We start from the raw sequence: 224921 nt of genomic DNA, 5'->3' as shown, positions 1-224921 counted from the left end.
CTACCTAATTATCGGTTAGCGAACTATCCCAGGGTCCGGTGGGCTTGTGCCCACACAGCCAGCGCCACCAGCGGCCCACCGTTCGCGCCGGTCGACGCCGACCACCGCGGCGATGCGGCGCAGCGACATGCCGGACATCCACAGGGAGAGCATCAGCTGCTGCAATGCCCAGCCGTACCAGCGACGCGGGCAGAAGCACAGCGGCAGGCGCGAACAGGTACGGCAGCACGCCGTGCAGCGAAAGCGCGGCACCAGAACGGGATTCAGGGCACCGGCTGCGCTGCGATCAGCCTTGCGGTCGTAAGAGCCATGCCCCCAAAGGCTGGCGACGCCACAGTGCGGACAACGCGGCGGACGGTAGGATTCGAGCGTGGAGAGGATGGCGCGCTGGTGTTGCTCCAGCGCGCGATAGGCGTGTACGATACGATGCATAGGCCGGTCAGTTCTGGAAGCGTGCGGGGTCTGGACAACGTCGCACGATACCAGAGGTGCATCGGCCTTCTTTACGCCTGCAGCTCGCGCGCTATGCGCGGAAAAGTTTAGAACATCGTTCTCGCCATCCGCGCAACAAACATCCCCTGTTCTCTCTCACGTTGCGCGCGCCATAACACCTACGGTCGGACATAGACTTCCGCGACGCGCAGCGAGGCTGCCGACAAGGGCCCGCCTGAATTAGCCACCGACGAGCCTCTTGATCTTGCCTTCAAGATAGCTTTTCGCGGTCGCCACCAATAACTCAACCGTAAACCCGCCGGCAGCCGCCGCGAGCTGCTTGGTCTTATCCCACACATCCGGGCTGCGCACGGAATCGAGAAAGTCGTGGCCAGCCCATGTCAGACCGGCAAACTCGATCGACCCCATCCGGCCACTGCCCACCGAATGGATAAAGAACGCCTCCTTGAGTAAGGCCAAGTGATAAAAGACCTCTTCAGGGCTGTACCTCCCGATCTGGATGATGACATCATCCGCGCCCAGACGCACGATGCGGTTCGCGGGCAGGGCTTCCAGCTTGAGCAGCAGCTCGCGGATCAAGTCCATGTCGCGTTGCATGCGCTCAGCCCCGTCGTCCGCGCTTGATGATCTCGTCGCGATACCGCTTTTTGAGCTGCTCGACCATCGACTCCACCAGCTCATTGCCCCGATAGGGGCGGCGTTCTGATCGATGGTCGCTTCTAGCTGCACAATGGCCGCCTGCACACTCGACCGGTCGCCTGGAACAATGTTGGCGATTTCGCCATCCAGCGATTGGAAGGCCCGGCTGGCGTCCTCGAGTTGGCGCGTCAGTTGATCCAGCCCGTCGATCTTGAGCATCTCGGGGTTCCTTTTGGATAAGATAAAGGACATCATATATAACAACGATCATTCTGTTGCCACCGAAGCTTGCCGGAGGATGTACGGCCCCGCAAGGTGGTTACCTATGCGACGAATACGGCGTCCCCTCGCCGCAATGGTCTCTTTCATTTCGGGCGGTAGCGGCTTGTCGGTGAACAGCTTGTCGATCTGTTCAAGATGACCTTGCCGAACGAGCGCTCGGCCGTCCCATCTTCGTATGATCGGTGACGAGAAACACTGTGCGCGCATGCTCCATAATCGCCTGTGCGACGCGAATCTCGCGTGTGTCGAAATCGCGCAAGGTGCCGTCGGTTTCAATTCCCGACGTGCCAATCACTGCGAAATCGACGCGAAATTAGCGGATGAAGTCGATCGCCATCTCCCCGACGATGCCCTTGTCCCACGGCCGCACGCGACGAGCGACGCGATACGCCGCTTCTCGTCGTGGCAAATCTGTTTGGGCGCGCTGTACGCGACGTTTTCCGTGCTCGAAGGCATGGTCACGCCGCCGTGGAAGCGCCGCAGCAGGTCCATGTCCGCGAACCAGTTCACATCGCGGCGGATGGTCTGCGGCGTCACCTGAAACGCGGTCGCGAGTTCGTCCACGGTCAAGTACCCTTCTCGCCTCACGCGTTCGAGCAGTTCCTGTTGACGGGCGTTGAGTGCGACTGGGAGGGTTGTTCATGATCGATGAAGCCAGTTCGGCATAGAAGATTTGCCGTGAGCGGCCGCAAAACGAACTCGAACTTTCTGCACACTTCTCGGCACATTACCGGCCTTGCGTCGGATAACAAAGTCCGGATGCATGGCCGCAATCCTTACCTTCACTCCCGGGTAGCCGGCGGCATGCGTGTGCATTGCAATAATACCCGACTACCGAAACGGCAGCGGAGCGAAAGGTAAAAAGTCCGTCTAAACGATTAATCGACCTGCCTTGAATGATTTAAAGATTAAAACCATGTTTAACGTTTGCGCGCGTTTCCCGTTTTCTGATGCGAATGCATAATTGCTGGATAGTTCATAAAAATGACGAGAGAAAAAGGCATGATCGGGGAATGTCGCGACCTTTGGTATGTGGGCCAAGACGTGCCCGCAGACTTGCGCTCTGCACTAGAAAAGCGTCGATGGTCCATCGACTTGGTACAACCGAATAGGGGTTGCAAGACAGGCCGCCGAGACGGACGCGTCGGCGCTGGCATAGTGGATCTTTCAGGCGTTCGGATTCCGCAGGACTTGCGTGCTATCGAGCAGTTGCTCGGCAGTTCGCATGTGGGATGGGTAGCAACTGGCTACCCCGAACAGATCAATGACGCCGTGGTGCCCCAACTCATCCGCAACTACTGCTTCGATTATGTGACGCTGCCGACGTCAAACGAACGGATCGTCAATGCGGTCGGTCACGCGCACGGCATGATGAAGCTACACGATAAAGCGTCACACGGTGCGCGCCCGGCTGCTGAGGAGCACGGTATAGGCGGAATGATTGGCTCCTGCGAGGCGATGCTCGAGCTCTTCCGGTCGATCCGCAAGGTCGCGGTGACCGATGCACCAGTCTTCATCTCCGGCGAATCGGGGACCGGCAAGGAACTGACGGCCTCTGCAATTCACCAACGGTCGGCGCGGCGCGATCAGCCGTTCGTCGCGATCAACTGCGGCGCGATCCCGCCGCACCTGCTGCAGTCGGAACTGTTCGGCTACGAGCGCGGCGCATTCACGGGCGCCCACCAACGCAAGATCGGCCGGGTCGAAGCGGCCAACGGCGGCACGCTTTTTCTCGACGAAATCGGCGACCTGCCGCTCGAAAGCCAAGCGAGCCTGCTGCGCTTCCTTCAGGAGCGCAAGGTGGAACGTCTCGGCGGCCACGGCTCGACGCCCGTTGACGTGCGCATTATATCGGCGACTCACGTTGACATGCAGACGGCGATGATGGAAGGACGTTTCCGGGCCGACCTTTATCACCGTCTTTGCGTGCTGCGGGTCAACGAACCGCCGCTCAGGGAGCGCGGCAAGGACATCGAGCTAATCGCCCATCACATGCTCGAGCGCTTCAAAAAGGACGCGCGCCGGTGTGTGCGCGGCTTCTCCCCTTGCGCGATTGCGGTGCTCCACACATATAAGTGGCCGGGCAACGTGCGTGAACTCATCAACCGCGTGCGCCGAGCCATCGTGATGTCTGATGGGCGTCAGATCACCGCCCGGGATCTGGAACTCGGTGAACACGCCGAAGCTGAACCAATCTCACTCGAACAAGCACGCAGAGCAGCCGAACGGCGAGCGATCGAAATGGCTCTGCTGCGTCATCGGGGCCGGCTCGGAGAGGCCGCTAACGAGCTCGGTATCGCTCGCGTGACCCTCTACCGCTTGTTAAACGCACACGATCTGCGCCCCGAAGCGCTCGATGAACGGGATAGCCCTTCGTGTTCCAGGCAGTCGGCAGCTTGAGGCATGACGAGGAACTTCAAACACGTGAGTTAAAAGGCGCTGTCTTCGATTCGGCGTGGTCTGAGCCGACTGCGAGGACCGCGCGGGGTCGAAATAGAGTCAAGCAGACTGCGCCGCCTGCTATTTTCACGAGCGCTAACGTACAGTGAGGACACGGCGTCCGTTGGATCGGAGTGGGCATGGCAACCGTGTGGCGCCGGGCGCCTCGTACACGCAGCGCGCTCTCCCTGCTGTTTGTCGACAACATCGACCGGTTCAAGGCCTACAACGACACCTACGGCCACCAGGCCGGGGACAAATTCGTGGTGGTACTGAAGAAGGCGCCGTTTTCGGCGACAGTTTGCCGCTGAATTTCGGAATGCGGGATCAGTGACGCGCTTGGCTCGATTTTCGTATCCGTCAGCGCATCCCGTGTTGACAGGGCTTCAATCAAATATCGAGGATTTTCCGTAATAGACCGTACGAGACGCGCCAGTGTCCTTCGGAGTCTGTCACGGCGATCGACGCCGTTTTGGCGTTCAGCCTGACGACGGTGCCGACACGCTCGTTTAGATGCTTGTCGGTGAATCCCACGGTGTCGCCGATGAAGAACTCTTCGGGACGCGGGCGCGGTGGCGGCGCTTCCTTTTGAATTGGGGCTGCGGTGGCATCGAGGAGAATCGCCGCATACGACACTGCCCATCGGCGTCGAGTCACGTTGTCCTGTACGACCGCTTGCGTATGTCGCAGCTCGGTGATAGTGCCTTCCGAAGGGGGTCCCAACGGATTGTCACCGATGTATCTGACGGTCATGCCGATGTGCAGTCGTTGACGGACTTCGAGAATGCGTCGGGGGTCATCGAGCATTTTGCCGATGGTCAGATAGAGGCGATACAACTCGGCGCTGGGCGCCTGCCGAAGGGAATCCAGAATGTCCATAAATGTCGGGGTAGCTAGCGGGCAAGCGGCAGCAGTTCGTGCACGCGATTGACGGAATACGACGGCAACTTCTCCAGTGTTTCCTTCAGCCATGCATACGGTTCGAAACGTATCCGTCAGCGCAACCCGTCTTGAGTGTCCGAGTGCACGATGCGAAGGTTTCGGCATCGTGGTGATTGGAGTGGTGCGATGGACGACGACGTGATGGGGAGAACTGCCGTGCGAACGGGCGCTCGGCGCCCCCGCCAAGGCGAGGCGTTCTGGCGAGAGATGGTGGCAGCATGGAAGATGAGCGGCGTTGGCACTCGGCGCTTCTGCCGCGAACAAGGCCTGGCCGTCAGCACTTTCGGGTTGTGGCGCAAGAAGTTTACGGGCGAGACGCCTGCAACGATTCCGCTGGCTGTGACGGCCGACGCCGCGTTTGTCGTCGCTCGCCTCGAAGGTGAGCCTGCGGCGACACCATCAACTGCGTCGGCCGATACGTCATCGTTGTCAACGCGTGATCGCGTCACCTTATCGATCGCCGGCGTTCGCATCGAAATGAGCGGCGTGCATGCGGAGCGCATTGTGCGCTTCGTGCTCGGACAGCTTGGCGGTACACGGTGCTGATCGCCGCTGACGTTCGAGCTTACATATGCCGCGAGCCGGTCGACATGCGCAAGTCGATCGACACACTGTCGTATCTGGTCGAACCGCTGCTTGCGCAGAAGCCAAGTTCAGGCAACTTGTTCGTGTTCGTCGGCCGTGACCGCAAGAAGGTGAAGTGTCTCTATTGGGACCGTACCGGCTTCGCGCTTTGGTACAAGCGGCTCGAACTTGGGCATTTTCCATCGCCCGCGGCATTGGCACAGCGCGGTTTCACGCTCGCAGAGCTCAATGCATGGCTTGAAGGTATAGAGATTCCGGCGCGCGAACCTCATCGCGCCGTCGCCGTGACGCGCGTTGCGTAAGCGCCTGAATCGCGCGTAATTCAGGGCTGGCGACGCTTGTAAACGTCGCAAGAGTTGGGCATCATGGTTGACATGTTGCCCGCCGCCGTCACTGCCGGGGATCTGCCACTGGAGCTCGAGGCGCTGCAAGCCTTCGCACTCGAACAGAACCGGCTCGCATGCGTGTTGTGGGAGCAACTGGAGAGCCTTCAGCATCAGATCGCACAACTCAATCGCGCACGCTTCGGCGCGAGTTCTGAGCGCCTGGCGGGTCAGGCCGAGTTGTTTGACGCTGCCTTAGATATTCCCGTTCCTCCCGAGCCGGCGAAGGTTCAAGTCACGGGGCACACCCGGAAGGGACGCCCCGCGTTGCCAAAGGACTTGCCACGCACGCGCATCGAATATGACTTGAGCGACGAGCAGAAGGCCGCATTCGACGCGCTTGAGCGCATCGGCGAAGAGCGTAGCGAGACGCTGCACTACGAGCCATCAAGGCTCACGGTCATCGAACATATCCGTTTCAAGTATGCAGCGAAGAAGGATGGCGAGTCGACCATCGTGACGGCGAGCGCTCAACCTTCGCCGCTGCCCAAGAGTAACGCGAGCGCGAGTCTGCTCGCGAACATCCTGGTCAACACCTACGTCGATCATCTCCCGTTGAATCGGCAGGAGATGCGCTATGCGCGCCGTGGCATTCACCTGCCGCGGGCCACGCTGTGCGAATGGAAGCTGGCCGCAGCAGAATTGCTCGCTGCGCTTATGCCACCGCTGCGTGCGCATCAGTTGCAGGCGCCGCGCATGCACGTCGACGACACGACACTGCCTTTGCTTGAGAAGGGCCGCAAGACCACCCGCACTGCTCGATTATGGGGCTATCTGGGTGCGGGCCAACGCGAGGAGAACGGCGTTTGGGTAGATCACCCTCCGGCGGTCGTGTTCGAGTTCGCTGAATCACGCGCGGGCTCGCATCCGCAGGGTTACCTACGAACTTACAAGGGCTACTTGCAGGCCGACGCATACAGCGGGCACGAGGCCCTCTACGAAACCGGCGACATCATCGCGGTCGGTTGTTGGGCGCATTGCCGCCGTCGGTTCTTTGAAATCGCCAAGACCCAAAGCAAGCCGGGACTCGCGGCACAGGCGCTGCAATGGATCGCCCAGCTATACGCCATTGAGTCGCGAATCAACCATCAGACCCCTGACCGCAAATACGCGGCGCGGCAAGCGGAGGCATTGCCGGTACTGGCGAAGTTCCGTCAATGGCTGGAAGGCAACGCCATCGGTTTGCCGACTCAGGCACCGCTCGCCAAAGCGTTTGGCTACGCGCTACGTCATTGGCAAGCGCTGATTCGCTACACTGAGAGCGGTGTTCTGTTACCGGACAACAACGCGTTGGAACGGCAAATCCGGCCGATTGCTCTTGGAAGAGTCAACTGGACCTTCGCGGGCTCGCCGCGAGGCGCTCGTGCGACGGCCACCATGTATTCGTTGCTTGGCACGGCTCGCTTAAACGGTTTCGAACCGTATGCATGGCTGAAGGAAACACTGGAGAAGTTGCCGTCGTATTCCGTCAATCGCGTGCACGAACTGCTGCCGCTTGCCCGCTAGCTACCCCGACATTTATGGACATTCTGGATTCCCTTCGGCAGGCGCCCAGCGCCGAGTTGTATCGCCTCTATCTGACCATCGGCAAAATGCTCGATGACCCCCGACGCATTCTCGAAGTCCGTCAACGACTGCACATCGGCATGACCGTCAGATACATCGGTGACAATCCGTTGGGACCCCCTTCGGAAGGCACTATCACCGAGCTGCGACATACGCAAGCGGTCGTACAGGACAACGTGACTCGACGCCGATGGGCAGTGTCGTATGCGGCGATTCTCCTCGATGCCACCGCAGCCCCAATTCAAAAGGAAGCGCCGCCACCGCGCCCGCGTCCCGAAGAGTTCTTCATCGGCGACACCGTGGGATTCACCGACAAGCATCTAAACGAGCGTGTCGGCACCGTCGTCAGGCTGAACGCCAAAACGGCGTCGATCGCCGTGACAGACTCCGAAGGACACTGGCGCGTCTCGTACGGTCTATTACGGAAAATCCTCGATATTTGATTGAAGCCCTGTCAACACGGGATGCGCTGACGGATACTTCGAAACCGTTTAAGCGAGCCGTGCCAAGCAACGAATACATGGTGGCCGTCGCACGAGCGCCTCGCGGCGAGCCCGCGAAGGTCCAGTTGACTCTTCCAAGAGCAATCGGCCGGATTTGCCGTTCCAACGCGTTGTTGTCCGGTAACAGAACACCGCTCTCAGTGTAGCGAATCAGCGCTTGCCAATGACGTAGCGCGTAGCCAAACGCTTTGGCGAGCGGTGCCTGAGTCGGCAAACCGATGGCGTTGCCTTCCAGCCATTGACGGAACTTCGCCAGTACCGGCAATGCCTCCGCTTGCCGCGCCGCGTATTTGCGGTCAGGGGTCTGATGGTTGATTCGCGACTCAATGGCGTATAGCTGGGCGATCCATTGCAGCGCCTGTGCCGCGAGTCCCGGCTTGCTTTGGGTCTTGGCGATTTCAAAGAACCGACGGCGGCAATGCGCCCAACAACCGACCGCGATGATGTCGCCGGTTTCGTAGAGGGCCTCGTGCCCGCTGTATGCGTCGGCCTGCAAGTAGCCCTTGTAAGTTCGTAGGTAACCCTGCGGATGCGAGCCCGCGCGTGATTCAGCGAACTCGAACACGACCGCCGGAGGGTGATCTACCCAAACGCCGTTCTCCTCGCGTTGGCCCGCACCCAGATAGCCCCATAATCGAGCAGTGCGGGTGGTCTTGCGGCCCTTCTCAAGCAAAGGCAGTGTCGTGTCGTCGACGTGCATGCGCGGCGCCTGCAACTGATGCGCACGCAGCGGTGGCATAAGCGCAGCGAGCAATTCTGCTGCGGCCAGCTTCCATTCGCACAGCGTGGCCCGCGGCAGGTGAATGCCACGGCGCGCATAGCGCATCTCCTGCCGATTCAACGGGAGATGATCGACGTAGGTGTTGACCAGGATGTTCGCGAGCAGACTCGCGCTCGCGTTACTCTTGGGCAGCGGCGAAGGTTGAGCGCTCGCCGTCACGATGGTCGACTCGCCATCCTTCTTCGCTGCATACTTGAAACGGATATGTTCGATGACCGTGAGCCTTGATGGCTCGTAGTGCAGCGTCTCGCTACGCTCTTCGCCGATGCGCTCAAGCGCGTCGAATGCGGCCTTCTGCTCGTCGCTCAAGTCATATTCGATGCGCGTGCGTGGCAAGTCCTTTGGCAACGCGGGGCGTCCCTTCCGGGTGTGCCCCGTGACTTGAACCTTCGCCGGCTCGGGAGGAACGGGAATATCTAAGGCAGCGTCAAACAACTCGGCCTGACCCGCCAGGCGCTCAGAACTCGCGCCGAAGCGTGCGCGATTGAGTTGTGCGATCTGATGCTGAAGGCTCTCCAGTTGCTCCCACAACACGCATGCGAGCCGGTTCTGTTCGAGTGCGAAGGCTTGCAGCGCCTCGAGCTCCAGTGGCAGATCCCCGGCAGTGACGGCGGCGGGCAACATGTCAACCATGATGCCCAACTCTTGCGACGTTTACAAGCGTCGCCAGCCCTGAATTACGCGCGATTCAGGCGCTTACGCAACGCGCGTCACGGCGACGGCGCGATGAGGTTCGCGCGCCGGAATCTCTATACCTTCAAGCCATGCATTGAGCTCTGCGAGCGTGAAACCGCGCTGTGCCAATGCCGCGGGCGATGGAAAATGCCCAAGTTCGAGCCGCTTGTACCAAAGCGCGAAGCCGGTACGGTCCCAATAGAGACACTTCACCTTCTTGCGGTCACGGCCGACGAACACGAACAAGTTGCCTGAACTTGGCTTCTGCGCAAGCAGCGGTTCGACCAGATACGACAGTGTGTCGATCGACTTGCGCATGTCGACCGGCTCGCGGCATATGTAAGCTCGAACGTCAGCGGCGATCAGCACCGTGTACCGCCAAGCTGTCCGAGCACGAAGCGCACAATGCGCTCCGCATGCACGCCGCTCATTTCGATGCGAACGCCGGCGATCGATAAGGTGACGCGATCACGCGTTGACAACGATGACGTATCGGCCGACGCAGTTGATGGTGTCGCCGCAGGCTCACCTTCGAGGCGAGCGACGACAAACGCGGCGTCGGCCGTCACAGCCAGCGGAATCGTTGCAGGCGTCTCGCCCGTAAACTTCTTGCGCCACAACCCGAAAGTGCTGACGGCCAGGCCTTGTTCGCGGCAGAAGCGCCGAGTGCCAACGCCGCTCATCTTCCATGCTGCCACCATCTCTCGCCAGAACGCCTCGCCTTGGCGGGGGCGCCGAGCGCCCGTTCGCACGGCAGTTCTCCCCATCACGTCGTCGTCCATCGCACCACTCCAATCACCACGATGCCGAAACCTTCGCATCGTGCACTCGGACACTCAAGACGGGTTGCGCTGACGGATACCGATTTTCTTGCCCTGATGGGCCGTGCAAGTGGGTCTCTCGACCGACTTTGGGCCCTCGTTGACGCACCTGTCTCGCGGCTCATGTAGATGTGACTCAACGCCAGAGCGGTGAAGGCACGCGTGGCGTTCTTCGCCAGGCCGCGATAGCGCACTTTGACGAAACCCCACCGCCGCTTGACTGCCGCAGCCGCCCGCCGCCCGCCGCTCGCGGGCGTCGCTGCGTTAAAATTCCGATGCCAGCCATTCTCCGCTTCTCTGCCCAGCTTTCCATGCCTCGCAGCGCCGACCGAACAACACGAACGCCGGGCAAGCCGGCCGGTTCCCGCCGTCCGATGACTCGCTCAATGTTGTTGCCCCTACCCGCGGCAACAACAGAGAAGATGTCGCTGCAGTTTCATCTCGCGCTGGCGGCCTGCCGTAAAGCAGGTAATGGAAATTCATACCAGTTCAATGACCTGTTGCGCGCCCTGTACATCACGCACCACCTACAGGAAATGGGCTTTGGCTCCCTACCAATGCAGGTGTTCGCGTGCGCCGAGTTTGGGATGAATGCGGCATTGTCAAAGCGAAAGCAGAACCAAGCCTGGTTCGTCGACGCGCGGACGGCATCGCTGCTCGAACAAATCTTGGCGTTGCACGACTGCCAGTTAGGCGCAATCCGAATGAAGGACCTGACGGCGGCGATTGAACAGCTCGAACGCTTCATTCGCAGCCAAAGGGCGTCTCCGCTGTCCGACGAACTTCGCGCCGAGGCACGCAAACTCGCAGCCGAGTGGCCAAGTGAGGCGGAGTGACGGCGGCCGGCAAAGAGAATTGATCTATTGCATTCCTAACAAATAACGTTAAGACCGCGTTATGTCAAGCATCGCCCCGCAACGAGCGGGGCCAACAGGCCCGGCGCGTAGTGCGCGTACTGTCAAGAGTCTGTCATCAGCGTCGACGTGTTCTCGCCAGTGACTGGTTCGCCCAACATGCACCGGCAGGTGTTCGTGATCAGCGTTGCACGAAATCCCGCAGTGTGTCAGTGGGTCACACGTAAGCCTTCTTTTGGTCGAGATTGTTTGCAACATGACCACATGAAGCTGTCGCCCAGAACACATTTGCAAATGTAAATGCTCCACTCGTCTCTCAACACGTCACCCGATAGTGAAGCGCCACTTCAGGCTAGCCGCACGTGCAGCAGGATCAAACAAACGTTGGATCGAATCCTTATCGTCGCGACCGAGGCGCCCCCAAGTAGACCATTCGTTAGGCTTAGCGGTTACGTCAAAGCCCGCTGGCACGCTGATACCAATCACATCAGCAATGAGGTATCGCTCGTGAAAGTCATCCCAGAAGAAGACATCTGCCGCCAGATTTTGGGCTGCAAGAGAAATGCTCAGTGATGAGTAGGCTGCCTTCCAATCGGCCTCGGTAGGAAACGTTCGCGCCGGCCCGTCGCCTTTGCAAAAGCTGCGATGAATTTCAATTCGGGGCTTGACCGCCCGTCCAGCGAGCGGTGCGAGCAACTGAATAAATTTGCGATAGTTGTGGCTGCTGGGATCAAGATTCGGATCGGTGAACATCAGCGAGTTGGCTTGCAATAACACTCGACGGAGCACGCGCAGATATTCAGCTGTTTTGCGATCTACCGTCGCAGAAGGACTACGGCTTTGCCACCACGGGGTGCCGGTCAATTTTTCAATCGACGCGACTTCATTCTGCGCGAAGTTCTGCTTGGTAGTGTGGCCAGCGATGATGCCGGTCAGTGCGTCTACTGCTGACGTGCCCAGCCCCTCCAGGCACCAGTCGGATGCTGTTGCAGGGTCAGTGGCAATGTGGTGGGGAAAACGGCAAAGCCGGTTGCTCTGTGCGAGCTTCTTGACTATCTCCTTGCAAAGCCGATGCAGGCTCCCCGAATTCGCCATGCAAAAGCGACTCCAGCCGCCATCACACAGGTCTCGAACCAACGCTTCTTGCAGCAGGGGCTCTTTCAGGTGTGGCAGGCACATCTCGATGAACGCGGCGTTAGCGTATGCGGCCGGATCGAAAACGTCTGGAACAATGGCGTATTCCTCAAGCATCGCCGAATTGCTCCCTCAAACCTTCTTCGAAGAACCCCCCGGGCCATGACTTGACCAGCTCACCCAATTCGTTGAGGGGCATCTCACGAACGATGCTTCGCATAGACGACGCACTCGAGATGGCGGAGCAAACCGAAGTCTAATAAGTCTTGGCCGGCGAGCGGGCGCTTGCCGGCCAGCTTGAGTCATTCAGGGCTTCAGGAAAGCTGTCAATCAACCGCCTGCTGTCCAGCCGAAACCCGTCACCGCCATCCGATGCGGTGTCGGATACTCCGCGTCGCCGTGTCCGCTGATTCGCGAAGAGCGCGGTGAGTGTTCTGCCTCGACAAGATTAGCGGCCTCCGTTGCTTGTATGTGATTGCAGGCGCTGTGTGGGCTTGAGCGCCTTGGCGCCGCCACATCGCTTCTCACGGCTGTTCCGCTCCGGCAGTCATCTCAGCGCGGCCGCGAATGAATATACCGTTCGTTCGCGGCTTTACAAGACTCTCACGCGTCCCTATCGCAAGCAAACGTCAGAGGAAAGATCGGACTCCTCGCGCTTCCCGAACGGACAGCGCGCCGTGATCGACGTTGCCGGGTGCCTTGGCGAACAGTCGCGGCGCCTGTTTTCGTGCATGTTCGTTACTCTCACGCGAAAGCCGCCGGCCCTCGCGAATCTCATCGCATTGCGATTTCATCCGGACGTCGGGGCCACGCGACGAAAGGTTCCAACGCAGGAGGAGTACACGTGCTGAGCGCAGATGTGCAATCGGTAAGACGACGTCTCGGCGGCGTGCATCAGGATCACAAGCGAATCGCGAGAAGCGCGGCCGTCCTCCTGATATTCGTGATCGCCGGGAAATGCGTCGGCGCATCGAAGGAAATGGCGATCGCGTATCGCTACGGAATCAGCGGCACTGTCGACGCGTATCAGTTCGCGCTCACGCTCGTCACCTGGCTGCCCACGATGCTCACGAACGAGTTGGCGGTGCTGCTCGTTCCCGCGCTCGTCTCGCTTAAGGAGGACAGGTCCCAGCGCGATGGCTTTCTCGGCGAGCTCGAAGGCGTCGGGCTCGTCCTCGGCCTCGCCTCCTCGCTCCTGCTCTGGTTTTGCTGGCCTTATCTCGCCGGTGTGATCGCGGGCAGTCTCGCGGAATCGACCCGCGACATGTGCCGGGCGATGATCATCAGCATGACGCCGGTCGGCGTGCTGACGTTCACGATCTGCATCTCGTCGTCGCGCCTGCAGGCTTCGGGCAAGCACATCAATACGTTGCTGGAATGCGTGCCGGCCATCGGCCTGTTGGTCTTCGTGCTCGCCGCGCCCAATAACACGTCGATCATGCCGCTGGTCGCGGGAACGTCGCTCGGCTTCGTGGTCCAGGCCGCGTGGCTGCGCGTGCTGGCGAACCGCGCAGACACGATGCGCGCGCTGCCTCGCGTGTCGGCGCGCGCGAAGCAATGGCCGTCGACAATTCGCTCGATGGGCATGCTCGCGATCGGTTCGGTGGTGGCGAGTCTCTGGCTACCCATCGACCAGTATTTCATGGCGCAGCAAGGCGACGGCGCCATCGCGACGCTCGGCTACGCGAACCGGCTACTCTCGCTCGTGCTCAGCATGGGCGCGCTCGCGATCATGCGCGCGACCTTGCCGATTCTCGCGGAGATTCTCCAAGGTCAAAATAACTGGAACATACTGTTCACGATAGGTTTCATACCAAGTCTTAACAAAGTCCGGGGACTGATACACTGTTCCCCAGGAGCACGCTTCGTTTAGATCGAGCCATTGTTCTAGAAAGAAGGGATCAGAAACCAAATCGAATGCGCTTTTACCGCGCGAAAAGACGGTCGTTCTTTCATTTGATAACGTCTCCGATATCCGACTGAGCAGTCCTCGCAACAGTGGCGCTGTTGACCGTTACCGACGAAGGTTAGCCATTGTCGCCTGCATGATCGCAATCACCTTATGCTCGTCCCCGACTCCGGAAAACGCCCGCACTTTACCCGTGCACACGGTAAGGGTCTTGCCCGCGTTCTGTACTCGTCCGATAGCCAGAAAGCGCTCACCGACAGCTGGCCGCAAGAGATTAATCTTGAACTCTGCTGTGACCACATCAAAATCAGGCGCTAACTTCGTCAGCGCTGCATATCCGCATGCGCTGTCCAGAATGCTCGTCGTAGCGCCCGCATGGAGATAGCCATTTTGCTGAGATAGGTGACTTGAAAATGGCAGTCCGATCTGCACCTCCCCGTCTTTAACGAGGAGAAGCTGTGCACCGAGTGTCAGCATCAACCCCTGCGCGTTGAAGCTGTTGGCAGTTCGGGTGTGAAGATCGGCCATTGTCGTCAGTAAAAAAGTGGTTCGATGAACAGCGACTCCGCGACACTTATATGGTATCGAGTACTCAGACGACGGAGAACAGTCCTCGGATTCGACGGACGTCGATGTCGCCGAAACCATGAAGCTGCTGCAACCGCGAGCCGACCGTCTCAGCATATTGAAGCTGCCAGCAGCAACTCGCGACAAGCAGCGATCTTACGTGCCCAATCATCAATCATCGCAGCGAAGCGCTCGCCTTCGTAACCTTCGAGCGCCTGTTCGCCCGCAGCGTTCAGCGCTGTGAGCTCGTAGCTCACCCATACTTCGGTGCGCGCCTCGTCGAGTGCGACACAACGCACTTCGACACGACCGGTGCGCGAGGCCGGCGTGCAGCGCAAATAGCACGATCGGTGTGCCTTGCGGTCGAAGTCAGTCAGAGTCCAGATAGTCCGCTCATCACCCTGACCGGTGATGAACACCATACCGGCCTCTGTGCGGCCATCGCGGGGGTAGACGTAGACTGGCGCCCAGCCGTCGACCCACAGCTCCTCACCGGCCGGCGTGAAGAACATGAAGGCCTGATCGACCGCGGCGTCGACCACGATCCTGTGACTGACGTTCAGCCGGTGCGTCACGGGTTGATCCTCCGATGATCATACGATGAGCTGACCAAGCTGCCATAGCCCGAGTCCAGCCAGCAGTGCGGCAGAGCACAGGTTGACGGCGCGTTGCCAACGTTCGTCGAAACGGTCGCGCAACCGAGCCACACCGGCAGACAGGATCAACCACCATAGCGCCGAGCCCACCAGTACGCCGACCACCATCACCCAGGGCGACGCCGAAGGCGAGCGGCCTGCCAGTGCACCGAACACCGCCATGAACGAGAGGATGGTCGTCGGGTTCGACATCGTCAGTACGAAAGTGCCGGCCATATAGCGCAGCAGCGTGCTGGTCGGCGGTGAGGCATTCACGCTGCGCACCGCCGGCTTCGTGGCGATGCGCCAGGCAAGCCACAGCAGGAAGCCGCCACCGAACAGGCCCAGCCATAGCCTCAGGCTCAACAACCAGCCGATCAATCCGCTGACGCCAAACGCGCCGATGGCGCCGTACACCGCGTCGGCGAATGCCGCCCCCAATCCAGTGGCGAGCCCCGCAGGGCGGCAATGATCCAGCGTGCGCTGGATGGCCAGCAATCCTATCTGGCCGACCGGCGCAGCGATCGACAGCCCGATCAGTAGCGACTGGCCGAACAGCACGGGAATGGGTGACGACAAGATGAGATCCATGTCGGAGATTATCCGGCGGCATCGAAGGCTTGCACAGAATAAAACACCAATCGAAAATCTAGTTCATCTTCGATTTTTCAGGTGGAAGCCCGTCATGACCGAAGCACTGCAACTCGACGCCAAAGCCTGGGCGCTTCTGATGGCGCTACAGGACGATGGGCGCGCGCCCTTGAAGGCGCTGGCCCTTGCCGCGGGCTTGTCGGTGCCTGCAACGGTGGAACGACTCAAGCGCCTGAAGGACGCCGGCGTGGTGCGCTCCGTAGGCGCCGACCTGGATCCCGTGCAGCTCGGCTATGCCGTGCGCGCCATTGTCGGCATCACCGTGCAGCAGCCCGGCAAAAAGACGTTCCTCGACAAGCTGCGCCGCGCACCCGAGGTGCTGGAATGCCATCACGTCGCCGGTGCCGATTCCTACATCGTGACCGTGGTATCCCCCAGTCTCGAACAACTGGAGCGTTTTCTCGCCACCATCAACTCCTATGGCGAGACGCGGACCTCGATCGTCTTCTCTACCCCCATTCCGCGTCGCGGCCTGGTGGCGCCGGGTGCGTCGCGCTGAGTCTCCAACGTTCGCTTCGAGTACTCGCCGAGCATCGCCTGCGGGTTCAGCCGCACGGCGTCGAGACTAGGCGCGTTCGACGCTGTCGGCGAGCGCGCGCAACAAGGCCGCGCCATCGCCGTGCCAGGCGCTGCCGTGCATGCAGGCCAGCGTTGTCGGCTGCAATGCGGCAAGGCGTTCCAGCATGGAGCGGGCGTTTTTGGTGTGTGAGAAGTAATCCATCTCGTGACGGAACGCCTCGCTGGGTTCGAGGATATCGCCCTCGGTAAGCGGCGGGAGGTGCGAGCCGCCTTGGGTAAATAAATCGCCACAGAGAAGCGTCGCCGACGCGGTCTCCATGAGAAAGCCGCATTCCCACGCGTGCGGTAGATGCGGCGTATCGAGCCAGCGCACGCTGTGCTGGCCTAGCGAGATCGTCTCGTCATCATCCATCGCGCGTGGCGGTCGGTCGGCATAATCGCTGACCGAGACCATGGCCGCGACTTGGCCGCACAACGGCTCCGCATGCGGCGCGACCGCGAGAAACTCGTTGAGTGCGCCGCATTCGTCGGACTCGAAATGAGAGAAGCCGATATAGCGCAGACGATCGATCGATATGATGCGTTCGACTGCTTCACGGACGACCGGAAACAGCCTGCGCAGACCGGTATGAAATAGCAGGGGCTCGTCGTCGTCGATCAGATACTGGTTGAACGAAAAGCCACCCCCACCGGGAATCTCGACCGGCGTGGAGATCCGATAGATGCGTTCCGCAATCTCGTCGATCGTTGTGCCGCTCGAAAGGGACAGGCTCGGCATGATGCGCTCCTTTGCTGGACAACTTACGTAATCCGGGCTCGGTCAGATCGTCGATGCACGTGCGCCGATTTTCGGCCATCCGGGTATCGATGTCCATTGCCTCTAGGTCGATCACCGCATCATGCAAACGGAATGGCTTTTTGAATCTCCCCACGGGCGCGATCGATCGGAAGCACGCGATCCGAATCGGCCGTCGAGCCGAGCGGTTGCAGGGGGCAGTTGTGTAAGCGATGCAATCGCCTTGGCGAGGGGAATTGCGAGAGCCGTCACGCACGCAGCCCGAGCGTCGCGTTCAAAAGCGACGACGCCCGTTCGTTATGTATCCAGGGTGAAGGAGCCCAACTTCGATAAACGCAATCGACCGGCAGAGGCGACCCATGGATGTCACATGCAACCACCACGAGGCGTGTTCGGCTACATCCGACAACAATGCACCGCCGCAAAGCGGCGCTGCATCTGACCCGCTGCGCGCCCTGCTTGCAGCGCGGACGGCGCAACTTTGCAGCGAGCCATCGCCCGCCGTTGTCATTGGCGAACTGATTGCACTCGTGCAACAGGGCCGGGTGCCTCTCGTGTTCTACCCCGGCCAAAGTGACCATGCCGCGTTGCGTGCCGCTACGGTGGTCGATCTTCAGCGCGCTGATATCGGTCGCCGGGTCGTCCTCGTGTTCGACGAAGCGCGCGCGAGTCGTCCGATCGTTGTGGGCGTCCTGCGCGAGCACGACAGCGAAGGTTGGCCATCGACGCCCCCAGTCGGTAACGTGGAATTGGAAGCCGGCGGCATGCGGATGATCGTCAGCGCAAAACGCGAGCTCATCCTGCGCTGCGGCGAGGCCAGCATCAAGCTTCGTCACGACGGCCGCATCGAGATCAAGGGCGAAAACATTGTGACGGAGGCCATCGGCGCAAATCGGATTCGTGGCGGTTCGGTCGAAATGAACTGAACGGCGCGCACGGGCATGCAAATTCGTACATATCCGGCGACACGGCCGATTGGCTTCAGTCCACGGGAAATCTCGACGCGGGTCCTGCGTCACGTGGTCGACATGCACGCAAGCGAGGCAGCATTCCTGTGGAAACAGCGTGATCGCGCGGCACACGCTCCGCATTTTGCACTCAGGCACCTATCCAAACTCGATGCGCGTCTGCTCGCGCATCTGGAAGGACTCACCGTGGCAGGCGAGGCGGGATGGAGCGCGGTCCAGGCCGGACTGGGCGAAGCAGACGCGGGCGCGCTGTTTGCCGGGGCTTACGTGGCTTTTTCCACCCAACGGACCCAGTTGATGATGCAGATGTTGCGGATCGCTGCGTCCGAGCCGTCGTTCGATCGCCCTCTGCAAGCCGCGCTCGCCTGGCTCGACCTGGAGCGGCTTCGTCCTGCGCTCAACCGACTCGCTGCTTCGGACATTTCAGATTGCCGCCGGCTCGCGCTCGCCACCTGCACGGCGCATCGGTCACTTGCACGTTCGCTGCTGTCGCAATGCCTGCGGGACGATGATCCGGCGTTGCGCGCGCGCGCATTACGGGCAATCGGCGAGATGCGTCAGCATGAAGCGTTGCCGGCCGCCCGGGAAGCGCTCAGCGACCCCGTACCCCTCTGCCAGTTTTGGGCAGCATGGTCCGTTGCATTGCTCGGTGACACGACCGGCGCCTCTGTCGCGCTTGCCGCAAGCGAAGCGCTTCCCGACTTGCGCGTTGTCGCGATCGAGGTGGCGATGCGCTGCGGCGATCCTTCTTGGGCACGGGACATGGTTCGCTCGTGGGCGTCCGACCCCTCGCGAAGGCGCACGGCGCTCCGCGCGGCCGGGGCGCTGGGCGACTCCGCATCGGTTCCCTGGCTCATCGAGCACTTCGACGACCCCGTGCATGCGCGCATCGCGGGCGAATCGTTCTCCATGATTACCGGCGCCGATCTCAAGTTTCTCGATCTTAACCGCGACGCCCCCTCTTCCGCGACGGACGATGTTCCGGAGGACGAGAACTTGCCCTGGCCGGACGCTGCCGCCATCCGCGAATGGTGGAGCAAGACGTCGCCGCGTTTCACCAAAGGCCTTAGGTATCTGACGGGGCAGCAGGTGTCGCGCGCAGGCGCGATCCGAACCCTGCGCGACGGCTTCCAGCGGCAGCGGCGCGCGGCGGCAATGGAACTGGCGCGCGCGAGCGACGCGTCCGTCCTGTTTCCGGTCGATGCGCGCGCCGACTGGCAGCGCGGGAGGCTTGCATCGTGAATCTGGTGAATGCAACCGGCTTGCCTGCGGGCTGGACGATGGGGCTGCGGCGCGATGGCCGCGAAACGCTCATTGTCATCGTGAAGTCAACCTGGACGTTGCCTGCGTCGGGTCACGCGCCGGCGATCGCCGCCGAACAGGTTCCGCTCGTCGAAGCCGATTGTTTCACCGGCGAACCAGGCTGTTCCGCTCCACTGTACGAAACCGATTACGCCCACTTCAAACCGGCTTGCGACGTGTTGTTGATCGGCAGCGCATGTGCGCCCGCGGGCCGCCCGACGACGCGCGTGAACGTAGGCATCGGCGTGGGGACCGTGCTCAAGCAGTTCGCCGTGGTCGGGCCGCGTCGATGGCGCAAGCGTCTTACCGGCGTGCGACCAGATGATCCAACTCCGTTCGTCACGCTTCGGATCGGTTATGACGTGGCGTTCGGGGGCACCGATCGCACCGAAGAATCCCACGGCCGCACCGCGACCTACCTGACCAATCCTGTCGGCCGGGGCTACTGGCGGCACACGGCGAAAATCGACGGACAGCCACTGCCGAACACGGAGCAAATCGGTGTGCCCGTTACCGATCCCGGCGGAAGCTATGTGCCGATGGCGTTATCTCCGATCGGCCGCTCCTGGACGCCGCGCTGCAGGTTTGCCGGAACCTACGACGAGACGTGGCTCGAGAACACTGCACCGTTATGGCCGAACGATTTCGACGAGCGCTACTTCCAGGCCGCGCCCGCAGATCAGGTCCTTTCGTACCCTAAGGGAGGCGAGGAGATCACGCTCCTGAACCTCACCTCTGACGGCCGCCGCCACTTTCGCCTGCCCGAGAAACGCATGCCGGTGACTTTCATTCCGTACAAGGGGTGCGACGTCGTCCGCGAGGCCTTCCTCGACACAATCGTGCTCGAACCCGACGACCAACGCTTTACGCTGACCTGGCGCGCGACCCTGGCTCTAGGTCGCAGCATATTCGACGTGAAGGAAGTGGTAGCAGGTGAAATGTCGGCTGCGTGGCACCGCGCAAGGCGCTTTCCCCATAAAACCTACTATCGCAGTCTCGCGGACGCCGTCAAAGCGCATCGCGCGCGAAGGGAGTCGCAATGACGGCTCTTTCAGTGATCGCGAGCGGCTTGGTGACCGGCCTCGGCTTCAACGCGCCGGCAACGCTCGCCGCGCTGCGCGCCGGCATCAGCGCCGTGCGCGGGACGGGTTGGACAGACTACCAGACCGGCGAACCCTTGCAGGCGGCGAAAGTGGATTTGCCTCATTGGTGGGAGGGCGTCGGCAAGCTCGCAGAGCTGATCGCGCCGGCAATCGACGAATGCCTGCAGGCGATTCCCTCCGTAGCACCGGAAAGCGTTCCGATTCTGCTCGGCGTCGCCGCGCCCGAGCGACCAGGCCGCGTTCCGGGACTCGACGACGAGTTGCTGGACGAAGTGCATGCGCGGCTCGAACTGCGCCGTCATCCCGAGACGCAATCTTTCGCCATGGATCAAACCGGTTGCGCGCATGGCCTGATCGTCGCGCGCACGCTGATCGAGCGCGGTCTCGCGCAACGCGTGATCGTCGCGGGCGTCGATAGCTTTCTACATCAAGCGACACTTCAGGACTACATGGAACGCCGCCGTTTGATTTCCCCCGGCAACTCGAACGGCTTTTTCGCTGGCGAAGCGGGATGCGCCGTCGCCGTCGGTGCGACGGGCACGCATGAAGGCAGCGAACTTGTCATCCTTGGCATCGGGTTGGCGAACGAGAGCGCCATAATCGACGGCACCGAACCGCTGCGAGCCCGCGGTTTGACCAATGCGGTCAGGCGGGCGCTCGAGAATGCCGGGGTCAGGATGAGCGACGTCGCATACCGGCTCACCGACTTGTCGGGCGAACACTATAAGTTCAAGGAAGCCGCATTCGTAGCAGGACGCCTGAGCGGCGAGCCGCGGCCCACGCCCTTCGATCTGTGGCACCCGATCGAATATCTCGGCGAGATCGGGGCGGCGATCCTCCCCTGTCTGCTCGCGCAGGCGCTGCACGCGGCGCGGGAGGGCTATGCGCCGGGACCCCTCGCACTGTGTCATGTCGGCAGCGACGGCGGTGCGCGCGCGGCGCTGGTCGTCGGCATGGCCTCGAATTCAACCGGGAGATACAGATGAGCAAGAATGTTTTCGCCAACGGCCGCGAAGTTTCCGCGGGGAAGGACGGCAACCAGTCGCTCGCGGGTATGCCGGACGTTTGCCTGTCGCCGCCGTCGCCGCCAGCGGGGCCCCTGCCAATTCCCTATCCGAATTTTTCGAAAGCCACCGATACGGACAATGGAACCCGCACCGTCGAAATCGGGGGCGCCGAAGTCGGCATCAAGAATAGCTCCAACTATAAGACCAGCAAGGGCAACGAGGCGGCCACAAAGAGCCTCGGCATGGGCATAACGAGTCACCAGATTCAAGGAACGACGTACTTCGCCGCATGGTCGTTCAACGTGAAGTTCGAGGGCGAAAATGCAACACGCCATCTGGATCTGACTACTCATAACGACATGAATTGAGAGCGTCACATGGGAAATTCAGCTTCGGTTCAAAATAGTCAGGCCAGTCAGAAGCCTCCGCCCCCTGATCCGACTTGCGAGGATCTCAAGAAGAAGAACATTGAACAGCGCGACAAGGTCGTACGTAACCTAAGCGCGCGGGAAGACGAACTCAACAAGGAGGAGCGGTTGACGTTGGAAAAAGCTGAGGGCACCAGGATGACGTTCTCGTCGATATTCAGCACGGTTCCCGGTGCGGGGGGGGTCATGACTGCATGCAGCAGCGGATGTGCTCAGGCGTGCAGTCCGAATTCGTTGCAGTCCGGCGGACCGCCGGAGGTGAAGAAGGGATTGAGGAAGAAGATACGCCAGAGCAAGGCCAAAAGGCATGACAAAGCCAAGAAGGAAGCCGGTGTACTTTGCGGCAAGTCATACGTGCATCCGGGAGGAGGCAAGGGTGCGCACGCGGAACCGAAACTCATCAACAAGATGTCTCAAAAATCTCCGATGCAAGGCGGAAAAATACTGCTCAGTATCGACTGGAGGTTCAATAAAGATGGCAAAGCCGACAGCTCGGGCATGCCTTGCCCTAGTTGTTACGCGATGTTGTGCCACGCAGCCTCGAAGTGCGGTATCGAGGTCTTCATCTGCGACAAGTACGGAGTTGAGCAACCCTTCCCGAAGGACTGCGAGAACCCTACGAGCTACGGAAAGCTGTCCAGGCGGATCGACGGCAATCCACAGCCTGGGCGCAATGCACCATAGGGCCCGCCGCCACTTGGCGGCGCAACTCTTCCCCGATGTGCAACGTGAGATATGACCATGGACCTGCCTGCCTACCTCGTTTCATACAACCTCGCCTCGCTACCAAAGGACTACCCGTGGGATTCGGTCCTGTTCAATACGTTCTGGGCCGTCAACGATGAAAGCAATCCACGGCTGGCCTCGCAAATCAGCGCTATCTCGACGAAGGCCGCATACGCGCTAAGCATCGCGTGCTCGGAGTGGGTGATCGCGCGCGTCGAAGGACATGTCGACACGGCGGATTCCATGCTGCGCACCGAAGCGGCATGGGCCGCGGCGCTCGACCGGCGCTATGCGATTCTTGCCTTTCCCGAGGAGATTCCTCCGTCCGAACCCGAGGAATACGCTTACCCGCTGCTGCTGGCAATGCAACTGGTCGCCTACGCTCATGAGACTTTGGGCGGATCAGGAACCGGCGTCAGGACATGCACGCATGGCCTTGCGGCGCTCGTCGAACACATTGCCGGCCGCCATCCTGCTTTCGCGCCTTGGCTCTCCGATTCATTGCGTCGTTGCGTCACGCATTTCCCTCGCACCGATGTTCCTCTTGATCAGCAGGACGCCGTGCCCAAGGACTACTTCGACCCAGGTTTCGTGTGGCGCGACGGAATTGCAGTACCGTCGCTCGAACGTTTCGTGGCGACGCTCGATCCGGCGCATAACCCCTATCTTCAGTCTGCGGGTGGAATGCGCGCCGCCGGCTTCACAGGGGTCCCGTACGGCTCCGCGCCCTGAGGCCCGGAATCATGCTCATCCGTCCGACCTGGGTTTGCTTCAACGAACGGGACCGGCGCCGCCTCCGCTACATATGGGACGACACGCGTGCGTTACTGGATTTCAACGGCGACGCGTCGTGGGTCGTGGGCGCATCGATGAAGATGTCGCTGCGCGCCCGCATGGCGCTTTGCATGGGACTTTACGAGTGGGTCCTGTGGCGCTTCGATGGAATGATCTCCCGGCCCGAACCGCTTGAGATCGCACAAGCCGGGTGGTGCGCGACGGTCGACCCGCGCTATCTGTTGTTTTACGAACTGGAGCGCGAGGAGTGGCAAGGCCCAGTCGACGGCCCGATATGGTGCGCCACCGCTTGGCTTCAGCCAGCGATGTCCGAGGCTCATCGATTCCCGCGACACGTGTACGAGGCCATTTCGTTTCTCACGCGCCTCGCGCTGCATGTGGTGCCCAACGCGGTTCCGTTCGAGCGCTGGCTCGCGCTCACGCTCGAACGTCTTGCGCGCGACTGGCCGGAAGTGCCCGACGATCCTTTCAGCGATCTGTTCAGCCGGGAACCTCAAGCAAGGCTCGGGTCGCTGATTGGTCGCTCAGCGCTCGATCCAACCCTGCCAGTCGACCGACAGCGAATGCGGCGGTCTCTGGCCGACCTCCTGAGCGAAACTAGCGCGTCCGACAACCCCTTTTTCGCCACTCCAGAAGATCTCGAGGACCTGGGTTTCGTCGGCACGCCCTATGTGCTGCCGCGTATCTAGTCCCTTCGCTTCGGTGGACGTGCCGCCACCGCCATGACGCGTATGGTGTGCGAAACGAAAGGATGCTCGGAAAGGTAGCTCGCCTAACCAAATGGCAATTCGTCCGGATACGTCCCTCCCCCAGCGCCTTTTCTGCGGCTCGGTCGCGACCTTATCCGATTCTCGGGTTCACCACCGAGACGTTCGGGCCTGACGGCATCCAGTCGCCCAGATACCAGTTCTCCTTCCACACCGGATTCGTGCTCGTGATCGCTCCCGTCACGATGTAGCCGCTCGGTTCCAGACCGCCGACACTGAACGGACCATCGGTCTCGCTGTTGTCGATATGGTTCGTGATCTGAATATCGACGATCTTGGCGACCGGTCCCGCGAGCGATCCCAGATCGATCTGGATGCCCGGGCCCGCGCAGCCCAGCGTCTTCGGGCTGACGATCCTGATCGCCCGGAACACCGCCGTGTTGTCATTCGGCTCGATATCGAGCCCTGCCTGCGGCGCCGTTCCGCCTATGTTCTGCCAGACAGGATGGTCGAAGGTGATGGTATCGCCGGAAATGATCGTCACACCCTGCCGACGACAGCCGTCCGCGAGATGATTGGTGATCGTCACGGCCTTGCTCGTCACGCCGTCCTCGACATAGCTGTTGGTGATGTAGATGCCGTCACCCCAGCAGTTGATGGTCGTCGGCGACGTAATCGTGACGTTCGAGCTGCCGGCGATCGAGATGCCCATGCCCCACTCCCCCGACGTAGCCGCATTGAGCGCCTTGCTGCCGTCGAGGTACGGCGACTCGATGTTCACGTTGCTCGCATCCCAAATGCGCATCATCTGATACGAGTCGGTATTGTGAGCCAGCAGCTTGATCGAAGCGCCCTGAGCGAAGCGTATGTGGGTGTTCGAGCGCAGCGTGAGTCCCGTGGTGTCGATCCGGCTTTGCCCGGTGATCAGGAGAATCTGCCCCACCGATCCGTCGATCGCGGCCTGGAGTGCAACGCGATCGTTCGTGGTTCCGTCGCCCTTCACGCCGAAGGATACGTCGAGCAGGACGCCGTTCGGGCTGGTGTCGCTCGCGCTTTGAACGCCGTTGGATGTGCCTGAACTGGTTTCGCTCGCGCCCTGCGGACTGGTGGCCGTACCTTGACCGGGTTCGCTCGTGTCCTGCGAGCCGGTGGCCGTGGTTGTGCTCGTGCTCGGGCTCGCGCTCGGGCTCGTCTTGCTCGACGATCCGGCCGCATTCGACGAACTCGCGCCGCCGCCTCCACAAGCGGACAGCACGAGGGAGCCAGCGCCGAAGACCAGCGTCGAAAGCACTTTGCGACGCATCGTGCTGGAAATATCGGAGCGTGTCGAGGCCATGAACGATTCCCTCGAATGACAAGTGCGCGACCGGGCGGAGTCGGATTGATTTGCGCCTCAGGGAGATGAAGCGTCAGGCGACGAGCGAATCGTTTCGGCGCTTGTTTGGTTTACGGCGCGAAAAGCAAAGTCCTTAGTGAAAAGGTCGTGGGGGCGTCGTCTTTGCCCGTCGCGGTTCACGATGGATCGGCGACAGAAGGTACGTTGTGGTGTTGGATGAGCCACTGCGACCGTTGTTATCAACGATTCCCATCGATCGAGCGTTCGAAAGCCCGTCGTATCCTTCGAGGCAGTCGCGACGATTTCGCTGAACTCGACACAGTCGCCAAGGTCCAGTGCTTGAACGGCAACCGGCAACCCCTACGCCAATCGCAGATCCCACAACACATCGAGTACGTGTTGAGTGGCACGCTCGACGTGCCCTGCACGGTGTGCAATGCCTAGTCGACGCCACAGCGCCGGGCGCAGCGGACGCATGACGACGCGGCTGTCGGGTAAAGGCGTCGTGGCCTCATGGGGCAAGAGCGCCGCGCCGTAACCTGCCGCCACAAGACTCTCGATCGCGTCGTTGTAGTTGAGCTGAATGCGCGGCGCAGGATGATGCCCCGCGGTCGCAAACCACTCCGTCGTCAGGCGCGAGAGACGCGTAGTCGCGTCATTGAGAATGAGAGGCTGAGCCGCGAGCCATTGAGGCGTTACACGAGCCGGGCATCGCCAATGCGCCGGCACGAAAGCCATTACGGGGTCGCGGCGCCAGGGCTTTATCACGAGTCCGGCCACTGGCGGCTGTGGCAGCGCGACCAGCCCGATATCCAGCGTCCCATCCGCCAGTCGGGACAGCGTTTCTTGCGACGTGAGCACCGCAAGCTGAATATCGATTGCGGGATTGCGCTGGCGCAGCACCTCGAGCGCTTGCGGCAACAAGTACGCGATCACACCGGTCGACGCACCGAGCCGCACGCGCCCTTCGAGCCCTTGCACCTGGCGTTGGATATCGTCCAGCGCCTGCCCCGCATCGGCCAGCAGTCGACGCGCGCGCTCCACCAGCACCTCTCCTATCGCCGACGGCTTCACCTGCCCGCGCTTCCTTGACAGAAGCGGCGCCCCAATGCGGTCTTCGAGTTCAGCGATATGGAGGCTGACCGTCGGAGGCGCGAGATTCAGTGCGCGCGCTGCATCGGCAAAAGAGCCACGCTCTGTAATCGCGATCAGAGTGCGCAAGCGGTCCAGGCTGATCTCTCGCATGTCGTCGTCCAGGTTCAGAAAAACTGAATGTTCAGGTCATGAAATTCAACTTTCCCCATTTTTACCGATTCGGTGAACATGGGGACTCCTTCAACCCGGTACAACCACTCGGAGAATTGGCGCATGAGCGCTCCCGTTGTTTTCATCGATGGCGATCAGGGCACCACCGGACTGCAAATCCACGAACGGCTGCGCAATCGGACCGACATCACGGTACTCACGCTTCCCGCCGCAGAACGCAAGGACGCGCGCCGTCGTGCAGAAGCCATCAACGCCTGCGACATCGCCATTCTCTGTTTGCCCGATGCCGCCGCACGCGAGGCAGTAGACGCTATCGTCAATCCTGCCGTCAGAGTCATCGACGCAAGTTCGGCCCACCGCACACAGCCGGGCTGGACATACGGCTTTCCGGAAATGACGCCGGGACAGGCTGAGCGCATCGCGAGCGCGCGTCGGGTCACGAATCCCGGCTGCTATCCGACGGGGGCGATCGGCTTGCTACGTCCCCTGTTGCAGGCCGGGCTCATACCGGGCAACTATCCCGTCAGCATTCATGCGGTGTCCGGCTATTCCGGACGCGGTCGTGCCGGCATGGAGGAACACGAAGGGCAAGATGCCGTCAACGCACCTTCATTTCAGGTATATGGTCTGGAACTCGCGCACAAGCACGCCCCGGAAATTCAGGCGCACGCAGGGCTCGCGCAGCGGCCCATTTTCGTCCCTGCGTATGGTGCGTTTCGTCAGGGCATCGTGCTGACGGTGCCGCTGGCGTTGCGGCTGCTCGCTCCCGACGTGGACGGCGCCACGTTGTACGCATGTCTTGCACGCCACTATGCGGACGCAGCGCACGTGCGTGTCTTGCCGATGCGTGAAGCGGATGTGTTGAAGCACCTCGATCCGCAAGCGCTGAACGGTACGAACGACATGCGCTTGAGCGTATTTTCTAACATCGAACACGGGCATGTTCTGCTGTCCGCGGTTTTCGACAATCTCGGCAAAGGGGCATCCGGCGCTGCAGTTCAGAATCTGAACCTGATGCTCACGCGCGAATAGCGGCCGCGGCGAAGCCGCAATGCCGGGTTCACTTCGAAGTGAAATGAACCGCGCAGCCGCTATCCGGGACTGCGCGCACAGTCCCGGATCTATCGGTTTGCGATGCGAAGGGGCTAAGCGAGAGACGCCAGGCCGGTCAGATCGATTCAGGAATGAGCAATACCTTGCTGGACTTCGCCAATCCGGCGTGGAGATCGGCAAAGGCTTGCGCGCCTTCCGAAAGCGGCCGTTGCTCAAGCCACGTCAACGTACCGAACGCGCCTTCGTGCAGCGCGCTGACCGTCGCTCGAAGGTCGGCCATCGTGTAGGTGTAAGTGCCCAGCAACGTGATTTCAGCGAGCGTGAGCTTTCGCATATCGATCTCGTTCGCCCAGTCTTGCAGGCCGATATGCATCATGACGCCGCCCGTCTTGACCGCGACGAGCGCGCTGTTCCGTGTCGCTTTCGCCCCCACCGCGTCGATCACGCAATCGAAGCGGTTCGGCTCCGCCTCATGCTCCAGCGGATTGTAGGTTCTGCACTTCGCTTCGTGCTCCGCCGATGCACGTCGGGCGGCGTTCGTCTCGGCGACGGTCAGGTCGCGACATCCATACGATCGTAGCAGTAGCGCACAGAACAGTCCGATGGCCCCTCCTCCGATGATCAGAACGCTGCACTCCGGAATCGGCCGGCTCAACGCACGCATGGTCAGATTCACGGCATGCAGTGCAGTAGCCGCAGGCTCCGTTGCAGCAGCGATGTGCGCCCGCATTTCCGGCGGAATGGCGACGAGGCTGGCGGCCGGAATCGACATGTATTCGGCGAAGGCTCCCGGCCTCGTCATGCCCACCATCGTGCGATTGGCGCACAGGTTATCCCGCCCTTGCACGCAATACTCGCAAGTGCCGCACGTAATCAGCGGATTACCCGTCACGCGTGTGCCTTCCTTCCATTTCGCGTCGCGGCTTTGCGCGATGGTGCCTGCAAATTCATGGCCGAGAACCAGGCCTGGCTTACGGCGAGGATCATGGCCGTGATAGGCATGCATGTCGGACCCGCAGATACCGACGGCATCGATCTTCAATACGACCTCGCCGTCTTCTGCCACTGGTACCGGGCGTTCGAGCAATTGCATCTCGTTAGGCTGTGTATAGACGAGCGCTTGCATCACAAAGTCTCCAGACGTTGAGTGGCATTCGATGTGCGCGCGCGAATGCGCTCGCATCGTGGGGATTTGCGGTGGCGCGCGAGCCAGGCGCAACACAGCGCGCTCAACGTCCCGGCACCTAGCACATAAGCGCACAGATACCACGGCTTGCCCGACTGGAGGCCAGTGAGATAAGTCGCCGCTACAGGCGTCAAGCCTCCCGCGAATACACCGGCAAACTGATAGACGAAGGAAATACCGCTATAGCGAACATCGGGTTCGAAAGCCTCGGAGAACAGCGACGACATGGTGCCGAACACCGCCGCATGAAACACGCCGAACGGGATGATGATCGCGATCCACACGGGCAACGCGGAATGGCTGGCGTTCTGCATCAGCATGAACGCCGGATAAGCCGAAAGACCCGCGAGCAATGCACCCATGCCGTAGACGAGCGGCTGTCCGACCTTATCCGACACACGGCCCCAGAAAGGGATGAAGAACGTCATCACCGCCGCGCCGAACACGACGCCGAGCAGCGCGGTCATGCGCGGGAAGTGCAGCGTTTCGGTGAGATAGTGGATCGAGAAGACGCCGAATACATTGAAGAACACACCATCGATGACACGCGCGCCCATACAGGCGAGTACTGTGCGCGGATACTTGCGGAACACATCGATGATGGGTAGCGCATCGTGCTTCGTTTTCCTGGCCTTGTTGAAATCGTCAGTCTCCGCCACGTGCTTTCGCATGTAGAAAGTGAGGATCACGAGCACGCCGCTTGCGACGAACGCCGAGCGCCAGCCCCATGCGAGGAATTGAGCATCGTCGAGCGTGTAGGACAGGATGGCGACCACGCCCGATGCCAGCACGAGTCCGAGCGACATCCCGATCTGCGGCAGGCTCGCATAGAAGCCGCGCTTCTCAACGGGCGCTGATTCGTACGTCATCAGCACTGCGCCGCCCCACTCTCCCCCCAGCCCGATGCCTTGCACGATGCGGCATACCAACAGAAGCAGCGGCGCTGCGATACCGATGGACGAGTAGGTCGGAATCAGGCCGATCATGACTGTTGCGCCGCCCATCAAAAGCAGCGTGAGCATGAGCATTTTCTTTCGGCCGAGCCGGTCGCCGAAATGGCCGAAAATCACACCGCCTATTGGTCTTGCGACGAAGCCGAGCGCAAACGTGGAATACGCGAGCATGGTCGAGACGACAGCGTCCGCCTGCGGAAAATACAGCCGATTCAAAACGAGTCCTGCGACGACACCGTAGAGGAAGAAGTCGTACCACTCGATGACGGCACCGAGCACGCTGGAGATCGTGACCGCTCTCAGATTGTCGGAACCTGCGGCGGCGCGGCTTTGCATTGCTTCCTGTGCGGAAGGGGGCGCTCCGGGAAGGCCCCGCCCCTGACTTTGCCTGTCCTGTATCAACATGGTTGTCTCCACCATTGTTAATCAACGTGCGGTATATCCGCCGTCGATCATGATTGTTTGACCACTGATATAGCTGGATGCATCGCTTGCAAGAAACACGGCGAGGCCGTCGATGTCCTCCAGTTTGCCGTTACGGCCGATGCACGTCTGTTCGGCATGCTTGCTCGCGAGCGTTTCATCGGCGAACACGGACGCGGTGAGCGCTGTAGGGAAAAAGCCAGGACCGATGGCATTGCACGTGATCCCGTGCCGGCCCCACTCCTGCGCGATCGCGCGGGTGAGCTGGACGACGCCGCCTTTGCCTGCGCCATAGGGCGCGCTGTTCGCGAACGCCCGATACGACTGCAAGGACGCGATATTGATGATTCGTCCCCAGCCCTGCGCTCGCATGAGCGGCGCGAGTTTCTGCGTGAGGAAGAACGGCGCGCCCAGATGAAGCGCCAGTTGCGTCTGCCAGGTCTCGGGCGTGACCTCGGCGAACGGCTGACGCAAGTTGACGCCGGCGGCATTGACGAGAATATCGATGCGCCCGTTTTGCGCGAGCGCTTCTTCGGCGCAACTGATCGCGGCCTGAGGCGAGCTTATGTCGGTGGCGATGAAACCCGCTTCTATGCCCTTGGTCGCGAGGGTTTCCGTCGCGTCGCGCAATGCGCCTTCGCGTCGGGCCGCGAGCACCACGCGCGCACCGGCACGTCCCAACGCGCTCGCAATCGCGAGGCCAATGCCGGCATTTCCTCCGGTCACGAGCGCGACGCGTCCTTTAAGGCTGAACATACTGGCAAGTTCCATCGTCACTCCATCGTAAGTGCGTTTCGGGACTCAAACCTGCACGGCGTCGCCCTTTTCGAACTGCTCGTTCGGAAAGTACTTCTTCAGACGATCGTCCGCCGTACGCGCATGCGCTTCCATGCCTTCGAGCCGGGAGATGCGCGCGGTCACTTCGCCGATACGACGCGCTGCGTCGCGCGTCATGCGCTGCCAGGTGAGCGTCTTGACGAACTTGTGCACGGACAGGCCGCCCGAGTAGCGCGCCGCGCCCTTGGTCGGCAGGACGTGATTCGGGCCGCTGGTCTTGTCGCCGAACGCGACAGTCGTTTCCTCGCCGAGGAACAGCGAGCCGTAACACGTCAGGTTATCGAGCCACCATTCGAGATCCGCCGTATGGACTTCGAGATGCTCCGACGCATAACGGTCCGACACTTCGACCACTTCCTCACGCGTGTCACAGACGATCACTTCGCCGTAGTCGCGCCATGCACTCGCGGCTGCGTCGCGTGCGGTCGGCGGCAAATCGTCGATCAGGCGCGGCACGAGCGCCATGACTTCGGCAGCCAGCGCTTTCGATGTCGTGAACAGCCATGCAGGCGATTCATGTCCGTGTTCGGCTTGCCCCACGAGATCGCTTGCGACGATTGCCGGATCGGCGGTGTCGTCGGCAATGACCGCGACTTCCGACGGACCCGCGAATACATCGATGCCCACCTTGCCGAACAGAGTGCGCTTCGCTTCCGCGACGAACTTGTTGCCAGGCCCGACGACCACATCGGCAGGCTTGCCCGTGAACAGCCCGTATGCCATCGAAGCGATCGCCTGCACGCCGCCGAGTGTCATCACCACATCGGCACCCGCCGCCTTGAAGCCATAGAGCACGTAAGGATGAATGCCGCCGCCACGGAACGGGCTCGAGCACGCAATCACGGTCTTCACGCCCGCTGCCTTGGCGGTCGCGACGCCCATATAAGCCGAAGCGATATGCGCATAACGACCCGCCGGCGCGTAGCAGCCGACCACATTGACCGGGATGACACGCTGGCCGGCCGTCACGCCCGGATGCAGTTCCACGGAGAAATCTTCGATCGAGCGGCGCTGCGCGACGGCGAAGTCGTGAACCTGCTTCACGGCGAAATCGATGTCATCGCGGATATGCTGCGGCACTTCGCGCGCGCGCCGCTCGATCTCCTCGCGCGGCACGACGATGTCGCCGTCCCAGTGATCGAGCTTCTTCGCGTACGCACGCACGGCCGCTTCGCCGTTGGCTTCGATTTCAGCAAGCATCTCCGTGACGACGCGCTGCGCCGTAGCAGTTTCGGTCTCCGGGGTTTTGGTGGCCTTCTTCAGATAAAAAACCGTCATGGTCCGCTCCTGATGTGGAAGATTTTCGGTTGCGCCTGAATGCAAGCGCTTGCATTTCGAGGGTAAAAATAAGCCGGCAACGGTTGCGGCGATCTGATCGCTCGCAGGTAAATGCAAGCGCTTGCATCTATAATAAAAGAAGCGGTTTCACTTTGAATCAGTATTGATACCTATAAGCCTCGCGTCACGTCGGTGGGATGCTGATGCAGAGCCTGACCAAGCAGAATGACGATGAACGACGCAATTGAAACGAGTACCGTAGACCGACCGCGACTGTCCGATGTGGCAGCACTGGCGGGCGTATCGACAGCAACGGTGTCGCGCGCGCTTTCGAATCCGGACATGGTGAAAAGCAACACGCGCGAGCGCATTTTGCAAGCGATTGCGCGTCTGGGCTATGTTCCGGACGGTGCCGCGCGGGCGCTGGCGTCTGGCCGCGCCCGCATGGTCGGCGCCATCGTCCCGACGCTCGACAACGCCATCTTTGCGCGCGCCGTTCAGGGCCTTCAGAGCACGCTTTCGAACGCGGGCTACCAGTTGCTGATCTCCGCGCACGAATACAGCCTTGCGGCCGAGACAGAAGCGGCGCGCGCGCTGCTCGAACGGGCAGTGGATGCGCTCGTGCTCGTTGGCGCGGAGCACGCGCATGAAACATGGGAAATGATGCGAGCCAGCCGGATTCCAGTGCTCATCACATGGACCAATGCCGCCGCCGCAAGCGAGATTTTGACGACGACGGCGCCGCTCATCGGTTTCGACAACAGGTTGATCGGGAAGCTCGCGGCCGAGCATCTGCTCTCTCTTGGTCACCGGACCTTCGGCATGATCTCGGGGATGATGCGCCAGAACGATCGCGCGCGTCATCGGGTCGATGGCTTTCGCAGCGCACTCGCCGAGGCGGGCATACGACTGCCCGAAGCGAACGTGATCGAGCAGCCTTTCGGCTTCGACGGCGGCCGTACCGGCCTCAAGCATCTGATGCAACTGCGCCCTCGCCCCACGGCCGTGTTCTGCGGCAACGACGTTCTCGCGCTTGGTGCGCTGTTCGAAGCGCAATCGCTGAACATAAAGATTCCGGACGAACTGTCGATCGTCGGTTGCGACAACCTGCCCATCTCGTCGCAAATCACGCCCGGGCTCACGACCGTATTGCTGCCGACCTATGAACTCGGGCAGCGGGCCGCGCTTACGTTGCTCGACTGGCTGACCACGCAGCGCCCTCCCGCGGATGTGTGTCTGCCGATCGAACTCGTCGTGCGCGGAACCAGCGGCCCCGCGCCCGTTTGAGCTTTCGTTCAGCGGGTCACAGCCTTGGGAGGCATCCCGAGCGTTTCCCGCATGCACACGTCGTCACGCTGACGCTCCCAGTGCGCGACGGCCACGGTGGCAACAGCATTGCCGATCATGTTCGTCGTTGCGCGGATTTCGGCGATGAAGCGATCGACGCCCAGCACGATGGCCGCGCCCTCGATGGGAATATGCTTGAACGCGGCGAGCGTCGCGAGCAGGCAGATGAAGCTCGCGCCGGCGACACCCGCCATGCCTCGCGAGGTCAGCATCGAAATGCCGACGAGCACCGCCTGTTCCGCGACCGACAACTGAATGCCGAACGCCTGCGCGATGAACACCGCGCAAATGACCTGCGCCACGCACGTCCCCGCGAGATTGAACGTGTAGCCCATCGGCATGACGATACCGACCACGCCGGTCGGGCATCCGAGCGCTTCGAGTTTCTTCACGAGTTGCGGAAATGCGGCTTCGGACGACACGGTGGCGATCACCAGCAGGATCTCGCCACGAATGTATTTGAGCAGACGCCACAGGCTCACGTCACACATCAGGCAGATGCCGCCGAGTATCAGCACGATATACGCGAGCGTCGCCGCATACACCGTGACGAGCAGCATGAACAGCGAGTTCATCGTGCCGAAGCCAAACTTGCCGACCGCATACGCCATCGCACCGAATGCACCGATGGGCGCGAGCCGCATCACGATACGCACGATGCCGAACAGCGCATTGCCTACGCCTTCGAAGAACTTGTAGGCCGTCTCCCCAGTCTTGCCCGAATGCGACAGGCCGATCGCGAAGAGCGTCGAGAACAGCACGACCTGAAGCATGTCCGCGTTCGCGAAGGCCGACACCGCGCTATCGGGAATGATGCCGAGCAGAAATCCCATCACGCCGCCGGAAGAAGCATGCAGCGATCGCTCGTAGCCGTTCAGCACGCTCGCATCGATCGAACTGGGCGTGAGGTTCATCCCCACGCCGGGCTGGATGGTGTTGACCGCCCATAGTCCGATCAGCAAGGCGATGGTCGTCGTCAGTTCGAACAGGATGATCGACTTGCCGCCGATACGCCCGAGCGCGCCCGCCCCGCCCATCTCTTTCGCGCCGAGCACGATCGTCACGAAGATGAGCGGCGCGGTCACCATCTTCACGAGCTTGATGAACGCCGTGCTGAGCGGCGCGACGCTTTGCCCGGCGTTGGGAAAGTAATGGCCGAGCAACGCGCCGGCTACGATTGCGATGAGAACCTGCACGTAAATCTGACGAAAGATCTTTCGCATGCTTGTCTCCGGGCGTCCTGCCGACGCCTGCATTTGTATCGCTGTGGGATGAAGCGGGATGCGGGGTTCTGTTCCTGTCGGTGTCGTCGTGATGAATGCGCGTGCCGGCTCGCGTCAATGCGCGTCGGCGCTGTCGTTCGCGAGCGCGCGAAGCTGCTCGAACAGCTTGCGATTCAGCACGATGCCCGCGCTCTCGCTCGCCGCCGCGATCTCGTGGCGTCGATAGCCGGGCAGGCGCACGTCGTCATCCACGAGCATCAGTTCGATGAGCGTCTCGATGCGTTGCTGATAGACGCGCGAGCCCGCGAGCGCATCGGGGTCGAGCAGCCAGAACAGATGCCCGACGCGCGAACGCGGACCCTCTTCGGTCAGAAACGAACCGGCTTCCGAGCCGAATTGCGCGCCGGAAAGCGCCGCCGCGAGCAGTTCGACCATGAGCGCCAGCACCGCCCCCTTCGCACCGCCGAAGGGCAGCATCATGCCGCCGAGCGCGGCGTGGGCATCGGTGGTCGGCTCGCCGTCGATGGTCGTCGCCCAGCCTTCCGGAATGGGCTTGCCGTCGCGCGCCGCGACCATGATCTTGCCGCGCGCCACCTGCGACAGCGAAAGGTCGATCATCAACGGCTCGGCCTTTGCGCGCGGAAACACGGCGGCAATCGGATTGGTGCCGAGCAGAGGATGCTTGCCGCCCCACACGGGCATCGAACCCGGCGCGTTGCTGAATGCAAGGCCGACGAGACCCGCGCGGCCGACCGCTTCGAGATGATACGCACCCGCGCCGAAGTGATGACTGCGCGTTACGCTCGCCGCAGCGGTGCCGAACGTGCGCGCCCGTTCGATGCCGGTCGAGATCGCGAGCGCGCAGGCGTCGAACGCGAGGCCATCGGCGGCATCGACGAGAAACGCCGCGCCCTTGTCGCGCACAATGCCGGGCACCGCCGCCGCATCGACGCGGCCGTTGCGCAATTGCGCGAGATACATCGGCAGGCGCGCGACGCCGTGCGACGAGAGGCCGCGCGCATCGGCATAGACGAGCGCCTTCGCGGTGGCTTCGGCAGTGGCTTCGGTGGCGCCCGCTTCGAGCAGGGCGAGGCGCGCCAGCGCGTGCAGCGCGGCGGGCGTGATGGAGACGTTTTCGGATGCGGTCATTTCTGCATGTCCTGCGCGGGTTCGATCAACATGCGCGCGTCCTCTTCGAGGGCGGCACGCGGATCGGCGAGTATGGCACGCGCTGCCTCGACATCGAACACGCCCTCCCAGCGCGCGACCACCAGCGTCGCCACCGCATTGCCGATCATGTTGACGAGCGCGCGGATCTCGTTGAGCACGCGGTCGATACCGATGATCAACGTGATGCCCGCCACCGGAATGATGTTGTGCGACGACAGCGTGGCCGTCAGCGCGACCAGCGCCGCGCCCGCCACGCCGGCGCCGCCCTTCGACGTGAGCAGCAGGATCGCGAGCAGGCCGAGTTGCTGCATCAGCGTGAGATGCGTGTTGGTCGCCTGCGCGATGAAGAGCGAGGTCATCGTCAGATAGATGGCCGCGCCGTCGAGATTGAACGAGTACCCGGTCGGCAGTACGAGACCCACGACCGACTTCGGGCAGCCGAGCCGTTCGAGCTTCTCCATCAGACGCGGCAGCACGGACTCCGTCGTCGATGTGCCGAGCACGATCAGCAATTCCTCGCGCAGATAACGCAGCAGAGACCACAGACTCACGCCCGCCCATCGGCATGCGGTGCCCAGCACGAGCACGACGAACAGAATGCTGGTCACATAGAAGCAGAGAATCAGCAGGCCGAGTTGCTGCAAGGTGCCGATGCCGTATTTTCCGACCGTGAACGCGATCGCGCCGAACGCGCCGAGCGGCGCGAGCCGCATGATCATTTCGACGATGCGCATCAACGCGTCGCCGAGTTGTTCGATGCATTGCGAGAGGAACTTGCTGCGCTCGGACATCAGCGACAACGCGACGCCGAACAGAACCGAAAAGAGCAGCACCTGCAGCAGATCGCCCCGCGCGAACGCGCCGACCACAGAGTTCGGCACGAGTTCTTCGAGCAGGCTCTTGTGTTCCGCCGAATGCACCTCGGTGACGAAATGCGAGACCGCCCCGGGATCGAGCGTCTTCGGATCGATGTCGAGGCCCGCGCCCGGATGCACGACATTTGCGACGACGAGTCCGATGACGAGCGCGATCGTCGTGACGACTTCGAAGTACAGGATCGTCTTGAAGCCGACGCGCCCTACCTGCTTGAGGCTTTCCATGCGCGCGATGCCCACGGACACCGTGCAGAAGATCAGGAGCGTGATCAGCATCTTGATCAGACGGATGAAGGTATCGCCGAGAGGCTTGAATTGCACGCCGAGGCTGGGCGCGAAATAGCCGACGAGAATGCCGGCTGCCAGTCCGATCAGGACCTGGACATAGAGATGCTTGAGCACGCGCAAGATGGTGTCTCCTCCACTCGCTGCTGCAAGATGTGACGACGGGCGCGCGAACCCGGTTCGCGCCGCCTCTGTGATGGCTGTCGAACCGGTGCGCGCACCGGGCGGGGACTGCTTGTTGTCTGCTTCTGCGTGGCGATGAAGCTGCGTCGTCGCGGGCTTACGCGCTTTCGAACAGACGCGTCAGCACGAACTCGCGATGGCCGAGCGTTTCGGCGGCGGTCCAGCGACCGTTGGCCGTCGCGAGCATGCATTCGAGCAGTTTGTCGCCGCTTTGATCGAGGTTCTGTTCGCGTTGCAGGATGCCGGACACATCCACGTCGATGTGCTCGCCCATCGTGCGAACCGTGCGCGGATTCGCGCAAATCTTGATGACCGGCACGATCGCGTTGCCGATCACATTGCCTTGCCCCGTCGGGAAGAAGTGCACCGCGAAGCCCGATGCCGCGCACAGCGTCACCATTTCCGCCGCCGCCGACGACGAGTCCATGAACCACAGACCCGAATGCGTCGGCTCCTCGGCCTTGTCGAGCACGCCATCGACCATGCACTTCTTGCCGATCTTCTGAATGTTGCCCAGCGCCTTTTCTTCGATGGTCGTCAGGCCGCCCGCAATGTTGCCCTTGGTCGGCTGCGACTCGGAAAGGTCGTCGGTCTTCCAGCGGTTGATCATGTCCTGATAGCGGTCGAACATGAACTGGAAGCGCTCGCGCACGCCGTCGTTCGCGCAGCGCGCCGCGACGATCTGCTCGCCGCCCGTCAACTCCGACGTCTCGCCGAACACGAGCGTGTTGCCGAGGCCGTAGAGCTTGTCGAACGCATTGCCGACGGTCGGATTCGCGCCGCAGCCCGAGGTCGTATCCGACTCGCCGCATTTGGTCGACACCCACAGCTCGCTGATGGGGCATTCCTCGCGTTCGAGCGCGGTCGCGTACTGCACCATTTCCTTCGCGGCCTTCGATGCACGCATGATCGTGTCATGGTCGCCGTGCAGTTCGATGCCGAAGCCCATCACCGGCTTGCCCGATTTGGCGATGCCGTCGACCACGCGCTTGGTCCAGCCTTCCTCGATGCCGATCACGATCACCGCCGCGACGTTCGGATTGCTGCCCGCGCCGATCAGCGTGCGGAAGTGCAGGTCCAGGTCGGCGCCGAACTGCAGGCGGCCATACGGATGCGGAACGGCCGTCGTGCCTTTGATCGCCGACTCCACGGCCAGTGCCGCGGCATTGGACAGATCGTCCACCGGCAGGATGATGACGTGGTTGCGCACGCCGACGCGGCCGTTTTCACGGCGATAGCCGCGGAAGGTAGTGTCCAGTTGAATCACGCTCATGATGTCTCTCTCGATATGGGGTGGAAAAGCCTGGCTGCGTGTCGGCCGATTACCAGCGCTTCGTCTTGATGTTGTGCACGTGCGCGTGCTCGCCCGCCGTGATGGGCGCGACCACCTTGCCGATATCCACGCCGTACTTGAACACCGTATCGCCCACATTCATGTCCTTCAGCGCCACCTTGTGGCCGATGGGAATGTCCTGCTTCGCGTTGACCGTGACGATCTCGTCCTCGTCCATGATCCACGCGTTCAACTGCGAACCCGCCTTGATGCCCTCGATCACAGCGACGCCCACCGTGTCCTTCGCCTCGTGCAGCACGATATGAATCGTCTTGCGCTCGCCCGCTTCTCCCTTCGCCGCACTGCTTGCTCCCGCTGCTGCTTGATTCATTTGCTCCTCCTGGTTGATGAATCGGAGGCCAGTTCCTTCGCTTGGCGCCGTCCGTTGAGTGCATAGTAGGCCCACATCTCATACATGTCAACTAACTCATCTATATGTCTTGAATGTCTCGCGGCGAACGGTACAATCGGCGTCATGGAACAATCAAGCCAGGGAGACGTGATGAGCACAGTCACGGCCATGCCAACCAGTCCCGGTGGCACGCGGTACAAGGAAGTGAAGGAAGCGATGCTGGCCGCCCTGACGGCGCGGGAATGGAAAGGCGGCGAGGTGATTCCGTCAGAGAAGCGTCTGGCCGAACGTTTCGGCGTGTCGATAGGCACGTTGCGCAAGGCGATCGACGAGCTGTGCGCGGAAAAGATTCTGATCCGTCACCAGGGGCTCGGCACCTTCGTTGCTCAGCATCGGCGGGATCGCCACTTCTTCCGATTTTTTCGCGTTGTGCGGCGCGACGGCGAGCGCACCTATCCCGCCGTCACACTCGTCAACTTCAAAAAGGCGAAGGCGTCGGCGCTCATTGCGGCGAAACTTGGCATCGAGAGCGGCGCCCGTCTCTTCGTATTTACGAATGCGCTGTCTTTGCACGGCAAAGCCGTGCTCATCGACACGGTCATGCTCCCTGAGGCGAAATTCCCCGATCTGACCGAGACCATGCTACGCGACCGGACCGATACGCTGTACAACTTCTATCAGGACGCTTTCGGCATTAACGTGACGGGCACGGATGAGCGCCTACGCATTGCCCGCGCGAGCGAGCTCGAAAGCGAGTTACTGAAGATAGATGTTGCCGGTCCGGTCTTGGAGGTTGAACGCGTCGCATATTCGTTCAATCAGTTGCCGGTGGAATACCGCTTGACTCATATCAACACTGAAGACTACGAGTACGTCGCGAGCACGATAAATAGCGGCGAGAGCTAGGCTCCGCGAAGTTTGACGAAGCCGTCCGCACTGATGGAGGCGCGCTTGCGCGCGCCGTCTCAAGTTCGCGTTGGCCAGCGGACACTTTTTAGGCCGAACCGGCCATTCGAATGACAGCTCGATGCCGTGGTTGAGTGGCCGCAATTGGCCGGTTTCTGCCTGACGGTGAACGCTGGCGCCTCGGCCTCTGCTCTTGTTCGAGGTTGGAGCGTCGACAGGCAAGAGTGCTTCGCCTTCCGTTCGCAGTTCGCCAGCGTCATCTAAACACTGTGCCAGCTCTTAACCTACGCGGTGTCTGCGCTTCCACAGAGATAGAAACCGCCGACAGCGATGCATGACAAGGATTGCCTACATGACGTCCGTCGGCATGCCCGCCCGATGTCGTGCGAGCCGGGGGGCTCGCTGATATGTCCCTAGACCAATGGCGCACCTTCATCAAACGCCTGTCGGCCCTCGACGCTTTGAAATGAAGGGCTGTTGTAACATGGCGAGCCAATCAACTCGCGGGTTCGCATCTGCACGTGCCCTCCTTCGATGCCTCATTCCGTTGAAGTCGCTGCCGCTGTTATCTTCGCCCTTGCACTGATCCATACGTTTGCTGTTGCGCGGATCGATACGCTTGGCCACCGCTTTCCTCGACACTCAGGCGTGTTTCATTTTCTTGCCGAGGTTGAGGTCGTCTTCGGATTTTGGGCACTAGCCCTGTGTCTTGTCATGTGGATGCTTGTCGGCTCCGAGGCAACGATCGACTATCTTGAAAATCGTGAGTTCACGGAAGCGCTGTTCGTCTTCGTCGTCATGGTCATTGCGGCAAGTCGCCCCATCCTGGTGCTGATGACGAACGCCGTGATGGCGTTGTCCCGGTTCTTGCCGGTGCGCACGGAAGTGGCCGTTGTCTGGTTCGCACCGTGCGCAATTCCGCTTCTTGGTTCCTTCGTCACGGAACCTGCCGCCATGACGCTCGCTGCGCTCTTGCTGCGTGACAGATTGTTTGTCGCGCAGGTGCCCGAGCGAGTCAGATACTTCGGCCTCGCCTTGCTGTTCGTCAATGTATCAATTGGGGGCGTCATGACCGCGTACGCGGCTCCGCCAGTGTTGATGGTTGCAAGTGCGTGGGGATGGAACACGGGTTTTATGGCAGCGACTTTCGGTTGGAAAGCAGCGCTCGCCGTCGCTTTCAATGCGACACTCTTCGTCGCACTCGCGGCTAAGAGCGTGCCTACGCTGGCGTCAAACGATCGCGCGGACACGTCGCCATTAGAGCGTGTGCCGGTGGGCGTTACCCTTGTGCACCTCGCATTCCTCGCACTGGTCGTGATCAATTCGCATCATGCCGTCGTCTTCATCGGGGCGTTCCTCTTCTTCCTCGGATACACACACGCCTACGAGCGCCATCAATCTGCGCTCATGCTCCGCGAAAGTCTTCTGGTCGCATTCTTCCTCGGCGGCTTGGCGGTGCTAGTACAACATCCCTCAAATAGCTTAATAATTATCGGGCTGCAAATAAGGCTGCAGGAGCGTGACGACGATCTCGGCCATCTCGTCGAGCGAACCTGTGCCCGGCAGCGGCTCCCATCGTCCGGTGTGGCTGCGAAAGGCGGCACTATAACGATTGCGGGCGAGCTCGGTAAGGCGCGCCACAACAGTCGGTTCGTCATCATCGAGGCGTTTGATCAGCAGGTGCCGCCCGTAGGCTTGTGTGACGATCTGCTCATGGCCGAGCAAGCTGCGCAGCTTACGCTGAAGTTCAGTCGCGTAATGTTTGGTGGGTATGGCTGGCATGTCTGTCTCTCGATTACGATGTGCCCGTTTGCAACGGATAGCCCCGGAAAGTCCATTTGAAGGGGCGTGCTGCCTGATTATGCTCGTGCGTAAACTGCGCGGTGCGCTCGCGCAGGTGCGCGGTGCTGGTATGACTGGCATGGCGTAGCACCCGACGCGTATAGCGGGCAAACCACAGTTCGATCTGATTGACCCAACTCGCGTGCAGCGGGGTGAAGTGGAAGTGAAACCGCTGATCATGCCGCTCGTTGAACGCCTGCCAGACGGCCTGAGCGCGATGCGTATTGAGATTGTCCCAAATCACGTGCACCTGTTTGCCCGGGTGCGCAGCCGCTACGCGCTCCATGAAGGCGACCAGGTCGTCTTGGGTGCGCCGCTCGCGGCAGTCTGCCAGCACCTGACCGGAATGCACATCAAGCGCGGCAATCAGCGCCTGAGTGCCGTGCCGGATATATTCAAACTCCCGACGACGCAGCCGTCCCGGTGCCGGCGCGCGTCCCGGGTGCTTGCGCTCGATGGCTTGAATGCCCGTCTTCTCGTCGATGCTGAGCACCACCGCGTTTTGGGCGCCTTGCGGTACAGCTTGCAAATCACATTCACCTTCTCGCGAAAGGCCGGGTCAGGACTGTGTAGCCATTGCCGGACCCGGTGCGGTCGAACGTCGCCAGCCTGCAAAATGCGCTGCACATGGCTGCGGCTGATCTGTTCGACAATGCCACGCTCAATCGCGCGCGCCACTATCTCGTCCAATGTCGGCGTAACCCGTCCCTCGGGTTCGTGTGCTTCACATGCCAACGCAATCAACTGCAGTCGCGTTTCTTGTGTGATGCGTGGCGGACGGCCGCTACGCTCACCCTCGCGCAGGCCCTGTGCACCGTGCTGTGCGATGCGCTTGCGCCACCTGCAGACCGTCTGCACCGATACGCGCAGCTCTCGAGCAATCACTGTATTCGGATGTCCCTCGTGCGCCCACAGCGCGATGCGTGCCCGCATCACATCTCGCTGAGTCGCGGTCTTCCACTCGATCAGCGACAGGAGTTCTTCTCGTTCTTTCTTCGCCAACTTCACTGGCGTTGCATGACGGCCTTGGCTCATCCCGAAATGATAGCCAAGACAATTATTTAATCAAGCTATTTAGGGGATGTTGTACTAGGTGGACTGCAACAATGGTGGCTACAGCCTCTCGTGGGTTCGATGGACGCGCTAACCCTTTACTTCGGCCCCATGGAGACAGACGTCTTCGCAAAACCCACGAAAGGCGAAGGTTGCACGCCGGCGTAAAGTTGGGATTACGTATAAATATGAGCTACGGCGGGCGATTCTATACGCCCTCCCCCGGCGTCAGGATAGATGTCGCCTCTGATTTTTCTTGATTTGAAGAACTCAGAGGTGCAGGTTGAAGGCGAAACAGACGTATTCTGTTGAATTCAAAGAGCAGGCGCTGGCAAAGGTGCTGCAACGAGGCAACCGGTCCGTAGGAACGGTTGCCTCGGAACTGAACATGAACGTATTAACCTTGAGGAAGTGGATCCGCGTGTCTAACGCCGCAAACCGCAATCCGGGGCCGATCAATGCACGGCGCCCGGAAGACTGGTCTTTGGAAGAGCGCCTGCTGGCCTTGCAGCAGAGCCATGGACTGGGCGACGAGGCGCTGAACGCGTGGTGCCGCGAACGGGGCCTGTTTGCCCATCATCTGGACCAGTGGCGCGCTCAGTTCTGCTCGGCTGGCACGGCGAGCAGCGCACGTGCAAACGCTCCAGAGATGCGCGAGCTCAAACAGGCCAACGCGCAACTGCAGCGCGAACTGAAACGCAAGGAAAAGGCTTTAGCGGAGGCAGCCGCGTTGCTGGTACTTTCAAAAAAGTATCAGGCGCTGTTCGGGGACGAGGACGAATGACTTCCCCTGAAGAGCGCGCGACATTGCAAGAGCTGATCGGTGAGGCGACGACAGCCGGGGCTCGTCAGGCACGCGCATGTGCCATGGTGGGATTAAGCGCGCGCACCGTGCAGCGCTGGCAAGGCGGCGGTCCTGAAGCGGTGGACGGGCGCACCTTATGCCATCATGATCCTGTTCACAAGCTGTCGGCCGACGAGCGCGCTGACCTATTGGCTGTGGCCAACTCTGTCGAATTCGGTCATCTGCCACCGAGCCAGATCGTGCCTCGCCTGGCTGACCAGGGCCGCTACATCGCCTCGGAATCGACGTTTTACCGGGTACTGCGCGAAGAGAAACAGCTTGCTCATCGGCGCAGTGAACGACCGGCCCGCACCCGCAGCAAGCCCCGCGCGGTATGTGCCGACGGGCCCAATCAGCTGTTCAGTTGGGATATTACTTACCTGCCGACGACGGTTCGCGGGCAGTATTTCTATCTCTATCTGTTCATGGACGTGTTCAGCAGGATGGTCGTCGGCTGGCAGGTCTACGCCGAAGAGAGCAGCGCCCAGGCCAGCGAGCTTCTGAAGGATCTATGTGCGCGTGAAGCGATCAAGCCGGGCCAAGTGATTTTGCATTCGGATAACGGCGGCCCGATGAAGGGGGCCACGATGCTCGCCACTCTGCAGGCTCTGGGTGTCATGCCGTCATTGAGTCGACCGGGCGTGAGCAACGACAACCCGTATTCCGAGTCGCTGTTCAAGACACTGAAGTATCGGCCGGCCTATCCTCTGCGGGCGTTCGACACTCTGTTTGCCGCGCGCGCCTGGGTCACCGGGTTGGTGCGCTGGTATAACCACGAACATCGTCATAGCGCGATCCGTTTCGTCACGCCTGCCCAACGGCACGCCAAGCTCGACCAGCAGATCCTCGATCGCCGCGCGACGCTCTACGAGGCGGCAAAGCAGCGCAACCCGCTACGATGGAAAGGCCCTACGCGAAACTGGAAGCGCGTGCACACGGTCCATCTGAATCCCGATCAGACAGACAACTTCGAACCCATCCAACGCGACCACCGACAGGAGCAAAAAGCCGCCTGAATTTAATCGTTGAGGCGACATCTAGCTTGAAAATTTCCGCCCTTGCAGGTCGAACCGCGTCTGCATGAGCGCACGCTGACGGGCAACGACGTATCGCAGGTGTATTCGATGACGGGCTGGCGCATCGGCTAGGCGGGCGGTCCAGCGTGGCTAATCCGCGCGATGCAGACGCTGCAATCGCAGAGCACGTCGAATCCGAGCACGATCTCGCAAGTGGCGACGCTCGCGGCGCTGGAAGGCGGTACGGATTTCCTGATCGAATGGATCGATGAGTTGCGCATCTGCCGCGATCTCGTGCTCGACACCGTGGCGGGCTGTCCCGGCCTGCACTGCGATGCCCGCGATGGCGCGTTCTACGCCTTCGTCGACTATTCGGGTGCGATCGGCGCAACCACGCCTTCGGGCGATGTCATCGCTACCGACCTCGACTTCGCCAACTATATGCTGGCGGCGGCGCATGTCGGCGGGTAGCAGCAACGCATTGCTGCGTCGCCGCCCCCTAAGAACGCAGCGTGCGACTTTCACCGCACTGCGCTCAAGCACAGCGTTAAGGCAATGCTGATCAAGCCGTGTAAACGCGACCGATCACGATTGAGCATGCGTAAACTCTTCGAATAACCGATGAAGATGGTCATTCCGCTTCCTTTTATCGTGCCGCAGGCGTTCTGCACGGGCTTTTGGCCCGTGTTTCGCCCATTACGGGCGCACCTGTCCCGTAAATCGGCCTCGCGACAGGTAAAGGTTCGCCAGCGCGAGCGAAACGAAGGCGCGATTGGCATTCTTCGCCAGGCCGCGATAGCGCACCTTCGTGAAACCCCACAACCGTTTGACCACGGCGAACACATGTTCGACGCGGGCGCGAATCTTCGACTTGTTGCGGTTCTTGCGACGCGCCACTTCATCGACGCTGTCCTTGCGGCGCGTGCGCTGATTCGTGAAGTCGCGGGCACGTGGGGCCTTGCCATGGATCAGCGCTTTCTGGCTCGCATACGCGCTGTCGCCATAGACCCGCTGCTCCTGGCCATGCAGAAGCTGCGGCAGTGGGTGTTTGTCGTGCACGTTGGCCGCCGTGACGACGACGCTATGCGTCAGTCCGCTCTGGCTGTCCACGCCGACATGAATCTTCATGCCGAAATACCACTGCTGTCCTTTACGCGTCTGATGCATTTCAGGGTCCCGCGCTTTCTCCCTGTTCTTCGTCGAAGAGGGTGCGCCGATCAGCGTGGCGTCTACAATCGTGCCACTCTTGAGCTTTGCTCCGCGTGCCTGCAACACCCGACCCACCTCGGCGAAGATTCGCTCGCCCAGCTTGTGCTCTTCAAGCAGGTGCCGGAATTTGAGCAGCGTCGTGGCGTCTGGAACGGTTTCGCTGCCCAGGTCGATGCCCACAAAACGGCGCAGGCTGAGGCTGTCGTACAGCGCCTCTTCGCACGCCAGGTCTGCAAGGTTGAACCAGTGCTGTACAAAATGAATCCGCAGCATGCGCTCCAGCGCGATCGGCGGGCGACCGTTGCCGCGTTTCGGGTAATACGGCTCGACCACGACACACAGTTCGGCCCACGGCACGAGCCTGTTCATCTCATCGAGAAACGCTTCGCGTCGCGTAGGTTTGCGCTGTGCTCCGAATCCCGCGCATTGATCGACTGCCATCGCCAGTGTCAGTTGCTTCATCGTTTTTTGCTTTTACCGTCGCATGTCTACGCTATAACGCATGACACCCGTGAGTGGTGGACTTGATCAGCATTGCCTTAAGTGTCGTCCCGACACCGACCATGTCGACTACACATGGACTTCGCATACGTCTCATCGTTGATTCTCCGTATTGCCAAGGCGAAAGGCGCCGAACCGTAGTGATACCGGTCTCTTCCAGGCTTCCTCTCGTCGAATCTCAGACGATGGCATACGACAGCTGCACCATGCGGAAGTGGGCACCCTTTCAGGTCAGGGCAAATCTGGAACCCTTATGCGCCCCATTACAGGCCGCCGTTCGCTTTTTCCGCAATCCCATGCCCGCTCCCCCAACAGGATTCGAGCGGCAATTCACTTACGTTGTGCATTCGGAACTTGCCTCGCCTTCATACCGCCTTGCTGCTCGCAATGGCGGCGGAGTGTGACAAGACAGGGAAGAGCTTTGCCATCCAATACCTCAACCGGTTTACGTCCGGCAGACGGCGACACGTGTCGCAAGGCGTGGTACACGGTAGCGCGTTCGGCGTGGAGAACCATGTGCGGATGGCGTATGCTGTCCCGATGCCCAAGCCAAGCGACGCGTGCCGGCGCATCGAGACCGCGTGTGCGGCGTTGACACCCGCTGTCGCCGCGGTCTGAAGCGCCTAAGCACCAGACGCCATGCCCGCGACACGTGTGCCGTGCGCGGGTTTTTCTTTTCATCGGATGGCCTTCCATGCTCTATCTCATCGAAGACGCTACCCCCGAGCCGGCGCAATTCGGCGCCCTTCCTGCGCTGTTCGCCCGGACTTTGAATGCCGAACTCCGCTGCGCAGGCGTGCATTTCGACGAACAGCGGTTTCCCGATGCACACCAGCACGTCACAGCGGATGGACGGTTAGTCGCGAGCGGTCTGATCTGGCGCACGCGCACGGGCTTGCCCGATGCCGCCGAGCCATGCCATGAGATTTTCGCGCTGGCGCGCACGCGTGATATCGTCATTCTCGTGCGATCGTTCAAAGCGTTTCCCACGCATTGCACGGAAGACGTGGAGATGTTGCGCGTCGTTCATGAAGCCGATAGTGCACAGCTCGTCGAAGATGGTTCGGGCGTGGTTTTGCAAGCGCATCGGGATCACTATGGCAGATGGCGATCCGCGGAAAAAGCCGCATCGCGCGCGAGCGGGCCGTCCATGACGATTGCGCTGATAGGCCGTGAGTGCGACCAGCATCAGCAATACCCCGCGACGCTCGCCGCCCTCGGTGACGCCGCCGATGCGCTCGGCTTCGATCTCGACGTGCGCTTCATCGCAGCGCAGGACATCGACCGCGACAACGCAGAAGCTTTGCTCGCCGATGCACACGGCATTCTTTTGGCGGGCAGCGCGAACATGGCGCACGTGGCGGGACAGATCGAGGCCGCGCGTTTCGGCTGGCTGGCGTCGATTCCGGTCGTGGGTTTGGGTCTCGGCATGCAGTCGATGGCGACGGCCATCGCGCGGCTCGCGCTGAAGAGCGATGAGATTGGCATGAAGGAAGCGCAGCCCGATGCGCGCGTCGCCAGCTTCGAGCCGATTCATGTTGGCGAGGATGGCGTGTTGTTGCATCGCTCAGGCTTGCGGCCGATAAGCCTGGTGCCGGGATCGCGTATCGCGGCCATGCTCGGCGCGCAGGCGAGCATTCTCTGCAATCATCGCTACAGGCTCAATCCGGCGCTCGAAGCGCCGCTCTCGACGCTCGGCGTGACCGTCACCGCGCGCGACGAGAGCGGCTCGATCGCCGATGCCATCGAGGCCGATAAGCATCCGTTCTTCGCGGGCATGCAGGGGCGTCCCGAACTGTTGTCGCGTGATGGCGCGCCGCACCCGCTCCTGATTGCGTTTCTGGAAGCGGCGGCGCGCCGTTCATCAGCATAAGCGCCCGCTTCGAAAGCGGGCGCTTACGCAAAAGCTCAACCTTAGCTGATCGCCGACGCGAACAAGGTGGCATCGACATTCCCGCCCGATGCCACGATCAGCACACCGGGCGTTCTTGATTCCCGTGCAGATTTCGGGTTACAGTACCTTCACGTTCCTCGCGGTCAAGACCTGCCACAGGAGCTTTGTGCCGTGATAGACCGCGACGTCAGACTTAATTTCATCGATGAAGTTTGCGACGAGTTTGTCAGCATTGCCGCATCGATTCACTCCGGATAATGCACTGCAGTTGAAGCCCTCACCCGCTTCGGCTCAGCAGCGCGTGGGCAGCCGGTCTATGACGGAGGCGTCCACATCGGTCGGCTGTTCCGTCACATCTTCCTTATCGATTACTTCATGAACACTTGCTTGCGCACGGCGTTGCAGCACGCATGTGGCAAAGCATCCAGACTTCCGCTAACAGTCGAACAGGCTGCCTCCGCCTAGATGTGCAGGCCCGGCGCATCTTGGAATCGGACGTTGTTCGGGAGATCAATAGATTTAAGGCAATGCTGATCAAGCCGTGTAAACGCGACCGATCACGATTGAGCATGCGTAAACTCTTCGAATAACCGATGAAGATGGTCATTCCGCTTCCTTTTATCGTGCCGCAGGCGTTCTGCACGGGCTTTTGGCCCGTGTTTCGCCCATTACGGGCGCACCTGTCCCGTAAATCGGCCTCGCGACAGGTAAAGGTTCGCCAGCGCGAGCGAAACGAAGGCGCGATTGGCATTCTTCGCCAGGCCGCGATAGCGCACCTTCGTGAAACCCCACAACCGTTTGACCACGGCGAACACATGTTCGACGCGGGCGCGAATCTTCGACTTGTTGCGGTTCTTGCGACGCGCCACTTCATCGACGCTGTCCTTGCGGCGCGTGCGCTGATTCGTGAAGTCGCGGGCACGTGGGGCCTTGCCATGGATCAGCGCTTTCTGGCTCGCATACGCGCTGTCGCCATAGACCCGCTGCTCCTGGCCATGCAGAAGCTGCGGCAGTGGGTGTTTGTCGTGCACGTTGGCCGCCGTGACGACGACGCTATGCGTCAGTCCGCTCTGGCTGTCCACGCCGACATGAATCTTCATGCCGAAATACCACTGCTGTCCTTTACGCGTCTGATGCATTTCAGGGTCCCGCGCTTTCTCCCTGTTCTTCGTCGAAGAGGGTGCGCCGATCAGCGTGGCGTCTACAATCGTGCCACTCTTGAGCTTTGCTCCGCGTGCCTGCAACACCCGACCCACCTCGGCGAAGATTCGCTCGCCCAGCTTGTGCTCTTCAAGCAGGTGCCGGAATTTGAGCAGCGTCGTGGCGTCTGGAACGGTTTCGCTGCCCAGGTCGATGCCCACAAAACGGCGCAGGCTGAGGCTGTCGTACAGCGCCTCTTCGCACGCCAGGTCTGCAAGGTTGAACCAGTGCTGTACAAAATGAATCCGCAGCATGCGCTCCAGCGCGATCGGCGGGCGACCGTTGCCGCGTTTCGGGTAATACGGCTCGACCACGACACACAGTTCGGCCCACGGCACGAGCCTGTTCATCTCATCGAGAAACGCTTCGCGTCGCGTAGGTTTGCGCTGTGCTCCGAATCCCGCGCATTGATCGACTGCCATCGCCAGTGTCAGTTGCTTCATCGTTTTTTGCTTTTACCGTCGCATGTCTACGCTATAACGCATGACACCCGTGAGTGGTGGACTTGATCAGCATTGCCTTAAATAAAGTGACACGTCGACGAACCCAGCGATGCCCGAGGAGCGTTCGTGCGACATCTGACGGAATGATCTACGTGCCGGTTATGGGAAAAGAATCGAGAGATAATCGCGTCTGCTATTGAGAATCCGTAGCACGTCGATTCGGTCGTCGGCCTCAACGACACGGTAGAAAATCTGATAGTTGCCGTGAACCCGATGCCGAATTCCGCGTTCCTCGTAGCGCGGGATGAGCGGGAAAAGCAAAGGCGTGTCGGCCAGCGTCATGCAGGCTTGTTCCAGTTCTTCCACAAACGTCTCGGCGCGCTTCGGGCTACCGTTGCGCGCGATGAAGTCGCCGATTTCTTCGAGATCAAATTCAGCGTCCTCCGCGACATCGACGAACATCAATTCCCTTCCGACATTGCCCGATATTTGGTCCTGAGCCGACCGAACACTTCCGGCGCCGGCTTGCGGCGGCCCTCGTCAGCGTTCGCGATCGCGCGCTCGAGGCTGGCGTCGAGCGCGGCCAGTTGCGCTTCTCGATCCTGAATGAGCCGAACCCCTTCGCGCAGGACTTCACTTTTCGAGCCGTAGCGGCCTGTCTCAACCAAAGCGGCAACGTAGCTCTCGAGCTGTTGTCCGAGGTCAGCACTGATCATGTTTCTGCCTCCGTTTTGTACCTGGATCGATTTTACAGCAGTTATTAACTATTATCAAACTGCCCCCATCGATTTTCTCAGCGGCTTCCCAATCCTTCCTCCCAACTGCACTGCGCTGTCACCACTTTCACCGTTTTTCGTGATGACCTTCACGGTTCACCTAAGTCAAGGCCGTTTTCGACGCACCATTGCCTCAGCGCACTTTCGATAGAGTCCGCTTCAAAGGAGTACCAGCGCTCGAGAGCGCCCTCACGCGCCAGCAGATCCTTGAAACGGCCATACGCCCCTTGTCGTCGGAAAACCCCTTCGACCTGTTCATAACGCGCAGGCAATTGTTGCGCGACAAAGCGCAACGCGAGACTTTTTCCCAGCTCGAGCTCGTTCTTATGCGGTATCGCGAGGTAACGATCCGATGTTTCAAGGTCGCCAGGATGATCTTCGTCGAACGCGTCGTCGAAATCGGAGGTCCAATAAATCTTGCCCGTATCAAGCGAGACATACGCGTTATGCTCCATCGGCGACGCGTCGCTAACGAAGTCGAATGCCATAGAAAGATCGGTGTATTTGACCGCAATCATGCCTCTACCCTCATAGGCTGTAGCCTTCGAGCGGCCGGGTCGGTGTAACGGCGTAGAGGTGGTATTGCTCATACGCGATCAGTTCGTCGTCCGTCGGAGGCGATTATCCCCAGCCTCAACCCCTGACGCCGAAGTTCGCCTCGCCGCTGTCATCCAGGCCCGCAAGTCCGTGGACGTCGCCTTCCCGATCAACCAGCCGCAGCCATGTCGCCAGCTTTTCGCTGCTACCGTCCAGTAGCCGGTCAGTCAAGGTATGGTCGTTCGCCTTGCCCAGCATATTGTGAAGCCCGAGGTACGCGACCAGAAGGTGGTACATGGCGCCACGCAAATCATCGCGTCCGCCCTGGCAGCGTTGCGCGTGCCGATGCAAGTCTTCAATCGCGCGACCGAGTTTCTCGCCGACGTATGACAACGGCACGCCATGCCGGTCCTGCCACGACGTGTCGGCGCGACGCCATCTTCTCCTTCGAGAAGCACCGGTAGGTACACGTCCGGCTCGTCCAAGGTATGGCGCAACTCAGCCGCGATTGTGTTCCAGTGACGCATGAGCAGCCCCATGATCTCGGCAGCCTGCTCATCGCTCTCGAAGGCGAAGTCTTCGCCCCATATTCGGGGCAGATACTCGCTCGGCGGGACCATCTCGGGTCCACAGATCAACGCTGAAAAGTAGCCATCGAGCATTTCGATGTTTATCGCACTGAGACCGACAGCGTCCAGAAAATCAGAAAGACGAGTGAACTCGTCTTCGGTAAGCGGCTGATCGGTGGTCAGGTTCACAATGGTAATCGTGTCTTGAGTTCAAGATGGAGGCTGCTTCTCCGCTTGCTTGGGAAGCCGGTAATCAATAATCGGCGAGTTCCCACCCTACTCTCTTTGCCGATCGATTATATGACGTCGGGCTCGCTGGGTATCGCTCCGCGACCGATCGTGCCTGCTGCGCGACTGTGGAGGTAGGCTTCCAGCATCGGTCGCAGCGGCATGAACAACATCTGCCGAGAACGTCCTGCCGCAAATGACAGGCCAGGACGCCGTCCTCAACAGTCCCTCGCTCGCGAGATCGCACCGTCTCGACGCTCCACCCCCCTGATGCAGTTCGCCGCCTCGCACCAAGCGCTGCGCACATGGGCCTCCCGTTCGACCGATCGAATCGTTGATATTACTTCGCATTCCTATGTTGGATCGACAATGTTACTTACGTTAAATATGAGCTGCAACTGAAGCGCGTCTGGTTAGTCAACGTCGGTCGACGATATCGATTGTTGTTCGCAGTCTGCTCTTGCCAACGCGCGAGCCGAGCCTCCTCCTCACTTGTGCCGTATTCCGCTTCGGCAGCGGAGACAACCCCGAGATTGCGCCGGTAAGGATCCACGCGCGCATTGCCTTCGAGGAGGCAGGTCCAATAGCGCTGGCCACGACACCAGAGCTTGACGCCGTTACGAACGTAGGCGACGGGAAAAAACCCTCGATCAGCGTGCGCTTCATTCTCGGCAGCGCGTGACACTGTCCGTGGCATCCGTGCGTTTCCCCTACGCCCTTCTTCGCCGTGAGATCCTGAGCCGGTGAGTCTTCAACCCCGGAACGGCGACGCGTCGAACTTCGCCAGAAGCGCGGCGGGTCCGGGATAAATGGCTATACAGCCGGCATCTCTCAGCGACTCGTCGGAAAACCCTCCCGAAAGCAGACCGATCGGCTGCAAGCCCGCTCGCTTCGCCGCCTGCGCATCGTACGGCGAGTCGCCGACGACGATTGCCTCCGAAGGCTCGACGCATAGTTTGTGCAGCACCGTTCCAAACACGTCAGGGTCCGGTTTGGAGCGCTCGACATCTTCCGACGACACCGTAATGTCGAGCAGATCGGCAATGCCGGCGATATCGAGGTACATCTCCAGTTCGTCTTTTTTCGCCGACGATCCGACCGCGAGCCTCGTGCCCTGATCTCGCAGTTTCCGCAGCAGATAGGGGACCGCCGAGAACGGCCGCACCCGCGTCAGATAATTGGCCTTGAAGTGCTGGCCGCGCCACTTCTGCAGTTGCTCGCCTTGTTCTCGCAGCTCCGCTTCCGAGAGGAAGACTGGCAGCAATTTATCGCCGCCCTTTCCAATCTGACTACGCGCCTCGTCGAAACTGACGGTCCGAAGTGCGCGAACGCTTCGCACCACGCCAGCGCGTGCAGGTCGACGGAATCGACCAGCGTTCCATCAACATCGAAGATTGCGGCGCGTGGCATGAGACCTCCAATAAAAAGACGCTTCTGCAAGGGCGAAAACGCGCTAGCATTGTTCGTGCCACGGTGCGCGCGGAGCAACGCGCCGGTCGGCGCAAGCTCGTGCAAACGACGCTCGCAACGTGGTGCTGAGCGTCATGGACAGCATTGCCCGATCCTCCGCCAATTGGAGATCTTTCTCGGGATAGTCGTCGCGGGTTTTCCAGCGAAATTGAAGGAAGGCGGAGTGTGCGATCGCCATCGAACTCGCCGAAAGCAAAAAGCGCGTGATTCGCGAAGCGACCGCCCGCCACCAGCGAACGCTCGGTCATCGCCGCGCATCATGCGCTCGATTCCTCGCTCCCGGAGCGCGGCACGAAGCGCGGCGCAAAGCGGCCTGTTGCACGCTGAGTCGCGTCAGCGGGACGCGCGTCGCGCCAGCGCGGCAATCGCGAAGCCGGAAGAGAGTGCGACATAGGTCATGGCCAGCGAGCGCTTCGACAGATGGGTCTCAAATCCCGGCGTGAAGCGTTTCGGAACGACGTGATAGTCGAACACATAGGCGATGAGCGCGGTCGCCGCGGCAGCGCTTACAATTCTCGCGGGACGGCTCCGTCGTCCGCATAGCGCTTCGAACAGCACGCCCCAGAACACCGCGCTGCCCATGCGGATCGTCGCTCCTAGCGCCGTGTATCTGATGCTCGGCGTTTCCTGCGCTGATGCGTCCGGCGACAGGCAGCGCGTTACCGCATTCATCGCGGCGTAGGGCCCACGGCCCGAGCGCAGTGCACCGGTAGACGCCGCCGACGCCGATGCGAGTCCCGCAGCCGAAACCCGAGCAGAGAACGCGGACGATACGATCATTGAATTGCAGTTCCATACGCTGCTTTCCTCTTTCTGCGTAACCACCAACGCGTCCGACGCCGCTACCGTCCTCGAATCGCATACAGCCGCGTCGGCAGCGCGATGGAGCTCTGCGGATCGAACCAGCTCATTTCGTGAATGCGCGAATCGGTGATATATACCGTGCCGTCGGCGCTTTCCGAGAATGTGTCGGGCCAGACGAGCGCGCGATCCCGTAGCAGCGTATCGAAGCGTTCTCCGTCATGCACGCGAATCGCGTGATGCTCGGACCGACGAAACACAGAGGCGTCCACGCTCGTCGAAACTAAAGCCCGTCCGCCGGTCCATCAATGCCGACGACTTCCACGCGCTCGGAGACCTGTTGCGGACTCAACTGCGCGTTCTGCAGCGCGTCCGTTGCGATGCGATAGAGCGTCTTGCCCTTGACCGCCTGCCAGTAGAGACAGCGTCCGTCCGGCGTCAGCGCGATGCCGTCCGCGGAGAAGCTCACACGCCTGCCATCCGTCTGTTGCAGCGGCTTGCCATCGACTTTCACGGTGACGGCCAAAGGTGCTCAGGGTTCAGCATCAACGGGAAGAACACATGCCATCTCACGATCGCACCTCGTCATCCATTCATGCTCCGCTCTCGGAAGGGCCGAAAGACGAAGCATCGCCGCCGGCCGCCGGGCGACGCGCGTTTATTCAACAATCCAACAAAAAAGCCGCTCGGACTTAATGATGTGTTTGAAGGAGTAGATCTCTTCCGGGACTAGCGGCGCCCGCAATCGCCCAGCTCGGCTTTTGACAACAACTGGATCGACGCGACAGCGCGCGCCCTGCTCGCTTCGCTATCCGATCAGGAAACTGCCGAGCTCACGGAGCACGCGGCCGGAATGGGCAGACAGTCTGCAACCCTCCTCTCACGGCCCATTGGGCTGGAGCACGTGGACCGACGGCGGCCGCACCCGGGCGGCGAACAAACATCTCCGACGCGGGTCGCCGTTGCACCGAGGATTGCCCTACGCACGTGCCATCACGGTTAGGAACGCGGCGCCTTCTTCTTGGCAGAGGCCGCGGGCTTCTTGGCCACAGAAGCCTTCTTCGTTGCTACGGGCTTCTTCACTGCAGCAGCGGGCATCTTCGCAGCAACTGCGTTCTTGGGCTGTCCGGGCTTTTGCCGCATCAGCGACTCGATCACCTGCTGCATGCGGCGCCCGATCACCTGCTCGATGCGTTGGCCGATGGCATCCAGGTCATCCTTGAGGGCATGAATCTTCACCTTAGCCCTCAGCTTCTTCAGCACCGCGCTCGCACGTTTGGCGTCCGCCTCGGCGAACACCGCGTCTTCGTCGCTCGCGGAACGAGCCATCAGTTGGACCAGTTCACCCGCTGCCGCAAGAAGTTGGGCATCGCGTAGGGCTGAAGACAGCAACGCGAACTGCGCTCGCTCGAACAGGGCGATCCACTCGCGGCCGGCTGGTGTACTGGCCAGCAACTCGTCGCGCACCCTCCGCAGCGCGGCGACTTCGGTGCCGCCTTTGAACAGGCGGGTGCCGATCAGCTCGATCGCACAAACCGACTGCTGCATCAAGGTCAGCATCGCCGCCTTGGCGTCGCGCTTGATCAGCGTCGGGTCGGTCGGGTGGAAGGACTCGGGAACGTTTAAGGGAATCGACGGCCCGGTCTCGAACGTGAAGCCGTAGGTCTTATTCAGGCTCGGGTTGGCGATGTGCCGGGCGTAAGCATAGTCGCTTTGCGAGCCGGTGGTTGCATATAGGGCGTACGAGGTCTGCGGCGCGTAATGGCGGCCGCGCACGGCAGCGATGTCCGCAACGATGCGGCCGGCTACCGTCTGGAATCGTTGCACGTCGAGCGGTGGCATGTATTCAGAGTAGCTAGCGGGAATGCTGGCGGTGCAGGTACCAGTTGGCAAGCCGGTGAAGCGCAGGGTTGGGTCGGTGGACTGCGTAGGGGCGTGGCCCCACGGGTACAGCACCAGTTCCGAAAACGAGTGCACATCGGCGAACGAGACGACCCGCTCGGTGTCCAGCAAATGCTTGACGTTGCGCGTCTCAGGCTCACTGAATGCCGACGGACCGCAGTAAGTTTCGGCACAAGGCGAGCACGAGATCTGGCCCTGCGCGACACCCCAGACGACGTCAGCATTGCGGTTCAGGTCCACGCCATCGCAGGTCGTGCCGGGGTTGTCGCGCCGGTTTTTGCGCCACATATCATCGACCGTCATCACGTACTCGCGTCCGTCCGGGTTGACGCAAGGCAGCAGCCAGATGTCCATCGCTTCGAGGATCAGCTTCACGTCGTTTGCGGTGAACGTCTTGCCGCCGTAGCTGATGTCGGTTCCATTCGAATAGCTTAGCAACAGGTCGATAGCAAGCTCGACGATTGCGTCCGGGTTCATCAACTCACGCGCATGGGTGCCGCCGACGATCAGCACGGCACGCCTGGCGTTGCCGCCTCCGGCGCGCATGCGCAGCGCGAACACCGGCCGCCCTTCTGCCGAGGGTTCGGGCAGCTGGACACGGTCGAAGATTTGCGGGAACCACAATCCAAGGATGTGGGTCGCCGAATCGATTTGGGCTACGGTGCGGTACATCAACGGCCCCCTTGGCGGGGAAGGTCCTTGACCTGCTCTTCGAGCCAACGATCCGCCTGCGCGTCTGACATGACCACGCCCTTGGCGAGCGGCCGCACAGGGATAGCCGATTTCAGATGGACCTCGAAGCCCTGCTCCAGCAGGCGCCGAGCGTCATCCACCGTGAGCAGAAGCCTGACTTTGCCCTCGGCATCGGGCAACCGGTCCAGGTCTAGCGCCGAGGCCACGGTGACGGCTTTGGCGCGGGGCACGTCACCCAAGGTGGCCTCAAACCGCACCGTAGGGGCCGGCGCGGCCTGGGTTGGCGAAGTTTTTGAGCGGGTGGCCATAGCAATTCCTGACACGACGGGAGTTCGGCTAACCCAGCAGCTCCGACTATTGCTGCAGATTTTTCAATAATCGCGCGGTGACCCCGGAACGGCATACCGTGCCTGCACCAGAGTAGGATGCGTGGGTAAGGACCGCAAGAAGCGTGTAAACTTTGTATGTGCGCTGGCGCACATGGCCATACTACGACTAGTCGTTTGAAGATCTGTCTACGATTACCGGAATTGAATCCAGTCGAGTCGTCGCTTGCCGCATCGCTTGCGGCGTAAGCACAGGCGCAACGTCGAAATGATCTGGCTCACGGACCGCCTAACACCAAGTTTCAAGACGATCGCTGACTTCCGCTGGGATCGCGGCGTAGGTATTCGCAATGTCGGTCGCCGTTTCGCGGCTCCGTGCTATGACCTCCGGCTATTCTCGCAAGCGCTTGTTGCCAATCGATGGGAAAGTATGCGTGTCGCTTCGTTTTGGACATTGAGGGTGAGTGCAATGGTTAGTCACGAGATATGGCTCGGTTCCCTACAAATTATTATTTCGAGAATAACATTGCATGAGTCAACGTTGACATGTGAGAAATGGGATTAACTAAGCACCGCAGGAATCACTGCGCACAACCCGACGCTGCACTGGCAACGGAAATTACCCCTATCCTGTCGCGAACGTTGATATGTGGCTTGAGCCAGCACAGTCTGCTGCATTTCACGTCTGCCAATCGGCCTGTGACAAGGCGTCGAAGCGCGCCTGATCGGCGGTGGATAGCGTCGCACTAATTGCTCCCATCCTCGCGCCCAGCTACGTGCACATGGACGCGAGTGCAGTGTTGCGACCATGCAGTAACGAGCGCTTTCGCGCGGCGTCGTTGGCTGTTAGGTAAGGTCGCACGCTTATGTCCGTACATGGACTCCCGCCTATGAGCAAGATGGTGTGCATTTCGATGGTCTCGACTGCGTCCGTACTTCGACTTTCGATGTGCCGCCAGCGGCACTGCGCTCGGCATGCTCTTCGAACTAGCGAACAGCTCATACGAATGGAGCACGACTTTGGAATCCCGGTCCTCGGATGTTCTACAGCAAATCTGTGTTCAGAAAAATTCGGGCTGCGGCAAAGCTTCCGCCGGCAGATCATGCTCGCGTCAAGCATCGCTATCATCGGCGCGGTCGCTGTTGGAGGGGTTCTCGCAACCGCACCGCGCGACGAAAGTCGAATGCAGCGCAGAGCGAACGCGACTTCGGCAAGTGGCCGTGTGCTCCCGGCTGAGCAGGCAGAACGCCTGTCTTCGACGAGTGCACTAAAATGAAGTCGGACCACAACAACGCAGCCCTACGCCCAACGTAAACCAGAACAGATACGACGCCTGTTTTTAGCTCCCACTGCGACATTTGTATCTGGCCGTGACATTGTGAAGCGCATGGATCACTCAAGACCGAACAAAAGTCTATTTTTGCGTCTGATCGCTGTCCTCCGGACCTTCGGCGTGTTCCCGATCGTCGCGCAGTCGCGAGCGAGCCGCCGCAATCGACTGGTGAAGTTTTGCTTCGAGCGTCTCCCGTGGCGGCAACACGGTCAGGTATTCAGCGACGTGTCTTCCGCTTTTTCCCAGTTCCAGCAGCTCAATCAGCTCCTGCTTTTTGCCAGCACACAGGACAATGCCGATGGGAGGCTTTTCGTCGGGTTCCTGCTCGTACTTCGCGAGCCAGCGGAGATACAGTTCCATTTGACTCTTGTACTCAGCCTTGAACGCGCCCAGCTTGAGTTCGATCGCAACAAGCCGCCGAAGCTTCCGGTTGTAGAACAGCAGATCCAGATAAAAATCGTCGTCGTCGATCTGCAGGCGCTTCTGGCGCGCGACGAAGGTAAATCCCGCGCCGAGTTCGAGCAGAAACTGCTCCATCTCTCGCAGGATGGCGTCTTCCAGATCGCGCTCCAGATAGCGGTCGTTCAGTCCGAGAAAATCGAGCACGTACGGATCTTTGAGGACGACCTCGGGCGTAAGCTCCTGCGTTTCCTTCAACTGCGAAAGTTCGTGTCGGATCACATCGGCGGGCTTTCGGGAAAGCGCACTGCGCTCGAAGAGCATCGACTGGACGCGTTCATGCAATTGGCGCGACGACCCCACCGCTCCAGTCGGCAAAGCTCGATGTAGTAGTCACGCTTGAGAGGGTCATCGATATACATCAGCGTCTTGAGATGGGTCCAGCTCAATTCTCTCCGCAGCGCGGAGAGAATTCCCTCGTCGGGAAAGACCTCCGCCACCCTCACGCAATGCCGCAGCTGCTTTTCGCTCCAGCCACGGCCATACGCCGCCGTCAGTTGCCGGGCTAGCGCGGCGAGGACCTGCTGCCCATACTCGGCGCGAGCGCCACCGAGCACGCCTTCGCCGATGCGACGACCGATCTGCCAATACAGAAGCGTGAGTTCGGCGCGCTTCGTCGTGCACGGTTGGCCCGTTGATATGGCAGATGCCCGACTCGACGAGCTTCGCCCGCTCCAGCGCCCGCGCGATATCGCGGCTGAAGATGGCCGCGGACAAGCCGAACTCGCTGTCGTTGGCGACGCGGATCGCTTCTTCGTCGCGCGTCTTTACACGGTCGCGGGCATGAACCATTGTTCGGGCGGCCCGACTGCCGATCAGTTCGACATGCTCACCCCGATGATCGCGTGGGTCGAGCAAGGCAAGGTGCCGGACAGCGTGACGGCGACCGCGCGCGATGCGAGCAACGAGTTTCCTAACAGCGAAGTCCCGGCTGACTGGGGCGCGGGGCGTACGCGGCCGCTTTGTCCTTATCCGAAGGTGGTTCGGTACAAGGGAGGCGATGTCAATTCGGCGGCCAGCTTCACTTGCGGTTGAGCGAGCGTGACGATGCGGACGATTCGCGGGGACCGTAACGAAACGGGTGGCTGCGCGAGGCGTTCGATGAGCGATTTTTTTTGGAGTGTGCGGGCAGACGTGTCACGTCAATTTAAACTCGACCACGGTTCTCGACCGAAGCCGCGTCGCCTGCTTCGATAGTCGAAGCCAGTTGGGGAATTTGCCGTGATAGCGCCAGCCGGTATCACTGAACGAGTGTAAAAACGTTGATTCACCGGGCGGACTATTCGCCCGGCCTGGCCACAGAGAAGGACGTTCAATTAACGCCATGCCGCGGTGGTCTCTCGGTCCAGCGCGAGCGCCGCGAGGAAAAGGCTGACGGTGACATTAATTGCCTCCCAGACGACCATGGCGCTGCTGTAGACCGACATTGTCATTCCCGTCCCGATCGGCTAAGTCATCGCGCTCACGACTTTCTTCGACCGTGCCACGTACGTGATTGCCGGACGCGCTTTTGCCGAGATGATGTGCGATGGGGGGCTGGATAAGTCAGCGATACGATCGTCCGCGCCAGCATCGCCAGCGCCGAGTGTGCCGAGCGCTTGCGTCATGAATTCACGTCGCGATGCTTGTCGGCCATTGCGGACCCTCGGCTGTCGGCGGTGGTGAGGTGGTTTAGGCCACCTCATTACACATAAGTCGCGACGGTGGCACGCCGCGAAAAGTCGTTTACGGTCAATGACATAGCGGGTGGGGTTGTAAACTCTTTCGGACTGGCGTTAACTCTTGCATTTTGGGCGGCACATGACGCAAGAGAAATCGAGCTGGGCAGCGGCAGAACTCAAGGGCATCGATTTGGGCGACCAACGCCTGAACAAGCGTGCCGTGCTATTGGCTGAGCGGCTGGCGGAGAAGCCGACGGCAAGCATACCCAACGCATGCGGCGGCTGGGCGGAAACGGCAGCAGCGTACCGCTTCCTGTCGCAAGATGAGTTGGACTGGCGCGACATCATGGCGCCACATTGGCAGAGTTCGACCGAACGAATGCGGGCGTGCGAAGTAGTGCTATGCATCCAGGACACCACGCAGTTGGACTTTAACGGTCAGACCATCACAGGGTTGGGACCGCTGTCGTATGAGGCGCAACGCGGGCTGTATCTGCACCCGACTTACGCGGTGACGCCATCGCGCGAACCGCTGGGCGTGCTTGACGCGTACATGTGGGCGCGCGAGCCGAAGGGTGCGGACGGTGTGCGCCCCGGCATCAAGGAAAGCACCCGTTGGACCGAAGGATATGAGAGGGTTGCCGAACAAGCGGCCGCACTGCCTGCCACGCGACTGGTTTATGTGGCTGACCGGGAATCGGACATCATGGCGCTGATGGTCAAAGCAAAGGAGTTGGGCCACCCGGCGGATTGGTTACTGCGCTCGCAGCACAATCGCACCTTGCCTGACGGCGGCAAGCTGTGGGACCAAGTGACTGCGGGTGAGCCGGCGGGCAGGATTCACTTTACGCTGGCAGCCCGTCAGGCTCAGCCTGCGCGCGCGGTTCGGCAGCAGGTGTGGGCGCAGCGGGTTGCGTTGACTGATGCTGCAGGCGGCGTGGTGAGTGCTACTTGCATCGTCGCCCGCGAGGTCGACCCGCCGGCAGGCGTCAAGCCGATCGAATGGCGCCTGCTGAGTAACCGCGATGTGAACGACCTGGAGGCGGCAGCGCAGCTTATTGATTGGTACCGCGCGCGCTGGGAGGTGGAACTATTCTTTCATGTGCTCAAGAACGGCTGTCGGGTCGAGGCGTTGCAACTCGCATCGATGGCACGGCTTGAACGTGCCTTGGCGCTGTTCATGGTGGTGGCATGGCGCATTGCTCGGTTGATGCGACTCGGTCGAACTTGCCCGGACCTGGATGCAGCGCTCTTGTTCGAGCGAGATGAATGGCGCGCGGCATTCATTCTCAACAAGAAGAAACCGCCGAAGAACTCACCGCGTCTGAATGAGGTCGTGCGCTTGGTCGCCATGCTCGGCGGATTCCTGGCGCGCAAAGGCGACGGCGAACCCGGAGTCAAAACCATCTGGCAAGGCCTGCAGCGAGTGACGGATTTCGCCGCCGGCCTCAAGTACGCCCAAGAACTCGGCGAATGACTTATGTGTAATCAAATGGGTTTAGGCTACTTCTCTGCCGTCCGGAGAATGATCAGGCGACTGTACGTCATCGACCTGGTGTGGACCGATCGGCGTTTTCCGATCGGTCCCGGACCTCCACAAAAGAACTGTACCGGGCGAGACGCCGGTGTACTCGGCGCGCACGCTCGATGCGGTTGCCGCGCACACGCAAGCCGCCGGATGAGCACTGCGCGGTAGGCCGCGTGAGAAGTCAGCGGCATCAATCCGCCATGCGGGATCGAACGATCGTGTTTAGTCATGCGCCACGCGGCCCTTTTTTAAGGACAATCCCTACTATCCAGACGTGGAAGCGGCGCGCCGTAGGGGCTGAAAATGTGGCCCCGTTCCCGCGCTCTGCATGCGATGTTTCTGTCGCATAAAAAATGGTAAGGTCTTCTCACCGTCTGTCCGGCAACTAACCCGCGAATGGCCATCGAGCTTGCTCGCGCGGTGCCGACAGGCCAATCATCGCTTTGTGCGCCCCAATCTGTATCCAATGTGACGCGAACAACGATGATCCAGTTCAATCGGATTGCTATCGGCCTTGTCGAAACCGACGAGCACGCCCAAGTCTCTGATTATTTCGCGAGGCCGGCATCCCGTTCCATTTCATTAGGTAAACGTAACGCGTGGGCAGGCTTGAATCGCTCACGTGGCATCGTCACGGCAATCTGGGCCGCTTGCGCGCTGGTGTCCGGATTAGGTGCATGCAGCTCGCAAGCGCAGACATCGCCCGTTCCACCTTCTGTCCAGCCACCGGCAAGCGTCAGACTCTGGTGCGCCGAACCACCCGGCTATTACCCGTCCGTACAGACCTGTGCGAGCAGCTGGCAGCGACGCGCGCCCGATCTGCCCGCTTCCGCGGTTTCTCCACCCGTGCTGGTCATTCCGGTCCAGCCTCCCCCAGAAGGACGATCCCAATGAAAACGATCCGACCGGTTCGGTGCGCGCTCGCGCGTGCCACCTTTGTGACCGCAGCGCTCGCACCGCTACTGCTGACGGGATGCGGCGGCGGCAGTGACGACTCGACGGCGTCGAGCGGCGCGAGCTCCGCGAAGCTCGCCGACACCTCGTCAGGCACGAGTTCGGTTTCGTTGTCGCCGCTGTCGAGCACGGTGGCGAGCACGCTGATGAGGCCGGCGTTCTACACGGCCCCGGTGGTGTTGAACGCGCCTTCCGACATCGACAGCGCGGCGCCTTCCGCGTCGGCCAATCAGGCGCCTGCCGCGCAAGCCTCGATGTCGACAATAGCGGCGGTGTCGCTTGCGCAGTTGACGCCGCAAACGATTGCACGGTACGCCACGAGGACCGCGCGGGCGGCGTCGAATTCAACGCCGGTGACGACGTACACACCGGCACAGATTCGCGCGGCCTATCAGCTACCGCCGCTGCCGTCGTCGTGGAGCAATCCGAGTGTGAGCGAGGCCGCACAAATGGGCGCCGGCCAGACGATTTACGTGATCGACGCGATGAGCGATCCGAACGTCGTCAACGAACTCGCGGCGTTCAACCAGAAATTCGGCTTGCCGGGCTGCGCGACGACCGCCATCGCGCCGAACGCGTCGCTGCCGCTCGCGGCCCCTGCCAGCAACGCGTGCCAGTTCTCGGTCGTGTACTCGACGACCAGCGGCGCGATGACGTCGAACGCGCCGTCGTACGACTCCGGCTGGGCCACCGAAATCGCGCTCGACGTGCAGTGGGTCCACGCTACCGCGCCGCTCGCGCGCATCGTACTGATCCAGGCGCCGGATGCGTCGTCCAACAGCATGATCGCGGCGGTCAACCTCGCGAACGCGATGGGGCCCGGCGTCGTGTCGATGAGCTTCGGCGCCCCCGAAGGCTCGTGGACCGGTTCCGTCGATTCGGCGTTCAAGCACGCGAACATGACCTACGTGGCTGCTACCGGCGATAACGGCACCGGCGTCGAATGGCCGTCCGTGTCGCCGAACGTGCTGGCCGTCGGTGGCACCCATCTGAGTTACGACGGCACCACGAAGAACGAAACGGTGTGGTCGGGTACCGGCGGCGGCATGAGTCAGTACACGTCGGTACCGGCGTATCAGAACACGTCGGTGCCTGGCCTCGGCACGCTGACGAAGCGCTCGGTTGCCGACGTGTCGTTCAACGCGGATCCGTTTAGCGGTCAGTACGTCGCGGTCATCACGCCCGACGCGGCCGCGCCGAACTGGTACAGCGTCGGCGGCACCAGTCTGTCGACCCCGCAATGGGCCGGCATCGTCGCCGTCGCCAATGCACAGCGGGCGCGCAACAGTCTCGGCGCACTTGGCCTCGCGCAGGCGCAGTTGTACGGTACCGTCTCGACGGACGCGGGTCTGTACGCGACTGCGTTCTACGACGTCACCTCGGGCAACGACGGTTCCTGCTCGAGCTGCTCCTCCCATACCGGCTACGATCAGCCGTCGGGTCTCGGCACACCCGTGGTTGGCAGCCTGCTGCCGACGCTCGGCGTGTCCAACGCGCCGCCGCCGGTCGTATCGCCCGCGACGGTCAAGGGCACGGCGGGCAGCGCACTGTCGTTCACGGTGGCCGCCAGCTCGTCGGACCCGCTCAGCTGGTCGCTCGCGAATGCACCGCAGGGCATGAGCATAGATAGCTCCGCTCAGGTGACATGGGCGCAGCCGGTCGCCGGCACTTACGAGGTGACCGTGACCGCGAAGGATACGGTCACCGGCTCGACGGGCAGCGCGAGTGCGAACGTGACCATCGTCGCGGCATCGAAGCCGGTCGTGCAGGCAGCGACGATCGTGGGCCAGGTGAAACAGCCGCTCAGCTATCAGGTCGACGTCAGTGCGGCCGATCCGGTCAGGCTCTCGCTCAGCGGCGCGCCTTCGGGCATGTCGATCAGCAGTGCCGGCGTGATCAGCTGGAGAACGCCTGCGAAGGGCACGTATAGCGTCAGTGTCAAGGCGACCGACACCAGCAACGGCCAGTCCGGTTCGGCGACGATTAGCGTGCGGATCTCGTCCGCGGCAACGGGCCCCGCGATCTCGGCTGCGCCGATCAGCGGTGTCGAGGGCCGCGCGGTCAGCGGCGTGATCGGCATCGAGGACCCAGGCGCGGACAACGTGAAGGTCGACATCAAGGGCGCGCCGTCCGGCATGGTGTTCGTCGAAAGCGGGCCGGGCTTCGTTGCCAAATGGCCGCACCCGGTCGCTGGAACCTACACGCTGACGCTGACCGCGGTCGATTCGGCGGGGCTCAGCTCGCAGGCAATTCTGGTGGTGACGATCGGTACGCGCTGAGCCGACTCGTCGCACTGCCGCAACGTCGCTGCCCGCGCCGTTGCGGCGCGCTGTTGGTGAAAGGGCGGCTTGGGAGTGGAAAGGCAGCGAGTCTGTCGGTCAGCATCGCGGCCGTACAGCGGAAATTTCCTTCGTTAAACTCAGCAACAGTCGTTCGTCGATCGCCTTTGCGAACGACTGCTTCCCAGCAGTAAGCGGTCTTGTCAGCGCCGGCGCAAGAATGTCGGCAATGGCCGAATCAGGCGCTTTGCCCACGTTCCGGGCCTCGTCAAGGGGGCGGGACAACGGCGGTAGACTCGGAAACCGGACGAAAGGGAGGCCAAAGTCGGCAGAGCAAAGAAGCAGTAGAGGAAGAGCAAGGCATTGGTCGCCCCGGTCGCCCTGAGCGATTGCGCCTCAAAGGTCACTCCTCGAGTTACGTTCCGCTTACCTCGACGAGTAAGTTCAACTGTAGGTGAATCGCCGCGCAGGTCCCACGCGGCAATCGCAGAGCGACTTATAGGCTCAGGTTCTCTGCTTCCGTGGCGACGTTTTGAGCAGGGCTTTCAACGGGGGCGACACTCTCCGCCGGCGCTTGAGACTTGCGGGCAGGAGCCCTCCCGATCGAGCGAGCACTTTTTGTCGCGGCGCTTTTGGCACTCTTCTTCGATGCCGTTACTTTTTTCGCGGACGCTACCTTTTTGGCTGCTGCGCCTTTGCTAGCGGCTGCCCCTTTCTTGGCAGCCGCTTGCTTCTTCGCTGCTGGTCCCTTCTTCGCAGCCTTCGTCTTCGGCGATGCTGCTTTTTTCGTGGCCGGTTTTGCGGCCGCTTTTGATGCTGACTTCTTCGCAGCCGGACCCTTTTTGGCGACCGCTTGGGTGCCAGCGCCGCTCGTGCCCGCAACACTGCCCTTATCAATCAGGAACGCGCTACGATCCTTTGCGCTCGTAATCCAACCGGGTGCGCGGCCGAATCCGCTCCACGTCAATCCCGAGACCGGGTCACGATAGAGAGCAGGCTGAGGTCCTTTGCGCGCGGCCGTCCTCCGCTTCACTGACAGCTTCGTGCGAGAAGTAGCCTCACTGGTGCCTGCCGCGAGGAATGCGGTCCGATCGCTTGCATTCGCAATCCACGCCGGCGCCCTGCCGCGGCCGCTCCAGGTCGCACCGGTCTTCGGATCGACATACTTGGCTGAATCCGCTTGTCCCACTGCGTTTGCTTTAGTCTTACCTGATGCCTTGCCGAAGAATCCTGCGACGTCATCTATCGAAATCTCATGACGCGCCATCAAGTCATGAATCTGCTTGAGCACCCCGCTCGCCGCTTTGGTTTTTAAAGCTTGCGCCTGGGTTTCTAGTTTTTTGATTCGCGCCTGAATCGATTCTAGCGTCGTCATTTTATTCCCCTGTATGAGATTTATCCGCACTATGCCACGGATGCCAGCGCTTCAGCTAGCGACATGCTTTAAATCGCGTCTTAAGGGAACTGCAAACGCTGTTTTTTTCGTTTGCCCGAGAGAGAGATAACAAAGGTTTACTTTCATGCTGACTTTCTTGATAACGGGTGTTGGCGAAGCGCCAGCTTCGCGTTAGATTGGAGGCTAGCGCAATTCAGTATATCTATTTTATGCCTATCGACGAATGGCTCGCTGATCCCGAATCGGCCTATGCGCAGTGGCAGCGAGCGCAAGCAACCGGCGCCGATCGTCGCCCTTTTGCGGATCAGTCGATCGTGCAACATTGCTCGATGTTTTCTCGATTCAACGACTATCTGTTGGCGCGCCGCCAAAGCGTCGCGACCTTTGGTGCCGACCACATCGAGGGCTTCTTCGAGAAACTCGCGCACGATTGCCAGCCTGGCACGACGACCCGCTTTCGGTATCTGAAGCTGATCGATCGAGTTATCCGGCATCTCGTGACACTCGACCTACGAAAAGAGAACCCCGCCGCCGGATTGCTCGCCCGTGAGACGTGGCCGGAAGATGAACCGACACCGATCTGTCTGTCTGAAGAGGACGACAAGCGCCTGCAGGCGGTGTGTGAGCCGACGACATGTTCATCCGCAAAGGCATTGCGCAATACGGCCATCGTCGCGCTCTTGCTCGGGTGCGGCGTCACGGCGGCCGAATTGAGTCAGTTGCGCGTCTCGGATGCGGACATGAACGACAGACGGCCCAGCGTGCTTGTCGATAAACATGGTCCGCGTCTGGCCAGACGCGTTCCTCTCGACCGCTTCGCGATCGACGTAATGCGCGTATATCACGACCTGCGCATCGAGACCGCTTGCCCGACCGATTGGCTTTTCGTGGCGACAGCCGGCGGCAAGCCGATGAAGCCCGACACATTGGTCAAATGCGTTCGCACGGCGCTCAGGACTGCCGGACTGTCGGCCGCAGACGAAAGTCCTCGCCTCTTACGCAATACCTTCGGCAGGCGCCACCTCGCCGCCGGCAAAACCAACGAACAGGTCAGCAACCTGCTCGGCCTGTCGAGCCACCGAACCGTGACTCGCCTTCGACTGACGCTTGACTCAACGGACTGCGTCGCCGGCTAACCACGAACGAGATAAAAATTGACGAAGGATGAAAAGAAAGTGCTCGATGATCAGATCCGACGCTGGACGTCCGAGCTGAACGCGCTTGCCGAAAAAATCGCGGCATCCGAGGGTGGCTGACGGTACGCAGTGCGCGCTACTGTTGGTTATGCCCAAAGGCGACTACGAGGACGTCGCGCCGGAGCTGATTGCAGAGGACGCGCTGGGCGTGGTCAATCACGGCTGGCCCGAGGGTTTCGAGGTTGAGATCGTCAACCGATCGAAGTAATCGATCCCATTCGACGGGATTTGGTCGACCAGGGCCGGTTCGGGCTCGTCCGGATCGTCGTCACGGGGCGCAGGCTTCAACACGGCGAGGGCGCTCTGTCTTAGATCCTGCTCCATAAGAAGAAGGCGGACCTTCTCCATGACAACGAGCTGCGCCAGATGTTCGTCTTCCCACGCCTTGCGGATTGCGTCGAAGTAAGCGCCGATCTCGCGCATGGCCTGACGCGCCTGCGCGATCTCCAGCAGCATGCGCTCAACCTCCGCATTGCCGCGATACTTCCTCCACAGCACGCGGCCCTCTTTGACACCAACGGCCTCAAACGGGGGAAGCTTACGGGCCATCTTGCCGTGCCATCGCCGAGCTTACCTTCCGCGCCACCGGTAGCGCTATCTGTTGCGCGCGCGCGGGCGAGCATTCACACGACCTCGTCGATTGCATTCGTTCCCCTCGCGTGCCGTTCGAATTGCGATGGGTGGAGCACGACTTGACTGCACGCCGTCTCAGTTGTCGCAAGGTTTCCCCCCGGTTGGTATTTGCAATGGACGAGATCCTCCTGAACACCGGGACAGACACCGTCTCCTTACAGAGTGTCGAACAAATTTTCTGACGCGAGGGCCGTCGACGGTTCAACGCGACCGATCGCCTCCGCCGATCGTCGCCGCCGAATGTCATCGGCAGAGTTTCGCCACTCTCGAGCCGCCTTGACTTCCGGATCAGATGAATAGGCTGAGAGATAAGCCGACAAAACGGCCCCGTCGTTCAACCATTCATCTATGTAACCCTTAAAGCGAGCCTCTATGCCCTACTCCATCGATCCCGTCAGCATTCAGTTGAGCGAGACAAGCCACGGCGTCAACGCGACGGCCAGGATCCTGCTCGACGGACGCGCGGTCGGTACGATCCACGACCACGCCGAACGGATCGTGACCGACGTCGTGTTCGGAACGGAGGAAGACCGCGTCGCATTCGCGATCGAAGCGAGGCGCAGTCTTGTCACCGTTTTTGGGAAGGCTAACCACCACGACAGCGCGTTCATCTCCGAATACGCTCGCGCCTTGCTCCAACAAGCGGAACAATGGCTGCTGACGCAGTCACGAACCGGTCCCGAATCGGCCTCAGAATGACAAGTCGATATGCGGTGGGCGACTGGCCGTCGGTATGGGCCAGCGAGCCCCATTTGACTCACCGCCTCGTCCTTGATCTGCAGTCCAGGTGCCTCATCGCGGGTCAGGATCGGCGGGGTCCGGATCGGCGCAGGGGGCGGCGAACCCCAATGAGCGTCGCCGATCTCGCTTACGTGCAGCAGATTCTTGACGAGACCTTCGATGACATCTGGACATCGCCCCGCGAGTATCAGTTCGACGTCAAGCGCAACGTTCCCGCGTGGGCGCTCGAGGCATGGCCCTGGCCGCGCGCTGCAGACCTCGCGGACGACTTTGATGCCGACGAATCAGGCGACGACTGTCTGTCCGTCGATGAGCACGGTTGTCGTTTCAGTGTCAGCCCCGTACTCCTCTCGTACAACGGAGAGTTGGATTAGCTGATCAGCTAATCGACCGACCAATCGATCAATTCTGCGGGCGCACGGACGCGATCATTTGCTCCAGTCGCTGGGTCGCGGCGAGGACATGCGCGAACCGCACCTCCCTCAATTGGCGATCGTATTCGTTCACGATGGCGGTCAGCGAGTCGATGGTCGCCTCGCTGAATGTCCACTCGCCGGTTTTGTTTCCGACATCCAGGATCGCGAGCACCGCCTCTTCAACCTGACGAACGAACGACAGCTCAAGCAAGCCGTGCCCCGCCTCGGTGAGGAAACTTGTCAGCAGAACCGTGTGGGCAAGAACGGTGGTCTCGGGACCCGCGGCACGACCTCCGCGGACCGATTCGAGCGCAATGCGCGCCTGCAGACAAAACATTTCAGCTTCCTGCCGCGGCATGGGAAGCAAAAATCGTTTCGACTGAACACGCGTCGGGGTCTTGGAAGACCGCTTTTCTTGGAAACGGGCATCGCGTCAAGTGTTTGCAGGGGAAGCTGACCTTATTCGAGCGCCATCCGCGTATCGTCCGCGGCCGATCCGGAGATCGCAGCACGCCCCGCAGAGAAGCTCGATGTCTGACGACCTCGGTATGCATCGCGTTTTTTTTCTGCGGCCGAGATGAAAGCCAGCAGATCACGATTCAAGTCGGCATCCTTCGCCCCGGGGCGCCATGGCACGCAACTGTGTTTCCTGCGCGTCTCGCGCGCCAGCGCCAGCGCATCTCGTGCTGCTTTCGCGCTCTCAAGGCTCACGTCTTCACACAGCGCGACCAGGTCGCCATATTCGGCGAATGACGCGAGATCTTCACACCCCGCATGTATTCTGGCCGGAAAGTCGCGCAAGTCCGACACGACCCGGTGACTGAGTCTGCGCCACTGGATGTTTTCCGGGAACACAAAGGCAGGCAGCATCGCGCTTTTTGCTGCATCGCGGTGCTGAGTACGACTGAATTCGTCGCGCGCCCAGTCCGCCCGGTGCATCATGGCGCGACAGACACGTGCGTAACCCTCGAGCGAGACCGCAACGTCCAGGGCCGCGTCGCGTCGTTCCCATCGATGAACGACCCGATTCTTCAAGCCTTGCATCGATAGCACGACGATGGAACTGGTGGCACTCGATGTGCCGACGATCGCGAGCCAGTTCGGCCAGTTGATCTGCGTCAGAAAACCCGGTACCTGCTGCCACTGCACCTGCCACATAGCGTGTCCTCAGAGCTTTGGAGCCGAAAGTATAAGGAGTTCTGCCGGCTCTCCCGAGCGTCAGCAAAGTGTTTGCCTGAGTGATGTGTGGATTATGCGACGAGGATGTGGATTCACGGTCAGTCCGTATTGCTATTCATCGGCAGCCGTGCTGTTTCAGGCCACCGGATTTTAAGTAGCTAACCAAAAGCGGTAAATCTTCGCCGGTGAATTTTTTTCGCGCTATGCTGATTTCACTCGCACAAAGATGGAGGGGACGGACAGCATGATCTTCTATCACCACGGTGCAGCCATTCAGCCATCCGTCACGCGCATCGGTCGGACCTACGTCGCTCGCGCCTCCATCCTCGAAGAAGACGGCGATGCCACGTCCCTGGGCGATCTCGGTGCGTTCGCGAGCAAAGATTGTGCGTACCAATTCGCCATTCGATGCGCATTCGCCTTTGTCGATGGAGAATCGCTACCGCTTCCGCCCTTCAAAGTCGCAACGAAATAATGGCATGACAGAGGGATGAAACTAAAACGTCAACGGCGACAGGAAATCGCGTGAGTTTTGAAGGGCTCATTTCCGATTGACCGGTCCGCGTTTCATCCATGTCATCGCTCCCAGATCGAACGAGGGCTTCGGACGCACGCGTGTGAAACGACGTGCGTGGCGGCGCATGCCGCGCTTTTTTGCGGCGCGTCTCATTTAAGCAAAGCGAGCAAGAGGCCAGACGGCCGCCAGCCGGGCTACTCCGCAAGTCGATGCTCGTAGTACGGTCGATCCCGGTCGTCGAGAATGGCTTGAAGCGCATCGAGCTTGGACGCGTCGGGATTCAGCCACGCCTCGACGTTTTCCGGCTTGATCGGCACGATGCAACGGTCGAGGCCTGCCGCGGCGACTTCAGCCGGCGGTCGCCCGCGATCGCTGCAAATGACAGCAGGTCGGGCTGATCCTTGGACGTCCAGCGCGACCAAAAAGACGCAACCAGCATGTCACCGCCTGCGTCTGGCGTGAACTCGAGCACGACGTTCTCGTCCTTACCCCCTTCCGCGAGTGTCCGGCCTTCCATTCGGGCCCGGCTTACGTTCTCGTAAAAGCGGCTCAGATCATGAGGCCGTGCGAGTACCCAAAAAGCGGCTTTCAGAAGCCTTCGAGATTGTCGCGTCGCGTTGTAGGTTTTGGGGTACCTAACATCGTAGCTCGCCGGCTTGCTCGCGATGCGGCACTGGTACCGCATGGCTTCACGACATACTGGCCGTTCTCGACGACGAGCACGGGCGCGTAGTGGCCCAGAAAAATCCGCGAGTCGCGATCTTTCGGCGTCGTACGCCGCAGATCGTCGAGCCTACGGAGGGTTCGGGTCGATTTTGTCGGTCGCGATGCGTCGACTTTCGGTCGCGGCCTTCGTGACTTTCGTCTCCAGCGCGCGTTCAGCGTCCGCGAGGCGCTTGCGCTGCTTGAAGAGATCCTGTTCGAGCGTGGCCGCCTGCTCAGCGTTGAACCGATCGATGAATGCCTTGATTTGGCGTTCGTCATCCGTTTGAGGATCGAGAAACGCGTCTTCTACCGCCTTCGGAACTTTCGCCTTGCTGCCTTCGGCACGCTCCCAGAACAGGCACGCGAATTAGCGAATGTCCATCTGCGCGCCGAACATCTTCACGTATCGCCAGTCAGCCTGGGTTGCGCCGAACAGCACACCGTCGCCTCCTTTCGATCTCGATCAGTTTAGCTGGCGGTGCCCGTCACCGCACAGCGGCATGCTCATCATCTTCTGACCGCGGCGGCAAAGGACGCAACTTCGGCATCGGACGTATCAAAGCCAGTCGCGCCTGGTCAATCTTCTGATGAAAAATGGGGCGCGATTCGCTGCCTCAGCTTTTGCGCTAAGATACTGTATAAATATACAGTGGTTGAATCAACCTCCTTCTCATTTCACTATGGCCGCCCTGCCTCAACACGTCGAGTCGATTCACCCGGCCCTCTGGAAGGGCAGCCAACTGGCGCGTACGTATGGCAAGACGATCGAGACGGGTTATGCGGCTCTGTCGGCGGAGTTGCCCGGGGGTGGCTGGCCGATAGGCGCGTTGGTGGAACTTCTGGTCCAGCAGCCAGGAATCGGCGAGATGCGGCTACTGAAACCCGCATTGGTCGCCGTGAGCAAGCGGCCGGTCGTGCTACTGCAGGCGCCGCACGTGCCAAATAGCCTGGCGTTTTCGTATCTGGGCCTGCCGCTGGACAAGCTGATGATGTTGCGTGCGCCCAAGACGGCGGACGCGCTGTGGTGCGCCGAGCGCGTGCTGAACGCCCGAAGTTGCGGCGCGTTGCTCTTCTGGCAACAGCACGTTCGGTCCGAAGCGTTGCGGCGATTGCATCTGGCGGCGCAAGCGACGGAGACCCTGCTGATTCTCGTCCGACCGCTCGCCGCCGCTCAGGACGCGTCGCCAGCAACGCTACGGCTGGGTGTCCGACCCGCTGACGGCGGCATCATCGTCGATGTCATCAAGCGACGAGGGCCAACCCGAACCGACCCACTCTCCATCCACCTTCAACCCTCGCCGATTCTGCTCAGTCCTCATGGCCGTGTTCGTCGCCATCTTCCTGCCCCGGCTTTCGCTGGAGGTGTTCCGTCCGAAGTGGTCGTCTCCGACTGAACACGGGTGTGTCGTGCTTGAGCGTGACAAGGTGATTGTGCTCGATCAGGCAGCGAGAGAGGCAGGGGTCATGGTGGGGGTGAAGCGCGGTGGAGTCACGACGCTCGCGGAGAACGCGTTAATGGTTGACCGCAATCCGGAACGCGAACTCGATGTGCAGCGCGAAGTCGCTTTCGCGCTGCTGCGCTTCTCGCCTCAGGTCGCCGTGCGCGAGGAAGACACCATCATCGTTGACGTGACAGCGAGCCTGCGACTCTTCGGCGGCATCGTGCACGTGTGCCGGCAGATGCGGGAAGCGGTCAATGCGATCGGCGTGACCGCTCGCATGAGCGTCGCGCCTACCGGTCAGGGTGCTTGGCTGCTCGCTAAACGTGGTCGCCGGCGCGTGCTCAAGATGACTTCGCTCGAACGCTTTCTCGGCGAGCTGCCCTTTATGGTCGTCCCGGAGATTCGCGCCTTCGGCGACTGGTTCAACGGCCTCGGTTGCCGAGTGCTTGACGATATTCGACGCCTGCCACGTGCAGGTCTCAGGAAGAGGTGCGGCGTGGACTTACTGGATTCGCTTGACCGCGCCTACGGCCTGTCTCCCGAACTTTACGCGTGGCTGGAACTGCCGCCGTCTTTCAGCGCGCGCACCGAGTTGCCCGACCGCGTCGAACACGAAGAAGCGATCTTGTTTTCCGCTCGACGTCTGATCGTGCAATTGTGCGGCTGGTTGAGCGCGCAGCAGCTCGCCCTTACGCAAGCAACGATCACGCTCGAACACGAGCGCGGCCGCCAGGCAATCGAGCCGACCGTTATCGACATCGCGCTCGCGGAGCCCACATGGCACGAGGAACACCTCGTACGACTGCTCAAGGAACGGCTCGGGCGCATCGAGCTCGACGCGGCCGTCATCGCCGTGCGCCTGACGGCATCGAAAGTACAGCCCGCGGAGCCGCCTAGCGACTCGCTTTTCCCGGATCCGGGCGGTTCCGCGCAGGACCACAACCGGCTGCTTGAGCTGCTGGTGGCGCGCCTGGGCGCCGAGAACGTCTTGCGAGCCGCACCAACGTCGGATCACCGGCCCGAGCACGCCAATCAGTGGGTGCCGGTTCAAGCCATCGCCAAAGCCTGCCCCGCGCCTGCCGAACTTCCGCGTCCGACCTGGCTGCTCGAAACACCGGTGCGGCTGATGTTCAAGAACCACCGTCCCTTTTACGGTTCACCCCTTAAGCTCGTCTCAACGGGGGAGCGTATCGAAGCGGGCTGGCACGACGGTGAGTTGGTCACGCGCGACTATTACGTCGCGCAAGCCGCCGACAAGACCTGCTACTGGATATACCGCGAGCGACCAAGCGTCAAGACTGAGGAAGTCCGCTGGTATCTCCACGGGCTGTTCGGCTAGGTGATGGTGTCGCCGTGGATCTATTTTCGTCGGCCCTGCCCGACTACGCCGAGCTTTTCGCGTTCACCAACTTCTCGTTCCTGCACGGCGCGTCGCACGGCGAAGAGCTTGTGCTGCGCGCGTCGCAACTTGGCTACTCGGGACTGGCGATCACCGATGAGTGCTCGCTTGCGGGCGTCGTGCGTGCCCATGTCCAAGCGAAGGAAGAAAAGCTGCCGCTCGTCATCGGCTCCTACTTCCGCCTGGTGCATGCGGACAAGAGCCCGGCGTTCGGTCTCATTTTGCTCGCGCAAAACCGCAAGGGCTATGGCAACCTATCCGAGCTGATCACGCTCGGCCGCATGCGTGCAACGAAGGGCACGTATCTGCTGACGCCGCACGATCTCTCGAAACCCGAGAAAGAGTACGCCCATCTGCGCGGGATGCCGGATTGCCTGGCCATCCTCGTGCCCAACTTTCCGGCAAAAGAAGACGCGCTTTCGGCACAAGTCGAGTGGCTCAACGAGACGTTCCCCGCACGTGCGTGGGTGGGTCTGATCCTGCACCAGCGCGCGATGGATGACATTCATCGTGGCAGCGTCGAATACATCGCCGAACAGCACCGCACGCCCGTTGTCGCGCTCGGCAATGTCGTGATGCACGTGCGCTCGCGCAAACCGCTTCAAGACACGATGACTGCGATTCGCATCGGCAAGCCTGTGGCCGAGTGCGGATACGATCTCGCCCCCAATGCCGAGCAACACCTCCGGTCGCGCCTGCGCCTCGCCAATCTTTATCCCGCACACGCGCTCGCTCAGACGCTCAACATCCTGGAGCGTTGCACGTTCTCGCTGGATGAACTGCGCTATGAGTATCCCGATGAACTCGTGCCGGACGGATTTACGCACGAAGCGTATTTGCGGCAGGAGACTTACATCGGCGCGCATAAGCGTTTTCCTGCCGGCATTCCACTCGAAGTTCAGCAGCAGATCGAGCACGAGTTGCAACTTATCCGCGAGATGCGCTACGAAGCGTACTTTCTCACCGTCTATGACATCGTACGTTTCGCGCGCAGTCAGCACATCCTGTGTCAAGGTCGCGGGTCGGCCGCCAATAGTGCGGTCTGCTATTGCCTGGGCGTGACGGAAGTCGATCCGTCGCGCGGCAACATGCTCTTCGAGCGCTTCATTTCGAAAGAACGGGGCGAGCCACCGGACATCGATGTCGACTTCGAACATCAGCGGCGTGAAGAGGTTATCCAGTACATCTATCGCAAATATGGCCGCGACCGCGCCGCCATTGCCGCGGCGGTGTCGACCTATCGGCCGCGTGGCGCCTTGCGTGAAACCGGCAAGGCTCTCGGTATCGATCCGCAGATCGTCGACAAAGTTGCGAAGAGTCACCAATGGTTCGATCATTCGCAGGACCTGTTGCGACGCTTCGAAGAGTCCGGGCTGGATCCGGCCAACCCCCTCATCACCATGTGGGCGAAGCTGGCCGCGGAGATACTGAATTTTCCGCGGCACCTGTCGCAGCACTCGGGTGGCTTTGTCATCAGCCGCGGCAAGCTGACCAGACTCGTGCCCGTTGAAAATGCCGCAATGGCGGATCGCAGCGCGATTCAGTGGGATAAGGACGACCTCGAGGCACTTGGCCTTCTGAAGATCGACGTGCTCGCGCTGGGCATGTTGTCGGCCATTCGCCGCACGCTCGACATCGTCTCCGAGCAACGCGGCGAACGCTTCGAGATGCAGGACATCCCATCAGAGGATCCCGAAACCTACGAGATGATCTCGCAGGCGGACACGGTTGGCGTCTTCCAGATCGAGTCGCGCGCCCAGATGAGCATGCTCCCGCGCATGCAGCCGCGGACCTTTTACGATCTTGTGATTGAGGTTGCGATCGTGCGTCCCGGGCCGATTCAGGGCGGCGCCGTGCACCCTTACCTGCGACGGCGTCAGAAGATCGAGCCGGTGACCTATCCGAGCCCAGCGCTGGAAGTCGCACTGGGCCGCACCCTCGGCGTGCCGATCTTCCAGGAGCAGGTGATGCAGGTCGCGATCCTTGCTGCGGGTTTCACACCTGGCGAGGCGGATCAACTGCGTCGCGCGATGGCTGCGTGGAAGCGCAAGGGTGGACTGCAGCAATATTACGACCGCATCGTCAATGGCATGCAGGAGCGCGGCTATGAGAAAGAATTTGCGGAGGCCATTTTTGAGCAAATCAAGGGCTTCGGCGAGTACGGCTTCCCGGAAAGTCACGCAGCGAGCTTCGCCCTCCTCGTGTATGCAAGTAGCTGGCTCAAATGCCACGAGCCCGCTGCGTTTCTTGCTGCAATGCTCAATTCTCAACCGATGGGCTTCTATTCGCCCTCGCAGCTCGTGCAGGACGCGAAACGTCATGGCGTGGAGGTCGTACCCATCGACGTCGCGATCAGCGGTTGGGACTCGGTGCTCGAGCGTCGCATCGATCGCGCGAAGCCAGCCGTTCGTCTCGGCTTGTCGTTACTCAAAGGCATGCGAGATGGTGCCGCCGAGCGCATTGAGAACGCGCGCGCCGTCAAACCGTTTTCCAGCGTGAGTGACCTGGCGCGCCGCGCTCGGCTCGATCGACGCGACCTCCAGGTGCTCGCAGCGGCGAATGCCCTGCGGTCGCTTGCCGGCAATCGCCGTGAAGCGCTTTGGCAATCGGTCGCGGCCGTGCCCGACCGAGACATTCTCGCCGACAGCCGCATTGATGATGAAACGCCAGCGCTGGGCGCGCCGTCCGAAGCCGAAGACATCGTCAGCGATTACAACGCGTCGGGGCTGACCTTGGGCCGGCATCCGCTTTCACTCCTGCGCCCCGTCCTGCTGGAGCACCGGCTCATGCCCGCGGCGACGCTGCGCACGTATCGCAACGGACGACTGGCGCGAGGCTGCGGACTCGTTACCGTAAGGCAACGACCGGGCACGGCCAAGGGCGTCATGTTCGTGACCTTGGAAGACGAGACGGGCAATGTCAACGTGATCGTCTGGCCGTCGCTACTCGAGAAGCAGCGAAAAGAGGCCCTAGGCGCAGCACTGCTCGCCGTGTATGGCACCTGGCAGTGCGAAGGCGAGGTCCGGCACCTCGTTGCCCAGCGACTCGTTGACATGTCCCATCTGCTCGGCGGGCTCACGACCGTAAGTCGCAACTTCTGTTGAGGCCCACGCGGCCGGGGCTGAGCCTCGTTGCGCCGATTCAACTGTCGCGGCCGCTGTTCTCGCTGAGCTGTTTTGCTGAGCGGTTCTTGCTTAGCTTGCCTGCTCTCGCAGTCGCGTCTGCCTTCTGCTGCGTCTTCGACTTCGCCCCCGCCTTCGCCTGCGCTTTCACCTTCGCGTCGGCTTTCGAGTCGGACTTGGCTTCAGACTTCGTATCGGTCTTCGCCTGACGCTCTGCGGCCACCTTGGGAGTTTTCGCGGTTTTCTGTTTGCCGTTCGTCGCTGAGTTATTTTTTCCGACCTTTGCAGGCGCTTCTTGACCCACCTTCTTCGCCGCTACGCTCTTGCGCGCTTTGGGTTGGGAAGCATCTGGAGTAGCGACCGGGGTAGCGACCGGGCCGATGCCCGTACTGCCCGGCGCCCCAGCACGTTCGCGCCTGAGTTGCGCAATCGCTTCATGCCAATAATGCGCGTCACGTCCGTCCTGGCAGCCTTGCGCCTCCCACAGCAGATATGCGCGGACACGAATTTCGTCTGCAGATAGCGTGATATCCATCGAAGCTGTCTCTCGGAGAAGTTGAACTGCTGCAAACATAGCAGCTTGCCTCGCGGTGCTCAACGCGTCGTTGCCGTCGCGAAACACCGCGCCGAGGCTTTCAATGGAATGGTCCTTGCTCGCTCTGACCGGCACCATCCTTGGAGGACACCATGGCTACCATGCCCAAAGAGCAGAACCCGACCAGCGAGAAATCGGAGGACCAGGTCGACAAGTCGGTGGAGGATACATTTCCTGCGAGCGACCCGCCCTCGACCGGCGGCACCACGCGTATCGAGACGGACGAGGACGGCACAACGCCCGAGCACGCCGATAAGAAGCCGTCCTAGGCGTATGAAGTTGCGAATGGTGCTCGAGACTCGCCGGGCACCGCGCGCGCTGCGGTTGCTCATCCACGCTGTCCGCGCGTAATGTCGGGGACAATGATCATCGGGCACCGCCGCTCTTACCAACTATCACAGCATGGCCTCGCCCCGCGACACCACCGCGCCGCCCCTCGCCCGCTATCGGAAGAAGCGCGACTTCAGCATCACGCCCGAGCCGTCTGCGTCTACCGCCGAGACGTCCAACAGGGCACGCCAACTCGGCTTCGTCGTGCAAAAGCACTGGGCGAGCCGTTTGCACTACGATTTCCGCCTTGAACTCAACGGCGTCTTGCTCTCCTGGGCTGTGCCCAAAGGTCCCTGCTACGACCCAAGCAAAAAGCAGATGGCCGTGCACGTCGAGGACCATCCTCTGTCCTACGCGTCCTTCGAAGGTACGATCCCGCCTAAGCAGTATGGCGCCGGCACGGTCATTGTGTGGGACCACGGAACGTGGGAGCCGGTCGGCGATGCAGTCAAAGGCATGGAGATCGGGAAGCTGGTTTTTCGCCTGCACGGTCAGAAGCTTGCTGGTTTATGGGAACTGGTGCGCATCGCCAAGCCGGACGACAAGCAAGACCAGTGGATGCTGTTCAAGAAGCGAGACGAGTGGGCCCCCCGCTTCAAGAATACGACGTTATCAAGGCGCTTCCCGACAGCGTCGTTGCACGTCCTTTGGGGCCGATTGAAGAACGCGAGCCGAGAGCGGCGCGACGTGCTCGTGCTGGAGAATCGACGATCGACGCGATCGACCTGTCCGCCGCGGTGTCGGCACCGCTTCCAAAGAAACTCGAGCCGCAGCTGGCGACATTGGCGAGTTCGCTTCCCCGCACCGGCGACTGGATAACTGAGACGAAACTGGATGGTTACCGGCTGCTTGCGCGCATCGACGACGGGCGAGTCAAGCTCTTTACGCGAAACGGACACGACTGGACCGCCAAGTTTCCGGCGCTTTCCGTCGCAATCAAGGAGCTTCCGGTTGTGAGCGCATGGCTCGATGGCGAGATTGTGGTGCTTCAAGACGGCATTCCGAGTTTCTCTGCACTTCAGAACGCGATCGACGGGCGAGACAACAAGGCCATCATCTTCTTCCTCTTCGATCTGATGTATCTGGACGGTAACGACCTCAGGAAGGTACCGTTGTGGGCGCGGCGAGCTCAGCTGGCGAGCGTTCTTGAAGAGGCAGGCGAGCAGCTTCTGTTCAGTCAGGATTTCGACGCGCCGCCCGCCCAGGTGTTCGAAGCCGCTGCGGGGCTCGGGCTGGAAGGTCTGGTGCTCAAGCGACGCGATGCGCCGTATGAGTCGGGACGCACGGAATCGTGGTTAAAGGCGAAGGCCCGACTGAGGCAGGAACTGGTCGTCTGCGGAATGACCGGACGTGGCGGCAAATCGGGTGCGGTCGGCAGTCTGCTGCTTGGCTATTACGTCGGTAACAAGCTTCATGACGCGGGAAGCGTCGGCACCGGGTGGGACGCAAAGACCGCTCGGGAACTTTGGAATCGGCTCATCCCACTGGAGGTCGGTGCGGCGCCTTTCGATGGGCAGGTCATAAAGGCGCGGCGATGGTCCAGACGTGCAGCCGGCAGCGAACGGTGGCTGAAACCCACTACGGTCGCCGAAGTCGAGTTCGCCGAATGGACCGGCGACGGTGTGATCCGGCAGTCGTCGTTCAAAGGTTTGCGGCTCGACAAGCCCGCCCGCAGCGTCGTGCGCGAAGGAGGAAAGACACAGCTGCCAGAGCCGCCACCGCAGCTCAAAATCACTCACCCGGAAAGAGTCATTGATGCGTCGGCGACGATTACCAAGGCTGATCTCGTTCGCTACTACGCAAGCGTAGCTGACTGGATGTTGCCGCACCTCAAGGACCGGCCCGTGGCCCTGGTTCGCGCGCCCGACGGCGTGGCCGGCAATCTGTTTTTTCAAAAGCATGCCGAGCGGACGGCCATGCCGGGCCTGACTGCGCACAACCGCGAACTCTGGCCGAACCATCCGCCCTTGTTGACGGTTGATACGACAGACGCCTTGCTTTGCGCTGCACAACTGAACACGATCGAGTTCCACACGTGGAATTCGGTCGTCCCTCAGATCGACAAACCCGATCGGGTGGTGTTCGACCTCGATCCGGGCGAAGGTGTGAAATGGAATCACGTTCAAGAGGCCGCTCTGCTCGTTCGCACGCTGCTGTCCGAGCTCGATCTGAAGTCATGGCTCAAAACGAGCGGCGGCAAGGGCCTGCACGTCGTCGTGCCGCTCATTCCAGAATCAAGTTATGTGACGGTCAAGTCTTTCTCGCAGGCCTTCGTCCGGCATCTTGCCAAGACGATTCCTGAGCGCTTCTCCGCGATCTCCGGACCCGCAAATCGCCTCGGCAAAGTCTACGTCGACTACCTGCGCAACGGGAAGGGGCAGACGACCGCCGCGGCTTTTTCAGCGCGTGCCCGACCGGGAATGGGCGTTTCGATGCCGGTGGCATGGGAACAGCTCACCGATCTCAAGAGCGGCGCTCAGTGGAACGTCCAGACGGCACGCGAATATTTGAGTTTCCAGTCGCGCGACCCTTGGGCGGACTTCTGGTCGACCGGACACTCTTTGTCTTCGGCAACCGAGCGTCTCCCCTAACGCCTGCGATCTCGAGAAGTCGAGTCGCGTATTTTGCCGTTAAGGTCAATCGTCATGTCCTATGTCAATGGGTACCGATGTTTTGCCTGCAGGCGGCGGCATGACCTCGGCATAGCGTTGAAGAATTGGGAAGCCCGTCCGCTTCGCCTCCACCACGGCGCCCCGCGGCTCCGAGGTTCTGGATCACAGTCACGCCCTTTTTTGCCTGCCGTTGGAAGTTTGGCATATACACGAGCCGCCCCGGGACGCTAGTGACGGCTTTGACGCCGCGGCTGATCGACAGCATCAAAAGTTGGCATCGTCTATGCGTCACCCAAGCGGACGCGGTTGACAACCGCAACCGCAGCACCCCCGGGGAACACCATGCGGATTCTCGTTTTGGACGACGACCACGACTTTGCGGCGGGTCTGGCCGCGCTCATCGAACGGATGGGTCACGAGCCGTCTATCGCACACGACTGTAAAACCGCACGCGCACTGGCGAGCCGCCAGCTCTTCGACGTGATCCTCGCGGACGTCGAACTGCCCGATGGCGACGGGCGGCATATCTGCGACGGGCTTCGATTGAACGGAGCTTCGCAGACCGCTTACATGGTAGCGATGACGGGTAGGTCTGATTTGGGCGACAATGATTTTCCGTCGTTTGACGGATATCTGCGCAAGCCGGTCGCCTATGATCTGCTCGAGCGCGTGCTCGAAGAATGGCGGGTGGCCGCCGGGCTAAGTCGGCACTCGCGTATGGACGAAGCCGATGTCGCCAAGGCAACCTCAGGCGCATAGCCACGGTCCGATACGGGCCCGCTACCACAAGGAGGAGCGCGATGGCAGCTCGTTCGATCGCTTCAATGACTCTGAGCTTCGGGCTCGTCTCCGTGCCAGTCAAGGTCTACACCGCCACGGAGAGTAAGTCGGGCGTCGGCTTCAACCTCATGCACAAAGAGTGCGGCACTCGCCTCAGACAACAGTACGTCTGCCCGCACGATGGGAAAGTCGTCGAACGCGCCGATATGGTCAAAGGGTACGAGTTCGAGAAAGAGAAGTACGTGATCTTCGAGAAATCGGAATTAGAGGCGCTGGAAGCCAGCGCGAGCCACACGATCGACATTGTGTCGTTCGTGCCGACCGAAGCGATCGACCCGATATACCTCGACAAGCCCTACTACCTCGCGCCCGACACGCGCGGCGGCAAACCGTACCGGCTACTCCAGGAAGCCATGAAGGACAGCGGCACGTGCGCCGTAGCCCGTTGGACGTGGAAGGGCAAGCAGCACATGGTGCAGGTGCGGGCCGGCAACGATGGCCTAATTCTTCAGACTTTGCTCTACGCCGACGAGGTGCGTTCACAAGTCGACATCGGCATCGAAGAGACGGAAATCCAGCCGACCGAGCTCCAGCTCGCCGAGCAACTGATCGAGCAGTACCGCGTCGATGCATACGACGCGGCCGCGTACAAGGACGAGGAGAAAGAGCGCATCCTCGCCGAGATCGACAAGAAGATCGCGGGCAACAAAATCACCGCCGCGCCCGCCATCGAGCAGTCCGGCGCGCAGGTCATCGACCTGGTCGAAGCACTGCGGGCGAGCTTGAAGAAAAAGCCGTCGGCCGAGCAGCCAACGGCGCCGCGAGCGGCACGCAAGAGCGCGCGCACCGCCGGGCCAGCGGAAGAAGCCGCCGAAGCGGCTCCGGCGCCCAAGCGCCGTGCCGTGCGCCGCGCGGCCACTGAAGACCAACCGGCACCGGCCCGCAAGACTGGCACGAAGCGGTGATATGCAAGACGACGGGTACAGCCTTCGCGATGTGCAGCGCATGCTGGGAGTGTCGCGCACCGTCGTTGAGCGGTTGATCGCGGCGGGTTTTGTGTCACCGGCGAGCGGTGAGAGACGCGAGCGGCGCTTCACCTTCCAGGACATCGTGATGCTTCGAACCGCGCACGCGCTGCGCGTAGCGGGTGTTTCGCCCATGAAGATCGTCCGCGCGCTCGATCATCTTCGGAAGAGCTGGGGGCGCGAAGGATCGCTCACTGGCGTACGCATTGCTGCTGTCGGCGATCGCGTCGCGGTGCGGGACGAAGCAAGCCGCCAGTGGGATGCGGAGACTGGCCAATTGCTGCTGGACTTCGAGCAGGCCCAGGCATCAGGAAATGTTGCCTCCATGCAAGCGCCGCGCGAGCAGCGTGCGCGTGAAGAAGCCGTCGAACTGTTCCGACAAGCGCGCGGTCTGGAGGACGATGACCTCGACGCCGCCGAGGCGGCCTATCGGAAAGCGCTCAAACGCGCGCCCGACTACACCGACGCATCGCTGAACCTTGGCGGCATCCTCATGGATAGCGAGCGGTTCGACGAGGCGATAGCCGTGTATCAAGAGGCGCTGCAATACCGTGCGAACGACCCGGTGCTGCTTTTCAACAGCGGCGTCGCGCTTGAAGATGCGGGCCGCTTCCGGGAGGCACTGCAGTTCTATGAGCGTTGTATTGAACACGACCCCGACTTCGCGGATGCTCACTTCAACGCCGCCCGCATCCATGAAGAGCTCGGCGAGGCGATCATGGCGATTCGCCACTTCAACCAGTTCCGCAGACTGCAGAAGCTCTAACCAGGGAGATGCTGATGACGATCGAAGCCGTTTGGTTCCTGATCGTCGGGGCATTGATGGTGCTGATGGCGCTGGGCCGCAAACTGGTCGAGCGGCTGCCGATGACCGGCGCAATGGTGTACCTCATCGTCGGCTTTCTCCTCGGTCCGGCGGGCGTCGGACTGTTGACGATCGACCTCGAGCGCGACGTGCGCCTGCTTCGCACGCTTACCGAAGCGGGACTTATGGTGTCTCTGTTCGCCATCGGGATGTACCTGCGCGTCGAACTTTCCGACCCGCTTTGGCGACTGACGTTACGCCTCGCCGGTCCAGCCATGCTCATTACTATCGCGGTCATGTTCGTCGCCGCGCGTTGCGGTCTCGGGCTCGCCGCAGGCCCGGCATTACTGCTGGCATCTGCGCTTGCGCCAACCGATCCCGTTCTGGCCAACGAGTTGCGCGTCGAAGAAGCGGGCGACGACGAACCATTACGCTTTGCCCTGTCATCGGAGGGTGGACTCAACGACGGCGCAGCCTCTCCGATGGTCTACATCGCGCTGGCGCTCTGCGGAGTCGGCAGTCTGGGCAGCGGAAACCCGTGGACCTTTGCCCTTGCTATCGCGTGGGGGCTGGCGAGCGCACTCTTCTTCGGCTGGGCGTTGGGTACCGCCGTGGTCGTGCTGGTGACGAAACTGCGCACGAAATACGATCACGCGCTGGGGCTGGAAGGCTTTCTTGCGCTTGGGATCGTTGCCTTGGCCTACGGTGCCACGCTAATTGTCGACGGCTACGCCTTCATGGCGGTCTTTGCCGCCGGCGTCGCGCTGCGGCGGCAGGAAATGGAGGCAACCGGTGAGAAACCGCCAAGCGAGGTGTTGGAATCGGTCGAGCGGGGTCAGCGGGAGGAAGCCGCCAAGGATCCGGAACTGGCTCACGCGTATATCGCGGAGAACATGATGGGCTTCTCGGTCGAGATCGAACGCTTTGTCGAACTGGGCCTGATGGTCATCATCGGCAGCGTCGTATCTGGGCACTGGCGCGAGCTAATTCATTGGTCCGTTGTCTGGCCGGTGCTTTTCCTGTTCATTGTCGCCCGGCCGCTCGGCAGCACGCTATCTCTTGTCGGCTCGTCGATGGACCGCCATCAGCGGTTCCTGTCGGGATGGTTGGGTTTGCGCGGCGTGGGCGCGTTTTACTACCTGCTGTTCTCCCTCGAAGAGGCCGGGCACGATCGCGTTGGCCCACTGCTTCCGATCACTCTTGCGGCCATCGTACTTTCGGTGTTCCTGCACGGCGCCAGTGCCACCCCCCTTCTCGATCGATATCTCAAGCGGAAGTAATCGCGCCGGAACGATCTTTGCTGTTGGCAGGCTATAGCCGAAACCGAGGAGGAAGATATGGCAGAACAGCACCAGCCCGGTGAAAAGGTTCAGAGTTCGGGCATCTACAAGGTCGTGAAAGAAGGCGATGGCGGATTCGGCTTCGAGGTGACGTGCGTCGAGGGCGAGCATTTTCCGCCGACACGAAGCGGCAAGGGCGCGCATTATGAGCTGGTGCATGCGGCCACGCACTCGCACAAGCACAGCGAGCTTGGCAGCGGCGATTAATTCCGACAGGCCATCCATCGTGGGCGCAACATCCAAACGCTTGCTTTCCGCTATTGCGTCGGCAAGTTTGCTCGGCGCTTGTGTAGCCGTCGGCGAGATGCCGCCGCCAGGCAGGTATCTTACCGACCGCGAGTGCCACGATCTGACTGCGCTGAAGACAAATGCGAACCCCACGATGGCCGAGCACCAGTCGGAGTTAGCCGCGTTACGAAAGGCAGGATACGACCCATCGCCGTTTTGGGACGACCCGTACTATCCTGAGGACCTGCAGGCCGCGCAGCGCCTCGTCGACTACTGGTACCGGATGGAATGCGCGCCATCACGAACGCAGTGAACCGGTGACCGAGATTCACTCGATCGCAACGACGGACGCGCGGGAACTGTCGATCGCTATCAGCAAGGCCCGCGTCATTCCCGGCTCTCCAGCGCGTGCGACGTTCGTCCTGCAAAACCGTTGTGACTTCGATTTTGAGGTCGTCAGCAGCGCATTCGAGATCAAACGAGGTTTGCCATAGTGGATAGCGCCGAAGGGCGCGAGAAAGAAGAGAACGAGGAGCGCCCCTTGTGGGGGCGACTCCCCACAAGGGTTGATAAGAAATCAGGCGGCGAGCGCCTGAACGTCGATGACGGCGTCGGCCTCAGCGACAAGGTCGGGCGTCTGCGAGATGAAGAACTCCCGCTGATACCCGCCTTGGCGCAACACCTCCCGCTTCATTCGCATGAACTGCAATTTGCGCTCGGGATCGAGCGGGCCGTCTGACTCGTCGCTGAACAAGGTCTGATACGGCTGACCCGTGTTCTGCGCGAGATAGAGCGCGATGCCCCGCGTGAGGCACTCGTTAGTCCAGACCTTCTGACCGCCGGACATGACGGAGACCGACTTGCTGCTGTCGGACTCGGCGTCGTGAACGAGGATCTCGAAGCCTTCACGCAATTCACCGCTCGCGAGGGTGCGCTGCGTGCGGATCTCAACGGTGAAGCGCATGCCGTAGCACGCGAGCAATAGCTCGTTGACGGTGTGCGTCAGCGCCGGCCCCGCGTCATCGATGGTCAACGCGATCACGCCGTCGTTGCCCAAGCCCTTAGCCAGCAGCTTCCAATGCGCAATTTCATCGGAGAGGCGTTCGGCACGCGACTGCGTGGCCGTGAACTTCTCCAACTCCACAGCCAGGGCTTCCGCTTCGGCCTGCAACACGCTTTGTGAGCGAATGGATTGCTCGATCCGACCATCAAGTGCCGCGACAGTCTCGCGGTTCAGTGCGATGTCGCGATCCAGCTTTGCAATCACAGCGCTAACGTCGACAGCGGCGAGTCGCCCGACCTCCTCGGTAATACGAGCAAGCTCCGCTTCCATACGCGTCTTCTCAGACTGGTACTTGGCGGTGCGTGCCGTACTGTCCTCAGCGATCGAGCGCAACTCGGTTCGCGCCGCTTCGAGTCCCGCCACGGCGGCATCAAGCAATGGCTTCGTCGCAGCAAGCTCGGCGGCCGCCTGCAGTGCACGGCGAAGCTGCGCGGCGGCATCGGTGATGGCGAGCATTTCGACGCGCTTTGCCGCCAACTCGGCCGGCACGCGAGCCAAGGGTCCGGCCTGCGCTTTCTTCTCGCGATACTCCGCGCGAAGATTCGCCACCGAAACACGCTGCACTTCCGCTTGCTCTTTGGCCTGGAAAGCTTGCGCGAGCAGCGGACATTGCGCATGCATCGAATGACCGACGCACGGCACCTGCTCCGCCACCGCTGCCTGCTTGCTCAGCGTGTCAAAGTGCGCGGCTTTCGTCGTGCCCTGGCTCGTCAAGCTGGTAAGCGTTGCGTCAAGCGTCGTCAACGTCGCGCGCTTGACCTCCAAATCGGCAATGTCGCGCTGCAGGGGAGCAAACCTCGCTTCCTCGCGCGCAATCGCCAACTCGGCCTCCTCGCGCTTAGCCGCCGCACCGAGGATCGCCTCGCGGCGAGCCAGCGTTGCTTGGTGCGTGGCCACGGTTCGACTCAGCACGGAAACGCGCTGCTGGCAACGAACCGCTGCTGCTTGCTCGTCGTCGGCCGCGCTTTTCAGGGCACGCCCCAACTCGTCGCGGCGCACGCCCAGCTCTCGCAGGCGCGCCTCGGTCGTGGCCGATTCGCTCTGCTTAGCCGCAAGCGTCGCCCGCTCTTGAGTCAGCTTGCTCGCATGCTCAAGCGCGGCATCGCGTTGCTCCCGAGCGGCACGCAGAGCGTTGCCCTGCGCGACAATCGACTGCTCAGCGTCGGCTTTACGTTGCCGCTTTCCGGCGAGCGCACCAAGCTCAGACTGGATGCCTTCGAGCGACTTGCCGAGCACCTTCGCGACCTCGCCGGCTTTCGCCGACAATGCCTTCAGGTGGTCGATGCCAAGGAGTTCGGCCAGCAGCGTCTTGATCTCGCCCGCACCGTAGGACGCGAGCGGCCGCCGGTTCTGAGCCGAGAACACGCTCGTAAAGAACGTTTCCAACGAACCGTTGATCGCCTCGACACAGCGGTTATACGACTCCGCCTTGCCGTCCGATACCGTTCCGTCAGGCAGCGACACCGGGCGCCACGTACCGTCGACGCCGCGATAGGCAAGGTAGTACTCCGCCTTGCCTGTCTTGCCGGGCTTGCGAAACGTGAAGGACGAGCGATAGCGAATGCCGTCGTGCTCCCATTCGAGTTCCTTCAACGCACTGGTGCCGCAGACGTGATCCCAGTACGAGAAAGCGTCGACCGACAGCTTCGACGCACGCGACGGCATGATCGGATACGGATGCAGATTGTCCATAATCGTTGTCTTGCCAGCCCCATTAGGTCCGGTCAAGGCGATCAGGCCATCCGGCAACGTCTCCAGATCGAGCGTCACGCTGTCGCGTTTCATGCCATCGCGCACGCCAACGAAGCCTTCCAGTGTCAGTATCAGAGGCCGCATGACACGTCCTCCGATACGCTCATCGATGCAGACATCGCTGCCATCTGCGAATAGAAGGCGTCGTCATCCTCGTTGGGAAACGGCTCGTTCAGGTCAGCGGACGCAATAACACGGGGCGGCGCCTGAAGCGTCCCATCGAGCGCGGCAGCTACCTGATCGCAGACTCTACTGAACTCGCGACGCGCGTTCGTCAGAAGCTCGGACCAGCCGCTATGTCCGGTGAGGCTACGGATTTCGGCAGCAGACCACTGACTTGCATAGCCTTCCTGGTAGGACCAGAGAAGGTGCTGCATTTCAACGGTCGGCGTGACGGCGATTTCGCAGGCGCCGGGCGTCGTGGCAACCAGCAACAGCGTCTGACCGATCTGCGCCAGCACTGCGCCGCGGTGTTGGCCGAAGGGCTGATGCTGAATCGCCGGGGTGAACCCAGCGAAATCGACCAACGACTTTTGAAGGTCACGCGATGAGCAGCCGCCCAACGCAAAGGTGCGAACCCAGTTCGGGCCAGCGGGATAAAGACCAAACATGATGCACTCCGTTATGGTGGGCGGAATGCGGCCCCGGTAGGGATCGCTCCCCGCCAGGGTGAAAGAAAAGATGAACTGCTAGAGAAAGGTTTGCCACTACTAGTCGATGCGTCGAAGACGCGGTGAAACCTCTGTTTCGATAGCGACGACCAGAATCGGCTATCGGAACACGGCTCGCGTGTCCAGGCGGAGGAGCCATAATGGCCTCCTCTGCATGAGCGGCTACTTCGTTTGCTAATTAAGCCGCGAACAAATCATCGTTGAGCCACGAAAGCTGACTTGCCGAAGCCGACTCGACGATTTCCACGGTCGCATCGGGCATGGGCAGTGCATCGTCGCCAACATCGCCATCCAGAGCTACGTGGGCCGTCACCGGCGCAGGCGCTAATATGCTCGACGATGTGTCAGCGTCGCTCAGTCGCGCCAGCACGCCAGCGGCGATTGCCTCCGCATCCCCCGTTTCCAACAACTGAAGCCGGTCAAGCAAGGGCGCCGGATCAACATCGGTGTGCTCACACCAGCGCTCGAGCTTTCGGTCAATCGACGTTTCGAGGCTGATGCCTTGCGCGCGTGACCGGACGACGGGAAGAATGCGAGCTTCGACCTTCAGCTCCGCCGCATTGCCGAACAGCGCCGCGATCGCGTCGCGGTCCACTGACTGTTTGTGCTCTTCGTCGACCTGCCAACGAATTCGCACGAACTTGTCGGTCGCATCGATCGCGATTGCCGTCAGGCGTTGCATGTCGGGCGGTCCGTCAAAGTCGACGCAGATCGTCTGCCGGGACGGCGTCACGACCAGATCGGCTTGCGCGCTTCCCACCTCGACATTCCACATGAGAAAGCCCTTGTCGCCTTTCTCACCGTAGTGGAATCGCCCGATCGAACCGGGATACGCCACAACGCGCCCCGCTCGCTCCCACTGCTGTGCTTTATGAATGTGCCCGAGCATGAACGCATCGCATTCGGCCTCGAACAGACTGCCAAGCGAAAACTCATGATCGAACCCCGCCATCGTCACGCCGTGCTCGGTCGTACAACCGTTGACCGTGCCGTGTGAAACCCCGACAGTCCGGATGCCTGCGGCACGAAGCTGCTGGTTGACGCGCCCTGCTGCGCCGAGATAGTCGCCCAGCACTGCTTCAAGACCCGTCCCGGCTTCCTTGGCACCAACAGCGACCGCCAGCGCGCCCTTATTGACGGTGGGCAGACACGTGAACACAACATCAGCGCCGATAGTCAGAACCTCGCGCAGCTCGTCGTCCGAGAACACCGGGCCGTCCGAGGGGTAGAACCGCCCCTCGTGAAGGCTTACCTGCTGCACGCGTTCCGCGACATAAATCTGATGCGTGGTCGCCATCAACTCGAAGTTGCGCAGCGTGCCCGGAGGCTCATGGGAGAACGTGCCCTGCAGCATCAAGACCGGCATGCTGCCGCTCAGACCGTTGATCCGGCGTGCGAGGCGGTTCAACGACGGCGCGTGTGCGTCGAGACGATGGTCCGTCGCATCACCCGAGATGACTGCCACGTCGGCATGGGTCAGCACCGCATGGTCGATGCCAAAACCGAAGCATCGGTCCGACTCTTCGATGTTGCCCGGCGCGTAGTGCAGGTCAGAAAAATGTGCGATCTTCAAATCGCCTCCTATAAATGAAAAAGGCCACCCGAAGGTAGCCAGTATTTGCCGATGCCCCGCTAGGGCGCGCTAAAAGAGGGGTTACGTTGACAGCGTGTCGCGGACTTTCATCAGTGCCTTGCCCAGAAGGTTATGGCCGCGCCACTTCGATTTGTCCGTGATGTCTGGATGATGCTCACCGAGACCCACGCCCCATATCGTGTCGTAAGGACTTGCTTCGACTAGCTCGGTCGGCGCCGTCGCAAGCAACAGCGTTCGCAGACCCGGATGCTGCGCGAACTTCTCGCGGCATCCGACGTACACGATCGACTCGCGCTTGGCCTTCCATGTATCGAGGTCAAAGCCTTTGACCTTGCGGCCAAGGGCTTTTTGTTCCTTCGGCAGATGCGTGGCTAGCACAGCCTGAGCGATGTCCTCATCGCCAAACAGCTTGGCTTTGGAGAACATCATGAACTGCTCAACACTGACGAAAGCGACGTCGTGATACGAAAAGCGGCACGGATGCCAGTTGCTAAAAGCGTCCTCCGCGCCGAAGAACAGCGTGAAGTTGCCGACTCTACGCATCGGAATCTCCTTCGCGTGAACAAGTAGATGGGCCGCCGAGGCGGACGGATTCGATGCGCAGGTACAGCGCGGTCGAAAACATTTGAGCAAGCGGTTCTTGCTGAAATGCTCTCATGCGCGAGCAAGAAAGGCTGTGTGACACGAAGAAAGGATGCCAGCCCCCGAAGGGGGACTGGCCAAGGTTAGACGTAAGCGGCTTGTGCAATCGCGTCCTGAATTTCGACGTCAAGCGAGGCGGGATCATCGAGCGCGTTCTTGAGACGTGCATTCATCGCATCGACATCAGCGATGCGTTCGATCCAGCCGCGACCGTAGGTCTGGTGCGCGTATTTGCGAAAGCCGTTCTGTCGCTCCGGCTGACTAAGGCCCAGACGATGCAGCAGGTCGGACATACGGTGACGCTTGTCTTCCAGCGTCTCATCGGGGTCGGGCGAGCCGTCGTCATGACCAGATGCGCCGTCGATGCCCGATGGCTCTCCATCGCTTGCCCGTTCAGCCCCGGATTGCTCCTGCTGAGGCTGAAGGACCGGATCGCCAGTCGACTGTACCGTCCCGTCTGACTCCAACAGCGCCACCGCACGACTGGCAGCATCGAGCGCCGGTTGAGCCTCGTCCGCGCCGTCCAACAGCGCGCCCAGGTCGATATCGGCATCGAGCACCGTCAACATCTGCTTCTGACGCACGGCCTGGCCGTTGTCGTCAATCCGCGTGATGTCAAACTCTTTCTTCGAGAGCCAAAAGCGCGTGCCGGTGAGCCTGCCACGCGCCAACGCCACGGTCTGCATCGCCGAATACGCTTTCTGCAGCACGTAGATGGAGTTGGTCGGCAACTCGATCAGCCCAAGTCCCTTCACGTCCGGAACTGCAAACAAGAAGTTTGCGGTCAGGTTGCACTTGCGGTCCTGATACTGCGGACAGACGTGAGGATCACAGACGCCATCGGGAATGTCGTCGTCTTGCCGGTGAACGACCAGTCGCCCACCGAAGGATCGCCGCGCCCGCTGTGCGCGTGCGTTACGCTCGACCGGTGCATACGTCTTGCAATAGCGTTTGCCGTCGCGGTCGTACTCCGAGAAGTACTGTCGCCCGGTTGTGGTGTACGCGGCCATCTGATTCGGCACATTGCGCAGCCAGTCGTCGAACGCGAACATGATCGGGAAACGGTATAGCCTCAACCCGTGACCGCGATCTTCGCCATAGAGCCGCAGGATCTCATCGGCCGTGTCCGGATTCGAGAAATCCGAGCGTCTGCAGACAAAGTAGTCGACGTTGCGCGGAAAGAGCGCGTTGCGCAGCTTCAGCGACGTTTCGAGCACCTTGCCGATGGCTTCGAACGACTCGCCCGCGGCCACCATGTCGTTATAGAGCTTGACCGCTTTTTCGTTGGCTTGGTGCGCCCGCGTGAGTACCTTGATACCGGGTCGAATCTTGCCGATCGTGGGCGGGCGAATAGCTCGTTCTTCAACGAGACTGCGCGGCGCGTGATCGAACATCTGAACTACTGCATTCATGACGGTTTCCTCGCGAGAAAGAAGATGGCGTTGGTCCGCAGTGAATCGGCCTGAGATTGCATCTCTCGGGCTGCCGCACTGCCGCGACGTTCGCTGATATGGGAAATGAAGACAGAGCGCTCTGCGTCGCTGAACATCGCGACTCGAGCGACTTCGCACCGCTCACGCCAAACGGGGGACGTGGTGTCCGCCTGCTCGCGCTCGGTATTGATTTGGTGCGTGATGGCCTCGGCGATACGCTGATTGAGGCGGTCGGGCAACAGCATGGAACAGCACCTCCGTTGAGAAATGTCCGGCCGCAGGAAGCGACAGACGAAAAAAAAGCCCGCTCCGATGAGGGAGCGAGCTTCTTGAAATCGATAGAGACCTACGCGCCACGTCCCTTCCGGGGACGTGGCGTGCAGGGAGCGGCCGGCATACGCCGGTGTCGCTCGGTCAGAGAACGTAAAGTCGTTCTCGCGCAGCATGGTCACGCCGCGCAACAGCCCTTTTCGGAATTACTTCCGCCGCAGGAATCACGATCAGCCAACTTCGATCGTTCTACCCAGATCAGGCTCTGGAGAGAGAACACCCGAAAACCCGGGTTCGAACGATGTACCGGCGCAAATGAATGCAGCACAGGGTACGAGTATCACGGCTGAAATTGGGGAGTGTGTAGCGAGCACACTCAGCACAAGGAAGATTTCCACACCGGTAGCTATCCGGTCGGCGCATGCCAACGCACGAGGCGGGCACGACTTGGAGAGAAAAGATGGACTCCGGGCTTGGAGTCGAGGTCGATGCGTCGGTGACGCGGGGAATGGAGTTGAGTATCCGGGTTATCGACGCGAGCGTGCGGGTGAAAGCTCACGAATTTGACCTAGCTTTCGCCGCCTTGACTCTTGCCTAAACAATGAAAATCTTATGTGAGAGAGAACACAGACATACCGAAAACGATCATGGCTGGTACCGAGATGGAAGCACCTGAAGACGGATTAAGATCAAGCTCACCTCCGGTCGCGCCGACTGGCGAGAGCGGTCTTCGGCGGCTCGACCGCCTGACCAATGACAGTCGGCTCGCGCGAATCCATGGGGATACGCTGGCCAAGACAGAACTGCCGTACCACTCGGGATTCGCACGTGAGTTTTTGCGGGGCGACTTCAACTTTGCAGCAGCGAAGATGACCGTCGCTCGCGGCGGCAAGCTCATCGCTATCGAATCTGAATTTCGAGTGGCCGAAGGATGGTTCCGCAAAGCAATGGCTTGGGCCAATGAACTGCCCAAGAGGCAGACTGCGACGTATCCGGAGATTGTGACGCTCGAAATCAAGCACGCCATGTCTGGACGATTGGTACGCCTGCTCACTATCTATGACCAGCTCTTCTTACTGACGATGGGTGCACTGATCGCTCGATCGTTGGGCTCGGAAGCTCGCCAGAGCACCCTCGATGCCGCTCAGACGCGGATTCGCAAGATCGCCTATCTCTGCATCTTCGATAACGATCGCTTTGCGCCCGAAGGTGTGCTGCTTCCCGACCCTGGCCAAGCCCACTGATACCGTCTTGAGCGCGCCCATGCGCTCCTGTCTTGACTAGCGGGAGCGCTGGTTACGCTCGACCTAATGTAACGACGAGAGGACCTCACATGGACCTACGCGATATTCAGCGACTGCACGCACAGTTCGCACCTGACTCAATGACCATCGATCTGCCGCGGCAGATTGCTGCGCTTCCGGCGCCGGCGGACCTGGCGGCTCAGGACAAGGCGCCTTCTATGAAGGTGCGCCTGCCGAAGGCAGCGCCCACCGCCCGCCAAACCCTCGTTGCGGTGGCAATCGCCGCTGTGGTCGGTATGGCAGGAATGGGAGCCGCTTCCCTCTACAAGTCGTTCGGCGCACCGTCTGTCCACAGCGCCGCTCGCTCGGATTCGGGTGCAGGCAAGCTCGCGGGAACCGAGCAGCCAAGCGCACCATCGACGCGTCCGATCGACGCGGAACCGCCTCATCCGGTTGCCATGGCGCCGATGCTCACCGCGAAGGACCTCGCTCCTTTGGGGGTTGGCTTGACGGCTGACCAGTTCAGAAACTCGCTCGGAAGCAACGCTCCCGCCGTTGGCGCAACCCCAGCCAAGTCGGCCCCGGTTTCGACGGAGGAGCAGCGAGCGGCGGCGTCGCCGATTCATCAAGCCCGTCGTGACGCGGACGCGGCACAGCAGCCTGCAGCCAACTCTCCCGCGATGAAGGCCGCTGCACCGGCAGCGCAAAGCGCTGCGAAGCAACCGACGACGTCGGCCACGACGGCAACGCCCGCCGCGACGGCGCAAGCCACAGAGGGCGCGACGACAGAGACCTCCACGCCGTCGCACTCGCACAGCTACCGCCACCACGCAAAGCGCGCGCGCGACGAGCAGACCACGGAGTCCGACGGCGCAGCCGCATCGAATAAGAAAGCAGCACCCGCGACCCGAGGCGGGTCGAACGAAGTGCAAATGTTCTAGGAATCGACACCATGAAAACCGAACTCAATATCACGCTTATCGCGCGCGGCTGCGCCATCACCGGCGACATGGTCGTGGATCACGGCATTTCGTCTTTCGGCCTGCTCGACGGCGGCATCATCTCCACGCAGGGTCTGCTGCACATCGGCGAAGGCGGCCTCGTGAAGGGCAGCGCACAGGGCGAGCACGTTCGCATTGACGGGCGCGTCGACGGCGATGTGCACGCGCGTGGCTCGCTGGAAATCAACGGCCAGGTCTCGGGTGACATCTTCTACTGCGGCACGATCCGCCTCGGTCCGCGTGCGTCGCTCAACGGCACGCTCAAGCGCGTCGCCAGAATGCTGACGATTGATGCCGATTCGACGCGGGACGAAGGGCCTATCGCCGGTCCGCGCTTGGACGACACGAAGGGCCTGGAACGCACTGAATCGAACGTGACGGAGATCTCGCGCGCCATCGCCTGAGGCCCTGAACAAGTCTGGTGATTTGCCGATAACGGGTCAAAGTCTCTAAGAACCCTGATCATGAAACCCATCGAACCGATATTCGTTTCCTCACTAAGACGTGGGACGCGGCAGCGCAAGAAGCCGCGTTCGAGGGCCATTGCTTTTGCATGCTCGACACTGGGCGGCTTGTGAACAGTCAGGCGATGACGCTCGGCACGCCACACTGAAACCGCCCCGCGTACTAGTCCGTCTTGACGTACAAGTTGGCTATGCGTCAGAAACCATAGGGTTTATACTGACCACGTCTCCTCCATGTCTCGACTGATATGGATTGCTGCCCGCCATTGAGCGGGCTTTTTTTTGGGCCGAGCGACCAGATAGGGGCGCGTTCGATCCGACGGAATGCAGCCATCATCGTGGCACGCGCGAGCTAGCAAGTCCCGTCACGAGGCATTCCGGCCTATATGCGATCCCGAAGGTGCGTCCAATGCATCTCCCGAGTTCATCTGGCAAGTGACCTTGGTAGTCTTCGCCCTGACTGTTACCAAGAAGCTGCTTCGAGATGTCCGCTGCTCGTATGCCGAGACGCACGATGAACTGATGTGACCACTTCGCAATGCGGAAACCGTTGGCGATCTGGACGTGCGGCGTTCTTGGGCGACCCTCCACGCGCTCCAAAACAGGCGGCAAGCTCCGCCGCCCGTGCTGCTCATGTTCGTAGTAAGCGGTGACTTTGAAGCTGTCGCATTTCGCGCTTCCGGGCATGCGGCCGGTCATACGGTAATGGACAGTGACCTGGTCGATAGCATCGTTGGGGACGCGGACGGTAACGTTCTCGCCGCACTCGTTGAACGCCGCGATCGCGCCTGCGATGCTATCGGCGTCAACGGCGTCAAAGTCGACGTGCGGAGGCGCGAGTTCGCCCCTTTGCACGGCTGAGAAATCGGGTGCCAACTACAATCCGAGGACTTGGTGAAACGTCGACATGGCTGCTCCTCCTTCGGGCGGAAGTACAGTCCATGGTATAGGCGATATTCCCGGCTACCGGTGAGCCTTCCAAAAAATCAGGCAGCGGCGGCGACCTGCTGTAGCTGCGACTCAACGACGAAACGCGATTCGAAGTTCTTTGACGTGCCCGAGATCATCAGAGATTCACGCGCGCGCGTCATTGCGACGTAGAACAGTCGCCGCTCCTCCGGTTCCGTCGATTTGGCATCAGGGACGATCGTCTCTTCGCTGCGCGCGATCCACACGTGATCCCACTCCAGCCCTTTCGAGCTGTGCATCGTCGTGAGGATGAGCGCGCCGGGCGTCGGCTCGTTATTATCCTGACGCAAGAAAAGAAGCCGCTCAGCGAAGCTGCCTGACAAGCGGCAGAGGACTTCGTTTGTCGCTTCGATGGCGCGTATTGCCGAATCCTTTTTCGCGTACTTCAGCATCCACTCAGCGACGCCTGAGAGCGTCAGCGAATAAAACTTGCGATCGCGCAGACTTTGCCATTCCGCCAGCCGCTTCATGAACTCACGGTAGTTCGTCGCGACGTCCTCGGGCAATCCCAGTTCGACCAACTCGGCGCGGCCCTTCTGCGTCAGTTCCGCGCCCATGTCGGCATGCAATGCGCGCAACTGCTGCGCGGTCAGGCCCAGATGTGCGAGAACGGCGTCGAGACCGGTGTCTTTGATGCGCTCGACAATCTCCAGCAGGTTGCACATGAGCGCGCCCTCGGGGCGGCTCAGCACCGATGCGCCCGATGCGCGGTAATACTTGATACCGTGAGAGCGGCAGACGGATTCGAGCGGGTCAAGGATGCGGTTGGTGCGCGCAAGGATGGCGCACGATTGTCCTTTGGCGAGCCGTGGCCCCAGCACCTCGACTGCTGCGGTCGCCTCTTCGTACTCGTCCGGGTGCCGCGATGTCAGGACGCTACCGCCCGGCCCCTTCTCGGCGCGCAGCACCTTCGCAATCCGGTCGACGTTATTGCGGATCACTCGGTCTGCCGCGCCAAGAATTTCCGCGCGACAGCGATAGTTGCTGCCGAGTACAACCGGCTTCGCGTCGAACGCCTCGATAAACGATTCCATGCCGCGATAACCGAGCGCCTCACGGAAAGCGTAGATACTCTGGTCGTCGTCGCCTACGACGGTCACGATCGAACCCGCCTTCGCATGAAGCTCGATCCACCGGTACTGCAGCGGGTCGGTATCCTGAAACTCGTCAACGAGCAGATAGGTGAACGCGTATGGGGCAATGGTGCCTTGCTCCATCCCCTCGACGGACAGGCGCAGCATGTCCTGAAAGTCGATCTTGCCGTTACGCGCAAGCGCGTCCTGATAGGCGTGGTACAGCTCGCCGTCGGCAGTATCCGGATCGCACCGCCCGAAATTGGTTTTGATCTTCTCGATCGTTGGAATGACGTCTTCTGCCTTCCCGTCGCGCCCGAGTTCCTGCATGACGCGGATGAGCAAGCCGAGCCGGTCACCGTCGGAGGCGATATCGAGCGCCCGCGCACCGGGGCGTTTCAGTTGCTTGAAAGCGAGGGAGTGGAAGGTACCGGCGATCAGGCGCTTCTTCGCCGACTCGCCGGCGGCAGCCAGAATGCGCTCGCGCAATTCCAGCGCGGCGTCCTTAGAGAAAGTGACGGCGCCAACCGTCGCGGCGCTGTCTTGTAGCAGCAGGGCTGCTTTCGTGGCGATTGTCTTTGTCTTGCCCGCGCCGGGGCAGGCGATCGCCACGCAATGCTGGCGCAACTGGGCGACTTCCCGTTGCTGGGGATTGAGTTCGTCCAGCATCGCGCCTCCTTAGTTGCCGCGGACCGTCGTCATCAGCTTCAGGTGCGTCATGTACCCGCGAATGCCGAGCGGATTGAAGCGCTTGAGGAAGTTGACCGCTTCATCGTCCACGTCGGACTGGTCACGAATGCCGTTCCACACCATGAAGTCGAAGTGATCCATCGCGCGGTCAAACTTCATGATGGCGCTCAGCACGCGCATCGAGAAGCGCGAGTAGGCCTCGACCTCGATGTCCATCGCCGGCATCGGAATCGTCGGCTCGAACACGAATTCCTTGTTCGCGCGAAGCTCTGCTTCTTTCTGCTGGCGGAAGCCTTCTGCCACGCGCAGCTGCTCGTGCACGTAGCTCTCGATACCTGCGAGCAGCTTCTCCAGTGCGCTGTTGACGACTTCCTTGTCGTTTTCGCCGAACGTCGAGCGGCCGAAACGCTGCATGTTGATGCTCATGCGGTTGATGTACGGCCACCACTGTTCGAACAGCGGCTTCAGGCGCGTATGGTTCAAGCGCACACGCGCCGTCACGACTGCCGCGCCGGAAAGCTGGCGATCGAGCAACTGCCGGCCGATCTCGCGGCGGCGCTTGATGATCGAAATGCGCTCGGCGGCAGGCAGGTCGCGGAACAGCTTGCGCGTCTTGGCCACTTCCGCGCGCTTCATCTGCGCGTCGTCGGACGAGATCACGCCTTCCTTTTGAAGGCGATCCGCGTCCGCTTCCATCTGGGTCAGCTCGCGCTCAAGCTCGCCGTCGTCCGCACCATCGGTCGTGAGCGCAGGCTCGCCGGTAGCTTGTTCGAGCGCGCTGTGCACGACCTTTTCTTCATTGCCGGGTTCGACCACGGTGCTCATTCGCTCTCCTCTTTGGACCCATTGGCCCGTTTCATCGTTGGGAATCAGGCAAGCAGATCGCGCTGCCTATGGATCCATTGTTGCGGTCAGACGCAACAGCCAACATCGGAAACAGCGACTATTTCGCGCGCCTTTCCGACGAGGAAGCCTAACCAGCAGGGCCTTCGCCCCGCCGCCCGTGGCTTGGCACGCACGCGACGGTCATGCGCGCGCTGAGAGTCGAAGGTGGGGGAGAGCAACGAAGGGCCGGCTCGGGATGAGGTCGGCACTTGGGATGGAATGAAGCGACCAGGAGGGTGTGCTGGTAACCGGGGGACGTATCATGCTGAAGCCCGTTCCCCACAAAGACGCTGTTTTTTGCGAGCTTTCCGGGCTTCACCTTACTAACTACTTTCTAACGCGCAGATTGAAACGACTCTGCGGCTTTCCACAGTAGCGCGCCAAGCAGCGCGGCAGCCGCTACCCAGTATCCCGCTAGCACGGGCAACGGCGCGACGAGCACGGCCAATAGCGTGCCGAAAACGAGCAAGAGGCCGTGGCTCGCGAGGTGGAAAGACAGTGGGCTGACGAAGCCCGCCGCCGAGGCTTTGATCTTTCGCCTAGCGGTGCCATCGATGAACATTCCGATGGCAAACAGGATTGTGCCCACGATCCATAGCTTCATCACCATCGCGCGAAAGACGATTCGATAGACGAGCAGCCAGAAATTTTCGGTCCACGTATGAGCGAAGCTGGAAAAACCTCCGTCGTTCATTCCGCCGACGCTCCCCGACGCATTCAGTGTCCGGTGAAGCAGGCCCGTATCAACGAACGCATGGCGAAATATTCCGTTCGCCCGGCTCACTGCGGCATCAACGTTCTGCTGCCCAACGGTAGCCACCAACGACTGAGTCTCGACGTCCGGCACCTCGAATAACTTCCGGTCGGGCACCGCAGGCATCACGGCGATTGCCAACACCGGGACCAAGAGAAACCAGATCTTCAGGTGCGAACCGAAGCGGCTAGCCATGTAGCACCTTCACCGCCGCCAACACGGGTATCAGAGCTACCGCAAGCAACCCGCACCAAAAGAGCGCGGGGCGATACTCGGCGATGGTCGCCAGGGCGTAACAACGCGCGCCGGCGCCATGAGTGAACTCTTCGGGGACGGCGGCATTCGCATCGCCGTCGAATGCCATCGCGGTCTCGAGTGCTCGCTTGGCCGTGCGGAAATCAGTCTGCGACAACTTCGCTATTATCGTAACGGTGAGCGACATCGTATTCCTCGAAGTAGCGGCGGAACGTCTCGCCGTGCAGCACGCGGGATGCGAGCTGGAATGCTGCGGTACGCTGCGTGATATGGTCCGGGCAGCGCTCGTCGACCATCTCAAGCTCGTAGTCGGGATGGCGCTGCTCAAACGCGGTGATCGCCTCAACCATCGGACACCACACCTCCACCTTCTCACCACGGCGCGCAACGTAACGACGCGCGTAGAGTGCCTGGGCCGGCTCAAAAAGACCTTGCATGAACGCCACGTACGGTTCGCCGTTGCGCTTGGCCCGCCTGTAACTGTCGAGTGCCGATTCGATCATCTCAGCAGCCAACGGCCGCTTGTCTCCCATGAAACGTTCGCCGATGAAGTCGGCCACGCGGGAGCACGCGAGCTCGAGATCCGGCGACACGTTGAACACCGGCATGAGCCGGTGCGACAGCTTGTGATCGCGGATGATGTGTTTGTATGCAGCGGACATAGTTTTAGGTTTAGCCTTCGATGATGGGAATTCGACCCTGATACACGGCACCTCCCGAGATGCGCATGAAGTACTGCAAGTTCGGCAAGCTATGGAGAAGGCGCACCGGGATCAACGGCACCTTTTCGAGCTGAAGCGAACGCGATTGCGAGCCGCTGAATTCCAGTGCATGCGCCTCAGTCGTAGTATTCAAGCTATTTGAGACGTTCACCACGCGGATCGCGGTTTCACCGACCTTGTCGGAGAACCATTTAGCAGTATCTGAGTCCTCCAGTCTGAGGACTATCTGGTTGTTCAGGTTACCCAAAACCTGCAGCATTTTTGCTGCGTTTCCGAGTTTTGCTTCCAGGTCGGCGCGCGCCTGAAACGCGACAAACGCCTTGAACCCGGCGCCGCGTCCCTTGTTCAGGATCTGAATCACCTGCTCGTTGATGGCCTCGGCGATCTCGTCGATGATGAGCACGACGTCGGGCTTCTCCGCGTAGAAGTTATAGATCGCTCCGCACACCGCCGCGACGTCAGACAGCGCCATTGAGGCGATCGCCTTCTGAACGATGTTGTTCGACAGCGAATCCAGGCCCATGTAGAGGACCGCCTTCTGCTTGATGATCTTGTCGATGTCCCATATCTCACGCTCGTCCTCGAAGTCATCCGCCTTCGGCGCGAGCATCAAGCCGGTTTCGCCAGTCGCCAGCATCTGCAGCAGCGGCAGCGCCGAGGCGATGATCTTCATGTAGTGTTCGCGGTCGTGGGTGTGAGTCGCGATCAATCCGTCGATCGTCTCGTGCCCGCGATCGTGAGCAGCAAACCGGTCGAGATAGAGCTTGACCATCCCGTCGACCATTGACGCGTCGTTGCGGCGCTGCGCATCTTTGACCGTTGCCGTGACCGTCAACTCCTCCCAGTCCGCCAGCCCATTTTCGATGAAGAAGCGGCGCAGGCCTCGCTCCAGCAGGTTGGAAATCCCCGACTGCGCGTACTTTAGAATCGATCGCAGGTTGGGCTTGTCGCCGACGTACAGCTCGCCCTTCACGGCGCGGTCGATGAACAGAAACGCGAAATCCCGGAACTGGCCCTCCTCCATCAACTGTGCAATCCGCGACGGAATCTCCGACGGCTGCGACCAGTTTTCGAGCGGGTTCAGGCGAATCGACTCGTGCGGTTTGGCCTGATTGAAGTAGAGGAATTTGCGGCCGGTGCGGGCGCACTCCTTCTCAACGCGCTTTTTCCACTCGTCGTCGTTTTTGGGGTCGACAATAATCAGAACGTCTTTGGGGTTATGGATCACCTGCGTGGAGATGACTTCATACGTTCGGGTCTTGCCCGCGCCTGTTGTACCGGCCACGAGCGTGTGACCGCCCATTGCCTTGTAGTGAAACGGCACTTTCACCTTCTGCGGCTCCATGCCGTGGATCCACGATGATCCCTGCGGCATGAGGTCCCGGATGCTGTCGCTCGGTCCGAACAGCCGCTCGATGCGCGCCTCGACGGACCGACCGACTTCGGTTTTGGGCAGCCACTTGGGCAACGACGGAATATCCGTCACCGGCATCCGAAGTATCTCGTGCGCGATCTGCGTGTGCTTCTGCGTCCATTCGTAACCCGTGCCCAAGTACATCGAGTCCGCTTTTTGCCGCATCGTCTTCTGCGTGGCGAGGAGCTTGTCGATATGGATCTTGCTGAGCCACTTCGTGGAAATCGCCATGCGAAAGCTCAGCGCCTTCCAGATTTGCAGTGCGCGCATCGAAAGCAGCAGCACACCGGCCAAAGCGAATGCCCAGCCGTACGGCATCCCCGAGACTAGTATTCCAACGATGACCACCGGCCAGACGACGAATGGCCTGAACTCGTAGATGGGCCGGAAGTGGTTGACGTAGCTCATGCCGCTGACCGCTCCATGATTAGACGCCCTGCTCGCTCAACAATGCAGATATCGTTGCCATGAGCGCGCATGAGTAGCTGGCGCTTCTTAAGCTGCTCGACGAGCGTTTCGCTCGTCATGCCGTACGCGCCGACGAGGCGCTTTTGCACGGCAAGGCCTTTTTCTTCCCATGTGACCTTCGCTTTTCCCGATGCGACGTCGCCCGCCAGTGCCCTGAAGAATTCTTTCATCATCGCGGCACCCGGCCCCAACACCTCCGTCAGTTCCTCGTCTGACGGACCGGCTCGGCTGGCGCTGCCGCGGGCCGTATTGGTTGCCGCAGGGTCGACCGGCGCCGGGCGCTGCGGCGCGGGACCCGGGGCAGTAGAGGAGTCAGCCGACGCGGCGGTAGCGGCGGGTGCCTGGCTCCGCTCCAACGCGTCACGCAACGACTGCGACAAATTGGGCGGCGCTACGGGGACCTTCTGATCTGGCGAGTTGGATGCGGCGGCGCTCGGGGTCGCGGCCGCGCTGGTCGTTGCCGAAGCCGGGGCAGTCGAGGCCGGGGAAGTCGAGGGCGCCATGTTGCCGGTTGCCGACGCTGGCTGCGGACTTGGCCCGTTCGCGGACGTCTCACCGCCCGCCGGGGCCGCCGATTGAACAAACTGCGGCTCGAGTGCGAGGGCAACATGCACGGCGGACGGAACATCGTATTTGACCGGCGCAAACACCGCTTTCTGCGCTTTGCGCTCGAAGTCTACGGCAACGTCCATCGCCTGCCGTACCACTTTATGGACCAGCGGCTCGTACCCTTGCGGACTGCGCTCAGGATTGATCGCGTTGAAAAGGTCGTCCAACACCCCGGTGTCGAACCCGGAGAGCAGATCTGGCGCAATGACAGTCTGGGCGAACATCGCCGTGCGCATCCGCTCGTTCTTGAGCGGCGCTGCGCGCCGTTCCACCGTGTATTGGCCGCCGCCGAGCCACGCGCCAAACGCGCCGTGCGCCGCCGGATTCCACTTCGACCGGTCGGACAGGCGAATCATCTCGAAATGACGGAATGGCTCGTCAAGCAGAGAGCACGCAGCCGCCAAGAACACGGCATAGTTGTACTGCGGCTCCAGCCGCCGCCGCTTGTCGGACGTGAGGTCCGCGGCGAACTTCTGCGCACCGGCCAGCCGCATCGCATAAAACGTTGACTCAATTGTCGCGCGGAAAGCACCGCCCGGCTCACGGTGCAGCTCCGGCGTGAGCGGCATGGAGGAGAACCAGCTCGCGCAGCGGCGCAACACGGACACCCACTTCCGTGCGAATTCCGCTTCCGTGCTCTCATTGGCGCATTGGCGAACGAGTTCGATGCGCTTATGGTGCGTGGCGAACAGGTCTTCGATCGCGATAGCTTCGTGAGCGATTGTCATGGGATGAATTTGCTCGCCAGCTTAAGAGCGCCGGTACCGGTTGCCGTCGCACCGCCGCCGAAGATCGTTGCCAGCTTCGGAATTTCGAAGGACAGCAGCAGCACGAACACCGCCAGGTCGAAGACATACGCCCCGTTGACGGTGGTAGATCCGCCTACGTGCGTCGCCTTGCTTACCGCGTCTGAGATGGATGTCCCGACGAGCTTTATCAGGACGGCCACCACAACGGTGTACATCCCCGCGCTGATCATCCAATCCAGCCACTTCTTAAAATAGCTGCGCGTGTACGACGAGAAGCCGAGCGCAATCGCAATCGGGCCAAGGACGATACCGACGGCGGCCTGAATTTGGCCAATCGCGGTGTAATAAACGAAGATGATCGAGGCGAGAACCATGAGCATCCCCGCGAAGGCGAGAACGATGACATCGGTCAACAGCGCAGGAATGTCCCACAGCTTGACCGTCTTTAGCTTCGCCGTGAGCGCGTCGATGATGGTTCCCGCTAGGGAGGCCATCTGGGAGCCCACCGACCCGTTGTCGGAATTGCTGATATGTGCCGCCAACTGCTCAAACCAGGTCCAAAAGCCAGCCGCCGACGACGTGTAGCCAAGGTACAAGGCGACGAAGATGCCGAGGACCGCGACTTCCTCGAAAAAGTCGACCCATGCGGAAATCGGATGGTGCGTCCCGGCGAACCTCACTCCGACGAGAACTAACGAGATAACGCCCAGCCCCCAGGCGAACTTGTTAGCCTCGCTCATCACGTTGGAACTCGCATCCACTGCCGTCGTGACGACGTTGCCGAGCAGAACATGGATCTGCTGTGCGGCGCTGCTTGCCCCCTTGCTAAAGTCGCCGGCCTGGCTTGCCAGTAGTGCAGCCGAGCTAGTCGACGACGCAGGCACAGCGGGGGCCGCTTGCGCCATTGCGCGGCCAGAAGTAAAGCCGACGCAGCAGATCACCGCCAGAAAGACGAGGAGCGACCTCATGAGCGACATTGCTGATCGCATCATCATTGCCCCAGCACCTTCGACGATCCGATTTGAGCGTCGAATGCCGCGCGTTCTCTGTCCTGTTGCGCTTTCAGCGCCGCCTGACTCGCATTGTTCGCCTGCTGGTCCGCGACCGACGCCGAATCCTTGACTGCGTCGCTGCGCTGCTTTGCCGCCATCATCGTAAGAAGGTCGCTGTTCTGGCTGGAGATGATGTCGAGCATATGCGTGGTCAGCTGAGCCGTTGCCTGCATCGTCGGCGACATATTCAGTTGGTCCTGAATCTCCTGCCGGCGCTTCGCGAGCGTGCTCACATGCGAGATGACGTCGTTGCCCTGCTGGAAGAGTTGCTTGGCGGTCTTGTCGTTGTTTTGGAGCAGCGTGTTCTGGTCGGTGAACCACTGTTCCGGCGTCTTGCCCGACTGCGTGATAAGCGCCTGAACTTTGCTTGCGTATTCCGCGTTGTTTTGCAGCCCGCCGTACAGGTCCTTCAGCGCATCGGTGTATTTCGACAAGCTCGTGATGTCGCTGCTGATGCTGTTGAACTGCGCCAGCATCGCTGCAGGATTCAGGTTGGTCGCCTGCTTCAACTGGTTAAGCATCATCTGGTACTGATAGACGAGGTTCGAATCCTGATAAACCTCACCCTTCACGGCGGCCGCGGCGGTCATCGTGTTCTGAATGAAGTTGGACGCGTCGAACACCGGCATGTTTGCGTTGGCGTGTTGCACGAACCCCAGCGTCATAACGCTGGCGGCTGCGACGCAGCGGAGCAGTTTTTTCATCATGGCGATACCTTTAACTAATGCGTTCAAGCGTTGACGAGCACGTCGCGCACATAGTCCTCCCGCCAATGCGGGCTGCCTGACTTGACGTGCTTGTCGAGGAGCGCCTGCGCGCGACCGTCCGAGCGCAGGTAGGCAAGTGCCTCCTTCGGGAACTGCGCCTGCAGCATCCGGCTCTGCTTGGCCGTCACCCACAGGTAGTCGCGGTTGGGCACCGCGTCGGAAATCATCTTGATCTGGTGCTGCGTCAGACCGAATACGTCGCTGTACAGCCCTTGGTTGTTGATCGCGTCGCTGTTCGGCAGGTAGATGATGTTCGGGATGTTCTCTTTCAGAATCTCGAAGTTCGGCACGCGAGCCAGCTGGCCGAGCGACTGCGTGGCCATCAGCAGCGCCGCGTTGAGCTTTCGTATCGTCACCGCCCAGATTTCGAGGCGCGCGTAGAACTTCGGGTAGGTGAAGAAGAAGCCCGCCTCTTCAATCTCGATCACCGTGTAGCGCTTGCCGTCGAGAATCTGCGCGATCCGGTAGAACGCGTAATCCATGAACAAGGCGGCGGCGACCGGGAAGTTCTGGAACAGGTCGCCCATCTCGATCGACAGATCGTCCGAGATAGCAAACCCGTCTTCGGCGTGGTCGAAGAACTTGCCGTTCTTGTTGCCCTCGGTCCAGACCTGAAGGCGCTCACGCAGATCCGCTGGCAGCAGCGTGATCAGGCCGGAAAGACGCCACTTCTCGGGCGGAAAGCCGAGCGCCAACGTCCGGATGCGCTCGTAAATCTCCGTCTGCTGCTGCGGCGTGCAGGTGTAGTCCTCGCCCTCAATGGCGAGCTGCACCCAGTCCGCGACGTAGGACCAGTGCTTTTCATCGCCGATGAGCGAGAGCGGGTTGACGGAGGTTGCGGCCTCAAAACGTCCGGTTGCGTCAATGAACCGGCCACCCGCGAGCAACGTTGGGATGCGCGTCGAGCGGTCCTTGTCGAAACGGATGCGGCGCGCGCCGTGGCGCCCGGTCTGCGTCATCAGGTAGTTCAGGAACACCGACTTACCCGCACCGATTGGGCCGACGACCAGCGTGTGCGCCTTGCCGCCGGGATGATGCAGGTCGAAATACTGGAGCGTGCGATGGCGGGTGGGCAGGCAGGTGAGCGGCCCGGTTTTCGCACCGGACTGCTGCGTCAGCCATTCATTGACCTTCGAACCCTCGCCCACGCTGCAGAGCGGCGCAATGTCGGAGACGGCAGGTGTCTCAACGAACTGCAGGCGCTTCTGCTGGTCCCAGCGGCCCGGCAGCGTCGCGCTCCACGAGGCGAACAGGTTCGTCTTTTCCAGAATCACGCCAAAGCCCGCATTGCCGATGACGCCAACGACCTGACGCGTCGCGTCTTCGCATTCCTCGGGCGTGCTGCCGTAGACGACCACCGAAATATTGGCGAAGCCGTACTGCTGACCTTCGGCGTCAAGTTTCGCGAGTGCGTCGCCCGCCTCTTTCGCCAGAATCTCGCGACCCTCGTCGTTCTTCTGCTCTTCCTTCGTTGCCCACTGCTTAAGGATGGCAACCGGATTAAACGCCGCCACCTTGTAGAAGCCGCGGATTTTCTTGATGTAGGCACTTGCTCGCGAGGTGTCGAGGAAACGGAACATCACGCAGACGTCCAGTTCCGCGTCCACCTGCGAAAGGACGTCGAGCGCCGCCTCTTGGAAGCCCATCCATTCCTTGATGCCGATGATGCGGGCGTAGACTTTGCCGTGCGCCGATTCGAACATCAGCTCTGTCGCGCCGATCGTCACTTCCGTTTCAGTCAAGTGCGTATCCAGCATCGTGACCGGGTAACGGACGCGACGCTTGGGCGTCGACGGATTCGCTCGCTGATGCAGGAACGAGAGCACGTTCTGAAGTTGCAGCCGCTTCATCTTCAGGCGCGTTACACCCCCGACGAAGCCGTCGATCACCGACTCGAATCGCTTGATCTCATTTTGGATCTTGGTCAGGTCAAAGGCGAAGGCGCTGCGAGCGAGGATGGTGTCTTTCGCGGCTTCGAACATCGCGACGGCCAGATTCTTGCCGCCGACGGTCATGTGATAGCTGATCTTGTCGAAGATCCGCGAAATGCCGGTCTCGGGCGTGAAAGCGAGCGCCAGCGAATGCGAGTTCTTGAAGTATTTGCCGCTGCCGATGATCGCTTGATTGATCGCGTCGACGCGCGCGTCGGCTTCGGACGCGAAGTTGCCCTCGATGCCGCCGCGCACCCGCCGGTGTGACATTCGCCACCACGCAGTTACCCGGTGGTCAAAGTTCCGGCATGCATGGTCGAGGTTGTCACGCGCGGCCGTAATGTCGCCGGGATTCGGCGAATCCGCGTCGATACCTTCGAACTCGAACACAGTCAGGAGCGACCCGTCCTTGTTGAGCACCAGTTCGGGCGTGACCATCGTGGCCCACGGCGCGATCTCTTGCACCGCGCGCTTGGTGAACATCATCTTCAGCATGGAAGGTCCTGATCAAACCCATACGGGCGCTTGAAGCGCGCGCTAAAACGGCTGCTCGGCCCCGGCTCATAGACGTCCGGGTAGCGGTTGTACACCAACATCACGATTCGCCACCACGGGTCAGTCGAGCTTTTCCAGCGCAAGAACACATGCACCACCACGCCGACAAGGAGAAACCCCGGCGTCCAGCTCGTGTAGGTGAGCAGCGCCGTCATCGTCCCGTTGAAAATGGCGAGTCCCCGGTCTGCCCCGCCCATCTGGCGCGGCAGCGAAAGGCCCCGACTAACCTTGTGTTGACGCATATCAGCAGGCGTTGGCCATGTGGAAGTGGCTCTGCATGATCGGAACGGCCACCGACGCGATACCGAGGCCGACGAGCACCACCGAGAAGGTCTTCGCGATGTTGCTTTCCGAATTGGCCACCGCGACGCCGCCCAACGTGATGAGCACGATGCCGATGCCGTAGAGGTACGGGCCGCTGATCAGGTTGCTGATCGTGCAGATGATGTCGGTGAGGCCCGTCAGGTTCGAAAAATCGCCCCCAGCCATTGCCGCAACCGACACGACGCTCAAAAGTGCGCCGACCAGCATGGACTTGCCCGGACGCAGACGTTTTGCCACCGTCGCGGCTCTGTTGAGTACCTTCTTGCCCTTCATTTGATGCTCCCGTTAAAAAACGCGTTGTAGGTCGTAATCGTTGTTTTTGAATCCCCTAATTTCGAGGATTTCGGAGACGTGCCGCATCTCGCCGGTGCGCTTGAAATGCACGACGTAGTTGAAGCAGTCAGCGATGTTTTTGCGCATGTCTTCCAGCTCCCACCGCGATCCGGTCGGGATGCCTAGCATGGCGAGCGATTCGAGGCGGCTCAGCGCCGTGCGCCCGTTGTTTGCGTGGATAGATGCGAGGCCGCCATCGTGGCCAGTGTTCAGTGCCTGCAGCAGGTCATAGGCTTCGCCGCCCCGGACTTCACCAACGATGATGCGGTCGGGGCGAAAGCGCAGGGTATCCGTCAGCGCATCCCGTGTTGACAGGGCTTCAATCAAATATCGAGGATTTTCCGTAATAGACCGTACGAGACGCGCCAGTGTCCTTCGGAGTCTGTCACGGCGATCGACGCCGTTTTGGCGTTCAGCCTGACGACGGTGCCGACACGCTCGTTTAGATGCTTGTCGGTGAATCCCACGGTGTCGCCGATGAAGAACTCTTCGGGACGCGGGCGCGGTGGCGGCGCTTCCTTTTGAATTGGGGCTGCGGTGGCATCGAGGAGAATCGCCGCATACGACACTGCCCATCGGCGTCGAGTCACGTTGTCCTGTACGACCGCTTGCGTATGTCGCAGCTCGGTGATAGTGCCTTCCGAAGGGGGTCCCAACGGATTGTCACCGATGTATCTGACGGTCATGCCGATGTGCAGTCGTTGACGGACTTCGAGAATGCGTCGGGGGTCATCGAGCATTTTGCCGATGGTCAGATAGAGGCGATACAACTCGGCGCTGGGCGCCTGCCGAAGGGAATCCAGAATGTCCATAAATGTCGGGGTAGCTAGCGGGCAAGCGGCAGCAGTTCGTGCACGCGATTGACGGAATACGACGGCAACTTCTCCAGTGTTTCCTTCAGCCATGCATACGGTTCGAAACCGTTTAAGCGAGCCGTGCCAAGCAACGAATACATGGTGGCCGTCGCACGAGCGCCTCGCGGCGAGCCCGCGAAGGTCCAGTTGACTCTTCCAAGAGCAATCGGCCGGATTTGCCGTTCCAACGCGTTGTTGTCCGGTAACAGAACACCGCTCTCAGTGTAGCGAATCAGCGCTTGCCAATGACGTAGCGCGTAGCCAAACGCTTTGGCGAGCGGTGCCTGAGTCGGCAAACCGATGGCGTTGCCTTCCAGCCATTGACGGAACTTCGCCAGTACCGGCAATGCCTCCGCTTGCCGCGCCGCGTATTTGCGGTCAGGGGTCTGATGGTTGATTCGCGACTCAATGGCGTATAGCTGGGCGATCCATTGCAGCGCCTGTGCCGCGAGTCCCGGCTTGCTTTGGGTCTTGGCGATTTCAAAGAACCGACGGCGGCAATGCGCCCAACAACCGACCGCGATGATGTCGCCGGTTTCGTAGAGGGCCTCGTGCCCGCTGTATGCGTCGGCCTGCAAGTAGCCCTTGTAAGTTCGTAGGTAACCCTGCGGATGCGAGCCCGCGCGTGATTCAGCGAACTCGAACACGACCGCCGGAGGGTGATCTACCCAAACGCCGTTCTCCTCGCGTTGGCCCGCACCCAGATAGCCCCATAATCGAGCAGTGCGGGTGGTCTTGCGGCCCTTCTCAAGCAAAGGCAGTGTCGTGTCGTCGACGTGCATGCGCGGCGCCTGCAACTGATGCGCACGCAGCGGTGGCATAAGCGCAGCGAGCAATTCTGCTGCGGCCAGCTTCCATTCGCACAGCGTGGCCCGCGGCAGGTGAATGCCACGGCGCGCATAGCGCATCTCCTGCCGATTCAACGGGAGATGATCGACGTAGGTGTTGACCAGGATGTTCGCGAGCAGACTCGCGCTCGCGTTACTCTTGGGCAGCGGCGAAGGTTGAGCGCTCGCCGTCACGATGGTCGACTCGCCATCCTTCTTCGCTGCATACTTGAAACGGATATGTTCGATGACCGTGAGCCTTGATGGCTCGTAGTGCAGCGTCTCGCTACGCTCTTCGCCGATGCGCTCAAGCGCGTCGAATGCGGCCTTCTGCTCGTCGCTCAAGTCATATTCGATGCGCGTGCGTGGCAAGTCCTTTGGCAACGCGGGGCGTCCCTTCCGGGTGTGCCCCGTGACTTGAACCTTCGCCGGCTCGGGAGGAACGGGAATATCTAAGGCAGCGTCAAACAACTCGGCCTGACCCGCCAGGCGCTCAGAACTCGCGCCGAAGCGTGCGCGATTGAGTTGTGCGATCTGATGCTGAAGGCTCTCCAGTTGCTCCCACAACACGCATGCGAGCCGGTTCTGTTCGAGTGCGAAGGCTTGCAGCGCCTCGAGCTCCAGTGGCAGATCCCCGGCAGTGACGGCGGCGGGCAACATGTCAACCATGATGCCCAACTCTTGCGACGTTTACAAGCGTCGCCAGCCCAGAATTACGCGCGATTCAGGCGCTTACGCAACGCGCGTCACGGCGACGGCGCGATGAGGTTCGCGCGCCGGAATCTCTATACCTTCAAGCCATGCATTGAGCTCTGCGAGCGTGAAACCGCGCTGTGCCAATGCCGCGGGCGATGGAAAATGCCCAAGTTCGAGCCGCTTGTACCAAAGCGCGAAGCCGGTACGGTCCCAATAGAGACACTTCACCTTCTTGCGGTCACGGCCGACGAACACGAACAAGTTGCCTGAACTTGGCTTCTGCGCAAGCAGCGGTTCGACCAGATACGACAGTGTGTCGATCGACTTGCGCATGTCGACCGGCTCGCGGCATATGTAAGCTCGAACGTCAGCGGCGATCAGCACCGTGTACCGCCAAGCTGTCCGAGCACGAAGCGCACAATGCGCTCCGCATGCACGCCGCTCATTTCGATGCGAACGCCGGCGATCGATAAGGTGACGCGATCACGCGTTGACAACGATGACGTATCGGCCGACGCAGTTGATGGTGTCGCCGCAGGCTCACCTTCGAGGCGAGCGACGACAAACGCGGCGTCGGCCGTCACAGCCAGCGGAATCGTTGCAGGCGTCTCGCCCGTAAACTTCTTGCGCCACAACCCGAAAGTGCTGACGGCCAGGCCTTGTTCGCGGCAGAAGCGCCGAGTGCCAACGCCGCTCATCTTCCATGCTGCCACCATCTCTCGCCAGAACGCCTCGCCTTGGCGGGGGCGCCGAGCGCCCGTTCGCACGGCAGTTCTCCCCATCACGTCGTCGTCCATCGCACCACTCCAATCACCACGATGCCGAAACCTTCGCATCGTGCACTCGGACACTCAAGACGGGTTGCGCTGACGGATACAGCGCAGGCACAGCGCAACGAGCAGCTGCGTCGTCACGTTCGTGTCGGCATTGGAGAGCAGCCGCACGCGGTTGGGCACGTGCAGCTTCAATTCCATCGTGTCCTCGATGGAAATCACCCGCTGGTCGGACGGGATCTGTTCGATCAGCGCGTTGAGGAACGTGGTCTTACCTGCTGACGTGCCGCCGGCGACGAGGACGTTCTTGCGTGATTGGACGAGCGCGACGAGCGCGCGCATGAGCGCCTCGTCCTCGATGCCTTCCTCAAAGTGAATGGCTTCCGCGAACTCCGGCCGAGCATTCGCCGCAGAGAACGCCCCCATGCTCACGTAGTCCGAGAGCGTCAGCTTCGACTCCCGATGCTTCCGGATGCTCAGCGCGTGCCCGTCGATCGACGTCGGACTCATGACCGCTGCGATACGCAGGTTTTGATGGCCCGCGTTGATGATCCCCTTGTCGCTTCCCGCCTTCGCCGACTTTTCCACCGACGACGCGAGAGAATGAATTGCGCCCTCAAGCTGTTCCGGGCGCAGGTCGACGTTCTCGCGCGTCATCACGCCCCGACGCTCCACCCAGACGTTGCGGTAATCATTGATCATGATTTCCGCGAGGTCGGGCGCATCGAGCAGCTCGCGCAGCGGCGAAAGCGCATGGAAAAACATGCGCACGGCTTCCGCTTCGAGCGGGCGCAGCTTCAGCAGTGGGTTATCGGCAGACTCGGACACGCGATGCTCTGTGGGCGATCGAACATGTCGGGTATTGTTGGTGCTGCGGCGTGCACGCGGACGCGCAAAAGACGCCTCAAATTGACCGGCTTTTAGGGTATAGCCAGCTATCGCCCGCCGGTAATTAGCTCTGGCCTGCCAGAAGGGCCAAGTGAATTATCATGATGAAACGCATTTGCCAGAAAGACGTCAAAAATGACATAGCTTTCCGGCTACAGCCTGCGGCGAGTGGCTGTTAGGCCTTCCTATTTTGCCCGGCGGCCGTTTTCGTTGACTGCCACCGCTTCGTTCGTTTTTCCGCCCCTGAGTCATCGGCGATGCGCATCGGAAAACCAGTCAAGCCTCTTCCTCACCCCAATTGCGACTATTGCGGCGATCCAGCCGTCGTTGCGCGTGCAGGCGACCACGTCTACCCTTACCGGGACGACCACGGCCCGCTGTGGCTGTGCCAGAACTGTCAGGCGTGGATCGGCGTGTTCCCGCGCAGCACGCGCAATGTGCCGCTCGGGCGTCTCGCCGACGCTCGCCTTCGAGAACTGAAGGCGAAGCTACACGCAGCGCTCGAACCACTGGTGTCGGCGAAGGTTCGCCGCGACGGCTGCAACGTGTTTGAGGCTCGCGCCAAAGCAATGAAATGGCTGGCTGGCGAAATCGGCGCGGACGCGGAGAAGTGTTCGATCCATACGCTCGATGCGGACCGGTGCGAACGCGCGATCGCTGTTGTCGAGCGGTTCCAGCACGGCCGCACCGCCACCGCTTCTTCAGAACCGGCTTGGGAAGATCGTTAAGCCAGGCAGTCAAATCATGCATTTCCTATGTCCCGCAACCTTCCAGCGTTCGTCTCAAGCCGCCCGTGCGCGCCTGAAAGCACAATTGCTCCCGATCCCCCGCGCAGTCGTGGACGACCTGGCGCTCCGGGCTCATCTCTCGTTGGAAGCCCTCCGCCGCGACTGCGACGAGATCGCTCCCGCGCAGCACATCACCGAGGTGGTACTGCTGGCCAAGTTTCTTTCGGAGGCAGGCCACGGTGAGTTCTCGCACGAAACCCTGCTGGCCGCCGACCGCGCGATGGCCCAGGTTTTCGAAGGCGGTCGAGAGCGCGGGATTTGGCGCGTTTCCTCCGACGCGGCGTTCGCTTTGCTGACCGCAGTCGTCTGCGTGTACGACCAGCAACTGCAGTCTGTAAGCCTTGGCGCACTTACCACGGCGAGCGAGCGGCTTGAGCGGTTCAAGGGTGGCGAGGCATATCAGCCGCTGCAAAAGCAGCGCGCCTGACGCGACCGCAGACGAAAAAAAAGCCCGGCGCGCCGGGCTTGTTGTTAAAGGGATGCACGGCTTAGCCGGGTTCTAGCAGATCACCTCCATCGTCTCGCCAAACGGTGCCTTGCGGGCGCGCGTCAGAGGGGTGGTCGATGCCCACAGCACCGGGTAGTGCGGCGCGACGGTTGGAAAGCGCCCCACCATATCTGTCAGGTAGACCAGAAAGGCGGGGTTCATGCCGTCTTGCGCGACCCGGATGAACGGGTCGACGAACGCCGTCCCGCCCCCACCGCGCACAGGCTTGATCTCGGGCGAGTCGCCTCGCTCGAAGATCTGCACCTGCGTGACGCGCGTGTCGCAGTCCATCACGATCAGCCGCGCGGGCTTCAACGAGTGGAAAACTGCGAGGATCTCCGCGTCGAACTGCGCCTGCGTCTCGTCGAACACCGAACCGCTGGAGTCACGCACGAAAACCGCATCGCCGATCGCCGGTGTATGCAGCGCGGGCAGATAGAACCCGAGGTGCAGGTATCGGCGATTAGGCGTCGCGAAGCTGTAGTTCGACGGCGACGACTGCTGCGCGAAGCGATGCAGCACCGCGCGCCAGTCCACCACAGGCCGAACCGCTTCACCGGCCATCGCCTGCAGATCGCCGGGGAGCTTGCCGCGCATCGCGGCCGCTTTCGCGGCCTGCGTGACGGCAACCTTCCACTCCGCCTCCTTCACCGGCTTGTCAGGACCTTTGTAGGGCCGGACTTCGCCGAAGGAGCCGGGCTTCGCTGGCTGGTCGGCGGGCGACTGCCCCGGCGCGGTGCCGTTCTGGCCACCGGGCTTCGGAGCCTGCCCGGCTTTCGGCTGCTGCTGGTCTTGCGGACCCGGCTGCGGCTGCTGCGGCGGCTGTTGCGGCTGCTGGTTCTGCGGCTGCTGCTGATTCGGCTGCGGAGGCTGTTGCTGCTGTTGCTGCTTTTCCTTTGCCTCTTCCGTCAGCAAACCGTAGATCTCCTCGGCCGACTTGCCCGTGTAGCGCGGATCGATGAGCGCCCCTTTCGGCAGAACCATGCCCGACGACAACACGATCGGGTTGATCGCGTAGTCGCAGGCATCGTTCCATCGGTCGGGATCGCGCGCGCCCTGACGCCAGCAGTGGCCGTTGGCCACGTGCAGCACCTCGTGCGCGACGACGCCGCGCACTTCAAGGTCGCTGAGCGACTCCATATACGTCGGGTTGTAGCCCAGCGTCTCGCCGTCGACCCAGAACGTTTTGGTCGACGGGTCCTCACGAACATTTAATCGGAGCGCGAGCGCCCCGAAGAAAGGTTGCGAGAGAACGAGCTCAGTGCGCTGCCGGGCAATGCGCGGATGGACCGCGCTACTGCCCAGCACAACATCGGTGCGGTCCATGACGCCCCCTTATGCGACGAGGCGCAGTTGGCTTGCACCTGCCGATTCGACTTCCATCGGCTCCGGCTGCATGCCCATGAACGCGGCGATCAGCCCTTCAATCTCCTGTGCCTTGCTGGCCACCTGAGAACGAAGCACGCGCGAGTCCTTCAGTTCCGCGCCCGTGTGCACGGCCAGATGCGTCTTGGCTTGCTCGAGGATGTGCGTGAGCTGCGGGTCATTCGCGAAGTTGAGCTTCGACAACAAGGCGCACAGTTCGCGCACGTTGTTCGCCACGTCCAGTCGCACGTTGCCGGTCGCGTACAGGCGGTTAGCCATCTGCGAGACAGCTTCGTACAGACGCCGCACCAGATCCTCGTTCGCGGTCGCGATCGAGGCGAGAACGTGCTGGTCCAACTCGCTCTTGAGCGTGTTGAGCACGTTTGCCGGAAGCTCGACGCCGAACTGGCTCGCGTCGGGGAACGGCAGAACCGCCATCTTCACGCCGAACTTCGTGGACAGCTCCGCGAGGGTCGGATAGTCCGCCTCGTTGAAAAGTCCGTTCAGTTCTTCGCGAGCGGCCTCCTTGAGATTCAGATAGTCGGTGAGAAACACGGAAACCGCCAAGTCGAACTCGTCTTTCAACGAGCGCATCTTTTCGGCGAAATCCATGTAGACCATCGTCGGCAAGAGCCGCACCCCCAACTGGTCGTACTTCAGGGTGTGGTCGTAGAAGTACGAGCGGATGCGGCCGGCGAGCGTCACGACTTCTGCGAAGCTCGGCGCGTGCTCGGGCAACAGGCGTTTGTTGAATCTGCCGATGCCCTTCGCGTGGTGCTTGCTCTCGACTTCCTGCGTCACCTTGCCGTCGAAACGGCGGGCGACCCAGGTCGAAATCGTGACGGAGCAGAGCATGACTTTCGATTGGATGGAAGTGATGTCCATGAGAAAACCTCGTAGAAATGGAATGGATGAAGCAAAGAAGAAGGCCCTGCGCGTCCGAAGACACGGCAGGGCCAACATGGGTGAGGCTGAGAAAGGGGTATTGCGTGGTTACTCGCCGCGGATGATCTTGCCGATCTCTCCGCCTTGCGCGCCAATGAAGGCATACGAGTTCTGGATCTGCGGCGAGCGCTGGACAGCATCTCGCACGAGCAGCGCCGCGAACTCGCGGTGCCCCTCGCCGATCAGACGCTCGGTGTAGCGCACGACGCGATCGAAGTTGTTTTCGTTCGCGCGTGCCGCAAGCGCTGCCGCGATCGCGTACAACGCCGAAGGCGTCGTCGGGATCATGGCCGTGTCGGGCGCGAGAAGGATCGCGTCCGGATTCGGCAGTTCGCGGAAGATCTGGAGGAACGCAACCAGTTCCGTCGCGGCACCCTCTCCCACCGAACCAGCGTAGGAGATGTGCTCCAGATGCTTCGGCACGACGTCCATCGTCTTCGCGACAAACCCCCAGCTACGCGGGCTCGGTGCGTTTTCGATATCGCGCGACGTCTTCTGCACGGACAGCAAGTCCGGGCGGAAGCGCAGGAACGCGATGAGCGCGGGCGGGATGTTTTCGCGCACGGCCCACTGCGTCCAGTCGTCGATGGTCGGTTCGAGTTCAACCACGGTGGCGAAACGCGAAATCACCGGATCGAGAATCCCGGAGACACCGGCGTTGTCGGTACGGCGGTTCGTGGCCGCGAGGAACGTGACCTGCGGTGGCAGGACGTGCTCACCGACGCGCCGCGCGAGCAGCAACTGCATCTTCGCGGCTTGCACGGCGGGCGAGGCCTGCCCAAGGTCATCCAAGAACCAGATCAGCGGGCGTCTGGCCGTCATCGCGCGCTCCAGATCCCCGAACGGCAGGAACTTGGCGGTTGTGCCGTCGGGCGAAGGAAACGGCAACCCTTTCGAGTCGGTCGGATCCTCGACAACCGGGTGACTGATGAGCAGTTCGTGATCAGTCGCATGTGCGGTCTGCTCGACGATGTCGCTCTTGCCGATGCCGGGACGGCCAGTGATGAGCACCGGCAGACGCTTCGGCACGTACAGCGAGAGGAGTTCGGTGAGTTGAGCGGGCGTGACTTTCATGATGGCTTCCAAGGAGAAGCCCCATAAAGACTACGCCCGTAGGGACGTGGTCCCTTAGGGGCAAGATATGAAAAAGCCGGCTCGTAGCCGGCTGGGTCGATGCGTCAGTGACGCGGGTGATAGATGCAGTGTAGGGGTCGTGCGGTGGCGCAACCGGTGCAAAGATCACTAATTCATGGTGCCTTAAGCCATCGCGACGGCCGACGCGGCTAAAAAAACCCGGCACGATGGCCGGGTTGGTTCGAAAGTGAGTTAGCTTGCGCGCTGTTCAAGCGCCACGCGCGCATAGGCAAGCGTACCGTCGTTTGCGCGAAGCGATACCTGCAACTGCCGCACAGGATCTGCGAGCGCGTAGCGCACGCTCGTCCCCTGCCGCACGCTCACGATCTCCGAGAAGCCTTCGGCGATCGTCCGCTCCACCCACTGCGTACCTGTCACGGCCGCACCGTCTTGCATGCGAATCCGCGACATCTCAGCCGCTTCGCGAGCGCGAGCGACCTCGCGGGCGACGCGCCTCGCCTCACGTTGGGAAACCGACAACGCCTCCCACTCTGCTTGCTGCGCGGCGTCCATACCTGCCAGTTGAAAGATGCCCCGGCGCCGAGCCGCAGCTCGAACGCCGATGAGCTTGATGCCGAACACCTCGCGCACCGCTTGCTTGCTCGCGCGGTTCGCATCGTCGGGCCGGTCCAGGATACTGTGGAGATAGGACATGTCGGCCGTCTGCACTGCCTTCGCAAACTCGTTGGCAAAAGTGTGCGTGTGCCTGCCGTGATCGAGAATGGCCAGTTGCGAGTCCAGCTGGAAGCGGCGGGCGCTGATGCTGCCCGACTTCCGCGCCTTCTCGAGTTCCGCTAGCCGGTTGTCACGCGCGCTGTCGGCGAGCGTACGCCGCAGTACCTCCGCAAACTGGCAGGTCGGTAGGCCGACATCGACGGGCTTCAGGTACGCCTCAGGCAAAGGATGCGCTCCGAGAATGCCCTTCGCGTACAGCAGGTCGTCGACTTCGACCGTCGTTGGCGAGTTCGGCACGAGACCCATCAGCATCGCGAGCAGCGCGGCATTGTCAGAGGTGATCGCCTGCTTCGAATGGCGCATCACCGTTGCGAGCGGCTCGAGCTTCGCAAGCGGCAGCGCCCCGCGCAACTCCGGCACCGCGAGAAGCGGCTTGGCCCATTGCAAATCGGAGTCGAACTTCGACAACGAAGCGTAGTCATCGATCACCGCCTGCGGAACAGGCTTGCCCGCAGCAAGCGCGTAGGCGACGTGAACTTCATGCCGACCGTTGCTCTGTCGATCGTCCAGCATCGGGCCGGCGTAGCGGAAGCCGAACCGACGCTCGGACTCGTCCTGCAGCAGCTCGAACAAATCCAGCCCGCGACGGCCGCTCTTAGCCGCCTCTTCGTTGGCTTGCGCCAGTTGATCCGAGGAGAACAAATACAGCGGCTCGCGCGCCAGATCAAAAGCCAGATAGAGCAGTTGCCAGTGCTCGCGCCGGATTTGCCACGCTTCGAGCGCGGCGAACGACGGTCTGAAGTAGGCCGCGTCGATCTCGTCGATGAGCGACAGGAAGAGGCCTGTCGCCGTTCCGAGCCGACGAACGGTAAGCTTGCCGTTATAGCGAGTCACGGATACGGAGTGGCTGACGAACGTAAGCGCGATCTCTGTCGCGTCGACTGCTGCGACGCTCGCGTCGTCTCGCAGGAAACGGAGCACTTCGAGCATCGTACGGAAGGAATGGGCCGCGCCCGAGAAGGAAAGCTGATACATGGTCGATTGCCTCGGAAAAATTGCGGGCAATCGCTCCCTGTCGGGTCGATGCCCGGCAAGGGTTAAATGCGCCGAATGGGCGCTTGACGAAGTTGAGCTATTAAGCCGCGTCGATTAAACGGGCGATTAGACGAGCGAGCGACCACGCGTGGTCAGTCGAAAAGACCTTCGCGCGGAGCAACGGGATGATCGCGTAGGTGCGGTCGAGCGAGTCGCTAAGCTGCGGTCGGCTGATGAAGTCGACATGAATAAGCCAGCCCTCGCTGTTTCCGATGCACACGGAAACGGAGATTCGTTCGTATGACGACGGCTCGGGCCACGGTCTGCTGTGGCGCGCTCCGTACATGGCTTCGTTAGCGTCGTCCTGCAGGTTCGCGTGACAAAGCCACTCGGGTTCGAGCTCCGTTCCGCGCACGAAGCGGCACAGATCCTGGAAGACCTGATCGACTGTCTTGCCGTCGGTATCCAGCCGGGCGACCGACTTAATATCGACCGCACCATCGGCGGAAACACCTCCCCGCAGCGCATCCGTGTTTGCTAAAGACATAACCAACTCCTGAAAATGAAAAGCGCGCCCGAAGGCGCGCCAGAAAACGAAAACGGTAAAAAAAACCGCACCTCGAAAGGTGCGGTTTCGTCTTTGGACTTAGCTTGCGCTGCGTCGAATCATTTGCCCCACTCGCGCTCGCGATCGCGCTTCTGTCCATTGTGGTTGGTCCACATGAAGAAGCCCGCGATGGAGAGGCCAAGTACTACCGTGAAGATGGTCGCGCCCACGTCATTCTCCTTTCATATGTAAGAAGCCGGCATACCACAATACTACTCCAAGCCCGACAAGAGCGGCGGTCCCGACAACGGTCGGCCCATCCCAAGCAGCGGACGAATGTGCATAGCCAACTGCGCCGCCGATGGATGCCGCCGACAACGTGTGCAGGTAGCGGCCGTTCTGCTGCCGTTGATCCTTCGACGGATTAGCAATTGCGTAAAGCCTATCGCCCAGTCCGGGGCCCAGATCACGCGGAACGGACACGACGTAAGTTCCGTCCGGATGGGCAGTCACCGGCAAGACATGGCCCTTGTATTCCAAAGTGAACGACGGAGAACACTCAGACTCCTCCATCTTGCCGAGTAGCCCGAGTACACGCGGTGCCAGATGAACCTGCCCTGTTGTTGGATCGAGCGTAACCCGGTCCACGATCTTGGTGCCGGCGCTGTACTCGATTTTCACCTTCGCCAGCTTCATCGACGACCTCCGCACTTCGGATCGATGCCGCCGGCCAAACGCAGGCCGTCCAACATTGCTCGATAGCCCGAGGGCGTCTCGAGTTGCGTCAGGGCGACGTGGTTTTCGCCACCGCCCGTCAGGTCGGAGCGGCCGCGCCCGGTTCTGAAGCTCAGCGCGACACCTGAACCTCCTTGACGCTCGAGCACGTCGACAAACAACGTCTCGGTGCGCAACGACACCCGTACTTCGGAATTGCCGCGGCGCGTATCGGTGACGATTTCGTGCGCATGCGCCGGAAGACGCAAGTCCTGCGCGACGCGTCGCAGAACGCGCGTCGCATGGCGTTGCAGAGCCGCTTTCGCGCCGGCATTGGCACTACTGCGGTCCGCATAAAACACTCGGGGAAATTTCATGATTGCCTCATTGCAGACGAGGCAGGTCCCTTGCGGGGAGCCTGCCCCGCAAGGGTTGGCGCGGTTTTCACCGCGCATTCAGAAGATGCGTACTGCGATGCCCGATTAGAGGAATCGCGCCTTGTAACCGTCGAGCGCAGGCTTCAAGCGTTTGAAGCTCGCGTCGCCGTAACCGTCGCTGATCCGCCCAACCTCGGCGAACATATGCGGCCGCGCGCCCGATGGGCAGAACTCCGGGTGAGACACAATCGCCGTGAACTCGTCAACGTCGCCTGCTTGCGCAGCGACTTCCACCGGAAGCATCCCGTAGAAGTTCTTGCCGTTGACATCGTTGGTCGAAGCGTCCCAGCCGCTGGTCTGGCCGTGGGTGATCAACTGATAGTGGTTCATTGATGGTTAATCCAGTTGGTCGAGGCGTTGCCGCCAGTTAGTGGGTGATCCGGTAGCCGGACCCATTCGAGACGAGAAACACCTGCTGACCAACAGCGAACTGCTGATCGTCGACCTGTGTAACGACCCCGGTCTGACCGTTGGCGCGACGAAGGAAAACTTCGACACCGCTGTGACGAGACATAGCGGCGCTCACGCGCTGAGCGACCAAGCCGGAGCGGAGCCGGAAAGCGCGCCGGCAATATAGCGGCCGCTACCGTTGCCGATGACTTGCGAGCCCAGGAAGGCACCTGCCGCTGCGCTGACGATCGATGCAATGCCCGACGAGCCAGAATTGCTCTCGATGGTGATCGGACGCACGCGCAGGATGGTTGCCTGCTCGAACTGGCCGATGCGTTGAACGTCGTAGCGCTGGTAGGTATCCGGCGAGCCGAAGTCCGCCGTGGCGCAGCCAGTCAGAACCGAAAGAAGCATCACGGAACAGAAAAACTTGATCATGGATCACCTCGATTGAATGTGAGGCAATCCATTCCCGAAGGGGCTGGTTTGCCCCAAAGGGAAGAGAAACGGGAAATACGCAGCGAAAAGCTACGTGAGTCAGTGGATGACCGAGGCGATTGCCGTCGAGACGTACACAACGACAACGAGAAACGACAGCATCTTCCAGGCTTCGGCGTCCTGCTTGGCGTACCAGGCGAGGCTGCTGATAGCGTGTTTGAGCATCGGGAACATGGGCAACTCCTGAGAAAGGTAGGAGCCGCCCTCGATGGGAGGCTCCCATCAAGGAAAGATTTGGACCTGAAGAAACGGCGTCCAGCGAACTGCACTGGACGCGTCATTTACGAAGACCTACGAGGCGGCATGGCTGAGGTGATGCAGTCTGACACGACCGCTTTGCACCAGATGCCGTTCGGCTTGATGGTTGAGCGAATAGTCCCAATCCACCATCGCCGTGCCGTCGCTCCACACCGAATGAATGCGTCCGGTGTAAAGCTGCGGCGGGCTGGCCTCGACGTCCTGACCGACCACACGCTGATTCGCCATGAAACCGTTCTTGCTGGAAACTTTGACGACAGGTGCGAGATTGCGAGACATAGACAACTCCAAAAAATAAAGGGAGCTGTCTCCCGAAGGGATAGGCTCCCAACGGGACGAAAAAAGGCGACCAACGAAGGTCGCCAGAAGATTGCCGTCATAGACGGCTGGAGAGAAGCTGGTCCTCCAGCACGCTGGAGGGGTAGGTCGATGCGCTAAAGCGCGGGGAATGGAGCCAGTCTACGGAGTCAGCCGCGAGGTCGGCATTGGAAAGCTCAAGGATTCGCTATGCCTTTCGCTCGAAACGGAGACGAACAGCTTTCGGACGGTGACTAACCTCGCGACGAATCGCCCCGAGCGGCACCGCACGCACGGAGCCGGGACGAAAAAAAGCGCCTGCTCCATTGCTGGAGCGGCGCTTGAAAGTCCGTCGCAAAATCCGAGGGCCGTCGACGAACCTGAGAGAGTCGCCATTCTAGCCATCGACGCCATAGCCAATGCGTTGAAAAGACCGCTAAAAACACTTCGGTTCGAAATAAACAGCGTTTCCAACGACGGGAAGCGAAGAAAGATGCGGTTCGAAGGAGCGCCCCGACGAAGCGCCAGAGGCGGGTGTGGGTCATGGCGCTGGTGGCCGCCCTCACCAGGGCGAAGAAAAGGCCACCCAAGGATGTGCCTTGGGTGGCCTTAGTTTTTTAGTTTTTGTATTGTCTGGTCTCTCAGCACCCTTATTAGCGGGTAGCGTCAATATAGACTGACAAATCGAAACGATCTGTTAGGAACATCACGTTTCGGGCTCGCTCAGGACCGCCCCCGACCGGTCTTAGTCGTAGGCCGCCTTTCCTTGCTCATCTGAAATTTGCAACTAAGCTATTACTGCGCGTCCTCGTGGCTGTGGGCGCGCGCTGTTGTAGATCACATCCATTAGCCCGCTGTCGTTCGCCGCGACGCGGGCTTTCTTTTGGTCACTCCTCTGCAAGCCCCGCATAGCTTGACTTTGCGCTGTAGCTGCGAAGATGAATCATCTGCCCCGATTCTTCTTCGACCATGCTCCAGACCATCGACCTGTCCTCGCTTCGCACCAGTTCAAACGCCTACGCTCCCGCGCGTGCCCGCGACGTCGCACTTACCCCGGAGGTGGCGGCGCTGCTCGCAGCGGACGCTGTCGTCGCTATCGGCGTGAGCGGCGGCAAGGACAGCGTCGCCTGCGCGCTCGCGGTTGCCCGCCATCTGGACGCCATCGGCCACAGCGGTCCGCGCGTCCTCGTTCATTCCGACCTCGGCCGTGTTGAATGGAAGGACAGCGGTCCGGCGTGCGAGCGGCTTGCGGCCCATCTCGGCTGGGAACTGCTTACGTTGCAACGGCAAGCCGGTGACATGCTCGCCAGATGGGAGAAGCGCTGGTCGAACAACGTCGAGCGCTATCGCGATCTCTCCTGCGTGCGGCTGATCCTGCCGTGGAGCACGCCGTCCATGCGCTTCTGCACCTCAGAATTGCAAGGAGACCTAATTAAATCCGCGCTGAACAAGCGTTTTCCGACGCACAACATCGTTAGTGTCACCGGCGTGCGCCGCCAAGAAAGCAGTTCTCGAAGCAAGATGGCTGTTGCGGCCCCGCTCGCTCCCCTGTCGACCAAGGGGCGCACCGGCGTGACGTGGAATGCCATCATCGAATGGACTGTCGACGAGGTCTTCACCGAGATCGCTGCGGCCGGACTGGCGCTGCATGAGGCGTACACGGTGTACGGTGCGTCGCGCGTCTCATGCGCGTACTGCATCATGAGTTCGCTCGACGACCTGCGAGCCGCGGCAAGCTGCGCCGACAACCACGACGTCTACCGTGAGATGGTGCGCCTGGAAGCCGAATCGACGTTCGCCTTCCAAGGGCAACGGTGGCTGGCCGACGTCGCGCCCCATCTTCTGCCGCCTGAACTGGCCGCGAACGTTGCGCGTGCGAAGGCTGCCGCGATCGAGCGCCAAGCCATCGAGGCGGAGATCCCTGCGCACCTGCTCTTCTCGTCGGGCTGGCCGACCACGCGCCCGACGCCCGACGAAGCGGAATTGCTCGCGAGCGTACGCCGCCGCGTCGCCCAGACAGTCGGCATCGAGGTCGGCTACACCAGCGCGGCCGACGTTATGCGCCGGTACGACGAACTGCTGGCACAGCGGCAAGGCGCGCCTTCGTCTGCCGACGCAAATGCCACCGAGCCCTCAGCCGCGTCAGTCCCGGCGCAAGCGAGCTTCGGGTTCTAGCGGGCGAAAAAAAAACCACGCCCCGAAAATTCGGGGCGTGGCGTTGATCAAAACAGCACTAGGCGAGACACAGCGAGAGCTGAACGTCCGACGCAAAAAACGCGGGATCCGGCGCGGCGCCTTCACGCGCCACGGGGACTTCCCACTGGAGTTGCGCATCGCTGAAGGAACCGAGGCCGTACAGCAGCCGGTCCGTGTCTTCGCGATTGAGCAAGTCGCCGAACGCAAAGCTGAATACAGCCGGCGCACATGCGTCCTCACCCACAACGCCGAGCGTTCTCGCAAGCTCGTCGGCGCGGCGAACCTTCCACTCCTCGGTGCCATCGGGCGAACGCGTCACGGTGATGCGCGTCGCCGACGGCACCTGCGGGGCGTTGCTCACCGCGTCGCGGAACGCTGGAATCGCCTTTTTGGCGAATCCCGGCGTTTCCATTTCCACCGGATAAGCGACTTCAGTGATGAAGGAGCCGACCGCGCTGTATTGCCAGCCAGCGTGACGCCACGGTGCGGCGCCCATTGCAACCAACACATTGTGCTGGTCGATGGAACGACACCGCACCTCCGGCATCCGCTCCATCGCCGTCTTCGTTGTGGACGGCACCGGCACCTCGATCTGCGCGGTCCCACAGTCGTACTCCTTGAGCACTCGCCAAACGCTGAGCGGGCCGCTGTTCCCATAGATCGAGAGCAGCAGGTCGATGTCCGCGTGCAGCGAAACGGTCAAGCTGCCGCTGACCAACTCATCGATACGAGACTCGAAGCCTGCCCGAATCAACGACAGCCGGACATCGTTCAACTGCGACTCAGGCACCGCCGAGTAGCACGAGGAGCCGACTGACAAATCGATTGCCCGATCCCGAAGCAGCGTGGGCTTGGCAAGCTCACTTCTCCAGCTCGCGATGTAGTTTTCAGGCCGGATCGATCCATTGCGGCTACGGAGCATCCCGCCTTCGCAACTGGTCGCGTGCGAGAAGATGCGGCGCATGACCTGCGCATAGTTGCCCAGTGCCACGGCCGACCAGTGGTCGGTATGCGGGTAGACGTTCGACTCATAGCCACGCTCGAACAACGCGTAGATCCACTCGCCGTCGGATTTCTGCATTGCGCCTGCGCGCTTGCCCGTCAAAATTGAAGAACCCATGTCTTGCTCCATTGATAGGCGGAGCAGCCCCAACGGGCTGCGTACCCGCTGAGGTAAAAGAGAACCGCTCCACGAGGGAGCGGCTAATGCTGTTAGCGCAGACGCGGCATAACCGAGAAGGCGGTCAGGCACTGCACGCAGCACATGACAAGGCCGAGCCAGACGCCGAACGCCGCGGCGAACACAACGCCATGTGCGCCGCACGCGGCGCTTGCGCCAATAACCACCGCGACGCCGCGCGCAAGATGCAACATCAGGACGCGGTTGACGACCCAGTCGCACACACGGGGGAAGAGTCCTGGGCGGGCGCGGTCTCGCTGACAGGCGACCTGCCATGCGAGCGAGGCCGCGAGAACGCCGAGCAGCCCGGCCATGATTCGGCCAACGCCCGATGCGTCGTGCAACAAATGCTCGTAGGCGAACCTGACGGCCATGCCGAGGTAGCCCGCCGGCGGGAGCGAATTTGCGGCCGTTGCGACAACAAAGGCCGCACAGCACCACCAGCGCTCTTGCCACAACGCCGCCGCCACTTTGAGCGGTGCCGAAACTACGATTTCAATGTCTTCCGACATTCGGATACTCCTGTTGGGGTTGTCGTGCCCGTTGAGCACGAGAAAAGAAAATGCCGACCCCTTGCGGAGGTCGGCAGTGATGGAACAGCGACTACTTACGCAGCGAGCTTGGCCTTGCGGCTCTTCCTCGCTTTCTTTACGGCCGGCTTCGGGACTTCGTACCCAAAGCGCGCCCACGCGGCCGGATCCAACGGAATCGGATTTGTGCGCCCCGTTGCGAGGTTCACAAACACGCCCGAGAACGGCACCGCGCCGGTCCGAAACATGGTCCAGAGCATGTTGAACGCTTGGACCGCAATGGCCTGATTGATGACCAGCGACTGCTTGCGCAGCGCCTCGGCCATCGAACAGGACGGGGTCTCGTCTTTTGCATCGAGCTTCGCGTCAATCAGTTCCGGAAACAACTCGCCCACATGCGGCAGCCGTTCAGGATGCTTCAGCGCGTAGCTCTTGCCACAGACTTGACCGATGACAACTTGGCCGCGATCCGTGTCGTTGCCGCAGTCGAGGTAATACGCCTCGGTGTACTGCGCTGCGCCGACAATCGCGGCCCGCGCGGCACGCGTGTCTACGCAGCCGATTACGAGATCGACGTTGTAGAGCGGCTCGCCCGGACCGAATCGCCGGGTTTCCGCCCGCCAGTTCGTGCCCATCAGCGCGTTTAGCCGATTGACGATGAGCGAGGCTTTGTACTCGCCCACGTCGTTCGGATAGAAGCCCTGACGGCCGACGTTGGTCGGACTGACCGTGTCGTCATCGAACACGGTGCAGTCGATGCCGCCCGGGTGGCCCAGTTCCAGCATCGCGTGGTGCAGTCGCGCCAAGCTCGGGAGCACCGCACTTCCGGTGCCGCCCGCGCCCAATACGACCACATTCCAGCTCCGCTCGAGCATCCGCGAAGGAAGTTGATGTCGGATGGTCCCGGTCATGCAACCTCCTGCGCGCGAGCCGCCGCGTACCAACTGCTCGGCACGCGCTCGACGTTCTCGAAGATGCCTTTGGCACACAGTCGCATCGCCATACTCGGCACCGACGACGCGCAGTTGCCGACGACGAAGGCGAACTTCGTCTCGTGTCGGTCATCTTCGTAGTCTGTCGGCGAGAAGTAGGCGGGATGCGCGCCGTGCGAATGGCAGTCGATCACCCGCAGTTCACTTGGCAGAAGGTCCGGCCGCTCGTACTTCAAAGAGCCGGTTCCCTGCGACAGCACCTTCACGGGCGCGAGGCGAAACTGCTTCGTCTCCACGTTCCAGACGATCCAGGCGCCGGTTTCCAGCGGATGCGAGGCGCGCGCCATCGCGACGAATTCGCCGATCAACTCGGGCGGCACCGCACCGCACCGCAATGCAACTCGGTCGATTCGGCCACTTTCCCGTACGGGATCGCGGTCGGGACCGTGTAGTGCGCAATGCGGCGAACGACCGAGAGCCACGGCAGATCGATTTCTAGAAAAACACCGTTCTCGCCGATGAGCAGCCGCTCACCGGCCGCCTGCATTGGCGCGACCGGCTCACGCCGGGGCACCATGACAGTCGGAAATGAGCGTTGAAGCGCGGCATCGGCAGGATTCAAAGCACCAGCATCCATCATCGAACTCCTTGTTTGTCGGCGATCAGCTCAGCGAGACTAAGGTCCATGGGGACGAGCGCGTCTTTCGGGAATTGCTCGCCGTACTTGCCGTCGAGCATCTCCTTCCAGAACGCAAATTCGCCATTCGGATGCGAAACACGTTTGTTGCCGTGGTTCGGGTGCGTGAAGGCCGATTCGAAGAATCCGCCCTCCCATCCGCCGATCGATTCGATATCGATCCGCTTAGGAACGTGCGCCGAGCCGATGCAGATCCGCCCCCAGTCCCAGGTGTTAAAGTAAGGCGGTTCATGCAGCTTCGACTCAGGTGTTGGCCGGCTGTCCTCATGCAGCGCGAACACGGCGAACCCGCTCGAAGCTGCATGGAACACCAACCCCGGATGCGGGACGACAGCACTGCGCCGCCCGATCTCCTGACAGTCGAAGAAGACTCTTCGCATCGCCGGTCTGCACCACCACATCACCGCGTCTTGCGACACCGCGAGCACCGTCTCAGGCAAAAATTCCGCCTTCGGTGCCGCGTTCTGAGCCAACTCACGCAGGCAATCAACAAGCGCCATACGGTCGATCGGCCTTCCGGCTCCAATCGTTGCCCGGCCACTCTTGCCCTGCGTCACCGGATGAACGGTGCCGTAGACCGCGCTGCGGTCCTGACGGCCGTATAGCAAGATGGCACTGATCGCCGCCAGTTCATCGACGCGGTCTGAGCCGATATCAAGCCCTTTCATATAAAGCTCCTCGTTATGCCGCGAGACACGCGATGACGCGGTCCAGTTGGCCAAGAATGGATAAGCCCTGCGACCAGTCCGCGTACTGCTTGCGGATGGCGTCAGGCGTAGAGGCAAGCGGCGTGAAGCCAAGGTAAGTCGTGCCGTCGCCGGCGCTGGCGAGGTACTCGTAGTGCGAATCGAGTACTTCCCCCACGCGGGTGTCGTTTTCCACGGTGAGGGTGGCCGACGCATAAGCGCAGCGCGGCCGATATTCACAGCCGAAGAGGTCGCGATTGCCGACCCGCTGCAACATCAGCGACAGCTTCTCCAGCTCCGCACAGATCCGACGCGTGCGACCGGCGGTGAACCGCTGAAGCCGTCTGAGCGCCGCAACGCCAAGTGCCCGTTGAGGCAGATAGCGCCGGGTTTTCGCGTGCCACCGGTAGACGTCCATGTCGTCGGGACAGAGCTGCGGACGGACAACGGAAGGGAGGTAGTACTCCATGTCCGCCTCGTCCTCGCCGAGTCGGTCCGTCAGCATCTCGCGCGCTTCCTCGTCGGTCGCGTTCGAATCGCCGTCCCAGAACCAAGAGGCGAATTCCCCAAGGAACTCGTCCGGCGTCCGAATCCACATCGTGCGTCCCGCTGCACGATTGATAAGCACCATCGCCGTCGATACCAACCGCGGATGAACATTGCGAAGCTCGGCGGCACGCCTGCCGATCTCGAAGATGCTCTCCTCCGTTATCTCGATGCCGAGATAAACGGGCGAGGTCGGATTGAACTCGCTGCTGTCCTCCTGATACTGGACAACGTCTTGCACCGCCTGTACATCGCACAGTACGAAGTCAAAGCCGAGGCAGTCCAGACGCGGCGTATGACGCTTGGCCCACGCGAAAAAGCCGTGGGCAAGCGCGTCACCCGCGCCTTTGAACTCCGGTACGTCGCGCGGCCTCAGCACGCCCGAGTTGAACTGGGCGGAGATAAGACCCGCGACATCCTTTTCGGCTTGCCAACGCATCACTGCGCGCGTTTTGACGTCCGAGCCGATGGCCGGCAGGCTTAGAAAATCATTGGGAGTTCGACGTCCGGCAGAGGGAGCGCGTCGCGGTTGCCAAGGCTCTCCCGCGACAGCGACTTCTGCACCAGACGGGCGAGGATCGAAGAGCATTGCTCGATCTCCTTGTCATGAAAAACAACCGCCCTTCCGGGCGGTTGCTGATGAGAAAGAGCCAAGTCCGGATCGGACAGGGCTTTGAGGAGGTCGCGCTTACGCATGGACGCGGCAGGCCATGACGGCACCCTTCGCACCCGCCGCACGCACGAACGTGAAGCGCATGACTTCGCCCTCCGTCGTGGGTCCGTCGATCGCCGCGGTCGTCAACTCCGGGTACTGCGCGGAATAGAGATCGCGAACATCGTCGGGTGAGAAGGTCGGCCCCGGATCAGGGAACGTCACGCCGTTGTAGACGAACTCGCGCGTGAGCTTCGCAACTTGGATAGCCATGTCTGCTCCTTAGTCGAAAAGCGATGCGAGGTTGGTCCCGGTGTTAGCCGGTTCCGCCGGTGCTTCCGCTGCGAACGATGCGTTCGGGGCGGTGCTCTGCCCTTCGGCGTCGTCACTTGCGTCGTCATCATCGTTGTCTGCATCGGTGGTCGATCTGCCGGGCGCAGGCAAAGCAGGCTTGCTTCCGCCCTTAGCCAGCGTCTTGGTCGCTTTGGAGACTTGCGTCGTCTTGGCGGCCTCGAGGATGGCGGTGGTGGCAGCTACCTGCTCGGCGAGCGACGCGTGCGCGCCGGTATAGGCTGCGAGCGCGTCGACGAAGCCCGCGTCGAGTTCGGCCGCCATCGCGGTGAGCGCGAGCGGCTGAAGCATGGCGGCGTCTTTTGCCGTGCCTTGCGGCATGACACAGACAACCATCTCTTCGCCCTTCATCTGCAAAGACAACGTGAGCTTCGTGCAGTGACGCAGAAGCGGTTCAATAGCTGCAAACATGGAAAACTCCTGAGAAAGAAAAAAGACCGCCATCCAAAGGATGGGCAGTCTATGAAGGATGGAAACTACGGTCGATGCACGGGCGAGCCGCGCGTTAGAACTTGAGCACCTTCGGGATCTTGCCCGCGTAGTCGAAGCCTTCGACCGCCAGAAGCGCGTCGATGACCTCGGACTTGGACTTGCCGAAGGCCTTCTTGAAGTTGTCGCCGAGCGCGGCACGAATGCGCAACTCGTCGGCAACCACCATCATTTCGGACTTCGTGATCAACTCCATAAACTCTTTGCAGAGCTTCCAGTGCTTCGCGAGATCGAGGTGATGGTGCTTGCACAGACGCGTGAGGTGCTGGACATCGAGGCCCTGGATCGCGGCAACCGTCACACCGGTGACGGCATGCGCGAGCTTCGCGTCGTCTGCGGCAGCCGTCGAGGCTGCAGCTTTCGACACGTCACCGGACGCGACCTGCTCCTCGGTGAGCTTTTCCCAGATGCCCGAGAGCGTCTTTTGATCGACGCAGCGCATCTGGTCGGACAGTGCGATCGCAACGAGATATCGCTGAGCCAGCGCGGGATCGGCTCCCACCTCGCGGCGCAGGGCTTTACGCCACAACGCCACGCGATACGCTTTGATCCGGTCCGACTCAGCCACCACCGTCGCCGGCGGATTGCTTGTCGTCGATGCCGCGGACGAACCAGCCGCTCCCTTCGCTGCTGCAGGCGACGCTTTCGCGCCCGCCTTGGCTGCTTCGGGCTTCGGCTGCGTCGCGGCTTTGACCGCTTGCAGTTGCGCCGCCACCTTCTTCATGTTGCAGACGGTGTCGAAGCACTGGCCGCGATAGACCTTGCCGATCGAATCAGGCAGACCGCTCACCGCCGCGCCATAGTTCTGGCACGCGTGACACGCCTTGGCCTGTTCTTCGCCGACGCCTTTGGGGCCATCGACTGCGAGTTGCACGCGCGTGTGGTTGTCGCCAGCACGCACGATGCGCACGACCGGATATTCGTCGCGAAGACCAGTGGCCGTCGCTTCAAGCATCTTTTCGGTCTTCTCGTTGTAGCAGGTGCGGTTCGTACAGTTTCCCGTACCGATGGACTCGCCGAACATTTCGCCTTGCGTGGACGAGTTGTGCGGGCATCCGGCGCAGTCGGCCTTGTCGAAGATCGCGGCTGCCAACGAACAGGCGACCTGTTCGATGGTTTTCTTAACCTCCGCCACCGCCTTACCCTCCTTGATGATCACCGGCAGCAGCTTGTCCTGCGTCTCTTTGGGGAGCGCGGCCAGCAGCTCGGCGTGACCGAGAAGGATCTGACGCGTGCTGAGTGCATCGAGCACAGGCGTGCTGCAGTTCATCAGCGCGAGACGCTTGTCGAGCGTCGCGCGTGACCAGCCGAAGACGCGTGCCACTTCGTCTCGATCGCCTTTGCACAGCCCGACTTGCTCGGCTGCCGCAATGGCTTCTTCGGCGGGTGACATGTCGGCTCGCTGGATATTCTCGATGATGGCCAGTTGCTTCGCTTCGACCTCATCGATGTCTCGAACGACGACCGGAATTTCATAATCCTCGCCGTGCGCCGCAAGCGCCGCCTTGTATCTGCGGCCGCCGGCGACGAGGCTGAAGCCACCGTCGGCGAGCGTGCGCACGATGACGGGCTGGATGACGCCCTTTTCGCGCACAGACGCGGTCAGTTCTTCCATCTCCGCCGCATCGAAATACTTGCGGGGATTGATGGTGACCTGAATGTTCTTGAGAGCGAGAGTAGGTTGTTGCTGCATGGCAGGGCTCCTGAAAGGGAACCTGCCCCCTTTGGGAGTGGTTCCCAAAGGGTTGAACAACGTGGGCTGACGAAGTCAGCGCGGGGTCGATGCGTCTATGACGCGGGTGATGGAGCAACAATAGCGGTTTACTTCGCGCGCACGCCGCGCAAAAGCTCACGAATTCATGCCGTCTTTCAGAGCCAGGCGGGTCGCGGCTCATTCTCGTCCGCATCCAACGGCTTGCCTCGTGTCCACGCAAGTCGGTGAAGCGAGACGAGATCCGCCGCTAACCGCTCCGAATCGGCCGCCGAGAGAGCAAGGCTGATCGACCGAACCTCATTGATCCCGACTGCCACTTTGACGACCAAGGTCACGTCGCGATAACCCGGCGCATCGAGCTTGTTTTCGTACTGGCACGAATGCACCACGTCGTCGTCCGGCAGCGCCGTGTCCGCCGGCTCGTGAGCCAGCCCCCATCGTCTAATCATTGCCAGCCAGCGGGCCTCCCCCTTGGGAAAGTAACGATGCACTTCCGTCGCGTGTCGAGTGTCCAGCCGCAGCACCTGGATGCAGTGCTCTAGCAGATCATCGTCGAGCCGTCGAAAGTCAGTGAGACTGAAGGGGAAGTCCTCGCCGTTGTAGAGGCCAGCCAGAAACTGAGCAGCGACGCGTGCCTGCCCAGAACTGCCCTCGGCCACGTCAAGGAGATAGGCAAGCGAATCAAGGCTCGCGTCGCGATCCTGAGCGCGTATCTCGGCCGCTCGCTGCGCGGGTGTCGTTCCGCCCGCCGCTTTTGCAAGGAAGTCGTCAACGGTCTCTTTGAGTGCTTCGGCTAAATGCGTTGGGACGGTAAAGGAGAGGGATCGGGTGCTGGTTGTTGGCGAATTGCTCATTGCATTGTCGTGGCGTTACGGACGCTCGAAGTCGCGCCTGTTCGAATGATGCCATGAGCGAAAAAGTGCGCCGGCGGAACGCCGGCGCCCAAGACAGTCGGCGCATAACCGGGGGACACCAGACCGCGAACGAAGCGTATTGGCATTAAGGGCCACATGATGCGGTGCAACGAACACTCGGGCTCGCGATGGCGAAAACACCCCGACGCGTGGCCGAACGGTCATCAGGTCTCGGGGGCAATGTCGAAAAAAACCCGGCTCGAAAGCCGGGTTGGGATAAAGGGTATGACAGCGGCACCGAGGATGCCGCTGTGTCTCATGCTTCCGCGCCAGTCGGGGGCGGCATCGACCGAGACAGCAGAGTCGTGACCGCGCCCGCCAACGTCCAATCGCCAAACTGCTGCTCATGGCTTTCATGAACGAGGCGGTCAAGGCACAACACCTCTACGCCATCGACTTGTACCTTGCCGAGGACGTTCGCCAGCACCGCGCGATTGGAGCCTTCACGTTTAACCGTGACGACGCCCTCCCCGACCACCACATACACGTTCGAGTCTTTCGGCATTTATGCAGCCTCCTTCAAAAGTTTGCGCATGTCACCGGACGTTTCCGCCGACAGCAATGCGAGGTCATCGACAAAACGATCTAGCAGGGAGTCCATATGAAGGAAGGTCTCGTCGTCCAGTTCCGGCGTCGCCCAGTCCAGCCCCGCCTGCGTCGCGTCACGTTTGTGCGCGACCATTTGGTCCTGATACTCGTCGATGCTTCCCGGTAGGTGAAAATAGACTACTTTCAACACGCCCTTCCGATTCCATCGCAGCGCGCGCCGCATCGCCTGATACTCGATGCGCCACGTCCACGAACGGTCGTAGAAGAGGATGTAGTCGGCGTTCGGCAGGTTATAGCCCGCGCGGCCCGATGCCTTGGTTGCCATCAGACCGGTTGCCAGTCCGCCCAAGAATCGCTTGTCCTTATCGGCCACGCGACGCTTGATCGGGATCTCGCCATGACACGGCACCGTCTGCACACCATGCGCGTCCAGCTCGCGCGCCAGAAGATCGAGCACGCCCGGGTTCTCGGCGAACACGATCGCTTGCTTGCCTTCCGCCGCGATCGCTCTCATACGGGCCGCGATCGCGCGTTGCTTGCTCGTCAGCCCGCCGATGTACTCCACGCCCTCCATCCCGAACTGCGGGTAGTTGGCGGAGAAGTGAACAGCACGGATACGAGCGAGGATCGTCACCAGGTTGCACGCCTTCTTGTCATCGCGCGATGAGCGATACCAATCGGCGAACTCGTCAGCAGCGCGCAGGTACGCGGCCAGATGCCCGCGATCCCAGTCGACCGTCTCCACCTCAAACTGCGGCGGCTCGATCTGGATATAACGCGAGACCTCAGGCTCGGCGACCAGCCGCCGCTTGATGTGCGGCGCGAGCATCGCCCGGTACAGGTGCAGGTTGCCGATCTTCGGCACCTCGCGCTTTGCCCCGTCCTGCAGGCTCTCCGCGAACTGCCACGTGACCCACTCCAGCACCACGAAGTCATCCCTGAATCGATCGACGCCGCGCATCGCGTACTCCACCGAATTGATCCAGTTCTGCTCGAGATAACCGACGCGGTAGCCATACGGCTGAGCTGCCGTTCCATCACCACCGGAGAACGCAATCAACCCGAACGCGTCTCTGGGGTAGTTCGGGATGGGACTTCCCGTCAAAACGAACCGTCGCCGCGCCGACAGCTGCCAAAGCGCGCGGCTCTGATCACTTGTCGGATTGGCGAGGCGTTCGCCTTCGTCGGCCACCAGCAGGCCGATACGGCGGCGAAGCCGATGGGCATACGTCACGCGCGCGGAAGCTGCCTTGTCGACCGGCATGCGCAGCCGCTCATACGAGATCAGGTTGATTCGCCGGAGGTCACCAAGGTCCGCCGCCGATTCGATTACCTTCACCTGATCGGCCGCGATCGGCAACTGGCCGATCTCCTTCAGCATCTCCTCGATGAGCCGGGACTCAACGACGATGAGGCCGTGCTTCACACCGGAGACGAGGATCAGCGCCAACGCGAGCCGGGACTTGCCGCAGCCCTGCTCCCACGCAACGACGCAACCGGTCGGTTTCAACAGCGTTTCGACCAGATCATCGACCTGAAACTCCCAATCGAGCCACTGATCGACGCCGAGCGCCTTCACGCGTGAGCGCAGCGCCGCTGCTTGGTCGGGAAAGCGCGCGCACAGACCTTCGTGCACGACTTCCCATCCCTCGCTGACGTTATCGACCGCGAACCGCGCATTGAGCTCGTCGACAGACAGGTGATACCAAACGCCATGCAGCGCGTATCGGTATCGCCCGTCGGCTTCGCGATCAAAGTGGACTTCGTCGCCCGCCTTGATGAGCGGACTGGCCCAGCGCGTCGCATCGACCTTGTGGGTCTCTTTCGCGATGCCCGACACCTGATCACGCGATCCAGCGCCAGTTGTCCACGCCACGTGCCGCAGCGGCATTGCCTGCCGTACGCTGCGACGCATGCGTCTGCTGAAGTGCTCCATGAAGCCGGGCGCGAGTTGCGGCTCGCCACCGATGCCGCGGATTCGATCGAGCAACTGACCAAAGGCCGCGACCGGATCGTCTTGCACCAGATACGTTTCCATATCCAGCAAGCCTTGCCCCGAGTAACGGAAACCACGCGGCAGCCGGTGGCCGTCACGCGAGTAGATGCGCTTCACTAGAACCGCGTTGAGCACCATCGCTTCGTTGAAGCCACACGCAAAGGACAAGCGAATGCGCCGGCCATCGTGCGACACCATGACAGACTTGTCGCCCGTGACCGCACGCGTGATGAGCGGCACGCTGTCATCGAGCTTCTGCAGTCGCAACCGAGCTTCCCCGAAGGAACGCTCCTCGAAGTGCAGTCCGAGATCTGGGCCAGGCTTCGCCAGATCGTCGACGACCGCCCGCACAAAGTTCGAGGGACGATCGCGATAACGGTCGAACACCACCACGGCCGTGCGCACGTTCGCGCCTTCCAACTCGAACGCGTCCGCTGGAAGTTCGAACAGTCCAGCCGCGCGGCGCTTCAATCGGTCGCCCTGCTCGCCCGCGATCATCGACTCGGCGGTGGTGATCGGCAGAAGCGCAACGACGATATTTGCCGCCTCCAGCGCCTGATGCACGGCGTAGTCGTGGCTCAACGCGCTGGTGTGCGCGCCGTACCGGCCCCACGTCGTGCATTCCAGCGTCTGCAGATGCGGCGACTCGAGATGGATCGAGAACGGAGGATTGATGATCGCGATATCGAAGCGCGCCGGATGGATGTCCTCCATGCCAGCCTGCCGGAACTCGCAATCAAACCCCCCGTCCTCGAACACCTTCTGGCACTGCTGGATGACATCGGCGTGGACGTCGACGCCGTACACGGCATGGCGTTCCGGGTCTGCGTACTGAAGCAGCCGGCCCGAGCCGACCGAGTTGTCCAGGATCCGGATAAGCCGATTGACCTTCCAGCCGCTGACGAAGCTCCACATGAACGCCGCAATGGCGTCCGGCGTGAAGAACTGCCCGAGGTGCTGACGCCGCGCCGCTGCCAGCTCGCCCTGATGGGCGATCGACGCTGCCTGCGACCCCAAACTTCTGATCGCACGCAACGGCTCGTACCAGTCGCGCTCAACCGAAAACAGATCTCTCTGCATGATTTGCCTCTAGAAAAGAAAAGACCCGCCGGAGCGGGTCGAAAAGATGGAACGGTGGGAACTTCAGTACCGGTCGCGCGAGGCGAGGTACTTGGCGCCGAACTCACTAATGAAGAGGGACAACGCATCACCCACGTCGTGAGCGAACTTGAACTGCCATTTGTCGTTGAACAGCACGATCTCGAGCCCCGTGAACGACAGCTTCTCGCGAGTGGAGAACGTCAGTCGGTGGACGCTGACGTTGCGCAGTTGCATCGCCAGCGCGCCGAACTGATGCTTCTTCGCGAAGGTCGCGAGTCCATCGAAGGTTGTGAACACCGACTGCTGCGACGAGTAGTAGACCTCGCGCTCACCTTTCGAGCGAAAAGACGCTTCGGACGAGACACGCTTTTCCAAGATCACCGCGCTGCTGGTGCGCTTGATCTCGGTATCGGGCTTGAGCCAGAAGCCGTCGATGATGGCCTTGGCTGCCTGCTCGAACGCAACGCGCTCGCCAGCTTCACCACCGAACGTTCGCTCGAGGTGTTGCCAGAAGCCGTCCAAGTCAGGGATCTTGTTTTTCCTCAGATCGTCTTCGATATCGAGGCCGCATCGGTCGAGTTCGCGACTCTGATCGATCTCGATTCTGCCGCCGGCGGGCGCAAACTTGCGGCTTGCCTCCATCACAAGCCGGGACAGCACCCTACGACAGAACGTGTTGAGCTCGCGTTCGACCTTGTATTCGCTGCGCACTTCCATCGCCGAATACTCGGTCAGCCCGTCTGCGAAGACATCGCGCTCCGCCTGAACGACGGCGCGATATGCCACTGCTGCTGCCGTTTGGGCCGTCTTGAACTGCTCGATCAACTGTGTGTACATGCGATTGCTCCATGGAATGAGCAGGCGCACGCCCGCGAAGGGGACATGCCCCTGCGGGTTTGGCTAGAAGTTTGTGTGCGGCGATGATTGCGTCGCCGAGAGTCGATGCGCTAGACGCGCGGGTGATGGTCCAACGATACCTGCACGACGTCGCCTTGTTGCGGGGAAAGGCGAGCTTTTGATAGCGCCTCTTCAGCCAGCCGATTTCAGTTATCCCCAGTTTTTCTGGATAACCTTGGGGATAACACGTCACCGCCGCGCACATTCACCCACACCTCTCCCAGAGGTCACGGTCCGGGGGCTTCATCATGATGAAGCGCGTTTGGCGAAAGACCCCCTAAAAACGCTAGCTTTCTGGTCGAATTGTCGGCAAGAAATTCCGGCTCAACTACGTGTGTGCAAGGCGAATCGAAAAGGCGCTCGAAACGACGCAGCTTTCTCACTCCTTCGCTAATGGATCGCCGATCGCGAGAATCGTGAACTGCGCTACCCGCGTCACCGATTCCGTGAGCACATGAAACTGAGTCACATAACTACTGTTGCCGTCCTCATCGCTTCGTGCGCGACCTCGGATGCGGCGATCGGCCTTGTTGTTCACGGATTCAAACTCGAGCGAACAGCCGTACCGGTCGTTGCAAGTACAGGCCTCGTCGAGCGCATGCAAGGCGTCTCTGATGCGCTTCAGCATGTTCCGGCCAACGTGCAGGCGACTGTGCTTCAAAACTATGGGTTTCGCGACCGTCAGTCGTTCGACGACGAGCTCGATTCGCAGCGTGTCGAACTCGCGAGGGCGCAGAGCCTTCGCGCCGAAGCGCTCGCAAGCAACGAAAAGCGCTTGACCGCGCTGCTCATCGCACTTGTGTACACAGGATTCGTCGCGGCGATGGGCGCGCTCGTCCTATGCGACAAGGCTTTGGCGAAAGCACCAATTCGCACCTAAGGCAACTCGCGGACCCCTCTTTGCCCGTGACCAAGGACGATGGACCTCATCATTGTTAGCTTCGAAGACATCAGAGATGACCCGGCAGGCGCACGCGCAGACGCGGAGCCGGCCGCTGGATTCCCCGACTCATGGCTGGACGCACTGATCGGCGCTGGCTCTGTGTTTTCTCGTGACTATGCCGCTCTGTGTCGACCGTCGGCGTGCGGTTTCCCAGCACTTTCCACGCAGAGCAGTTCTGCTTGAGCGTGCGCCAGATGGCCAATCTGCTGGGCACTCGCGCCCATGTTCACAAAGTCCCCAGCCACCAGGCGCGTTCCACGCTGAGCGAGGCCGAAAGACATGGTTCACGTCTCCTTTGACAATCTCACCGTTTCACTTGAGGACGTCCACAACAGCCCGGCACGCTACGCGCGCCAGCTTAAGCGTGCCAAAAAGTCACCGGGATATGCGCAATGCCAATGCAACGCTGCGGGTGCGGGCCAACCGCTGCGTCTCGTAGTTCGTCGCTACGGCGCGCTCTTTCATCTCGCGCGATGGCCCGACGAAGGGCCGCACCACAACTCGAAGTGCCCTTTCTATGCGGGGGCCGCTGCGACCGGCAAGAGCAAGTCCGACGCCGCTGACGCCATCCAGCACACGCCTACGGGCCTGAACGTCAAGCTCGACGCCACGCTATTCGTCAAAACAGTCGAAACCCTCTCCCCGCCGGTCCGCGACCACTTCAGGCACCGGCAGGACGCGCCGTGCAGCACCGCTGCTTGGCTTCCTGCAGCGTCTCTGGATCGAGGCGGATTTGCATAACTGGACGGGTGCTTCTGCGCGCAGTTGGGGGCAATGCAATGCTCACCTCGTCGCCGCACTTGGAGACGGCAAGCTCAACGGTAAGCCGATGCAGAGCGTCCTGCATGTCATGCGTCGCTATGACGAAAACGAAGCACAATCCATCGTCGCGGAGTTCGATGACTTTCTCGGGCGGATTGAAACGACGCCCACGGCGTCGCAACGTGGCTTGGTGCTTGGCGAGTTGCGCACGGTCGATGCTTCCAGATATGGCTTCGTCGTCAAGCTTCGCCAGACGAAGCGCACCTTCTTCGCCTCAAAGCAGTTGATTGAGATCGCGGCCGCATCATTTCGATCTGCATGGGCCATGGTCGGCGACGCGAGCGCGCGGATCGTGGTGTTAGCGGTCATCGAGCGGACCAAAGAAGGCAATCTTCGAATCGTCGACATCGCTCTACAGCTCTGCAACAGCAGCTTCATACCGTGCGACTCCAGCTACGAAGTCGCGATGGCCAACCGGCTGGTCGCGGAGCGCCGCCGCTTTACCAAGCCGCTCAGACTTGGGGCCGGCGATCAACTGCTTCCGGACTTTCAACTGACGGACACCGAGGCCCTGACCGCGATTGAAGTCTATGGCACGCAGGGCAACCCGCAGTACCTTGAGCGTAAGAAGGAAAAGCAGGCGCACTACGCGCGCACCGCAACGCCTTGTGTCGAGTGGATACCTCCAGCAGAACTGGCGTCGGTACGACTTCCGGCCGCTGCGTGACTTGACAGCGGGCATCACCGCGATACCTTGACCCAGTCTTCAACTTCCCGATACAACACGTGAGCTCGAACTCGTTCTTTTTGAAACACGCGACGGCTCGCGACGCCGACTGGCAGGTGAGCTACCCCGCGCTCGCAATGGCAAGTTCGATCGACCCGGTCGATGAGCGGCGCAAGCAGATCGTTGTTGCGGCCGCCGACGACAACGAAGTGCGCATGGTGTTCTTCAGCACCCTTGGCGCGATCCTCGACTTCCGAGCGTCGTGGGCCGAGATCGATAGCTCAGCGCGTAGCTGGCTAGCCTTCACTGTTCGTTGGAACAGGTGGTGGCTGCCCAATGCCGGACATGCCCGTGCACTTGAAGAACACGCGTCGATGCCGACCGATTTACGTCTCGCGCATTGTTCAATTGAGGGGCGTCTCTTTGACGACGCAGCCTTTCGGCGATATCTCGATAATGTCGAGCGACACTATCGGCGAGATGCGAGAATTGCTCGGGTTTTGTTTCCCGACAATCTAGGTGGCGACATTGGCCGTTGTCCGCCTAGCGACGCGGAGTACTCGCTGACTCCTGAATGAGCAACGTCCTTCCTTTTACGCGTCTCTCTACCAACGATGCGCGCAGTCACGGCAACGACTGCGCGCATCGTCATATCCGCCTGCACAAACACGGCGGCACCGTCTCCTGCTCTGACTGCGGCGCGGCCCTGGCGCCCTTCTCCGCGCTTTCAATGCTCGCGGAGCAGTATGGTCTCGCTCTCTCGCAGATCGAGCACCTCAACAATCGTCTGGCTCTTGCTGATGCGCGGATTCTCGAGCTCTCCAAGACGCTCGACGCCATCGATAACCTGAAAAGGGCATTGAAACAGCCTTCAACGGAGACTTGACCGAGCGTCAATCGGTGGTGCAATAGGCTATCAGCAACAACAGAGCACCAGCACATGAAGCAGACGTTTGCATGCGGTCACACCGGCAAGGGGAAGTTCTGCCACACCTGCGCCAACGCAGAAAAAGAGAAAGCGGAGCAACGCCTCGCGATGGAACAAAAGCGCGCGGCAAAGAAGAGTTCCACTGCCGACGACGCCATCGATCTGTCGCTGGTTCGACATCTGTCGTCCGTTCAACGCGAGGCACGCGACCTCCTCGCGAAGGTCAGCAACGGAATCCATCCCTTCTCGCTCGATGGCAAATTCCTGAAGTCGTCCGCCGGCAAACTCCTATCGGTCCCCGTTGGCAGATCGTATCGGTTGCTTTTCGACGCCCCTTCCTTGAGGCCCATCCGCTTGGTCAGCCACGAGGATTACAACGCGATCGCCGCCAATCGCGTCGCCGCGTAGTCTGTAAGGTGTTGTAAAGTTCGGGGTTGTTTCCTAATTTGGCGGTAAACGAACGTCGCTATAATGCACCCGCCCACACCCTTTTCGCCGACGATCGGCGAACGCCCCGGATCACGCTGCCATGACTGACGAGCTCTTCCCCTGCGACCATTGCGGCGGAAAATGGGCCTTTGGCTACTCGCACCGGCTATTGAAGCGCCTGTCGGCGCCCGCGAGTGACTATCTGAGCGCCGACGACCGAGCTGCTCCCCAGATAAACGACCTCGAAGCGCGCTCGCTCTTTGCGATCCCGCAAGAGAAGGTTTGCTGCATCTTTTGCGAAGACTGCGGCATGCAAACGCCTTGGATCGCGATCGGCGACGACCGGCACGCGGCCCTTGCGCAGGCCGGCGCGATCTGGAACGCTCGGACGCGGCGCCCCCCTGCCAAGGAAGGCGATCTGCTCAAGCTGATCAGGAAAGAAGTCAGCGCCCTCGATGCGCCGTTCCTGATCAACCTTTTGGCACGAACGGAAGGCGACTGGGAGAAGCGCGGCCCAGTTTTCGCCTTGCTGGCTGCGAAAATCGTCGACAGCAAGATCACCTTGAGCGACTTCTGGCCTGTCGACACAGTGCTCAACGATGCTGCGAGATACCGGAAGCTCCAGCAACTTGCGAAACGCGTCTACATCGACGGCATAGCCTCGATTCAGTTTCCGCGCATTCCCGCGACCGGCGGTGACGAGGGCAGTTTCGAAAACAGCGTGAACCTCGCAGTTGACGATCTGCCGGACCGCAATCGCTGGTAACTTGACTTCTGGCGTGTGCGTCCATACTGGATTGGTGCTGGCCAGTTGGCGCCAGCGACCACCACCACGGGGAAACACATGTCGCCCATCGACTACCTTCGCGCCGCTTACCGCCTGCGCTCGAAGCTCGCACCGCAGATCGCTGTGGTGCTCGCCTTGGCCGCGATCTGACTTATCACACCATGACAAGCCGGTCGCTGGATTGGCTCTTGAATTGATTCAAGCGCTGGACCGAACCCACGGGCCATATCACTGATATGGCCCGTTCCGGAAGCCATCGGTTTCTAACCATTTGTTTCCTAAGCGCTTTCCGAGAAATTTGAGTTGTGACAAATGGTGACCTTATGTCGTTTTGTCACAATCTCGGCTGCGATCAAGAATTCGATAGACGCTCTGCCGCGAGATCTGAAGGAAGTTTGCGGCAGCTTTTTTATTGCAGTTGAACCGATCAATGGCATTAAGAACTTGGTCGATCGTGACGTCGGCAGTCTTCCGCTGCTGCACTCGATGGGTCGACAGGTACGCGTTTGCAATCGATGGCCGGCTGTGGCCTGCCGCTTCGACCACCTGACGCCTGGCCTCCTCTTGCCGCACCTTCGGCGCAATCTCGCCTGTTCCCTTAACCGGCGCTTTAACGCCTGCCAACGCTTCGTACATAGTGTGGAAGTTTTGATGACGTAGCCCGTGGGCAGTTATGCCGAGCGCGCTCTTGCGCACGCCGTGCTTGCGGAGCACTCGGTAGAACCTGTCTTTCCACTGCTGCTTCGTATATCCCAGCGGGATCGTCGTCTTGGAAACCGGATTGGTCAGGGCGCCCGCCTCCTTCAGTACGTCCAGGCCGTCGCCCATTGGGACGACCCGGTTTCGACCGCCTTTTGTCCCCCGTGTGACGTGAAGCATCCCGTCATCGCCGACTGACTCAACTGGGCGCAAGAGGAAGCTTTCCTCGACGCGCAAACCGAAGGTCAGCTGCAGGCGGAGTTGGACAGCGACATACTTGTCGGTTTGTGCAATCTCCGCCATCTTCTCAACCGGATCAACCCCATTTCCCTCCCACGACTTGTCTTCGGTGGCGATGTACGAGCGCACGAGACCGTGCTCTTTGCGGTCAACGTAACTTTCCAACGGGCCGATCAGGTTTGGCTTGTGCATCCACTCGGCGAGAGCTCGAAGATAGGTCAGCTTGTTCTCGATTGTTCCTCCCGTCTGCTTGTTACGAACCCAGAGCTGCACAAGCGCCTCGACGTGCTTTTGCTTTAGGGCCCATGGGGACTTCAATGCGTATCCGTTCTCACGAAGCTCCACGAACGCGTGGCAAATCTTCTGAATCCTATATTGCTGTGTCTTCAACGACAGCGCATTCTTACTCACGCGGGTCCGGCTGTGCACGCGATCGACGTTGTCCTCCAGTAGCCGCTCTAGTTCGACTTTGAAGTCCTCCGGCAAGTTGTAGCGACGAAGTTCAGAGCGGACGTTGACGGTGACGGACATTAGCGATTCCCCTGTGCGTTTGTAATCATGTAGTTGGTTGAATGGCAGAGCGCCCGTCCTGTCTCGAACGATTGGCGCAGCTCGGGCGACCGTGCAATGTGGCCGGATATCTCAATCACACCTGCCGCCGCGGATTCCCAGCCGGCCGCCGCCGCATGCCTTAGCGCAGCTTGTCGAGCATTCACATCGTCAAAGCCGTATCGCACGGACAACTGCCACATGGACCACGCTAGGTCTGCCTCAAGCGGATGATTGACCCACGGCTCCTGGGCGGCTTTCTGCGAATTTGTAGTGGTGGCGTGACCCGCCGTCAGCGAGACGAAACGCCCGTGAGGCTCGATCCGCCTGAGCGACGGCTCAAGCAGGATTTCTCTGGCACTGAAGCGGAGTGCTTGAGAAACTTCTGGCGTCCAGGGCGAATCGCGCTCGACGGCCGATCCGAATGCACCCAAATACAGCGGCGGCGCAGGCGCTAAAACCTCTATCCAAGGTGTGGCTCTTGCCCACGCAGCCAAGCTCTCAGGGGTAACGGAAGAGTGATTGCACAGGGAGGCGAAGTCGCCGGTATGCCCGCCGGACTCGCAATTACTTTTGTCGAGCTTCGCTAGAAACGCATCTATGTCGACCGCACTGCGCTCAAAGCGATGAGCGCGGTCGAGGTCCAGCGTCAGCCCATGATGCCGTCCGACCGAACGGAATACGTCTAGGAAAACTGGCCCAATGACGCGGTGGTACGAGCCGACAACATATGAGCCCGTTACTGCCTTCCGAAGCACGAATACGTCCAACGGCTCCTGCATCGTTTCCTCGTTGTTTTGCGCTTGGTACGCGGACACTGACATCTGCCCGATCCCCTTTGTCGCCGGGCGAGGACCGCAGGGAGCCTATCCCCTCGTCTCTTCGCGCTGCGCGCCGCGTAACCCCGCCGGGTCCAACCTTCCTCGCCTTTAGCGATTCCATTCGATCAGCCCCGCACGTGGAAGAAACGTGCATCGACCGTCCGTTTTGCTGCGTGCTGCCAGTCTCACGCTTCGCGTGTTGACCGCCGCCGACTAGCCGCTGGTAGACATCAACGCGGGTCCGCTTCGCGGAACCTCTCGCCGTTGATTGCTCTCCCCGCTACTGCCGACAGTCCAGTCGCGCGCGTTTCTTTGCGCGACTCGGCTATGCCGCTGCTACGGCTACCGCGCCGGCCTTAGCACTAATGCGCTAAGGCCAATTGCTCGGTAATTGCTTTTGCGCTGTTTTGTTCCGGTTGCGCCGACCGTTCGTCTTCCGTACAGGGAGCAGTCGCCTCTCTGGCTTGCTCGCTCCCCCATCCCCAAGCGCGTTGAATCCGCCGCGGTGTGTCGGGCCTCATGCAACGTACCCAGCTTCGTTTGCTGTAAGGATGCGTCCATGCTCGTTGAATGCGTCGGTGTTAGCAGCAGCAGACTGTGTCCGTGTCCGCTCGCACCTCGACTCAACTTGCTTTCTCGGGCTGAACTGCCCGCAAACCCAATGGATATCGCGTGTCCGTGTTCCTCAACTTGGCTCACGGTGCGTTTGATTTGATTCAGAAAAATGCCGCATGATTTTGCGGCCTGTGACAGAGGGGATTTTCGCTAGGCAAAGCGGTCCCCTCGATGGTCCGTATAGGAGGTTCGATGCGCTGGTCGCGCGGTTGGTGATCGGAATAATAGCCGCTCGGAAGACAACGCACATTTCGAAAGCTGCCTAAATGTAGCGAGCTTTTGCTTCCTTGACATTGCGGCGTTCCAGATAGATTAGGTCAGTCAGCAGCAGCTTTGGCCCCTAGTGGGTACCTGTAGGTTCCCTAACAAGACTTGCCGCTCAGTGCGCGTCACGGCTTGGCCCCAACGAGGGTCAAGCAGGGACCAAACAGCGGACTTACGAGCAGCTTCACCCTTCCGAATGCTGCTCTTGGCCCGTGTAGCGGCCACGCAGGGACCGGCCAGGGGCCGGGCAAACTTTGTTGGCAACGGCTTATCTGAACTCTGGAGAGAGAATCATGCAAACACAGGTTTTTGCAGTTGACGTTGGTTACGGCAATACTAAATGCGCGTTTCGTATGGGCTCGGACCTCGCGACGATGATGTTTCCTTCGCTCGCACCGCTTCGCGTCAGCGAGGCGGTCTCGAGTTTTGCCAACGGTGTGCTGTCCGATCGCAAAGTGGCTGCCATTGAAATCGATGGAACAGTGTATGAAGTCGGTCCCGGCGTTGAACGATCGTCAGCTTATGGGAACGCAGGCCGGACGCTGTCTGAGGACTTCTGCACAACGCCGAACTACGCGGCGCTGCTCTACGGCGCCCTTCACTTCGCCGGCGTGACGGAAGCCGAACGTCTAGTTCTGGGCTTACCAGTTCATAGCATCGGGAAGTACGCCGACTCCGTGCGCGACGCGTTCAGCGGCACGCTGACATTTGGTGAGCACAAAGTGCGTATCGGCAGCGTGAAAGTCATCCCGCAGCCTCTCGGTTCGCTCGTCTCTTTTTCCGAGTACGGCGGCGATGCTTTCGATCGGGAAAACGAACACATCGTAATTGATGTCGGTTATTTCACGACCGACTGGGTGGTCGCAAGTGGCTTCACAATGAACGACGGGCGTAGCAACGGGGTTCCTGGCGGTGCATCGCAGGTCTATAAGCGCATAGCATCGCTGATTGGCGAAGAAAAGGGCGAGATCGTTACCGACATTGAGAAGCTCGATAAATGCCTGCGGATGAAGAAGCCGTTCCTTTTCTACAGCGACGAGATTGACCTCGCACCGTACTTGGAAAAGTCGCAAGCAGTGATCCGGAGCACCGTCAAAACAATCCAGGAAAAGGTCGGCAACACCGGTACGGTTCGCTCAATCGTCTTGAGCGGTGGTGGTGCAGCTCTCTACGAGTCAGCAGTACGCGAAGCGTTTCCGAAGAATCGAGTTCAATTGATGGACGCGCCGTGCTTCGCGAACGTGAAGGGCTTCCTGATCGTCGGTGAATCGACGCTTGCGCGTGAGCGCAAGCTCGGAGTGGCAGCATGACAAGAAAGATGCTGATCAAGGTGACGGTGGACGAGGCTCTCTTCCCTGAGCTGTATCAGCGTCTGGATGCACACAATCCACGATTGCGCGCGGCCGTGCTCCGGTCATTAGCCAACGACACAGCGCGGACCGCGATCGGCGGGCGCGAGTTGACCTCCGCGAGCAAAGGTGGGCGGTTGCCGGCCTACGCTGAACTGTCGGCAGAAGCGGTCTCTGCTCCAAGAGCCTCTGCTCTTCCTGTACCGTCTACCACGATGATCGCGGCCAATTCGGCAGTATCTTCGGGCGCAAGCGACCACGATGTCGTGACGCAGCTTTCTCATCGTTTCAATGTCGATGAGATCGCTGACCAGTTCGCTGGGTTTTAGTCAACCGGTGCCGTTGGCCCGAGTACCTGTTCGTCGCGCCGATAAAGCATCTCCCGACTGCGCCGCAGTCGGGCTCACTCGTGGTTGCATTGAAATATCATTATCACGGCTTGCCAAGCTCGCCCGTCCGCTGCGGCTTGACTTCGCCGCGTATCTGGCAAGATGGGTTTTATGTGCAGCCAGTGCACCTATCAAAACCAACGAACACTGAGGCGTGTTATGGACATTCTCAACAATCTGGCGCAAGCCGACTGGACGCGCGGCGTTCGTATGTGGACTTTCGTGGCCGCCGCGCTGGCTGCGTGGGAGGCAGCTTATCTGTTGCATCGCGCCTTGTTCCGCTCAGACGAAGGAGCCGACGATGTACGCTAGGTTCATGTCGCTGCCATTTTTCACCCGACGCATCATCATCGTGATGGCGTCTTTCTTCGTGATGTGGGTTTGTGCCTACCTGCCGAAGTGCGGCATCACTCAGGTGTTGATCGCGTCAAGTGCGTTCATCATGTGTTGGGCAACTGGCATCCTCGTTCCGTTCCTGAAGATCACGTTTTTCGTCCTAAGGTGGCGTTTGTGGTACGTCGTGCGCTACAAGTAGTCGCTGATTACTAGCCGCAAAATAAAAAAGCCCCGACCAAACGGTCGGGGCTTTTGTTTCAGGGGGTATCAATGCAGCAGAGATACACCTTGTGCGCTCGCCTGTCGACGAATGCAGTAAAACCAAGCAGTGTCCAGCGTGACGCCCTGCTTCTCCAGCCGGGCATGACCGCCGCGTTTGCGGTCGATCACGTCGTAGGCTTCCGCCTCTGACTTCCCTACTCTGACCGAGCCGTTCTCGACACCGGACGTTGCGACAATTTCATACCGGCCAACAATCATGCTGAAGCTCATTTCCTCTTCTCCATTGGAAAAGCTCGGGCGGATTGCGGCCCCGGCGGGGGACGAATCCCCACCGGGCGAAAGTTACTGTTAGCGGCCTCGATGCCGCCAAGAATCAAACATGCAGTGCTTCACGCAAATCGCGGCGCACTACGACTGCAGACGTCGGGGCGTGCGCACGGTGAGACGCACACCACTCGTCTGCGAAATCGGTCTCCCGCTTTTTCGGCCGATGAACCATAGCCGTGTACCCCTCAGCGCGGAGGCGCTTGGCCAGCTTCAACGCCGCGTCGACGCCCGGCGACTTCCCGGTACGTGGATCGACAGCATCGAAGTCGGCGTAGATATGCACGACACGAATGCCAAAGCCTTCTGGCACAACGAAATCCGCAAGAAGGATGCGATTCAGGCAATACCAGACCGGCACACCAAAGAGCATGTGCGCGGCGTATGCCGTCTCAAGACCTTCCGCGACGCCGATTTCACCGTCGACAGGTTCCATCAGCCGGACTGCGCCGCCGTTGAGCTTATGAAGCGTCACGTCGTTCAGCTTGGCCGGGAGGATCTCGCCATCGTTAGTAACGATGGACGCCTTCACTGGCTTCGAGCGCTCGAGGAACGTGCGATGCAGCGTTCCCAGACGGCCGTCCGGCAGCGTGAAGCGCGCGATGATGCCCGGCCACTGCCCGATGACTTTCTTGTCGTGCCAGTAGTCGAGCATTCCCATACGCAGCGCCAGAGACGGCGGTGCCGTCAGACCCGGCACCCGCTCGCGCAGGTAGCGCGGCACGAGGCCGTCGGACCCGACGAGCGTCGCCCGATCCCACATCGAGTCGAGGCGCTTCTTCGCCCACTCGGGATCGACCTTTCGGCCCGGCGCGGGCGCGTCTGGGCGTTCGCGAGTTCTGCGAGCGTCCGCAAGGCTCCCTCCTTCGAGTTCGATCATCAGCTCGCGGAACGTCAGTCCCGCGGACTTGCAGATCAACTCGAAACCGTCGCCGGCCTTACGGTCGCCGTCGTTGCACTTGCGGCAAACCCAGTCGCCACGGCCACGGTTGTTGTCATAGGTGAAGCGGTCGTTTCCGCCGCAGATCGGACAGGGCGCGCCCTTCCCGGTCAGCGAACTCGCGGGCACTCCGTACTTCTGGAGCAACGCAAGCCACTGTTCCGGGGACAGCTTGATGTCCTTTACATTCATTGTTCACTCCAGTTTGGGGTGGTTGAGGTCGATGCCTGAACAGGCGGTGAAACCGTGCTCAAAAAAGCCGTCCGCCTCGCCGGGTGAGGCGAAAGCGACGGACGGCTTTTTTCAGCAGGGAATTCCGAAAGCGGGGATTGCGACGGTAGAAGGACCGGCCGCGCGAAAGACACGCTTCGTGGCCTCGCCGACCGTTTCCGGTTCGACGAAGCAACGAAGGTGAGGAATAACAGGAAGCGAGGTGAGCTCTTACGGGAGGATCAGATAGCCGCCCATTCACGACCCATTAAATAGGGGCGGAACGGTTCTGTTTCGACTGCCTGTCAACATTTGTCGCAGACGCCTTGTGGGCACCGCGTCGGAGAAGAATAGCTTCGAGGCTCCGTAAATATTGGCCGACCGAGCGGCTTTTTTCGATGCGCCGAGCGCGGGAGTGAAGCCAGTTTAGATGCCGCCTACGATGAAGCAACGCGGAATGAAGACGAATTCATACGCGCTTTTAACTTTCGTGCAGCTTGCCGAACTCGAGTGCTGCTTCGAGGCAATGCGTTATCGTCGATGCTGCTCGTCGATCGGGCCGTCCAACTCGTCAACGCTCAGTCCTCGCCGTGAGCAGTGGTAGGCAATACGCTGCCAGCGTTCGATCCACGCCCGCTCGGCTGCCTCGTAATGGCTGAGCTGCTCACGCAAACTTTGGATCATCTGATCGAGGTACAGGATCTCGTCACTGGTCGATCGCGTCCGAGAACGACGTTTAGGCTTGTCCAGCGCGCGCTTGGCCGCCTGGTAGGCTCGCAAGATCGGTGGATGGCGGCTCAACGCTTGCCGCGTATAGCCAGAGCAATCCTCAATGCGCCCCCACGTCAAGTTTCGTCCCAATTCGCCGGCCCGCCAGCGATGCAGTTCAGCAATGATGCTGGCCATCTTGCCTTCGTCGAGTTTTGCGTTGGCACGGATCGATCTGACCATCACGGACCTTCTTTTTCAATATAGCGTGCAAGCTCAGTCTGGTCGAAGCCGAGCAACGCGAGTTGAGTCATCAACTGGACATACTTGGACTGCAGGTGCGTGGCCCAGTCCGGCGCCATGACGCCATCATGTGCAAGCTCGCGAGTCGTCTCCAAGCTGATGCTGACGACCGCTGCCTGACGCTTCAGTTCGTCGGCGCGTTCGAGGTCGCCGTCACGCCAGACATAGTCATTGCAATCGGCCGTACACTGCAGATGCCGCGGACACGGCGACATCTGGAAGTCGTGCAAACACATACCCGGGCCGACGTCATGCACCGCTTGAATTCGGGCTGCGAGAAACGTCTTCGCACGATCGGCTGGAAGCGTTCCGGCGATATCGGCGACTACGCCTTTCATGCGGCCACCCATGACCTCGCTCACCACGTGCGCGGCCCGCTCGACGGCTGTCATGTGCTGGTAGGCCTTCGTGTCCGCCGGATACTTGCGGCCAAACCACTTCGTCTGGACCAAATCCGGCGCACCGCCTTCATCCAGCAGGTGATTGAGGAAGTGGCGGAAGCCATGTGAGCGGATATCGATGTTCCCTCCACCCTCCATCACCATCTTGTGACGTTCGAAGACCGAAGCACATTCGCCCCGACCACCCAGGAAGTCGCTGACGTTCTGATCCGTAATGGGACGCGCCGCATAGCAGAGAGTTGTCCTGGTTCCCCGATGCATCTGGTTGGCATAGACCACGCAAAGCGCTTCGTGCAGCATCAGGCTAGATCCGGCGCCGCCCGGGATGACTGGCTTTGTCCAATGATCTTGCAGCAGGCCTTTATGCAGATCTGCCCGGCGCACCTGAACTCTTCCGCCCACGAGTCGATGAGGGATGTCCCGACATCTGAGGAATTGCATCACATTGGTGCTTCTCAGACCGAGCACCGAAACAAGCTCAGCGCTATTCACCTCACTCGGGCACTGCGCATCAGCGAGTAAATCCTGCGTCTCGTTGTAGCGTTGAGATACGCTGCGTGCGCCTTCAGTCGCCAGATGCATTTCTGCGAGTACCTCTTCGACGAGAGTTTCCGTCTCGCCAAGCAGCGGCTTATGCGTCCACTCGACCGCGACATCATCTGCCCTGCCTTTGAGCCGGGCATACCGTAGGGCCTTGCTGCCATCCTGAGCCGACGAGAGCGGCCGAGCCGGCAAGGTCAAGACTTCTCCGATACGCAGCCCGGTGCAAACCATCAGCGTCGCAACCAGCACGATGATGCGGTCTGCGCTCGCCGGATCGGTGGAGGGTAGACCGCGGGGAATGCTCTGGTACAGCGCGCCGATGGCCTGTATCGCGCGTTCGTCGGGAAGGCGCTCGCGCGGCTTGATGCCGCCGACATTACCTGGACGCCTACCGTCGCTGGAGAAACGAGGACGAAGCTTGCGACGGTAGCGCCAGTCAAGCCGTAGCCGGCACAGGCCATTGCGATCCAGCATATCGGCGAACTCTTCCATGTGACCTATTACCTTGTAAGCCGATGATTCGCGTTCCCGCTCGAACAGAGCATCCGCTGCAGCATCCAGATGATCGGCGCTCAGCTCGCTGATCTCGTACGCACGATCGGCCAGCGCCTCATACACGTAGCGCGTGGCGCGTACGAACACCATATGACTGATTGCAGACTGGCCACGTTGGCGGTGCCGCATGCAAACCAGCGCTTTCACCACGTCGCCAAATGAACCGCCCAGTGCCTTGCCCAGCTTCCGTGGTCCCGCCCCATGTCGCGTGAACAGCAGTCGCTGCACAGGTTTGTCGGCTTTATAGCCACGCATGCGATGCCGGTACGCTTCCGACACATCCCAGATCACGCTCTTCCACTCGACGCCCGCAAAGGGGATAACTGCCTGCGCATGAGCAATTAGCGTTGCTTCATTAACAATCCAATTCTTAGAGAGCGCCCCGACTACGCAATAAGGCGCCGCCATTGATTTGCGCGATCTTGCCGGTTCCATGGTCATTGCCCTCCACCACATCGACGACCTGAGCGACTGCGTAGATCACATCGTCCAGTTGCACCGCGATGCGGGTTCCGTATCGTTCAGCACGTGCTTCACGACCCGCGAGCAAAGCATCGAGCACCGCGCGGTGGTCTGCCTGCGCATAGGGTTGGAACTTGGGACACACGTAGCAGGAGAACGGCGGATCTAGCGCGCACAAGCCGCTTTTGCCACATGAGCCGATATTCACTGGATCGATTGCCCTCATGTCGCCAACAAAGACGACACGCTTGTCCTGCCGCTCGCCGTTGATTGCGTGATCGCTTGACGGGACGACCCTGCCTCTGAACAAAGCCATCAACGGCCCGAGTTTCAGCGCTGCCGCGCGATCGAGGATGCGCGTCATGCGCCGGCCTTTAAGCGCGTAGTAGACGTGGACGTGTTGCGTATCGGAGTGGTCAAGCATCGTTGCCAACATGCCTCTCGAAACGCCAAGCTCCACCATCGTCGTCGCGAACGTGTAGCGCAATCGACGCGGCGCGATTCGAATGCGACGCAAGGTGCGCGGCGAGACAAGCGACATTCGTTGCGCGAATCCCTTCACTAGGTCGGCGAACTGGTAGGACGTTATATGGTAGGCAAACTCGCCCATGTCAGTGTCCTGGCGCCACTTGTCTACCCGGTTGCGCATGAAGAGCGGTCTGGGGTAGCGGCCGCAGTCGACTGTCTTGTTGACCTCGAGTAATTGCCGCAACAGCGTCAACAGTTCTTCACTTACTCGCTCTTCGACGAACGCTTGTCGTGGACCGACGCCACGCTTCTTGATTCTCGGAATAGACAGCATCCATTGCGCGGGCACCGCGAATCCCTCAAGCGAATTGCGCAGGTCGGTCTCGCGCAACAGGCAGAAGTTGGCTGGATTGCGCCCGTAGGCGAGGCTGAGCGCCGTCGCCACGCGCTGCATGACGTCGACGCGCTGCATTGAGGCGTCATCGTTCAACGCTCGACGCAGCACTGTCACTTCAACATCCCACAACGGACCGCAATCTTCGTCTTCGAGTTCTACAGCCAGTTTTGACGGCCGTGCCGGAATTCGTATCTCATCAAGATCCTGTGCGAACGACTTGTCGAATCCAAGGCCAGTGAGCATTTCGGCGCACCAGACGTACCACCGACGGATCACGTAGAAGCTGGCAAGTTGTTTCGACTCGCGCAGCGTTTGGATCGAACTTTCTACTACCGCGCGCAATGCCGGGCGAAGATCCTGAGGATTGTCTATGTCGCTGAGGCCCTCCCAGAGACTCGCCCGACGCGACGAGACGACTCTTCGACTTTCTATTGCCCTCCCAGCAAGCACGCTCGTTATTGTCTTTACAGCTTGCCCGACACTGGCTCCGGATTTTTGCGTTGTGAGCATGATGGCCCAGCGACGGAGCGCGTAACTCACGATGACGTTGCTCACTTCGAGACGCGGCCAATTGATGGCGACGTGCGCGGTTGCAGCGTTGCATCGCCAGCTAACGCCACTCAGATCCACTCGTCTACCATCTCGGTCGATCTCGCCTTCGGGCAATCGAGGCAGTCCATAACGCCACAGGTGTGTGGCCATCGCCCGATTCACATCGTCGTTGGTCATGATTTCCCCTCCGATCGCGCGAACAAGGTGACCTGATAGCGCAGCCCGATTTCGTGCGCCTCTCGTCGGATGGCCGCGTCGATATACGGCTTAACTGAGTCCGCTGAGCGCCATCCAAAGAAGTACATCATGTTTCTCGTCACGCGTTCGTCGTCGAGACCGTTAGCGAGCCCGGCTGCCCTGAATTCGGTGGCACATGTGCTTCTCAACTGATGGGGGTGGAGATGCTCGAACTCGGGATGAGACGCGACGACTTGGCTCAGAATCCCATTGACACGTACAAGGCTCAAGGGGCCGCCGTTGCGATTCAAGAACAAGAAGGGCATGTGCGAAGCACCCGGTATTCGCCGACGAGAGCCACAAATGTAGTCGTTGAGTATCCGTGCCAGAGACCGGTCGCACGGTACGTGTCTTGGCTCTGTTTTTACTTGCGGCTCGGCCACCCGCGGATCAGCGGCATCATCAGGTGCCCGCACGATGCGCACGGCGGGAGCATCGCCGGATAGCAAACAATCTGAGACCCGCAGCTTGAGCAACTCTCCTCGCCGCACACCCAGCATCGCTAAGAGCAGAACGATGAGGTAGTTGCGCTGCCGATACGGCGCCTTCCAAGGATTTTCGGGACAGTCGGGATGGCAGACCTTGATGAGCCTGTCTAACTGCTCCGAGGATAACGGAGCGGCATGCTCCGCCGAGGTCCGTCCGGCTTGGGCGAGCGTCGCGAAGCAACGCTGCGTGAAACTCACTCTCGACTGGATGTCCGCGATCTCAGGCGCGCCAACCGGCAAGGCTGACATCGCGCACTCGAGGTGCCAGGTGATGCATTTAGCGACGACGTTGAGCCGGAAGGCTACGGTACTCGGCGCAACGACGAGTTTTGTCACTTTGCCCGACGTCTGGAAATCACGCCGCAACCAGGGGTACAGGCGGCTCACAATTTCATCCTGACTCAAGCCATGGCCAGAAACGAGTCGCGCTTGAAGCGGGAAGCGCTCGGATGTCGACCAGGTCCACAACTGTCCGAGCACGTACAGCGTCTTGATCAGGCTATTCATTGATAGCCGCAGGCGCAGGCGCTTGATCAGGTAGACGTTGATCCATGTGACAGGTTGTCGATCCGCGTCCAGCAATGCGGGCAGACGCTCACCGCCTGGATGCCGAATCACAATGATGTGGAATCGCGCGCTCATGGAGGCCTCCGCACACGCATGCGATCCAACCTAGGTAATGTTTACGTCTTTTCCGTGACAACGCTTGCTGAAGGCCGTCCGGCCTAGTTCGCAGCCGGAAATTGACCATCGCGGCTTACGAGCGCAAAAACGCGGGAGCCGCGGTACCCCTTCGTTTACTGTTGCAGCCTGTCAACTTCCCGCAGGCCCTTATAGAAAAAGAAAAACCCCGCACTAAGGCGGGGTCGATCTTTACACTCTCGGTTACGAAACTTCAGAACGGAATATCATCGTCCATGTCCCCGAATCCACCGCCTCCGCCATACGAAGTCGATTGCGGTTCGCGATTCGCCGGCGCGGGATTGCTCGATCGCGGCTGCGGCGACCGTTCCTGACGCGCGGGGCGCTGACTCTCGAAACCCTCGTTCGACGAACGGTCGGCAGGAGCCCGGCCGCCGAGCATCTGCATCTGCTCAGCCACGATCTCGGTCGAATACCGTTCTTGCCCGGCTTGGTCCGTCCACTTTCGCGTGCGGATTCTGCCTTCGATGTACACCGACGAGCCCTTCTTCAGGTACTCGTTAACGATTTCAGCCAGCCGACCGAAGAACGAAACACGATGCCACTCGGTCTGCTCCTTCATTTCGCCCGAGGCCTTGTCCTTGTAGCGATCCGTCGTTGCCAGGCGAATGTTTGCAACCGCATCGCCGCTCGGCAGGTGACGCGTTTCCGGGTCGGCTCCGAGGTTGCCCACGAGAATGACCTTGTTTACTGATGCCATAAAAAGCTCCTTCAAGATTTCTTGGAAATACACCAAAGCCACTTGTCCCAGAGCACTTGCGCGCCGCTGGCATCGAGCTTGGGTCGGCCACGTTTATCAACGGCAGGTACCTTGATCTTGCCAAGGCGCCTGACCTCTATGCGATCGCCAACTTTGCAGTGTGCTTCAGCGATCGCGTCACGAAGTCCCTCGCCTTGCAGCACGTCCACACCTGTACGGTGCTCGAGCGTGATGCAGAACGATTCGTAGGTCCGCCCCGGTCGTTTGCCGTCGGGGAATTCCTTCTCGCCCCACTCTTTCAGCACGCCATACCGTGCGCGCTCACTGGGCCGATGCGATGGCTCGGCGGCCCGCGCTGGCGACGACGCTACGCTCTCGACGACATGTCTTGTCGGTCGCGCGTCGCTTGCGGCGATTGAGCTGGTTGCCGCAACTGAACGCTCGGGAGGCGCCTCTGTCGGGTGAGCGTCCCTGACGGCAGCAGCTATCGCCTCTGTCAGTGGCCCCCTGTGCTCACGCAGCACTTCCCAGTGCGGAGCGAGCGCGGGTATCAGCTTCATTCCGACGGCGGTTGGCCGTAGCTCATAGTCGAACGCCGGGCGAAACTGCACGACCACATCGCCCTCGTCGCGAAAGAGCATCGGTTGACCAGCGATCGCGATGTGCCGCTCGTTGGCTCCGCCTTTTCCGACTTCGACGGGGGATGGTTGATTTGCGGGGTAGCGATTCCGAGGCTGCGTCGCGGGCTGCACTCCGAAGAGCGTTCCCAGCAGCCGGCCGAATGTTGATGTGCTCATCGTCGGCCTCCTAGATCAGCGTGCCGAAGCACTCGCGACGCACTTCTTCCATGTCGCGCTTGAGCAAAGGGTCGCTCAGTATGACGTCTTGCAAGATCTCGGGATCGACGCCGTTGATCTGGCAGACAAACCGATACGGCAGCGCCCCGCTCCAGAACTCCATGACCCAGCCGAGCGTCGCTCGGTAGTCTTCGAGTTCCATCTTCTTTCTGTTTTTGAGTCGCTCGCTGAACAGTACAGCGCAGTCCATCAACGACTCGGGCATGTTGTCGCCGCGCCTGCTGTCAGTCGCCAGACTGATCAACGCGTCGACCATTTTGTCTTTGACCGCCTCGCTCCACAGGTGCGGATCGGGCAGCGGATCGGGCTTGGGCTGGGCACGTGTGACCGGCGCTTCAGGAGCGCCGAACATGTCCAGTTGCCATGCGGCTACTTCTGCTTGCATGGGGATCTCCGGATGAACGGGAACCCATTCCCGCAACGGGATGGTTTCCCGTTGGGGTGAGGGGTCAAGACAGCCCGTGCGGGCTAATGCCGTTCAGTTAAGGTCTTTTCTTAGATAGCGAACGGTGTACCGTTTAGGGCGGGATTTGACGACCCGGTCGCATGTGCGTCCGGGTCGTTTTTCGTTGGGCAGAGACTTGAGCCTTTCGCGCAGACGCTGAAGGCAGGCGGGTAATTTTGCAAACGCCGGCGTGAGGGCCGCCCACATCATCTCGTGCTGGATCGTGTGGAGGGCTCGCACGAAGCTGATATCAGTCGGTGCAAGTTTCGCCTCCCGTGCGGCGCAGGCGATCTCGCGGCGAATCAGGTTGTAGGCGATCAACGCGCCCCATATCTCCTGATAGACGCCTGCGACGGTGCGGCTGCGCAAGGTCAATTCCGAACCCAGCATCGATTGTTTGAGCTCGGCGTAACTGGTTTCGATCTGCCAGCGGCGCTCATAACAGGCGACGATATCGGCGGGTTTGAAGCGTCGGCGATCGATCAGCGAAGTCAGCAGCACGCGTTCGCGTCCGCGCGCGTCGATGGCACGGATCGCCCGCGCACTCCAGAATTCGGGCAAAGCCGGACATTTCTGGCGCGCCTGCGGCGACACACGCATGCGCACCATCGCATCGTCAGCGCTACCCGAGACGACTTCCCAGCAGGTGTTGGCTTTGGCTGGAATCAGGAAGTGGCGATTGCGCGCGTTCATCGTCAGGCCACACAGGATTTCCGCGGCCAGAAAGCCTTTGTCGAACACCGTCAGTGAGTCTTCCGGGATCTGCGCCAGCAGGCTTTTGGCGTACACCATTTCGTTGGTGTCGTAGCGACCGAAATTGATATCGGCGATCAGGTGCGTCGGAATGGCGGTGAGCGTCACGGCGCGCACCTGCGGATAACTCGCCACCTTGCCGCTGGCATAGCCCTGCGCGCCAAAGTGCTCGCGGTTGGCCGCGCTGTCCGGGGTGCGCAGTGTGGTGCCATCCATTGCCCACAGACTTAAGCCCTTGAACGCATGGTGGGCCGCGTCCTGAGTCGTCCACGCTCGCGCGGTCTGTTCAAACAGCCACGCCATCGGCGCTTCGCCGATACGTTGACGCGCCTGCGCCGCAGCGCTCTTGCTGACAAACGGGGCGGCCTCGTTGGGCAAGGCCAGATCGAGGCTGTCAAGGACCTCGCTGATCGACCAGTGACGGTACATCGCCAGCGCAATGACCAGCCACACCACCTGCTCGGCCGGAAGGCGACGGCGCCGGATGCTCGCCGTGCCGGTCGCCTGGACTGCGCGTTCGATCCACTCGAAGGGCAGATGCTCGGCCAACCGTCGCAGATCGGCCGGCTCTTGTGCTTCGATCAGATAAGTGAGGTGGTCAGCAAGCATCGCACCGGAAAGTTAACAGCCCGGCGCTCCGTTTACAACCACTTCTCGCTCCACAAACAAAAATGCCGTTCGGCGCTAACTGAACGGCATTAGCCCGTGCGGGCAGTCTTGACATTCAGGCGTAGCGACTAGTCGTCGGTGCCTGTCTTAAGTGGAACGACCACTGCGGACTTGGCGTACTGACGTTTGATGGGCGTGACGTTGGCGTCGGCGGGAGCCGGAGCGACAACGGCGTGCGCGGGCGCCTTCGAATCCTCAGCTTTCTCCTCTTTCAGCGCCGCCTTGATGGATCTCTTGATCCAGACAGCGACGGTGGCAGAAACAAACAGAAAGGCAAAGAACGAATGCGCTGCAAACCACAGGGCAAAGCAAGCAGCGACCAACCAGCCGGGCGATTTCATCGCCTTCGTAACCAACTGCTTCGGCATTTTTCTCTCCAGAAAAAGACGCACTAGGGGATGTCCAGCCATACAGCGCTGGATGATTTTCGATGCTCGGGTGAGCAGGGAAAAATGGCGCGCGGAGAGACGCTTTCGTCACGGCTCGAATGAAGACGTGGCGGAAGCAGCTCACAGCAGGGAAATTGGATGCGAGCGCGCGGCCTATCGGCATGCGCAACTCGGGTCGATGCGTAGTGGACGCGGGGATAGGAGCGAATGTACGCCCTGCCGGCGAGGTGCGTGCCTTTGAAAGCTCCCGATTTCATACCGCCTTTTACTTTTTCGACGCATCGGTGACCGGACCCCGCAGCCTTGACTTCGCGCAGGCGCTGCCATGCTTGGAGCATGCAAATCACGGAGCCAGCACATGCTTATCAAAATACTGATCGCCGTCGGCGGTTACTACCTATACAGACGATCTAAAGGACGGCGTCGCCCGCGCACTTCGCATTCGGCGCGCACAGCGCCACGTTCGGCGGACGCGATCGGCGCTGCTGGCGAGGTTGCGACGCAGGCAAAGCTGCGTGAAACCCTCCGCTGGCTGTGCGGCGACGAGTTTTATCTGCACGATGGTCCGTTGGTCATCGAGCACGCGCCGGGGACGGCCTTTCCAACGGCAGAGATCGATCACCTTGCGGTCACGCCCTTCGGCATCTTCATCTTTGAGACCAAGAACTGGTCAGGGCACATTGCGCCGTCAGTGTTGCCCGGCAATCTGACCCGAACTTCGCACAACGGTGAAACTGAGGATAGGCGCTCGCCAATAGCGCAGAACCGGACCAAGCTCCGATTTCTTCGCGAACAACTGCCCGGCATGTGGCCGGTTGCTGGCGCGGGCGTTTTCACATAGTCCACGGCGGTGCTCCGCCGGGACCTGCCGACTGATCTGTTCTCGCTGAACGACCTGCCCTACTGGCTGCGGCACAAGCGCGATTCGTGCAAAGAAAGATCGCCGGTGGACGTCCGTCGCGCCACGGCCGCCGTGCTGATGTACGCCGACACCTCAACAACGGCCCTTAACGAGCACAAGTCACGGGTGGCGACCCAACCAGAATTTTCGACCGGAATCAAGCCATAGATTAGGAACGTTCTTCCACAAAAACGTTAAAGCGTTACATATCTGAACCGTTAAACGATTGCTTACATCAAGGTGTGGAGCTTTTGTTCGCACGGAGTGGCGTGAAAGAGGGGGTGAAATATGCGTCTTTCCGCCCTCGGAACGTGTAACGAAGAATTTACGATTGGTTACTTAGCCGATCGGTCGTTCGATAGGTCGCGGGGGGTGAGAGCCCCGCTCATGCAAGGCAGCGTTGGTCAGCGCTGCACACAACGGAGAGAAGAAATGCTGTCAGGCGAGACGTCCGGAAATGTTCCGAATAAATTCAATCCCAGTCTACCGGTTCCGTTCGGTGACGATTCCATGTCCGACTTCATCGTCCCGCGCGATGATAACAAAGGAGTCACGCGGGCCACCATCGAGAAAGCCGCTAAGGAATCCTTTGGCGGAGAGGACGAACTCGTCGCAAGACTGACGGACTCAATGATGGCCGTCTCCGAGTCCCGGGAGCGCATCTCCGCAGAGATGATTGCGCTCGGCAATCAGCTTTTCCACTCCCACTACCTCATTCGTAACAATCTGGTGGCGAAAGGCGGCGACACGGTTTCGATCCACCGGAAAGCGGCGCGCATGGCGTACGACTTCTTCGAGAACTCGCTGAAGATCAAGGAATCGGCAGCCCGCCAGTACATGCGGTGCTGGGAACGCTTTGGTAACAACGAAGAGGCTATCCGTATCTTTAATGTCGGCGAGCTCGACATGCTGGCCGCAGCACACGTCACCGACGCACAGATCAGCGAGATCATGTTGGCTAAGGAAAGCAAGCCAGACATGAAGCGCGCAGACGTGAAGAAGCTGCTCGACGCGCTGCAGAAGCAAGAGAAAGCGCTTGTTGATAGCCAAAAGCAAGTAGACAACGTCACGTCCGTCCTTGAGGACACGAAGACCGCACTCGACTTGGCACAGCGCGAGGCACAGCACCTCAAGGATGAGCTTGACGCCAAGGCCCGTGCACTGGCAGCAAAGCAGCAGCAATTGGACGGCCTCGACGACCTCTATAACCGCCGCACGGCGGGGATGAGCGACATGCAGAAAGACCTCGCAGACAAAGACAGGGAGATCGCCCGCCTGCTCGACGAGGTCATGAACAAGAAGCCGGAAGTTCAGGTGAAGGAGGTTCTTGTCACTCCCCCCGGATTCTCATCGCTGTCGGAAGCGTTGGAGGCCAAAACAGCCGAATTCAAGAAGACGACGGAAGCCTTGGACGCACTCAAGCAAGAAGTAACCGAAGTCGAGAAGAACCGCGAGAAAGCTAAGGCTGCGCTCGCCGCTGCGGAAAAGGTGCAAAAGACGATGGAAGGCGTCTCCGCCGCGTTTGAGTCGTTCGCTGGAAAGCTCACCGCAGCGCAACTGGCCGTCCAAGCATGCGACAGCCCTGCCGAGCATCGCACGATCCTGCAGACGTTGTCCGCGATGATGCGCAAATCGCAGAGCGAACTCGACGCATGGCTTGCTAAGTAAAAAGGGCTAAGACCGACCACGTGGCCGTGCGCCGTGAGGCGCACAGGATGACAGAAAAACTGATAACGACAATGTCAAAAAATACTCTGGACGCGATTGAGACCAACATCGCGTTACCGGCCTTCCTGGCCGAAAAGATCCAGCGCGAAAACTATTCGCTTACTGACGCGATGCACAAGGTGCTTGCGCGGTATCCCCACGCCGAAGGCGTGCTGGGCCTATCGCTGGACAATATGGAACTGTTCGACACGCACGCCGATCCGAAGGCGACGCTCATGAACATGCCGTTCCTCGCGTTGTCCCCTACCCTGCCGGACCCCAGAGACTGGGACACGTTCGTCAACGGCGTCCTGCGTTCCCGAAAGGTGGAAGAACTAACGGAAAAGATGCCCGAAGTCGATGGCATGACCGGCCGCGACATATTTCACAACAACAGCACGTATGTGACGCTGCTGAAAGATGTGCTGCACATGAACGTCCTGGCGGCACCGCTGCTCGGTCTCTCGCTCGAACTGGCGCACTACCTCAAAGGGCTGCCGATGCGGCGCATCCAATCGGCGATCGGCGCAATCAAGTTCCCGCTCTATAGATGGCGGTTCGACGACAACATGTTTTGGACCGAATACCGCACGGGATGGCTGTCAAACGAAGCGGTCGCCCATTACCTCATGCGTACTGCGCAGCTCCCGCCGTCCACCTTGCCATTCAAGCACGCGTGGTCGGAACTCCGGCTCGACCGGGCTCAACGCGATGTCTACGCGCGTGCGCTTATGACGCAGGGCTGCCGCGCTGCAACTGCGACCAATCTGTTCACGCTGAACGCAACGAAAGCACGGAACACTTATAGAGAGATCCACGGCGTCAGTTCGCCGTGCGGCTGCAACCCGACATCGCTTATCTGGTACGTCGAGCACCCGACACATCGCCTGCAGGGAACGTTCCTGGCATGGCTTTATCGCGCGGCGCTCGCCAACGGAGGCATCATCCCTGAGGCGCTTATCGCCTCGATCGACGTCGCCGAGAAGATGTTCGGCAAAGAGTTGGTCATTAGCCCCGACCGCGCAATCCACCTCACCCGAGCGATGGCGATCCACTCCCGGCTAACGATGACCCCGTGCCGGACGTGTAAGACCGAGTACATCCTCTCCAACGAGCAAGGAAGGATCGAACTGGCGAAGGACTTTTTCTGTCCGGGCTGCAGCTACAGCCTGAAGACGCGCTCCGCCAAAAAGCAGGCGAAGTCGAAGACCGAGTAGCGTTTAACCACATTGGAGGAAGCTCGATTGATGTCCGAAAAGTTTAGCGTTGAGGCTGGCCTCGTCGTTTTCTCGCGCGACGGCCGTGTGCAGTTTGGCTGGCTGGACCTTCAAACCGGCGCGTACTACGGCGAAGCCGATGGTCTGTGCATTGCCGATGCGGTCGGCGCGATCGAATTTCACTCCGACGTGACGCATTGAGCCATGCAGGACTTCGCTTACCTCTTTCGCGACAGCGTCGCGGCATGGTTACAAGGCCGCGGCGACTCGCGCTTCCAACGGTACGAAAGGCACTACCGCGCAGATCGCGCAACCGCGCGGTCGCAGGAGGTCTTCGACCTGGAGCAAAGCAACATTCGCTTCGCGCAAAGTTTCGGCTCAGGCCGGCGGCAGTTCGCGGCAGTGTCGAAAAGCAAAGCATTCGGCGCGCTCGCGACCTTTCTCATTCTCCTTTGGGGCGGCACCGCACTCCTTTCTTCGGTCGGCGCGACGCAGCCCGTCGCCGTCGCTGCGGTGCTCGGCGTGGTTTTCATCGCCTTGCGGGTAAAGCACTTCCGCGCTCGCGGGCAGAAGCGATAGCAAACGGTTGCGATCAAACAACGGTGCGGAATTTCGAAGCCTTACCGGGTATTACAATGCCTGCGCCGCCGTTTGGCCAACGGCAATTTGCCAACGAGGAAAGCGGTTTCGCGGCGGACTTCCGAGTCGCCTTGACTTCGAACACCGCTCGATAAGATGAAAGTAAGCAGATCGCGGGGGCGACTGCAATAACTAGATCGGAAACAACAAATGACAATTCAGAAAAGCTTCAAACTTTCGATGGCCGCGATCGCGGCATCGCTTTTGGTCGCTGCTTGCGGCGGTGGCGGTGGCGGCGGCGATGCGTCGCCCGCGGCCCCGGCAAGCGGTGCCAGCACGCCCGCGACTCCCACCAATCCGGCGAATCTGACCACGCCTCAGTACCCGGCTGACAGCTTCCATCTGGCAGCGTTCAACCTGCTCAACCAACAGCGCCAGCAATGCGGCTTCCCTGCCCTCCAGGAAAACACCGCACTCGATCAGGCGACGGCGGCACATGCGCAGTATCTTACGGCGAACGATGTCATTACCGACACCGAGGTAGCGGGCAATCCCGGCTTCACAGGGGCGACTTTCGTTGATCGTGCAGCCCATTTCGGATATACGTCGAACAACGGTTCCATCGGGGTATCGGGGGGCATCTATACGAACGCGACCTGGACGGAAAAGCAATATGGCGAGCAAGCCGTCTATGTATTCTTGGGCGGGGTGTATCACATCAGCATTGCGGCCTCGCCTATGAACACGGTCGGTATCGGCAAGGTCGCGAAAACGTACAACGGCTTCCCGCAAGAGCAGTTTTCGTTCAATCTGACGAACTTTCAGCAGCTATCGACCAACGCGCCGTTGACTTTCCCGTGCCAAGGGACGACCGGCGTTTTCTACGACAACTTTGGAGAAATGCCGACGCCTCCGGCAACGTCCGGTCATTGGGGTACGCCGGTAGGGGTTGCGGGCAACCCGACTGATACGATCGTGATGCAAACGGGCACGATGACAGATTCGTCGGGCCACGTGATCGCGTTGCAGGTTCTCGATTCGGCCAAAGACCCGAACAAGCTCTTGCTGCCGTATCAGGGCGTCGCGTACCCGACCACGCCGTTGTCGCCGAATTCGCAATACACGGTCTCACTTACGGGTACGAACAACGGCGTCGCGTTCTCGCGCACCTTCAGCTTCACGACCGGAGCCGTACTCGGCGGCTAGCAAGCAACGTCGCGCTTAGTAGGAGCAAAGCCGCCAGTCGATCTGGCGGCTTTTTTATTGATTGAGAGACCAAAAAAGCCCTGGAGTGAAGCTTCGAGGCGTTCGTTATGAGCAGTTGCTCAACCGCCCGAGCCCGCGGTGTCGCCATAGCCCTGCACATCATAGCCAATTACGGCGCCGGTGCTGTTATTCGCGCTGCACGACGCGTACTGGTAAGTGTTGAAGGACGTGTTGTACGTGTTGGTAATATAGGTAGTGTTTGTGCCGTCATTGAAAACAGAATTTTGTTGGCCCCACCCAGGCCAAAATCCAAGTTGCTTAGTCACGTAGGCTCGGCAGGCTTCCTCGGGATTCCCGGGCGGTTGTTGCTGCGCACCCGGGTAGCACAGCTGTCCAACCCACGCCGAGCCGTTCCACGACGGCGCAGCTTGTTGGATGTACCCGCTCGGGCAGCTCGGAGGCGGCGGCACATTGCAAGAGTAGTTCCAACCTGTCCCGGTCCAGACCGGCCCACTAGCAAAGCCGTATGCACAATTAGGTTGTGGCGTGGCGCATTGATATCGCACACCGAGCTTCTGCCAGGAATACCCCGGATCGCAACCGGGAGCACGCGGAACGCCGATGGGATTCTGGACCCATTCCGCGTTGGAGGTGACTGGAGCCGTCAGCACACCGCTAAGCGTCCCCATCAGCGCAAACGAAATTGCCGTCCTAATTCGCTTCATGTTCTTATTGGTTTGAGTAGTTGCAGCCAACGTCGATTTGCGCTTGCAGGCCAAGCTGATCTTGCACAAGTGTGTTTGCACCGTCAGCAAGCACGTCATAGATTTGGAGCACCCATTGCGAGCCGTTCCAACCCATCGCGTAACGCGCGCCCGAGATCGGTGGATTGTGATTGGAATAGTCGGTCGTCAGCGATTGCGGGGTGATGCGATACCACGCCGTGCTACCGGGGCCACATGAAGGAGGCGTAACACCCCACCCGTTGTACCAACCGCTGTACTGGGCATCCGCCGACTGGTTGCTCACCAAGGTGCTCGCGCCGACCCAGTTGCCCCACTTATTGCACACGTACATGAGGTTGTTGCGGATGGTCACTCCGTTCCAGCTGCATTTGCTGGCGGTGTAGTTGATGTTCGCAACGTTGCCGTTGATTGTGTTACCCGAGACCGTCCCCGACGAACTGACGTCCCCGACGTTGAGCCCGGCCGGGCCCGTTCCCTGATAGTTCTGCACATAGAGGTTGCCCTTGGTACGCACGGCCGCGTTCACGCTGTCACCGTAGTACATCGCGCCGTTGTCGATCTGCAGGCTGTTGCCCGCCTGCAACTTCAAGACCTTGTTCGCGCCGAGCGTGACATTGCCGACGTTCTGCATGTCCTGATTATTGGCGTTCATCGTGCCTGTCAGCGGAAGCGCGCCGTCACGGCGGTAGTACGGCGAATTGCCGTCCGCACCAAATCCATTGATTGCGAGGATCATCCCGGCCTTGCTGCCTACTGGATTAGCCAATGTCCACCCGCCGTGGATGCCGGTGACCGTCGCCGGCGCGCGGTTTGTCGAGTAGCCGAACTGCGCGCCCCCGGCGGCAGCAAGGACACCCGCTCCAGCGATGTCGGCCGTCTTGTCGGTCATGCTGATAAGCGGCAGGCTCGGATAGATTTGCGAGGCGATATGGCAGTTGCCCGCAGCGGTCGAGCAGTTGTCGGGCACAACGGCCAACGCGATCTGGTAAGTGCCGCCCCAGAACGGCCCGTTTTTAAACGTGACCTTGTCGTTCGACTGCGCGCTCAATTGCGCCAGCGTCGGCGCAGCGATGGGCGTAGAAGTCGTCTGCGAATACCCCACTGGAATAAGCGAGGCGTAGTTGTTGGTGATGTAGCTGCCGAGCGCCGAATTGATCGACGCAATGTTCTGCCCTTCGATCTGCAGCAGATTCTGGCGTTTGGCAGCGATGTCTTCCTTGATAACCTGTACCGTCAGCAAGGCCGCGCCGACCAGGACGATCAACATCTCAAGAATGCTTCCCATGTCGGCGGTCCGCGATCAGGTACGAGTGGTCCACAGTCCCATCGACGCCATCGCGCCGTTCGACGCGCATGCAGTGGCGACCGTCTGCGGGTTGAACGTGACCGTCGGCGAGAAGATCGTTGTGCCGTTTACAGTCACCTGCGTGTAGACAGTGATCAAAGCAGCCGCACTCAGCGAGCACACCGTCGACGTGACGGGATACGTCAGAATCAAAGAATCATTCGAGGTAACGAGCGTGCCGACGGCAGCCGTCACAGTGCCATTGAACATGCCCTTGACCGCTGACTTGTCCGATGCGACGCGCGATCCCGCGGAATCGAAGGCGTGATTCTGCGCCAGCACCGTGAGCGTTTCAGAGGAGAAATCGGCGTCGTTCTGCGTCGCGTTCAGGATCCCGGTGTGGAACATCTGTGCTTCGCTCTTGAACTGGGACGAATGAATCAGATCGAGCACGTACTTGCCGCCCGCATAGACAGCCAGCGCGAGCAGCGCAGCGCCAGCCATCACCGCGCCTGCCTCGATCATCGACAGCTCGCCCGACTGTTTCTTGGCACGGGCAATTTTAAGGATGCGCGCCCTGCGCTCTTTGATCGGGTCGATCTGGACTGGTTGCTTGTGTTCATTGGTCATTTTGCTTTTCCTTAATAGCTTGAAGCGGCGGGATTCCCCGATGTGAGGTTGACGGCACCCGTCACGACGTATGAGCCAATGCCGAGGGTCAGAAACAGTGCGGCAGCAAAGCCGAGCAGGATGAAGTGCGTCGTTCGAGCGTTGCGCTTAACTGCTTCAACGACGCGATCGAGCGACTCGCGGCCTAGACTCTTGATAGCGGCTTCGAACTGATCGCGGCCCGCAGCGTCGGTGATCGTGTCGACGATCGTGACCGAAAAGATGCCAGTGTCGAGCGCGCGAATCGGCTCATCGGATCGGGCCGTCAAGCGTCGATCCATGATCTTCAAATGCCAACGCAGCCATGGATCGGCTGTCTTGAGAAGCCTTTCCAGCGCCGCACGGAGCGTGAGGTTGGAGTCAAACAGGCCCGCGAGCGAAACAATAAGCAGCGCCGCGCGAAGGTCGCGGCGATTGCGCCAGAGCAGCGGCATGCGATCGAACCTGTCGCGCAGCGGACCGGCCCAGCGCTTCAGGCTCGAAAAGTAAGCGAGCACAAGGCCGATCATCGCCGTAAGCGTGAGCCACCAGTATTCGTAGCAGAACGTGTCGACGTAATAGAGAAACCGGCCAAGATCGGGCCATTGATCGAGGGGCCGGACGTCGAGCACCTGCGGGAAAATGACCCCACCAAACAGCATGCAGTACGCGTACATATAGACCAGCAGCAACGCCGGATAGGCCATCTGCACCGAGGTGGTCGACGACAGCACGCGCTTGGCCTTTGCGGCCATTTCCGCGAGCTCGAAGCCGCGAACGACCGCATCTTGGCGCGAAGACTCGTCCGCGATGTCCAGCAGAGCGTACTCGTCGCCGGGGACGAATGGCTTGATTGCAAGCGCGAAGCTTTCCCCGCGCTGCATCGTCTCGCGGATGCGCGCGAACACACGCCACTCGAGCTTGCCTCGCGAACGGCTGCGCTTCTCGTACGTTTCAAGCCGGTCGAACAAAGTCTCGGTGTTGCGCAGGCCCTTCGCGGCGATATCGAGACGCGTCTCGCGGTAGAAGTCCTCGCGCACTTTCTGAAACTGCCAGCGCGCGACGACCAACTGCTGCCGCACGGACAGCATCTTTGCGAACGTGGTGATCATGGAGGACTAGGTTTAGACCATCAAGCCATCGACGCCGGGCATCACGCGGTACTGCGCGAACGACTGCATCGAGCGATTGATGAATTGTGGATCAATCAAACCGCGCGAAGCCTTGAAAAGAGCATGTTCATATAGCGTCTTTCCAGTCATATCAGCGTTATCGAACCCGGTACGACGCGCCCCGCGCCAAACTGCGCGCGCACCGGCCCAATCGCGCTCGGCAACACGCTCCAGAAATTCCGGGGTCGGGCGATACAACTCGGCCGCCAACGAGGGGCGCTTGGTGCCACCCGCCACCTTCCCGTTGCGCGTGAAAAGCCCTTTAAGCCGGCAGTGTTCGCAGCCGTCGTAGTTGCGGCACGCCATCGCCGAGGTATCGAGGCCGAACTTCGTGCGCAGCAATTCAAGGCCAGCCTTCGGCATGACGTCCTCCGCCGGCAGCTTGCAGTGCTCGCAAAGCGTCGGGATCAGCTTCTGATTGCCGACTGCATTGATGAACCCCTCGGAAGCGAGCTCGTCGATCGGCAGTTGCAGCCGCCCGCCTGCCATACGCATCACGGCGGCGATAATGTCGCCGGCGTGCAACGAAAAGCGTACCGGGTGGCCGGTCAGCGCAAGTTCCGCGACCAATCCCATCACGACGCGGTCGCGCACTTCCCCGATCGTCAGATCGTCCGGGTCCTGCCGCATCAGCGTTCGGATGACTTCCGCGTACTTTCGGTTCGCTTCATCGTCGGTCTCGTCCGGGCGGCGGATGATCGAGTAGTCCGACAGCCACGGCATCGGATACTCGGACGGCTCGTTCACTGCGAACTGCTTCTTGAGTTCCCGATCCGGCAGCATGTATGAGAGCGCGCGCAGCGTTGTCGTCTTGCCGGAACCGGTCTCGCCGGTGAGCGCCGTGATGCCGCCGCTCACATAGTTGAGCGTTTCGATCAGCTCAAGCTGGCTCTTCTCTAGGCCCATGTCTTTGGGCAGCAGCACCGAATAGTTCTTGAAGTTGCCGTCGAGCAGACGCAGCGTGACGTCATACCCACCCACCAGCGGCGACGACTGCCACCGCAAGTTGACCGTGTCCGTCTTCACTACGAGAGGGATCATCGCGGATTGGGGCGCACTTGGCTGAAAGCTGTTTCCCGAGTTCGTGTTGCGCTGAACGAGATCGCTGTACGCCGCGAACAGCGCGCGACGCACAATCGCCTTGGGCATGCGGCTGAACGTGTACATATCACCGTTCACGCGAAAACGAACTTCGACCTCGTTGTGAAACTCACGTGGCTCAAAATGGATGTCACTCGCGCCGTATGCGTGTGCGGCCTCGACGATATCGCGGAAATTGCCGATCGCCCGGCTCCCTTCGCGGACAGTAGAGTTCGCGGAAGCAGCGGCCTTCCCCGAATAGACCGCGGCGATTACGGCCTCCGTCGCGATCATTTCCTCGCGCACGAGTATGTCGTTCGCGCCCAGATCCTTGATGAAGGTTGCGTACTGTGCCTTTTCTGCGAATCGTGCGGTGGCCACCGTGATCGCCACACCCGGTTGCAGTTCAACGGCGACGAACTCTTTGCGGGCGGCTGCGGGAATGCGCAACGCGGCGTCGTCATCCGCTACGGTCAGAATGCGCTTGAAGTCAGGAAGTGAATCGGGCGACACGAGTTCCGGCCGCCCGGAAGACAATCCACCGCCCTCGGGCTGATCTTCGTCTTCCGCTGGCTGTTCCTGCTCTGCCATCGTGGGCGCAGACATCGACTTTTTCTCGGCCGAGGCGATGGGCCGCTGAGGCGTGACATCCGCTTGCTTCTCGAACGCAAGCGGGCTCGCGTTTGCACCAGACGCGCCGCGCGTGTCGGAAGGCGCATCGTCCGCGGCGACAGCATCGTGCGCAAGGTTTGCCGACGGCGCGCCCATCGGCTGGGGTTCAGGCTGCGGCGCGTAGCCGAATTGGGCAGCGGCCGCGACAGATTGGGCTGCCGAGGCTGCGCCATCCAGTTGCACGCCGTGCTCCCTGGCCGCCATCGCCGCAGACATACTCGCGAAGGTGGGCCGTTCGAAGCTAGGCGGGACAAATGGACGAAACGCCACTTCATCGTCGGCCGCATGCACCGGAGCTTCGGATCTCTCAGGCACCGCCTGCGCCGGCGAGTGCCAATCATCGCCAACCTCTGTGCTCTCGACGTCCTCAATGTCGCCCCCCGACAGCGCGCGACCGAGAAACGTGACTTGGGGATTTACCGCGCGCGTGCTCACCGGCGACGCGTGTTCGGTTGCCGTTTCGGCCAATATTTCCCGCCGTTTGCGTTTTCCCGCAACCGGCTCACCCGCCGTGAACTTCGGTTCCGCACCCGTGCCGGGCTCAATGAAGCTCGAGCGCGGTGCGCGAAACCGTTTCAGGAAGCCACCACGCGGAGCGTCGGGCGTGCCCTGCTCTTCTTGTGCGAAAAGACCCATTTCTTATTTCCCAAACGGTACGAAGGTGGAAGCCGTCGACGCGATACCGCCCGGAGGAAGCGGCGATGACAGATCAGTGACCGCCCTGACGGCCGGCGAATCCGGAATCGCGGCGGGCGCGTCGGAGGGCGCCGCGATGGTCTCTTTCCAGTGGCGCTTGCCGTCGACAAGATTGACGGTGAAGCCGTCGATGGAGGCGACGGTGCAACCGTTGAGCAAGCGGCTACCGCTGCGCGCGGTATAAGTCGTGCCTTGATAGTCATACAGCACGTAGGAGCCCGACATGTCGGAATACGCGCCAACGAAGGTCGCTGGAATGACGCGCCTTACCGGGACACTGGGCTTGTGCTCAAACTTGGGCGCGGCTGGTGGGGCCGCCGTCACCGCAGCAGGCGTCGCGCCGAGCGGCGAAGCAAGGCAAGCCGTTGCCCGGTGCTGCTGCCCCGCCTTGGCCACCTTGCGGACCCCGCATCGAGTCGACGAGCTTTGCGCGCGCGAGCTTGTCAATGTCGTCCAGCGTGAGATGACTTTCCTGCGAAACCGCCGCGCCGGCGACGAACATGAGCGCGCCGAAGCAGGCGGCCCGTGCTGGCCACTTAGTTGAGAACATAGTATTTACCCTTCGCAGTGAAATGCACCCCGGTACCGTCCTCTTTCAGCTCCACGTCGAGGGTGTCCAGTGCCATGTTGTCGGGCAGGCGCGCGAGCAGCGCGCTTTGCCACTTGTATCCGTCGATCTGCCACGTGCCGCGCTGCACGAGCGGCCCCTGCACTTCGCCCGCCGTCGGTTGTCGCGCAATGAGACGCTCGGCGGGCTTGATATCAACGACGTAGCCGTGGCTATCGAGCGTATCCGGCTTGGTGGAAAGCTTTTGCGGATCGGTCTGCAAGTTCTTGATGAGAGCTTGCTGAGTCGGCCACGTCGCTTGTTGGGCGAGCGCGACCCGTTCAGTGACGGTCACTTCAGGACCCCGCGCGGTCAGATGCCAACCGTCCGGGTTAAAGGTGACCGGTCGCAACGACTCAGGCGCGCGTGCGTCGAATTCCTTGAACGTGCCGCCCTGCCGCTTGTAGGTTGCGATGCAAGGACCCGCGATCGTGCAGGACGCTTTTTGAAACTGCCATCCTGCAACGTTGGTTTCTTGCGCGCCAAAGCTAGCCAACAGCTTCGGTGCAAGCTGATTGGCAAGCGGAGCAGGCGCGGCGAGTGTGCGCATCACAGCCGACTGGTACTCCTGCATGAACGTCGGCGGCGGCGCCGGCGGCGGAGGCGGCGGGTTGAGCACGTCAATCAACTGCTTGCCGCCGAAGAACACGGCAGCGAGGATGACGAGCAACGGCACCGTCGTGGGCACCGCCACCGGGACCTTCTTGATTAGCCCGACCTTGCGCGCAACGAGCATCTCGCGAAGGTCAAACGACTCGTCGACCGCGTGGAGTTGCGCTCCGTAACCAAGAGTCGCCAGTTCGAGCCCTGCCTTGGCGCACCCGTCTTCGATCTCGTCTCGCTTGCCGGCAAGCGCGTTAAGTGCTATTTCCTGATCGAGCGAGACAGCGCCGCGCTGCACGAGCACCAGATGCACGCGCTCATCGTTCTGGATGAGAACGAGTACCGCCGGACGCCGACGAACGCGGTCCAGCGACGCAATACGAGCAGCGGCCGAGTACAGCTTGCCGCCCTTGCGCTGCGAAGGCTCCAGTTCGCAGAACCCGACGATGGTCTCGTCATTCGCCTTGTATTCGGTGTAGTGCGTCGCACCGGACTCCTCGACGTAGTGCCGGCGTTCGGCGCGAGCGCCCTTGGCGGAATAAGCGCGCCAATCCAGCCCGAATACGAGCTTCGCGCCCTTTTCTCCCGGTATGGATTCGAAGTGCATACGGATGCTTACCTCGCGCTCACATCGACGGGACGACGGTTGCCGTCAGCATGATCACCTGGAACGTGCGGCCCTTATTCCAAGCACCTGACAGACCACCAATGCCGTTGTTATTGCTTCCGTCATAGCGATTGCTCACCGCTCCATAGAGCACAACGGTCTGTCCATCCGAGAGTGCAATGGTCTGGTCATCCTTGTTGCCGAGAATGTCGGGCAACTGGATCTGCTGCAGCGTGTCGCCAGAACCGGTGCTGATGGTCGTGAAGGGACCGTTCAGCTTCGAGCTATCGCTCCAGTACGAGAGAATGATTTGGTTGTGGTCGTTGACCGACGGCAGAATATTCACGAAGTCACCCACGGTCACCGATCCCGGCTGCAGACCCGGTACGCCCGCGCTACTACCGGCGATCGAACCAACGCTCGGCGTGGTGGCTGCCAAATACCCTTTCGTCTCGAATGATCCGATGGACACCGGCAGGCCGTTCAACGTCAGCTTCGTCTGGGTGTTGTCCTGTACCGTCTTTCCGAAAGCGTTGAGGCCGCTGATGATTGCGTTGGTGCCTTCCATTGGCGAGCCGGGCTTCAAGACCGACAGGCCTACAGTGCCGCCAATCGCTGTTGCCAACGAGGTAGGCGAAGCCACCGTGATCGAATAGCGCTTCAGTCCGTCCGAGATGCGGTTGAACACGATGTCCGCGCTGACGCCTGCTTGCGACGAATTGCTCAAGTCGACTTGCAGCGTACGCACGCGCAACGCGACCTGACGCGTCGAGATCGCGTTCTCACGCGCGAGCAGCGCGCCCATGCGATCGACGGCTTCCTTGGTGTCGCGAACCATCACCAAGCGGCTTTGCGGATTAACCACGACTTCGCCGAGCGGCGATTTCAGCTTTTCAAGTTCCGACTGGATGATCGCAATCTGGTCAAACGTGCCATCGCGTCCGGTCGACGTGATCGACGAGAAAGACCCGGTATTCCCCGACGTGCCGCCCGTGGTGCCACCTGACGCCTGGTTACCGGTGGACGTATCCGTACCCTTCGACATCGTGGACTTGATGGACACCTTGCCCGGGATCGCCGCGATCGTGAACGTCTTTGTGACGAACCGGCTGATGGAAATGGTGCTGCCATCAAACGTCCAGTCGAGGCCGAGGTTTTCGGTCACGCCGCGCAGATACTCACCGACCTTGCAGTTACACGCCTGCGCATAGACCGGCTCGACATTCGACTTGGCCAATGCTTGCGGCTGCATCGGGGCACCCTGCCCGTTCCCGCCGTTGGTCTTCGGAATCAGCGCGTCGCGCGGAATGAACACATCCGGGCTCAGATGCACCGGATAACCGGTAGCGGTGGAGACAAGCGTGGCGATCTTCGACAGCGGGAGATTGCCGGGGAAGACAACCGACTTCTCGCGGAAGATCGCGGGCAATGTGGCTTCATACGCGACTGGGACCAACCGGTCGCCGAGGAACGCGGTCGGCACTTCTTCAACGAGCGACATCGACTCGGGGCCGTTGCCCATCGCGCGGGTGGCTTCTGCGTTGGTCGCGTCATAGGCGTGGTTCACGTCGGATTGCGACACCGCGCAGCCGGTCAGCGATGCAGCCACGAGAATGGCAATAGCAGATTTGATTTTCGTGAGGCGCATGGCGATTACTCTTGGCAGTTGGCTGCGCGTGCGACGACGCGGATTACGTTATTGGTGTGCTTGCAAACCCGCGTGGGCGTGCGCATGTGATTGGTCGCCTGCATCACTTGTGTGAGCACTGACTTGAAATCACCCGAAAAGCTCGCGTTGAACTCAAGCGGCAAGTCATCGTCGATCTTCCAGGCGAGCTGCCAGCCCTGCTGCTGCAGCCAGCGATCGAGCGCATTGCGCAGGTTGATGTCCTGCGGCGTGATGGAAAAGGTCAAAAGTCCACCGGGCGCCGTTGCACCGCCTTGCGACGGCACAACGACCGGAGCGACGTCCAACGAGCCGACAGGTGACGGCGCGGCAGCGCCCGGAAGCGCCGAAGGCGCAGCGCCACCGATCACTGCCTTGAGCGCGGCAGGAGAGGCAGGAGCTGCGGGAACAACAGGGGCCGCGACAGCAACGTGCGCGGCAGGTGCCACCATTGCGACCTGTGCCACCGGCGCTTTCGCGACCGGTGCGGAGAGCAGTTGCCAGCCGTCACCCGGCGGCGGCGCAAGGCGAGACTGATCAGGTTCCGCCGCTGCAAAACCCGATACGGTCGTCAGTGCCAGACACGCGAACAAGTGGGCCACCATGCGCGCGGTGCGATGCGTTTGAAGAAAAAAAGTAGGCGTCATGTTGGTCAGTTCGCGCGTTGCAGGCGGCGGTAAATGTTGTTGGCGTAGACGAGTTGCTTATTCGACGAGACTGCGTTGTAGGCACCGACCGCTTTCCATGTCGGACCGAACTGCTTGATGTTCGAAGCCAGGATCCATGTCCCCACATAAGCGTTCACGCAGGCGTCGAACAGGTGTTGACGGGTGATGCCGAAGCGACTCAGTTTTGGAAGCCAGGACGAGTTGATTTGCATCAAGCCAATGTCCTCGCTCCCATCGGTATTGCGGTTCGTCACATACGGGCGCATTCCGGACTCCTGCTGTGCGACCGCACGGACCACTTGAACGCTGACGCGGTGGTAACGCGCGGCATCGTCAAGACAATCGGCACGCACATACGGGGGGAGGCACGCGCAGAGAAGCGGCAACAGAAGGGATAGTCGGTTCATGACGCGGGCCGATCAAAGAACCGCACATCGTGTTTGCGCAGCACGTTGACGACATTGCCGTCGGCATTGACGATGAACTGCTCGGCGGTGCCATTGAACTTGTAATAGCGGCCCTTCTGCTCGCCGGAGGCCATGTGTCCCACGTCAGCAACTGTCACCTTGCCAACCGTGTCGGCGAACTTGAAGAACGTCGAGCCGTTTTCGTCGAACACGCTTTGAAGCGCAGCCTTGTTCGCGGCGTCGAACTCATAGACGGTTCCCGCGACTCGGGCAACTTCGACCTTGTCGGTGTCGTTGGAGATCGTGAAGCGCTCCGCGCGGTTGAACGTCACCACGGCCGTCGCCTCATCCCACTTCGGACGCAGCGATTTGCCGTCTTGACCCGTTACCTTCAGCTCCGCTGCGGGCTTCACCGAGAACTTGATCTGAATGTGGCTGTCGTCGCCATCGCGGATCGCCAGTGCTCCGAACTTGGCAGCAAGCACGGACCCAGATGCTGCCGGCGCGTCAGCAGCGACCCTCTTCGCGATGTCTGCGATGGGGTCTGTCCCAGAAGCTGCGCTCGACGCGGCCGCCGGAGCAGCAGCGACCTGCGACACCGGCGCGACGTAGTTCACCGCCACTGACTGCGGAGCCGAGCGGCGAAGTGTTATATGGTGAGAGTTGAAGTCGACGTCAGCGTACAGGTCGGACGCGGCCACCAGCCGATCAAGCGACTGCATCCAGTTCTCGCCATCGCGCGTGCCAAAGCTCGTCGCGGCCGTCAGGTCAATGTCCTTCTGTGCCGATCCCGTCCAACCCTGGGGCACCAGCGCTTTGACCAGTTGCGCGAGCGGCAGCGTGGCGTTCAAAGACCGGGTACTTTCGAGGCTGCTGCGCGGTCCGATCAGCGCAAGGCGGCCGGAGAAGCCAGAGAAACCGGACGGCGTGTCGCTGCGCGCCTTGTCGCCAATGAAGCGGTTTGCCTTCTTCCAGTATGCGGTGGCGCTCGAGCCGCCCGCCGAGTAGCGGATCACCTCGGGCGTGCCCGGCACGACAATGTACGGTCCCTGGTTATGCCCACCGTCCACGCGCAGCGACTGACCGGCACGCGGCTGGAAATAGGTGTCGCTGCCGTCGTTGAAAACCAGTGCCGGTCGCTCAAGCACATTGCCCGCGATCTCATAGTCAAAGTCGAGCGGGTCCGTGCCAGCGGCCGCCGCATTGAGCGTGACTGCGGCGAGCGCGAGAGTCAGAAGAGAGAGCGTGTGCTTCATAGACCGCGTTCGATTTGAGAGAGGTGCTTCACGAAGCGCGCGAGGTATTCGCGGCCCGGTGCGGGATTGGCGCTGTGGTAATACGCGACGGCCTTCACCGCGGAGTGCGTGAGCCGGTAGTTCTCGTTGAGGATGTCTTCCGCGACACGGATGTTCGTCGCCGGCGCGAGCGCATCCCAAGCACTCTTGAAGCGCTTACTGTGGTATCCCCAGTTCACCTGCATCAGGCCAATGTCGAAGTCCGAACGGCCGTTGCCGATGAGGTATCGAATGGCTCGGTACGCGTCCTCGCGCGTGCGGAAGAAAAAGCCGCGACCGGCGACGTTCAGCGTCCACGGCCATGCGCGACCGTTGTAGGCCGACTCGTTCAGCGCGATACCGGCGAGAATCTTGGGATCGACTGACGTGTGCATGACGTCGAATGGCGCTTGCGGGGACGCGCAGGCCCAGCCACCTTGCCGCTCTGCGATGCTCGCTTGTGCGTCATCGGTAAGATTCGCGGGGCGCAGCCACCCGGCTTTCACGAAAAGGCTTTCGAGGCTGACTGGCGACCCATCGATGCTCACGGCGACGCCGCCAGCGGCAGCTTCGACTGTTTGGCCTTCGAAACGGTTAGCCCATGCGAGGAACGGCTTCAGCCCGCAGGTGTAGACCGGCTCGCCGGGCAGTTCGACGATCGCCCGCTTTACGCCGTCGTCGAGCACGATCCGCGTCGGGCTGATGATCGAATCGATGATTGCAGCATGGGCGCCGAACGCCATAATAGAAAGGCATGCCGCCGCAAGAGCCTTACTCATGGTACGGCTCCATCACGATGTCTTGGGTGACCTGCACCAGAAACTTCTGACCGGGCTCTACCGTGATCGTCGGCGGGATATTTTGGTTGCGCTGCATGACGGTCTGGGCCGTCGCTGCCGCGACCTGCCCTGCCGTGTCGCCATAAGTAGTGACGCCGTTCGGCGTCGCGGTCGTCGCCGTCTGCGAACTGCTGTCGAAGGCCTTCAGCAAAATCGCAGTAATGAAGCCCGCGCCGAAGATTTTCAGGAAGTGGTTGTTCACGTCGCCCGAGAACCCGGCGTAGCCGTTCTGGTCCGCACCCTGCATGCCGTTGAGCGGCACGCTCTTGCCGTTGGGAAGACGCAGACTCGTTGAGGCGACCAGCAGGCGCTCTTGGCCGACTTTGACGTCCGCGCTGTACATGCCATTGATGAACGCGCCTTTCGGGATCATCAAGCAGTCGCCGCCCAAGCTGTCGTATACATCCTCATCGACCATCAACGCCACGCGACCCGGCTTGTCCGAGTTCAGCCCCTCCACCGTCTTGACGTGGATGACGTGCGGCGGCGTCAACGTGCAACCCGTCGACCGGCCATTGAAGGTTGTCCGTTCGATGCTGCCGCGCAAACCCGCATCGCGCAGGAAGGCGCGGTCGCGATCTTCCGGTGCTTGGCCCTGCTTCGCCAAGGCGATCGCCATCGCATCGGGGGTGTTGGCTCCCGCAGCGTTACGGGCAGCTCGCACATCGTCCAACGAAGGAACGCCAGCGGGCAGTACGCCGGTCGCCGAGTTGGCCGAACGCGACGCGCCTGCCTGCTTGAAAATCGAGGACGTATAGATCGCGTCTTGCGCCGCTTGGCGGGAAAGCTCGCGCGTGTCTGTGCTCGAGCCTTTGACTTCTTCCTGGAAGTCCGCACCGGTCAGCATCGGCTTGACGGCGGGCTTCGGAGCCGCCGCTGCCGATGCTGCCTGCGCGGCTGCCTCCGACGCCGCAGCTTCCTGCTGCTGCCGGATCATGTGGTCGATGTCGTTGTTGTTCGCGGCCGCGGGCGCTTCGGTGCTCGACTTCAGTGCGCTCGCCTTTTTCACGCGCGACTCTTCGTCCGCCTTGTTGGTGGCTTGCAGTTCGTAGTAGAAGCCGAGCCCACCGATCACGACAGCGGCCATAATGCCGATGCTCATGATCGCATTGCGCGGCGTCTTGCCCTTCACGAACGCCTCTTGTTCCGCGCTCGGCGTGGCCGCGTCCGGTTTCTTCGCCACCGTCAGAACACTCCGAACATGCGCCGACGGCCGCGCGTCACGGTGACCTCGTCCTTGCCGGAGCGCAGCGCGATCTCGTCGGCCAGACGCTGAAGAACGAGGAAGTCGCCGCGCCGAATGAAGTTCGCAACGACGCGGTCGCCGTGGTCGAGGATGAAGGGAACCGGCCACTCCTGCGCTTTGGCAGGCATGCGCATCCAGACAGCATGGCCGTCATCAAAAACCGTTTCCGGCGTGAATTCGGCGCGGCCGTCGACGCTGTAGTCCCAGTTCAGCTTGTCAGGCGCGACGCTGATGCTTCCCGAGTCCGCACCACCACGGTCGCCGTTCCCGGACGCATTCTCGCGAGCGTTGACGCGGGCGATTGGGGCGCGTGGATATTGGAAGCGCACCGTCTGATAAAACATGCCGCCCGCCGGTGACGCGATGAGCGTGAAGTCGTACTCCCGCAGGTTCGTCGTCAGGTGCAACGTGTTGACCAGATCAGCCTTGTGCGGCTTGATGAACACATGGTTCATCTTGTCGTCGTCGATCTCCCACTGGACGCTGTCGCCCATCGCCGGGTCTGCAATCAACTTCTCGCCCTTCTCCAGTTCGATCGTCGTGAGCTTCAGCGGTGCAGTGAGGACGCGGTAAATCTGGTCGCGGCTGTACGGGAACACGCCGATACGTGCATCACCCGGCATCGTCAGAGGATCGGCGCCACCGTTGAACGGGTTGATGGGGCTCATAGGGTCGCCAGCGACCATTGCCGCGTTAAAGCCCGGGTCGCTCGACGCTTTCTTCGCCGTAGCAGGTTGGGCAAGCAATGCTGCAAACGCAGCGAGGACGCACATGCCGACGACCGGCCGTTTGTTGAGAATGGTTGCGGTCATGCTTATGCGGTCCGCTCGAGGCGGAAGAACGGAATGAAAATGCCGAACGGATTCGTGGTGAGCGCCTGTTCGGCCGTCGGCGCAACGATCTGAAAGCGCAACGTCAGCGCGTACGACTTCACGTCGGGCTTGCCCGTCGCGCCGGCTTGCGAGGTGGTCGTCGTGAATTCGACGAGCACAGTGTTGTCTTGGAGCAGCGCGATGTTGCGTACATCGACTTCACGAATCAGCTTGGGATTTGCCGTGATCGCTTGGAACGGTACGTCAGCCTTCAACCAGTCGCGGAACTGACCAGTCGCGGCGCCGATCATCTGCGCCTTCACCGAGTTGATGTTGGCGGTCATGCGCGACGTCTCAAGCCGGTCCGACAGAACCGGCTCGATCGTGAACCAGCGAACGGCCATATCTTTGACGGTCGTCCGCACAGCTTGCGAGTCGGGCTTGTAGGCGACGAGCTCTGTCACGATCGGATGGCCGCCGGTGTCGGCAGAGACGCCCACAACGCGAGTGACCGAGGGCGGAGGTTGCCGCGTCCAGACAGCACCGGCCGCGACGATGGCTAGGCCGAACGAAATCAGCATCCAGCGGTTAGCTTCGAGCGTGAGCCTCGTGCTCGTCTCAAAAATCACCTTGCTCGGATCTTCCTCGGCATATGAGCCGGGGGCCGTGGACAGCGCGGCCCGACGCTTGTTCTTGAAAAGACGCATTGGCAACCCTTTGGAATGGTCACCATTGAAACAGCGCGAGCGTCCTTTTTTTAGCGAAAAGGCGGGTAGTTTTGTGCGTCATTGCACGGTTACCGCCGACGAGCTCTGTTAGCCGTCAAGCAGTGGGAATTATCATGATGAAGCCCTTTCCCCGCAAAGACGCTATTTTTTGGCGTCTTTACGCTGCACAACGATCTCGGAATATGAGCTTTTCTAGCGGCGACTGAGGCGTCGAGTGTGACAACTGCAAAAAGTGCCGGATTGTCACACCTGTTTTTTCTTGTTTTGTAGTTTTAAAACAGTAACTTAGCCTTGCGTCGCCCCGGCAAAGTGAATTATCAGTGATAATGCGCGCGTATCGGTAGGTGACGACTGGCCCCTAACACGAAGGCCGGCGCTGTTAGGAAGCAGAGAACTCGCTATCGTCCAATTTCCACCGCGTGTGCTGCTCGAGCAACCACTGACCAAACATTAGCTTCTCTTTGATGGCGCGGAACCGTCCCGAGCTGTAGGACGATATGGAACCCCCGCTAGATGCATAGGCAGTCACAAGCGCATCTAATTCGTGGCGGCCGAGAACCTTTAGCTCAATTGCTACATCCTCTTGCGCGGGGCCAGTCTGTGTTTGGGCCGTCGGCGATTGCTCACGCTTGGAGACGTCGACGTCGGTCACGTCATTGCCGCTCTCCCATACGGCTCGCATATACCCGCCGGCGTTCTTGATGTTTCGCCTGTTCTTAACCTGTCTTTCGACGTAGTCAACAGCGCGCGCCACCTTGTCCTGGTCTTCTTGCAACCACGCAACCGCGAGGCGATCAGCAATGTTCAGCGCGCGAAGTCGCGCGTAGAGTTCCGACTCCTTCAATCGTTGAACATCTTCCGAGTCGGCATTGTCGTACATTGATTTCTGCGGGTTCTCTTCAACCAAGAACCGAATTTTCGTGACCTTCCTGCTTTCCCGCTGATACTCAGGCTGCACAAGGATATTGGAAACAGCATTGACCTCGGTGACTGCTCGACCGATCACGTCGCGGTTGAAGTGATCCACTCGCGGATCTCGGCTAGGTTTACGTAGCACATGGCAGCATCCGTGGTAGAAGGTTCGATCGAAGTAAAGAATGTGCAACGAGCTCGATCTTGGAGCCGCTGCGGCGCTGCCTATCCCCGGAACTACTGCCGCAGCGCTTAAACTTCCCTCAACACCCTGATCGGTCCTTGCAGCAGATACTCCCATATCGGTGCCTGCGAAGCGGTGCCTTCCCAATACCTTTTCGCGTGCAGTAGACCAGCGATGCCCGACGCGCCGATCTTCAACTGATTCATATCGGCTCGGAACATCGAAGTCGGCTCGACTTCCAAGATCCTCCCTTGCCATTGAGCTCGTTGACGGAACTTGACGGCCTCCTCGATCGTTTCAAGCGCGAACATGGACGCATATCGAGATGGACGGGACGGAAAATCGCTTCGTCGCACAAGCTCGTAGATCAACTCGATCATCGGCGACACCGGGACCAACGGACCACCCGCGACCCCGGGCGTCCACGTCGGGTTAGCTAGCTGATGGTTAAGAAGATAGAACTTCCCATGGCTGGTCAGTCCTTCCGGGAACAGCTCTCTCAGATGGCTTTCAAGCTCCGCGCGGCTCGGGCCGTCATGCGTAGTGTGGAACTGGCAGTTCTCAAACTCCCGACTTAGCTCGACTGTCAATCCGGGGCGCAGGGTTCCAAGCCTGTCGATGGTATAGAAGGTTGCCATGAACGTTTAGCTGGTAAAAGACGAGATCATGCCATGTTGACGTCGCCGCCGCGCCCTAGTGGATCCAATCGACACGTATCTCCGAAATGACCGGTCGCGCGTTAAACCGGCATCTAGACGTCGCGCCGCCTGGTTTCCTAAGCATGAGTGCCGCCGCGCTCTTCGGAGCGCCCTTTATGCCGCTACCTCAGCTTGCCGCGGACAGGAGGTCCACCAGATGTCGTCGGGCTCGCGCGAGCTGCACACCGGCATCCCCTCTCCAGTTTGCCGGGTGTTGGATCCGATAGCATAGAAACTTACCGTGAAGTTCGAACTCTTCGAGCTGGCCTTTCTCAATGCCGATGTCCATCCAGTCGCGACGGCTTCTTTGACCGCTGTTGCCGTCGCATTTCTCGCCTACTACATCGTCGGCCAGCTCAGGCCACCGAAGGACGAAGACGTGCCGCCAGCCGCCCCTGGCGCGTGAGTGGCTTAGAGACAATTGCAGCGCGCTCCGAAGCGCGCGCTTTATGCCGTCGTCAGGCGAGCTTGCTACGGACAGCCGCCGCAAGTTGCTCATCTACCTGTTCGAGAACTTGCGCAACGGCCAGCCAGCTCTTTTCTCGAATGTACTTCGAGTGAATGTATGCCGATTGGATCACCACGACGCGCGCCGCTGCCTCGGGTGACCAGACCGCGGATACGTTGTCGACAGTCAATACCCGACAAAATAGTTATCCTTGACGGCAATCCGCCCCGCACACGCTGGACAATTCGCGCCGGCATCAACCACGCTCAGTACGACGGGTGTCTCGCAATGCGGGCAGTCCCCGTAGCAACCACCCTTCTTCGGTCCCTTTAAGGACATGATGATGAAGGGAATCCCAACGGTCGCGCCGAACAGGCTGAAGCATAAAAGCAAACCGGCCAATCCCATGACCTTGCTTACAGCCAGCTTAGCCGGCGGAACAAACTTTAGATCGTATTCGATGTTTGTCGTTGGTCATTGCCCCCGCGGGCGCATTCGGCTGTGCTCATCCGTTTTTTTGTTTTGGTTTAGGTTTGGTCAAGATAGTAAGGTCTGCCAGGTTCTGTATTGAGACGGTCCGCACACTGTGCAACAAAAGGCACCGCCACCATGCCTGCGAATTAGTTGGCAGGCCTATATGCCTCATCGGTTTTTTATCCCTGGCCCAAAGGGTATCGACTAAGCGCCTCACCCCGGTCGTACCCCCTTCACTCCCCATCCAGAGGACCCAATGTCCAGCGAGATCGACGCGGTAACACTGAACCGTTTCGAAGACGCCCCGATGATCCAACAAGGCGCCAGCAACCCCATTGGTGTGACCCGAGCGCTACAGCGCGCGATCAATGCCTGTCACCGAGAGAGCCTCTCGGCAAGCGAGGATCCGGCGGTGCGACTGATCGTGCACCAGCTCGCGTACATCTGCGGCGTGCACGCGATCGACCATGACCCCGACGTGTACAGCCAACTGAGTACGGCCTGTACGGGGCGATCCACGGCGATCAAACAAGCCCGCCAGACCGTAGCCCTCGCCGCGCAGCCCACTGCCTAAATGCAGATAGACACTCGGCTTATCGACCGGGCGCATCTCCGCAAAACCGCAGGAAAATCCTGAGACGGTTTCGAGTTTCGTGGCGGAGCGCCAATATCTACGCGGTTGCGTCAAAACGTTTACTTGCGTTTACGCGTATCTCAGTCTAATCTGCGTCCAATTCGACAGCGGCGCGCACTTTTCCCTCTCGCTGTCCAAATCCTCTCCAAGGTGACCAAGTGAACGCAGTTAACGAGAACCTCGGGCCGTCGGATGTTTTGTTGTCGGGTCCGGATGACACGACCGCAGAAGATCTGCTCCTGTTGGCGAATCGATCCACCGTGATGCTTCGAAAGATCCGGGATGAGATCCTGAAACCAGAACCTCGCAAAACGCCTCCCCTGGTCTCCTCCACGCGGGTGCAAGAAATCTGCGGCATCGACCGCAAGCGCATGAGCTATGCGCTGCAGACGACGGCGTTGCCCAAGGGCCAGCAAACCCGCGCCGGCGGTCAACGCGCCTTCACTTTGGAGGAAGTCACTGAGTGGGTGAAGGCCGAACGTCGACCGACGCCTCGCAAGGGTCGCGGTAAGGTTATCACCGTTGCGAACTTCAAGGGCGGCGTGACCAAGACCACGACCTCCACGCTGCTTGCACAAGGGTTGGCGATGCGCCACGCGCGCAAGGTCTGTCACATTGACCTGGATCCGCAAGGCAGCGCGACGACACTCTACGGCTACAACCCGCACGCCGAGATCGAGGCCGATGACACGATCATCCCACTGATTCAGGCGTATGTGGATGGCCAGGCGTTTGACATGCGCGAGCTGCCGGTACCGACGTACTGGCCCAACCTCGATCTGATCCCTGCCTCGCCCCAGCTCTTCAATGCGGAGTTCATGCTCCCGGCACGCGCCAACCTCGCTCGACCGGGCGATGTGCGCTTCGAGCAGGTTCTGCACCGGGGGCTGGAGTCGCTGCTGGACGAATACGACTACATCGTGATCGACACGGCACCCACCCTCAGTTACCTCACGATCAACGCGGTGTTTGCAGCTGATGGCGTGATCGTTCCCGTCGTGCCCGACATGCTGTCCTTTGCCTCGATGGTTCAGTTCTGGCACCTCTTCTCCGACCTCGTCACCGGGATGGAAGAGTTCGGCGATGCGGACAAGAAGCGGTTCGAGTTCATCGACGTGCTCGTCACGCGTGTCGCGCCCAACAAGCCCGCCACTCGGGTGCTCCAACAATGGATTGCCAACCTCTATGGTTCGCGTGTCATCCCAGTGGAGATTCCCGAGACCGATCTCGCGCGCAATACAAACATGCACTTTCAGACGATCTACGACATCGACAAGTACGAAGGCGGGATGGAGACGCTCAGGCGTATCCGAAACCCGATCGACCAGTTCGTGGATTTCGTGGACGCCAAAGCAAGCCGGTCGTGGACGCAGGGAGAGGGTGCATGAGTTCGCTTCGAGACCGGATGTCCAAGGGCTTTGCCATCTCACTTAGCGATGAGGACGAGGCCCAAGCGGCAGCTATGAAACCCTCGACGCCTACGACGGGGCCTGGCCAAACGATGACCATCGCGGCGCTGCGCAAACAGATCGCGGATCTGAAAGAGCAGTTAGACGCGAAGGGCGGTGGTGACATCCAGGCGGCCGAGGCGAAGATTCATGCGCTCGAAGAGCAGCTCGCCAAAGCCTCAACGCTGGACCTCGCCCTGGATCGACTGCGCGAAGTCTCGGGACGGCGCCGCTATATGGAACCGGCGAAGTACCACGAGCTGCGTGAAAACTTGCGTCACAACAAGCTCGTGCATCCGATCGTCGTCCGGGCTCGTGGGGATGGTGACTACGACATCGTTTCGGGTCACCACCGGGTGGATGCCTATCGCGAACTCGGCCGCGAAACGATCCGCGCGGTATTGGAAGACGGCACCGAAGATCAGGCCGATGACGGCGCGTTCTTCGCGAACCTGATGCAGTCGGATCTAACTGACTATGAGAAGTACGTGGGGCTGAAGCGATTCCAGCGTAAGCATCCGGAATTGAACCAAAAGGAAGTCGCTGAGCGCGTCGGGATCAGCCAGCCCCATGTGAGCGCCCTGCTTTCCTACGAACGCTTACCCGACCAAGTCCGCGCCATTCTGGAAAAGCAGATGGCTCTCATCGGCGCTACCGCCGCTGCCGAACTCGCAGCTGTGGCTGAGGGTGGCAAGGCCGATCGGGTCGTGGAAGCTGTACAACGTCTCTCCGAGAAGAAGCTCGACCAAGCTCAAGCTGTACGGTTTGCGAAGGAAGTAGAGAAGCCGAAAGTCACGAAACCGGTGGCTACGACGTTCAAAGTCAAAGACGGCAAGAGCACGTGGTGTGACGTCCGCCGCGCTCGTAACGTGATGCGACTGGAGTTTCAGTCAGAGGCGATCGCCGAGGGCGTGCAAGAGGCGATTCGACGCCATCTTGAAAGCCTGATGGCGGATTCAAAACAGTAAGTACTTGATTTTGTTGACCATCGGAGTCCGATAAACCTTAAACAGTCGGAATCTATTCGCTGGCTGATACTCGACAGCGCTACCGGAGCTACTGAATGTAGACGGCAAAAAAGACAAAAGCCTCCGGCGGCAACCGAAGGCTTTTGAATAAGGGCTTGGCTGGAAACCGCGCCCCGCGACACTCTCCGACTGGAAATCGGAAAGAGCCCTAACACCTCGGAGTGTAGCGGAACGCGACAGTCAGTCAAGCGAAACCCATCCATTTTTTGAAAATGGACGACTGACATGTTGATCGCGCTCGCACCCTGTGCGGCTAGCGAGGGTGACACACACCCTCTCGAACCTGACCCACTCTTCACCGATACCACCAACCTGCCGTGGGTCATCTTGCGTGCCGTGCATCGAGCCGCACGTCTGGATGGAGTCTCTACGCGCGCCCGAGCGGTACTCGCTGCCCTCGCCCGTACCGTCGATGCCGGCAAGCCCTTCGGTGAAATCTACGCCCGCCGCACGCTTTTGACCGAGCGCGCCATGCAGTCTGAACGCACCTTCTACCGCAGTCTCGCTGACCTCGAATCCGCAGGTCTCATCGATCGCGCACCCCAGCGCCGCTATGTCGAAGCGGGCCTCTTCGGGCGCGCGTACCTGTACCTCACGCCGAAAGCCGCCATCCTGCTTGGTCTGATCGAAGCGCCGGCCGCGACCGGCGTCGCCACGGAATCGAAGGAGGGTGCGGGTACGAGGGCTGAAGGTTTTGAGCCGCCGTCTGCCAATGTGGCAGACGGTGCTAATACTAAGGATCTAAGCCCTACTTCTTTTCAAAAGAGACAACCGGGGCACGTCCCGCAAGACCTCCAGCGTCTGCGAACCCTGGGTTTTTTGGATTTCTTGATTTTCAAGCTGATGCGTGAAGCTCGCGAGTCTGGCAAGCGCCTGTCCGATGTCGTTGAAGTCTGCTGGCAGCACTTGCGGCAAGCGAAGCGCCCTATCAACTATCTGCGTGCGCTGCTCGCAAGCACGACGGACTTCAGTCACCAACTCCGCACGAAGGCCGAAGCTTTGTCTTCCGCCCGAGAAGCGGAACGAGCCCGTACCGACGCCGAGGCAACCGTCAGCACGCTGGCTGGCCAGTCGTTCGTTGATGCCGGTGGTCAAACACGCTACACCGTCGCCGATGCCGGCGCGACGTTGACAGTCGAAAGTCTGTCGGACGGCGTAATCCGTCGTGCGGCGGGGCAGTGGGCCGTCGGCTTTGTCACAGCACTCGAACAAGGGAGGATCACACTCGAGAACCCTTTGCACCGAATCAGCGTTAGAGCGGAAGGAGGTGACCGTCCGACCAACATCGAGGCCTGGGCGCTCTCGCAACCGCGGCGAGAACTCAACTCGAATGTCTCTGACCACCTTTCGAAGCTGCGCGCGCTGTGCCGGCGTGCGTGAAACAGTCTGAGCCAAAAGCTCATACTGTCCCAAGCCTTACTGGACGAGCTTCAGAGCGTGGAAAGCCGACTATGTTTCACGGTTGTTTAGGCGTCTCGGGAGGAAGTCGGTTAAAGACGCCTCTTGCGACCGCGAGGCAGCGGTTTCACCGGTCGCAGTGACTGATTCGTATCCGATGTTACGGAACTTGTAGTTATCAATACAAGGGGAGCAACCGACCAAAAGAGCGCAATAACACGATCGGCTCGCTTATTGTCGCTTTTCGCCGTAAAGGAGCCGGGTGTATTCGGCGTAATGGATCCATGGGAACCAAGACAAAGTCGGACGCCGCGATAGCCACCTCGGTGTTTTTGTCGTGCACGCTCGGGGGCAGTCGACGACGATCAGATCGTAGTTTTCTGCCATCCTTTTTATTTCCCGCCCGAGATTCGACCCGGCGTGCGAGGTTGACAACCGTGAAGGGGTACGGCTCTGAACCAGCGCTGGTCGCTCTCATGGATGAATTCTGGGAGTCGGCATCTATCACTAGGACCCGAAGGCTCGGGTCGTCATCGCAATATGCGCCGGCAAGATTAAGGGCAATCGTTGTCTTACCGCTCCCGCCCTTTTGATTCGCTACTGCAATGACTAGGCTCATTGGGGCACCCCCCGAAGTTACTGCATACATCTTATTTGTCCGGGATATTGGGATCACGAAGTCCCGGTCGCTTGACACACGATTTCCACGTGGAAACTGCTGCTAAAGAGCGTCGCGCAGCGTGCCGACAAACGGTTCAAACGGAGGAAGGACTTGGAAACATATATCGGAAAGCCGTTGAGCCGGAATCCACTGGCCCTCGCCACGGTTTATAGAGATGGGCTCGGACGCCTATGGCAAAACCAAAAGGAAGCTGCAGAGTCCCTGGCACGATTCGGAGTTAAACGTGAGGACGTCAACAGAGCGCTCCGCGTCTCGGCGATGCCTGCCGACGTGCTGCTCCTTTTCACTGAAAGTGGTCTGATCGGGAGGACGGCGCGAGAGCTTATTCGGATTGAACGGGCCATCGGGCGCGAGGCGCTAGCTCGAAGAGCTCGAGCGATTGCGAAGGAGGGAAAGTCATGGGCCGAGATTGTTCACCTGCTAGACAGCAAGTCGCCGCCCCTGCCAGAGCGCGGGGGAAAGCCGCAAGTCGATCTGCCTTTTGCTCGGGCCAGGCAGTTCGTCGAGGGTGTCGCAGCAAACAGGTGGTCAACGATGACTGAAGCGGCGAAGCTGCAAGGCTGGGGAGACAAACGGTTGGCCGTTGCGATCGCCGTATCCAAGCTTCCGCCAGTGATTACAGAACTGTTTGACGAGAAGCGCTTCACTCACGGCAACGCGAAAACGTTGCTAGCGCTCGTTAGGACGCTAGGCGTCTCGAAGGTGGCCCGCAATGCCAAGCTGCTCTCGGAGCAGCCCGGTCGCCGATCACCGGCAGTAATCTTGGACTATCTCGCTGGCGGGCCTGCGGACACCGACTGCAAAGTAAAGGTGCACGCCGTTGGGGACGTGGTTACCTTGTCCTTTAGCTTTAAGGCCTGTGCTACCCGGCGGAATCTCATAGACGTCGAGCAACTGCGAGCACTGGCAATCTCGACGCTGGCGAACTCCGTACAAATTGCGCGATGAGCCCGTGGTTTCCACGTGGAAACCGTCCGCGAATACGTGCGGTTTTGCACCGAGTCGCTACAGCAAGCATGGGTCCGGGCTGCCTCCCGCGGCGAACTCGCTAAATTGTCGATATACTGAATTGCGATTCGCCGCGCGACTACAGGCATGCGCCCGGGCACCGACAGCTCGGTAGCGTCGCGGGGGCAACCGACCTACACTGTATATCCATACAGCATGGGACCACAGTACGCCGCTCCCCAGTTTTCTGCCCGTTAGCCACCACGAGCTCCGTGTTCTATGGCGTCGGTACAACGGCGGAGGCGCAGTTGTGCTGCGGCTTGCCCTAGAAGTTCAGCGTTTTCAAGAGGTTGCCAACGAAGCGCACGCGTTGCACCAGACCATTGAGAAGTGTTGGCGCGAGGAAGGACATGGCCAGCTCGTAGCACTCGAAAGACTTCGCTTGCTCTTGAACAATGAACGGACGCGGTAATGGCAGTGGCGGCCCCAAGGGTTTCCACGTGGAAACCGGGCCGCGAAAGTTCGGATAAAGAGCTCGACGCCCGTTTGGAACGGGCAAGGCGCCCTTTCATCCCTTGGATAACTTGCTGCTGCCTGGGTGGGCGGCCCATACGCACCGATTTTCAAGAATGACGGGGGTTTCTGTCGTTGGGATGACAATAGTTACCGTTATCCGACAGATAACGGCAGCGAGGTCGAGCCCAGGTGCCGTTCTTGTCCCGCCATTACTCGTTGCTGCGTATGATCGTGACAGCCGGCCAGTTCACTTTGCAGGCACCTACGCCACGTGCAAACACGAACGGGCCGACGGCAGCTGTGGCGCGACAATCCGGATGAGAGACGCGCGACAATCAAGTTGAGAATGTCGCGGCAGAAATGATGATGCCGATGTTGATTGACGCTGGCAAGCGTTTATTGATTGACGCGCGGCGTTGATTGACGCGGGCGAGTGGGTGTCGCGCGACAATCAAGCTGAAGCCACCAGTCGTTTTGGATTGCTGTGTAATGGTGACGCCGCAGGTATTCTGGCTGCGCGACAATCAGGATGAGAATGTGTTGGCGTGGAAGATGATGCCGGAGTTGATTGACGCCGGCTAGCTTTGCCTACGAGCCGCGCGTCAATCAGGATGAGAACAGTGGGTCATTCGGTGAGGTCGATGCCGTGCTGATCCTCCTGTGTCGGTGGCACGCCAACGTTCTTTGGGGTCGCTCTACTGGCCGGGCGTCCCGGTCCCTGCTGCTTGCGCTGCAGGGCAGTACGGCGACGGTAGCTTTCGACATTCAGCTCAAAGATGGTCGAGTGATGTACCAGCCGGTCGACGGCGGCCACCGTCATGGCCCGGTCGGGGAAGACCTTGTCCCATTCGCCGAATGGTTGATTTGCTGTTATGCAAAGAGAACGGCGCTCATACCTAGCGCTGATGAGCTCGAACAGCACCGACGTCTCTGCCTGATCCTTGCTGACATATGCGAAATCGTCCAGGATGACCAGGTCGAAGCGATCCAGCCGGTTGATGGCTGACTCCAGCGCGAGCTCGCGGCGCGCGAGCTGCAACCGCTGCACGAGGTCGGTAGTGCGAGCGAAGAGGACCTTCCAGCCCTTCTCCAGCAGGCTCAGTCCAATGGCCGACGACAGGTGGGATTTGCCACCCCCACTCGGCCCCAGAAGAATCAGGTTGGTGCCGTTACGCAACCAGCCATCGCCCGCGCAAAGCGCCGAGACGTGCGCGCGGGATACCATCGGCACCGCGTCGAAATCGAAGTTCTCCAGTGTCTTGCCCGGCAGCAGCTTGGCGTCCCTGAGGTGACGTTCGACTCGGCGTCGATCGCGCTCGGCGATCTCGTGTTCGGCCAGCGCCATCAGCAGGCGCGCTGCCGGCCAGCCTTCCGTGTCGGAGCGCTCGGCAAAGCTGGACCAGATCTGCTTGATGGCGGGCAGCCGCAAATCGTTGAGCAGCAGCGACAGGCGGGTGGCGTCGATGTCGAGACTCATGCCGTCACCTCCGTTGCCATGTCGTCAAGCAGGGCTTCGTAGTCGCTCAGCGGTGCTAGCTGGACGTTCACCTCCGGCATGCTGTTCGTGCGCTTCGCTTCGAAACGCGAACGCAGTGCGTCCAGGTCGGGTAACTGTCCATCGTCCAGGCACTGCTGCAGCGCCTGGGCCAGTTGCGCTTCGCAGTTGTGCTCGTGGGCCAGGCTGAGCAGTTCAACCGTGGTCCTGCATGCCTGACGCTCCGGGAGCTGCTCGAGCAGGCGATCGAAGGTCAGTCGATACGCCTCGCGCGGAAAGACCTGATCGCGATAGACCAGGTTGAGCAGCGCCATGGGCTTGCGGCGCAGCGCGTGGATGATGTGCCGGTAGTTGATGACGTGGCCGTGCTTGCCATTGGGACCCGCACGGCCGCGCTGTAGTGTCATCAGGGCCGTACTGCCCAGAAACAGCTCCAGCCGGTCGTCGTACAGGCGCACGCGCAGGTGATGGCCGATCAGCCGGGACGGGACGGTATAGAACACCTTGCGCAGGACGAAGCCGCAGGTGGTCGTGACGTATACGCGCGTTTCCTCGTAGTCACACGTACGCTGGGCCGGAAGCGGCTGAAGCAGTGCCCGCTCGGCCTCAATGCGTTTGCCATTACGCGCGTTGATGCGACCGACGATCTCGTCGATGAAGCAGCGATAGAAACCGAGATTGTCGAAGTCGCGACTGCCGCGCAGAAGCAACGCATCACGCACTGCGCTCTTGAGGTGGCCATGAGGGCTCTCGATGGAGCCGTTCTCGTGGGCAACGCCACGGTTGTTGCGTGTGGGCTGCATGCCGTAGTGGGCGCACAGTGCATCGTAACGCGTGGTCAGATCCTTGCGCGCGTCGGCATCGAGATTGCGGAACGCCGCCGACAGGCTGTCGCTGCGGTGCTCGCGCGGCGCGCCCCCGAGTGCCCAGATGGCATTCTGCAGCCCTTCAGCCAGCGCGACATAGCTCTCGCCGCCGAGAATGACGTGAGCGTGCTCAAAGCCCGAGCAGGCCAGCCGAAAGTGATAGAGGCGGTGGTCAAGCGCGACACCCGCCACGGTGACGCCCAGGCTGTCCATCTCTGTGAAGTCGGACAACCCGAGACGACCGGGTTCGTGAACCTGACGGAACATAACGTCATGCTCCTCGCCATGGAGTGCGCGCCAGTCGCGAATACGGCGCTCCAGTGTGCGGCGCACGTTGCCCGGGAGGTCGGGATGGCGCCGAAGCATCTCGTCCAGTACGGCTATAGGCCGGATGCCGGGAGCGGACTGGAGCAGCGGCACGATGTCGGTGTCAAAGATTGCCGCCAGGGGATCGGGACGGCGACGCGCACGTGGCGCCTTCTTCTGCGATGGCAGTCGCCGGTCCTGATCGATGCGATACCCCGTGGCGGCGCTGAACCCGGCGCGCGCAGCCGCTTGAGCTGGTCCTTCCTTGAGTCTGTACTTCATGTAGAGCCTCATCTGATGGTCGTTGATGTGTCGGCCGGGCAACTCAGCCTCCCTTCGCTACATGGAAGAGCTGTTCATACCCGATTTACCGCGACCACCGACAAGGCACCCCGGTAGCGGGGTGAACTCCTCGGCGCGGCGTTGCGGCAGCGGTTCCGGGCTACGCCCTCCACCGCTGCCGCAACGCCAGTACTCTCATCCTGATCGACGCGCTGCTCTCATCTTGTTTGACGCGCGGCAGGCAGCACTCACGCGACCATTACCCGAAAAGTCGGTTCTCCAACAGAGACAGGGAGCGTGAGGTGTCCGCGCCGACGGAATTTTGAGCCACCGGGCCGATTGAATTTTGAGCCGGGGTGAAGACCGGTCTGAAGCAGGACCGGTTGTGGATAAGTGTATGGGTTTCCGGAGTTGTTGTCCTCCTTCGTATGAAGGTGCGTCGCGCTGGGGAAGCTACGAAGGGCGTAGCCCGTAGCAGCTTCCGCAGCGCCGGCGAACGACATCAGGTGGATTCGGCGGCGCCGGCGGGATCGCCTTTGCGTGCCGCTTCACGCGACCGGATGCGTTTCTTTGCACTGGCGCTGCTATGCCGGAAGCGATAGCTTTCGTTGCCGGTTTCCACGATGTGGCAGTGGTGCGTCAGCCGATCCAGCAATGCCGTGGTCATCTTCGCGTCGCCGAACACACTGGACCATTCGGCGAAGTCCAGATTCGTTGTAATGGCAACGCTCGTGTGCTCGTAAAGGCGGCTCAGAAGATGGAACAGCAATGCGCCGCCGGCCTGGCTGAAGGGTAAATATCCAAGTTCATCCAGAATGACCAGGTCGAGGCGCAGTAAGCTCGCAGCGATCCGTCCGGCACGGCCCTGCGCCTTTTCCTGCTCCAGGGCATTGGCCAGATCCACGGTCGAGTAGAAGCGCACTCGCTTGCCATGGTGCATGATGCCGGACACGCCGATGGCGGTCGCCAGATGTGTCTTGCCCGAGCCCGGTCCGCCGACCAGAACCAGGTTGTGCGCGCCCTCGGTGAACGTCATGCTGGCCAGTTGCATGACGAGCTGGCGATCGACCGGCGAGCCATCGAAGTCGAAGCCGGCGATATCACGATGCACCGGGAACTTCACCGCGTTCATCTGGTGGCTGACCGAACGCACGGCCCGATCAGCAATCTCGGCCTGCAGCAGCCGTTCAAGCAGCCACTGCGAAGACGCCACCTCGACGTTGCCCTGTTCGAGCAGTTCGGCCCAACCGGCAGCCATGCCGTGCAGCCGCAACTGTTTGAGTTCGACGATCAGATCACGCATGACCGGCCTCCGGCTGTTGCAGCGCCGGGCGCAGCCCGTCGTAGCGCGAGGTGTCGGCCAGCGGCGGCGTCGTCAGTTGCAGCGCCGTATCGATCTTCTGCGGCATCTGCACACTGTGCATGCGCGACAGCACATTCACCACATGCTCGACGCTGACGCGCCCGGAGGGCGGTGCCTGTTCGAGCGCCAGCTCGACCGCAATCAGCACGGCGTCCAGGCCGCTTTCCGGTACCAGCGCCAGAACCTTCGCCATCACGCGCTCGCCGCCCGTTTCCCGCAGCAGCGCCCGGCGCAGGCGTTGCAGCGGCTCGGGCATGTCCAGGAACGGCGCGCCGTTGCGCAGTGCGCCGGGCTTGCGCTGGATCAGCGGGATGTAATGCTGCCAGTCGTAGCGCACCAGACCTTCGTCGGCCAGGCGTTCGTGTTCGGCCACCACGGCATCATCGCCCACCACGACGACGCGACCCGGATAGAGCCGCGTGCTGACCATCTGGCCTGCAAATTCGCATGGTACCGAGTACCGGTTGCGTCCGACCACCACCAGGCAGGTCGACGACACCCGGGCCGCGCGTTCAACGTAACCGTCAAACGGTGTCGGCATCGGCATCAGATGGGCGCGCTCCTGCTCGAACACGTCGGCAATGCTCAGGTCCCGATAGTCCGGATGCTTCACCTGCTCCCACAACGAGCGGCACCGGCTTGCCAGCCACGCGTCCAGTTCGGCGAAACTGCCGAATCGCTGTCCGCGCGCTTCAATCCAGATACGCAGGCGGCTGTCCTGCACGTTCTTCTCAACGACGCCTTTCTCCCAGCCGCTGGCCACGTTGCAGAAGTCCGCGTCAAACAGGTAATGCGCGCACATCACCGCAAAGCGCGAGTTGACGGAGCGGCCCTTGCCTTTGTGGACCTTGTCGACGGCCGTCTTCATATTGTCGTAGATGCCACGGCGTGCCACCCCGCCGAAGGCCATGAACGAGCGTGTATGGGCGTCGAACAGCATCTCGTGACCCTGGCTCGGGTAGCCCACGAGCCAGAACGCCCGGGACGCGCACAGCTTCATGTGCGACACCTGCAGCTTGCGGTAAATGCCGCCGATAACCAGTCCTTCCTCGGACCAGTCAAACTGGAACGCTTCGCCCAGCTCGAACTGCAACGGCACAAACGCCGACTTCGAAACCGCCTTGCCTTCGCCTTGCCGCCAGGCCCGGATGAAATCGGTCACCCGCGAATAGCAGCCATCGTAGCCGCTTGCCGTGATCTCCTGGAACAGCATCCAGGCGGTGCGTCGCTCCTTCTTCAGCCGCCGTGCGTCAACGGTGAGTGCCTGCACCAGCGCCTCATGAAACGGCGTCAGCCGGGTCGACTGCGGGCGCCGTCGATACTTCGGTTCTTCCTGAACATCCATGCTCAGGTATTTACTAATCGTGTTGCGCGACAGGCTTGTGAGACGCGCTATCTCGCGTACCGACTTGTTCTGGCGGTGGAACATCCGCCGCACCTTGCCAATCATCGTCATCGGGATCATCCCCAAACACCCTGCCTGAAAAACTAGCAGGATAGGTTGATTACCCGGCTCAGTTTTCAGTCGGCGCGATCCCTACAAGTGGCTCAATTTTCGGTCGGCGTAAACACCATACTCTGCTATGCGCACGTAGTGAATGAGTGCTCGGAAGCCGAAAGGGCGCCCGTCAGGATGTGCCGATCGCGCACGTTCCAGCCAGCGGTACAATTGCCGCCGATTGACGTGGGTCGATTCCTCGATGGCCTTGATCGATTCGCCAGCTATGTAGCGCAGCACCGCTTGCCGACGCACCTCGAACTGCCGGCGCGAGCCTTCGTCGAGTTCGGTATGAGCAACGCTAGGCCACGAGTTGAGATCGATCGCCTGTAACTCCGGTTTGCGGCGACTCATGATATCGCCTCGGTCGCTGTGAACGAGGTAAGCAACGACAGCGGTTGGGTTTGAAGTTCCGGTGCGTTGACACGACCCGTACGCAGCAGGCTGAACAAGGTTGCGCGAACGATGACCAGGTCGTAGGTTGTGAATTCGCGCTCGATAGCAAGCAAACGCTGGGGGCCATTCAAGAAGCGCGTGATTGCCTGTGGCAAGTTTGGCGGAGCGAGACCTCGATTCGCGACGAGGTAGGGGAGGATGCGCTGCCAGTTATCTGTCCAAACACGCGCCGCAGCGAGCTCAGCCGACGCAACAAGGCGGACGTGAGATGTGGCGTCAAGATCGCGTCCCAACGTCTTCGTATCAGGGTTGCTTGATTCTTCGATTAGCACAACCAATTCTTCACAATCAGCGGACCGCACCCAGAAATCAGCAAGGCGGCGGTTTCCATCGATCAGAACATATCCGGGTCGCTCGCAGAAGCTGATCACTTTCGGCTTTGCCTCGAGCAGCAGCCATTGTTCGAGCAACGCACGCCGGTAGAACGTGACGCGACGGACGAGTTTGGGGATGAAGGCTTCGAACCGATGTGCGCCTCGCGGACGGGAAATCGCGACCGGCTCTGGAATGTGCAGGATATTCGTCATGAGATCTATTCTCGACGAACGGGATTCGAAGTGTAGGAGTTAAATTGACGAATTTAATGCGCAAATATGCGAATTGACACCTTTATTGCGCTGCGAGTGAATATAAGTTTGTCACCTCGGGACACGGACGGCCTTCCAATAAGGCTTCCGGATTGACATTTTTAATTTGTTTTACGGTATACGCTGTTCACGAACAGTCGAGCCGATAACGCGCGCTAAGATGAAGATGCCTTGGCGCGTTTCCGAGCTGACGATCCGATTGGTGCAGCACTGCCTCGAAAAGCGAAATGTCGTTGGCGTCGAGTTTCTAAGCCCGCGAGTGTTCGGCGCGTCGCAGAACGCGTTCCAACTCCCTCTCGGCGCGCGCGTAGACCATCGCGTCGGTGTCGCCAAAGCCAGCGCCCCCAACGTAGTACGCGAGAAAGATCATCCGGATCAGTTCATTGAACAGGTACGCAGAACCGGCATCACTTCGACACGCGACACAGGTCAGATGGTTCACCAGGGAGATTTCTCGCGCCGCGTTCTCGGGCATCGGCACCAAAATGGCTTTGGCGAGGGGCTTGCGCGAGGGCGCACGGGACGTGAACGGCGGGAAGGCATGCGAGAAAAAGAACATCGAGGAGAGAATGGATGCCGTCACTCCCGGTTGGCGAGCGCCGATCCGTTTGCGAACTGTGGCGCTCGGGAAATGTGGCCGCAGGATTTCCGTCGAAGATGCCGTCGGGGACCATGTTCGTCGGTCCCAACGCGTGCGCTACTCGATGCGCGGGAGTGCTCGCGGCGGTGCGCGGTGAAAGGGACGGTAGGGTGGAGCGACGGTATTCTTATTGGCGTGGCGTTTTCCCGTTCGGCGGTAAGAGCGATAATGTAGTCGCAACAGCCTTGGCTAGTGATGACGCGAGTGCTTCATATGGAATGGAAAAACACACGGCCGACCGCGCCCGGATACTACTGGTTGCGCTTCGTCGACGAGCGATCGCCCCAACAAACCATCGCGGAAGTCTCCGCGGTGCCTGGCGATGGGACGGTCGAGTTCGTTGTGATTCTGATGGGAGACGACACCATCATGGAGCTCGATGACGCGTACTTCGATGGGGGCCTCTTCGCTGGACCCATCGAGCCACCGCTGACTGAACATCGACCGTAAGGAGGCTGCGCGCCCGACAGCGCCTGCAGATACTGTTCGGCGTGTCCGAAGCATCCGAGTTCGTTCGTTCACTTATGGCGATGCAGACCCCACCGGTCTGTGCGTGCGGCGCACCCGGTATCAGCGGCCGATCAGCGCGACGCTCAATAGCGCAACCGCATGGCGTGCTGCTTTCGTGATTGAGACAGATGTGCTCATTGAAGCCTCCATCGAAACCGCTTTTTCGGCCGCCGCACGAATAGATCTACGGTTCATCGATGGAAGACGACCTGAAATACCTTCTCTGAAAAAATGCAGGCGATGCATCTCCGCTTCCCCCAGCCAGAGGCGATCGAGCGCGGCCAACCTGACGATCAAGTCTTACGCCCGATGACGTGCTCAGAATGACGCCGCACCCTCGGTCGCGACATGTCGTTCACGCACCGCGCCCCACCCGCTGTGCGAGCTCCTTTTATTGCGGCCGCGGATCTTTCACCCTTTCAAACGTCAAGATGCCTACGCCTTCGCGCCCGTCGATAGGACTCTTGTTTGGTTCGGTCTTGATCGTAAGCGTGTCGCCATCGATGGTGTAAAACCGCACTTGGTCGGTCCCGACGCGCCTGCCATCCCATTCGATGTCGATGTGATGCACGACCTTGCCCGGCGATAGGCTATACGTTCCGCCGTAGGCAAGCATCGATTTATGCAGCTTGATTCGCTCTTCGTCGGAGGGTTCGTTCCGTGGTCGTGGCTGATCGCCCGATACGAAGAACGCGAGCATCCGGCCATCCGGCGAGTAGGTGAGATAGCCGTCAGGATCATCGCCGAGCTGGTTGTAACGCTCGCCGGTGGCGGCGACTTCACGCACGAATGACTTCAGGCGCCATGTCCCCAGCAAGAGACTTGCATCGGCCCGGGCAAACGCCGACAGGCAAAGCGTGATCAGGATAAGTGAAACAGCGATTATTCTTTTGTGCATGGAACGCCCCTTTACGAATGAGCGCGGCTCGAGTCGACTATGGAAACGAATACATAAATATGGACTTCTATCGTAGCGAGAAGATGGCGCGTTCAAAGCACAGATTAAGCATGCTAGCGCGCTATCGACGAGAGATCAGCTTAAAACGCTGGAATAGATGCAGAAGAGTGAGCCTGGCTGCTCGACGTGGGTGCGAAGTAAGCCGTTCGAAGTGATCGGTGAGCCGACCGGCAGTATTCGACGCTACCGTTGCGCTTGAACGTCTCTCAATGTACCCAAAGGAAAAGGTCGATGATGATCCGAAAGAACCTGGTTGCACATCGCACCCTCGCGATACTACTGAGCATGATGGTCCCAAGCATGCATGTGGCCGCGCAAACTGCGACGCTGAAAGAACAGCTCGTCGGAACGTGGGCCTAAGTATCGGTCGATACCGTACGTCCGGACGGCGCGCGGCAACCCATGTACGGCAACAATCCGCAAGGGCTCGCAGTCTTCGACGCGAACGGTCATTATATCCTGATGACCTCCCGTGCCGATCTCGCCAAGTTTGCATCGGGCAATCGAACGGGTGGCACGCCCGAGGAAAACAAAGCCGTGGTTCAGGGCATGATCGCTCACTTTGGAACCTACAGCGTGAACGAGTCTGAGCAGACAATCACGTTTCATATCGCCACGAGTTCGTTTCCGAACTGGAACGGTGTCGAACAGAAGCGCCCGTTCAGCATCAGTGGAGAACAACTCAAGTGGGCGACGCCCGGGTCGAGCGGTGGGACGGCCGAGGTGATGCTGCGGCGGCTACGATGACGCCCGCGCGATCTGTCATGCCATAGCACCGGGACACAAATTGATAAGGTCACCTACGAGCGCGTAGACCATCGCCCCGACAACAGTAGATCGAAATTGGCACCCAGGCTGGCGCAGGGAACACGCGGAGCCACAACGGAGCTCGCGATCGAGCGCGATATACGTTTTTCACTTGGCTGCAGCGATTGGGTCCACAGTCTCGCTATCAGTCGACCCTAAAAAAAGCGAGGAAAGAAGTTGCGGGCCGCTTCGCGAATGGCCGGTCCAAGCGCATTGGAAAGCCTGATGAACCGGGCTGCGTACCGATTTGGTGCATCGCAGCAATTCGTGCTATAATCTTCAGCAGTGCTCAATCGCACTGTCTCTTGATTGCGCCATTCCTACCGGCCTGCTCGTCTAAGCGGGCCGCGTCATCGCTCGTTGCGAAATCACAAGCCGCGTCCGCCTTCAGCCTTGAATGTCCGTGACGCGCCGGCCGCAATGCTGTCAGCCGCTGGTCTCGTCATCGCCGAGCAACCCTGCCAAGGAGAATGCATGACAAGTTTTGATCGTGAAGATTCCGGGTCTGCTACAACCGAATTTGTGCGTAAGGCCCCAGGCCGACGCGGGCCCAAGGCCAAGGCTGCAGCACTGTTGCTGCCGGTGGACGCAGTCTTTTCAGCGTTGCAAGACGAGGAGCGCCAGCGTCAGATGCGCTCGCTGATCCAGTTGGGCAAGGCGCGCGGCTACCTGACCCACGCAGAAATCAACGATCACTTGCCGGACAACTTCGCGCAGACCGCCGCGATCGAAACCATTGTCAGTACCTTCAATGATATGGGCGTGGCGGTCTACGAGCAGACGCCGGATGCCGAGACGCTGCTATTAAACGACACGGCGCCGGCCGCCATGTCGGACGATCAGACCGACGAGGAAGCGGAAGTTGCCCTCTCAACGGTGGATTCTGAATTCGGCCGCACCACCGATCCCGTGCGTATGTACATGCGTGAAATGAGCGGGACGGAGTTGCTCACCCGCGCGGGCGAGGTTGAGATTGCGAAACGCATCGAAGGCGGCCTTCACGAAATGATCCAGGCGATTGCGGCTTGTCCAGCGACAGTCTCCACGATCCTTGAAAGCGTGGAGCGAATTGAGGCGGGTGAAGTGCGCATTGACGATTTGGTCGATGGTCTCAACGAAGAAGCCGCGGCGGCCGACGAACCGGTTTCGGACACGTCCGATTCGCCTGAGCTCAACACGGACGACACCCAAGGCGCTGATGGCGATGAAGAGGAGGGCGACGAGGACGGCGAGAACGACGAGGGCGGCGCGACCGAGCCAGAAGATTCCGCGAAGGCAAACGAAGCACGTCTGAAACAGCTCACGAACGACAGCCTTGCCATCTTCGCTCGGGTGCGCGAGTTGTTCGCTCAACTTCCGCGCGGCGAGGCGGCGCAGGGCGAGAACACAGTGGCCGTCGCACACATCTGTGAGGCCATGCAGCGCGAACTGGCGCCCATTCGCTTTACGGCGCGAACCATCGATCGGCTGTGCGCGGATGTACAGCAACAAGTCGCGCAGGTGCGCGCGATCGAGCGTCATCTTTTGCAGATCGCCGTTGACCGATGCGGGATGCCGCGCGAGAAGTTTGTCGAGTCGTTTCCAGGGCACGAAGCCGATCTAGGCTGGACCGAACGGATGGCCACTGAGTCGAACCAGTATGGCGCCGCGCTCAAGCGCAGTCTGCCGGCGATTCAGGCCGAGCAGCAAAAACTGATCGAGATCGAAGCGCACGCCGCGATACCGCTGCAGCAACTGAAGAAGATCAACCGGCAGATGATGGCGGCCGAGTTGAAAATGCGGCAGGCAAAGGGCGAGATGATCGAAGCCAACTTGCGCCTGGTGATCTCCATCGCAAAGAAGTACGTGAATCGCGGTATGCACTTCCTGGATCTGATTCAGGAAGGCAATATCGGCCTGATGAAAGCCGTCGACAAATTCGAGTATCGACGCGGGTGGAAATTTTCCACCTACGCGACGTGGTGGGTGCGGCAAGCGGTGACCCGTTCGCTTGCGGACCAGGCGCGCACGATTCGCGTGCCGGTGCACATGATTGAATCGATCAACAAGCTTAATCGGATTTCGCGCGAGATTCTGCAGCAGACCGGCCAGGAGGCGCATCCGGCACTACTGGCGCAGCGCATGGAATTGACCGAAGAGAAGGTCCGGGGCATGTTGAAGGTCGCCAAGCAACCGGTGTCGCTCGAGATGCCGGTGGGCGAGGACGGAGATGCAACGCTTGGCGACATGATCGAAGATCCGATGGCTGCATCGCCTGCCGATGCAGCCGTGCATGCGAACCTGCGTGCCGCGATCGACGAGGCGCTCGACGCGCTGTCACCGCGTGAAGCGAAGGTCCTCCGGATGCGTTTTGGAATCGACACCGCGTCCGACTATACCCTCGAAGAGCTCGGCAAACAATTCGACGTGACGCGCGAACGGATCCGGCAGATCGAAAGCAAGGCGATGCGAAAGCTGATGCACCCGAGTCGCGCTGACAAGCTCCGGCAATATCTCGACCATTAAATCATCAGGCGGCGCCTCGATAGCCCATCCATACGACACTTCGAAGATTAGGTCAGCGCTGTACGGGACGCGGCGCAGGCCTGATGGGACAAGCACGCGCGCGTGCTGAATTGTCGCCCAAAAGAAGGCGCATTGCTCGTTGACCTAAGCGTTGCTCGATCGTCACGGCTTCGCAGGGCGCGGTTGAGTCGCGTCCTCGGCGTTACAGCAATATCGCCTGTTGCAAAAGCTCCAGCGCTTTCAACTCATCCAACCGACCTGTGCGTGCTTTGCCTGCCAGGGTCTTGATCAAAGCTTCCGCGATCGGCTCGATACCGTGAAGATTGTCCAAGCCGGTCACGGAAGTGGAGGGAAGCGATACGCTTTTTTGTTGGGGTAGGGCGGGGGCGGCCTGCAGTTCGATCGTGGTCGGTAGTGGCGACGGAGAATGCTGCTCGCTTTCGCCAATTGAGTGAGCGCCAGGCTCGCCAGGAGAATCAGTGGCGTGCTCTTGCGGGCCGACGCCGACCGTCGCTTCGCCACTCGGGACATGTGCTGAGTCCGATGCGCTTTGTACATCGCCCAAGGCGTGCGGGTGAGGGCTTCCTGGCCGCGCCTTTGCCGCAGCGCGCTTCCTCGGCACGCTATGCTGAGCTGCAAGCGCAGGCGGCTCGTCGTGTTCAACGGATGCGCGACTACGGGCGGCAGGGGTGAGCAAACGTGACACCGACTCGGGAATCTCAGCTTCAGCGCGCGGCGTGTCCAACCAACCGACTGGCAAACCAAGGCGCTCCGTGAAACGGCTTGCCTCAGCATCGTCCATGCGTTTCTTGCCATGTAGACGATGGGCCATGTTCGATCCGCTCAACGCCATGACCACCCCAAGTCTGACTTTCGATCCATTACGGCTCGTCAGAACGTGGAGGTTAGCGCGTCGAATGTTTTCGACATTAGCGCCGTCGCTCAAGGGTAGCGCGTGTTGCTGGGCCGTCTTGCTGGATGCTTTGGATTTCGATGACGCGCCCTTGAGGGCAGCATCCCGCCTCGGCGGCTCGGCAATTTCGCGCGCGCTATTCCTGCTAGCCCTGGGCGAGCCGCCCGCTGGTTTCTTTGGCATTTCCACTTCCTCGGACGAACGGATTTCAACAGATGGTTGCTGGCTGACATTGACGGCTGAAGCAGGCTGACGGATTTCAGACTCGGCTTGCGCCTCCTCGTCCTCTTGAACAAAGTCGAGCGGTGCCTTCAGGCGAGCAATGGTCTCAGGTGAGAGCGCGGGGTGAGGCTGATCAAAAAAGCCGTGTGGCAACCCGAGTGTGGTTTCCATGTGAAACGCGGTCTCGGGCGTAAAACGCTCGCCCTTCATCAGTTCAGCCACTCGCGTCAGACTGGATTCGAGTCCCAATGCGATATTCTCTGCGCCCACCGCGTCGACCAGAAACTGGAACGAACGGGTTTTAAAAATCGAGGCGGTCTGAGCAGCGTCTCGAGGAGGCGCCTTCGGGTACGACTGTCCCTGCCGGTTGGACGACGATTTGTTCACGTGGCGAGGTTGGCGCTGGCCGCTGTCTCGAGGTCCCGCATGTCGGCCGCGGGGCTGACTCATAGGGTAGGGCTCCCTGCAATCGTTGATATGCTAATTTCTGGATTATAGTCGAGGCGGCATTGGTGTTCGGTCTGGAACAAACGCCAAACTATTCTTCGGAAGATCGTCCAGCGTGGTCCGACTGCCGCGTAGTGATTAGACTGCGAGTGATCAATCGTTGGGAAAAAGGGCCGTCAAGCAAAATTGGGAAAATCGCAAAACTCGATCAATTCGATATACTAATTTATAGACTCGACATATTCTATTTTCACGAAGGTGCAGCCAATCTCTCGAACGCAATTTTACTCGATAGGTGCCCGGATCTGTAGTGAGGGGTACGTGACGAAGAGCATTCCGTCGCCTAGCGCTCAAGCATGCTTGACGTGGTCACGCTTGACAGTCAGCATCATGCCACCGCCTGGCGTCTCGGCTTCCCTGTGCGGTGGAGACCGTCGACAGATTGAACTTTTTGTTCAGTATCGTGATCCTTCTCCTTGATGGCTCTGTGGGGTCTGCTACCTACCGTCTTACGAAGGCGTGAGAATCTGCTGTAAAAGCGGCTAATTCGCTGGAACGGTCGAACGGAGTGAAGGTCCACGGACGCTATCCAACAAGCCGGGAGGTCAGGGCATTTTTAATGACTCATGCGAGCAGTCTCCCGCGCGTTGTGCCCCGAGTTTCTGCAGCGTCAGCGACGGTGTGTGGCTTGAGCCGGCCATATGCGAGGCTCTATATTGTCATCGCGTTCTTGCATGGACGCCGTTGACTTGGCCCGTCGCGTGCGACGGGATTTTTTTTCGAATGAGCGTGCTTGCAGTCAGCGCGTCGGGTGCGCGAAAGGGTTGATAGGCTGTACTTTGTCTCTATCTTTCACGCGCTCAAGCATCTGCACGCGGCCCCAGTCTGCGACCAGTGCCTCAAGGCCTCTGACTATGTTTGCCTCAATCGCCTGCAACCCGGCGTCTCCCTTGAAACTGGCGGCGAACGCGTTGTGCCACCGATATTGAAAGAAGGCTGAGACCTCTTGGATGCGCTCGGGTGTCGCGGAGTCTGTGAACACGACGGACTCAGGCGAGAACACGTCGTAGTAGATAACCTTGCGATAGTCCGTCTGTACGGCGACTCGCGGCTCGTCGCTGACGAGCATCGAAGCTACCAACTGTATGGAGCCCTTCATCCCCTTGGGCGTCTTGAATACCCATATCCGCCTGGGCAAACGCTCAGCGAGTTCAACCATCCTCGCACTGTTGGAGCCAAGAGTACCGACTTGGCCGTTCTTGACGTTCTGCTCAAAACTCTGCGAGTAATAAAGGCTCTTTTGAAAACGGAGTGGGTAACGGCCTTCAGCGGGCATGTGAGTTGAATGCGGAAAGGTCGAGTTTGCCAGCGATAAGAAACAGCACCGTTCGCATGGTTGAGAAGCGCGTGTAGCCACGCGCCTTGCGCTTGGCGGCCTGAAACAAGCCGTTGATGGCTTCGATAAAGCCGTTGGTCTGTCGGGTCTGGGTCCACGCAACGATGCCGTCAAAGTGTCGGCGAATCAATCGTGCGACCTCCTTCATCGGTTCGACTTTCGAACGCATGACGTTGGTGCACCACTGCCGCAACAATTTGGAGACGACATGAATTTGCTTGCGTTCGAGAATCTCGCGCAACTGCTCGCGATACAACCAGGCGCGGGCCGTTCGCTTGGTGGTGTACTGCTTGAGAAGCGCCTCGAGGTCCGTCAATTGCGCAAGGTTCAGCTTGTCGGCGTCCTTAAGCAGTGTCCAGCGCATCCCTTTAAGTTCTGGGTCGGCTTTCTGTTGTTGGCGCCGGACCGTATCAAGCGCCTTGGAGGCATGGGCGACGACGTGAAACTTGTCGAACGTCACTCGCGCATTGGGCAGATGTTCGCCGACGCCTTTGATGAAGGCGGGCGACATGTCGATGCTCACGGAGCTCACTTGCTCCGGCGTGCCGTGATGTTGGCTAAGGTAGGCCGCAAAGCTCTCAATCGTCTTCGCGTCACGGCCGGGCGTGACGAATACGACGCGCCGAGCCTGCATATCGGCGACCAGCGTCAGATACTCGTGGCCTCGCCGGTACGAGGTTTCGTCGATGGCCACCGAGTTGACGTCCGACAGGTTCGCCGACGCCAGCGCGAGTTCCACATAGCGCGAGCAGATGGCATGCACCCGATGCCACGACAGATTGACGATGCGCGCCACTGCGGCAAACGGCATCTGCTGCGCCAGCATCAGCACCAGCGCCTCGAACAGCAACGTGAAACCGTCGAGTTGGCCGACCCATTCCGGCTCGACCAGCCGCACCGAACCATCGGGCAAGCGCACGCGTGGCACTCGCACTTCAAGATAGCACTCGTGCTGGAAGAAATTCAGGTGGCGCAACCGCTTGATTTGCGTGTCGTGCACTGGGTGCTCACCGGCGAGCCCGGGGTAGGCGAAGCGACTTCCTGCGACAAAGTCCACAGCAATCGTCAGCTGTCGTTTGGCCGTATCAAAGTCGACACCTTGCACGTACCACGGTGCCTTGATTCCCAGGGCGGCTTCAAAGAGTTGATTCGTCATTGTTCGCTTTGTCTTGCATGGCTGGTTGCCGCATTCTGCCGCAACCAGCCATGTCCCAGCTTGTCGATTCAAAGCGCCTCAAGGGTTCGCTGCGCCGGGCTCACGCCCGCCCTTGACCCGCACAACCACCCACTCTGATTTCAAAAGAGGCGTAATAAAAGACATCCATGCGCTGCCTATCCTGCCTTTTGTTGATTGAGACGCCGTCGGACGACGTATTGAAAGGCTCTCTCATGGAGCTCGCCCGCGCCACGCGACAGATGCAAAAAAGCCCGCGAAAAAGCGGGCTCGTTGAACGACGTTACTTCACTTACGCCGCCGCGTCTTTCAGCTTCTTGAGCGCACGAACCTTCAACTTCACCGTCGCCGGCTTGGCGTCGAACCAGCGGTCCTGACCCGTGAACGGGTCTTTCCCGAAACGACGCTTCTTTGCTTCCACCTTCTGGACGTTGATTTTCAGCAAGCCCGACAGCGTGAACTCGCCAAGGCCCTTCTTGTGTACGGAACCGAGAATCGTCTCTTCAAGTGCGGCCAGCACTGCCTTCACCTGCTTAGGCTCGACACCGGCTTGCGTTGCCACGTGGGCGGTGAGCGATGCTTTGGTGAATTGGTCCTTTACCGGCTTGAACGTTGCGCCGGCGGCTGCTGCCTTCTTCGCGGGTGCTGCTGATTTTCTCGCTGCAGTCTTGGTTGCAGCCTTCTTGGCTGCAGGTTTTGCGGTCTTCGTTGCCATGTGCATCCTCTGTCAGGTTTGAGAGAACGCTTAAGACGACGCACCCCGGAGCATCGAGACTCGGCACATGCGCCGTCGTAAGCTGTCGGCTAGCGTAGCAACGGTTTTAGTGATGCGCAACTGGCGAGCCTTAAATAGCGGTTTTCCCGAAGAATTTCTTGAGAAATACAACTCAAGCTCGCGCTCTCGTAATGGTCGCTGGCCGATTACGCAGGGACTTGTCCGGGGGCGCCATCAAGAATGCGCAGCTTCTCGTCGATGTGTGGAACATCATTGCCAGCAGCGCGAAGCGTTTCGACGAGTCGACGCGCCGCTACCCGGCAGCTGGCGAGAGTCTCGTGAAGCCGCGGGTCGGCTTGCATGCATGTAACAGCTCTTTCGTACTCGATGGGCTCTTCGCTCAAAAGCGCAGGGACGACTTCATCGGGCGGTATCAATGAGCCTTGGCTAAATAGCTGAGCCGTCCAGTCGGACCCAATGAGAATCCCACGGCGTTCGGCCTTTTCAGCTTCTTCCCGGTCGAGCGCCGTGAGGCTTTGACGGTTCTTTTGGATGGCGCCGCGCCAGGCGCCGAGCACATTCTGTCGGACTTCGGAAATCGCTTCGCCGAGCCCATCGTTTGCGCCGCCAGCGATTAACCGGCGGTCTTCCAGTACGTCCAGTCGCTCGCGGAAATCGTCCAGAAACGAGCGCCAATTTAGAGGAAGGTCGTTCGTCGAGTAGAACTCGCGACTAAGAACGTTGAGTTCGTGTCGTATGTCCTGAAGAGCAGGGTTGTCGGCAACACGTGCTTCGTGGACGTCGAAAGCGGTCACCATCTGCCGGTGCAAGGGGAAGAGCGGATTGTTATGGCGACGTCGCAGGTGGCATTCGGCGGCTCCAGCGTGGACACTCCATTTCCAATTGGGAAGCGAGACGGCGTTGAATTCGACGGCCTGAATCATGGCGCGAAATCTGATAGGGCTTGCTCAGTAGCATGACGGAAGCACGCAGCCAACTTAAATCCAAAAATCCTTCGCGGAATCGTGAAGGAATGGACATAGAAAACAACCTTCCACCGAAGGCGAAGATGGAATTTCAAGAAGAACTGTTGCACTTGAGTGAGACTGCCGATGGTTGGGCGACAGGTCTAGTAGGCCAATGCCGAGAAAGACTCATGCTGCAGCTTGCGAGGGGCGGCCCCGACAATCCGGTCACGCTCGCGCTGCTGACCGCGCTGCACGAAGCTCACGAGGCAATGCAAGCCTATCGGGGACATCTACTCGACACCCTTGGCCAAATCAAACAAGGGACTTTCTAGTCTCATAACAGATTGATGCGAGCCCGACAGTTTGGGGAAGACGAAAGTGAGCGTTTTCGATGATGCTCGCCGGATAGCGGAGAAGCCTTCGTTTTGGTGGGGTGTCCGCAAGGGCATTTGATTACACATAAGTCATTCGCCGAGTTCTTGGGCGTACTTGAGGCCGGCGGCGAAATCCGTCACTCGCTGCAGGCCTTGCCAGATGGTTTTGACTCCGGGTTCGCCGTCGCCTTTGCGCGCCAGGAATCCGCCGAGCATGGCGACCAAGCGCACGACCTCATTCAGACGCGGTGAGTTCTTCGGCGGTTTCTTCTTGTTGAGAATGAATGCCGCGCGCCATTCATCTCGCTCGAACAAGAGCGCTGCATCCAGGTCCGGGCAAGTTCGACCGAGTCGCATCAACCGAGCAATGCGCCATGCCACCACCATGAACAGCGCCAAGGCACGTTCAAGCCGTGCCATCGATGCGAGTTGCAACGCCTCGACCCGACAGCCGTTCTTGAGCACATGAAAGAATAGTTCCACCTCCCAGCGCGCGCGGTACCAATCAATAAGCTGCGCTGCCGCCTCCAGGTCGTTCACATCGCGGTTACTCAGCAGGCGCCATTCGATCGGCTTGACGCCTGCCGGCGGGTCGACCTCGCGGGCGACGATGCAAGTAGCACTCACCACGCCGCCTGCAGCATCAGTCAACGCAACCCGCTGCGCCCACACCTGCTGCCGAACCGCGCGCGCAGGCTGAGCCTGACGGGCTGCCAGCGTAAAGTGAATCCTGCCCGCCGGCTCACCCGCAGTCACTTGGTCCCACAGCTTGCCGCCGTCAGGCAAGGTGCGATTGTGCTGCGAGCGCAGTAACCAATCCGCCGGGTGGCCCAACTCCTTTGCTTTGACCATCAGCGCCATGATGTCCGATTCCCGGTCAGCCACATAAACCAGTCGCGTGGCAGGCAGTGCGGCCGCTTGTTCGGCAACCCTCTCATATCCTTCGGTCCAACGGGTGCTTTCCTTGATGCCGGGGCGCACACCGTCCGCACCCTTCGGCTCGCGCGCCCACATGTACGCGTCAAGCACGCCCAGCGGTTCGCGCGATGGCGTCACCGCGTAAGTCGGGTGCAGATACAGCCCGCGTTGCGCCTCATACGACAGCGGTCCCAACCCTGTGATGGTCTGACCGTTAAAGTCCAACTGCGTGGTGTCCTGGATGCATAGCACTACTTCGCACGCCCGCATTCGTTCGGTCGAACTCTGCCAATGTGGCGCCATGATGTCGCGCCAGTCCAACTCATCTTGCGACAGGAAGCGGTACGCTGCTGCCGTTTCCGCCCAGCCGCCGCATGCGTTGGGTATGCTTGCCGTCGGCTTCTCCGCCAGCCGCTCAGCCAATAGCACGGCACGCTTGTTCAGGCGTTGGTCGCCCAAATCGATGCCCTTGAGTTCTGCCGCTGCCCAGCTCGATTTCTCTTGCGTCATGTGCCGCCCAAAATGCAAGAGTTAACGCCAGTCCGAAAGAGTTTACAACCCCACCCGCTATGTCATTGACCGTAAACGACTTTTCGCGGCGTGCCACCGTCGCGACTTATGTGTAATGAGGTGCCGCAAGGGCCCACAGCTGCGACGTTGCCTTTTGTTGATTTATCGGCGCACTGCCGCGTGGTCGTGACTGGTTTGCATGACGAAGATGACGCGTCCAACAGCGAGGCGAATCTGCGGAGCGCGAAGGCGTGCGTTGATGGCAGGCGATGCGCGACTTCGCTTCGGGACTGCCATCCGAGGTGCGCCGCGAACATGAACCAAATCGAGGATGCGGTACACATTCTTACAAAGGAGTGGGCTACTGACGTGCACCACTCGGGCTGCTGCGGCGTTATTGCGGGCACACTCTGGAGTTCGCAATGAACGAGAACTTCATAAAACGCGCCATCCATCTAACCGCCGTGCTTCTCGGTAGCGCGTGCGCTTCGAGCAAAGCCTTCGCTCACGTGGATGTTGGGGTCTACCTCGGCGCGCCGGCGCCTTTGTATGTCGCGCAACCTGCAGTCGTATATCAGGCACCGCCGCCCGTGGTCTACGCGCCAGCCCCCGCCTATTATGGCTATAGCGACGGCGGATACTATGAGGAACACCGACGGCACGACAATGGCAGGCACCGCGGTTGGGAACGTCATCATCATGGCGATGACGATGATTGAGTCGCCGACGCCGACATATAACGCCCCTCAGGGCACGTCGAATTCTCCGAATGAGGCATCTTACGCGCCGTAGGGCTATGGCGCCCGCGCCGCATCAAAAGGCTTTTTACCCTGGATGACGAAAATGCGCGACGGCGGGGTGAAGCCGAACGATAGTGTGATTGGGTGGCGTTTCTCGTCGAAGGCACTGAAAGCCATGGCGCCTTGCCGGCTGTACCATGGCTTCGACTGCGGACGTAGTGCCTTGGCGACCACGGCGAATGCGGTGGTAGGCCGACCACGGCTCTTCAGCCACATTAATGGACTGTTATCAAACGACGAACAAGGCTTCCACGTGTGTCGGGTGAAATCGCACACTTTCAGTTCTGCGACTTGACGCGTTCGAATGAAGTCGAAAAATCTCCCTTTCTAAACAGTATCTTAGACGATTCACTCGCCTGCTTGGCGCTTGGCACAGAAAATGTGTAGTCGTCAGCGAGCGTGGGTTGAACCCGCTCACTGAGAGTCCCGGCCCTGCCGCCACATCACTTCTAAAGGTTGAATCGAAATGAGCACACTGACTATCGTTGACTTGCATCATGAGGAAGAGCTATCACGAACCGAGATGGCGCGTGTCGTTGGCGGGCATGATGTAGACAAAGAAAAAGCACTGGTTGAAGCGCCCGTGTCATCAACTCGATAAACACATTAGAGAATACGCCCGACCCGGCACCCGCCCACGTGGGGATGAGGTTGTAATTGTCGACCTTCAATGAAGGGGAGGTGACTTTCCCTTCGAGCAATGGTCTTCCGCGTGGCGTACCGACTGCAGGGATACGTCACTCGGCGCTTGCAGGCGAAATTGACGACAGGACACATGGGACCAGTTGAAAGAACGGCTGGCGAGGTCGCAGTGGTCGCCGGTGTCGCAGAAGCCGCTCCGGCTATTCAGGGTTGCATCACCGGCTTCGGAGAAGCAGATGCGCAGCTATCCTTGCTGACGCGTCCACTCGCTGGCCGCAAATGTTGATTGGAAAACTACCAGGGCCCTGACGCAGTCATGGCGCCCCTTTTAAGCGTAGCGTCGATAGGGCGTAAAACTCCGGCACGACTTCCTGGCGTCCGGCCATGCGACGAATGGTGGAAGCGGCGAAGAATGGCGCCGGAATGTGAAAATTGTAGGTGGCCGTTTCACGATGCCGCGAGCCAATGGAGCGTCAACCAGCGGCCCGGGGGAATGGGGTTGTCCCGACCCGCTGCGCTAGGGCAGTCTCCCGCTTCAAACGAAAACGCCCATCACGACCGCCGGACCATTCGCGCGCTTCCGCCGACGCCGCGTCCACAACCTGCGTCAGCCGAGATGCGCATCAGTCTCCCCATTTTGCGGATTCACTATCGACTCGCTTTGTCTGATAGTTCTCATTAGCAGTGAATCGTTTAATGGCTAACATCGAACTCCGCCCGGCTCCCTTCGAGCCAGGCCTGGGCCTGCTGCGGCGTGAAGTGCGTCGGCAGGCCGGCAAGCGCCTGGGCGGCGGTCATGACGGGTTCAGGCGGCACGAGACGCGCGACCGGCGTGTTGTTGCGTTCGATGATCACCGTCTCGCCGTCACGCGCGACGGCGTCAAGGATTTGGCGAGTTTGTCGCGCCAGGTCGGTGGCCGAGATGATGTTGCATGGATCTGGCCGGTGAGGCGCCCGTCTTCATCTCGGTGATCTCGCTGGGCGAACTGGGCTTCGGCGTGCAGGCGTGTGCGGATCCGGTCGAGCGGGCAGGGCGCGCGGCGTACCTTCAACAACTCGAGCGGCGGCCGATTCTCGAGGTCTCGCGGCACACGGCGGCGGCATTCGGCATCCTTGCAGCGGCGGTCAAGCAGTCGGGTCGTTCGCCGCGGCCCCGATATAACGATCTGTGGATCGCCGCGCAAGCGATTGAGCACAGCTACGCGCTGATGACCCTGAACGGCGCCGACTTCGCGGATCTGCCGGGGCTGCGCCTTGTCATCCCGCATAAGACAGTGGCGCCGAGCACCCTCAACATGGCACCTTCAACGTGACCCCGCCGCTGATAGTCAAATGGTCACCGCCGCGACGGGCGAAACTTAGCGTGCGGGTGCCGGCCCGGCTGTGGCTAAGTCCGGTGCCGCTGCGTTCGGTGTCGCGGAGGGCAGCCGTCGGCAGCCGGGCGGAATGCCATGCCGTGGTCAAACGGATTGTGTCGGACGCCGCCCGCCGGCCGATGTCCTCGCCGCCGTCATCCCGCTCGCGCATGCTGCGGGACGGAGGGCAGTACCGTCGGCGACACGAAAACAGACGAGACAAGCTCCCGTATCGGCTCACTGTGTTTTCCCGTAAAGGCTCACCGCATCGAGCCACGCGATGGGACTCGTTCAGGTTCGCGGTTTCGCCTGAGAGGGCGTATCACCATGGCTAATCAACCGCAACGGCTGACCCTGCCGCCGCCGCGCACTTACACGCGCACCGACTTCACTGCGCTGCGCGCGTTCGTGCAGCGCCTGCCCGTCGCGACCATCGCGCGTCTCTACTACGACCCCGAGCGTTCCCCGCACGCGGCCAGCGCCGATGCGATGGAGCGGTTTTTGGGCACGATGCGCGATGACCTGGTCCATCTTGCCTTGCTGCACGGCTCGTCGGTCCTGGCCGATCATCTGAAGGCGTCGATCAAACAGCACGGCAGCGCGAAGCTCACCGCGATGACCTTGCGCATGGTCGAGCAGGCATCGACCTTGGCAGCGGCCGTGCCGCTCGTCACGCATCCGGTGCACCTGTGGTTCCGGCCGCTGATCGCACAGCGCCTGAACGGAGAGGGCATCGGCACGCTTGGCGCGCTAATCGATTATTGCAATGCGCGCGGCGGCAGCTGGTGGCGCTCGGTGCCGCGCATCGGCGCCTTGCGCGCGCGAGCGATCGTCGCGTGGCTGCGGCGGCATGAGACGACGCTTGGGACGAACGTCGCCGCCGACGTCGATACCGCGTCATTGGTCCCAGCGGAGACGGGTGTAACGGGCGAACGCAGGGGTGAAAGGCCGGGCGAAGTGCAAGGCGCCGATCCCTTCATCGTCATTGGCGGCGATGTCCATGAACCGCGGCTGGCACCCTTCGAGCACCTCGCCGTGCCGGCGGGCCTGTCCGGCGCGAGGGGCTTCAATCGAGCGACAAGTTTTGCGTTCATTCGCGCCGAACACGATCTCGCGGCGGTGCATGCCTATCTGCACCGTTTCCGGGATCGGCCGACGACCCTTGCGCGCTTACACGCGCGAGCTCGAGCGGCTGATTTTGTGGAGCGTGGTGGTACGTCAAAAAGCATTGTCGTCGCTGACGGTCGAAGATTGCGAGGCGTACAAAGATTTCCTGAAGGCGCCGTTGCCGTCTTTTACGGGACCCAAGCGCCCCCGCACCAGCGGTCGCTGGCGCCCGTTCGCGCCGGAAGGTCTATCCGCCGACAGTCAGGCCTACGCGGTGCGGGTGCTGCGGGCCGCCTTTGCGTGGCTGGTCGAGGTCCGCTATCTCGCCGGCAATCCGTGGAGCGCGGTGCATGAACCAGCGACAGTCACGCGCGAATTGTCGGTGCAGGTGCATCGCGCGCTGTCGGCGAAACTCTGGGCCCAGGTGCGCCGCGCGCTCGATGCGCGTTGCGACGGTTTCGGTATCGGAGACCCGCATGACGATGATGAGGCCCGGCAGTGGCGTGCCGCGCGCGCGGCGATTTTGCTGATGGGTGATTCCGGACTCAGGCGCGCCGAAGCCGCGCTCGCGCGTCGCGAGGATCTGCGTCTCGCCGAGACAACCGACGATCGGCGGGCGTCGCGGAGTACGTCGTCGGAATCGACGAGGCAAAAGGTAACACCGAGCCCGCCCGAACCCGGCCGCGGCAACTCGGTGGTGTGGATGTTGAGCATTATTGGCAAGCGCCGCAAACAACGCACCGTGCCGGTGAGCGGGGCGACCATCGCCGCGCTGCGGGCACACTGGAAAGACCGGAACCGCGACTTCGACGCACCGCGCGCACAGGGGCCGCTGATTGCGCCGCAGTGGATTCCCGGCACGCGCAGCGCGCTTGAGCGACATGATGCCGATGCGGCTGACGCGCCTTACACGGTCGATGCGCTGGGGCGGCTCGTGCGCACGGCGGTGCAACGCCTGACCAGGGAGACCGCCGCGCTGGCCGAGCTCAGTACGGACGAGCTCGTGCAACTGGCGAACACGTCGGCGCATGCTTTTCGGCACACGTTCGGCACACGGGCCGTCGCCCGTGAGATGCCGACGGATGTGGTCCAGGCGATTCTCGGACACGCGTCGTTGCAGACGACTTCCATCTATGTACGCGCGGAGCGTCGACGGATGCTTGAGGCCGCGGCGCGCTACTATGCCGAGCACGAAGGATAATAGTTTCGTCATTCGAGCGACGTAGCGAACCACGGGCCGGTTCGGCGAGATAAAGATTGGGATGTATCACCATGTCCACCGATGCGAGCGACATCCAAGCCGATTTCCCGAACACCCTGATGCGCGAACAGAAAGTCGTTTGGGTGTTTCTGGTCAACGGGATCAAACTGACTGGCCAGCTAATGTCCTTTGACAAATACGTTCTTGCGCTCGAGTCACCGACGGGTATCCAGACAGTTTTCAAACATGCGGTGTCGACCGTGTGCGAATCGCACGTCATCGCGAACCGAGGAACGAACGATCGTCGAGCGACGCCTCGGGACCCTCAGCCCACCAGGGGAGATCGACGTTAAGCGGGGGGCGTTGCAGTGGATCGCAAGGTGCCCGATGGCGTTTAGACGCTGCGAGCGACGCCAGGGGAGTTCGAGGGACGTCGGCCGCGGTACGACGGGATTGTGGGCGGTGATGCTGGTTGACTACTGCTGCAAGCGCTGCTGAGCGCGAGGCGGCCTCTCGCGCGCCGCAAGGCGGACATCCTCGGCCAACGGCGAAACAGGCCCCCGCTGCTGAGGTTGTCCACAGATTCTGTGCGCAAGCCTGTGGATATCGCATCTATCCGATGCCTGCTTTCTCGACTGAAACGTGCTTGTCCTGCTTCTGTTATAGGCAATGACCGTCGTCCGCAGTGACGCAGCAAGCGATTTTCAGAGATTCTCGGCGGTCAACAAGCAGGGCAGCACTTACAAGGACCGCACGAGTGCCAGATACTCGATCATCTGGAGCAAGCCGTGCGGCGGTTCGCCTTTTCGGTAGAAGGCGTCGATTTCGACCTCTATGAGTTTTCCGTAAAACATGACAACCGATTCGATGCTGGCGCGTTATATCTCTGACGGATTGATCGGAGATGCGCGCCATGGCAACGAAGCCGTTGGACGAGGCAACGAAGAAGCGTTTGCGGGCCGCCCGGATGCTTTTGGCGGGCAAAGGTCCGGCAGAGGTAGCACTTGCCGTGGGGGTAGCCCGACAGACGGTGTACACATGGAAGCGGTTACTCGATGAAGGCGGAATCGATGCGCTGCGTGCGGTGCCGGGTCGAGGTCGTCCAGCGCGGCTTGATGCGCAGCAATTGGCGCAGCTACGGCAGGCATTGCTACAGAAGCCGACCGAACACGGCTTTGGCACCGAGCTATGGACGCTCAAGCGCGTCGGCGTGCTCATCAAACGCATGTATGGGGTCGAGTTCGGACAAACGCAAATCTGGCGCATTCTGGGGACGCTTGGTTTCAGCGCACAGAAGCCTGAGCGGCGCGCAATCGAGCGCGACGAAGAAGCGGTGCGCCACTGGAAGCGGCACACCTGGCCCGCGCTTAAAAAATCTATGGTCACCCCCGTTTTTGCAACCCTGATTTCTGACGTTGTGGTTGGCTTGCTTAAATCTATCCGGCGTCGTTGTGGGGATATCTCCCCGCGCCACGATGAGAATCGCGCCTGACGATCCTGAAAAGCCAATCGGCTTCAAGAGCCAATTTTTTTGGCAGGTTGTTCGTCAGGCCAATGTACCGTTCACGTCATCAAATTTCAGGCTATCGCAAAACCAGATGGGTAGACTTCGGTAAAGCAGGAAGCGGGGGCGGCTGTTCAGGCAGGCATGGCGGGCGAGTCCGCATCGAATGTCGAATGATGGGTCGCCAGCGCCCACGCGGTGCGCGCCAGCTTGTTGGCGAGAGCGCAGGCCACCACGTTCGGGTGTCGCCGCGTCAGCATCGCGCGGACCCAGTCGGCCAATCGGCCGGCGTGTTTATCGAGCCGCTGCATGTACGATCTTGCGCCCAGGACCAGCAGTCTGCGCAGGTTCTTGTCACCTCTCTTGCTGATGCCCAGCAGGTTGGACTTACCGCCGGTGCTGTACTGGCGCGGCACCAACCCGATCGAGGCGGCGAAGTCCCGGCTGCAGCCGTATTGCTTGCCATCGCCCATTTCGGCGGCCAGCACGCTCGCCGTGATAGGGCCCACACCTGGGATGCTCAGCAAGCGCTGGCCGAGGTCGTCTGCAGCGAGCTGGCGGGCCAATTCCTGGTCGATCTCATTGATTTGTTCGCTCAGGTACTTGAAGTGGGCGTGCAGGCGCTCAAGAATGGAAACCAGCGACGGCGGAAGGGAATGCTCGGCGAGTACCGTCGACAAGCGCCTGATCACAGCTTGTCCGATGGGCAGACTGATGCCGAATTCGAGCAGGAATGCATGCATCTGGTTGCTCGTCTTCACGCGGTCGCGCACCAGCGACTCACGTACTCGGTGCAGGGCGGACAGGGTTTGCTGCGATTCGGTCTTCGGCGTGACAAACCGCATGGCTGGTCGCGACGCCGCCTCGCAGATCGCCTCGGCATCCACGAAATCATTCTTGTTGCTCTTGACGAAGGGGCGCACAAACTGGGGCGAGATGAGCTTGACCTGATGCCCGAACGATGCGAGCTTGCGGGCCATATGATGGGCCCCGGCACACGCTTCCATGACCACGGTGCAGGCGTGAAACGTGGCGAAGAACTCGACCAGTTGCTTGCGGCTGACCTTCTTGCGAAACACGGGTTTACCGTGCCGGTCCTGGCCGTGAAGGTGAAACGAATGTTTGCCCAGATCGATTCCAACCAGCGTCACGTCTTGCATGATGGCCCTCACCAGAAAGAAAGACACCCCACAGCGTAACCCGCTCGGAGGGTGGGGGTGACCATCTCATTAGCCAAGCGCGAAGGCCGATTGATTGTCTTTATCGACGAGACCGGCATCAGCGAGCGCCCCACACGGGTGCGCACCTGGGCGCCGAAGGGGCAAACGCCAGTTATCCAGTTTCATTTCAACTGGCACCACGTGTCGGCGATCGCGGGCCTCAGTCGCACGAACTACCTGTTTCGGTTGTACGAAGGTAGCGTAAAAAAGGAACAGGTGGTCGAGTTTCTCAAGGCGCTCAAAGCGCATCTGAAGCAGCCGCTGCTTATCATCTGGGATGGTGCCAGGCCTCACCACGCCGCGATTGTCCGCCAATACCTGGATTCGCTCGACGGCCTTATTCAGATCACCTTTCTGCCACCGTATTGCCCGGAACTCAATCCCGTCGAGTACCTGTGGGCATGGCTCAAGCGTCATGCGATTGCGAACTTCTGCCCCGACAATCTCAACGAGTTGCACACCGTTGCTCGCAACAAACTCAAAAGCGCTCAGCACCGACCTTCGATCATCGCCGCGTGCTGGATTCAGGCAACGTTGTGGTGATGTCATGATTTATGAAAACGTCAAATAAGCCGCGCTCCACAACTTCCGCTTCTGCAAGCGAGCGATGCGCAACGATCGGCACCCTTGCTAATCGAGTCGAGCCACGCATGGCTCTCGCCACGCTAAAGCCGTCGAAGTTCCGCATTTCAATGTCAACGCAACGCCGCAGCCCCCGTCTGGGAGATGAGCCTCGCCACTCGATGTAGAGCTGGCGCGCCGCCCGCACGGCGATCTTGCTCATGGGTGATTCGGACTTGCGGCGGACCGAAGCTGCGCAAGCACGCCGTGAAGATTTGCGGCCTGGCCGGGCGGCACACCACGTTGGACTTTCGCGCTTTGCCCGGTTCGATCGGTCGGGCGCGCTTGCTGGTTTGCAGGCCTCAAAGGCGTAGCCTGCTAGAGAAGTGCTGCGGCCTCGGGCACTGATCATCGCGACGTCCAATACCGGCGTCCAACAAGGGTAACGAGCGGGTCGTTATCGCCGACATCGAGTTGCGCGCTGCGGGCATTCGAATTGCTTCGAGGAAGCGCCTGTTCATGCAAACGATTTAGGAGGAACCATGAAGCGCAATGTAGATTTGCTGTCGCTGCTTGTCTCGGCATTCGTCGCTGCGGTACCTGCCGGCGCGCTTGCCCAGACGCAAGCAGCGAGCACCACGCAGGCGAACGATCTGCCTGCGGTGGACAAGGCGTTCGTGCAGGCGGCGAGCGAGTCGAGCTCGACCGAGATCGACTCCGCCAAGCTCGCGACGAAGCAATCCCAGGACAAAGACGTGAAGAGCTTCGCGCATCATATGATGGTTGACCATACCAAGCTGACCGTGCAGCTTAAGATGGCCGCGCCGCATGGCGTTGCTGTGCCGAAAGACAACTCCGACGAAAGCGTCATCAATGCGTTGAAACCGCTGAAAGGAAAAGAATTCGACGAGACGTACATCAGGAAGGTCGGCGTGGGGGGACATCAGAAGGCGGTCGCCGCTTTCCAGAAGGAAGCCGAGGAAGGACAGAACGCCGACTTGAAGAAAGCCGCCCAGAAGGCGCTGCCGACCATTCAGGAGCACCTCAAGATGGCGCAGGACCTCGCGGCAAAGAAGGGCGTGCAGTAACTCAACCAAGCCCCGCGTCAAACGCGGGCTACAGACAGTGGCATGATGCCGGTTTTCTGCAGTCACGACCCGATCGACTCGAGCGGGTGGCGGCACGCTCGCCGGGCGTTCGCGCCGAGCGCTGCTGCCGCAACGTGCATATACGTGTGCGCCGCCCAACGCGTGGCACGACGTCAGCTCTCTTCCTGCCCGACCGCCCTCGAGACTTCAGCCGGCGTTTGGAACTGCTGATCTGGCAGCGCATCGAGCGCGGACATCACATCGTCGCTTGCGCCGTGCTTGCGCGCGGTGTCGATTATTGCCTGCTTGTCGGCGGGATAGTCGACGCCTTTCAACGCCTTCTGAATCTCGATGAACACGCTGTTCGAACCGCCAGAGGATTTTTCATTGGCCATGACGCTAAGCTCCTTCGGTGGGGGATGTCTGCTATCAGCAGTCGTCGTGCCGATGTCCTCGATTACTGGCGCACGATGGCGCATCGCTTTTCGCCATCGCGGCGAAGCCGCCGCGGCTGCCGCGGATCTGGCCGACGCGGGCGCGGCCGCCCGACGTGTCGCTGGCCGCGCTGCCCGCGCCGATGTTCTTGCGGTTGCAGCCCGCGGTGAGACAGAGGCCTGCCGACAGTGCGGCGATCAGCGAGGCTTTCAGCGCGGTGGAAGATTTCATGATGCACTCCTTGTGCGCCGGTCCAGGTAAAGCGACGAGCCCGCCGGGGAAGCTTTATTGGCTACCGTGCTTCACGTTAGGTGCAAGTACGTTCGGCAGAACAGGATTCTCGGGTTGCGTATACCGAGGTTGAATCAGGCGCGTGATCGCCTCGAGACTGTCTTTCGCCGGCTGGTCGGCATCGGCTTCGATGGCGCGGGCTTCGTTGGCGAGAGCCCCGTCGTCGATACCGTCGCGGAACCACGCGGAATAATCGCCGCGCCGAAGATGAAAGAGCCATGTCGCTTCGTCGACGCCCGCTGCGAGTTCGAGAAACAATCTGAGATTGTGCGCGCGCAGCTTGAGCCGATCGTCCGGCCCGCGAAAATAGAAGCTGCGCTCGGGAATCAGCATGCCTTCGGCGTACTTGCGCATGTGACGGCGGCGCTGCGTCTTGGCAGGCTCGAAGTGCACAACGTGCACTGCGCGCCATGTGCCTTCGCTCCCGGCTTCACGCCGCCAAACGATTGCTTCGCCGAGGCGGATATCGACGGGAATATCGCGTGGCATCTCGATGTTCTCGGCATGCGCGAATTCTCGCAGCACATCGGCCGCGCCCGGCCCCAACGCCGACGAACACGCTCACACGCGCGAGCAGACGTGCCGAGATGCGCGCCGGATGCGCGGCGCAAAAAATCGCCGGGGCGAGTTCCTCGGGCAACGCGGCGTCGGCGGCGTTAACGCCATCGGGGAAGAGTTGATGCGCTTCGTCGAAAATTATCCAGTTCGGGCGGCCGGTGAGTGCGCGCGCCGACTGCATCTGTGCGAGCAGCGCGGCGCAAATAGAGGACGTTCATCGAAGGCAAGCTGCATCAGATTCGCAATGACCGACTGGCGCGGCTGGCGTAGCAGGCGCATGACGTCCACGCCTTTTGGCGCGTAGTCCCCATCGCCGATCATGAGCGCCTGCTCCATGTCCTCGAAGTCGCCTTCCGGGTCGAGCGCGCAGAACTGGTAGCCCGCCGCGCAAAGCCGCTCCATCAGGCCGGCGAGCAGCGTGGATTTTCCGCCGCCCGATCGCCCTGCGATCAGCGCGACCGTGCCCGATTGCGCCAGCGCTTCGGTGACGTCGTTGCGTTGCCCGATCGTCACGCTGCCGCGTGCACGCGCTGCGTCGACGCTCGCGAGATCGTCCGCGAGAATTCTATCGATCAGTTCCACCGCGCCAGGCCCGTCCTCGCCCGCGAGCACGACATCCGCGTGCGACTTGAGCGCACCGAGCGCGTTCCCGACCGCCGCCGAGAACTTGCACGCGTCGAGCAGCGGACGATCGTTTTGCGCATAGCCCACGCCGACGGCGTTGCGCGGCGAAAGCGACAGCACATCGAGCGCCGCGATGAGCCCGCTCGCCTTGCTAATGCCGGGTGCGAGGATATCACTGCATCGCCGTTGAAGACGACGTGCAGATCGAGCCCGAGTTCGCGAATCGCGTCGTGCGCGTCTTCATCGTAGGGACGCGACGTCGAGACGAGCGTTTCGCTGACGCTGAGATGTTTGACGCCTCGGCGGCGCATCGCATCGACGAAAGCGGGCGGCGGCGGACCGAGCAAAGTACGCTCCCGCGTGGCGGGCATATAGAGCACGCCGCCGTTTTCCGCGACGACGCACGCAAAGCGATCGACGCGATCGCACAGGCTAAGCAGATCGTTGAGCTCGCGGCCGGTCACGAGCGCGATTTGACGCCCTGATGCACGCAGCCGGTACACGGCATCCCACGTCGTATCGTCGATGCGGCCGTGGCGGGCAAGTGCGCCCTCGCAATCGCTTGCGAGCACCATGCAGCGCATTCAGGCCTCCGTCAGTGTTCGTCGCGCGGCGCGCGCGCGGCTCAGCCGCTCGTAGATGTCTACGTAAGCGCGCGCCATGCGCTCCGCGGTGAAGCGCCGTTCGAAGGCGTCGCGGCACGCGCGGCGGTCGATGTCCGAAAGACGCGCGACGGCATCGGCCGCTTCGTCTGCATCGCGCACGATAAAACCGTTCACGCCGTCTTCGACGATTTCCGGCACCGAGCCACGCGCGTACGCGATAACAGGCGTGCCGCACGCGAGCGCTCCGATCATCGCGATGCCGAAGGGCTCGGGCCAGTCGATGGGAAAGAGTAAGCCGCGTGCCCCTGCGAGCAGACGATGCTTTCCGGCGTCGTCGAGTTCGCCTTGGAAATCGATGAACGGTGCATCGATGAACGGCGCCACCGCGCGCTCGAAGAACGGTCGGTCGGCGTCGTCGATCTTCGCCGCGATTTTCAGCGGCACGTTCGCGCGCCGCGCGATACAAATCGCAGCGTCCGGTCCCGTCGACGACGCGATCCGCCCGACGAATGCCAGATGGCCATCCGCGTGAGCGTGGATGGAAGCAGCGTCGCGGGCATTCCGTGCGGCACGGTGCCTATCCAGCCGGCCCACGGCAAGGGCGCGCGCTGCGCGTTCGAGATCGATACGAGTGGCACGTCGGCAAAGCGGCGGTAGAGCGGATCGAGCCCAGGAACATCGAGGCGCCAGTGCAGCGTCGTGACATGCGCGGCATCGAGCCGGCGCGTGTACGGAAAGCCCATGTAGTCCGTATGAAAATGCACGATGTCGAACTGGCCCGATGCGCGTACTACGTCTTCGAGCATCGCGAAGTGAAAGGCCTGCGGATCGGCAGTGTCCTCGACGAGCCGCACAGCGTATGGCGCGCCCGCCACGAGCTTCGCGCGCGTTTGGGAATCCGTGCTGGCGAACGGAGTGACGTCGTGGCCCATTTTGACAAGCTCTTCAGTCAACCAGGATACGGCACGCTCGATGCCACCGTAGCGGGGAAGACCGCCGAAGCGAAGTGTCATCGACGTCGTGGTGATGGACGGGAACGTCTATCTCGGCGACTTCGGCGATCATCTCGCACCCGAGATCGAATCGAGGATCAACCGGTGGACACTTACATGACCGCGAGACCAAGTGGAGGAACTCTACCAAAACCTGCTTGACCTAGCCGTCGAATATCGCGTAAGAAACAATTCATTTTAGTGAAATAGTTTCCTTTATAGCGGCGGTAAAACGGCCAAGCTGGGGTTCGACTGTGGATGCGCAAGACCCGATTCGGCCCGCCATGTCATTGAGCTCTGGGTTGGGACCAATAAGACGTCACAATCCGAAGGGAAACGTCTCTGGCATCTCATGCACTCCTTGCGAAGCCTCGATAGCAGTGATCGCGCGGGTCTTCTCGAACCAAACGAACGCGTCGAACTGCGCCGGCAGTTCGGCTTCAGCGTAGTGGCTATACAACTCGGTTTCCGGCCGATAAATCACGCCGATAAAGCGCTCCAACCGCCTCTCTGTTAGTGCCTCGCGAAGCGCCTCGACGCCATTCGGCCAAAGGTTGAGGAGACACGGACTTACGCCAGCGAGATGGAGTTGATATTCGTAGCTGTCGGCGCGCGACGGACGCACTTGCATAGTCTGCATCGGTCCATCCCAGACGGACGCGGCCGCGACCGTTCCAGTATGTGTCCCGAATCCGATCAACGCCGCTTGATCGCCGAAGCGCTCGCGGCACAACTGGCCCACGTTAAGTTCGCCGCGTACGCGGCCCATCTCCGTTGCGGATGCATCGCCTAGATGCGAGTTGTGCGCCCAGACGACCGCACGGGCACCCGGGCCCCGTGCGTCGAGCAGGCTTTCCAGCGTATTGAACATATGCGTGTCTCGGAGATTCCAGCTCTCGGCCGAGCCGCTATACATCGCGCGATAGTACTGCTCCGCGGACGCAATGAGCCGGGCGTTATTTGTAGCGTCGAGCAGGCCGGGGTCACTGACGGGTAACGCGAGGCGCTTCTCCAGCAGATCGCGCAACTGGGCGACCACGGCCTGCTCGCATTTGCCGAAGCCTGCTTGCCATGCTGCGCGGCCATAAACCGCAGGGTTCTTTTGCCACGGCGTAAGGCATCCGTAGCGTTCACGAGCAATGCGGGCTGCTTCGGGATCGTTGGCGTCGAGATAGGCGAGCACAGCAGCGATAGACTCCGAGAGGCTATAGAGATCGAGCCCGTAGAAAGCAGCCTGGCGTTCGCCCGGAA

224 protein-coding genes and 17 pseudogenes (1 of these 241 only partly in view) are annotated in these 224921 nt (G+C 60.8%); 89 read left to right on the top strand and 152 right to left on the bottom strand.

The features are described 5' to 3' along the window. Positions 1–15: 15 nt before the first annotated feature. The 3 genes and pseudogenes from ACEN42_RS41085 to ACEN42_RS41075 all read right to left on the bottom strand — a co-directional run bounded on the left by ACEN42_RS41085 (position 16) and on the right by ACEN42_RS41075 (position 1974). On the bottom strand, positions 16–432 hold the full coding sequence (locus tag ACEN42_RS41085; RefSeq protein ID WP_371884083.1) for a DUF6431 domain-containing protein: 417 nt from the start codon (positions 430–432) through the stop codon (positions 16–18). A 240-nt stretch (positions 433–672) separates the two neighbouring features. Next, the gene (locus ACEN42_RS41080; RefSeq protein ID WP_371884082.1) at positions 673–1311 is read right to left on the bottom strand and encodes a DUF2513 domain-containing protein; all 639 of its coding nucleotides are present in this window, start codon (positions 1309–1311) and stop codon (positions 673–675) included. Between the two features lie 48 nt (positions 1312–1359). After that, positions 1360–1974, bottom strand: a pseudogene (locus ACEN42_RS41075) (DeoR/GlpR family DNA-binding transcription regulator). Between the two features lie 402 nt (positions 1975–2376). Here ACEN42_RS41075 and ACEN42_RS41070 point away from each other — a divergent pair. Further along, entirely contained in the window at positions 2377–3774 is a 1398-nt protein-coding gene (locus ACEN42_RS41070; RefSeq protein WP_371884683.1) for a sigma 54-interacting transcriptional regulator, read from the top strand. A 188-nt stretch (positions 3775–3962) separates the two neighbouring features. After that, positions 3963–4070 (top strand): annotated as a pseudogene (locus ACEN42_RS41065) (diguanylate cyclase domain-containing protein); the annotation flags it as partial. A gap of 133 nt (positions 4071–4203) precedes the next feature. Here ACEN42_RS41065 and ACEN42_RS41060 read toward each other — a convergent pair. Both ACEN42_RS41060 and ACEN42_RS41055 read right to left on the bottom strand, forming a co-directional pair. Further along, entirely contained in the window at positions 4204–4692 is a 489-nt protein-coding gene (locus tag ACEN42_RS41060; RefSeq protein ID WP_371882818.1) for a hypothetical protein, read from the bottom strand. A 14-nt stretch (positions 4693–4706) separates the two neighbouring features. Beyond that, complete coding sequence (locus tag ACEN42_RS41055; protein WP_371884682.1) at positions 4707–4769, bottom strand: hypothetical protein; 63 nt, start codon at positions 4767–4769, stop codon at positions 4707–4709. 112 nt (positions 4770–4881) lie between these two features. On the opposite strand from ACEN42_RS41055, the gene ACEN42_RS41050 reads away from it, so the two are divergent. The 4 genes from ACEN42_RS41050 to ACEN42_RS41035 all read left to right on the top strand — a co-directional run bounded on the left by ACEN42_RS41050 (position 4882) and on the right by ACEN42_RS41035 (position 7732). Next, positions 4882–5301, top strand: coding sequence for an IS66 family insertion sequence element accessory protein TnpA (locus tag ACEN42_RS41050; protein ID WP_371882815.1), 420 nt, complete (start codon positions 4882–4884; stop codon positions 5299–5301). 44 nt (positions 5302–5345) lie between these two features. Further along, positions 5346–5642: an IS66 family insertion sequence element accessory protein TnpB gene (tnpB, locus tag ACEN42_RS41045; protein WP_371882816.1), complete on the top strand. Its 297-nt coding sequence runs from the start codon at positions 5346–5348 to the stop codon at positions 5640–5642. 63 nt (positions 5643–5705) lie between these two features. Beyond that, on the top strand, positions 5706–7229 hold the full coding sequence (locus tag ACEN42_RS41040; RefSeq protein ID WP_371882817.1) for an IS66 family transposase: 1524 nt from the start codon (positions 5706–5708) through the stop codon (positions 7227–7229). Continuing rightward, the gene (locus tag ACEN42_RS41035) at positions 7151–7732 is read left to right on the top strand and encodes a hypothetical protein (RefSeq protein WP_371884081.1); all 582 of its coding nucleotides are present in this window, start codon (positions 7151–7153) and stop codon (positions 7730–7732) included. Before ACEN42_RS41040 ends, ACEN42_RS41035 begins: the two co-directional genes overlap by 79 nt. Here the strand turns inward: ACEN42_RS41035 and ACEN42_RS41030 are convergent. The 3 genes from ACEN42_RS41030 to ACEN42_RS41020 all read right to left on the bottom strand — a co-directional run bounded on the left by ACEN42_RS41030 (position 7635) and on the right by ACEN42_RS41020 (position 10030). Next, the gene (locus ACEN42_RS41030; RefSeq protein WP_371884080.1) at positions 7635–9206 is read right to left on the bottom strand and encodes an IS66 family transposase; all 1572 of its coding nucleotides are present in this window, start codon (positions 9204–9206) and stop codon (positions 7635–7637) included. The genes ACEN42_RS41035 and ACEN42_RS41030 overlap by 98 nt on opposite strands. A 63-nt stretch (positions 9207–9269) precedes the next feature. Next, positions 9270–9566, bottom strand: coding sequence for an IS66 family insertion sequence element accessory protein TnpB (gene tnpB, locus ACEN42_RS41025; protein WP_371882816.1), 297 nt, complete (start codon positions 9564–9566; stop codon positions 9270–9272). A gap of 44 nt (positions 9567–9610) precedes the next feature. Continuing rightward, entirely contained in the window at positions 9611–10030 is a 420-nt protein-coding gene (locus ACEN42_RS41020; protein ID WP_371882815.1) for an IS66 family insertion sequence element accessory protein TnpA, read from the bottom strand. 314 nt (positions 10031–10344) lie between these two features. Here ACEN42_RS41020 and ACEN42_RS41015 point away from each other — a divergent pair, with 314 nt between their 5' ends. Next, positions 10345–10905, top strand: coding sequence for a hypothetical protein (locus ACEN42_RS41015; protein ID WP_371884079.1), 561 nt, complete (start codon positions 10345–10347; stop codon positions 10903–10905). A 342-nt stretch (positions 10906–11247) separates the two neighbouring features. On the opposite strand, the gene ACEN42_RS41010 is transcribed toward ACEN42_RS41015, so the two are convergent. Further along, positions 11248–12174 (bottom strand): hypothetical protein, encoded by a 927-nt coding sequence (locus ACEN42_RS41010; protein WP_371884078.1) that lies wholly within the window; start codon positions 12172–12174, stop codon positions 11248–11250. Between the two features lie 727 nt (positions 12175–12901). On the opposite strand from ACEN42_RS41010, the gene ACEN42_RS41005 reads away from it, so the two are divergent. Continuing rightward, a complete protein-coding gene (locus tag ACEN42_RS41005; protein WP_371884077.1) occupies positions 12902–13930 on the top strand; it encodes a lipid II flippase MurJ in 1029 nt (342 codons plus the stop codon). 141 nt (positions 13931–14071) lie between these two features. Here the strand turns inward: ACEN42_RS41005 and ACEN42_RS41000 are convergent, their stop codons facing one another. The 3 genes from ACEN42_RS41000 to ACEN42_RS40990 form a co-directional block, all read right to left on the bottom strand. Further along, the gene (locus ACEN42_RS41000; RefSeq protein WP_371884076.1) at positions 14072–14494 is read right to left on the bottom strand and encodes a PaaI family thioesterase; all 423 of its coding nucleotides are present in this window, start codon (positions 14492–14494) and stop codon (positions 14072–14074) included. 149 nt (positions 14495–14643) lie between these two features. Next, positions 14644–15108: an SRPBCC family protein gene (locus tag ACEN42_RS40995; protein ID WP_371884075.1), complete on the bottom strand. Its 465-nt coding sequence runs from the start codon at positions 15106–15108 to the stop codon at positions 14644–14646. Positions 15109–15126: 18 nt separating this feature from the next. After that, positions 15127–15759: a LysE/ArgO family amino acid transporter gene (locus ACEN42_RS40990; protein WP_371884074.1), complete on the bottom strand. Its 633-nt coding sequence runs from the start codon at positions 15757–15759 to the stop codon at positions 15127–15129. A 94-nt stretch (positions 15760–15853) separates the two neighbouring features. On the opposite strand from ACEN42_RS40990, the gene ACEN42_RS40985 reads away from it, so the two are divergent. Beyond that, positions 15854–16318, top strand: coding sequence for an Lrp/AsnC family transcriptional regulator (locus ACEN42_RS40985; RefSeq protein WP_371884073.1), 465 nt, complete (start codon positions 15854–15856; stop codon positions 16316–16318). 66 nt (positions 16319–16384) lie between these two features. On the opposite strand, the gene ACEN42_RS40980 is transcribed toward ACEN42_RS40985, so the two are convergent. Continuing rightward, the gene (locus ACEN42_RS40980; RefSeq protein WP_371884072.1) at positions 16385–17116 is read right to left on the bottom strand and encodes an MBL fold metallo-hydrolase; all 732 of its coding nucleotides are present in this window, start codon (positions 17114–17116) and stop codon (positions 16385–16387) included. A 377-nt stretch (positions 17117–17493) separates the two neighbouring features. On the opposite strand from ACEN42_RS40980, the gene ACEN42_RS40975 reads away from it, so the two are divergent. From ACEN42_RS40975 to ACEN42_RS40940, 8 genes are all read left to right on the top strand, one after another. Further along, positions 17494–18060 carry a DUF6484 domain-containing protein gene (locus ACEN42_RS40975; protein ID WP_371884071.1) on the top strand — a complete coding sequence of 189 codons (567 nt, stop codon included), beginning with the start codon at positions 17494–17496 and terminating at the stop codon, positions 18058–18060. Positions 18061–18162: 102 nt separating this feature from the next. After that, the gene (locus ACEN42_RS40970) at positions 18163–19344 is read left to right on the top strand and encodes a TIGR02270 family protein (RefSeq protein WP_371884070.1); all 1182 of its coding nucleotides are present in this window, start codon (positions 18163–18165) and stop codon (positions 19342–19344) included. After that, the gene (locus tag ACEN42_RS40965) at positions 19341–20447 is read left to right on the top strand and encodes a DUF2169 domain-containing protein (protein ID WP_371884069.1); all 1107 of its coding nucleotides are present in this window, start codon (positions 19341–19343) and stop codon (positions 20445–20447) included. The genes ACEN42_RS40970 and ACEN42_RS40965 overlap by 4 nt, the downstream gene beginning before the upstream one ends. Then, positions 20444–21493 carry a hypothetical protein gene (locus ACEN42_RS40960; RefSeq protein WP_371884068.1) on the top strand — a complete coding sequence of 350 codons (1050 nt, stop codon included), beginning with the start codon at positions 20444–20446 and terminating at the stop codon, positions 21491–21493. The genes ACEN42_RS40965 and ACEN42_RS40960 overlap by 4 nt, the downstream gene beginning before the upstream one ends. Then, on the top strand, positions 21490–21882 hold the full coding sequence (locus ACEN42_RS40955; RefSeq protein WP_371884067.1) for a DUF4150 domain-containing protein: 393 nt from the start codon (positions 21490–21492) through the stop codon (positions 21880–21882). Before ACEN42_RS40960 ends, ACEN42_RS40955 begins: the two co-directional genes overlap by 4 nt. A gap of 9 nt (positions 21883–21891) precedes the next feature. After that, on the top strand, positions 21892–22626 hold the full coding sequence (locus ACEN42_RS40950; protein WP_371884066.1) for a hypothetical protein: 735 nt from the start codon (positions 21892–21894) through the stop codon (positions 22624–22626). A 57-nt stretch (positions 22627–22683) separates the two neighbouring features. Next, positions 22684–23400, top strand: coding sequence for a hypothetical protein (locus tag ACEN42_RS40945; protein ID WP_371884065.1), 717 nt, complete (start codon positions 22684–22686; stop codon positions 23398–23400). Positions 23401–23411: 11 nt separating this feature from the next. Continuing rightward, positions 23412–24152 (top strand): hypothetical protein, encoded by a 741-nt coding sequence (locus ACEN42_RS40940; RefSeq protein ID WP_371884064.1) that lies wholly within the window; start codon positions 23412–23414, stop codon positions 24150–24152. A 151-nt stretch (positions 24153–24303) separates the two neighbouring features. On the opposite strand, the gene ACEN42_RS40935 is transcribed toward ACEN42_RS40940, so the two are convergent. After that, positions 24304–25506, bottom strand: coding sequence for a right-handed parallel beta-helix repeat-containing protein (locus ACEN42_RS40935; RefSeq protein ID WP_371884063.1), 1203 nt, complete (start codon positions 25504–25506; stop codon positions 24304–24306). Positions 25507–25866: 360 nt separating this feature from the next. Next, positions 25867–26751 carry a LysR family transcriptional regulator gene (locus tag ACEN42_RS40930; protein ID WP_371884062.1) on the bottom strand — a complete coding sequence of 295 codons (885 nt, stop codon included), beginning with the start codon at positions 26749–26751 and terminating at the stop codon, positions 25867–25869. Positions 26752–26874: 123 nt separating this feature from the next. On the opposite strand from ACEN42_RS40930, the gene argC reads away from it, so the two are divergent. Beyond that, a complete protein-coding gene (gene argC, locus ACEN42_RS40925; protein WP_371884061.1) occupies positions 26875–27804 on the top strand; it encodes an N-acetyl-gamma-glutamyl-phosphate reductase in 930 nt (309 codons plus the stop codon). Between the two features lie 136 nt (positions 27805–27940). Here argC and ACEN42_RS40920 read toward each other — a convergent pair whose 3' ends face one another. From ACEN42_RS40920 to hisD, 4 genes are all read right to left on the bottom strand, one after another. After that, a complete protein-coding gene (locus ACEN42_RS40920; RefSeq protein ID WP_371884060.1) occupies positions 27941–28951 on the bottom strand; it encodes an alcohol dehydrogenase catalytic domain-containing protein in 1011 nt (336 codons plus the stop codon). Then, positions 28951–30300 (bottom strand): MFS transporter, encoded by a 1350-nt coding sequence (locus ACEN42_RS40915; RefSeq protein WP_371884059.1) that lies wholly within the window; start codon positions 30298–30300, stop codon positions 28951–28953. Before ACEN42_RS40915 ends, ACEN42_RS40920 begins: the two co-directional genes overlap by 1 nt. 90 nt (positions 30301–30390) lie before the next feature. Next, on the bottom strand, positions 30391–31158 hold the full coding sequence (locus ACEN42_RS40910; protein WP_371884058.1) for an SDR family NAD(P)-dependent oxidoreductase: 768 nt from the start codon (positions 31156–31158) through the stop codon (positions 30391–30393). A gap of 30 nt (positions 31159–31188) precedes the next feature. Beyond that, the gene (hisD, locus tag ACEN42_RS40905; RefSeq protein ID WP_371884057.1) at positions 31189–32502 is read right to left on the bottom strand and encodes a histidinol dehydrogenase; all 1314 of its coding nucleotides are present in this window, start codon (positions 32500–32502) and stop codon (positions 31189–31191) included. 231 nt (positions 32503–32733) lie between these two features. Here hisD and ACEN42_RS40900 point away from each other — a divergent pair, with 231 nt between their 5' ends. Next, entirely contained in the window at positions 32734–33789 is a 1056-nt protein-coding gene (locus tag ACEN42_RS40900) for a LacI family DNA-binding transcriptional regulator (RefSeq protein ID WP_371884056.1), read from the top strand. Positions 33790–33797: 8 nt separating this feature from the next. Here ACEN42_RS40900 and ACEN42_RS40895 read toward each other — a convergent pair whose 3' ends face one another. The 5 genes from ACEN42_RS40895 to ACEN42_RS40875 form a co-directional block, all read right to left on the bottom strand. After that, complete coding sequence (locus ACEN42_RS40895) at positions 33798–35072, bottom strand: cation:dicarboxylate symporter family transporter (protein ID WP_371884055.1); 1275 nt, start codon at positions 35070–35072, stop codon at positions 33798–33800. 114 nt (positions 35073–35186) lie between these two features. After that, entirely contained in the window at positions 35187–36221 is a 1035-nt protein-coding gene (locus ACEN42_RS40890; protein ID WP_371884054.1) for an Ldh family oxidoreductase, read from the bottom strand. Then, positions 36218–37525 (bottom strand): C4-dicarboxylate transporter DctA, encoded by a 1308-nt coding sequence (gene dctA / locus ACEN42_RS40885; RefSeq protein ID WP_371884053.1) that lies wholly within the window; start codon positions 37523–37525, stop codon positions 36218–36220. The genes ACEN42_RS40890 and dctA overlap by 4 nt, the downstream gene beginning before the upstream one ends. 157 nt (positions 37526–37682) lie before the next feature. Further along, complete coding sequence (locus tag ACEN42_RS40880; protein ID WP_371884052.1) at positions 37683–38858, bottom strand: UxaA family hydrolase; 1176 nt, start codon at positions 38856–38858, stop codon at positions 37683–37685. Between the two features lie 49 nt (positions 38859–38907). Continuing rightward, entirely contained in the window at positions 38908–39177 is a 270-nt protein-coding gene (locus ACEN42_RS40875) for a UxaA family hydrolase (RefSeq protein ID WP_371884681.1), read from the bottom strand. 243 nt (positions 39178–39420) lie between these two features. Here ACEN42_RS40875 and ACEN42_RS40870 point away from each other — a divergent pair, with 243 nt between their 5' ends. Both ACEN42_RS40870 and ACEN42_RS40865 read left to right on the top strand, forming a co-directional pair. After that, positions 39421–40176 (top strand): GntR family transcriptional regulator, encoded by a 756-nt coding sequence (locus tag ACEN42_RS40870; protein WP_371884051.1) that lies wholly within the window; start codon positions 39421–39423, stop codon positions 40174–40176. 534 nt (positions 40177–40710) lie between these two features. Then, positions 40711–42018 (top strand): putative Na+/H+ antiporter, encoded by a 1308-nt coding sequence (locus ACEN42_RS40865; protein WP_371884050.1) that lies wholly within the window; start codon positions 40711–40713, stop codon positions 42016–42018. On the opposite strand, the pseudogene ACEN42_RS40860 reads toward ACEN42_RS40865, so the two are convergent. Continuing rightward, positions 41972–43053 (bottom strand): annotated as a pseudogene (locus ACEN42_RS40860) (IS630 family transposase). The gene ACEN42_RS40865 and the pseudogene ACEN42_RS40860 sit on opposite strands and share 47 nt — an antisense overlap. Positions 43054–43116: 63 nt before the next feature. Between ACEN42_RS40860 and ACEN42_RS40855 the strand changes: the two are divergent. From ACEN42_RS40855 to ACEN42_RS40845, 3 genes are all read left to right on the top strand, one after another. Next, positions 43117–43239 carry a hypothetical protein gene (locus tag ACEN42_RS40855; RefSeq protein WP_371884680.1) on the top strand — a complete coding sequence of 41 codons (123 nt, stop codon included), beginning with the start codon at positions 43117–43119 and terminating at the stop codon, positions 43237–43239. Positions 43240–43354: 115 nt separating this feature from the next. Then, a protein-coding gene (locus ACEN42_RS40850; RefSeq protein ID WP_371884049.1) for an IS3 family transposase occupies positions 43355–44931 on the top strand; the annotation gives its coding sequence in 2 pieces (ribosomal slippage) (positions 43355–43814 and positions 43814–44931; 1578 coding nt in all). Between the two features lie 162 nt (positions 44932–45093). After that, positions 45094–45402: a hypothetical protein gene (locus ACEN42_RS40845; RefSeq protein ID WP_371884048.1), complete on the top strand. Its 309-nt coding sequence runs from the start codon at positions 45094–45096 to the stop codon at positions 45400–45402. 225 nt (positions 45403–45627) lie between these two features. On the opposite strand, the gene ACEN42_RS40840 is transcribed toward ACEN42_RS40845, so the two are convergent. Next, positions 45628–46602 carry an IS5 family transposase gene (locus tag ACEN42_RS40840; RefSeq protein WP_371884046.1) on the bottom strand — a complete coding sequence of 325 codons (975 nt, stop codon included), beginning with the start codon at positions 46600–46602 and terminating at the stop codon, positions 45628–45630. Between the two features lie 733 nt (positions 46603–47335). On the opposite strand from ACEN42_RS40840, the gene ACEN42_RS40835 reads away from it, so the two are divergent. Both ACEN42_RS40835 and ACEN42_RS40830 read left to right on the top strand, forming a co-directional pair. Beyond that, positions 47336–48514, top strand: coding sequence for a glutamine amidotransferase-related protein (locus ACEN42_RS40835; RefSeq protein WP_371884047.1), 1179 nt, complete (start codon positions 47336–47338; stop codon positions 48512–48514). Positions 48515–48661: 147 nt separating this feature from the next. Continuing rightward, positions 48662–48988 (top strand): annotated as a pseudogene (locus ACEN42_RS40830) (Tn3 family transposase); the annotation flags it as partial. 215 nt (positions 48989–49203) lie between these two features. Here the strand turns inward: ACEN42_RS40830 and ACEN42_RS40825 are convergent. From ACEN42_RS40825 to ACEN42_RS40795, 7 genes and pseudogenes are all read right to left on the bottom strand, one after another. Continuing rightward, complete coding sequence (locus tag ACEN42_RS40825) at positions 49204–50178, bottom strand: IS5 family transposase (protein ID WP_371884046.1); 975 nt, start codon at positions 50176–50178, stop codon at positions 49204–49206. A 159-nt stretch (positions 50179–50337) separates the two neighbouring features. Then, on the bottom strand, positions 50338–50640 hold the full coding sequence (locus ACEN42_RS40820) for a type II toxin-antitoxin system RelE/ParE family toxin (RefSeq protein ID WP_371884045.1): 303 nt from the start codon (positions 50638–50640) through the stop codon (positions 50338–50340). Continuing rightward, positions 50640–50894 carry a type II toxin-antitoxin system ParD family antitoxin gene (locus ACEN42_RS40815; RefSeq protein WP_371884044.1) on the bottom strand — a complete coding sequence of 85 codons (255 nt, stop codon included), beginning with the start codon at positions 50892–50894 and terminating at the stop codon, positions 50640–50642. Before ACEN42_RS40815 ends, ACEN42_RS40820 begins: the two co-directional genes overlap by 1 nt. Positions 50895–51043: 149 nt before the next feature. Next, on the bottom strand, positions 51044–51472 hold the full coding sequence (locus ACEN42_RS40810; protein ID WP_371884043.1) for a hypothetical protein: 429 nt from the start codon (positions 51470–51472) through the stop codon (positions 51044–51046). 450 nt (positions 51473–51922) lie between these two features. Next, positions 51923–52249, bottom strand: a pseudogene (locus ACEN42_RS40805) (UPF0149 family protein); the annotation flags it as partial. A 415-nt stretch (positions 52250–52664) separates the two neighbouring features. After that, the gene (locus tag ACEN42_RS40800; RefSeq protein ID WP_371884042.1) at positions 52665–52985 is read right to left on the bottom strand and encodes a ProQ/FINO family protein; all 321 of its coding nucleotides are present in this window, start codon (positions 52983–52985) and stop codon (positions 52665–52667) included. Positions 52986–53039: 54 nt separating this feature from the next. Beyond that, a pseudogene (locus ACEN42_RS40795) lies at positions 53040–53698 on the bottom strand (HAD family hydrolase). Between ACEN42_RS40795 and ACEN42_RS40790 the strand changes: the two are divergent. Then, entirely contained in the window at positions 53609–53827 is a 219-nt protein-coding gene (locus tag ACEN42_RS40790) for a hypothetical protein (RefSeq protein ID WP_371884699.1), read from the top strand. The pseudogene ACEN42_RS40795 and the gene ACEN42_RS40790 sit on opposite strands and share 90 nt — an antisense overlap. A 264-nt stretch (positions 53828–54091) precedes the next feature. On the opposite strand, the gene ACEN42_RS40785 is transcribed toward ACEN42_RS40790, so the two are convergent. The 7 genes and pseudogenes from ACEN42_RS40785 to ACEN42_RS40755 form a co-directional block, all read right to left on the bottom strand. After that, positions 54092–54538 carry a hypothetical protein gene (locus tag ACEN42_RS40785; protein ID WP_371884041.1) on the bottom strand — a complete coding sequence of 149 codons (447 nt, stop codon included), beginning with the start codon at positions 54536–54538 and terminating at the stop codon, positions 54092–54094. Between the two features lie 62 nt (positions 54539–54600). Continuing rightward, positions 54601–54786: a hypothetical protein gene (locus tag ACEN42_RS40780; protein WP_371884040.1), complete on the bottom strand. Its 186-nt coding sequence runs from the start codon at positions 54784–54786 to the stop codon at positions 54601–54603. A gap of 56 nt (positions 54787–54842) precedes the next feature. After that, entirely contained in the window at positions 54843–55085 is a 243-nt protein-coding gene (locus ACEN42_RS40775) for an L-dopachrome tautomerase-related protein (RefSeq protein ID WP_371884039.1), read from the bottom strand. 473 nt (positions 55086–55558) lie between these two features. Further along, positions 55559–57133 (bottom strand): M14 family zinc carboxypeptidase, encoded by a 1575-nt coding sequence (locus tag ACEN42_RS40770; protein WP_371884038.1) that lies wholly within the window; start codon positions 57131–57133, stop codon positions 55559–55561. Next, positions 57133–57462 carry a hypothetical protein gene (locus ACEN42_RS40765; RefSeq protein WP_371884037.1) on the bottom strand — a complete coding sequence of 110 codons (330 nt, stop codon included), beginning with the start codon at positions 57460–57462 and terminating at the stop codon, positions 57133–57135. The genes ACEN42_RS40770 and ACEN42_RS40765 overlap by 1 nt, the downstream gene beginning before the upstream one ends. Positions 57463–58895: 1433 nt before the next feature. Then, a pseudogene (locus ACEN42_RS40760) lies at positions 58896–59914 on the bottom strand (YhcG family protein). After that, positions 59856–60032 (bottom strand): annotated as a pseudogene (locus ACEN42_RS40755) (aldehyde dehydrogenase family protein); the annotation flags it as partial. The pseudogenes ACEN42_RS40755 and ACEN42_RS40760, both read right to left, overlap by 59 nt. Here ACEN42_RS40755 and ACEN42_RS40750 point away from each other — a divergent pair. The 3 genes and pseudogenes from ACEN42_RS40750 to ACEN42_RS40740 form a co-directional block, all read left to right on the top strand. Continuing rightward, positions 60009–60308: pseudogene (locus ACEN42_RS40750) on the top strand (tannase/feruloyl esterase family alpha/beta hydrolase); the annotation flags it as partial. The pseudogenes ACEN42_RS40755 and ACEN42_RS40750 sit on opposite strands and share 24 nt — an antisense overlap. 765 nt (positions 60309–61073) lie before the next feature. Continuing rightward, positions 61074–62411: an IS4 family transposase gene (locus tag ACEN42_RS40745; protein ID WP_371880870.1), complete on the top strand. Its 1338-nt coding sequence runs from the start codon at positions 61074–61076 to the stop codon at positions 62409–62411. A 941-nt stretch (positions 62412–63352) separates the two neighbouring features. Continuing rightward, positions 63353–65695: a S53 family peptidase gene (locus ACEN42_RS40740; RefSeq protein ID WP_371884036.1), complete on the top strand. Its 2343-nt coding sequence runs from the start codon at positions 63353–63355 to the stop codon at positions 65693–65695. A 496-nt stretch (positions 65696–66191) separates the two neighbouring features. Here ACEN42_RS40740 and ACEN42_RS40735 read toward each other — a convergent pair whose 3' ends face one another. Next, on the bottom strand, positions 66192–67070 hold the full coding sequence (locus ACEN42_RS40735; RefSeq protein ID WP_371884035.1) for an H-NS family nucleoid-associated regulatory protein: 879 nt from the start codon (positions 67068–67070) through the stop codon (positions 66192–66194). A 230-nt stretch (positions 67071–67300) separates the two neighbouring features. Between ACEN42_RS40735 and ACEN42_RS40730 the strand changes: the two genes are divergently transcribed. Continuing rightward, a complete protein-coding gene (locus tag ACEN42_RS40730; RefSeq protein ID WP_371884034.1) occupies positions 67301–68227 on the top strand; it encodes a tyrosine-type recombinase/integrase in 927 nt (308 codons plus the stop codon). 216 nt (positions 68228–68443) lie between these two features. On the opposite strand, the gene ACEN42_RS40725 is transcribed toward ACEN42_RS40730, so the two are convergent. Next, positions 68444–68743 carry a hypothetical protein gene (locus tag ACEN42_RS40725; protein WP_371884033.1) on the bottom strand — a complete coding sequence of 100 codons (300 nt, stop codon included), beginning with the start codon at positions 68741–68743 and terminating at the stop codon, positions 68444–68446. 549 nt (positions 68744–69292) lie between these two features. On the opposite strand from ACEN42_RS40725, the gene ACEN42_RS40720 reads away from it, so the two are divergent. Together ACEN42_RS40720 and ACEN42_RS40715 are read left to right on the top strand one after the other, a co-directional pair. Then, positions 69293–69619: a hypothetical protein gene (locus ACEN42_RS40720; RefSeq protein ID WP_371884032.1), complete on the top strand. Its 327-nt coding sequence runs from the start codon at positions 69293–69295 to the stop codon at positions 69617–69619. Positions 69620–69768: 149 nt separating this feature from the next. Continuing rightward, positions 69769–70035, top strand: coding sequence for a hypothetical protein (locus tag ACEN42_RS40715; protein WP_371884031.1), 267 nt, complete (start codon positions 69769–69771; stop codon positions 70033–70035). Between the two features lie 28 nt (positions 70036–70063). Here ACEN42_RS40715 and ACEN42_RS40710 read toward each other — a convergent pair whose 3' ends face one another. Both ACEN42_RS40710 and ACEN42_RS40705 read right to left on the bottom strand, forming a co-directional pair. After that, a complete protein-coding gene (locus ACEN42_RS40710; RefSeq protein ID WP_371884030.1) occupies positions 70064–70435 on the bottom strand; it encodes a Fis family transcriptional regulator in 372 nt (123 codons plus the stop codon). Positions 70436–70536: 101 nt separating this feature from the next. After that, positions 70537–71235: a hypothetical protein gene (locus ACEN42_RS40705; RefSeq protein WP_371884029.1), complete on the bottom strand. Its 699-nt coding sequence runs from the start codon at positions 71233–71235 to the stop codon at positions 70537–70539. 265 nt (positions 71236–71500) lie between these two features. Here ACEN42_RS40705 and ACEN42_RS40700 point away from each other — a divergent pair, with 265 nt between their 5' ends. Further along, a complete protein-coding gene (locus ACEN42_RS40700; RefSeq protein ID WP_371884028.1) occupies positions 71501–71731 on the top strand; it encodes a hypothetical protein in 231 nt (76 codons plus the stop codon). Between the two features lie 236 nt (positions 71732–71967). On the opposite strand, the pseudogene ACEN42_RS40695 reads toward ACEN42_RS40700, so the two are convergent. Further along, positions 71968–72919 (bottom strand): annotated as a pseudogene (locus ACEN42_RS40695) (SOS response-associated peptidase family protein). Between the two features lie 239 nt (positions 72920–73158). On the opposite strand from ACEN42_RS40695, the gene imuA reads away from it, so the two are divergent. The 3 genes from imuA to ACEN42_RS40680 are packed head-to-tail and all read left to right on the top strand — an operon-like array spanning position 73159 to position 78423. Continuing rightward, positions 73159–73872 carry a translesion DNA synthesis-associated protein ImuA gene (imuA, locus tag ACEN42_RS40690; protein WP_371884027.1) on the top strand — a complete coding sequence of 238 codons (714 nt, stop codon included), beginning with the start codon at positions 73159–73161 and terminating at the stop codon, positions 73870–73872. Continuing rightward, positions 73796–75259: a DNA polymerase Y family protein gene (locus tag ACEN42_RS40685; RefSeq protein ID WP_371884026.1), complete on the top strand. Its 1464-nt coding sequence runs from the start codon at positions 73796–73798 to the stop codon at positions 75257–75259. Before imuA ends, ACEN42_RS40685 begins: the two co-directional genes overlap by 77 nt. A gap of 14 nt (positions 75260–75273) precedes the next feature. Further along, positions 75274–78423: an error-prone DNA polymerase gene (locus ACEN42_RS40680; protein WP_371884025.1), complete on the top strand. Its 3150-nt coding sequence runs from the start codon at positions 75274–75276 to the stop codon at positions 78421–78423. Between the two features lie 37 nt (positions 78424–78460). Here the strand turns inward: ACEN42_RS40680 and ACEN42_RS40675 are convergent, their stop codons facing one another. Then, positions 78461–79114, bottom strand: a complete 654-nt coding sequence (locus tag ACEN42_RS40675) for a DUF2934 domain-containing protein (protein WP_371884024.1) — start codon at positions 79112–79114, stop codon at positions 78461–78463. 14 nt (positions 79115–79128) lie between these two features. Here ACEN42_RS40675 and ACEN42_RS40670 point away from each other — a divergent pair, with 14 nt between their 5' ends. The 10 genes from ACEN42_RS40670 (at position 79129) to ACEN42_RS40625 (ending at position 86650) form a co-directional block, all read left to right on the top strand. After that, a complete protein-coding gene (locus ACEN42_RS40670) occupies positions 79129–79305 on the top strand; it encodes a hypothetical protein (protein ID WP_371884023.1) in 177 nt (58 codons plus the stop codon). A gap of 133 nt (positions 79306–79438) precedes the next feature. After that, positions 79439–80185, top strand: coding sequence for a DNA polymerase ligase N-terminal domain-containing protein (locus ACEN42_RS40665; RefSeq protein WP_371884022.1), 747 nt, complete (start codon positions 79439–79441; stop codon positions 80183–80185). Beyond that, a complete protein-coding gene (gene ligD / locus ACEN42_RS40660) occupies positions 80149–81957 on the top strand; it encodes a DNA ligase D (protein ID WP_371884021.1) in 1809 nt (602 codons plus the stop codon). Before ACEN42_RS40665 ends, ligD begins: the two co-directional genes overlap by 37 nt. 363 nt (positions 81958–82320) lie before the next feature. Continuing rightward, positions 82321–82737 (top strand): response regulator, encoded by a 417-nt coding sequence (locus ACEN42_RS40655; RefSeq protein WP_371884020.1) that lies wholly within the window; start codon positions 82321–82323, stop codon positions 82735–82737. 41 nt (positions 82738–82778) lie between these two features. Then, positions 82779–83723 carry a Ku protein gene (locus ACEN42_RS40650; RefSeq protein ID WP_371884019.1) on the top strand — a complete coding sequence of 315 codons (945 nt, stop codon included), beginning with the start codon at positions 82779–82781 and terminating at the stop codon, positions 83721–83723. 1 nt (position 83724) lies between these two features. Continuing rightward, the gene (locus tag ACEN42_RS40645) at positions 83725–84549 is read left to right on the top strand and encodes a tetratricopeptide repeat protein (protein ID WP_371884018.1); all 825 of its coding nucleotides are present in this window, start codon (positions 83725–83727) and stop codon (positions 84547–84549) included. 14 nt (positions 84550–84563) lie between these two features. Continuing rightward, positions 84564–85868, top strand: a complete 1305-nt coding sequence (locus ACEN42_RS40640; RefSeq protein ID WP_371884017.1) for a cation:proton antiporter — start codon at positions 84564–84566, stop codon at positions 85866–85868. A 57-nt stretch (positions 85869–85925) separates the two neighbouring features. After that, positions 85926–86135: a hypothetical protein gene (locus tag ACEN42_RS40635; protein WP_371884016.1), complete on the top strand. Its 210-nt coding sequence runs from the start codon at positions 85926–85928 to the stop codon at positions 86133–86135. A 97-nt stretch (positions 86136–86232) separates the two neighbouring features. Continuing rightward, positions 86233–86469 carry a DUF4148 domain-containing protein gene (locus tag ACEN42_RS40630; protein ID WP_371884679.1) on the top strand — a complete coding sequence of 79 codons (237 nt, stop codon included), beginning with the start codon at positions 86233–86235 and terminating at the stop codon, positions 86467–86469. A 4-nt stretch (positions 86470–86473) separates the two neighbouring features. Beyond that, entirely contained in the window at positions 86474–86650 is a 177-nt protein-coding gene (locus ACEN42_RS40625; RefSeq protein WP_371884015.1) for a hypothetical protein, read from the top strand. A gap of 83 nt (positions 86651–86733) precedes the next feature. On the opposite strand, the gene ACEN42_RS40620 is transcribed toward ACEN42_RS40625, so the two are convergent. From ACEN42_RS40620 to ACEN42_RS40595, 6 genes are all read right to left on the bottom strand, one after another. After that, positions 86734–89055, bottom strand: a complete 2322-nt coding sequence (locus ACEN42_RS40620) for an SMC family ATPase (protein ID WP_371884014.1) — start codon at positions 89053–89055, stop codon at positions 86734–86736. Beyond that, entirely contained in the window at positions 89043–89582 is a 540-nt protein-coding gene (locus tag ACEN42_RS40615; RefSeq protein WP_371884013.1) for a hypothetical protein, read from the bottom strand. Before ACEN42_RS40615 ends, ACEN42_RS40620 begins: the two co-directional genes overlap by 13 nt. Before the next feature lie 238 nt (positions 89583–89820). After that, positions 89821–91215 (bottom strand): exonuclease SbcCD subunit D, encoded by a 1395-nt coding sequence (locus ACEN42_RS40610; protein WP_371884012.1) that lies wholly within the window; start codon positions 91213–91215, stop codon positions 89821–89823. Positions 91216–91296: 81 nt separating this feature from the next. Further along, positions 91297–91779 (bottom strand): NADAR family protein, encoded by a 483-nt coding sequence (locus ACEN42_RS40605; protein ID WP_371884011.1) that lies wholly within the window; start codon positions 91777–91779, stop codon positions 91297–91299. Positions 91780–91961: 182 nt separating this feature from the next. After that, a complete protein-coding gene (locus ACEN42_RS40600) occupies positions 91962–93290 on the bottom strand; it encodes a hypothetical protein (protein WP_371884010.1) in 1329 nt (442 codons plus the stop codon). Further along, positions 93287–93553, bottom strand: a complete 267-nt coding sequence (locus tag ACEN42_RS40595) for a hypothetical protein (protein ID WP_371884678.1) — start codon at positions 93551–93553, stop codon at positions 93287–93289. The genes ACEN42_RS40600 and ACEN42_RS40595 overlap by 4 nt, the downstream gene beginning before the upstream one ends. Before the next feature lie 675 nt (positions 93554–94228). On the opposite strand from ACEN42_RS40595, the gene ACEN42_RS40590 reads away from it, so the two are divergent. From ACEN42_RS40590 to ACEN42_RS40580, 3 genes are all read left to right on the top strand, one after another. Beyond that, complete coding sequence (locus ACEN42_RS40590) at positions 94229–94825, top strand: DUF1845 domain-containing protein (RefSeq protein ID WP_371884009.1); 597 nt, start codon at positions 94229–94231, stop codon at positions 94823–94825. 89 nt (positions 94826–94914) lie between these two features. Continuing rightward, complete coding sequence (locus tag ACEN42_RS40585) at positions 94915–95766, top strand: hypothetical protein (protein WP_371884008.1); 852 nt, start codon at positions 94915–94917, stop codon at positions 95764–95766. Positions 95767–95777: 11 nt separating this feature from the next. Beyond that, positions 95778–96230: a polymer-forming cytoskeletal protein gene (locus ACEN42_RS40580; protein WP_371884007.1), complete on the top strand. Its 453-nt coding sequence runs from the start codon at positions 95778–95780 to the stop codon at positions 96228–96230. Positions 96231–96623: 393 nt separating this feature from the next. Here ACEN42_RS40580 and ACEN42_RS40575 read toward each other — a convergent pair whose 3' ends face one another. The 19 genes and pseudogenes from ACEN42_RS40575 to ACEN42_RS40485 all read right to left on the bottom strand — a co-directional run. After that, positions 96624–97166 (bottom strand): hypothetical protein, encoded by a 543-nt coding sequence (locus tag ACEN42_RS40575; protein WP_371884006.1) that lies wholly within the window; start codon positions 97164–97166, stop codon positions 96624–96626. A gap of 110 nt (positions 97167–97276) precedes the next feature. Continuing rightward, positions 97277–99001: an ATP-dependent helicase gene (locus ACEN42_RS40570; RefSeq protein WP_371884005.1), complete on the bottom strand. Its 1725-nt coding sequence runs from the start codon at positions 98999–99001 to the stop codon at positions 97277–97279. A gap of 9 nt (positions 99002–99010) precedes the next feature. Then, the gene (locus ACEN42_RS40565; RefSeq protein WP_371884004.1) at positions 99011–99847 is read right to left on the bottom strand and encodes an ATPase; all 837 of its coding nucleotides are present in this window, start codon (positions 99845–99847) and stop codon (positions 99011–99013) included. Between the two features lie 394 nt (positions 99848–100241). After that, entirely contained in the window at positions 100242–100856 is a 615-nt protein-coding gene (locus ACEN42_RS40560) for a DUF4400 domain-containing protein (RefSeq protein WP_250518865.1), read from the bottom strand. Further along, positions 100849–101025 carry a hypothetical protein gene (locus ACEN42_RS40555; protein ID WP_231928094.1) on the bottom strand — a complete coding sequence of 59 codons (177 nt, stop codon included), beginning with the start codon at positions 101023–101025 and terminating at the stop codon, positions 100849–100851. The genes ACEN42_RS40560 and ACEN42_RS40555 overlap by 8 nt, the downstream gene beginning before the upstream one ends. 34 nt (positions 101026–101059) lie before the next feature. Beyond that, positions 101060–101578, bottom strand: coding sequence for a hypothetical protein (locus tag ACEN42_RS40550; RefSeq protein WP_233391970.1), 519 nt, complete (start codon positions 101576–101578; stop codon positions 101060–101062). 10 nt (positions 101579–101588) lie between these two features. After that, positions 101589–103460 carry a conjugative transfer system coupling protein TraD gene (gene traD / locus ACEN42_RS40545; protein ID WP_371884003.1) on the bottom strand — a complete coding sequence of 624 codons (1872 nt, stop codon included), beginning with the start codon at positions 103458–103460 and terminating at the stop codon, positions 101589–101591. Further along, positions 103457–104857, bottom strand: coding sequence for a TraI domain-containing protein (locus ACEN42_RS40540; RefSeq protein WP_371884002.1), 1401 nt, complete (start codon positions 104855–104857; stop codon positions 103457–103459). Before ACEN42_RS40540 ends, traD begins: the two co-directional genes overlap by 4 nt. Next, positions 104854–105846: a type IV secretion system protein gene (locus ACEN42_RS40535; RefSeq protein ID WP_371884001.1), complete on the bottom strand. Its 993-nt coding sequence runs from the start codon at positions 105844–105846 to the stop codon at positions 104854–104856. The genes ACEN42_RS40540 and ACEN42_RS40535 overlap by 4 nt, the downstream gene beginning before the upstream one ends. Positions 105847–105869: 23 nt before the next feature. Beyond that, positions 105870–106703 carry a type VI secretion protein gene (locus ACEN42_RS40530; protein ID WP_371884000.1) on the bottom strand — a complete coding sequence of 278 codons (834 nt, stop codon included), beginning with the start codon at positions 106701–106703 and terminating at the stop codon, positions 105870–105872. Further along, complete coding sequence (locus tag ACEN42_RS40525; RefSeq protein WP_371883999.1) at positions 106661–108712, bottom strand: VirB4 family type IV secretion system protein; 2052 nt, start codon at positions 108710–108712, stop codon at positions 106661–106663. The genes ACEN42_RS40530 and ACEN42_RS40525 overlap by 43 nt, the downstream gene beginning before the upstream one ends. A gap of 404 nt (positions 108713–109116) precedes the next feature. Further along, the gene (locus ACEN42_RS40520; RefSeq protein ID WP_053572942.1) at positions 109117–109380 is read right to left on the bottom strand and encodes a conjugal transfer protein; all 264 of its coding nucleotides are present in this window, start codon (positions 109378–109380) and stop codon (positions 109117–109119) included. Between the two features lie 46 nt (positions 109381–109426). After that, the gene (locus ACEN42_RS40515) at positions 109427–109780 is read right to left on the bottom strand and encodes a conjugal transfer protein TrbC (protein ID WP_371883998.1); all 354 of its coding nucleotides are present in this window, start codon (positions 109778–109780) and stop codon (positions 109427–109429) included. Positions 109781–109792: 12 nt separating this feature from the next. Further along, positions 109793–110128, bottom strand: a pseudogene (locus tag ACEN42_RS40510) (ATPase, T2SS/T4P/T4SS family); the annotation flags it as partial. Positions 110129–110163: 35 nt separating this feature from the next. Beyond that, entirely contained in the window at positions 110164–110652 is a 489-nt protein-coding gene (locus ACEN42_RS40505) for a hypothetical protein (protein ID WP_371882818.1), read from the bottom strand. Between the two features lie 14 nt (positions 110653–110666). Then, complete coding sequence (locus tag ACEN42_RS40500) at positions 110667–112190, bottom strand: IS66 family transposase (RefSeq protein WP_371882817.1); 1524 nt, start codon at positions 112188–112190, stop codon at positions 110667–110669. A gap of 63 nt (positions 112191–112253) precedes the next feature. Continuing rightward, on the bottom strand, positions 112254–112550 hold the full coding sequence (gene tnpB, locus ACEN42_RS40495) for an IS66 family insertion sequence element accessory protein TnpB (protein WP_371882816.1): 297 nt from the start codon (positions 112548–112550) through the stop codon (positions 112254–112256). Positions 112551–112594: 44 nt separating this feature from the next. After that, a complete protein-coding gene (locus tag ACEN42_RS40490; protein ID WP_371882815.1) occupies positions 112595–113014 on the bottom strand; it encodes an IS66 family insertion sequence element accessory protein TnpA in 420 nt (139 codons plus the stop codon). 81 nt (positions 113015–113095) lie between these two features. After that, positions 113096–113818: pseudogene (locus tag ACEN42_RS40485) on the bottom strand (ATPase, T2SS/T4P/T4SS family); the annotation flags it as partial. Between the two features lie 317 nt (positions 113819–114135). On the opposite strand from ACEN42_RS40485, the gene ACEN42_RS40480 reads away from it, so the two are divergent. Further along, entirely contained in the window at positions 114136–114606 is a 471-nt protein-coding gene (locus tag ACEN42_RS40480) for a zinc-finger-containing protein (RefSeq protein WP_371883997.1), read from the top strand. A gap of 109 nt (positions 114607–114715) precedes the next feature. Then, a complete protein-coding gene (locus ACEN42_RS40475) occupies positions 114716–115093 on the top strand; it encodes a hypothetical protein (RefSeq protein ID WP_371883996.1) in 378 nt (125 codons plus the stop codon). Between the two features lie 72 nt (positions 115094–115165). Here ACEN42_RS40475 and ACEN42_RS40470 read toward each other — a convergent pair whose 3' ends face one another. From ACEN42_RS40470 to ACEN42_RS40420, 11 genes are all read right to left on the bottom strand, one after another. Beyond that, positions 115166–116479 (bottom strand): DUF2201 family putative metallopeptidase, encoded by a 1314-nt coding sequence (locus ACEN42_RS40470; RefSeq protein ID WP_371883995.1) that lies wholly within the window; start codon positions 116477–116479, stop codon positions 115166–115168. Between the two features lie 9 nt (positions 116480–116488). After that, positions 116489–117403 carry a hypothetical protein gene (locus ACEN42_RS40465; protein ID WP_371883994.1) on the bottom strand — a complete coding sequence of 305 codons (915 nt, stop codon included), beginning with the start codon at positions 117401–117403 and terminating at the stop codon, positions 116489–116491. Positions 117404–117511: 108 nt separating this feature from the next. Continuing rightward, a complete protein-coding gene (locus ACEN42_RS40460; protein WP_250482461.1) occupies positions 117512–118537 on the bottom strand; it encodes an ATP-binding protein in 1026 nt (341 codons plus the stop codon). Between the two features lie 252 nt (positions 118538–118789). After that, positions 118790–120307, bottom strand: coding sequence for a hypothetical protein (locus ACEN42_RS40455; protein WP_371883993.1), 1518 nt, complete (start codon positions 120305–120307; stop codon positions 118790–118792). 100 nt (positions 120308–120407) lie between these two features. Next, the gene (locus ACEN42_RS40450; RefSeq protein WP_371883992.1) at positions 120408–120854 is read right to left on the bottom strand and encodes a hypothetical protein; all 447 of its coding nucleotides are present in this window, start codon (positions 120852–120854) and stop codon (positions 120408–120410) included. A 231-nt stretch (positions 120855–121085) separates the two neighbouring features. Next, positions 121086–121550 (bottom strand): hypothetical protein, encoded by a 465-nt coding sequence (locus tag ACEN42_RS40445; protein WP_371883991.1) that lies wholly within the window; start codon positions 121548–121550, stop codon positions 121086–121088. Then, positions 121547–122023: a hypothetical protein gene (locus ACEN42_RS40440; RefSeq protein ID WP_371883990.1), complete on the bottom strand. Its 477-nt coding sequence runs from the start codon at positions 122021–122023 to the stop codon at positions 121547–121549. The genes ACEN42_RS40445 and ACEN42_RS40440 overlap by 4 nt, the downstream gene beginning before the upstream one ends. Positions 122024–122050: 27 nt before the next feature. Continuing rightward, positions 122051–122335, bottom strand: coding sequence for a hypothetical protein (locus ACEN42_RS40435; protein ID WP_371883989.1), 285 nt, complete (start codon positions 122333–122335; stop codon positions 122051–122053). A gap of 192 nt (positions 122336–122527) precedes the next feature. Beyond that, positions 122528–122833, bottom strand: a complete 306-nt coding sequence (locus ACEN42_RS40430) for a hypothetical protein (protein WP_371883988.1) — start codon at positions 122831–122833, stop codon at positions 122528–122530. A gap of 99 nt (positions 122834–122932) precedes the next feature. Beyond that, the gene (locus ACEN42_RS40425) at positions 122933–123067 is read right to left on the bottom strand and encodes a hypothetical protein (protein ID WP_371884655.1); all 135 of its coding nucleotides are present in this window, start codon (positions 123065–123067) and stop codon (positions 122933–122935) included. 117 nt (positions 123068–123184) lie between these two features. Further along, positions 123185–123430 carry a hypothetical protein gene (locus ACEN42_RS40420; RefSeq protein ID WP_371884654.1) on the bottom strand — a complete coding sequence of 82 codons (246 nt, stop codon included), beginning with the start codon at positions 123428–123430 and terminating at the stop codon, positions 123185–123187. A 987-nt stretch (positions 123431–124417) separates the two neighbouring features. Between ACEN42_RS40420 and ACEN42_RS40415 the strand changes: the two genes are divergently transcribed. After that, on the top strand, positions 124418–125623 hold the full coding sequence (locus tag ACEN42_RS40415) for a hypothetical protein (RefSeq protein ID WP_371884653.1): 1206 nt from the start codon (positions 124418–124420) through the stop codon (positions 125621–125623). A gap of 58 nt (positions 125624–125681) precedes the next feature. Here ACEN42_RS40415 and ACEN42_RS40410 read toward each other — a convergent pair whose 3' ends face one another. The 15 genes and pseudogenes from ACEN42_RS40410 to ACEN42_RS40340 all read right to left on the bottom strand — a co-directional run bounded on the left by ACEN42_RS40410 (position 125682) and on the right by ACEN42_RS40340 (position 139506). Next, positions 125682–126764, bottom strand: coding sequence for a hypothetical protein (locus ACEN42_RS40410; RefSeq protein ID WP_371884652.1), 1083 nt, complete (start codon positions 126762–126764; stop codon positions 125682–125684). 92 nt (positions 126765–126856) lie between these two features. Further along, entirely contained in the window at positions 126857–127336 is a 480-nt protein-coding gene (locus ACEN42_RS40405; RefSeq protein WP_371884651.1) for a hypothetical protein, read from the bottom strand. 95 nt (positions 127337–127431) lie between these two features. Continuing rightward, entirely contained in the window at positions 127432–128265 is an 834-nt protein-coding gene (locus ACEN42_RS40400) for a PRTRC system ThiF family protein (protein WP_371884650.1), read from the bottom strand. Further along, positions 128262–128908: pseudogene (locus ACEN42_RS40395) on the bottom strand (PRTRC system protein A). Before ACEN42_RS40395 ends, ACEN42_RS40400 begins: the two are co-directional and overlap by 4 nt. A 14-nt stretch (positions 128909–128922) precedes the next feature. Next, positions 128923–129651, bottom strand: a complete 729-nt coding sequence (locus ACEN42_RS40390; RefSeq protein ID WP_371884649.1) for a PRTRC system protein B — start codon at positions 129649–129651, stop codon at positions 128923–128925. A 13-nt stretch (positions 129652–129664) separates the two neighbouring features. Further along, positions 129665–130654, bottom strand: a complete 990-nt coding sequence (locus ACEN42_RS40385) for a PRTRC system protein F (protein ID WP_371884648.1) — start codon at positions 130652–130654, stop codon at positions 129665–129667. 41 nt (positions 130655–130695) lie between these two features. Continuing rightward, entirely contained in the window at positions 130696–130911 is a 216-nt protein-coding gene (locus ACEN42_RS40380; RefSeq protein ID WP_371884647.1) for a hypothetical protein, read from the bottom strand. Beyond that, a complete protein-coding gene (locus ACEN42_RS40375; RefSeq protein ID WP_371884646.1) occupies positions 130904–131140 on the bottom strand; it encodes a PRTRC system protein C in 237 nt (78 codons plus the stop codon). Before ACEN42_RS40375 ends, ACEN42_RS40380 begins: the two co-directional genes overlap by 8 nt. A gap of 9 nt (positions 131141–131149) precedes the next feature. After that, a complete protein-coding gene (locus ACEN42_RS40370; protein WP_371884645.1) occupies positions 131150–131662 on the bottom strand; it encodes a PRTRC system protein E in 513 nt (170 codons plus the stop codon). A 61-nt stretch (positions 131663–131723) separates the two neighbouring features. Continuing rightward, complete coding sequence (locus ACEN42_RS40365) at positions 131724–133400, bottom strand: PRTRC system ParB family protein (RefSeq protein ID WP_371884644.1); 1677 nt, start codon at positions 133398–133400, stop codon at positions 131724–131726. A gap of 176 nt (positions 133401–133576) precedes the next feature. Further along, a complete protein-coding gene (locus ACEN42_RS40360) occupies positions 133577–134275 on the bottom strand; it encodes a hypothetical protein (protein ID WP_371884643.1) in 699 nt (232 codons plus the stop codon). Positions 134276–134591: 316 nt separating this feature from the next. Then, the gene (locus tag ACEN42_RS40355) at positions 134592–134840 is read right to left on the bottom strand and encodes a hypothetical protein (protein WP_371884642.1); all 249 of its coding nucleotides are present in this window, start codon (positions 134838–134840) and stop codon (positions 134592–134594) included. Next, complete coding sequence (locus ACEN42_RS40350) at positions 134841–137960, bottom strand: SNF2-related protein (protein WP_371884641.1); 3120 nt, start codon at positions 137958–137960, stop codon at positions 134841–134843. It abuts the gene before it with no gap. Between the two features lie 63 nt (positions 137961–138023). After that, positions 138024–138848, bottom strand: coding sequence for a hypothetical protein (locus ACEN42_RS40345; RefSeq protein WP_371884640.1), 825 nt, complete (start codon positions 138846–138848; stop codon positions 138024–138026). A 409-nt stretch (positions 138849–139257) separates the two neighbouring features. Further along, entirely contained in the window at positions 139258–139506 is a 249-nt protein-coding gene (locus tag ACEN42_RS40340; RefSeq protein ID WP_371884639.1) for a hypothetical protein, read from the bottom strand. A gap of 24 nt (positions 139507–139530) precedes the next feature. On the opposite strand from ACEN42_RS40340, the gene ACEN42_RS40335 reads away from it, so the two are divergent. The 7 genes from ACEN42_RS40335 (at position 139531) to ACEN42_RS40305 (ending at position 143433) form a co-directional block, all read left to right on the top strand. Continuing rightward, on the top strand, positions 139531–139758 hold the full coding sequence (locus ACEN42_RS40335; RefSeq protein WP_371884638.1) for a hypothetical protein: 228 nt from the start codon (positions 139531–139533) through the stop codon (positions 139756–139758). A 342-nt stretch (positions 139759–140100) separates the two neighbouring features. Continuing rightward, positions 140101–140562 carry a DUF1173 family protein gene (locus tag ACEN42_RS40330; protein WP_371884637.1) on the top strand — a complete coding sequence of 154 codons (462 nt, stop codon included), beginning with the start codon at positions 140101–140103 and terminating at the stop codon, positions 140560–140562. Then, complete coding sequence (locus ACEN42_RS40325; protein ID WP_371884636.1) at positions 140555–141310, top strand: DUF1173 family protein; 756 nt, start codon at positions 140555–140557, stop codon at positions 141308–141310. Before ACEN42_RS40330 ends, ACEN42_RS40325 begins: the two co-directional genes overlap by 8 nt. Before the next feature lie 59 nt (positions 141311–141369). Further along, the gene (locus ACEN42_RS40320) at positions 141370–141888 is read left to right on the top strand and encodes a hypothetical protein (protein WP_371884635.1); all 519 of its coding nucleotides are present in this window, start codon (positions 141370–141372) and stop codon (positions 141886–141888) included. Beyond that, positions 141885–142196, top strand: a complete 312-nt coding sequence (locus ACEN42_RS40315; protein ID WP_371884634.1) for a hypothetical protein — start codon at positions 141885–141887, stop codon at positions 142194–142196. Before ACEN42_RS40320 ends, ACEN42_RS40315 begins: the two co-directional genes overlap by 4 nt. Positions 142197–142250: 54 nt before the next feature. Continuing rightward, positions 142251–142646 (top strand): hypothetical protein, encoded by a 396-nt coding sequence (locus ACEN42_RS40310; protein ID WP_371884633.1) that lies wholly within the window; start codon positions 142251–142253, stop codon positions 142644–142646. A gap of 121 nt (positions 142647–142767) precedes the next feature. Next, on the top strand, positions 142768–143433 hold the full coding sequence (locus ACEN42_RS40305) for a hypothetical protein (RefSeq protein ID WP_371884632.1): 666 nt from the start codon (positions 142768–142770) through the stop codon (positions 143431–143433). Positions 143434–143775: 342 nt separating this feature from the next. Here the strand turns inward: ACEN42_RS40305 and ACEN42_RS40300 are convergent, their stop codons facing one another. Next, positions 143776–144924, bottom strand: a complete 1149-nt coding sequence (locus tag ACEN42_RS40300; RefSeq protein ID WP_371884631.1) for an integrase domain-containing protein — start codon at positions 144922–144924, stop codon at positions 143776–143778. Continuing rightward, positions 144924–145766 (bottom strand): hypothetical protein, encoded by an 843-nt coding sequence (locus ACEN42_RS40295; RefSeq protein ID WP_371884630.1) that lies wholly within the window; start codon positions 145764–145766, stop codon positions 144924–144926. Before ACEN42_RS40295 ends, ACEN42_RS40300 begins: the two co-directional genes overlap by 1 nt. A gap of 1169 nt (positions 145767–146935) precedes the next feature. On the opposite strand from ACEN42_RS40295, the gene ACEN42_RS40290 reads away from it, so the two are divergent. The 4 genes from ACEN42_RS40290 to ACEN42_RS40275 all read left to right on the top strand — a co-directional run bounded on the left by ACEN42_RS40290 (position 146936) and on the right by ACEN42_RS40275 (position 148915). Beyond that, complete coding sequence (locus ACEN42_RS40290) at positions 146936–147952, top strand: PRTRC system protein D (RefSeq protein ID WP_371884629.1); 1017 nt, start codon at positions 146936–146938, stop codon at positions 147950–147952. Further along, the gene (locus tag ACEN42_RS40285) at positions 147949–148320 is read left to right on the top strand and encodes a hypothetical protein (protein ID WP_371884628.1); all 372 of its coding nucleotides are present in this window, start codon (positions 147949–147951) and stop codon (positions 148318–148320) included. The genes ACEN42_RS40290 and ACEN42_RS40285 overlap by 4 nt, the downstream gene beginning before the upstream one ends. Before the next feature lie 219 nt (positions 148321–148539). Then, positions 148540–148692: a hypothetical protein gene (locus tag ACEN42_RS40280; protein WP_371884627.1), complete on the top strand. Its 153-nt coding sequence runs from the start codon at positions 148540–148542 to the stop codon at positions 148690–148692. Beyond that, a complete protein-coding gene (locus tag ACEN42_RS40275; protein ID WP_374191238.1) occupies positions 148682–148915 on the top strand; it encodes a hypothetical protein in 234 nt (77 codons plus the stop codon). The genes ACEN42_RS40280 and ACEN42_RS40275 overlap by 11 nt, the downstream gene beginning before the upstream one ends. Before the next feature lie 68 nt (positions 148916–148983). Here the strand turns inward: ACEN42_RS40275 and ACEN42_RS40270 are convergent, their stop codons facing one another. The 11 genes from ACEN42_RS40270 to ACEN42_RS40220 all read right to left on the bottom strand — a co-directional run bounded on the left by ACEN42_RS40270 (position 148984) and on the right by ACEN42_RS40220 (position 160020). After that, entirely contained in the window at positions 148984–149208 is a 225-nt protein-coding gene (locus ACEN42_RS40270; RefSeq protein ID WP_035968637.1) for a hypothetical protein, read from the bottom strand. Positions 149209–149311: 103 nt separating this feature from the next. Further along, positions 149312–150394: a primase-helicase zinc-binding domain-containing protein gene (locus ACEN42_RS40265; protein ID WP_371884625.1), complete on the bottom strand. Its 1083-nt coding sequence runs from the start codon at positions 150392–150394 to the stop codon at positions 149312–149314. Between the two features lie 549 nt (positions 150395–150943). Next, positions 150944–151363: a hypothetical protein gene (locus tag ACEN42_RS40260; protein ID WP_371880247.1), complete on the bottom strand. Its 420-nt coding sequence runs from the start codon at positions 151361–151363 to the stop codon at positions 150944–150946. Further along, a complete protein-coding gene (locus tag ACEN42_RS40255; protein WP_371880248.1) occupies positions 151363–153363 on the bottom strand; it encodes an integrase in 2001 nt (666 codons plus the stop codon). Before ACEN42_RS40255 ends, ACEN42_RS40260 begins: the two co-directional genes overlap by 1 nt. Next, on the bottom strand, positions 153293–154978 hold the full coding sequence (locus tag ACEN42_RS40250; protein WP_371880249.1) for a tyrosine-type recombinase/integrase: 1686 nt from the start codon (positions 154976–154978) through the stop codon (positions 153293–153295). Before ACEN42_RS40250 ends, ACEN42_RS40255 begins: the two co-directional genes overlap by 71 nt. Beyond that, positions 154975–156168 (bottom strand): tyrosine-type recombinase/integrase, encoded by a 1194-nt coding sequence (locus ACEN42_RS40245; RefSeq protein ID WP_371880250.1) that lies wholly within the window; start codon positions 156166–156168, stop codon positions 154975–154977. Before ACEN42_RS40245 ends, ACEN42_RS40250 begins: the two co-directional genes overlap by 4 nt. Positions 156169–156421: 253 nt before the next feature. Then, positions 156422–156928 carry a single-stranded DNA-binding protein gene (locus ACEN42_RS40240; RefSeq protein WP_371884677.1) on the bottom strand — a complete coding sequence of 169 codons (507 nt, stop codon included), beginning with the start codon at positions 156926–156928 and terminating at the stop codon, positions 156422–156424. Between the two features lie 11 nt (positions 156929–156939). Then, a complete protein-coding gene (locus ACEN42_RS40235; RefSeq protein ID WP_371884624.1) occupies positions 156940–157725 on the bottom strand; it encodes a hypothetical protein in 786 nt (261 codons plus the stop codon). A gap of 10 nt (positions 157726–157735) precedes the next feature. Beyond that, a complete protein-coding gene (locus ACEN42_RS40230) occupies positions 157736–158170 on the bottom strand; it encodes a hypothetical protein (protein ID WP_371884623.1) in 435 nt (144 codons plus the stop codon). 93 nt (positions 158171–158263) lie between these two features. Continuing rightward, a complete protein-coding gene (locus ACEN42_RS40225) occupies positions 158264–159592 on the bottom strand; it encodes an IS4 family transposase (protein WP_371884622.1) in 1329 nt (442 codons plus the stop codon). Positions 159593–159720: 128 nt separating this feature from the next. Next, positions 159721–160020, bottom strand: a complete 300-nt coding sequence (locus ACEN42_RS40220) for a hypothetical protein (protein ID WP_371884621.1) — start codon at positions 160018–160020, stop codon at positions 159721–159723. A 379-nt stretch (positions 160021–160399) separates the two neighbouring features. On the opposite strand from ACEN42_RS40220, the gene ACEN42_RS40215 reads away from it, so the two are divergent. The 6 genes from ACEN42_RS40215 (at position 160400) to ACEN42_RS40190 (ending at position 165651) form a co-directional block, all read left to right on the top strand. Continuing rightward, on the top strand, positions 160400–160882 hold the full coding sequence (locus tag ACEN42_RS40215; RefSeq protein WP_371884620.1) for a nuclease-related domain-containing protein: 483 nt from the start codon (positions 160400–160402) through the stop codon (positions 160880–160882). 570 nt (positions 160883–161452) lie between these two features. Next, positions 161453–162610, top strand: a complete 1158-nt coding sequence (locus ACEN42_RS40210; RefSeq protein ID WP_371884619.1) for a hypothetical protein — start codon at positions 161453–161455, stop codon at positions 162608–162610. Between the two features lie 47 nt (positions 162611–162657). Continuing rightward, positions 162658–163866, top strand: coding sequence for a FlhC family transcriptional regulator (locus tag ACEN42_RS40205; RefSeq protein ID WP_371884618.1), 1209 nt, complete (start codon positions 162658–162660; stop codon positions 163864–163866). Positions 163867–163896: 30 nt separating this feature from the next. Continuing rightward, positions 163897–164067, top strand: a complete 171-nt coding sequence (locus ACEN42_RS40200; protein WP_371884617.1) for a hypothetical protein — start codon at positions 163897–163899, stop codon at positions 164065–164067. Between the two features lie 3 nt (positions 164068–164070). After that, entirely contained in the window at positions 164071–164445 is a 375-nt protein-coding gene (locus ACEN42_RS40195) for a hypothetical protein (protein ID WP_371884616.1), read from the top strand. 240 nt (positions 164446–164685) lie between these two features. Beyond that, entirely contained in the window at positions 164686–165651 is a 966-nt protein-coding gene (locus tag ACEN42_RS40190; protein WP_371884615.1) for a CAP domain-containing protein, read from the top strand. Positions 165652–166380: 729 nt separating this feature from the next. On the opposite strand, the gene ACEN42_RS40185 is transcribed toward ACEN42_RS40190, so the two are convergent. The 16 genes from ACEN42_RS40185 to ACEN42_RS40110 all read right to left on the bottom strand — a co-directional run bounded on the left by ACEN42_RS40185 (position 166381) and on the right by ACEN42_RS40110 (position 183141). Beyond that, positions 166381–167682, bottom strand: coding sequence for a hypothetical protein (locus tag ACEN42_RS40185; protein ID WP_371884614.1), 1302 nt, complete (start codon positions 167680–167682; stop codon positions 166381–166383). Between the two features lie 15 nt (positions 167683–167697). Beyond that, complete coding sequence (locus tag ACEN42_RS40180) at positions 167698–168312, bottom strand: type 4 pilus major pilin (protein WP_025527611.1); 615 nt, start codon at positions 168310–168312, stop codon at positions 167698–167700. Between the two features lie 11 nt (positions 168313–168323). Beyond that, on the bottom strand, positions 168324–169442 hold the full coding sequence (locus ACEN42_RS40175; protein ID WP_371884613.1) for a type II secretion system protein: 1119 nt from the start codon (positions 169440–169442) through the stop codon (positions 168324–168326). Between the two features lie 12 nt (positions 169443–169454). After that, complete coding sequence (locus ACEN42_RS40170) at positions 169455–171890, bottom strand: GspE/PulE family protein (protein WP_371884612.1); 2436 nt, start codon at positions 171888–171890, stop codon at positions 169455–169457. 3 nt (positions 171891–171893) lie between these two features. After that, positions 171894–172346 (bottom strand): hypothetical protein, encoded by a 453-nt coding sequence (locus tag ACEN42_RS40165; protein ID WP_371884611.1) that lies wholly within the window; start codon positions 172344–172346, stop codon positions 171894–171896. Positions 172347–172486: 140 nt separating this feature from the next. Next, positions 172487–173767, bottom strand: a complete 1281-nt coding sequence (locus ACEN42_RS40160; protein WP_371884610.1) for a hypothetical protein — start codon at positions 173765–173767, stop codon at positions 172487–172489. Between the two features lie 19 nt (positions 173768–173786). Beyond that, the gene (locus ACEN42_RS40155) at positions 173787–175415 is read right to left on the bottom strand and encodes a type II secretory pathway protein (RefSeq protein WP_371884609.1); all 1629 of its coding nucleotides are present in this window, start codon (positions 175413–175415) and stop codon (positions 173787–173789) included. A gap of 5 nt (positions 175416–175420) precedes the next feature. Next, positions 175421–176038: a toxin co-regulated pilus biosynthesis Q family protein gene (locus ACEN42_RS40150; protein WP_371884608.1), complete on the bottom strand. Its 618-nt coding sequence runs from the start codon at positions 176036–176038 to the stop codon at positions 175421–175423. A 47-nt stretch (positions 176039–176085) separates the two neighbouring features. Next, positions 176086–176508: a lytic transglycosylase domain-containing protein gene (locus tag ACEN42_RS40145; protein ID WP_371884607.1), complete on the bottom strand. Its 423-nt coding sequence runs from the start codon at positions 176506–176508 to the stop codon at positions 176086–176088. Then, complete coding sequence (locus ACEN42_RS40140) at positions 176505–177764, bottom strand: hypothetical protein (RefSeq protein ID WP_371884606.1); 1260 nt, start codon at positions 177762–177764, stop codon at positions 176505–176507. Before ACEN42_RS40140 ends, ACEN42_RS40145 begins: the two co-directional genes overlap by 4 nt. Continuing rightward, the gene (locus ACEN42_RS40135; protein ID WP_371884605.1) at positions 177761–178561 is read right to left on the bottom strand and encodes a transglycosylase SLT domain-containing protein; all 801 of its coding nucleotides are present in this window, start codon (positions 178559–178561) and stop codon (positions 177761–177763) included. The genes ACEN42_RS40140 and ACEN42_RS40135 overlap by 4 nt, the downstream gene beginning before the upstream one ends. Next, positions 178554–179804 (bottom strand): TrbI/VirB10 family protein, encoded by a 1251-nt coding sequence (locus tag ACEN42_RS40130; protein ID WP_371884604.1) that lies wholly within the window; start codon positions 179802–179804, stop codon positions 178554–178556. The genes ACEN42_RS40135 and ACEN42_RS40130 overlap by 8 nt, the downstream gene beginning before the upstream one ends. Positions 179805–179806: 2 nt before the next feature. Further along, entirely contained in the window at positions 179807–180679 is an 873-nt protein-coding gene (locus ACEN42_RS40125; protein WP_371884603.1) for a TrbG/VirB9 family P-type conjugative transfer protein, read from the bottom strand. 2 nt (positions 180680–180681) lie between these two features. Beyond that, positions 180682–181386, bottom strand: coding sequence for a type IV secretion system protein (locus tag ACEN42_RS40120; protein ID WP_371884602.1), 705 nt, complete (start codon positions 181384–181386; stop codon positions 180682–180684). A 400-nt stretch (positions 181387–181786) separates the two neighbouring features. Next, positions 181787–182434, bottom strand: a complete 648-nt coding sequence (locus tag ACEN42_RS40115) for a hypothetical protein (RefSeq protein WP_371884601.1) — start codon at positions 182432–182434, stop codon at positions 181787–181789. Positions 182435–182571: 137 nt separating this feature from the next. Then, positions 182572–183141 carry a hypothetical protein gene (locus ACEN42_RS40110; RefSeq protein WP_371884600.1) on the bottom strand — a complete coding sequence of 190 codons (570 nt, stop codon included), beginning with the start codon at positions 183139–183141 and terminating at the stop codon, positions 182572–182574. A gap of 301 nt (positions 183142–183442) precedes the next feature. Here ACEN42_RS40110 and ACEN42_RS40105 point away from each other — a divergent pair, with 301 nt between their 5' ends. From ACEN42_RS40105 to ACEN42_RS40085, 5 genes are all read left to right on the top strand, one after another. Then, complete coding sequence (locus ACEN42_RS40105; protein WP_371884599.1) at positions 183443–183607, top strand: hypothetical protein; 165 nt, start codon at positions 183443–183445, stop codon at positions 183605–183607. A 772-nt stretch (positions 183608–184379) separates the two neighbouring features. Then, positions 184380–184697, top strand: a complete 318-nt coding sequence (locus tag ACEN42_RS40100) for a hypothetical protein (RefSeq protein WP_371884598.1) — start codon at positions 184380–184382, stop codon at positions 184695–184697. A 218-nt stretch (positions 184698–184915) separates the two neighbouring features. Next, entirely contained in the window at positions 184916–186145 is a 1230-nt protein-coding gene (locus ACEN42_RS40095) for a ParA family protein (RefSeq protein WP_371884597.1), read from the top strand. Further along, the gene (locus ACEN42_RS40090; RefSeq protein ID WP_371884596.1) at positions 186142–187173 is read left to right on the top strand and encodes a ParB/RepB/Spo0J family partition protein; all 1032 of its coding nucleotides are present in this window, start codon (positions 186142–186144) and stop codon (positions 187171–187173) included. Before ACEN42_RS40095 ends, ACEN42_RS40090 begins: the two co-directional genes overlap by 4 nt. 285 nt (positions 187174–187458) lie before the next feature. Further along, the gene (locus ACEN42_RS40085; RefSeq protein ID WP_371884595.1) at positions 187459–188613 is read left to right on the top strand and encodes a hypothetical protein; all 1155 of its coding nucleotides are present in this window, start codon (positions 187459–187461) and stop codon (positions 188611–188613) included. Between the two features lie 196 nt (positions 188614–188809). On the opposite strand, the gene ACEN42_RS40080 is transcribed toward ACEN42_RS40085, so the two are convergent. Further along, a complete protein-coding gene (locus ACEN42_RS40080) occupies positions 188810–189250 on the bottom strand; it encodes an AAA family ATPase (protein WP_371884594.1) in 441 nt (146 codons plus the stop codon). A 153-nt stretch (positions 189251–189403) separates the two neighbouring features. Between ACEN42_RS40080 and ACEN42_RS40075 the strand changes: the two genes are divergently transcribed. Continuing rightward, on the top strand, positions 189404–190261 hold the full coding sequence (locus ACEN42_RS40075) for a hypothetical protein (protein ID WP_371884593.1): 858 nt from the start codon (positions 189404–189406) through the stop codon (positions 190259–190261). A gap of 1141 nt (positions 190262–191402) precedes the next feature. On the opposite strand, the gene istB (ACEN42_RS40070) is transcribed toward ACEN42_RS40075, so the two are convergent. The 7 genes from istB (ACEN42_RS40070) to ACEN42_RS40040 all read right to left on the bottom strand — a co-directional run bounded on the left by istB (ACEN42_RS40070) (position 191403) and on the right by ACEN42_RS40040 (position 198213). Next, a complete protein-coding gene (gene istB, locus ACEN42_RS40070) occupies positions 191403–192254 on the bottom strand; it encodes an IS21-like element helper ATPase IstB (protein ID WP_371880030.1) in 852 nt (283 codons plus the stop codon). Continuing rightward, positions 192251–193738 carry an IS21 family transposase gene (gene istA / locus ACEN42_RS40065; RefSeq protein ID WP_371880031.1) on the bottom strand — a complete coding sequence of 496 codons (1488 nt, stop codon included), beginning with the start codon at positions 193736–193738 and terminating at the stop codon, positions 192251–192253. The genes istB (ACEN42_RS40070) and istA (ACEN42_RS40065) overlap by 4 nt, the downstream gene beginning before the upstream one ends. Positions 193739–194228: 490 nt before the next feature. After that, entirely contained in the window at positions 194229–195029 is an 801-nt protein-coding gene (istB, locus tag ACEN42_RS40060) for an IS21-like element helper ATPase IstB (RefSeq protein WP_371884592.1), read from the bottom strand. Continuing rightward, entirely contained in the window at positions 195022–196545 is a 1524-nt protein-coding gene (gene istA / locus ACEN42_RS40055) for an IS21 family transposase (RefSeq protein ID WP_371884591.1), read from the bottom strand. The genes istB (ACEN42_RS40060) and istA (ACEN42_RS40055) overlap by 8 nt, the downstream gene beginning before the upstream one ends. An 81-nt stretch (positions 196546–196626) precedes the next feature. Then, positions 196627–196941: a helix-turn-helix domain-containing protein gene (locus ACEN42_RS40050; RefSeq protein ID WP_371884590.1), complete on the bottom strand. Its 315-nt coding sequence runs from the start codon at positions 196939–196941 to the stop codon at positions 196627–196629. After that, a complete protein-coding gene (locus ACEN42_RS40045) occupies positions 196938–197570 on the bottom strand; it encodes a hypothetical protein (protein WP_371884589.1) in 633 nt (210 codons plus the stop codon). The genes ACEN42_RS40050 and ACEN42_RS40045 overlap by 4 nt, the downstream gene beginning before the upstream one ends. Before the next feature lie 307 nt (positions 197571–197877). Continuing rightward, a complete protein-coding gene (locus tag ACEN42_RS40040; RefSeq protein ID WP_371884588.1) occupies positions 197878–198213 on the bottom strand; it encodes a hypothetical protein in 336 nt (111 codons plus the stop codon). A 270-nt stretch (positions 198214–198483) separates the two neighbouring features. Between ACEN42_RS40040 and ACEN42_RS40035 the strand changes: the two genes are divergently transcribed. Next, a complete protein-coding gene (locus tag ACEN42_RS40035) occupies positions 198484–198720 on the top strand; it encodes a hypothetical protein (RefSeq protein ID WP_371884587.1) in 237 nt (78 codons plus the stop codon). Between the two features lie 120 nt (positions 198721–198840). Here the strand turns inward: ACEN42_RS40035 and ACEN42_RS40030 are convergent, their stop codons facing one another. Next, complete coding sequence (locus ACEN42_RS40030) at positions 198841–199077, bottom strand: hypothetical protein (RefSeq protein ID WP_371884586.1); 237 nt, start codon at positions 199075–199077, stop codon at positions 198841–198843. 94 nt (positions 199078–199171) lie between these two features. Further along, a complete protein-coding gene (locus ACEN42_RS40025) occupies positions 199172–199774 on the bottom strand; it encodes a lipocalin-like domain-containing protein (RefSeq protein WP_374191237.1) in 603 nt (200 codons plus the stop codon). A 366-nt stretch (positions 199775–200140) separates the two neighbouring features. Between ACEN42_RS40025 and ACEN42_RS40020 the strand changes: the two genes are divergently transcribed. Both ACEN42_RS40020 and rpoD read left to right on the top strand, forming a co-directional pair. Continuing rightward, positions 200141–200485: a lipocalin-like domain-containing protein gene (locus ACEN42_RS40020; protein ID WP_371884584.1), complete on the top strand. Its 345-nt coding sequence runs from the start codon at positions 200141–200143 to the stop codon at positions 200483–200485. Positions 200486–201019: 534 nt separating this feature from the next. Continuing rightward, the gene (gene rpoD / locus ACEN42_RS40015; RefSeq protein ID WP_371884583.1) at positions 201020–203050 is read left to right on the top strand and encodes an RNA polymerase sigma factor RpoD; all 2031 of its coding nucleotides are present in this window, start codon (positions 201020–201022) and stop codon (positions 203048–203050) included. A gap of 202 nt (positions 203051–203252) precedes the next feature. On the opposite strand, the gene ACEN42_RS40010 is transcribed toward rpoD, so the two are convergent. From ACEN42_RS40010 to ACEN42_RS39990, 5 genes are all read right to left on the bottom strand, one after another. Next, positions 203253–204635, bottom strand: a complete 1383-nt coding sequence (locus ACEN42_RS40010) for a hypothetical protein (protein WP_371884582.1) — start codon at positions 204633–204635, stop codon at positions 203253–203255. A 796-nt stretch (positions 204636–205431) separates the two neighbouring features. Further along, the gene (locus tag ACEN42_RS40005) at positions 205432–205968 is read right to left on the bottom strand and encodes a hypothetical protein (RefSeq protein ID WP_371884581.1); all 537 of its coding nucleotides are present in this window, start codon (positions 205966–205968) and stop codon (positions 205432–205434) included. Continuing rightward, positions 205958–207184, bottom strand: coding sequence for an ISL3 family transposase (locus tag ACEN42_RS40000; protein ID WP_371884580.1), 1227 nt, complete (start codon positions 207182–207184; stop codon positions 205958–205960). The genes ACEN42_RS40005 and ACEN42_RS40000 overlap by 11 nt, the downstream gene beginning before the upstream one ends. A 310-nt stretch (positions 207185–207494) precedes the next feature. After that, positions 207495–207917: an HU family DNA-binding protein gene (locus ACEN42_RS39995; RefSeq protein ID WP_371884579.1), complete on the bottom strand. Its 423-nt coding sequence runs from the start codon at positions 207915–207917 to the stop codon at positions 207495–207497. A 206-nt stretch (positions 207918–208123) separates the two neighbouring features. Then, positions 208124–208861 carry a hypothetical protein gene (locus ACEN42_RS39990; protein WP_371884578.1) on the bottom strand — a complete coding sequence of 246 codons (738 nt, stop codon included), beginning with the start codon at positions 208859–208861 and terminating at the stop codon, positions 208124–208126. 89 nt (positions 208862–208950) lie between these two features. Here ACEN42_RS39990 and ACEN42_RS39985 point away from each other — a divergent pair, with 89 nt between their 5' ends. Beyond that, positions 208951–209217 (top strand): hypothetical protein, encoded by a 267-nt coding sequence (locus ACEN42_RS39985; protein WP_371884577.1) that lies wholly within the window; start codon positions 208951–208953, stop codon positions 209215–209217. 132 nt (positions 209218–209349) lie between these two features. Here ACEN42_RS39985 and ACEN42_RS39980 read toward each other — a convergent pair whose 3' ends face one another. Continuing rightward, complete coding sequence (locus ACEN42_RS39980) at positions 209350–210687, bottom strand: IS4 family transposase (RefSeq protein ID WP_371880870.1); 1338 nt, start codon at positions 210685–210687, stop codon at positions 209350–209352. Between the two features lie 422 nt (positions 210688–211109). Here ACEN42_RS39980 and ACEN42_RS39975 point away from each other — a divergent pair, with 422 nt between their 5' ends. Next, positions 211110–211406, top strand: a complete 297-nt coding sequence (locus ACEN42_RS39975) for a hypothetical protein (protein WP_371884576.1) — start codon at positions 211110–211112, stop codon at positions 211404–211406. Positions 211407–212822: 1416 nt separating this feature from the next. Here the strand turns inward: ACEN42_RS39975 and ACEN42_RS39970 are convergent. Continuing rightward, a complete protein-coding gene (locus tag ACEN42_RS39970) occupies positions 212823–212984 on the bottom strand; it encodes a hypothetical protein (RefSeq protein WP_371884575.1) in 162 nt (53 codons plus the stop codon). A gap of 77 nt (positions 212985–213061) precedes the next feature. Between ACEN42_RS39970 and ACEN42_RS39965 the strand changes: the two genes are divergently transcribed. From ACEN42_RS39965 to ACEN42_RS39945, 5 genes and pseudogenes are all read left to right on the top strand, one after another. After that, positions 213062–213442 (top strand): type II toxin-antitoxin system VapC family toxin, encoded by a 381-nt coding sequence (locus ACEN42_RS39965; protein WP_371884574.1) that lies wholly within the window; start codon positions 213062–213064, stop codon positions 213440–213442. A gap of 369 nt (positions 213443–213811) precedes the next feature. Continuing rightward, entirely contained in the window at positions 213812–214945 is a 1134-nt protein-coding gene (locus ACEN42_RS39960; protein WP_371884573.1) for a phage integrase family protein, read from the top strand. Further along, positions 214872–215792 (top strand): tyrosine-type recombinase/integrase, encoded by a 921-nt coding sequence (locus ACEN42_RS39955; RefSeq protein WP_371884572.1) that lies wholly within the window; start codon positions 214872–214874, stop codon positions 215790–215792. The genes ACEN42_RS39960 and ACEN42_RS39955 overlap by 74 nt, the downstream gene beginning before the upstream one ends. 71 nt (positions 215793–215863) lie before the next feature. Next, a complete protein-coding gene (gene hfq / locus ACEN42_RS39950) occupies positions 215864–216145 on the top strand; it encodes an RNA chaperone Hfq (protein ID WP_371884571.1) in 282 nt (93 codons plus the stop codon). A gap of 560 nt (positions 216146–216705) precedes the next feature. Further along, a pseudogene (locus ACEN42_RS39945) lies at positions 216706–217167 on the top strand (IS630 family transposase); the annotation flags it as partial. Positions 217168–217430: 263 nt separating this feature from the next. Here the strand turns inward: ACEN42_RS39945 and ACEN42_RS39940 are convergent. After that, the gene (locus tag ACEN42_RS39940; protein WP_371884570.1) at positions 217431–218456 is read right to left on the bottom strand and encodes an IS110 family transposase; all 1026 of its coding nucleotides are present in this window, start codon (positions 218454–218456) and stop codon (positions 217431–217433) included. Between the two features lie 72 nt (positions 218457–218528). On the opposite strand from ACEN42_RS39940, the pseudogene ACEN42_RS39935 reads away from it, so the two are divergent. After that, positions 218529–219059 (top strand): annotated as a pseudogene (locus ACEN42_RS39935) (IS630 family transposase); the annotation flags it as partial. Here ACEN42_RS39935 and ACEN42_RS39930 read toward each other — a convergent pair. After that, complete coding sequence (locus ACEN42_RS39930) at positions 219022–219300, bottom strand: hypothetical protein (protein ID WP_371884569.1); 279 nt, start codon at positions 219298–219300, stop codon at positions 219022–219024. The pseudogene ACEN42_RS39935 and the gene ACEN42_RS39930 overlap by 38 nt on opposite strands. Before the next feature lie 319 nt (positions 219301–219619). Here ACEN42_RS39930 and ACEN42_RS39925 point away from each other — a divergent pair, with 319 nt between their 5' ends. Continuing rightward, complete coding sequence (locus ACEN42_RS39925; protein ID WP_371884568.1) at positions 219620–220165, top strand: DUF4142 domain-containing protein; 546 nt, start codon at positions 219620–219622, stop codon at positions 220163–220165. Between the two features lie 173 nt (positions 220166–220338). On the opposite strand, the gene ACEN42_RS39920 is transcribed toward ACEN42_RS39925, so the two are convergent. The 4 genes from ACEN42_RS39920 to ACEN42_RS39905 form a co-directional block, all read right to left on the bottom strand. Further along, positions 220339–220560, bottom strand: coding sequence for a DUF2795 domain-containing protein (locus ACEN42_RS39920; protein WP_371884567.1), 222 nt, complete (start codon positions 220558–220560; stop codon positions 220339–220341). A gap of 34 nt (positions 220561–220594) precedes the next feature. Beyond that, entirely contained in the window at positions 220595–220831 is a 237-nt protein-coding gene (locus ACEN42_RS39915; protein WP_371884566.1) for a hypothetical protein, read from the bottom strand. Between the two features lie 54 nt (positions 220832–220885). Beyond that, on the bottom strand, positions 220886–221380 hold the full coding sequence (locus ACEN42_RS39910; RefSeq protein WP_371884565.1) for a hypothetical protein: 495 nt from the start codon (positions 221378–221380) through the stop codon (positions 220886–220888). A 207-nt stretch (positions 221381–221587) separates the two neighbouring features. Beyond that, complete coding sequence (locus ACEN42_RS39905; RefSeq protein WP_371884676.1) at positions 221588–222208, bottom strand: HAD hydrolase family protein; 621 nt, start codon at positions 222206–222208, stop codon at positions 221588–221590. A 62-nt stretch (positions 222209–222270) separates the two neighbouring features. Between ACEN42_RS39905 and ACEN42_RS39900 the strand changes: the two genes are divergently transcribed. After that, positions 222271–222558 carry a hypothetical protein gene (locus ACEN42_RS39900; RefSeq protein ID WP_371884702.1) on the top strand — a complete coding sequence of 96 codons (288 nt, stop codon included), beginning with the start codon at positions 222271–222273 and terminating at the stop codon, positions 222556–222558. Here ACEN42_RS39900 and ACEN42_RS39895 read toward each other — a convergent pair. The 3 genes and pseudogenes from ACEN42_RS39895 to ACEN42_RS39885 form a co-directional block, all read right to left on the bottom strand. Then, positions 222508–222648, bottom strand: a pseudogene (locus ACEN42_RS39895) (hypothetical protein); the annotation flags it as partial. The gene ACEN42_RS39900 and the pseudogene ACEN42_RS39895 sit on opposite strands and share 51 nt — an antisense overlap. A gap of 9 nt (positions 222649–222657) precedes the next feature. Beyond that, positions 222658–223691, bottom strand: a pseudogene (locus tag ACEN42_RS39890) (glycosyltransferase family 4 protein). A gap of 298 nt (positions 223692–223989) precedes the next feature. Further along, a protein-coding gene (locus ACEN42_RS39885; RefSeq protein WP_371884564.1) for a protein-L-isoaspartate(D-aspartate) O-methyltransferase crosses the window boundary here: on the bottom strand, positions 223990–224921 show its final stretch. Its footprint extends 1063 nt past the window's final position; 932 of the gene's 1995 nt are visible here — the last part of the coding sequence; its start codon lies off the right edge, out of view — the gene reads right to left on this strand; it ends in the stop codon at positions 223990–223992.

The sequence above is a fragment of the Caballeronia sp. S22 genome (assembly GCF_964261745.1).
Taxonomy (GTDB): domain Bacteria; phylum Pseudomonadota; class Gammaproteobacteria; order Burkholderiales; family Burkholderiaceae; genus Caballeronia; species Caballeronia jiangsuensis.
This window is presented reverse-complemented; position numbering and strand designations above follow the sequence as displayed.

Coding starts and splice junctions, on each gene's coding strand:
- ACEN42_RS40645 (WP_371884018.1), top strand. CDS start 83,725: ATGCAAGACGACGGGTACAGCCTTCGCGATGTGCAGCGCATGCTGGGA.
- ACEN42_RS40020 (WP_371884584.1), top strand. CDS start 200,141: ATGTACGGCAACAATCCGCAAGGGCTCGCAGTCTTCGACGCGAACGGT.
- ACEN42_RS40605 (WP_371884011.1), bottom strand. CDS start 91,779: ATGCGTAGAGTCGGCAACTTCACGCTGTTCTTCGGCGCGGAGGACGCT.
- ACEN42_RS39930 (WP_371884569.1), bottom strand. CDS start 219,300: ATGAGCAAGATCGCCGTGCGGGCGGCGCGCCAGCTCTACATCGAGTGG.
- ACEN42_RS40210 (WP_371884619.1), top strand. CDS start 161,453: ATGTCCGACTTCATCGTCCCGCGCGATGATAACAAAGGAGTCACGCGG.
- ACEN42_RS40670 (WP_371884023.1), top strand. CDS start 79,129: ATGGCTACCATGCCCAAAGAGCAGAACCCGACCAGCGAGAAATCGGAG.
- ACEN42_RS40180 (WP_025527611.1), bottom strand. CDS start 168,312: ATGACCAATGAACACAAGCAACCAGTCCAGATCGACCCGATCAAAGAG.
- ACEN42_RS40700 (WP_371884028.1), top strand. CDS start 71,501: ATGATCTTCTATCACCACGGTGCAGCCATTCAGCCATCCGTCACGCGC.
- ACEN42_RS40580 (WP_371884007.1), top strand. CDS start 95,778: ATGAAAACCGAACTCAATATCACGCTTATCGCGCGCGGCTGCGCCATC.
- ACEN42_RS40810 (WP_371884043.1), bottom strand. CDS start 51,472: ATGATTGCGGTCAAATACACCGATCTTTCTATGGCATTCGACTTCGTT.
- ACEN42_RS40935 (WP_371884063.1), bottom strand. CDS start 25,506: ATGGCCTCGACACGCTCCGATATTTCCAGCACGATGCGTCGCAAAGTG.
- ACEN42_RS41060 (WP_371882818.1), bottom strand. CDS start 4,692: ATGGACATTCTGGATTCCCTTCGGCAGGCGCCCAGCGCCGAGTTGTAT.
- ACEN42_RS40295 (WP_371884630.1), bottom strand. CDS start 145,766: ATGTCAGTGTCCGCGTACCAAGCGCAAAACAACGAGGAAACGATGCAG.
- ACEN42_RS40155 (WP_371884609.1), bottom strand. CDS start 175,415: ATGCGCCTCACGAAAATCAAATCTGCTATTGCCATTCTCGTGGCTGCA.
- ACEN42_RS40490 (WP_371882815.1), bottom strand. CDS start 113,014: ATGGACGACGACGTGATGGGGAGAACTGCCGTGCGAACGGGCGCTCGG.
- ACEN42_RS40585 (WP_371884008.1), top strand. CDS start 94,915: ATGGACCTACGCGATATTCAGCGACTGCACGCACAGTTCGCACCTGAC.
- ACEN42_RS40370 (WP_371884645.1), bottom strand. CDS start 131,662: ATGGCGGTCTTTTTTCTTTCTCAGGAGTTTTCCATGTTTGCAGCTATT.
- ACEN42_RS39985 (WP_371884577.1), top strand. CDS start 208,951: ATGGACATAGAAAACAACCTTCCACCGAAGGCGAAGATGGAATTTCAA.
- ACEN42_RS39940 (WP_371884570.1), bottom strand. CDS start 218,456: ATGCAAGACGTGACGCTGGTTGGAATCGATCTGGGCAAACATTCGTTT.
- ACEN42_RS40220 (WP_371884621.1), bottom strand. CDS start 160,020: ATGCCGAAGCAGTTGGTTACGAAGGCGATGAAATCGCCCGGCTGGTTG.
- ACEN42_RS40405 (WP_371884651.1), bottom strand. CDS start 127,336: ATGTCGGAAGACATTGAAATCGTAGTTTCGGCACCGCTCAAAGTGGCG.
- ACEN42_RS40940 (WP_371884064.1), top strand. CDS start 23,412: ATGCTCATCCGTCCGACCTGGGTTTGCTTCAACGAACGGGACCGGCGC.
- ACEN42_RS40305 (WP_371884632.1), top strand. CDS start 142,768: ATGACTGACGAGCTCTTCCCCTGCGACCATTGCGGCGGAAAATGGGCC.
- ACEN42_RS40455 (WP_371883993.1), bottom strand. CDS start 120,307: ATGTATCAGCTTTCCTTCTCGGGCGCGGCCCATTCCTTCCGTACGATG.
- ACEN42_RS40800 (WP_371884042.1), bottom strand. CDS start 52,985: ATGCCACGGACAGTGTCACGCGCTGCCGAGAATGAAGCGCACGCTGAT.
- ACEN42_RS40265 (WP_371884625.1), bottom strand. CDS start 150,394: ATGAATGTAAAGGACATCAAGCTGTCCCCGGAACAGTGGCTTGCGTTG.
- tnpB (WP_371882816.1), bottom strand. CDS start 9,566: ATGCGCAAGTCGATCGACACACTGTCGTATCTGGTCGAACCGCTGCTT.
- ACEN42_RS40870 (WP_371884051.1), top strand. CDS start 39,421: ATGAGCACAGTCACGGCCATGCCAACCAGTCCCGGTGGCACGCGGTAC.
- ACEN42_RS39910 (WP_371884565.1), bottom strand. CDS start 221,380: ATGCCACGCGATATTCCCGTCGATATCCGCCTCGGCGAAGCAATCGTT.
- ACEN42_RS40175 (WP_371884613.1), bottom strand. CDS start 169,442: ATGATCACCACGTTCGCAAAGATGCTGTCCGTGCGGCAGCAGTTGGTC.
- ACEN42_RS40150 (WP_371884608.1), bottom strand. CDS start 176,038: ATGGTGGCCCACTTGTTCGCGTGTCTGGCACTGACGACCGTATCGGGT.
- ACEN42_RS40840 (WP_371884046.1), bottom strand. CDS start 46,602: ATGAAGCAACTGACACTGGCGATGGCAGTCGATCAATGCGCGGGATTC.
- rpoD (WP_371884583.1), top strand. CDS start 201,020: ATGACAAGTTTTGATCGTGAAGATTCCGGGTCTGCTACAACCGAATTT.
- ACEN42_RS40765 (WP_371884037.1), bottom strand. CDS start 57,462: ATGGCCACCCGCTCAAAAACTTCGCCAACCCAGGCCGCGCCGGCCCCT.
- ACEN42_RS40735 (WP_371884035.1), bottom strand. CDS start 67,070: ATGACGACGCTAGAATCGATTCAGGCGCGAATCAAAAAACTAGAAACC.
- ACEN42_RS40890 (WP_371884054.1), bottom strand. CDS start 36,221: ATGACCGCATCCGAAAACGTCTCCATCACGCCCGCCGCGCTGCACGCG.
- ACEN42_RS40685 (WP_371884026.1), top strand. CDS start 73,796: ATGGCCGTGTTCGTCGCCATCTTCCTGCCCCGGCTTTCGCTGGAGGTG.
- ACEN42_RS40910 (WP_371884058.1), bottom strand. CDS start 31,158: ATGGAACTTGCCAGTATGTTCAGCCTTAAAGGACGCGTCGCGCTCGTG.
- ACEN42_RS40045 (WP_371884589.1), bottom strand. CDS start 197,570: ATGACGAATATCCTGCACATTCCAGAGCCGGTCGCGATTTCCCGTCCG.
- ACEN42_RS39975 (WP_371884576.1), top strand. CDS start 211,110: ATGAACGAGAACTTCATAAAACGCGCCATCCATCTAACCGCCGTGCTT.
- ACEN42_RS39915 (WP_371884566.1), bottom strand. CDS start 220,831: ATGAAATCTTCCACCGCGCTGAAAGCCTCGCTGATCGCCGCACTGTCG.
- istB (WP_371880030.1), bottom strand. CDS start 192,254: ATGAGTCTCGACATCGACGCCACCCGCCTGTCGCTGCTGCTCAACGAT.
- ACEN42_RS40415 (WP_371884653.1), top strand. CDS start 124,418: ATGCTCCAGACCATCGACCTGTCCTCGCTTCGCACCAGTTCAAACGCC.
- ACEN42_RS40710 (WP_371884030.1), bottom strand. CDS start 70,435: ATGCCGCGGCAGGAAGCTGAAATGTTTTGTCTGCAGGCGCGCATTGCG.
- tnpB (WP_371882816.1), bottom strand. CDS start 112,550: ATGCGCAAGTCGATCGACACACTGTCGTATCTGGTCGAACCGCTGCTT.
- ACEN42_RS40285 (WP_371884628.1), top strand. CDS start 147,949: ATGACAAGAAAGATGCTGATCAAGGTGACGGTGGACGAGGCTCTCTTC.
- ACEN42_RS40225 (WP_371884622.1), bottom strand. CDS start 159,592: ATGCTTGCTGACCACCTCACTTATCTGATCGAAGCACAAGAGCCGGCC.
- istB (WP_371884592.1), bottom strand. CDS start 195,029: ATGCGTGATCTGATCGTCGAACTCAAACAGTTGCGGCTGCACGGCATG.
- ACEN42_RS40745 (WP_371880870.1), top strand. CDS start 61,074: ATGACGCAAGAGAAATCGAGCTGGGCAGCGGCAGAACTCAAGGGCATC.
- ACEN42_RS40980 (WP_371884072.1), bottom strand. CDS start 17,116: ATGCCGAGCCTGTCCCTTTCGAGCGGCACAACGATCGACGAGATTGCG.
- ACEN42_RS40425 (WP_371884655.1), bottom strand. CDS start 123,067: ATGTTCCCGATGCTCAAACACGCTATCAGCAGCCTCGCCTGGTACGCC.
- ACEN42_RS40675 (WP_371884024.1), bottom strand. CDS start 79,114: ATGGTGCCGGTCAGAGCGAGCAAGGACCATTCCATTGAAAGCCTCGGC.
- ACEN42_RS40985 (WP_371884073.1), top strand. CDS start 15,854: ATGACCGAAGCACTGCAACTCGACGCCAAAGCCTGGGCGCTTCTGATG.
- ACEN42_RS41030 (WP_371884080.1), bottom strand. CDS start 9,206: ATGGTTGACATGTTGCCCGCCGCCGTCACTGCCGGGGATCTGCCACTG.
- ACEN42_RS40450 (WP_371883992.1), bottom strand. CDS start 120,854: ATGTCTTTAGCAAACACGGATGCGCTGCGGGGAGGTGTTTCCGCCGAT.
- ACEN42_RS40725 (WP_371884033.1), bottom strand. CDS start 68,743: ATGCTGCTGGAGATCGCGCAGGCGCGTCAGGCCATGCGCGAGATCGGC.
- ACEN42_RS40825 (WP_371884046.1), bottom strand. CDS start 50,178: ATGAAGCAACTGACACTGGCGATGGCAGTCGATCAATGCGCGGGATTC.
- ACEN42_RS40900 (WP_371884056.1), top strand. CDS start 32,734: ATGAACGACGCAATTGAAACGAGTACCGTAGACCGACCGCGACTGTCC.
- ACEN42_RS40500 (WP_371882817.1), bottom strand. CDS start 112,190: ATGGTTGACATGTTGCCCGCCGCCGTCACTGCCGGGGATCTGCCACTG.
- ACEN42_RS40955 (WP_371884067.1), top strand. CDS start 21,490: ATGAGCAAGAATGTTTTCGCCAACGGCCGCGAAGTTTCCGCGGGGAAG.
- hisD (WP_371884057.1), bottom strand. CDS start 32,502: ATGACGGTTTTTTATCTGAAGAAGGCCACCAAAACCCCGGAGACCGAA.
- ACEN42_RS40705 (WP_371884029.1), bottom strand. CDS start 71,235: ATGTGGCAGGTGCAGTGGCAGCAGGTACCGGGTTTTCTGACGCAGATC.
- ACEN42_RS40600 (WP_371884010.1), bottom strand. CDS start 93,290: ATGAATGCAGTAGTTCAGATGTTCGATCACGCGCCGCGCAGTCTCGTT.
- ACEN42_RS40445 (WP_371883991.1), bottom strand. CDS start 121,550: ATGAAGCTGGCGAAGGTGAAAATCGAGTACAGCGCCGGCACCAAGATC.
- ACEN42_RS40110 (WP_371884600.1), bottom strand. CDS start 183,141: ATGGCAACCTTCTATACCATCGACAGGCTTGGAACCCTGCGCCCCGGA.
- ACEN42_RS40920 (WP_371884060.1), bottom strand. CDS start 28,951: ATGCAAGCGCTCGTCTATACACAGCCTAACGAGATGCAATTGCTCGAA.
- argC (WP_371884061.1), top strand. CDS start 26,875: ATGAGCGCTCCCGTTGTTTTCATCGATGGCGATCAGGGCACCACCGGA.
- ACEN42_RS40815 (WP_371884044.1), bottom strand. CDS start 50,894: ATGATCAGTGCTGACCTCGGACAACAGCTCGAGAGCTACGTTGCCGCT.
- ACEN42_RS40330 (WP_371884637.1), top strand. CDS start 140,101: ATGGTTCACGTCTCCTTTGACAATCTCACCGTTTCACTTGAGGACGTC.
- ACEN42_RS40080 (WP_371884594.1), bottom strand. CDS start 189,250: ATGAGCCTAGTCATTGCAGTAGCGAATCAAAAGGGCGGGAGCGGTAAG.
- ACEN42_RS40365 (WP_371884644.1), bottom strand. CDS start 133,400: ATGCAGCAACAACCTACTCTCGCTCTCAAGAACATTCAGGTCACCATC.
- ACEN42_RS40420 (WP_371884654.1), bottom strand. CDS start 123,430: ATGTCTCGCAATCTCGCACCTGTCGTCAAAGTTTCCAGCAAGAACGGT.
- ACEN42_RS40640 (WP_371884017.1), top strand. CDS start 84,564: ATGACGATCGAAGCCGTTTGGTTCCTGATCGTCGGGGCATTGATGGTG.
- ACEN42_RS40380 (WP_371884647.1), bottom strand. CDS start 130,911: ATGCGTAAGCGCGACCTCCTCAAAGCCCTGTCCGATCCGGACTTGGCT.
- ACEN42_RS40135 (WP_371884605.1), bottom strand. CDS start 178,561: ATGAGTAAGGCTCTTGCGGCGGCATGCCTTTCTATTATGGCGTTCGGC.
- ACEN42_RS40655 (WP_371884020.1), top strand. CDS start 82,321: ATGCGGATTCTCGTTTTGGACGACGACCACGACTTTGCGGCGGGTCTG.
- ACEN42_RS40470 (WP_371883995.1), bottom strand. CDS start 116,479: ATGGACCGCACCGATGTTGTGCTGGGCAGTAGCGCGGTCCATCCGCGC.
- ACEN42_RS39925 (WP_371884568.1), top strand. CDS start 219,620: ATGAAGCGCAATGTAGATTTGCTGTCGCTGCTTGTCTCGGCATTCGTC.
- ACEN42_RS40715 (WP_371884031.1), top strand. CDS start 69,769: ATGAGCGTCGCCGATCTCGCTTACGTGCAGCAGATTCTTGACGAGACC.
- ACEN42_RS40280 (WP_371884627.1), top strand. CDS start 148,540: ATGGACATTCTCAACAATCTGGCGCAAGCCGACTGGACGCGCGGCGTT.
- ACEN42_RS40290 (WP_371884629.1), top strand. CDS start 146,936: ATGCAAACACAGGTTTTTGCAGTTGACGTTGGTTACGGCAATACTAAA.
- ACEN42_RS40125 (WP_371884603.1), bottom strand. CDS start 180,679: ATGACCGCAACCATTCTCAACAAACGGCCGGTCGTCGGCATGTGCGTC.
- ACEN42_RS40970 (WP_371884070.1), top strand. CDS start 18,163: ATGCACGCAAGCGAGGCAGCATTCCTGTGGAAACAGCGTGATCGCGCG.
- imuA (WP_371884027.1), top strand. CDS start 73,159: ATGGCCGCCCTGCCTCAACACGTCGAGTCGATTCACCCGGCCCTCTGG.
- ACEN42_RS40145 (WP_371884607.1), bottom strand. CDS start 176,508: ATGAACCGACTATCCCTTCTGTTGCCGCTTCTCTGCGCGTGCCTCCCC.
- ACEN42_RS40400 (WP_371884650.1), bottom strand. CDS start 128,265: ATGACCGGGACCATCCGACATCAACTTCCTTCGCGGATGCTCGAGCGG.
- ACEN42_RS40350 (WP_371884641.1), bottom strand. CDS start 137,960: ATGCAGAGAGATCTGTTTTCGGTTGAGCGCGACTGGTACGAGCCGTTG.
- ACEN42_RS40895 (WP_371884055.1), bottom strand. CDS start 35,072: ATGCGAAAGATCTTTCGTCAGATTTACGTGCAGGTTCTCATCGCAATC.
- ACEN42_RS40880 (WP_371884052.1), bottom strand. CDS start 38,858: ATGAGCGTGATTCAACTGGACACTACCTTCCGCGGCTATCGCCGTGAA.
- ACEN42_RS40010 (WP_371884582.1), bottom strand. CDS start 204,635: ATGAGTCAGCCCCGCGGCCGACATGCGGGACCTCGAGACAGCGGCCAG.
- ACEN42_RS40505 (WP_371882818.1), bottom strand. CDS start 110,652: ATGGACATTCTGGATTCCCTTCGGCAGGCGCCCAGCGCCGAGTTGTAT.
- ACEN42_RS39980 (WP_371880870.1), bottom strand. CDS start 210,687: ATGACGCAAGAGAAATCGAGCTGGGCAGCGGCAGAACTCAAGGGCATC.
- ACEN42_RS39965 (WP_371884574.1), top strand. CDS start 213,062: ATGGATCTGGCCGGTGAGGCGCCCGTCTTCATCTCGGTGATCTCGCTG.
- ACEN42_RS40975 (WP_371884071.1), top strand. CDS start 17,494: ATGGATGTCACATGCAACCACCACGAGGCGTGTTCGGCTACATCCGAC.
- ACEN42_RS39990 (WP_371884578.1), bottom strand. CDS start 208,861: ATGATTCAGGCCGTCGAATTCAACGCCGTCTCGCTTCCCAATTGGAAA.
- ACEN42_RS40235 (WP_371884624.1), bottom strand. CDS start 157,725: ATGAGCACATCAACATTCGGCCGGCTGCTGGGAACGCTCTTCGGAGTG.
- ACEN42_RS40035 (WP_371884587.1), top strand. CDS start 198,484: ATGGAATGGAAAAACACACGGCCGACCGCGCCCGGATACTACTGGTTG.
- ACEN42_RS40515 (WP_371883998.1), bottom strand. CDS start 109,780: ATGAAGGGCAAGAAGGTACTCAACAGAGCCGCGACGGTGGCAAAACGT.
- ACEN42_RS40050 (WP_371884590.1), bottom strand. CDS start 196,941: ATGAGTCGCCGCAAACCGGAGTTACAGGCGATCGATCTCAACTCGTGG.
- ACEN42_RS40000 (WP_371884580.1), bottom strand. CDS start 207,184: ATGACGAATCAACTCTTTGAAGCCGCCCTGGGAATCAAGGCACCGTGG.
- ACEN42_RS40865 (WP_371884050.1), top strand. CDS start 40,711: ATGCCTCATTCCGTTGAAGTCGCTGCCGCTGTTATCTTCGCCCTTGCA.
- ACEN42_RS40190 (WP_371884615.1), top strand. CDS start 164,686: ATGGCCGCGATCGCGGCATCGCTTTTGGTCGCTGCTTGCGGCGGTGGC.
- ACEN42_RS40960 (WP_371884068.1), top strand. CDS start 20,444: ATGACGGCTCTTTCAGTGATCGCGAGCGGCTTGGTGACCGGCCTCGGC.
- ACEN42_RS40820 (WP_371884045.1), bottom strand. CDS start 50,640: ATGTTCGTCGATGTCGCGGAGGACGCTGAATTTGATCTCGAAGAAATC.
- ACEN42_RS40230 (WP_371884623.1), bottom strand. CDS start 158,170: ATGCAAGCAGAAGTAGCCGCATGGCAACTGGACATGTTCGGCGCTCCT.
- ACEN42_RS40100 (WP_371884598.1), top strand. CDS start 184,380: ATGTCCAGCGAGATCGACGCGGTAACACTGAACCGTTTCGAAGACGCC.
- ACEN42_RS40205 (WP_371884618.1), top strand. CDS start 162,658: ATGACAGAAAAACTGATAACGACAATGTCAAAAAATACTCTGGACGCG.
- ACEN42_RS40630 (WP_371884679.1), top strand. CDS start 86,233: ATGCCGCCGCCAGGCAGGTATCTTACCGACCGCGAGTGCCACGATCTG.
- ACEN42_RS41000 (WP_371884076.1), bottom strand. CDS start 14,494: ATGGCCGATCTTCACACCCGAACTGCCAACAGCTTCAACGCGCAGGGG.
- ACEN42_RS41085 (WP_371884083.1), bottom strand. CDS start 432: ATGCATCGTATCGTACACGCCTATCGCGCGCTGGAGCAACACCAGCGC.
- ACEN42_RS41040 (WP_371882817.1), top strand. CDS start 5,706: ATGGTTGACATGTTGCCCGCCGCCGTCACTGCCGGGGATCTGCCACTG.
- ACEN42_RS40430 (WP_371883988.1), bottom strand. CDS start 122,833: ATGATCAAGTTTTTCTGTTCCGTGATGCTTCTTTCGGTTCTGACTGGC.
- ACEN42_RS39960 (WP_371884573.1), top strand. CDS start 213,812: ATGGCTAATCAACCGCAACGGCTGACCCTGCCGCCGCCGCGCACTTAC.
- ACEN42_RS40120 (WP_371884602.1), bottom strand. CDS start 181,386: ATGCGTCTTTTCAAGAACAAGCGTCGGGCCGCGCTGTCCACGGCCCCC.
- ACEN42_RS40255 (WP_371880248.1), bottom strand. CDS start 153,363: ATGACCATGGAACCGGCAAGATCGCGCAAATCAATGGCGGCGCCTTAT.
- ACEN42_RS40170 (WP_371884612.1), bottom strand. CDS start 171,890: ATGGGTCTTTTCGCACAAGAAGAGCAGGGCACGCCCGACGCTCCGCGT.
- ACEN42_RS40620 (WP_371884014.1), bottom strand. CDS start 89,055: ATGCGGCCTCTGATACTGACACTGGAAGGCTTCGTTGGCGTGCGCGAT.
- ACEN42_RS41050 (WP_371882815.1), top strand. CDS start 4,882: ATGGACGACGACGTGATGGGGAGAACTGCCGTGCGAACGGGCGCTCGG.
- ACEN42_RS40615 (WP_371884013.1), bottom strand. CDS start 89,582: ATGTTTGGTCTTTATCCCGCTGGCCCGAACTGGGTTCGCACCTTTGCG.
- traD (WP_371884003.1), bottom strand. CDS start 103,460: ATGAGCTACGTCAACCACTTCCGGCCCATCTACGAGTTCAGGCCATTC.
- ACEN42_RS40535 (WP_371884001.1), bottom strand. CDS start 105,846: ATGAGGTCGCTCCTCGTCTTTCTGGCGGTGATCTGCTGCGTCGGCTTT.
- ACEN42_RS40140 (WP_371884606.1), bottom strand. CDS start 177,764: ATGAAGCACACGCTCTCTCTTCTGACTCTCGCGCTCGCCGCAGTCACG.
- ACEN42_RS40730 (WP_371884034.1), top strand. CDS start 67,301: ATGCCTATCGACGAATGGCTCGCTGATCCCGAATCGGCCTATGCGCAG.
- ACEN42_RS41015 (WP_371884079.1), top strand. CDS start 10,345: ATGCCAGCCATTCTCCGCTTCTCTGCCCAGCTTTCCATGCCTCGCAGC.
- ACEN42_RS40555 (WP_231928094.1), bottom strand. CDS start 101,025: ATGGCATTCGACGGCGATGCGAATGCCGCCGTCCCCGAAGAGTTCACT.
- ACEN42_RS40085 (WP_371884595.1), top strand. CDS start 187,459: ATGTTGATCGCGCTCGCACCCTGTGCGGCTAGCGAGGGTGACACACAC.
- ACEN42_RS40410 (WP_371884652.1), bottom strand. CDS start 126,764: ATGGGTTCTTCAATTTTGACGGGCAAGCGCGCAGGCGCAATGCAGAAA.
- ACEN42_RS40650 (WP_371884019.1), top strand. CDS start 82,779: ATGGCAGCTCGTTCGATCGCTTCAATGACTCTGAGCTTCGGGCTCGTC.
- ACEN42_RS40260 (WP_371880247.1), bottom strand. CDS start 151,363: ATGGTCAGATCGATCCGTGCCAACGCAAAACTCGACGAAGGCAAGATG.
- ACEN42_RS39920 (WP_371884567.1), bottom strand. CDS start 220,560: ATGGCCAATGAAAAATCCTCTGGCGGTTCGAACAGCGTGTTCATCGAG.
- ACEN42_RS40440 (WP_371883990.1), bottom strand. CDS start 122,023: ATGCGCGGTGAAAACCGCGCCAACCCTTGCGGGGCAGGCTCCCCGCAA.
- ACEN42_RS40195 (WP_371884616.1), top strand. CDS start 164,071: ATGCAGGACTTCGCTTACCTCTTTCGCGACAGCGTCGCGGCATGGTTA.
- ACEN42_RS40565 (WP_371884004.1), bottom strand. CDS start 99,847: ATGAGCACCGTGGTCGAACCCGGCAATGAAGAAAAGGTCGTGCACAGC.
- ACEN42_RS41035 (WP_371884081.1), top strand. CDS start 7,151: ATGGCTGAAGGAAACACTGGAGAAGTTGCCGTCGTATTCCGTCAATCG.
- ACEN42_RS40525 (WP_371883999.1), bottom strand. CDS start 108,712: ATGACCGTCGGCGGCAAGAATCTGGCCGTCGCGATGTTCGAAGCCGCG.
- ACEN42_RS40540 (WP_371884002.1), bottom strand. CDS start 104,857: ATGACAATCGCTCACGAAGCTATCGCGATCGAAGACCTGTTCGCCACG.
- ACEN42_RS40560 (WP_250518865.1), bottom strand. CDS start 100,856: ATGGCTAGCCGCTTCGGTTCGCACCTGAAGATCTGGTTTCTCTTGGTC.
- ACEN42_RS40785 (WP_371884041.1), bottom strand. CDS start 54,538: ATGATCGTATCGTCCGCGTTCTCTGCTCGGGTTTCGGCTGCGGGACTC.
- ACEN42_RS40240 (WP_371884677.1), bottom strand. CDS start 156,928: ATGGCATCAGTAAACAAGGTCATTCTCGTGGGCAACCTCGGAGCCGAC.
- ACEN42_RS40665 (WP_371884022.1), top strand. CDS start 79,439: ATGGCCTCGCCCCGCGACACCACCGCGCCGCCCCTCGCCCGCTATCGG.
- ACEN42_RS41020 (WP_371882815.1), bottom strand. CDS start 10,030: ATGGACGACGACGTGATGGGGAGAACTGCCGTGCGAACGGGCGCTCGG.
- ACEN42_RS40300 (WP_371884631.1), bottom strand. CDS start 144,924: ATGTCCGTCACCGTCAACGTCCGCTCTGAACTTCGTCGCTACAACTTG.
- ACEN42_RS40435 (WP_371883989.1), bottom strand. CDS start 122,335: ATGAACCACTATCAGTTGATCACCCACGGCCAGACCAGCGGCTGGGAC.
- ACEN42_RS39995 (WP_371884579.1), bottom strand. CDS start 207,917: ATGGCAACGAAGACCGCAAAACCTGCAGCCAAGAAGGCTGCAACCAAG.
- ACEN42_RS40160 (WP_371884610.1), bottom strand. CDS start 173,767: ATGCACTTCGAATCCATACCGGGAGAAAAGGGCGCGAAGCTCGTATTC.
- hfq (WP_371884571.1), top strand. CDS start 215,864: ATGTCCACCGATGCGAGCGACATCCAAGCCGATTTCCCGAACACCCTG.
- ACEN42_RS41070 (WP_371884683.1), top strand. CDS start 2,377: ATGATCGGGGAATGTCGCGACCTTTGGTATGTGGGCCAAGACGTGCCC.
- ACEN42_RS40275 (WP_374191238.1), top strand. CDS start 148,682: ATGTACGCTAGGTTCATGTCGCTGCCATTTTTCACCCGACGCATCATC.
- ACEN42_RS41010 (WP_371884078.1), bottom strand. CDS start 12,174: ATGCTTGAGGAATACGCCATTGTTCCAGACGTTTTCGATCCGGCCGCA.
- ACEN42_RS40385 (WP_371884648.1), bottom strand. CDS start 130,654: ATGCGTTGGCAAGCCGAAAAGGATGTCGCGGGTCTTATCTCCGCCCAG.
- ACEN42_RS40990 (WP_371884074.1), bottom strand. CDS start 15,759: ATGGATCTCATCTTGTCGTCACCCATTCCCGTGCTGTTCGGCCAGTCG.
- ACEN42_RS40835 (WP_371884047.1), top strand. CDS start 47,336: ATGCTCTATCTCATCGAAGACGCTACCCCCGAGCCGGCGCAATTCGGC.
- ACEN42_RS40270 (WP_035968637.1), bottom strand. CDS start 149,208: ATGAGCTTCAGCATGATTGTTGGCCGGTATGAAATTGTCGCAACGTCC.
- ACEN42_RS40480 (WP_371883997.1), top strand. CDS start 114,136: ATGCGCATCGGAAAACCAGTCAAGCCTCTTCCTCACCCCAATTGCGAC.
- ACEN42_RS40375 (WP_371884646.1), bottom strand. CDS start 131,140: ATGGCTATCCAAGTTGCGAAGCTCACGCGCGAGTTCGTCTACAACGGC.
- tnpB (WP_371882816.1), top strand. CDS start 5,346: ATGCGCAAGTCGATCGACACACTGTCGTATCTGGTCGAACCGCTGCTT.
- istA (WP_371880031.1), bottom strand. CDS start 193,738: ATGAGGCTCTACATGAAGTACAGACTCAAGGAAGGACCAGCTCAAGCG.
- ACEN42_RS40945 (WP_371884065.1), top strand. CDS start 22,684: ATGGACCTGCCTGCCTACCTCGTTTCATACAACCTCGCCTCGCTACCA.
- ACEN42_RS40245 (WP_371880250.1), bottom strand. CDS start 156,168: ATGAGCGCGCGATTCCACATCATTGTGATTCGGCATCCAGGCGGTGAG.
- ACEN42_RS40635 (WP_371884016.1), top strand. CDS start 85,926: ATGGCAGAACAGCACCAGCCCGGTGAAAAGGTTCAGAGTTCGGGCATC.
- ACEN42_RS40915 (WP_371884059.1), bottom strand. CDS start 30,300: ATGCAAAGCCGCGCCGCCGCAGGTTCCGACAATCTGAGAGCGGTCACG.
- ACEN42_RS40590 (WP_371884009.1), top strand. CDS start 94,229: ATGGCTGGTACCGAGATGGAAGCACCTGAAGACGGATTAAGATCAAGC.
- ACEN42_RS40355 (WP_371884642.1), bottom strand. CDS start 134,840: ATGCCGAAAGACTCGAACGTGTATGTGGTGGTCGGGGAGGGCGTCGTC.
- ACEN42_RS40570 (WP_371884005.1), bottom strand. CDS start 99,001: ATGCTGGACGAACTCAATCCCCAGCAACGGGAAGTCGCCCAGTTGCGC.
- ACEN42_RS40950 (WP_371884066.1), top strand. CDS start 21,892: ATGGGAAATTCAGCTTCGGTTCAAAATAGTCAGGCCAGTCAGAAGCCT.
- istA (WP_371884591.1), bottom strand. CDS start 196,545: ATGACGATGATTGGCAAGGTGCGGCGGATGTTCCACCGCCAGAACAAG.
- ACEN42_RS40090 (WP_371884596.1), top strand. CDS start 186,142: ATGAGTTCGCTTCGAGACCGGATGTCCAAGGGCTTTGCCATCTCACTT.
- ACEN42_RS40720 (WP_371884032.1), top strand. CDS start 69,293: ATGCCCTACTCCATCGATCCCGTCAGCATTCAGTTGAGCGAGACAAGC.
- ACEN42_RS40460 (WP_250482461.1), bottom strand. CDS start 118,537: ATGAAAGTCACGCCCGCTCAACTCACCGAACTCCTCTCGCTGTACGTG.
- ACEN42_RS40215 (WP_371884620.1), top strand. CDS start 160,400: ATGCTTATCAAAATACTGATCGCCGTCGGCGGTTACTACCTATACAGA.
- ACEN42_RS40315 (WP_371884634.1), top strand. CDS start 141,885: ATGAGCAACGTCCTTCCTTTTACGCGTCTCTCTACCAACGATGCGCGC.
- ACEN42_RS40550 (WP_233391970.1), bottom strand. CDS start 101,578: ATGTCCGCTGCATACAAACACATCATCCGCGATCACAAGCTGTCGCAC.
- ACEN42_RS40390 (WP_371884649.1), bottom strand. CDS start 129,651: ATGAAAGGGCTTGATATCGGCTCAGACCGCGTCGATGAACTGGCGGCG.
- ACEN42_RS40310 (WP_371884633.1), top strand. CDS start 142,251: ATGAAGCAGACGTTTGCATGCGGTCACACCGGCAAGGGGAAGTTCTGC.
- ACEN42_RS40770 (WP_371884038.1), bottom strand. CDS start 57,133: ATGTACCGCACCGTAGCCCAAATCGATTCGGCGACCCACATCCTTGGA.
- ACEN42_RS40930 (WP_371884062.1), bottom strand. CDS start 26,751: ATGCGAGAGATCAGCCTGGACCGCTTGCGCACTCTGATCGCGATTACA.
- ACEN42_RS40740 (WP_371884036.1), top strand. CDS start 63,353: ATGAAAACGATCCGACCGGTTCGGTGCGCGCTCGCGCGTGCCACCTTT.
- ACEN42_RS40845 (WP_371884048.1), top strand. CDS start 45,094: ATGCAGACGCTGCAATCGCAGAGCACGTCGAATCCGAGCACGATCTCG.
- ACEN42_RS41080 (WP_371884082.1), bottom strand. CDS start 1,311: ATGCTCAAGATCGACGGGCTGGATCAACTGACGCGCCAACTCGAGGAC.
- ACEN42_RS40465 (WP_371883994.1), bottom strand. CDS start 117,403: ATGGACATCACTTCCATCCAATCGAAAGTCATGCTCTGCTCCGTCACG.
- ACEN42_RS40520 (WP_053572942.1), bottom strand. CDS start 109,380: ATGGGCGGGGCAGACCGGGGACTCGCCATTTTCAACGGGACGATGACG.
- ACEN42_RS40360 (WP_371884643.1), bottom strand. CDS start 134,275: ATGAGCAATTCGCCAACAACCAGCACCCGATCCCTCTCCTTTACCGTC.
- ACEN42_RS40340 (WP_371884639.1), bottom strand. CDS start 139,506: ATGCTGAAGCGCATCAGAGACGCCTTGCATGCGCTCGACGAGGCCTGT.
- ACEN42_RS40185 (WP_371884614.1), bottom strand. CDS start 167,682: ATGGGAAGCATTCTTGAGATGTTGATCGTCCTGGTCGGCGCGGCCTTG.
- ACEN42_RS40005 (WP_371884581.1), bottom strand. CDS start 205,968: ATGCCCGCTGAAGGCCGTTACCCACTCCGTTTTCAAAAGAGCCTTTAT.
- ACEN42_RS40200 (WP_371884617.1), top strand. CDS start 163,897: ATGTCCGAAAAGTTTAGCGTTGAGGCTGGCCTCGTCGTTTTCTCGCGC.
- ACEN42_RS40250 (WP_371880249.1), bottom strand. CDS start 154,978: ATGACCAACGACGATGTGAATCGGGCGATGGCCACACACCTGTGGCGT.